This window comes from Flammeovirga sp. OC4 (assembly GCF_000812565.1).
Classification (GTDB): Bacteria; Bacteroidota; Bacteroidia; order Cytophagales; family Flammeovirgaceae; genus Flammeovirga.
The window spans coordinates 1-169,248 of the sequence record NZ_JTAM01000011.1 but is presented as its reverse complement, the minus strand read 5'-3'; the positions used below and the strand labels follow the sequence as shown (position 1 = coordinate 169,248).

The 169,248-nt window shown below is 35.7% G+C and carries 120 protein-coding genes, 1 tRNA gene and 1 riboswitch; of the genes, 62 read left to right on the top strand and 59 right to left on the bottom strand.

Going from position 1 to position 169,248, the window contains the following annotated elements:
• Window positions 1-29: 29 nt before the first annotated feature.
• From rlmN to trmB, 9 genes are all read right to left on the bottom strand, one after another.
• Window positions 30-1,076, bottom strand: coding sequence for a 23S rRNA (adenine(2503)-C(2))-methyltransferase RlmN (rlmN, locus tag PL77_RS10680; protein ID WP_044204655.1), 1,047 nt, complete (start codon window positions 1,074-1,076; stop codon window positions 30-32).
• A gap of 126 nt (window positions 1,077-1,202) precedes the next feature.
• Complete coding sequence (locus PL77_RS10675) at window positions 1,203-2,780, bottom strand: hypothetical protein (protein ID WP_044204652.1); 1,578 nt, start codon at window positions 2,778-2,780, stop codon at window positions 1,203-1,205.
• 108 nt (window positions 2,781-2,888) lie between these two features.
• Window positions 2,889-4,085, bottom strand: coding sequence for a lipopolysaccharide assembly protein LapB (locus PL77_RS10670; RefSeq protein WP_044204650.1), 1,197 nt, complete (start codon window positions 4,083-4,085; stop codon window positions 2,889-2,891).
• A gap of 84 nt (window positions 4,086-4,169) precedes the next feature.
• Entirely contained in the window at window positions 4,170-6,713 is a 2,544-nt protein-coding gene (gene gyrA / locus PL77_RS10665; protein ID WP_044204648.1) for a DNA gyrase subunit A, read from the bottom strand.
• Between the two features lie 116 nt (window positions 6,714-6,829).
• Window positions 6,830-7,996, bottom strand: coding sequence for a hypothetical protein (locus PL77_RS10660; protein WP_044204646.1), 1,167 nt, complete (start codon window positions 7,994-7,996; stop codon window positions 6,830-6,832).
• A gap of 44 nt (window positions 7,997-8,040) precedes the next feature.
• Window positions 8,041-8,385: a hypothetical protein gene (locus tag PL77_RS10655; protein ID WP_044204644.1), complete on the bottom strand. Its 345-nt coding sequence runs from the start codon at window positions 8,383-8,385 to the stop codon at window positions 8,041-8,043.
• 240 nt (window positions 8,386-8,625) lie between these two features.
• Window positions 8,626-11,157 carry an ATP-dependent Clp protease ATP-binding subunit gene (locus PL77_RS10650; protein ID WP_044204642.1) on the bottom strand — a complete coding sequence of 844 codons (2,532 nt, stop codon included), beginning with the start codon at window positions 11,155-11,157 and terminating at the stop codon, window positions 8,626-8,628.
• Between the two features lie 169 nt (window positions 11,158-11,326).
• Window positions 11,327-11,953: a WbqC family protein gene (locus PL77_RS10645; protein WP_044204640.1), complete on the bottom strand. Its 627-nt coding sequence runs from the start codon at window positions 11,951-11,953 to the stop codon at window positions 11,327-11,329.
• A 22-nt stretch (window positions 11,954-11,975) separates the two neighbouring features.
• Entirely contained in the window at window positions 11,976-12,629 is a 654-nt protein-coding gene (trmB, locus tag PL77_RS10640) for a tRNA (guanosine(46)-N7)-methyltransferase TrmB (RefSeq protein ID WP_044204639.1), read from the bottom strand.
• A gap of 203 nt (window positions 12,630-12,832) precedes the next feature.
• On the opposite strand from trmB, the gene PL77_RS10635 reads away from it, so the two are divergent.
• Window positions 12,833-13,501: a ParA family protein gene (locus PL77_RS10635; protein ID WP_044204637.1), complete on the top strand. Its 669-nt coding sequence runs from the start codon at window positions 12,833-12,835 to the stop codon at window positions 13,499-13,501.
• Window positions 13,502-13,711: 210 nt separating this feature from the next.
• Here the strand turns inward: PL77_RS10635 and PL77_RS10630 are convergent, their stop codons facing one another.
• The 3 genes from PL77_RS10630 to PL77_RS10620 form a co-directional block, all read right to left on the bottom strand.
• The gene (locus tag PL77_RS10630) at window positions 13,712-14,593 is read right to left on the bottom strand and encodes a hypothetical protein (protein WP_044204635.1); all 882 of its coding nucleotides are present in this window, start codon (window positions 14,591-14,593) and stop codon (window positions 13,712-13,714) included.
• 343 nt (window positions 14,594-14,936) lie between these two features.
• Entirely contained in the window at window positions 14,937-15,419 is a 483-nt protein-coding gene (locus tag PL77_RS10625; RefSeq protein WP_044204634.1) for a CYTH domain-containing protein, read from the bottom strand.
• Window positions 15,420-15,528: 109 nt separating this feature from the next.
• Window positions 15,529-16,701, bottom strand: a complete 1,173-nt coding sequence (locus PL77_RS10620; RefSeq protein ID WP_082026481.1) for a cystathionine gamma-synthase — start codon at window positions 16,699-16,701, stop codon at window positions 15,529-15,531.
• 160 nt (window positions 16,702-16,861) lie between these two features.
• On the opposite strand from PL77_RS10620, the gene PL77_RS10615 reads away from it, so the two are divergent.
• From PL77_RS10615 to PL77_RS10560, 12 genes are all read left to right on the top strand, one after another.
• Complete coding sequence (locus PL77_RS10615; RefSeq protein WP_082026480.1) at window positions 16,862-17,719, top strand: alpha/beta fold hydrolase; 858 nt, start codon at window positions 16,862-16,864, stop codon at window positions 17,717-17,719.
• Between the two features lie 73 nt (window positions 17,720-17,792).
• On the top strand, window positions 17,793-19,607 hold the full coding sequence (locus tag PL77_RS10610; RefSeq protein WP_044204629.1) for a hypothetical protein: 1,815 nt from the start codon (window positions 17,793-17,795) through the stop codon (window positions 19,605-19,607).
• 3 nt (window positions 19,608-19,610) lie between these two features.
• Window positions 19,611-20,333, top strand: a complete 723-nt coding sequence (locus PL77_RS10605; protein WP_044204627.1) for a TIGR00730 family Rossman fold protein — start codon at window positions 19,611-19,613, stop codon at window positions 20,331-20,333.
• 274 nt (window positions 20,334-20,607) lie between these two features.
• Window positions 20,608-21,528 (top strand): lytic transglycosylase domain-containing protein, encoded by a 921-nt coding sequence (locus PL77_RS10600; RefSeq protein WP_044204625.1) that lies wholly within the window; start codon window positions 20,608-20,610, stop codon window positions 21,526-21,528.
• A gap of 29 nt (window positions 21,529-21,557) precedes the next feature.
• The gene (gene der, locus PL77_RS10595; protein WP_044204623.1) at window positions 21,558-22,874 is read left to right on the top strand and encodes a ribosome biogenesis GTPase Der; all 1,317 of its coding nucleotides are present in this window, start codon (window positions 21,558-21,560) and stop codon (window positions 22,872-22,874) included.
• Window positions 22,875-23,035: 161 nt separating this feature from the next.
• Window positions 23,036-24,022 (top strand): M28 family peptidase, encoded by a 987-nt coding sequence (locus tag PL77_RS10590; RefSeq protein ID WP_044204621.1) that lies wholly within the window; start codon window positions 23,036-23,038, stop codon window positions 24,020-24,022.
• Between the two features lie 204 nt (window positions 24,023-24,226).
• Window positions 24,227-24,904 carry a DUF2490 domain-containing protein gene (locus PL77_RS10585; RefSeq protein WP_044204619.1) on the top strand — a complete coding sequence of 226 codons (678 nt, stop codon included), beginning with the start codon at window positions 24,227-24,229 and terminating at the stop codon, window positions 24,902-24,904.
• A 148-nt stretch (window positions 24,905-25,052) separates the two neighbouring features.
• The gene (locus PL77_RS10580) at window positions 25,053-25,616 is read left to right on the top strand and encodes a Crp/Fnr family transcriptional regulator (protein WP_044204618.1); all 564 of its coding nucleotides are present in this window, start codon (window positions 25,053-25,055) and stop codon (window positions 25,614-25,616) included.
• 70 nt (window positions 25,617-25,686) lie between these two features.
• Window positions 25,687-26,295: a short chain dehydrogenase gene (locus tag PL77_RS10575; RefSeq protein WP_044204616.1), complete on the top strand. Its 609-nt coding sequence runs from the start codon at window positions 25,687-25,689 to the stop codon at window positions 26,293-26,295.
• A gap of 525 nt (window positions 26,296-26,820) precedes the next feature.
• Window positions 26,821-28,224, top strand: coding sequence for an RtcB family protein (locus PL77_RS10570; RefSeq protein WP_044204614.1), 1,404 nt, complete (start codon window positions 26,821-26,823; stop codon window positions 28,222-28,224).
• 5 nt (window positions 28,225-28,229) lie between these two features.
• Entirely contained in the window at window positions 28,230-28,880 is a 651-nt protein-coding gene (gene prfH / locus PL77_RS10565) for a peptide chain release factor H (protein WP_044204690.1), read from the top strand.
• A gap of 279 nt (window positions 28,881-29,159) precedes the next feature.
• Window positions 29,160-30,134: a hypothetical protein gene (locus PL77_RS10560; RefSeq protein WP_156152316.1), complete on the top strand. Its 975-nt coding sequence runs from the start codon at window positions 29,160-29,162 to the stop codon at window positions 30,132-30,134.
• Between the two features lie 325 nt (window positions 30,135-30,459).
• Here PL77_RS10560 and PL77_RS10555 read toward each other — a convergent pair whose 3' ends face one another.
• Window positions 30,460-31,482 carry a YafY family protein gene (locus PL77_RS10555; protein WP_044204608.1) on the bottom strand — a complete coding sequence of 341 codons (1,023 nt, stop codon included), beginning with the start codon at window positions 31,480-31,482 and terminating at the stop codon, window positions 30,460-30,462.
• Window positions 31,483-31,570: 88 nt separating this feature from the next.
• Between PL77_RS10555 and PL77_RS10550 the strand changes: the two genes are divergently transcribed.
• The 4 genes from PL77_RS10550 to PL77_RS30415 all read left to right on the top strand — a co-directional run bounded on the left by PL77_RS10550 (window position 31,571) and on the right by PL77_RS30415 (window position 40,845).
• Window positions 31,571-32,941 (top strand): RtcB family protein, encoded by a 1,371-nt coding sequence (locus PL77_RS10550; protein WP_044204606.1) that lies wholly within the window; start codon window positions 31,571-31,573, stop codon window positions 32,939-32,941.
• A gap of 167 nt (window positions 32,942-33,108) precedes the next feature.
• Complete coding sequence (locus PL77_RS10545; protein WP_044204603.1) at window positions 33,109-33,654, top strand: hypothetical protein; 546 nt, start codon at window positions 33,109-33,111, stop codon at window positions 33,652-33,654.
• Between the two features lie 240 nt (window positions 33,655-33,894).
• Entirely contained in the window at window positions 33,895-34,305 is a 411-nt protein-coding gene (locus PL77_RS10540; RefSeq protein ID WP_044204601.1) for a hypothetical protein, read from the top strand.
• Window positions 34,306-34,851: 546 nt separating this feature from the next.
• The gene (locus PL77_RS30415; RefSeq protein ID WP_052444305.1) at window positions 34,852-40,845 is read left to right on the top strand and encodes a starch-binding protein; all 5,994 of its coding nucleotides are present in this window, start codon (window positions 34,852-34,854) and stop codon (window positions 40,843-40,845) included.
• Between the two features lie 105 nt (window positions 40,846-40,950).
• Here the strand turns inward: PL77_RS30415 and PL77_RS10530 are convergent, their stop codons facing one another.
• Window positions 40,951-41,691 (bottom strand): hypothetical protein, encoded by a 741-nt coding sequence (locus PL77_RS10530; protein ID WP_044204599.1) that lies wholly within the window; start codon window positions 41,689-41,691, stop codon window positions 40,951-40,953.
• Window positions 41,692-41,923: 232 nt separating this feature from the next.
• Between PL77_RS10530 and PL77_RS10525 the strand changes: the two genes are divergently transcribed.
• Both PL77_RS10525 and PL77_RS10520 read left to right on the top strand, forming a co-directional pair.
• A complete protein-coding gene (locus PL77_RS10525) occupies window positions 41,924-42,325 on the top strand; it encodes a hypothetical protein (RefSeq protein ID WP_044204597.1) in 402 nt (133 codons plus the stop codon).
• 260 nt (window positions 42,326-42,585) lie between these two features.
• On the top strand, window positions 42,586-43,485 hold the full coding sequence (locus PL77_RS10520; protein WP_044204595.1) for a hypothetical protein: 900 nt from the start codon (window positions 42,586-42,588) through the stop codon (window positions 43,483-43,485).
• Between the two features lie 238 nt (window positions 43,486-43,723).
• On the opposite strand, the gene PL77_RS10515 is transcribed toward PL77_RS10520, so the two are convergent.
• From PL77_RS10515 to PL77_RS10490, 6 genes are all read right to left on the bottom strand, one after another.
• Entirely contained in the window at window positions 43,724-44,107 is a 384-nt protein-coding gene (locus tag PL77_RS10515) for a DUF2809 domain-containing protein (RefSeq protein WP_044204593.1), read from the bottom strand.
• Window positions 44,108-44,202: 95 nt separating this feature from the next.
• Window positions 44,203-45,960 (bottom strand): aspartate--tRNA ligase, encoded by a 1,758-nt coding sequence (gene aspS, locus PL77_RS10510; protein WP_044204591.1) that lies wholly within the window; start codon window positions 45,958-45,960, stop codon window positions 44,203-44,205.
• A 219-nt stretch (window positions 45,961-46,179) separates the two neighbouring features.
• Window positions 46,180-46,683 (bottom strand): hypothetical protein, encoded by a 504-nt coding sequence (locus PL77_RS10505; RefSeq protein WP_044204588.1) that lies wholly within the window; start codon window positions 46,681-46,683, stop codon window positions 46,180-46,182.
• Between the two features lie 230 nt (window positions 46,684-46,913).
• Window positions 46,914-47,810, bottom strand: a complete 897-nt coding sequence (locus PL77_RS10500) for a glutamate--tRNA ligase family protein (RefSeq protein WP_044204586.1) — start codon at window positions 47,808-47,810, stop codon at window positions 46,914-46,916.
• A gap of 494 nt (window positions 47,811-48,304) precedes the next feature.
• Window positions 48,305-49,396 (bottom strand): ROK family protein, encoded by a 1,092-nt coding sequence (locus PL77_RS10495; RefSeq protein WP_044204584.1) that lies wholly within the window; start codon window positions 49,394-49,396, stop codon window positions 48,305-48,307.
• Between the two features lie 904 nt (window positions 49,397-50,300).
• Window positions 50,301-52,343, bottom strand: a complete 2,043-nt coding sequence (locus tag PL77_RS10490; RefSeq protein WP_082026479.1) for a PP2C family protein-serine/threonine phosphatase — start codon at window positions 52,341-52,343, stop codon at window positions 50,301-50,303.
• Between the two features lie 227 nt (window positions 52,344-52,570).
• Between PL77_RS10490 and PL77_RS10485 the strand changes: the two genes are divergently transcribed.
• Window positions 52,571-54,064 carry a BamA/TamA family outer membrane protein gene (locus tag PL77_RS10485; RefSeq protein WP_044204580.1) on the top strand — a complete coding sequence of 498 codons (1,494 nt, stop codon included), beginning with the start codon at window positions 52,571-52,573 and terminating at the stop codon, window positions 54,062-54,064.
• On the opposite strand, the gene PL77_RS10480 is transcribed toward PL77_RS10485, so the two are convergent.
• The 3 genes from PL77_RS10480 to PL77_RS10470 all read right to left on the bottom strand — a co-directional run bounded on the left by PL77_RS10480 (window position 54,061) and on the right by PL77_RS10470 (window position 56,621).
• Window positions 54,061-54,351, bottom strand: a complete 291-nt coding sequence (locus PL77_RS10480) for a helix-turn-helix transcriptional regulator (protein WP_044204578.1) — start codon at window positions 54,349-54,351, stop codon at window positions 54,061-54,063. The two genes, PL77_RS10485 and PL77_RS10480, sit on opposite strands and share 4 nt — an antisense overlap.
• A gap of 82 nt (window positions 54,352-54,433) precedes the next feature.
• On the bottom strand, window positions 54,434-55,726 hold the full coding sequence (locus PL77_RS10475; protein WP_044204577.1) for a DUF2851 family protein: 1,293 nt from the start codon (window positions 55,724-55,726) through the stop codon (window positions 54,434-54,436).
• Window positions 55,727-56,213: 487 nt separating this feature from the next.
• Window positions 56,214-56,621, bottom strand: coding sequence for a M48 family metallopeptidase (locus PL77_RS10470; protein ID WP_044204575.1), 408 nt, complete (start codon window positions 56,619-56,621; stop codon window positions 56,214-56,216).
• A 274-nt stretch (window positions 56,622-56,895) separates the two neighbouring features.
• Here PL77_RS10470 and PL77_RS10465 point away from each other — a divergent pair, with 274 nt between their 5' ends.
• The 3 genes from PL77_RS10465 to PL77_RS10455 all read left to right on the top strand — a co-directional run bounded on the left by PL77_RS10465 (window position 56,896) and on the right by PL77_RS10455 (window position 60,410).
• On the top strand, window positions 56,896-58,974 hold the full coding sequence (locus PL77_RS10465; protein WP_044204573.1) for a S9 family peptidase: 2,079 nt from the start codon (window positions 56,896-56,898) through the stop codon (window positions 58,972-58,974).
• Window positions 58,975-59,128: 154 nt separating this feature from the next.
• The gene (locus tag PL77_RS10460; protein WP_044204685.1) at window positions 59,129-59,680 is read left to right on the top strand and encodes a transposase; all 552 of its coding nucleotides are present in this window, start codon (window positions 59,129-59,131) and stop codon (window positions 59,678-59,680) included.
• A gap of 250 nt (window positions 59,681-59,930) precedes the next feature.
• Window positions 59,931-60,410 carry a Dps family protein gene (locus tag PL77_RS10455; RefSeq protein WP_044204571.1) on the top strand — a complete coding sequence of 160 codons (480 nt, stop codon included), beginning with the start codon at window positions 59,931-59,933 and terminating at the stop codon, window positions 60,408-60,410.
• A gap of 129 nt (window positions 60,411-60,539) precedes the next feature.
• On the opposite strand, the gene obgE is transcribed toward PL77_RS10455, so the two are convergent.
• The 4 genes from obgE to PL77_RS10435 all read right to left on the bottom strand — a co-directional run bounded on the left by obgE (window position 60,540) and on the right by PL77_RS10435 (window position 65,377).
• Window positions 60,540-61,649 carry a GTPase ObgE gene (gene obgE, locus PL77_RS10450; RefSeq protein WP_044204570.1) on the bottom strand — a complete coding sequence of 370 codons (1,110 nt, stop codon included), beginning with the start codon at window positions 61,647-61,649 and terminating at the stop codon, window positions 60,540-60,542.
• A 430-nt stretch (window positions 61,650-62,079) separates the two neighbouring features.
• On the bottom strand, window positions 62,080-62,652 hold the full coding sequence (locus tag PL77_RS10445) for an adenylate kinase (RefSeq protein ID WP_044204568.1): 573 nt from the start codon (window positions 62,650-62,652) through the stop codon (window positions 62,080-62,082).
• Between the two features lie 180 nt (window positions 62,653-62,832).
• Window positions 62,833-63,357 carry an RNA polymerase sigma factor gene (locus tag PL77_RS10440; RefSeq protein WP_052444304.1) on the bottom strand — a complete coding sequence of 175 codons (525 nt, stop codon included), beginning with the start codon at window positions 63,355-63,357 and terminating at the stop codon, window positions 62,833-62,835.
• A gap of 241 nt (window positions 63,358-63,598) precedes the next feature.
• Window positions 63,599-65,377, bottom strand: coding sequence for an ABC transporter ATP-binding protein (locus PL77_RS10435; protein WP_044204567.1), 1,779 nt, complete (start codon window positions 65,375-65,377; stop codon window positions 63,599-63,601).
• Window positions 65,378-65,697: 320 nt separating this feature from the next.
• Between PL77_RS10435 and PL77_RS10430 the strand changes: the two genes are divergently transcribed.
• The 7 genes from PL77_RS10430 to PL77_RS10400 all read left to right on the top strand — a co-directional run bounded on the left by PL77_RS10430 (window position 65,698) and on the right by PL77_RS10400 (window position 73,997).
• A complete protein-coding gene (locus PL77_RS10430; RefSeq protein WP_044204679.1) occupies window positions 65,698-66,219 on the top strand; it encodes a MarR family winged helix-turn-helix transcriptional regulator in 522 nt (173 codons plus the stop codon).
• A gap of 66 nt (window positions 66,220-66,285) precedes the next feature.
• A complete protein-coding gene (locus tag PL77_RS10425) occupies window positions 66,286-68,694 on the top strand; it encodes a 3-hydroxyacyl-CoA dehydrogenase/enoyl-CoA hydratase family protein (RefSeq protein WP_044204564.1) in 2,409 nt (802 codons plus the stop codon).
• A 45-nt stretch (window positions 68,695-68,739) separates the two neighbouring features.
• A complete protein-coding gene (locus PL77_RS10420; protein WP_044204562.1) occupies window positions 68,740-69,918 on the top strand; it encodes an acetyl-CoA C-acyltransferase in 1,179 nt (392 codons plus the stop codon).
• Between the two features lie 236 nt (window positions 69,919-70,154).
• Window positions 70,155-71,111, top strand: a complete 957-nt coding sequence (locus PL77_RS10415) for a hypothetical protein (RefSeq protein WP_156152315.1) — start codon at window positions 70,155-70,157, stop codon at window positions 71,109-71,111.
• The gene (locus tag PL77_RS10410) at window positions 71,092-71,904 is read left to right on the top strand and encodes a DUF6048 family protein (protein WP_044204559.1); all 813 of its coding nucleotides are present in this window, start codon (window positions 71,092-71,094) and stop codon (window positions 71,902-71,904) included. Before PL77_RS10415 ends, PL77_RS10410 begins: the two co-directional genes overlap by 20 nt.
• A gap of 262 nt (window positions 71,905-72,166) precedes the next feature.
• Window positions 72,167-72,889 carry an outer membrane beta-barrel protein gene (locus PL77_RS30410; RefSeq protein WP_052444303.1) on the top strand — a complete coding sequence of 241 codons (723 nt, stop codon included), beginning with the start codon at window positions 72,167-72,169 and terminating at the stop codon, window positions 72,887-72,889.
• Between the two features lie 7 nt (window positions 72,890-72,896).
• Complete coding sequence (locus PL77_RS10400) at window positions 72,897-73,997, top strand: PCMD domain-containing protein (RefSeq protein WP_044204557.1); 1,101 nt, start codon at window positions 72,897-72,899, stop codon at window positions 73,995-73,997.
• Between the two features lie 83 nt (window positions 73,998-74,080).
• Here PL77_RS10400 and PL77_RS10395 read toward each other — a convergent pair whose 3' ends face one another.
• Together PL77_RS10395 and PL77_RS10390 are read right to left on the bottom strand one after the other, a co-directional pair.
• A complete protein-coding gene (locus PL77_RS10395; protein WP_044204555.1) occupies window positions 74,081-76,537 on the bottom strand; it encodes a DUF6089 family protein in 2,457 nt (818 codons plus the stop codon).
• 64 nt (window positions 76,538-76,601) lie between these two features.
• Window positions 76,602-77,246, bottom strand: coding sequence for an NAD(P)H-binding protein (locus tag PL77_RS10390; protein WP_044204675.1), 645 nt, complete (start codon window positions 77,244-77,246; stop codon window positions 76,602-76,604).
• A gap of 297 nt (window positions 77,247-77,543) precedes the next feature.
• Here PL77_RS10390 and PL77_RS10385 point away from each other — a divergent pair, with 297 nt between their 5' ends.
• The 3 genes from PL77_RS10385 to PL77_RS10375 are packed head-to-tail and all read left to right on the top strand — an operon-like array spanning window position 77,544 to window position 81,655.
• A complete protein-coding gene (locus PL77_RS10385) occupies window positions 77,544-79,385 on the top strand; it encodes an ABC transporter ATP-binding protein (protein WP_044204553.1) in 1,842 nt (613 codons plus the stop codon).
• Entirely contained in the window at window positions 79,375-80,913 is a 1,539-nt protein-coding gene (locus tag PL77_RS10380; protein ID WP_044204551.1) for a glycosyltransferase, read from the top strand. Before PL77_RS10385 ends, PL77_RS10380 begins: the two co-directional genes overlap by 11 nt.
• On the top strand, window positions 80,906-81,655 hold the full coding sequence (locus PL77_RS10375; protein WP_052444302.1) for a glycosyltransferase family 2 protein: 750 nt from the start codon (window positions 80,906-80,908) through the stop codon (window positions 81,653-81,655). The genes PL77_RS10380 and PL77_RS10375 overlap by 8 nt, the downstream gene beginning before the upstream one ends.
• Before the next feature lie 105 nt (window positions 81,656-81,760).
• Here the strand turns inward: PL77_RS10375 and PL77_RS10370 are convergent, their stop codons facing one another.
• The 9 genes from PL77_RS10370 to thiS all read right to left on the bottom strand — a co-directional run bounded on the left by PL77_RS10370 (window position 81,761) and on the right by thiS (window position 90,426).
• On the bottom strand, window positions 81,761-82,495 hold the full coding sequence (locus tag PL77_RS10370; RefSeq protein WP_044204549.1) for a polyprenol monophosphomannose synthase: 735 nt from the start codon (window positions 82,493-82,495) through the stop codon (window positions 81,761-81,763).
• Window positions 82,496-82,605: 110 nt separating this feature from the next.
• The gene (gene moeB / locus PL77_RS10365) at window positions 82,606-83,682 is read right to left on the bottom strand and encodes a HesA/MoeB/ThiF family protein (protein ID WP_044204547.1); all 1,077 of its coding nucleotides are present in this window, start codon (window positions 83,680-83,682) and stop codon (window positions 82,606-82,608) included.
• Between the two features lie 302 nt (window positions 83,683-83,984).
• The gene (thiH, locus tag PL77_RS10360; protein ID WP_044204546.1) at window positions 83,985-85,091 is read right to left on the bottom strand and encodes a 2-iminoacetate synthase ThiH; all 1,107 of its coding nucleotides are present in this window, start codon (window positions 85,089-85,091) and stop codon (window positions 83,985-83,987) included.
• A gap of 98 nt (window positions 85,092-85,189) precedes the next feature.
• Entirely contained in the window at window positions 85,190-85,963 is a 774-nt protein-coding gene (locus PL77_RS10355) for a thiazole synthase (protein ID WP_044204544.1), read from the bottom strand.
• 60 nt (window positions 85,964-86,023) lie between these two features.
• Complete coding sequence (locus tag PL77_RS10350) at window positions 86,024-86,668, bottom strand: thiamine phosphate synthase (RefSeq protein WP_044204542.1); 645 nt, start codon at window positions 86,666-86,668, stop codon at window positions 86,024-86,026.
• The gene (locus tag PL77_RS10345) at window positions 86,665-87,426 is read right to left on the bottom strand and encodes a hydroxymethylpyrimidine/phosphomethylpyrimidine kinase (protein ID WP_044204540.1); all 762 of its coding nucleotides are present in this window, start codon (window positions 87,424-87,426) and stop codon (window positions 86,665-86,667) included. The genes PL77_RS10350 and PL77_RS10345 overlap by 4 nt, the downstream gene beginning before the upstream one ends.
• On the bottom strand, window positions 87,399-88,121 hold the full coding sequence (locus PL77_RS10340; RefSeq protein ID WP_044204539.1) for a thiamine phosphate synthase: 723 nt from the start codon (window positions 88,119-88,121) through the stop codon (window positions 87,399-87,401). Before PL77_RS10340 ends, PL77_RS10345 begins: the two co-directional genes overlap by 28 nt.
• A 72-nt stretch (window positions 88,122-88,193) precedes the next feature.
• The gene (thiC, locus tag PL77_RS10335; protein ID WP_044204538.1) at window positions 88,194-90,038 is read right to left on the bottom strand and encodes a phosphomethylpyrimidine synthase ThiC; all 1,845 of its coding nucleotides are present in this window, start codon (window positions 90,036-90,038) and stop codon (window positions 88,194-88,196) included.
• Between the two features lie 181 nt (window positions 90,039-90,219).
• Complete coding sequence (gene thiS / locus PL77_RS10330; protein WP_044204537.1) at window positions 90,220-90,426, bottom strand: sulfur carrier protein ThiS; 207 nt, start codon at window positions 90,424-90,426, stop codon at window positions 90,220-90,222.
• A 104-nt stretch (window positions 90,427-90,530) separates the two neighbouring features.
• Window positions 90,531-90,625, bottom strand: a riboswitch (TPP riboswitch).
• A 234-nt stretch (window positions 90,626-90,859) separates the two neighbouring features.
• On the opposite strand from thiS, the gene PL77_RS10325 reads away from it, so the two are divergent.
• Window positions 90,860-91,912 (top strand): LuxR C-terminal-related transcriptional regulator, encoded by a 1,053-nt coding sequence (locus tag PL77_RS10325; RefSeq protein WP_044204536.1) that lies wholly within the window; start codon window positions 90,860-90,862, stop codon window positions 91,910-91,912.
• On the opposite strand, the gene PL77_RS10320 is transcribed toward PL77_RS10325, so the two are convergent.
• On the bottom strand, window positions 91,896-92,969 hold the full coding sequence (locus PL77_RS10320; protein ID WP_044204533.1) for a TIGR03032 family protein: 1,074 nt from the start codon (window positions 92,967-92,969) through the stop codon (window positions 91,896-91,898). The two genes, PL77_RS10325 and PL77_RS10320, sit on opposite strands and share 17 nt — an antisense overlap.
• A gap of 111 nt (window positions 92,970-93,080) precedes the next feature.
• Window positions 93,081-100,103, bottom strand: a complete 7,023-nt coding sequence (locus tag PL77_RS10315) for an FG-GAP-like repeat-containing protein (RefSeq protein WP_044204531.1) — start codon at window positions 100,101-100,103, stop codon at window positions 93,081-93,083.
• A 315-nt stretch (window positions 100,104-100,418) separates the two neighbouring features.
• On the opposite strand from PL77_RS10315, the gene PL77_RS10310 reads away from it, so the two are divergent.
• Both PL77_RS10310 and PL77_RS10305 read left to right on the top strand, forming a co-directional pair.
• Window positions 100,419-101,033, top strand: coding sequence for a tRNA-(ms[2]io[6]A)-hydroxylase (locus tag PL77_RS10310; protein WP_253273978.1), 615 nt, complete (start codon window positions 100,419-100,421; stop codon window positions 101,031-101,033).
• 75 nt (window positions 101,034-101,108) lie between these two features.
• Window positions 101,109-102,419, top strand: a complete 1,311-nt coding sequence (locus tag PL77_RS10305) for an anthranilate synthase component I family protein (protein WP_253273977.1) — start codon at window positions 101,109-101,111, stop codon at window positions 102,417-102,419.
• A gap of 127 nt (window positions 102,420-102,546) precedes the next feature.
• Here PL77_RS10305 and PL77_RS10300 read toward each other — a convergent pair whose 3' ends face one another.
• On the bottom strand, window positions 102,547-105,114 hold the full coding sequence (locus PL77_RS10300) for a DUF5916 domain-containing protein (protein WP_156152314.1): 2,568 nt from the start codon (window positions 105,112-105,114) through the stop codon (window positions 102,547-102,549).
• Between the two features lie 438 nt (window positions 105,115-105,552).
• Between PL77_RS10300 and miaB the strand changes: the two genes are divergently transcribed.
• The 3 genes from miaB (at window position 105,553) to PL77_RS30405 (ending at window position 109,096) form a co-directional block, all read left to right on the top strand.
• Window positions 105,553-107,028, top strand: a complete 1,476-nt coding sequence (miaB, locus tag PL77_RS10295; protein WP_044204528.1) for a tRNA (N6-isopentenyl adenosine(37)-C2)-methylthiotransferase MiaB — start codon at window positions 105,553-105,555, stop codon at window positions 107,026-107,028.
• A 174-nt stretch (window positions 107,029-107,202) separates the two neighbouring features.
• Window positions 107,203-108,483 (top strand): ATP/GTP-binding protein, encoded by a 1,281-nt coding sequence (locus tag PL77_RS10290; protein ID WP_044204526.1) that lies wholly within the window; start codon window positions 107,203-107,205, stop codon window positions 108,481-108,483.
• Complete coding sequence (locus tag PL77_RS30405; protein ID WP_052444300.1) at window positions 108,470-109,096, top strand: RloB family protein; 627 nt, start codon at window positions 108,470-108,472, stop codon at window positions 109,094-109,096. Before PL77_RS10290 ends, PL77_RS30405 begins: the two co-directional genes overlap by 14 nt.
• Window positions 109,097-109,098: 2 nt before the next feature.
• On the opposite strand, the gene PL77_RS10280 is transcribed toward PL77_RS30405, so the two are convergent.
• Window positions 109,099-109,602 carry a DUF4112 domain-containing protein gene (locus PL77_RS10280; protein WP_052444299.1) on the bottom strand — a complete coding sequence of 168 codons (504 nt, stop codon included), beginning with the start codon at window positions 109,600-109,602 and terminating at the stop codon, window positions 109,099-109,101.
• A 106-nt stretch (window positions 109,603-109,708) separates the two neighbouring features.
• Here PL77_RS10280 and PL77_RS10275 point away from each other — a divergent pair, with 106 nt between their 5' ends.
• On the top strand, window positions 109,709-110,356 hold the full coding sequence (locus PL77_RS10275) for a hypothetical protein (RefSeq protein WP_156152313.1): 648 nt from the start codon (window positions 109,709-109,711) through the stop codon (window positions 110,354-110,356).
• Window positions 110,357-110,409: 53 nt separating this feature from the next.
• Window positions 110,410-110,823, top strand: coding sequence for a GNAT family N-acetyltransferase (locus tag PL77_RS10270; RefSeq protein WP_044204522.1), 414 nt, complete (start codon window positions 110,410-110,412; stop codon window positions 110,821-110,823).
• Between the two features lie 126 nt (window positions 110,824-110,949).
• Here PL77_RS10270 and PL77_RS10265 read toward each other — a convergent pair whose 3' ends face one another.
• The 5 genes from PL77_RS10265 to PL77_RS10245 form a co-directional block, all read right to left on the bottom strand.
• Window positions 110,950-112,182 carry an alanine dehydrogenase gene (locus tag PL77_RS10265; protein WP_044204519.1) on the bottom strand — a complete coding sequence of 411 codons (1,233 nt, stop codon included), beginning with the start codon at window positions 112,180-112,182 and terminating at the stop codon, window positions 110,950-110,952.
• 21 nt (window positions 112,183-112,203) lie between these two features.
• The gene (gene tsaE / locus PL77_RS10260; protein ID WP_216595900.1) at window positions 112,204-112,641 is read right to left on the bottom strand and encodes a tRNA (adenosine(37)-N6)-threonylcarbamoyltransferase complex ATPase subunit type 1 TsaE; all 438 of its coding nucleotides are present in this window, start codon (window positions 112,639-112,641) and stop codon (window positions 112,204-112,206) included.
• 174 nt (window positions 112,642-112,815) lie between these two features.
• A complete protein-coding gene (locus PL77_RS10255) occupies window positions 112,816-113,502 on the bottom strand; it encodes an outer membrane beta-barrel protein (protein ID WP_044204517.1) in 687 nt (228 codons plus the stop codon).
• Between the two features lie 160 nt (window positions 113,503-113,662).
• Window positions 113,663-115,180, bottom strand: a complete 1,518-nt coding sequence (locus tag PL77_RS10250) for an alpha-L-fucosidase (RefSeq protein WP_044204658.1) — start codon at window positions 115,178-115,180, stop codon at window positions 113,663-113,665.
• Window positions 115,181-115,193: 13 nt separating this feature from the next.
• Window positions 115,194-118,049, bottom strand: coding sequence for a glycoside hydrolase family 2 TIM barrel-domain containing protein (locus PL77_RS10245; protein ID WP_044204515.1), 2,856 nt, complete (start codon window positions 118,047-118,049; stop codon window positions 115,194-115,196).
• Between the two features lie 145 nt (window positions 118,050-118,194).
• On the opposite strand from PL77_RS10245, the gene PL77_RS10240 reads away from it, so the two are divergent.
• The 5 genes from PL77_RS10240 to PL77_RS10220 all read left to right on the top strand — a co-directional run bounded on the left by PL77_RS10240 (window position 118,195) and on the right by PL77_RS10220 (window position 127,486).
• Window positions 118,195-119,367 carry a helix-turn-helix domain-containing protein gene (locus PL77_RS10240; RefSeq protein WP_044204513.1) on the top strand — a complete coding sequence of 391 codons (1,173 nt, stop codon included), beginning with the start codon at window positions 118,195-118,197 and terminating at the stop codon, window positions 119,365-119,367.
• A gap of 296 nt (window positions 119,368-119,663) precedes the next feature.
• Window positions 119,664-123,965 carry a DNA-directed RNA polymerase subunit beta' gene (rpoC, locus tag PL77_RS10235; protein ID WP_044204508.1) on the top strand — a complete coding sequence of 1,434 codons (4,302 nt, stop codon included), beginning with the start codon at window positions 119,664-119,666 and terminating at the stop codon, window positions 123,963-123,965.
• Window positions 123,966-124,555: 590 nt separating this feature from the next.
• Window positions 124,556-125,710: an NAD(P) transhydrogenase subunit alpha gene (locus PL77_RS10230; RefSeq protein ID WP_044204505.1), complete on the top strand. Its 1,155-nt coding sequence runs from the start codon at window positions 124,556-124,558 to the stop codon at window positions 125,708-125,710.
• A 32-nt stretch (window positions 125,711-125,742) separates the two neighbouring features.
• Window positions 125,743-126,063, top strand: a complete 321-nt coding sequence (locus PL77_RS10225) for an NAD(P) transhydrogenase subunit alpha (protein ID WP_044204502.1) — start codon at window positions 125,743-125,745, stop codon at window positions 126,061-126,063.
• Between the two features lie 34 nt (window positions 126,064-126,097).
• The gene (locus PL77_RS10220; RefSeq protein WP_044204500.1) at window positions 126,098-127,486 is read left to right on the top strand and encodes an NAD(P)(+) transhydrogenase (Re/Si-specific) subunit beta; all 1,389 of its coding nucleotides are present in this window, start codon (window positions 126,098-126,100) and stop codon (window positions 127,484-127,486) included.
• A 329-nt stretch (window positions 127,487-127,815) separates the two neighbouring features.
• Here PL77_RS10220 and PL77_RS10215 read toward each other — a convergent pair whose 3' ends face one another.
• Window positions 127,816-129,588: a DUF4153 domain-containing protein gene (locus tag PL77_RS10215; protein ID WP_044204497.1), complete on the bottom strand. Its 1,773-nt coding sequence runs from the start codon at window positions 129,586-129,588 to the stop codon at window positions 127,816-127,818.
• 103 nt (window positions 129,589-129,691) lie between these two features.
• Window positions 129,692-129,767: transfer RNA gene (locus PL77_RS10210), tRNA-Met, on the bottom strand.
• An 87-nt stretch (window positions 129,768-129,854) separates the two neighbouring features.
• Here PL77_RS10210 and PL77_RS10205 point away from each other — a divergent pair.
• From PL77_RS10205 to PL77_RS10175, 7 genes are all read left to right on the top strand, one after another.
• Window positions 129,855-130,256, top strand: coding sequence for a hypothetical protein (locus PL77_RS10205; RefSeq protein ID WP_156152312.1), 402 nt, complete (start codon window positions 129,855-129,857; stop codon window positions 130,254-130,256).
• Window positions 130,257-130,304: 48 nt separating this feature from the next.
• Window positions 130,305-132,566 (top strand): tetratricopeptide repeat protein, encoded by a 2,262-nt coding sequence (locus PL77_RS10200; protein ID WP_044204493.1) that lies wholly within the window; start codon window positions 130,305-130,307, stop codon window positions 132,564-132,566.
• Between the two features lie 96 nt (window positions 132,567-132,662).
• Window positions 132,663-133,166, top strand: a complete 504-nt coding sequence (gene purE / locus PL77_RS10195) for a 5-(carboxyamino)imidazole ribonucleotide mutase (protein WP_044204490.1) — start codon at window positions 132,663-132,665, stop codon at window positions 133,164-133,166.
• A gap of 138 nt (window positions 133,167-133,304) precedes the next feature.
• Window positions 133,305-134,219, top strand: a complete 915-nt coding sequence (locus PL77_RS10190; protein ID WP_044204487.1) for an AraC family transcriptional regulator — start codon at window positions 133,305-133,307, stop codon at window positions 134,217-134,219.
• Window positions 134,220-134,468: 249 nt separating this feature from the next.
• Window positions 134,469-135,284, top strand: a complete 816-nt coding sequence (locus PL77_RS10185; RefSeq protein ID WP_044204485.1) for an SDR family oxidoreductase — start codon at window positions 134,469-134,471, stop codon at window positions 135,282-135,284.
• Window positions 135,285-135,579: 295 nt separating this feature from the next.
• Window positions 135,580-137,499, top strand: coding sequence for a molecular chaperone DnaK (gene dnaK / locus PL77_RS10180; protein ID WP_044204482.1), 1,920 nt, complete (start codon window positions 135,580-135,582; stop codon window positions 137,497-137,499).
• 354 nt (window positions 137,500-137,853) lie between these two features.
• Complete coding sequence (locus PL77_RS10175) at window positions 137,854-139,020, top strand: nitrate/nitrite transporter (RefSeq protein WP_044204479.1); 1,167 nt, start codon at window positions 137,854-137,856, stop codon at window positions 139,018-139,020.
• Window positions 139,021-139,100: 80 nt separating this feature from the next.
• On the opposite strand, the gene PL77_RS10170 is transcribed toward PL77_RS10175, so the two are convergent.
• The 4 genes from PL77_RS10170 to PL77_RS10155 form a co-directional block, all read right to left on the bottom strand.
• Window positions 139,101-139,913: a DUF4249 domain-containing protein gene (locus tag PL77_RS10170; RefSeq protein WP_044204477.1), complete on the bottom strand. Its 813-nt coding sequence runs from the start codon at window positions 139,911-139,913 to the stop codon at window positions 139,101-139,103.
• Window positions 139,914-139,928: 15 nt separating this feature from the next.
• The gene (locus tag PL77_RS10165) at window positions 139,929-142,253 is read right to left on the bottom strand and encodes a TonB-dependent receptor (protein ID WP_044204474.1); all 2,325 of its coding nucleotides are present in this window, start codon (window positions 142,251-142,253) and stop codon (window positions 139,929-139,931) included.
• A gap of 118 nt (window positions 142,254-142,371) precedes the next feature.
• Window positions 142,372-143,133: a LytTR family DNA-binding domain-containing protein gene (locus PL77_RS10160; RefSeq protein ID WP_044204471.1), complete on the bottom strand. Its 762-nt coding sequence runs from the start codon at window positions 143,131-143,133 to the stop codon at window positions 142,372-142,374.
• Window positions 143,130-144,146 carry a sensor histidine kinase gene (locus PL77_RS10155; protein WP_172665831.1) on the bottom strand — a complete coding sequence of 339 codons (1,017 nt, stop codon included), beginning with the start codon at window positions 144,144-144,146 and terminating at the stop codon, window positions 143,130-143,132. The genes PL77_RS10160 and PL77_RS10155 overlap by 4 nt, the downstream gene beginning before the upstream one ends.
• Window positions 144,147-145,669: 1,523 nt before the next feature.
• Between PL77_RS10155 and tpiA the strand changes: the two genes are divergently transcribed.
• Window positions 145,670-146,431: a triose-phosphate isomerase gene (gene tpiA, locus PL77_RS10150; RefSeq protein WP_044204466.1), complete on the top strand. Its 762-nt coding sequence runs from the start codon at window positions 145,670-145,672 to the stop codon at window positions 146,429-146,431.
• A 193-nt stretch (window positions 146,432-146,624) separates the two neighbouring features.
• On the top strand, window positions 146,625-147,452 hold the full coding sequence (locus PL77_RS10145; RefSeq protein WP_044204465.1) for a hypothetical protein: 828 nt from the start codon (window positions 146,625-146,627) through the stop codon (window positions 147,450-147,452).
• Here the strand turns inward: PL77_RS10145 and PL77_RS10140 are convergent.
• The 3 genes from PL77_RS10140 to PL77_RS10130 are packed head-to-tail and all read right to left on the bottom strand — an operon-like array spanning window position 147,449 to window position 150,140.
• The gene (locus PL77_RS10140) at window positions 147,449-148,234 is read right to left on the bottom strand and encodes an alpha/beta hydrolase (RefSeq protein ID WP_044204461.1); all 786 of its coding nucleotides are present in this window, start codon (window positions 148,232-148,234) and stop codon (window positions 147,449-147,451) included. The genes PL77_RS10145 and PL77_RS10140 overlap by 4 nt on opposite strands.
• A gap of 15 nt (window positions 148,235-148,249) precedes the next feature.
• Window positions 148,250-149,017, bottom strand: a complete 768-nt coding sequence (locus PL77_RS10135; RefSeq protein WP_044204458.1) for a LytTR family DNA-binding domain-containing protein — start codon at window positions 149,015-149,017, stop codon at window positions 148,250-148,252.
• Window positions 148,989-150,140 carry a sensor histidine kinase gene (locus PL77_RS10130; RefSeq protein ID WP_052444298.1) on the bottom strand — a complete coding sequence of 384 codons (1,152 nt, stop codon included), beginning with the start codon at window positions 150,138-150,140 and terminating at the stop codon, window positions 148,989-148,991. The genes PL77_RS10135 and PL77_RS10130 overlap by 29 nt, the downstream gene beginning before the upstream one ends.
• A 304-nt stretch (window positions 150,141-150,444) precedes the next feature.
• Between PL77_RS10130 and PL77_RS10125 the strand changes: the two genes are divergently transcribed.
• The 3 genes from PL77_RS10125 (at window position 150,445) to PL77_RS10110 (ending at window position 156,101) form a co-directional block, all read left to right on the top strand.
• Window positions 150,445-153,456, top strand: a complete 3,012-nt coding sequence (locus PL77_RS10125; RefSeq protein WP_044204455.1) for a TonB-dependent receptor domain-containing protein — start codon at window positions 150,445-150,447, stop codon at window positions 153,454-153,456.
• Between the two features lie 19 nt (window positions 153,457-153,475).
• On the top strand, window positions 153,476-155,077 hold the full coding sequence (locus tag PL77_RS10120) for a RagB/SusD family nutrient uptake outer membrane protein (RefSeq protein WP_044204452.1): 1,602 nt from the start codon (window positions 153,476-153,478) through the stop codon (window positions 155,075-155,077).
• 469 nt (window positions 155,078-155,546) lie between these two features.
• Window positions 155,547-156,101, top strand: coding sequence for a DUF4136 domain-containing protein (locus tag PL77_RS10110; protein ID WP_172665830.1), 555 nt, complete (start codon window positions 155,547-155,549; stop codon window positions 156,099-156,101).
• Window positions 156,102-156,194: 93 nt separating this feature from the next.
• Here the strand turns inward: PL77_RS10110 and PL77_RS10105 are convergent, their stop codons facing one another.
• Window positions 156,195-157,427 (bottom strand): threonine/serine exporter ThrE family protein, encoded by a 1,233-nt coding sequence (locus PL77_RS10105; protein WP_044204442.1) that lies wholly within the window; start codon window positions 157,425-157,427, stop codon window positions 156,195-156,197.
• A 189-nt stretch (window positions 157,428-157,616) separates the two neighbouring features.
• On the opposite strand from PL77_RS10105, the gene PL77_RS10100 reads away from it, so the two are divergent.
• Together PL77_RS10100 and PL77_RS32540 are read left to right on the top strand one after the other, a co-directional pair.
• Window positions 157,617-157,970, top strand: coding sequence for a hypothetical protein (locus tag PL77_RS10100; RefSeq protein WP_044204439.1), 354 nt, complete (start codon window positions 157,617-157,619; stop codon window positions 157,968-157,970).
• Between the two features lie 27 nt (window positions 157,971-157,997).
• Window positions 157,998-159,980 (top strand): carboxypeptidase-like regulatory domain-containing protein, encoded by a 1,983-nt coding sequence (locus tag PL77_RS32540; protein ID WP_044204436.1) that lies wholly within the window; start codon window positions 157,998-158,000, stop codon window positions 159,978-159,980.
• 31 nt (window positions 159,981-160,011) lie between these two features.
• Here the strand turns inward: PL77_RS32540 and PL77_RS10090 are convergent, their stop codons facing one another.
• Complete coding sequence (locus PL77_RS10090; protein ID WP_044204433.1) at window positions 160,012-160,371, bottom strand: helix-turn-helix domain-containing protein; 360 nt, start codon at window positions 160,369-160,371, stop codon at window positions 160,012-160,014.
• 200 nt (window positions 160,372-160,571) lie between these two features.
• Between PL77_RS10090 and PL77_RS10085 the strand changes: the two genes are divergently transcribed.
• Entirely contained in the window at window positions 160,572-161,171 is a 600-nt protein-coding gene (locus tag PL77_RS10085) for a nitroreductase family protein (RefSeq protein ID WP_044204431.1), read from the top strand.
• Between the two features lie 261 nt (window positions 161,172-161,432).
• On the opposite strand, the gene PL77_RS10080 is transcribed toward PL77_RS10085, so the two are convergent.
• A complete protein-coding gene (locus PL77_RS10080; protein ID WP_044204428.1) occupies window positions 161,433-162,773 on the bottom strand; it encodes a DUF1566 domain-containing protein in 1,341 nt (446 codons plus the stop codon).
• Window positions 162,774-163,077: 304 nt separating this feature from the next.
• Here PL77_RS10080 and PL77_RS10075 point away from each other — a divergent pair, with 304 nt between their 5' ends.
• Complete coding sequence (locus PL77_RS10075; protein ID WP_044204426.1) at window positions 163,078-168,900, top strand: alpha-2-macroglobulin family protein; 5,823 nt, start codon at window positions 163,078-163,080, stop codon at window positions 168,898-168,900.
• Window positions 168,901-169,248 lie beyond the last annotated feature (348 nt).

Genomic DNA, 169,248 nt, shown 5'->3' with positions numbered 1-169,248 from the left:
TGATGAGTTATGAGACAGCCTCTTTTTTATTATTTTTCTTTATTTGCAAGTTGTCCACAAGCAGCATCAATATCTTTTCCTCTACTTCTTCTCACGTGAACATTAACCCCTTTCTTCGATAAATAATCAGCAAAACGTTGAATTTTATCCACTTTAGCATTGAGAAAATCTGCTTCAGAGATAGGGTTGTATTCAATGATATTTACCTTTGAAGGTAAGTGTTTTGTGAATTGGTAAAGCTCTTCTGCATCCTGTAATGAATCATTAAAGTTGTTGAAAACTATATATTCATATGTAACAGGGTTTTTTGTTTTACTGAAGTAATATTTGAGAGCCTCTCTAAGTACCTCCAATGTATTTTGTTCATTGATAGGCATAATTTTATTTCTCTTCTCATCATTAGCGGCATGTAGAGATAGAGCAAGGTTAAACTTCACCTCATCATCACCAAGCTTACGAATCATTTTAGCGATCCCTGCTGTTGATACAGTGATCCTTTTTGCTGACATTCCAAGACCATTAGGAGATGTGATCTTATCAACAGATTCAAGGACGTTTTTATAGTTTAATAGCGGTTCTCCCATACCCATATAAACAATGTTTGTCAATCCAGTACTAAAAGCATCTTGGGCTTGCTTATCAATCGCTACAACTTGATCATAAATTTCAGCTGCATCGAGATTTCTTTTACGATCCATATAACCTGTAGCACAGAATGAACAAGTAAGCGAACATCCAACTTGAGAGGAAATACAGGCTGTCATCCTTGGTTCAGCGGGTATTAATACTCCTTCAACAAGGTGCTTGTCATGAAGTTGAAAAGCAGACTTAATGGTACCGTCACTACTTTGTTGAGCTTTGAATACAGATATAGGTAGTATCTCAAAGTGCTCATTTAATAATTCTCTCGTTTTTTTAGACACATTTGTCATTTCATCAAATGAAGTAACAGAGCTTTTCCAAAGCCAATCCTGAATTTGCTTTGCTCTAAATCCCTTTTCTCCATTCTCAACTAGAAAATCTTTTATCTTATCAGATGATAGTTTACGTATGTCTTTTTTCTTCGATTTTATCATGGATGTAAAATATACTTTATCTCAAAATCACAACTTTTTGATTTAGAGAGTAAAAAGCCCGAACCTCAGTGCGAAGTTCGGGCTTTTCTATGTAAAATTAAAAAACTGTTAAGCTTTAGAAAGGAATTATTCCATTGCTTCTAATTTTTTGTTTACAGCTTCTAATTTATCGTTCTCTTTAGTCATGTAGTAAATTCTTGAAAGAAGAACTAAGTATTTGCTTTCGTCTGGAGCAAGTTCAGAAACTTTCTCAGCAGAAGGAGCAGCCAACTTAGCATATTTCATCATATTACCTTTTAACTCTTCAGCTTTAGCAGGATCTTCATAGTTCATTCCTTTCATAGGAAGGTCTTGTAAATCTTTGTTGAAAGCAGCTGCACGGTTGTAGTATAATGCACCTAAGTTGAATAAACCGTTTTTGCTTTCAGGGTTGATTTCAAGAACTGCTTTGTATTGATCAGCAGCTAAGTTGAAGTACTCATCAGCTTTAGCGTCATCATCATTTGAACGAGCTTTTTCAGAAGCTTGGTCATAAAGAACAGCTAAGTTGAAGTTCATACCTTCATCTGATGGATCTTTAGCGATAGCTTCTTTTACAGATGCGATAGCTTCATCTAATTTGTCTAACTTCACATAGTAAGAAACCATTTGAGAAGTTAAGCTAGGATTACCAGGATTGTTTTTCACACCTTTAGTAGTGATTGCTAAACACTCCTCGTATACCTCCATTGTTTTTGCTTCTAACTCTTTTGTTTCTTTGTTAGCAGCATCTAAAGTTGCTTGAGCTTTGTTTAATTCTGCAGTTGCTTCATCTACTTCAGCTTTAGCTTGAGCAGCTTTTTGACGAGCAGAACCATACTTACGTCCAGCACCTTTAGTGTAGTATTCATAACGCTCACCTGATTGTTCAGCAGTTTTAGTCGCTTTTTCAATTACAGTTTCAGCGTCTCTGATTTCATATTTTAATTCGTCAATTCTCATTTCAGCTGGTTCAGCATCAGCTTGAGCATAACGTAATAAAGCGAAATATTGTTGAGGATCGTGGTAATCCATTTCGAATAACTTGTTGATGAACATCATCGTAGTCTTACGGATTTCAGCAACATCCTCGTCAGCAGCTTCGTCTTCTGCCAATGCAGAAGCATAGAAACCATATTTACCTGTAGTAGTATCACCTTTTACAAGTAAAGCTAATTTGAAGCTATTCATTGCTTTGTTGTAATCTTGCTCATTGAATGCTTCAGCACCAATGTTGAAGAAGTGTCCCCAAAGATCATCTACTTTAGAGGGTTTGATTTGACCTGTAGCAATATCTACACCTTGGTTATCCCAAACCGCTTTGTAAGAAGCAGATTCTTTACCTGATTCTTCTTTTCTAGCTTTGATTTCATCAAATGCTGCCATTGCTTTTTCGATATCAGTAGGAATTTCTTCCGCAGGAGTATCAGCAGATCTAGCAATGAAACTGTATACGTCACCTTGAACTTCAAGTGTTTTTTCTTTTACGACAACTGGTTTGCCTTTAGACTCAAGCTTGAATTTCTCATAGCCCACTGCATTTTCAATCTCAGTTTTTGCTTGATCAACCTCACCTTTTGCTAAATAAGACGCCGCCTTAGTAGCAGAACCTTTTTCTTGTGCCATCGCTGCAGTAGAAAAAGCAGCAGATAATGCAAGAACAGTTATGATTTTCGTAAATTTCATAGAAATATTATATGTTATATAGCTTAGAATACAATTATTTATTCCTCAAAGTGCAAACATAGTATTTTCCAAGCATATTTTTGATGATGTGTGACATAAATTTTGCACTTACATATTATCTAACGTGTCATCGATACGTTTTAGTTCTTTTGTTTTATTTAATAAACCATAAGCGTTGCGTAATGTTAAGATTACTTCCTCATTTTCATGGTCTAAGTCGAAGGCTACATTGAGGTTTAAAACACTTTGATCAAGGTGAAATTTAACTGTTTTACGAATATCTCCTCTGTGAACGTGTTTGAAATCCTCTGTTTTTTTTAGTTTACCCCAGTTATAGAGAATTTTTTGATTTTCAATTGCTTCCCTAAATTGAATTTGCCCTAAATTAAAATAAGCATCGAAACTGTAGGGATTACTATGAATCGCTTTGGTATAATTTAGAACAGCTCGATTAAAATCATCTAACTCTTCGTATACCATTCCAATAGCGACGAGCGTATGTGTATCAAAAGGATTAGTTTTAATGTAATTGTTTAGGATGTCAAGGGCTTGTGTGTACCATTTTTTTCGAATACAGATACCTACTCCTCGGTAAATTAATGAATGTTGTGAGGGGTGTTTTTTTATTCCTTTTTGTACCTCACTTAAGGCCAGTTCAGGTTGATTTAATTGTTCAAAGAAAAAAGCTCTGCTTTCGTAAACATCTGTACTATCATATCCTAATTCCAAAAGTCGATCAGAATAGGTTAGTGCTTTTTCATAGTGATGTGATGCTTCACTACAAATCATAGCATATCGGCAACTTACCTTATCATTACTATTCATAATGTAAGTTTGATCAAAATAGAATTCAGCTTCTATATAATCTTCATTTATGAAGGCATTGACACCCTTTGTAAGTAAATTATCATAGAAACGATCTAATTCAGCCTTAGTATATAAATTGAAAATTTCATTCCGGTCGGTCCTGTTTAAAATTTTATTATACCAGGCTGTTGCTGAATGAACATAATCGTTACAATCTTCTTTATTGCTTGGGTTCGAACAATAGTCATCAAGAGAAAGAATAGAATAAGTTTTTCCTAGAAGAGTCATTACTTCCAGTTCACCTTCACGAGTGAGATTGTATGTTAGAAGTTCGTTTAAGGGGTCTAAAGCTTTGTGAGGTTCATTATTGTTGATCGCAAGGCGTGCTATACTCAAGTTTTTTTCTTGAATTCTTTTTATCTGAGCATGACTAGCGTGGAAATTAAAAAGGAATAAAATAAATGCCCAAAAACAATAATGATAGAAATTTAAGATCATATATCGAATATACTATAATTTCAACAAAAAAAAGGTACTCGTTATTCACAAGTACCTTTCTTAAGAAATCAATGAAAGTAAGTCTTATTCTTCCGATGTTGTATCTTCAGAGTTTTCATTACTTGCTTCATTTGTAGGGTTTTCTGTTGTTTCCTCTTCAGAAACAATTTCTTCCTCTTCAATTGTTGGAACAATTTCTACAGATGAGATTTCATCATTATCATTTAATCGAATTGCTTTCACTCCTTGAGTAGATCTACCCATAGTTCTGAAGTTATTGACAGCAGTTCTGATTGTGATACCTTCTTTGGTGATTACGATAAGATCGTCAGTTTCCTCTACAGAGAATAATGCTGAAAGCTTACCTGTTTTATCAGTAATTTGCATTGCTTTCACACCTTTACCACCTCTATTGGTACGTAAAGGATATTCTTCTAATAAAGTACGCTTACCGTATCCGTTTTCAGAGATAACCATTAGTGATTTTGCTTCTAACTCTTCTTGAGCGATAGCAGCCAAACCTACTACAGCATCTTCTTCACCATTAAGAACAATACCTTTCACACCAGTAGCACCTCTACCCATCGAACGAACTTTATCTTCGTTGAAACGAGTGGCCATACCCATACGAGTGGCAATGATGATATCGTTTTGACCATTTGTCAACATCACATTGAATAGTTTGTCACCTTCGTTGATGTTGATAGCATTGATACCATTTGTTCTTGGTCTTGAATAAGCTTCAAGTACAGTTTTCTTCACAATACCTTTTTCAGTAACCATTAATAAGTAATGGTTATTGATATAGTCTTGATCATTCAAGTTCTTCGTACAAATTACTGCTTGTACTTTTTCACCTTCTTGAATGTTCAATAGGTTTTGTAATGGTCTACCTTTCGCTGTTTTACTTCCTTCAGGTAAACGGAATACTTTCTGCCAGTATACTCTACCTAAGTTAGTGAATAGCAATAAGTAGTTGTGGTTAGAAGCCACGAACATATGTTCAGTGAAGTCATCAGATTTCGTTGACGCACCTCTTGAACCTACACCACCACGACCTTGTGATTTGTATTCTTTTAATGGAGTACGCTTAATGTAACCTTCATGAGAAATAGTAATTACCATTTCTTCGTCGGCGATTAAGTCTTCGATGTCTAGATCGTCTGCATTGTAAACAATGTTCGATCTTCTTTCGTCTCCATATTTTTCTTTTAACTCTACTAAGTCCGTCTTGATGATATCCATCTGACGTTCTCTACGAGCTAAAATATCTCTTAAGTCTTCAACTAGAGCTGAAACTTCAGCGTGTTCTTCAACAATTTTGTCTCTTTCAAGACCTGTCAAACGCTGCAATCTCATTTCTAAGATTGCTTTTGCTTGAAGTTCGCTGAATTCAAAGCGTGAAATTAATTCTGCTCTTGCAACCTCAGCATCTTTTGAACCTCTAATTAAAGCAATTACTTCATCAAGGTTATCTAAAGCTTTTAAGTATCCTTCTAAGATATGAAGTCTTCTCTCTGCTTCAGCTAATTCGAATTGAGTTCTACGGATGATAACATCATGTCTGTGCTCTACATAGTACTTGATTAAGTCTTGTAGATTAAGAAGTTTTGGTCTTCCTTTAACAAGAGCAATGTTATTAACACTGAAAGAACTTTGAAGAGCAGTTTGTTTGAATAAGTGATTTAACACTACATCTGGCACAGCATCTTTTTTCAATTCGTATACGATACGGATACCTCTTTTGTCCGACTCGTCACGGATAGCAGAGATACCTTCGATCTTCTTGTCATTGACCAACTCAGCAGTTTTTTCAATCATATTTGCTTTGTTGACCATATATGGGATTTCAGTAACCACGATTTGCTCACGTCCCGAAGAAAGTGTTTCAAATTCAGTTACTGCTCTCATTACTACTCTACCACGGCCAGTTTCCAATGCTTTCTTCACACCGTCATAACCGTAAATGATACCACCTGTTGGGAAGTCAGGACCTTTAACGATATCCGTTAATTCATCCATCGTTACATCAGGGTTTTCGACATAGGCAATGATAGCATCACACACTTCATGAAGGTTGTGAGGAGCCATATTTGTTGCCATACCTACCGCAATACCTGATGCTCCGTTTAATAGGAGGTTAGGAATTCTTGCAGGTAAAACCGATGGTTCTTTTAATGAATCATCAAAGTTTGGTTCGAAATCGACAGTATCTTTTTTGATATCGGCAAGCATTTCTCCAGAGATCTCTTTCATACGAGCCTCCGTATAACGCATTGCTGCAGGAGAATCGCCGTCAATTGATCCGAAGTTACCCTGTCCATCGACTAACATGTAACGCAATGACCAAGGTTGGGCCATACGTACCATTGTTTCATATACAGAAGAATCTCCATGAGGGTGGTACTTACCAAGTACTTCACCTACGATTCTTGCTGATTTCTTATATGCACGGTTATAACTAAGTCCAAGCTCAGCCATACCATACAATACACGCCTGTGAACAGGCTTAAGACCGTCTCTTACATCTGGAAGAGCACGAGAAACGATCACCGACATTGAGTAGTCAATGTAGGCACTTTTCATTTCGTCCTCTATGTTGATAGAGATGATATTTTCGTCTGCCATGTATATTTATTAGAATATGTTTTCACATCTGAAAAAATGAAGAAAAAATCTCCATTTTAAGGAAATGCAAGATACAAAAAATGAGGGTTTTTTAAAGGAAAAAAGTGATCTAATTTCTATCGTTTGAACTGAATTGCTCCACATTTTCCTAAGTCTGATTTAATCTTTAATTCGCGCTTCTTTTTTCCTGCTTTTATACCCACTGCCATGGTGTTAGGAGGGACTTTTCCAAGGTTGTGAGCATATAAAATTAAACGGTTTTCTTTTCCAGGTTCGTAGGTGACTTTAAACTTCTTTTTCTTGGCAGTTAATTCGTAATATTCAATGATATGTTCTCCATTCCAAAAAATTGAAACAATGTCACCATCTATGGTTTTGTCATCCCAGATTTGAAGAGTAATACTGTAAGTTGTGATATAAATAGAAGATTGATTTTCCACAGGTCGATCTTCATAGACTAAAGTTTCAGGAACTTTAGGTTGTTCTTCTGTAACTTTTTCAGGTTCTTCATCAACCTCTACTTCTTGCTGTTCAACGACGATTTCAGGTTCTTGTTTTTTCTCTTCCTCTGGAGGAGTATCACTTGGGATATGAACTAAAGAGAGGTCATCAACATAAATATAGCACTGTGGATCTATATCGTAATTGATGTATTTTAAATCAGTTTGTAAGTCGTCCTTAAAGTTTCCAATGGTTAAATACTTAATAGCTTCTTCGGCTACAAATGAAAAAGTGACTTTGGTCCATCCTGTAGCATAAAAAATATCTTCTAATTGATATTGTGGAGATACACTTAATAAGGGTTCGTAAATATTTTGTTTTAGTTTTTCATTGGTAAAGGCAAAGCCCAACCCGTTTGTTGCTATTCCTCCATACGCTACCTTGTTTCCACTACTTATATATGCAGTGAATTGATATTTTTCACCTTTTCTTAATACTTTACTTAGCTTAATAGATGCATATTCTCTGTAGTTTACTACTCTCTGCATATAAGTAATAACGCCTAAAACAGATTGCCCAGTTCTAGGAGAGAAGTTATCTTTTATACCATTTAAAGGTTGATTTTCATTGATGAACATATGGTCAGGTGTACCATATAGCGTTTTAGGTTTATTTTGATTGGTATTGTACCATTCTTTGAGGTTATCCAAATGGGCATGGCCCCTTGTAGCTTCATGGTAGTCTTCAAAACTAGGGTTAGGAATCAAGTTTTGACCGTATGAAGAAATGGATAAAAGTGAAATACAGGTAAACAATAAATGTTTAATGAAGTTCTTTGTCATGACTTTATTTTAAAAAGTTCATGACAAAGGTAATGACTTTTCAACTAAGCTCGAACAACGTTATAATTTCCAAGTTGTTGAACACACATTTTTCTAGAAATTTCACCACTTTTCATTTTAATTGAAAGGATGTAATTACCTGTGCTTACAAAGGATAGGTCTAAAGTAGAAGGAACAAGTTGGTTTAGGACTTCTTTGCCAGACATCAATTCACTTATAGCTATGCCAGTAATTTTGTCTTTTAATTCATCAAAAGTAGACAGATTATGTTGTGGTACAGGTGATTCTATTGTGATAATAGATTTGTCTTTTTCGCTTAATTCTATATTGGTACCAAATAAGGCACTAGTGATGAGTAAAGAAGATAAGCGCTCAGTAGTTAATTTCATGGTAATAAAGAGTAATTTAGTGATGGATTATAAAACGTAACAAAGTAATGCTTAATAATCCTTAATACGGGTATTTTGATTTAATGATTCACAAATTTAATAAAAAGGACCTACTCCTAGATTGTTTTCATCGAATAGTACTATGTTTTGATAGATGGAATCAATTTTATAATATGGATGATATACAAAAAGGGCCGTTCCATATTATGAAACGGCCCTTTAATTATACTTTAAAAAAGATTAATCTTCTTCAGATTCTGTCTTTGTTACATTCTTTTTGATTGTAACTGTAAGTGCTTCACCCTTACCTGAATAGTCAGCAAGGATAGTGTCACCTTCAGCGATGTCACCACCTAGAATTTCTTCAGCCATTGGATCTTCTAAATACTTTTGAATCGCTCTGTTAAGAGGTCTCGCTCCGTATTGAGGATCATAACCTTTTTCAGATAAGAAATCTTTCGCTTTCTCCGTCACTTCAATTTGATACCCCATCGCAATTACTCTTTCGAATAATTTCGATAATGAAATATCAATGATTTGGTGAATGTGGTCTCTTTCTAAAGAGTTGAAAATAATCACATCATCCAAACGGTTTAAGAATTCAGGAGCAAAAGCTTTTTTCAATGCTTTTTGGATTGTTCCTTGCATCTCAGCATCTTGATTATCCAATTTCGTTTGTGTATTGAAACCAATACCAGTTCCGAAATCTTTCAAATCTCTAACACCGATGTTTGAAGTCATGATGATTACTGTGTTTCTGAAATCAACACGTCTACCTAAGCCATCTGTTAAGATACCGTCATCTAATACTTGAAGTAAGATATTGAACACATCTGGGTGTGCTTTCTCAATCTCATCCAATAAGATTACGCTGTAAGGTTTACGTCTGATTTTTTCAGTCAACTGACCTCCTTCTTCATATCCAACGTAGCCCGGAGGTGCTCCAACCAATCGAGATACAGAGAATTTCTCCATATACTCCGACATGTCGATACGTACTAATGAATCATCTTTGTCGAATAAATGAGAAGCTAACACTTTCGTTAACTCTGTTTTACCTACACCAGTTGGTCCTAAGAAGATAAATGAACCGATTGGTTTTTTAGGATCTTTCAAGCCTACACGCGTTCTACGGATAGCCTTCGCTAATTTTTCAATAGCTTGATCCTGACCAATCACTTTACCCTTAAGGTCTTCTGACATGTTCATCAGTTTCTTACCTTCGCTTTCTGCAACACGGTTAACAGGAATACCTGTCATCATTGCTACAACTGCTGCTACATCATCTTCAGTAACAGGGTAGATGGTTTCATTTGTTTCTTTTTCCCATGCTTCTTTAGCAGTATCAAGGCTTTCGATCAATTTCTTTTCAGAATCACGCAGCTTTGCAGCTTCTTCGTATTTCTGTCTTTTGACCACCTTGTTTTTCTCCTCCTTAATATCTTCAATCTCTTGCTCAAGTTTCAAGATATTGTCAGGAACATGGATATTGTTGATGTGAACTCGTGCTCCCACTTCATCTAAAACGTCAATCGCTTTATCTGGAAGGAAACGGTCACTAATATATCTATCAGAGAATTTCACACAAGCTTGCAACGCCTCTTCAGAATAATCTACGTGGTGATGCTGCTCGTATTTTCCTTTGATATTATTCAAGATTTCAATCGTTTCTTCTGGAGAAGTAGGGTCTACCATCACCATTTGGAAACGACGTGCTAATGCACCATCTTTTTCAATATATTGTCTATACTCGTCTAAAGTAGTGGCACCAATACATTGTATATCGCCACGCGCTAATGCTGGCTTAAACATATTGGAAGCATCAAGCGATCCTGAAGCGCCACCTGCTCCAACAATCGTGTGAATTTCATCTATAAATAGAATGACTTCAGGTGCTTTTTCCAGCTCGTTCATTACAGCCTTCATACGCTCTTCAAACTGACCACGGTATTTAGTACCGGCCACTAAAGAAGCAAGGTCTAATGTAACGACACGTTTGCCGAACAACACTCTTGATACTTTTTTCTGAACTATACGTAAAGCTAGTCCTTCAGCAATTGCTGTCTTACCAACCCCTGGCTCTCCTATTAGGATAGGGTTGTTTTTCTTTCTTCTCGAAAGCACTTGAGCTACTCTTTCGATCTCTTTGTCTCTACCGACTATTGGGTCTAGTTTTCCCTCTTCGGCATAGCTAGTAAGGTCACGACCAAAATTATCCAAGACAGGAGTTTTAGATTTCTCTGTACTCTTTGATGATTCTGGACGAGAGCTCCATGATCCTCCTCCTTTTGATTGAGGTTCATCGTCATCAGTGCTTGATGAAGCTGTTGGGTTTTCTCCTTGGAATTCGATCATTTCTTTGACTACATCATAGTTTACATCATAACGCTGCAAAATTTGGGTAGCTAAATTATCTTCATCTCTAAGTATTGATAACAGCAGATGTTCAGTACCAATTAGGCTAGATTTAAAGATTTTAGCTTCTAAATATGTTATTTTAAGCGTTTTTTCGGATTGTCTCGTTAGTGGGATGTTTGCGAGGTTTTTTACGTTGAAATTGGCAGTGCTTTTAGTTGACTGCTCAATAGCGTCTTTCAAATCGTTAAGATTGACGCTTAATTTTTTCAGTAAAGTAATCGCATATCCCTCACCTTCACGAATCATACCCAGCAAGAGATGCTCTGTGCCAATATAATCATGGCCAAGGCGCAAAGCTTCTTCTCTACTTAGAGAGATTACTTCTTTGACTCTATTCGAAAATTTTGCCTCCATGGTTAGGGAATTTTTTAGATTATAATTTCTACTTCTATAAAATAAGATACAGAATTAATATTCATTAACGAAATAAAAAGGAGTGAAAATTTTAAATCAGGATAATGGATATATCTAATAATGGTTTCTGTCTCTTAAAATAAAGCATATAAAATTTATTAAACAACTCTTAATGATGGATTAATTGACTATTCTGTGATTTTAATATATTGATGGCATTAGGTCCTTCACAAAAAAGTAAATCAAGAATACTCAGGTTTCGATCAAAAGTGTCACCAAACACTTGAATATACGAAATCTCATTAACAAAAGTTGATGAATCAGTAGCTGTAATCTTGTTCCTTAGGTCAACTACCTCATCTTCAGTCTCTTTTTTGTAGTTTTCAGTGATTTCAACCTTTGTATTTAATCCTAACAGTTTAATAACACACTTTAAAAGTGAAATGTTTAATTCAAAAAGGGATTCCTCTCCACTAAGTAATGTAGACTTGATGGCTTCCTCATAATACTCATAAAAAGGAGATCGACCATAAGCAGAAAGAATACTTCTCCAATGTTTTATAGCCCAGTTGTCATTTTGGTTGACCTTGATTTTACGCATAGGCTTACCTTTGTTAGCGCCAACAACCGGAACACTCAATCGATCCACTTTTTGAGCTGTTTTGATAAAACATCTGTTTCTAAAACTTTGTTTCTGAAATGTCTCAAATTTCTCAATATAAACCGTATCGCAGTGAGCTAGAATAGTGAAATATTCAAGGTTAGGGAAATAATGTAAATCGATAAGTACTTTCATTGGAGAAGTAAATTAGGTGTTTTTAGAATCTGAATTTTAAGTAGTGTACTTTGTGGCCAAGTTCTGTAAACTGCTTTTCGTAGCGTGTTACAATCCCATGATGATCGTCCATTAAGTCCGATTCATACAGGTCAAAAGTGACTGCCTCTAATTGTACTTTTTCTTGAACCAATGTTTCTACTGAGTACTCAAAAAGCTCTTTACTATCCGTTTTAAAGCGAATTAAACCACCTTCTTTAATTAACTCTTTATAGATGTTTAAGAAGCGAGGATGCGTCATTCTTCTTTTTGCATCTCTGTCTTTTGGACGAGGGTCAGGGTGAACGATCCAGATTTCATCTACTTCGCCAGCTTCAAAATAGTTGGCTAAGTTTTGAATGTGAATTCTTAAGAAAGCAGCATTTGTCAGCCCTTTTTCATCCACTACGTTACCACCTTTCCAGATTCTGTCTCCTTTGATATCTACACCAATGAAGTTTCTGTCAGGATATACTTGTGCAAGACCTGTAGTGTATTCTCCTCTACCACAAGCCAATTCTAGAACGATTGGATTGTCGTTTTTGAAAACCTCTTTTCTCCAGTTTCCTTTGATGTTATCGTACAAAGGTTTTCCTTCTTCAATAATATATGCACGCTCTTTGTTTTGAGCGAATTTTTTTAACTTATGGCGACCCATCTTTCAAAAATTTTATAATTCAGAATGCAAACATACAAAATCCCTTTTTTGCTTGGGTAGTTCCGATTATTCCTCTTATGTTTATATTGGGAAATATTCGGTTTTTTATCGTATTTTCATTGGATTATTAAAGATTTTGGTGGGTTTATGTTCATTATTAGGAAGTAAGGTCACCGAATAAGGAAGCAATTTTTAAATTTTGTATGGCTAAAGTAATTTCTTTCGCAACTCAAAAAGGAGGCGTTGGTAAAAGTACCTTGCTGATGTTAACAGCCTCAGCTGTACATAATAGAACAAACAAAAAGGTTTTGGTGATTGATTGTGATCCCCAAAAATCAGTAAAAGATATTTATTCCACAGAAGGCGCAGATAAGGAATCTTCTTATGATGTGATTGCCTTCAATTGGAAACAACCTAGAGCCGAAGAGAACTTTGACAAGACGTTGGCGTTGGCTGAGAAAAAGTATGATGCGATTTTCTTGGATGTACCTGGGCGTATTGAAGGAAAGGAAATCTACTTTAGTGTCTTGGTTTCAGATGTTGTAGTAGTGCCTGTAGTGGCTAGTGTTTTAGACATGAGAGCGACGATACGTTTTCTGAAAACTTTGCCGATGATCAAGGAAATGAAAGAGAAACAAGGCTACAAGTTTGAAGTTTTTGGTATTGTCAATAAAAAAGATCAGACCGTTGAGCATCAAAAATTGAAAGAGTTAGCAGGTATTGGCGGAATGGAGTTTTTCTACTCACCGATCTCCAACTTGGTAAGATATAAAAGAGGAATTTCAACGGTATACGATATTACAGATCCTGCAATCAAGGACGATGAATTCAATCAGTATTTTGATGAGTTTTGCACGAAGTGCTTGTTCTAGCAGACTTAATCTAGGGATAAAAAAAATAGACTTCCAGTGTATGGAAGTCTATTTTTTTATGACCAATTTTTGAAAGGTCTTTATCAACATCGCATTATAATACTTCTTTTCTTAACCAATCCGGCTTTGAAGCAATAGAGAATTTTTAATGGAATGACTCATTGGTTATTTATATTAAATACTCTCAAAAAACTATTCAACTAAAGCTGATCAGAAATGCTTAAAATACGAAATTTCATTTTCGAGCTTGAAAATTATAATATCCACCTTTTCTTCAACAGGAACTCCTTTATGTTTTACAATATCAAAGGAAAGAGAAGCTAAATGATTTGCTATTTTTTGTGTAGTAAGATCTTGTGCTTCTTTCTGAAGTTTTTCAAGACCGCCTCCCTCAGGTATTTGAAATGTTCTTGATACCTCTGAAATTTTTCCATTTGTCCCAATAATAATATTATAACCACCCAAACAATCCTCTATTTCTCGTTTCTTTAATTTTTTAATCTCTTCAAGTATTACATCATCAGGGGCAGGTTTATCACTATACCTACGGGAAATTCCATTTGGTACTTCCTCATAATTATTAATCATTGTTTTTTCAATGATATTTCCCTTTTCAGCTATTACACTTAGTTCTCTCTCAAAAGTTTTAGGTACAGCAGCGTTTCTTCTTAATACGTCTCCTTTAGCAATAATAAATGAACCGCTATACCAATCTATTAGTACTCTGTTATTGACAATTTTATCCTTGAATATTTCTGTTATTTTTGACTGAGACTTTTCTTTATCGATTGTCTTGTTTTTGCGGATTTCACCGGGAGTAATAATATCTGTAAGGAAAAGACTATCATTTTCTATCAAGTAAATTGCTTGATATCCTCTCCAGCAATTAAATGTGGCATTTTCTCTAAAACTCAGTCCAAATAACTTTCCATTATCCTTTGTTACTTTTTTCAAGTAATTCTCAAGAAAAAAGTTGAAAGTAATTGATGTATCACCTTGGTAGACGATATAATCTCCAAATTGATGACTCCCATAAGAAACATTAAGTTGAAACAATAAAAGCGTAAGGATGCTTATGAGTTTAATTTTCATAATGATTAACTTTTAGGTGAATGAAAATAAAGTAAGATGACATATTGATTACTGTCTATTGTGATTCTATGATTTCTTGTTTTGGAATAAGCATATTCATATAGTCAGATTGGTCATTTCAAAGTTGAATAGTTTACTATAATCTAAAGTATTTGATTCCAAAATAAGTGTTGATTGAAGGTCAAATCTTACTATTAAGACACATACTTTTAACGAATGGTTTAAAATAGTATTTCAAATTTTAATGATAAAAAAATCCAAAATTGAAAGCTATACTTTGTACAAAATTTCAATTTTGGATTTTATTAGAGGTTGATCACCTTTCTACTTGTTGTCTATTTTTTTATGACCAATTTTTAAAAGGCTCCTTCATCAACATCGCATTATAATACCTCGCTTCTCCAGTCACTTCTTCACCCAACCAACTTGGCTTTTCATAAGCTTCATCGGTGGAAGATAATTCAACTTCAGCGATAGTTAAACCTTTGTTGTCTCCGTCAAAAACATCGACTTCGTACATATGATTTCCCACAGGGACCTCATATCTGATTTTATCAATGGTACCTCCATCGCATAAGTGAAGCAATTGCTCTACTTCTGCAATGGAGATTTCTTTTTCCCATTCATAGCGTGACAGACCTTCATCTTGAGATTTACCTTTGATGGTGATAAACCCTTTTTCTCCTTTAATTCTCACGCGCACTGCTTTATTTTCCTCCGCACAAATGTAGCCTTGTACTATGCGGAACGATTTTGAGGCCAGTGAGGGGTCAAAGGATTTTACCAAGAATTTACGTTCAATTTCAAGATGTTGTTGATTTGCCATTTTTATATTTTATTTTTTTGAATAGGTAACAACCTTGTAATATGGGTATACACATTGTATAACATGGATATACACATTATGTAACACGGGTAGACACGTAGGTCTACCCCTACAGGCCTGCGGCTGCGAATGCGTTTTCTAGGTCTTCTTTCAGGTCTTCTAGGTCTTCGATACCAACTGAAATTCTGATGAAACCGTCATCGATACCTAATTCTTTTCTTGTTTCAGCAGGAATTGAGGCGTGCGTCATGATGGCAGGGTGCTCAATCAAACTTTCTACTCCACCTAAACTTTCGGCTAATGTAAATAGCTTACAGTTCGATAAGAATACTTTTGTTTGTTCAAGATCTGCTTTCAAAGTCACTGAAATCATACCACCACCTTTCTTCATTTGCTTTTTGGCTAAAGCGAAATCAGGGTGCGATGGCAAATGAGGGTAATAAACTTTTTCTACAGAAGGATGCGTTTCTAACCATTCTGCAATTTTCTCTGCATTAGAACAGTGTCTATCCATTCTTACACCTAATGTCTTCAATCCTCTATTGACCAAGAAAGAATCGAAAGGTCCTTGTACTGAACCGACTGCATTTTGTAAGAAAGTCAGTTTTTCTTCTAACTCTTTGTTCTCACCCACTACAACTACACCACCCACTACATCAGAGTGACCGTTGATGTATTTTGTAGCAGAGTGAGCTACAATATCAAAACCTAGTGAAAGTGGTTGCTGAAGGTATGGAGTAGCAAAAGTGTTGTCGCAAACAGTGATGATATCATGCTTTTTAGCCACTTCAGCCACTTTTTCCAAGTCAACTAAACGAAGCATTGGGTTGGTAGGTGTTTCCGCCCAGATCATTTTAGTGTTCGGTTGGATCGCATTTTCTAATGCCTCCATGTCATTCAAGTCAATGAAAGAGAACTCTAATTTTGAAGAGAACTTTCTTACTTTATCAAAAAGACGGAATGTACCACCATATAAGTCATTCATGGCGATGACATGTGAACCACCTTCCAACATATCTAAAATAGTAGCGGAAGCGGCCAATCCACTTGCAAAAGCATATCCTTTTACACCACCTTCCAAAGCGGCAACTGCGTCTTCGTAAGCGTAACGAGTAGGGTTGTGACTACGAGTATATTCAAATCCTTTGTGATCTCCCGGTGCAGTTTGAGCATAAGTAGAGGTAGCATAAATTGGAGGGATAACGGCTCCTGTCGTTGGATCAGGCTCTTGTCCAGCGTGAATTGCTATAGTTGAGAAGCCATATTTTTTCTTCTTATCCATATTTATAGTATTTTTAATTTAGGGTCGTATGAATGTAAAAACTTTTCAAATCATCTGATAACTTTTCACCATCAAAAACTACTATTTTGATGAAAGTGTTTCAGCGATTCTCTTCAATTTTTTTCGAATTAAACACTTATCAAAATAAAAACCTACAAAAATGATAGAGTATAAGAGCGTCCTATTAATTTTACTCTTGATCTTTGGTGGATGTGCCTCCGATATGAATGCAAATAATGAATGGAATAAATTAGAAAAATCTTATGCTAAGGATGGTGTGGAGATGAAAGTCAGACATACAAAACTTGAGCATAAAACCATTAATTATTTATCGGTAAAAGGAGAAAATAATCCTTCTACTACCATAGTTTTTATTCATGGAGCACCCGGGAGAGCAGACAATTTTGGAAGCTATCTTAAGAACAAAACACTTTTGGAGAAAGCAAACGTCCTATCGGTTGAAAGACTGGGGTATGGAAGCGAAAAAGGAAATGAAGAAAATGCTATTGGTCTTCATGGGAAAGCAGTAAGGAGCGTATTGAATGATTGGGAAAAAGTAATGGGTAAGCCACAACATTATATACTTGTTGGGCATTCCTACGGTGGACCTATTGCTGCTTATACAAGTGTACAGGATAGTAGTGCTATTGCTCAAGTGATTTTATTAGCTCCAGCAATGTCTTCTGAGTTAGAGCTGATGAAATGGTATTCAAGGTGGGCACAAAGTAAAATGATCTACGCTATATTACCTTCTGGACTTAAAGTAGCAACTGATGAGAAAGCTAATCATGCTGAAAGTTTAAAGAAAATAGAAGGTGATTGGAACAAAGTAAAAGTACCAACAACCATTGTGCACGGTACTGAAGATGGGTTAGTTCCCTTCGAAAACCTTCAATATGTTGTTGATAATTGGTCAATTGATGTGGATACTTTGGTTTTGGAGAAGAAAGGTCACCTATTTCCTTTTAAGGATGAAGAGATAGTAGTAAATTTATTATTACGAAAAATAGGTTCTTAGATAGTTCACTATCTAATTAGCTTTTAATACCTTTTGGAGCACATATTTTCATCAGAACTAAACCTAAAGAAAAGTGGAAGATCAAGACAATACAGTGGAAGAATTACATGAGGAACCCTCACACATTGAAGAAAAGAAACCCAAAAAGAGTAATAAGGGAATAATATTTCTGAGTATACTTATTTTATTGTTTGGGATTTTTGGATGGTGGACGCAATCATTACCTAAAACCCAATTATGGAAAACGTTGCCTGCTGGTGCTGGTGTGATTATAGGTACTTCAGATGTTTTGCATTTGTGGCAGGAATTGCATGCTTCGGAGTGGAATAGTGCTATTGAAGAGAGTTTGACCGCTAATCGAAAAAAGATTTGGAACAATGGAATATTGAACAACAGTTTTCTTCCTTTTTTCTTATCGGATTATCCAAGTATTGGTGCCATTTATAAAACGGAGAAAGAAGGAAGAGCTCAACTTTTGGCTATAGATTTAGGTTGGCAATCCAAATTGACTGATCATCTTCGTTTTATCATTGGTAAGAAATTTACATTGGAACAAAAGCAATTAGGAGAAGATGGTGAAGCGACCGTTTTGAAGAGAGGAACATCCAAACTAGGAATCTACTTTGTTTATAACAATCTACTTATTTTCTCAACGCATGAGACACTTGCCAAAAGGGCTTATGAAGCCTTGGAACAGGGAGGTGAAATGACAGAATTGGAAGTAGGAGCTTTTGAAGAAGGAAAATTAGCTGAAGTATGGATGAACCCTGATGCAATCTATACTTTATCAGAATCAAATTTTGTAGAACCTCAATTATCATTAAAAGGGATTGGACGACTATTGGGCGATCAACATTGGATGTGGACAGATGAAGGCTTGTCTTTAAGAGCTCAAATTGATACCAAAGAAAAAGGCTTTAAGTTAGAACCTGTATGGTGGATGTGGTCAGGAACGTCTTCCTCTAAAGAATTGTTGAATGTTATACCGACTCATATTTCTGTTGCATCTCATTGGGGAATGTCTACTAAAGTAAAAGAGAGAAGGGATGCATTGATGCGTGCCAATATTGCCCCTTGGCGAGCAATTGAAAATAGATTATCCATTTCTATTGAAGAAGATTTTGATAGCTGGGTAGGAGATGAAGCCGCTTGGATTAAATTAATGCCAAGTGAGTTGACAGGAAGAGACGGAGAAGTAATGCTTTTGAAAACGAATAATCCTGCTTTAGCTTCTGAAAAATTGAGAGCATTAAACGAAAAAGTAGAAGGGTTTACTTTAGAGCGATTTTCGGAATTAAAATATAGAGGCTTTGCTATAGGGTATATTGGGGTAGAAGAATTACTACCAAGAGTGTATGGAGATGCTTTTGATAGAATAAAAAGACCTTACTATACAGTGCTTGGGAACGCAGTTGCTTTTTCTAATCATCCAAAGTCATTGAAAAGAATGATTGATGCAAAGTTGGATCAAAGAACAATCAGTTTGGAAGATACAAAAATTCCAAAATCAGCCATGTATATATGGGGAAATGGAGGAGCTTTATATCAAGATTTACCACTTTGGATTGATAAAGATGGTCTTTCAAAAATGAAAAGTTACCAACCGTTGTTCGGTAGTGTACAAAGTTTTGGAATGGTATTTCTCCCAAGAGCAAAGTATCATGGGGCGTCTTATTTGAACTTGAATTATGGAGATGCTGCTAAGGAAAAAGTAACCTTGACCAAACGATTAAGAGAATTTCAAGCTGTTGATAATAAAAAGTATGAAGCCTATTTGGATGGAGTGAAAATGGATCATCAAAAAGCATTTAAAATTGCTTCTCCACTCAAGAGTGACGAAGACAATATGATAAAATTTCAATTAAATACAGAAACCGAAAAAAATTAGCTTATGTCAGAAGAAAATAAGAAGGAAGAGGAGAGAATAAGAGAGGCCTTTATTAAGAAGGATTGGTCTGAAATAAAAAGTGCCAACTCATGGGTGATCTTTAAGGTAATGGCCGAATTTGTAGATGGATTTGACAAGTTGGCGAAAATTGGTCCTTGTGTTTCTATTTTCGGATCAGCAAGAACTGCCCCTGATCACAAATACTATAAAATGGCAGAAGAAGTAGCCGGACTTTTAGTGAAACATGGTTATGGTGTGATTACTGGCGGTGGACCTGGTATTATGGAAGCCGGTAATAAAGGTGCTTCAGAAGCCAATGGTAAGTCGGTAGGTTTAAATATCGTATTGCCATTTGAGCAAGATGGCAACCCTTACATTGATAGAGATAAGATGCTGAACTTTGATTACTTTTTTGTAAGAAAAGTGATGTTTGTAAAATACTCTCAAGGCTTTATTGTAATGCCAGGTGGATTGGGAACTTTGGATGAGCTATTTGAAGCCTATACTTTAATTCAAACAAAGAAGATCGGACGTTTCCCGATCGTGTTGGTAGGAGTAGATTACTGGCAGGGCTTGATGGATTGGATTAAGTCTACATTGCTTGAGAAGGAAAAGAATGTAAGCCCAGAGGATTTAGACTTGATTCACCTAGTGGATACACCACAAGAAGCAGTGAAAATAATCGAAGACTTCTATGGGAAATATCTATTGTCTCCTAATTTCTAGAATTATAGTTCAACAAAATAATAATGAGGTTGTTATACAATAAATTAAGTATGGCAACCTTATTTTTTTTACCTTTGCACCTCTTTTGGGAAAAGATCAGTGAATATTGTAATACCCAAACAGGATATTTATTTCAAATAAAGGCCTGCAAAGTTTGATAAAAAGAAGGATTCTCTAAAGAATATTTGTTAACTAATGCATTTATATTCAGAACTTAAAGAGAATAATTCGACCTTTGTGAGTTAGTATCCATTATCGTGTTTCTTAAATCAATATGAAATCATTTTTATGGTTCCTTTTAGGAGCAATTTCCGTAGCACTGTTAACGTATGCTCCAAAATTTGTAAGTCCGAAATCAGAGGTAGTTACAGAAAAAGTGATTGTGAAGGAGTTGGAAGCCAACAGTTATGAGCTACCAATGCCTGAATCCTTTTCTTTTTGTGGTGAAAAAGTACCTCTTGATGATCCAGACGTTTATGAAAGGTTCGATAGAGAGTTGTATGTGAATTCTTATTGGCATTCGCATACGATTTTGGTATTGAAAAGAGCGGAGAGATGGATTCCTAGAATTGAAGAAATCTTGAAAGAGGAAGGTATTCCGGATGACTTTAAATATCTTTGTATTATAGAAAGTGATCTGATGCTGAACGCTCGCTCTTCAGCAGGAGCAGCAGGTTTCTGGCAGTTTATGCCTTCAACTGCAAGGGAATACGGATTAACGGTCAACAAAGAAGTAGACGAACGCTACAATGTTGAGAAAGCAACAAGAGCAGCGTGTGTTTACCTCAAAAAAGCCAAAGAAAAGCTAGGGACTTGGACATTAGCAGCGGCGGCGTATAACAGAGGACCGAGTGGTATCGCAAAAGCCCTCAAAGATCAGAAAGTAAGCAGTTACTATGATCTGTTATTAAATGAAGAGACTTCAAGGTACATGTTCCGTATCCTAGCCTTGAAAGAAATCATGTTGGAACCAGATAAATATAGTTTTGAGCTTTCGACACATCAGTTATATACTGAGGAAGCCATTAAAACTATGAAAATAGATACATCTATTCCTAATCTCGCTTCTTTCGCAAAAGAACAAGGAATAAATTATAAGATCTTAAAACGCTATAATCCATGGTTGAGGTCAAATAAGTTGACCATTAAACGTGGAAAAACATATATCATTACGCTACCGAAAGTGTTAGGGTAATTCGAAGTTTTGAAAAAGGTAAATTCTCAATGAAGAAGAATACAAATATTGTCGCAATTGTAGGTAGACCAAATGTTGGTAAGTCTACATTATTTAACCGTCTTGTTGAACGTCGTGACGCTATCATGGATAATGAAAGTGGTGTGACGCGTGATAGACATTACGGAAAGGCCGAATGGACGGGAAAAAATTTCACTGTAATTGATACAGGTGGATATGTAGTAGGTTCAGAAGATACATTTGAAGGAGCTATCCGTGAGCAAGTTCAAATCGCTATCGACGAAGCTTCTGTATTACTTTTTGTAGTAGATGTGGAAACAGGTTTAACAGACTTAGACCGTGATTTTGCTGATTTATTACGTAAAAGTGATAAGCCAATTTACTTGGTAGCCAATAAAGCAGATACTTCAGAGAAAGTAATGCACGCTTTTGAATTCTATGAATTAGGTATGGGTGAGCCTATGGCTATCGCATCAGCTTCAGGTTTTGGAACGGGTGATCTTTTAGATAACGTAGTTTCACATTTCCCTGAAGAAACTGAGGAAGAGGAAGAAGAAGAAATTCCAAGAATATCAGTAATTGGTAGACCTAACGTTGGAAAATCATCATTAGTAAACTTATTACTTCAAAAAGAAAGAAGTATTGTAACTGATGTTGCTGGTACTACAAGAGATGCTGTAGATGCAGTATATAAAGCGTATAATAAAGAATTCATCTTAACAGATACTGCAGGTCTTAGAAGAAAGACGAAAGTAAATGAAAATATTGAATTCTACTCTGTAATGCGTACCATCAAAGCGATTGAAAGATCAGATGTCTGTATCGCTATCTTGGACGCTACAAGAGGTATTGAATCTCAAGACTTAAGTATTATCAACCTTGCTTTGAAAAACAAGAAGGGTGTGGTAATCATGGTCAACAAGTGGGATTTGATCGAAAAAGAAACAAATACAGCCAAGGAATTTGCAGAAGAGATCCGTCAGCGTTTAGGTGGCGCGGCTTACTTGCCAATTATCTTTACTTCGGTACATGAAAAACAACGTATTTCCAAAGTGATCGACAAGGCGATCGAGGTATACGAAAACCGTAAGATGAAGGTCATGACTTCTGTATTGAACGAGGTATTAGGAAAAGAGATCGAACGTAGACCACCTCCATCACATAGAGGGCATCACATTCAGATCAAATACATTACGCAGTTGCCAATTCACACACCGGTATTTGCATTCTTCTCTAACTATCCAAAACATGTGAAAGGTCCTTATAAATCTTTCATAGAGAATAAAATTAGAGAGCATTTCGGTTTTGAAGGTGTACCAATGGGTATTGTATTCAAAGAGAAATAAGCAATAGCTTAAATAGAAAAACTGCTTTGGTTGAGAGATCAAAGCAGTTTTTTTATGTCATATTTTTAACTGATGCATTCAAAATAGGTGACTTTGACTATTTATATTACCTTTGGGAACCAAGAAAAAATATAAATTTTTTAGTGTAATTTTCTATACTCATGTTTAAGCAAAAAATTATTATTGCCGTGTTGAGTTGTTTATCATTATTTTCATGTGGAAATAACGAAAGCACTTCTTCAACGACGTCAACAGTAAAAGATAAACCTATTCCAACTTTCAATGCAGACTCTGCTTATCAATATGTTCAAGCACAAGTAGATTTTGGGCCAAGAGTACCTAATACAATGGCTCATGATATGTGTGGGTCATTTTTAGCAAGTGAATTGATACGTCATGGTGCGACTGTAATTGAACAACCTGTTTATGTCCCAGCTTATGATGGTACGACGTTGAACGGTACAAATATTATCGGTAGCTTTTTCCCTGAACAAAAAACAAGAGTTTTATTAGCCGCTCACTGGGACACACGTCAAGTGGCGGATCAGGATACTGTTGATCAACATGAGCCAATCTTAGGAGCGAATGATGGAGGTAGCGGTGTTGGTGTTTTATTAGAACTTGCACGTCAGTTAGGTTCTTCGAATTTGAAGCCTGAAGTAGGTATTGATATCATTTTCTTTGATGTAGAAGATTACGGTAGACCAGCATTTGCAGAAGATCAGTCGGGAGATTCTGGATATTGCTTAGGTTCAAAATACTGGGCAGAAAACCCTCACGTAGAAGGTTACCAAGCTTATTACGGCATTCTTTTAGATATGGTGGGTGGTAAAAATCCTACTTTCTTAAAAGAAGGTGAATCAAGACAGTATGCTCCAAGAATTGTCAGAAAAGTATGGAAGACAGCTGAGCGTAAAGGTTTCGGTGGGTTGTTTGTCAATCAAGACGGTCCTCAATTAATGGATGATCACGTATATGTAAATCGTATCGCAAGAATCCCAATGATTGACATTATCGATCTTGACCCTACGGGACAAAGAACATTCTTCAAGCACTGGCATACGCATCAAGATAATATGGATGCAATCAGCAAAGAATCATTAAATGCTGTTGGGGTAACTTTACTCCAAGTATTATATAACGAATAAGGGATTTATATTCTCAATTCAAATGAAGCTACTTTAATCGGTTAGATTGGAGTAGCTTTTTTGTTGGTTTTGAGCCATGTATTGTAAATGTTTATTGATAAATGCTATAATTATTATCTTTTACATTGTGTTATATGAATATAATGTGAATTTTAGGTTAAATTTGCTTTAAGTTTAAACTAAACCTATTTATAATTTACAGAAATGAAGAAAAAGCTAATTTTTATCTTAACTCTATTTATCAGTCAATTCTCCTTCGCACAAGACAATCCATCTCTAGGGTCGTGGTATGTCTACAATGGCTTTTATCAATTAAGCCCTAAATGGGAATTATTCTTTGAAAGCCAGGTGAGAACGTATGAATTTGCATCAGACGCACAAAGCTTTTTTGTACGTCCATTTTTGAGTTATTCCGTAGATAAAAATTTACAAATTGGATTAAGTCAGGAATATCATTCCAATTGGTCAGAGCCATTTGATGGCCAATCAAAAATCAATAGTAGTGAGTATAGAACTACCTTGCAGGTGATCAGTAAACAAGCATTTGGCAGGGTTCACCTTCAGCATCGCTACAGATATGAATTGAGGTCTATTGAAGGTGACTTTAAAACAAGAGCCCGATATAGATTACAGATGGGTATTCCATTAACCAGTAAGGTCATGGAGAAAGGCGTTATCTTTACCACTTTTGGTAATGAGATTCTAGTGGATGTAACACCAAGTGCACAATTGAATCAAAACCGTGCTTACGCTATGTTAGGATATCAATTGACACCTACATTAAACCTTCAGTCGGGGTATATGTATCTGTCAAAAAATGGTCATCCTAATGAACATAGATTTCAACTGTTTATTACTCAGAAACTGAAGTTCTATAATTAGAAATTGAAGAATGATAAATTGAAAATAGTAAGATTTAAGGCTAATTCAACTTCCATTGAGTTAGCCTTATTTTTATACCTTTTATTTGAAGTTTATGCTTTAAAAGTGCTTCTTAGTCAATTATTAATCCACACAAATAGTTGCTGTTATGAGAGAGTACCTTGAAGCTTTTGATTTATTTACCGAAGAAGAAATAGATGAATATTTAGCACTTACTACAACTAGAAAGTTGAAGAGACATGAATTTTTCATTCAGCAAGATGAGGTGTGTGACAATTTATCTTTTGTGAAATCAGGGGTATTTCGATCCTTTTATTATTCAAATAATGAGGAACAAATTACTTATTGCTTCACTTTTCAAGACAGTTTATTGATGGCTTACTCTTCCTTTATTTCAGGTAATCCATCCAAGGAAAACATGCAAGCAGTGAGTGAAGCAGAGATTATTTCTATTCCTAAAAGTGAGTTGGACCGACTTGCTGAAACAAACCTAAAATGGCTCAAATTTTTGAAAATTATAGCCGAAAAAGAATATGTTGATCTAGAAAATTGGATTTTCGATCATCAGAAAGATAAAGCCCAACAAAGGTATTTAGATCTTATAGCCAAACACCCCAATTATATACAAGAAGTTCCTCTTCAGCATATCGCTTCCTATTTAGGAATTACACAGAGGCATTTGAGTAGAATCAGAGCGTCCATTTCTTTTTAGACAAATGTCCTAGAACGCCCTCCTCGAAGAACGATAAGTTTGCATATCGTTTAATTTAAATAGAACAATTATGAAAACAGTAATTCTTATTGGAGCAAATGGAAAAATGGGACAGGCGGCGTTGACAGGGCTTGGAAAACATAAGGTGATAACAGCAGGCCGTTCATCGGATAACTTAGATTATCAAGTTGATATTACAAGCGAGGATTCATTGAGAAAGCTTTTTGAAGAAGTAGGACATTTTGATGCAGTGGTCAACACAGTAGGTTTTTGTGAATACGCCAATTTCACTGAAATGACCGAAAAACAGTGGATGACCACTATTACAAGTAAAATGATGGGACAAATTAATGTCGTTAGAATCGGTCAAGAATACATTGCGGATAATGGTTCTTTTACACTGATTACTGGTATTTTGAATATAAAACCTATCCCATTTGCCATAGCAGATGCGACGACAAGTGGTGCTATTGATACTTTTGTAAAATGTGTTGCTCATGAAATGCCAAGAGGTATTCGAGTGAACTCTATTAACCCTACTGTTTTGGAAGAAGCATGGGATGTTTATGGAGAGATGATGCCAGGTTTTCAACCTGTACCAGGCAGTTTAGTTGGTAAAGCATTTGAGCGTTCTGTTGATGGATTTATTACAGGGCAAGTACTTTACGTAGACGCTTAGCATTTGCATCAGTAAGTGGTATAAAGTAATCCTTCTTGAATCTTTTTTGAAATTTATTTTTAGAAAAAATTGAAGGGTTGTAAAATAGCTAAAATAGGAGCTAGAAGGGTCATTTAGGTGGTTTTTTCAGTTTTTATTTTAGCTGTTTTTTTTCTGTAAGAAACAGATTTTCAAATGCTCCCTTGAGTGGGAAATTTGCATTGCTGACTTTTTTTCAATTACCTTTGTGATCGTAAACACACAATTCACTCTAAAACTAAAAAAAGGAGGGTATCATGATGTTGGTCTTTAATTTACATATCGAATCGTAGACTGAAATTCAAAATTTCTTGATGTTTTGAATTCCGCCATCTTTATCAAAAAGCATGGCCTAATCTCTATATCAGTCTATCACCATTTTAATTTAATTTTTTCTGTCAGGTTTTTAAGTACATACTTAATCCTGAATCACTGTATACAATTGTTTTTTACATAAAAAGTAATACAATATTAATTACAGTGGGTTGATTTGTATATCAAAAAATTATGGGCCAACAGAAACTGAAGGGTAAACACCTTCGTGCCATTCAATATGCTTCGAATAAAGCCATTAGTCTTGCTGTTCAAATAATGGCGAAGCATTATAAACATACCTCAATGCAAGATCAATTAACGTTGCTTGAGGACATCAAAAACAATTATTCGAAATACTTGGAAGATGAAGTACTATCACCAATTGCCAAAGTATTTCAACCAGAAATTAATGTTCAAAGAAAGCAAGTAGAACTCTTACCAGAAGCCAAAGATTTTAACGTTTTCGGACGCCAACATATCAGTAGCAATGCCTATCAACAAATGCGATGGGCGATGAAACTACCGGTAGTGCATAGTGGTGCCATGATGCCGGATGCTCACCAAGGATATGGCCTTCCAATCGGAGGTGTTTTAGCGACCAATAATGTGGTCATTCCATACGGTGTGGGAGTAGATATTGGTTGCCGAATGAGCTTGACGATCTATCCGCTTCCAACAAATTTCTTAAAGCGATATGAGTACCAAATCAAAAAAGCCTTAAAGGAATATACCAATTTTGGTACAGGCGGAGAATTGGGTATTACTCAGGAGCATGAAATTTTGGACCGAGAAGAATTTTTAGCAACACCATTATTGCGACAGTTACACGGAAAAGCAAGGAGACAATTAGGTACTTCAGGTTCGGGAAATCACTTCGTGGAATTCGGTACTGTAATGCTTCCTACTGACAATCCTTTTGATTTAGAAGGAGGTGAATATGTCGGACTACTTGCCCACTCAGGTTCGAGAGGGTTAGGAGCTACGGTTGCCAATCATTACACTTCCATTGCAAAAGAAAAATGCCTTCTTCCTTCACCCACTCAAAACTTGGCGTGGTTGGATTTGAATACCCAAGAAGGACAGGAATACTGGCTTTCAATGAATCTGGCAGGAGATTACGCCAAAGCTTGCCATGATCAAATACATTATCACTTGGCAAAAGCTTTAGGAATTAAAGCTGTAGCGAAAGTAGAGAACCATCATAATTTTGCTTGGAAAGAAAAGCAAGCGGATGGAACGGAATGTATTGTGCATCGAAAAGGAGCAACCCCAGCAGGAAAAGGGGTATTGGGCATCATTCCAGGTTCCATGACCGCCAATGGCTACATCGTCCAAGGAAAAGGGGAAAATGCTTCTCTTCAATCGGCTTCTCATGGTGCAGGCCGTCAGTTTTCTCGATCAAAGACTAAAGAAAAAATAACGGGAAGTCAACTCAAAAAAATCCTTCAGAAAGAACAAGTAACATTGATTGGAGGAGGTTTGGATGAGGCACCAATTGCTTACAAAAACATTGAAGAAGTGATGAAAAGCCAAACCAGTTTAGTAGATGTAGTGGGGACATTTTCTCCCAAAATTGTTCGAATGGATAAAGCGTAATGAAGATGGGAAAGAGTAATTCAGAATTATTTATTCAGATCACCTCAGGAAGAGGTCCGGCTGAATGTTGTTGGGTAGTCGCTAAGCTTTTGAAAGAAGTATTGGATGATTTAAAATCAAAAAATATCAATCATCAAGTACTTTCTAGGTCAGAAGGTCCTTTGCATCATACGATCAGTTCAGTGCTTATTAAAGTGACTGGAAATGATTTGGAAGAGAAGCTAAAGGAATGGAAAGGAAGCATTCAGTGGATAGGCAAAAGTCCCTTTAGGAAGTTCCACAAACGCAAGAATTGGTTTGTTGCCATTGATTTTTTCCAAGAGAAAGTGGTCGAAAAATTGAATACCAAAGACCTGCAATTCCAAACATTCAGAGGGGCAGGTCCTGGTGGTCAGCATCGAAATAAAGTGGAAACAGCCGTTCGTGTCATTCATCTTCCAAGTGGTATTAGTGTGGAAGTCTCGGATGGAAAATCTCAGCATCAGAACAAGCAAAAAGCATTGGAGAAGATGAAAGAGAAGTTTGAACTTTTACGCCTTGAACAAACCAAAGAAAAACTGGAACAGCAATGGGTGAATCATCTAGCCTTGGAAAGAGGTAATGCGGTGAAGGTTTATAAAGGAACAGAGTTTAGAGAGGTAAGAGGGATGAGGTAAGAGATGGTTCTTTAATGTCTGTTCGAAGTCAGGAGACTTCGCCAATATTTAGTTTCAAGTGACGCTCACGCTTAACACTTGAAACATGGAGCTAGAGAACCACAAAATAAAGCAATCTAACACGATTAAAATTTAAGAATTATGTTTTTCAAATTAATGATCAAAAAATAATGATGGATAAAGTAAACCCAACACCGTTGAGTCTATCACCTCATTAAACAGGAAGCAGAGTACTGATTTGGTGAGGATTGGACTCCCATGTCTTGACGGGCATAAAACATGAAGTCCAAATTGCAATCACAAATCGTTATGCAAACCGATATATTAGAACTTGTTCTAGCATCTACAGATGTGGAACAAAACTATTTTCCATATAAAAAAGAAGAATACGTACGTCATTTTTTAGAAATGGCCATCGCACAAAACCTTAATTCAAAATCTACGCTGAAGAATAGTGCTTTTGAATTTTTATTGAACAAACCTGCTTTTAATCGTTTAACGGCTAAAAGTGGGAATGCACATTTTTCGAAGGAGAGTTTAGCTTCAGTAGAGGAAGAAAGTTTGAAATATTTTAAAGTCACTTTAGACCGTTGGGGGGAATATGAGAAGCATCGAAATGATGATTGGTATCAAACCTCATTACCGGGTGAAAACTTGGTTCTTCAGCTGAATTTTGATTTTGAACACGACTTACTTTACAGGAAGAACTTTAAGGTGAAAAAGTGGCATCCATTTGTAAGTTACTGTCATCCGATATCGAAAAAGAACAATACTATGGCTTGGTCGAGGATCGATTTTAATTTAGATACAGGAGAAGCTTTTATAGAAGAAATTCAGAATGATTGGTTAAGAGATGCTTTAAGTATTCATCGAAAAATAAAATCAACACCAGAGAAAAAACAGAAGAACCATTGGATCACAGATTATGTTTCTTTGGAAGGTTTAGATCGATACATCACATCATTAAAAGAGTACAATCAATATTGGTCTGAAGCCATGCTGATGTGTTCTATTCATTTTCTATTGAAAGAAATTGGAGTGGATAAAATCTATTATCACACTTTTGAAAGTGGTAATTATTTTAAGAAGTTAGAGGATTGTCGACCTCCAAAATCATTGTATACCAAGCTTCCTCAGAAGTTTGGTTTCAAGAAGACACAACAGTTTCCTCTGTTTTGGAGAGAAGAGCAATTTCTAAAGAAGAGAATTCGGAATTTCGAAGGTGAAGTTTTTTGTTTTGATTTTAGAAGTTAAATAAGACCCCCATAAATTTTAGTGATTTGAAGTTTATGGGGTTTCTTCATTTTAATCCCTCTGGCGCAAGTGTTAAGCCGACAGGCGTCACTTGTGTCTAACAATCGGAAAAGTCTCCAGACTTCCGAATCAACATAAGGAAGGAACAGATAAGATAGGAAGACCAAATTTTATAAATCCTTTCCCTTGTAAATCAAATGGTTTGTAGGGTAGGGAGTCAACAGACTCCTTCAAAATATAGACACAAGTGACGCCTCCGGCTTAACACTTGCGCCAGTGAGTAACCCATCACTTGCACCCGTTGTGGGATTTAGTGAATTGAGGTTTATGAGGTTTCTTCATCTTGATAAAGCTCCAATCCTTTCAAAAGTATTTTTTTCATTTTATTCCTTAATTTAAAAGGGGCTAACACCTCAAGTGATGCTCCAAACTCTAAAAGAAGACGTTCCAATTCGTAATTAACATGGACTGTTATTTCGACAGTAATACTACCATCCTTTTCTTTGCTAAGGACTTTTTGAGAATGATGTAAAGGCTTGGTGACGACATAAGGAGCATTTTTTCGATCAATTTTTAATTGAATGGTTTCAACATATTCGGCAGGGTGAACAGTGACGCCGATTGTATTTTTATAATATTCATCCCCATCAAATCCGTCATTATTATAGACTTTTTCAAAATCATAATTGATATTGATAATTCGGTCTAATGCTAATGTTAGGATTTCACGTTTTCTTTTTCTACCAATCACAAACCATCTATTGTTGTATTCCTTCAAAATATAAGGAGTGAGGTTAATGGATGAAGGCACTCTTGAAGTAAAAGATTGATACTCTATCACTAGACAAACCTTTTTAAGAATCGCTTGATATAAAGTATCCAAATGTTCAAGCCCTTTTAAACCTTCATTTTTATCTAAATGAATAATAGCATTTTGATCACTTTTTTCGCTGTAGACCTTGTCTTCCAGTCTTTGTATAATGCCATTTAATTCAGAAAAAAGAGAGAAATCTTTGAACTGTTTGAGCATTTCTACTGATTCAGAAAGTACGCTCATATCATTTTCAGTCAAAGGAATATTGGTGATGGAATACTCCTCATCTTCATATTTATAATACTTTCGATCATAAACTATAATAGGAGCATTATAACCGAGTTTATCACTTCTCATCATTTGAATATCCAATTGAATACTCCTTTTACTCACATTAATATCCCTTCCCTCGTATTCAAAAAGAGCTTCCGAGCATTCTTCAATCAAGTCATTCAAAGTCCATTTTCTGTACTTATTCTGAAGACATTTGTCGATGGTTTTATATCGGATTAGAGCGTTTTTATTTTGTGCCATAAAATAAAATTAGAAATTATTTACAACTACGCAAAATGATTGCGTAGTAGCCTTTCACCTTTGAACTATCAAAAAAATAAAACACAAAATGATTAATGGAAATACCTTAATAGCGATGGGTTATACCCCAGGGAAGTGGTTCAAAGAAGCCCTTGAGTACATCAATTCGAATGACTTGTCAGACGAAGAAATGAAGGACTATTTGAAGCAATTCAAAACCACTCCCAAAATGGAATTACACCAAGAGTCCATTCCGTATGCCATGAACATTAAAGCTGAAAATAAATTGGAAGAAAACAATGTTCAGTCGGTGAAAAATACAATGAATTTGGTGATGAAAACACCTACTGTAGTCAATGGAGCAGTAATGCCGGATGCTTGTCCGTCGGGTAGTAAAGGAACGATCCCAGTGGGCGGAATTGTAGTCACAAAAAATGCAATTCACCCTGGCATGCACAGTGCAGATATCTGCTGTTCTTTGATGTTGACAGATTTAGGAAAAGTAAATCCTAAAGAGGTGTTGGATGTAGCACAAAACGTTACCCATTTTGGTCCTGGAGGAAGAGATCGAGATACGCAGTTTAGGTTTCCGACTGATTTACTAGAAGCTTTCAAAAGTAATTTCTTCACTAACAGAGAAGAAATCATCAAAACAGCGAGAGCACATTTAGGAACGCAAGGCGATGGGAATCACTTCTTGTTTGTGGGTACTTCAAAAGCCACCGGCAATACCATGTTAGTAACGCACCACGGGTCAAGAGGTGTAGGAGCAAAACTTTTCAAAAGAGCGATGCAAACCGCCGAGCGTTTCAGAAGAACACTTTCCCCAACTACTTTAAAGCAAAATGCTTGGATTCCTTTTGATACAGAAGAAGGGCAAGCCTATTGGGATGCATTAAAAGTGATTAGAAAATGGACAAAACAGAATCACATCTGCATCCATGATGCAGTAGCAGAGCAATTAAAAGTGAACGTACAAGACCGCTTTTGGAACGAGCATAATTTCGTTTTCAAAGAAGGTGACCAATTTTACCACGCCAAAGGAGCAACGCCAATTCATACGCCTTTTTCCAAAGAGCAGGATGAAAGAAGATTGATTCCAATGAATATGGCAGAACCAATTTTGATTGTCAAAGGAAAAGCAACCGACACCAATATTGGTTTTGCTCCTCATGGTGCGGGTAGAAATGTCAGCAGATCGGCACATCGAAGAACTAAAGAAGCGATGACCAACGAAGAAGTTTTTGCACAAGAAACAGAAGGGCTAGATGTTCGTTTCTTCTTTGATAAAATTGATGTGACGGAGCTTCCTTCCGCCTATAAGAATGCTTCTCAGGTAAGAAGTCAAATGAACGAATTTGGTTTAGGCGAAGTTATTGATGAAGTGCTTCCTTATGGTTCAATCATGGCTGGTGATTGGGAAAGGGATAGGCCTTGGAGGAGGAAGAAGAAAAAATAAATCTTTGGTACAAGTGTTAAGCCGATAGGCGTCACTTGTGCCTAATAATGGAAAAGTCTCCATACTTCCGAATCAACAGAACAAAAAATATTCGAGATAGAATTGTCTATTAGTATTAACTTGTCTTCAGCATGGCAAACGTATTAATTTGAAATGAAAGCTAAACAATGAAAAAAACATTTTTATTAGAAATAAGTGAGAGAATAATGTGTAACCTCCCGAACATGGAGCAAATGTATTTTTACACAGAAGACGACGAAGAATCAGAATTAATCTTAGAGGGATGGAGTTTAACTAAAAAGAAGGAAGAGACAGGAGACCTTTTGAAAGACTTTATTTATGCATTTGACGCAAGCAATTTTGGAATAGGGAATTTTATCTTCTATGAGGAAATTGAAATAACAAATAACCATTTTATTTTTGGTGAACTTGATCATATGAAACTTTGTCTCCTGAAAAAAGATAATAGTATTGTATTACTAAAGGCTGATGAATATTTGCTCACAAATTATAAATCAGAAGAAATAGAGTTTATATGTGCTGAAAACTTTGAAAAATTTCTAATATTCCTTGTAGACTACTTTCAATATATTACCCAATTATTTACGAATCAAAATTTTACACTTGAAGATAAAAAGGTAATAAAAGAACATTCAAGTATGATTTTAGGTCTTAATTCAAAAGAATTTGTTGAGTACATGTACAATTTTTAATACACCCCTTGGCGCAAGTGTTAAGCCGATAGGCATCACTTGTGTCTAACAACCGGAAAAGTTTCCCGACTTCCGAATCAATATAACGAATGAACAAAAAAGATAGAAAGATCAAATTTTCTAAAACCTTTCTCTTGTAAACCTAATGGTTTGTGGAGTAGGGGGGCAACAGACTCCTTCAAAGGATAGAAAAAGTGAAATATTCACTGGTGATTTACGAAACTTCTTTCACAAAGAATAATGGAGAAAATATTAAAAATTATTTTGTATTCAATTCCCTTTTTATACGTGGGGGTATTGGGACCTTATGGAGGAGCCGAAGAAACGCGTCAATTAATTCAATTAAAATTCAACGAAACTCAACAATTAAGGATAGATGAAATACTAAACCTTAGTAGAGGATGGTTTGAATTTAAAAGTGATTCAGATTCAATTCTTATTTATTTAAATCGTGATAGTAGAGATTTAATTCAAGAAGGTGATTCTATTATTCATTTTGCAGGTTTAGATAGTTTATATCATAAAACAAAAGGAGGAGAAGTTATACCAAATGAAATTATCTATTATGACCCTACATCATGGCTACATGAATTATTAGGAGATACTTTAGATATTGAGGCTATGTATGGTAAAAAACCATGGAAACAATAAATATACATTCCTCCCCCTGGCGCAAGTGTTAAGCCGACAGGCGTCACTTGTGTCTAACAATCGGAAAAGTCTCCAGACTTCCGAATCAACATAAGGAAGGAATTTTTCTAAATATTTTCCAAATGGTTTATAGGGTAGGGAGTCTACAGACTCTTTCAAAATATAGACACAAGTGACGTCTACGGTTTAACACATGCGCCAGTGAAGGGATGCATACTGAGAGATACACTCCCCAAAACGTCTCAATTAAAAAAATGCCTCCTTACAAAGTTACTCTATCCCATAAAATTAGATATACGAATAGACAAAAAAAATAAAAGTTATAACTCCTTTTTAATCTGCATTACTAAATAATAAAACCCATAAACATCCTTTGAGCCTCATTTTTATCAAGTACCAATCTGTATAATGGCACGTGCTTTTGAGCGTTGAACCTCCCCGAAAACTCATCGGTGCGATTTAGAATAACACCTTTTCTAATTTAGCATAAAATGAGTGTAATGATTGGCCGGCATCATTACAGAACTGTGTACAAATTTTTTTGAAATGAAAATGAAACTATTGCTCTCTCAATGGCTCTTGCTTATTGGCTGCCTTCTGTGGTCAAACTTGAGTCTATTCGCCCAACAAGCTGACGGTAGAGAAGTCTACCTTCAAGGCTTTCATTGGGAATCCGCTGATGCTACTACCAAGAATTGGTGGATCAATCTAAACGACAAAGTCAATGCTATTCAATCAGCAGAAATCGATGGGGTATGGTTACCGCCATCTTCCGATGCTGCAGATAGGGCAGGCTACCTACCACGTAAATGGTACGACTTAAATTCTAACTATGGTACTCAACAAGAATTAATTGATCTTATTGCACACCTCAACAGTAAAGGCATTGTTTCCATTGCTGATATTGTGATCAACCACAGAGTGGGGTGTGTGGGTTGGGCAGACTTCTGCGAACCTGAATTAGGCTGTAATGCCATTACGGCTGATGACGAGGTAAACCAACAATTTCCCGGTCAAGGCTGTGGTGATTTTGATACAGGAACACCTTACAGTGCCGCAAGAGACATCAACCACAATGATTTCGAGACGAGACAGGCCATTAAGGATTGGATGAACTGGCTGAAATCGGATATTGGTTACTCTGGTTGGAGGTACGATTTTGTTCATGGCTTTGGAGCTGGATTCTTCGCAGAATACAACAATGCTACAAATCCGTATATCTCTATTGGTGAAAACTGGACTGGAGATACACAAACCATCATCAATTGGATGGATGGTACACAAGGCACCTCTACAGCTTTTGATTTTCCATTGAAGTTCGCTTTGCATGAAGCCGTAAATGGAAATTATGGAGCGTTGAACAATGGAGGGAAAATGCCGGGCGTTGCAGGTGTTTGGCCACAAAATTCAGTGACTTTCCTAGAGAATCATGATACAGAACCTGTTCGTCAAGGCGATCACCCTGGGTCAGCGTTTCCGAATGATCCAAGTTCAAACTCTCAGATTTTACAAGGGTATGCTTATATCCTGACGCATGCAGGATCACCAATGGTCTTCTATTCTCATTTATTCGATTATGGAATTTATGATGAGATCACTAAAATGATAGCGTTGCGTAAAGCAAATGGTATTTACAACAACAGTACGGTGAGCATCCAACAATCAGACGGTAATGGCTATGCGGCGATTATTGATGATAAAGTAGCCGTTCGTATTGGTAATACCTCTTGGTCGCCAGGCGGAAACGGTTGGGTATTACAAGCTGATGGTTTGAATTATTCTATTTGGGATAAAGGAGAAGGTGTAAACGAAAATCCATTGGTGAGCATTGATCCTTCTATTTTACAATCAGATACTCCCGTTCAAGTTACGCTTTCAGTTGTTGATGATCAAGATATTGATTTACCGATTTATTATACTATTGATGGTTCAACACCTACTACTTCATCTACACTTTATACTGGTGAATTCACACTTTCTACGACGACAACAGTGAAAGCAATTGCAGTAGATAGCGGTGGAAAAATAGGTTATGCGGAGCACAAATATTATATAGGAGAGTCACTTCCTGAGATGGTGGTTTATGTCAGAAAACCTGCAGGCTGGGGGACATTATATGCTCATCACTGGAATGCAGTTCCAGCAGGAGTAAGTGCAGATTCAGAATGGCCTGGCGTTGTCATGGAAAAAGTAGCCGATACACAAGATTGGTACAAAGTTACGTTACCAGGAGTTGAGGAAGCGAGCTTTGTAATCCATGATTACAATACCAACCAAGATGAAGATATTACGATAACCGGAACTGCATGGTACGATCAAGGTGTAGTTTCATCAACTTGTACGGTAGATTGTCCTGATATTGTTATTCCTATTGAAGTAAATGCAAGTATTTCTCCTCAATCGACCAATTTCGAAAATCAGATTTCCGTTACGCTTTCAGGAACAACAGATGCGACAATTTACTATACTTTAGATGGGAGTACTCCAACGACTTCTTCCGATATATATCAAAGTGAATTGACAATTACAGCCACAACAACTGTCAAAGCGATCGCAGTATTAAATGGCACTTCATCAACTGAAGTTTCGGCCACTTATACTAAAGAGGAAGACGATGTAATCATTACAGTTCCGGCTAAAAAATCAAACTTTACATGGGACAACGCTACGGTTTACTTTACAATGACGGACCGTTTTTACGACGGAGATCCATCCAATAATAATCCTTACAACAGAGGGAAAAATGGAAATGGTCAAGACTATACCGATGACTCTTCAGCGGGTGAATTCCATGGAGGAGATTTGAAAGGTATGACGGCCAAACTTCGTGAAGGTTATTTTGAGTCGATCGGTGTCAATGCCATTTGGATTACATCACCTGTAGAGCAAATGCACGGCTGGGTTGGCGGTAGTTCCGATGGTTCATTCCGTCACTACGGTTACCACGGTTACTATGCGATGGACTGGACTGAAATCGATCAGAACATGGGTACGGAAGCAGATTTTCAGGAGTTTGTAGACGAAGCCCACAGTAGAGGAATCCGTATCGTGGTGGATGTAGTAATGAACCACACGGGGTATGTGACCATGCAAGATATGGAACAATACAATTACGGTTCTGTTGATCCAGCTTGGAGATCTTGGCAACCTTCTGGAAGTGAATCATGGCATTCTTACCACGAGAAGTTCGTAGATTACAATAGTGGTGGAACATGGATCTCGAATTATTGGGGGCCAGATTGGATGCGTCACCCAGATATTGACGGTTATGATGGGTGTTCTTCCGGTGGAGGAATTGATAACTGTGTAGGTTTCTTACCAGATTTGAAAACAGAAGATGTAGGTGAAGTAGGTATCCCTCCAATCTTAGTGACGAAGTGGACGCAAGAAGGAAAATTCGATCAGAAAAAAGCGGAATTAGATGCCTTCTTCAATGCGACAGGACTTCCAAGAGTAGTTTCCAACTATATGATTTTCTGGTTGACAGATTGGGTAAGAAAATATGGTATTGATGGATTTAGAATTGACACTGCAAAACACGTAGAGTTAGAACGTTGGTCAAGACTGAAGCAATATGCGATTCAGGCATTAAAAGATTGGAAAGCGGAGCACCCAGAAAAAGCAATGGATGATCTGGAGTTTTGGATGACGGCTGAAGTTTGGGGTCACGGTAAAAACAAATCGGAATACCATACAGACGGTCAGTTTAATTCTGTGATCAACTTCAATCTGAAAAATGATGCAAGAGTTTCATCACGTGATGCGTCTTCATTGGAATCATTGTATTCTGAATATGCAACCATCAACGACGATCCAACTTGGAACTCATTAAGCTACCTATCATCTCATGATGTAGTGCCATTGTTTGACAGAAGTAGCTTACAATCTGCTGCACCAGGTTTCTTATTATTGCCAGGTGGTATTCAAATTTTCTACGGTGATGAATCAGGTCGTCCGGAAGGAAATTGGAGTGATGCAGAGCAAAATACACGTTCAGACATGAACTGGGGCAACTTCAATACAAGCCAACATGAAGTGTGGAAGAAGTTAGGAACATTCCGTAGAGATCACCCGGCTGTAGGAGCAGGTTCACATCAAAAAATCGGAGATACACCTTATACTTTTGTTCGTGATTACAATAATCAAGAATTGGAAATTGCTGACCGTGTGATTGTAGCAGTAGGTGCCCAAGGTAATGTGACATTCAATGTATCAGAATATTATGAGGAAGGGGATACCATTGTAGATCATTACACGGGTGCTATGCAGGTAGTAGCAGGAGGTCAGGTTTCATTTAATGCAGACAGCGAAGGCATTATTTTATTATACAGTAAAAACTATACATTCGTGTCTAGACCAGTGCTCACCATCTCACCTGATACAAGATATGACGAAAACAGCATTACAGTTTCTATCTCAGCAGTAGATGCAGACGATCCAAACCCAAGTATTTACTATACATTGGATGAGACTGCAGATCCAGCGGATTATATGAATTGGACGGCTTATGCAGGACCTTTCACATTGACTGCATCAGCAACTGTAAAAGCCGTTGGCGTCAATGCCGAAGGACGTACAGGTTCGGCCAGTAAATCATATTCTATTGGTCAAATTGATCCAATCACAGTGTATTTCTACAAACCATCAGATTGGGGTTCTGCCTATATGCATCACTATGATGCGGAGCCAGTTGGTGTGACGGATGATACTGTTTGGCCGGGTGTTCAAATGACTGATATCGGCAATGGTTGGTATGAAGCTTCCGTTACCGCTTTGAGTACAGGCATTGTGTTTAATGACAATGGAGGAGCACAATCGGATGACCTTTCAAGAGAAAGAACGGGTTGGTACAAAGACGGTCAATGGACGGACACTTGTCCAGGAAATTGCCCAGGTCCACAAGTACCCGATGTGATGATTTCTCCAAACGGTGGAAACTTCCCAACCGGAAATGTGAATGTTCAACTGACAGCGACATATGATGGTGTGATTTATTATACATTGGACGGGACAACTCCTGACGAAAATTCAACACCCTACTCAAGTAGTATTTCTATTCAAGGAACAGAAGGACAATCGGTCACTTTAAAAACAATTGCTTACAATGAAGTGGGAGCATCAACTGTTGAAACAGCGACTTACACTTTCAACCCTGTTCAGTCATTTACGATTTACGCAAAAGGATATTCTCATGTGTATTATTGGGAGGTTTCTCAAAATGGAACTGTGGTTGAAGAAAATCCTGTTTCATGGCCAGGTGTAGCAATGGTTTCTGCTCCTGAAATTGGAAGCGGATGGATGAAATATGAAGTAACGGGAGGTACTTGTGCCAATGTGATTTTCTCTAATGGAGGAGCAGGTCAAACCGATGATAGGAGTACTTGTGGCAACGAAGGTAAAGGGTTCGAAAACGGTCAATGGATAGTGCTAGATACAGGAGTTGATGAAACCGATCCAACATTAGGAATGACACCTTCTACAACTTTCAGTGGATCAGGTACCGTAAGTATTACAGCTTCGGATAATTCAGGAATTACCCCTACCATTTATTATACTGTAGACGGTTCCACACCTACCACTTCATCACCATCAGGAGTAGGTAGTGTATCCATTGCTTTAAACACAGTAGGGACACACGTAGTTTCTGCTTTTGCAGTAGACGCATCAGGAAATACATCAACTACTCAATCAACAACTTACGAAGTAACGGAAGCAACAGGTGGTTTTACAGTGTACTTTCAAGGAGTAGATAATCCATTCATTCACTATTGGAATGCCTCTCCAATAGGCAGTATTGCAAGCACAACATGGCCTGGAGTAACATTGACAGAAGGAACAGATGGATGGTGGTTTTTTGAGTTTCCATCAAGTGTGTCTTCCATCAATCTTTTATTCCATAATAATACAGGGTATCAATCTCCCGATTTATCAAGAAGTTCAACAGGTTGGTACAGAGATGGACAATGGTACGACCAAAAGCCGGTCGATCCAACAGGTTTGACCATCCATTTCAAAAGTTCATGGGGAAATAGCACAATGATTCACTATTGGAATGCTTCAAACGGAGCATCATCAGCTTGGCCCGGAGAAAATATGATAGATGAAGGAAGCGGTTGGTATAAGTACACCATCGAGAGTGCTACATCTACCAATCTACTATTCCATAACGGTAGCGGAACACAAACTGCTGATTTATCCAGAACGAATGAGGGATGGTATAAAGACGGAGTCTGGCATGATAGAAATCCAGAGTTGAGCGTATCACGTTTGAGTAATTCTTTAGTGGAAGAATTGAAAGTAAACGTGTATCCAACTGAGGTAACACAGCAACTGACAATTGCACTAAATTCTCAAGAAGCATTGAGTGCTATGGTCACGATTTTTGACCTAAATGGTAGAATAGTTTCGTCAGAAAATCTTCAGTTTAATGCTGTAAATAAACAACTTACATTGGACACTCAAGGACTTACTTCTGGTTTACACCTTATCAGAATTGAGGTTAAAGGTCAGATCATCACGAAGAAGTTTATTAAAAAATAAGGATTAATAATTCCTATTGAAGCACATAGTAGAAATGCTATGTGCTTTTTTATTCTGCTTGAAGGTATAGACTCTACCTCTAGTGCAAGTGGTACTTATATTTTATTATTCCACTTCCGGCAAAATCTCCTGTAATTGATGCTCTTCAATAACTTCTCCCAGCATTGCTTTGGTCTCACCGTCCAATACAAAGACCCTCAAGAATCGTTTCTTTTCTTCATCTTCATAAAGGAGTTGAAGAACATTGTTATGAGCGAGTTTTTTACCTTCAAAAAGCTTTCCTTTATTTTGTTCACTTTCAATTAAACTTTCTTTTTGATGGCCTTTCACTTGGTATTCACCTTCCACATAATAATCCTCTATACCCAGAAATTGCTGAAGGTTGTCTTCGAGTTCTCTACCGTCCATTGCAGGTAATCCTTTTCCATTGAAACAATCAAACTCTTGATTGTCTTTCGTAAGGAGCATCAGATCTACTTTTGCCTGATCTGAATTTCTAGTTTTATTAGCATTATACTTTAAATAAAACTGAGCAATTTGTTGAGTAGGTATTCTAAATTCCTCTTTACCATTTTGAATATGCAATTCCTCATTTGTACAACGTATTTTTGATTTACTTTTTGATAAATAAAAAATAGCAGAAGAACCAAAATACAGTAAGGACGGAATTCCAAAAAAAGTAAAACCTTTGATCCACGTTTCAAAAATAGGATAAGGGATAGCCGTAAAACTGATAACGGTTCCAATCCCCCAAAGAGGCAATGTTTTTTTGAGAATAGAAGTAAGATGTTTTCTACCCCAATTGATTTTTGCGGATAGTTCTAGTCTGCTTACACTAAGTTTCATTGAAGTCGTTTATTTTTGGATACACTATTTGCTCTATTTAAAGGTGCATTTTTTAGCTGATATATAATAGCTTGTTGCTACCTCTCTGGCGCAAGTGTTAGGTAATAGACATCACTTATGTCTAATAATCGGTTCCGAGTCAACAGAGAAAAATAACCACATGGCACAAGTGACGTCTTCGGCTTAATACTTGTGCCAATAGAATGATGGTATTTTTTTTAAAACAAAAGAAATGTTTAAATCAGAAACTATCATATTTAGCAAAGTAATCTCAAATCATAAAGTAATAGAAGTTCTTAAAAGCTTTTTTGAATTAGAAGACAATCAAATAAAGCATATGGATGAAATTGACTCACCTATAACGAATGTACTATTGATTTATGATACTGAGAATTATAAATCAGGAGATTTTTTAATGCATATAGAGTTATATTTTACAGGGATCGATTCTTTTGCTTTACAAGCTTTAATCGAATTTTTAGTATCTCATTTAAATATCGAAATTTTATATGATGATGGTTCTATTAGTTTTAATTCCTGGTTATTAATGGATAAAAAAAAGAAAAGATATAAAGTAATGTTAGATGATGATTTAGATGATCTTTACATATTAAAAAAAGAAATTTTAAACTAAATCACTCCTGGCGCAAGTGTTAAGCCGATAGGCGTCACTTGTGTCTAACAATTGGGGAAGTCTCCAGACTTCCGAGTCAACATACCGAAGGAACAGATATGATAGGAAGTTCAAATTTTGTAAACCTTTTCCCTTGCAAACTTAATGGTTTGTGGGTTAGGGAGTCTACAGACTCCTTCAAAATATAGACATAGTTTATGAACTTGTGTCGGAAGGATAATTACATAACAATAAAGTACATAGTAAAGTTATAGCTGAAAATGGAAATTGATAAATATTACAGTCCAGATGATAAAGACACTTTTTATTATTTTGATGGGAATAATACAAAGCTTTCAATAGATTACTTTAATCGGATGAATATTGAAAATGTTATATTAAGTTCTAATTATGGGTATGATGAAAATTCATTTGATATAAAAATTTTATTGCAATTGAAGTATTTAAAGAAGCTTCGTATTGCTATTAATGATAGCTCTAACATCAAAGATCTTGATAAAATTATATCTTTAGAGGATTTGAAGATTCATGTATTTTGTAAGAAGCAGGTAATAAACATCGCTTCTTTAACAAATTTAAAGCAATTGGAGTTGTCTAATAATTATGCAACCAACTTAATTGGTTTAGACAGATTAGTTAATCTAGAAAAATTAACTTTATATGGTGCAACATCGAATATTTTAAATGAAAAAACCTTTGCGTCTTTAACTAAACTCAAAAGAATAGAATTGGTCAGACCAAAATTTGAGAATACTAAATTTTTATCGAAATTAAAAAACTTAGAATGTGTCTATTTTCATCAAGTTGCATCAAAATCACCTGTTGATATTAGTGACTTTTGCAGTTCAAAAAATGCCTTAATTCATTTGAAGCTTCAACTTTGTAGAAATGTAGTTGGTTTTGAGCACCTCAAAGAATTGAAGAAACTTATCAGGTTACAAATTATAGACAGTTCAGTAGTACCATCAGCTTCTTTTGTAAAAGAATTACCTAATTTAACCACATTGACAGTGATAAGAAAGTCCTATTTTGAAGACGGTAATTTAAATGCTTTAAGGGATATAGAATATGTAATCGTTAATAATAAGAAACATTATAACATTAAGGCAAAAGATTTAAAGGCAGATCATTTTCCTCCACTTATTCCTTGTTGTCAGTAAAACAGATCAATTAAACTACTAGTTACCTTCTCTGGCTCTAACAATCGGAAAAGTTTCCAGACTTCCGAATCCACATAACGAAGGAACAGATATGATAGGAAGATCAAATTTTGTAAAACTTTTCTCTTGTAAACCGAATGGTTTGTGGGGTAGGGAGTCAACAGACTCCTTCAAAATATAGACACAAGTGACGCCTCCGGCTTAACACTTGCGCCAGTGGATTTAACACTTATGCCAGTTAAACCTTCCTCAAAACAAAATGCTCCACCCCATAAGCCACAATTCCACCAAAAGTATAACTCACAATATCGCTCCAAAGGAATCCATGCCCCAAGGTCAAACTGCCAATAGTCGTTTTTCGGATGGCGATCAGCCAATCATAATCCAAGATTTGTTGTAGTTCGATCAGGTAACAAATCAATACACTGATGATCAAAATCGTTTTCGATGGGCTTTTATAGAGTAGGAAGGCGATGATAAAATAAAACATCACTGCATAGAAAAAATCGCCTAAGTAGGGATAGATAAATTCAGGAGTAATGCGTGTTCTTGATAAAAGACCTAAGCCGATTACAATGACGATGTAGATAAAATAAAGCAGGCGGTTGCGTTGGTAAGTCATAATGAAAGGAGTTTAGCTTAAAGATTAAAGATAAAAAAAGCCAACCTACAATAATGCAGATTGGCTGATTCTTTTAAACGGTATCGTCTAAAAATCTATTCTTTGATATCCAATTGGATACTTAAGTCTTTCAATTGTTGAGTATCAGCAACTGATGGCGACTCGATCATTACATCTCTACCTGAAGTGTTTTTCGGGAATGCGATGAAGTCACGGATAGAATCCACACCACCAAATAATGAACAAAGACGGTCGAAACCTAAAGCAATACCACCGTGAGGAGGTGCACCGTATTCGAAAGCGTTCATTAAGAAACCGAACTGCTCTTGTGCTTCTTCTGGAGTGAATCCTAAAGCATCGAACATGTCCGCTTGATCTGATTTGTCGTGGATACGGATAGAACCACCACCAACTTCAACACCGTTGATCACCATGTCATACGCATTTGCACGAGCATTGTAACGGTCTGTTTTCAAGATCTCAGCATCTTCAGGAAGTACTGATGTGAATGGGTGGTGCATTGCGTGGTAATGACCAGTTTCTTCGTCTTTTTCGAACATTGGGAAGTTCACAACCCAAAGTGGAGAGAATTCTTGACGGTTTCTTAAACCTAAACGCTCACCCATTTCAAGACGAAGTTCACACATTTGCTTACGCGTAGTGTCCAACTCACCAGATAACACTAATAACAAGTCACCTGCTTCAGCACCCGCTTTTTCAGCCCATGCTTTCAAGTCGTCTTGTGAGTAGAATTTATCTACAGAAGATTTGAATGAACCATCCTCGTTGCACTTCACATAAACTAAACCTTTTGCTCCGATTTGAGGACGTTGTACCCACTTCGTTAACTCATCGACTTGCTTACGAGTGTATGAAGCACAACCTTTCGCACAAATACCTAAAACGATCTCAGCAGAATCAAATACTTTGAAGCCTTTGTTTTGAGCAACATCGTTTAAGTCTACAAATTTCATATCGAAACGAGTATCAGGCTTATCCGAACCGTAGTCACGCATAGCGTCAGCATACTCCATTCTTGGGAATTCAGGAAGTTCAATACCTTTCACCATTTTGAAAAGGTGACGCATCATTCCTTCGAAGTTGTTGATGATGTCCTCACGATCAACGAATGCCATTTCACAGTCAATTTGAGTAAACTCAGGCTGACGGTCAGCACGTAAATCTTCATCACGGAAACATTTTACAATTTGGAAGTAGCGGTCCATACCACCGACCATCAATAATTGCTTAAATGTTTGAGGTGATTGAGGCAAAGCATAAAATTCACCTGGATTCATTCTTGACGGTACCAAGAAATCACGAGCACCTTCAGGAGTAGATTTGATCAAAACAGGAGTTTCAACTTCAATGAAATCTTGACCTGATAAATATCTTCTTACTTCTTGAGCAATCTTATGACGTAACACTAATTTCTCACGAACAGGGTTACGACGGATGTCCAAGTAACGGTACTTCATACGAAGCTCGTCACCACCATCAGTTTCATCTTCAATTTTGAAAGGAGGAGTTTGTGCCTCATTCAAAATTTCCAAATCGCTTAAACGCAACTCAATATTACCAGTAGGGATATTAGGGTTTTTAGCCGCTCTTTCGATTACTTCACCAGTAGCTTGTAATACAAACTCACGACCTACTTTACGAGCAGTCTCCAATAGTTCAGCAGCAGCATTACCATCGTCCTCGATCAATAACTGAGTGATACCGTAACGGTCACGGATATCGATCCAGATTAAACCACCTTTATCACGGACAGCTTGCGCCCATCCGCTTAATGTCACCTTTTGCCCAATATGGCCTTCACGGAGTTCTCCGCAGTTATGCGTTCTAAGCATTTTATGTCTTTATTTATATTGTATTCTCTTGAATAAAGGGACTTATCAAATCATGAGACATGAGAAGCCACTAAACCGACTGCAAAAATAAGGAGTAGTTCGTAGAGGAAAAAACGATTTAAGAAATCCTTTTGACGGATTTGAAATTTTTTCTGTATTTTTTGAGAAATTGATAGTATAAATCCCTGATTTAGATACTTTTTCTAAAAAGAAATTGAATTATTCATATGTATGAAGGAGGTAATCTAGGGTAATATCAATTTTGTCTGAAGGAACATAGCGTGTAATTATGCCAAGATCTTCCGCTTTTTGTGCAGAATATTGTTCTAGGCTTTGATTTTGAAGGTCAAATCCATTAGCAAATGTAGCTTCTTCAGTAGCATAAGAAAGGTCACTAGCTTTGATAAACTCAGACCCTATCATATTGGTAGTTCCTTCCACAATAGAAACCGTCATTGGTCTCATATTTTGGACTTTTTCTTTTAGAGAAATAAAATAATCGCTTTCGATAACTAAATTATTTTCATCTCTTTTGGATTGCTTTAAGAAGAAGTTTTCTTGAATCGTCCTAAAGATTACCATATTCACAGAAGTATCATCATTGATTACATTAATTTCATTGATGATTTGCATGGTATTATCATTTGATAGTTCGTTCAAGCATTGGTTTGGTAAGTAGATGGTAACTACATTTCCTTTTCGAGAACTGAAAATGTTTTTCATGTTAATGAATTGTTATGGTAGTAAATCTTGAAGTGATCAGGCACTTACATTACCGCAAATACATTACGGTTCATTGGTCCTAATATTAGTGATTGCTAAATAGGGGTATTGTAACTTACTGATATTTCAAAATTACTTTTATCTTAATAAAGATGTGATGACCACCGTTATTAAAAATCAATAACTATTATTCTCTACTTGAGTAGTCTGTTCAATGTTGTGTGAATAATTTATTCTTCTTCGAAATCCTCTTCTGATCCTAAAAAGTTGATTTCTAAGAGTTGATCTAAGGATTCAATATGTGTTTCTTCTCCTAAATAAAACTCTGCAAATTGACTGTAAATCTCTTGAGGAGTCATACCTTCTTCTCTTAAGTTTTTGATGGAATCAGCACCTTGAGACTTTGATAATTTATTACCGTTCTCATCGACAAGCAAAGGGTGATGTAGGAATTCAATTTCTTCAAATGAATCAACTTCTAATTTGTTGGCCAAGAAAGTTTGAGCAATAGTCGACTCGACCAAATCTTCACCTCTGACAATAAAATCGATATTATCATCGATATCATCAATCAAAGAGGCCAATTGATAAGCATAAATTCCGTCTTTTCTTCGGAGTACAAAATCCTTCATCACCTCATTTAGATTGACGGCGATGTCTCCAATAAAAAGGTCTTCCAAAAGGATAGGAACATCAGAAGTTTTTACTCGGATAGCGGTTTCAGGCGTATCGAAGGGTAAGTTTAAATCTCTGCAAGTACCAGTGTAAATTCCCGAAGGAGAAGTTTCAAGTATTTGTTTTCTAGAGCATTGACATGCGAATAAATCACCGTTTTCTTTCAGCTTTTCAAAAGCAGAAGTATAACGGTGATTTCTGATTTTTTGTGACCAGTTTTTGTGGAAATCTTCTACACTGAAAGGACCATTGTCATAGTCTAATCCAAGCCATTCTATCGACCTGAAAATATCTTCAATGTACTCGTCTCTAGTTCTTGTACTATCGATATCATCAATACGTAATAATATTTCTCCATCTTCTTGTCGGGCTAGAATCCAAGTAAGGATAAAAGAGAATGCGTTTCCGATGTGAAGGAAACCGCTGGGTGTTGGAGCAAATCTTGTACGCATTGATGTATCTTTAAATTAATTTTTCAGCAAAGGTACAAACTAGAAATGTAATCTGTTTAAGGGAGTGAATAAATAATTAAGGGTAAAATTAATTCGATTTAGCTAACAGTCTGTAAGAACCCATAAATAAGACTGAAAGCACGAAAACACATGCAAGTAATTCCATAATTTAATTGAGTTTGAAATAAAAATTAGTTATTGTTTTATGAAGACAATCTATTTAATGTAAAGGACAAGATTTTGTTTTGAATTTTTTGTGGTTATTAAGGTCTTGAGCAATTGTCAAGCTCCGATTATTGTCTTCTTTAGCAATTTACTAAAGTTCAAAAAAATACACTATTGTCATCAATCTAAAAGTTTCTCTTTGTTGAGATAGTACAATTAGTTATGACAATAGTGTAATTATATATCTAATTATTAGACGTTTAGGTCGTCAAGTTAAAATGAAATCATAAAATAAGTGAAAACAAATTTTAATCTATGACCTAGTGTTTTTATTGTTCAAGTTGACTTACAGCGTAAGCATAAGCACCTAATGAAATCGCTTCACTCGTTCCAATTTTAGAAACACCTACACCAATCTTAGGAGAAGCATCATACATCACTACGTGATCAGTAAAAGGTACTTTGATTTCGTGCTGATTGTTTTTCACGAAACTTGCTTTTTCGTCCTCGTTGGTTAAATCAAAAACTTCAGCAACTAATCTGTCTTCACCATGATTGTATTTAGAACGCATCTCTTTCAATACAGATGGCATAAATAATTCAGCAGCACCAGAAAGACCACCGCCAATGACAACCAATGCATCAATCGTAGTTCCTAAAGTACACAATACATCACCAAGGTTTTCACCTAAAGTGTCAAATGCTTTTTGAGCACTTGCTTTATCACCCTCTTGCTCACCTTTAGCAATTTCAAAAATATCTTTAGGTGTCAATTCAGCATTATCAACACCTGAATACTCTTTATAGAATTTTTGAACGGCACGGATACAAGAAGCTTCCTCTGCATTGATATGGTCCAATACTTTTGAAGGCATCAACCAAATTTCACCACCCATACTGTTGTCACCGATATGAAGGTTACCATTACTTACAATACCTCCACCAAGGCCAGTACCTAAAGTGATTCCAATAATATTTTTATATCTCTTTTCGCTTCCATTTGCGGCTAATAGAGCATTCATTTCGGGTAATAACCCACCAATTGCTTCACCATAAGCATAAAGGTCTCCATCATTGTTGATAAATGCAGGAATACCAAAGTGGTGTTGTAACATTGGTCCAAGGGCAACTCCTCCTCTATAGCCAGGGAGGTTATTTAAATCACCAATAATACCGTTAGGGTAATCCGCAGGACCAGGGAATGCAAAACTGATTGCTTCAGGTTTACGATCACCTAATTCTTTAATAACGTGATTAAAACCCTCTAAAATATTTTGTAAACTTTGTTCTAAATTATCGCCGTTTGAAGGTAGTCTGTAGGGATCTACAATCATTTTTCCACCTTGCATAGCAGAAAATACAAAATTAGTTCCACCGGCATCTAATGTTAAGACGATCTGTTTTTTGTCCTGAATTGACATAGCTATTGGTTTAAATAAAAATTGCGAGATTATATACTATCAATTTCTTCGATTTCATTTCATCAATCAACAAGTTAATCTTTTCATTTTGAACTGTATTTGTTAGTTAAAACAGTTTATGGTAATAATGTTGAATAGTAAAGTAAATTAATAAATAGGAAAACGAAGCGTAGTTATAAGTAATCGGTATCGGTTGCAAAAATAGCTAAAGGAGTGTAAATAATACTATGACACCTCTCATTATGATGATGATTTTTATTATTCTTCTACTAAATTGACCTCTAATTATACCTGTTATTTTACTTAGAAATTTATTATGGGCTTTAATTTAGTTAGCCGTAACTGAAGTATAAACCGCAATGAAAAAGGGGAGAGACGAAAAGGAAAGTTGTAAATAATGGGGAGTATTGACAGAAGTGCTTTTAAAAATAACTTTAAGTTTCCAAACTGCATTGTGTACTAAATTGTAGACTAAACTTTCTTTAACTTTCAATCCGTATTTCTACTAGGTTTTATAGGGCCTACTTTCAAGCTTCCTTCTTCTTCATTTTTCCATTGATGAAAAACGAAGCAAAAAATCTAGGCTTAGAAGTCAAAAGCTAAATTTCATTCCTCTCGCCTATTGAAAGGCTAACTCGATCAAAACTTCATCGTTTTGAGATGCTCAAACAGCAAAATCATTTTGACCGGCTCATTCCACGAAATTCTTAACGCTTTTCCCTTCAAGACTGGGGTTAGAATTACCAAACGAATTGGGTAGAAAGTCAACTGGCGCGAATGTTAAGCGAAAGCGTCATTCGTGTCCTATAAATCATCAGAAATCTCCTGATTTCTAAAAGCCGTGAACTTAGTTTACAATGTGTTGAGCGAGCGAATTTTAATAGAAATAAGGTTCCAAGCCTTTTTATAGACGGATGATCAATAAAGTGAAATCATCATCCATTGCTTCTTTACCCATGAAATTATAGACGTCTAAAAGTATCTTATTAGCAATAATTTTTAGCGGTTCATCTTTACTTTTTTCAAGGATAGCTTTCATATAATCATAGCCATATTCATCAACTCCATTTTTACTTCTCGCTTCAGTAATACCATCAGTATAGAGAATCATAATATCTCCAGGTTGGTAATGGATTTCGTGATTATGGATGAATTTTTTGTAAGAGTTGTTTCTTACAATACCTAGCCCCAGTCCTCTATTGTCTAGGAAAGTAGCTTCGTTTGTAGCATTACTATAATATAATGTAGGGCAGTGGCCTGCTCTAGCATAATCTACTTTTTGTAATTCAGTATTGATATGAAGGTAAGTGGCAGTAATAAAAGTATCCCTTTGAATACAGCCTGTTAAAGCAGCGTTGGCTTTAGTAAAGAACTCATCAGGTTTAATACCTTCTTCACGAGCTAATGAATGATAAATACCTTTCATCTGAGCCATGTTGAAGGCCGCTTTAGGTCCTTTACCTGATACATCGGCAATGATAAAGCTTACTTCATGGTCATTTAATCGGTGCATGTCATAATAGTCACCTCCTACCACAATGGCAGGTTCCCAAGTAACATAAACTTCTATATTTTCATTGATTTCTTGCTTCTTCGGCATTAATGCTTCTTGCGTTTGTTTGGCAATTTGCATACTGTTTTTATAAACCTCATTCTTGACTGCATTGGATAGTAGGTCGAGGTTGAAAAGTGCAATGCCCGCTTGAGCAACATAGGTATTGACCGTAGACTGCATCACTGAGTCAATAGCATTATGTAGTCTCTTTACTAAAACTAGAGAACTTTTTACTTCTGTATCAACAATGATAGGGAGAGCAATAATAGAACGGTAATTTCTATTGACATTCTCCTTGCGGAAGTAAGGCTGAAAGTTGAGCTTGATGGGTTGTGAACCATTGTACTCGGCATCTTTTAGGTCTTGGTTGACCACAAGAATATCTTCTTTATCGATACCATAAATCACTTTCACATTAAAGTCATTATCTACAATCCATCCAGCATCAGCCTGAATGCTTTTCAGTGAACTATGCAATAATACTTTATAAACATCAGTGTCTTGTTTCCCATCTCTTACCGCTAAACTTAGGTTTCTGAAGCTGCTAATCTCTTGTTCTTTTTTCTCAAAAACAGAAGAAGTAGGTAAACTGAACAGCATGAATAAAGCCGCTGATACAGCATAAACAAAAACAAAGAGGAAAAGGGTAACAGGGAATAAGTTTTTGATTAAATCATCGCTAATTAAAGATTGTTCGTAAAAGTAAAATCTAAAACTTGCAACGAAATAACTAAAAGCCAACATGATAAATGCCAGCTTGAAAATACCTTGAACTTTTTGTTGGAAATTAAGATGAGGAACCCATCTTACATTAATCGAAATCATTAGAATCCAAATGATCAAAAATGCAATCGGGATTTTAAAATAGATATCATCAATAGTTCCAATTCTGATAAAGTGAGCAAGCATTGTTAATCCTAAAAAGATTTCAAATGCAAGCCATGTATAATGCGTGAATTGTGTTTGTTCGAATAATATGAGTTTTTTCCAGGTGACAAAAGTACTGATCAGTAATGTCATCAGAAGCGAAAACTCAATATGGAAAAAGATGGCGTAGAGAAAAGGTAGGTTATATTGTAATTCATCCCTAAGCCAGGTGAGCAATAAATTGACTCCCATAGAAAGGAGTGTAGACAATAATGCAACGACAAAGATTTGCCACAAGAGCCCTTGAAAATCCCGTTCTTTAGGCTGAAAATAAAGCCAAATCAGAAAGTAAGAAGAAATAATCCATATATTGAGTATTAATCCTTTTACAAATGAAGGGAAAGGAGCATGTGCGATATTATAATCGGTGAGGTATTGTTCACGGACACCAATCATCAACAAGAGTATCCAACTCACAATACTAGCAATAGTACTGATACGCTTGATGCTCTTGTAATTGAACATATCGTTTATTTTTGTTGCCTTGTTAATAATAACTGTCTTTTAAATTTTAAAATACTTGGTATAATATGTGCCTACCTCTAAAAAGCATATTATATTAGTGAACTTAATTTTTCTAGAATCACTCTGAAGTTAATACAAATATAATTGACTAATTGTGCTTTTTCTATCTTTAGAGTGACAATATTAAACATACATATAAATGCTTGATTTTTTTATAGCAAGCCATAGTGAATAAATTAGAAACAAATATATATAGAACTCCCATTATTGCACTGTCCATTAAGGTGATTTTTTTGACCTTTTTGCTATCATTAACTCAACCTGTATGTGCACAAAATGACTTGCTACTCACGGGTTTAGACCAATTTGATGTAGACACGGTTGGATATGTACATATTAATAAAATAAATTTTGTAGGGCTAAATAAAACCAAACCTCAGATTATCAATAGGGAGCTTGATATCAAAGAAGGTGGACTTATTCCTAAAAAAAATATTAAACAGTATATCACTTCTGAAAGGAATAAAGTGTTTAACACTCAACTTTTTGAAACTGTAGATGTCATGGTTATCGAAGTGGAAAGCGATTCTATCAATATTGAATTCATTATGGTAGAGCGATGGTACACTTGGCCGGTGCCTCTTATTGAGTTAGCAGATCGAAGTTTTAATGAGTGGTGGAATAATAGAGGGGCAGACTTAGGAAGGATTCAATACGGGTTGGATTTCAAACAACGTAATATGCGTGGGCGAAATGAAACGTTGGATATTTTGATTGAGTTGGGCTTTTCAAGACAGTTCAGTATTGGCTACTCTTTCCCATATATTGATAAAAAACAAAAGACAAGTTTGTCTTTCGCGGGTTCTTTTAAGGAAGAAACTACGGTAGCATATAAAACAGAAGACAACATCTTTGTGGAAGTAGAAAAAGATACTGAAGTTTTAAGAAGGTCTTGGAATGGTATTATCAACTTTGGAAAGCGATATGGTTTTTATGATCATCATAATTTTTCATTGAGCTATGATCAAGACCAAGTTGCGGATACCGTTGCAATGCTTAATCCAGACTTTTTCCTTGAGGGAAGAACAAAGTTGAGGTACTTTACATTGGGATACACTTACACTAGAGATAAAAGAGATATTACAAGTTACCCATTGAATGGCTATTACTTGAAACTCGGTATAGAGAAGTTGGGATTAGGAGTCTTTGATGACCTTAATGCAGTCATCATGGAATGGTCGGCTTATAAATTTATGCCTCTCGATAAAGTAAAAAGGTTCTATTACTCTATTGGTTTTGCGGGTAAATTAGGATTCCCTGAGAAACTACCTTACAATGAAATGAGGGCTATTGGTTACAAAAACTTATTTATAAGGGGATACGATAATTATGTGATTGATGGGCAAAACACTGCAATTATTAAAAATGATTTAAAGTTTAGAGCCTTATCTACTGCACTTAATTTTCAGAACATCATAAAATCAAAGCATGCCAAAAGAATTCCAATTGATATTCTTTTTAAGGCATATATTGATGCAGGGTATGTTTATTATCCAGGAGTAGATCCATCAAACGAAAGTTTAACCAATACACCTTTAATTGGATATGGTCTTGGAATGGATTTCGTTACTTTTTATAGTTCAGTCTTAAAGCTTGAATACTCATTCAACAGACATGGACGCGGAGGAGGATTCTACCTATATTATTTAGTAGACCTTTAGCCCATATTACAGTCGCAATCTTCCAAGCATGAAATGATGTTAACGACTGACTTTTCTTTCAAAGAATAATAAATATTTTTCCCTTCTCTTTGTGAAGACAAAATACCTTTCAACTTCATATTTGATAAATGATGAGAGGTTAAAGATTGCTCACAATTTAATTTAGCACAGATCTCACTTACTGATAAACGATTCGTACAATCTAATAATTCTAAGATTCTAAGCCTTACAGGGTGTGCAATAGTTTTTAATATAAAAGCAGCTTTTTCTATCTTATCGTGTTCCATAATATATTCGATTAAGTAAATACTTGGATGATGGAAAAAACAAATATACGCACTTATGATTACATGTTCATGTATTGAAGTGTTAATGCTTATTTTTACTGTTCAAAACCTGAACGCCTAAGCTGCATTCTAAGCACCTGTTTTTTTGACAATACTGAGTATACAATTCAATCAATCCTTGAGAATCTAAAGAGGAGTTATTTTTAATGGAATATCCTTTCCATAGTTTCGTGAACTTATTGTTTTCGGGAGGAATAGCTTCTAGGAGTTGAATAGCTTTTTCCTTATATCGACTTTCATTTCTATCTGTTCCGTAGGCAAATTGTAATGGAACGACTACATTGACCAATAAAGATTGTAGTGCAGACTTGCCAATAAATGCACTAATTGGTTTTTGAGAAGTTTTACCAAAGTGATAGTGAGAATGCCAATACTCAGAGGTAGGATGTTGCATGAAACGGATAAAGCTTTCTAAGGAAGAAATATGTAGAAATGCAGAACACAAATGCGGAATGTTGATGATAATACTAGAAAGTTGAGCAATACGGATAGTTGGGAAATTAGCAGGACGTAATCTTAAAAATTTCCATTCATGTAAAGACATTTCCTTTTCCTTAATGGCATACTTGTGGCTCAGAAATTTATATTCCCGATGAAGTTTTTTCATATATGGTGAATTAGCCTCATCAGATAAAAAGCCAGCACTGCCAAAAAGAAATGCTTCAACTTGAAGGGGTTGATACGCATGAAGTTTTAATAAACGGATAGGAACAATCGAAGACAAGCGTTGAAAAGCATCATTATTTACCTTAAAGCCAAAATATTCTGCTAAGGTTCTGTAGGTACATTCTTCCCAATCTCTATTTGAATGCTGGAGTTGTTGAAGTATTTTTCCTGCTTTTCTTTCGATTCTCTCTAAAAAAACACGATCCAACATCGCAAGTTTGTGAAGGCGAGAAACATTTTCCAATTGTGAACCACATGCAATTACATCATCATTGAGACGAAAAGAAGTATATCCGTCTTGTATTTTTGGATCAATACAATTTTTAATGCTTAACGTGGGTATCAGGGAGTGATCTTTCCGGAAAACATTAAAATCATTTTCCCACACAACGTGAAGGATTACATTATCATAAGCACGATTTTGAGAATGTTGATGTTTTTTCCAATCAGAAGCTTTCACATGAATCTCAATATTGCCATGCCATTCTATACCATTGATGCGCAAGTGGGCATTTAAAAAATCAGGGCCGGCATCATGGTTTTGTAAACCAGTAGAGATGATTTCAAGGTTTTCATTTTGATCAGTACATAGCTGAATAGACTTGAAATATTGAAATTTCCAGATGAAGTAAAGAAAATCTTCTTTCATGAGAGAATCGTTAGCTTGAATCGTTATAATTTGAGTTTACTTTTTTCTAAGAACTAAGCTAAAAAATGCATCATCGTTAATGCTTATTTATTTTGTCTTAGTACTTCTTACATTGTAAACTAAATTATCATCAACTTTTAATTGACCTATCTACAAGGATTTATAGGGTCTACTTTCAAACTTCCTTCTTCTTCATTTTGTCTTGAAACAAAAACAAAGCAAAAAATTCAAGGCCAAGGAAAGCAGTACCAAACGAATTGGGTAGAAAGTCCACTGGCGCGAATGTTAAGCGATAGCGTCATTCGTGTCCTACAGATCAACAGAAATCTCCTGATTTCTAAATACCATAAATATTCGAAAATTTAGTTTACACTGTACTTGTCAATCAATATAAAAAAGAAAAAGCCAAGAGGCAAACAAACCTCTTGGCTTCATGAGTGTTATGAATATATGATAGTCATCGGAATACGGATATTCCAAATCTTTTTTATTTCATTCTAGCGTAAACTAACACTTTACGTTGTATACGTTCCATATCTTCTTTACCTAAACTTGTAACTCCTTCCTCAAGAGCTTTAAAATAAGTTTCAGTTGCTTTTTCAACATTGCGAGTTCTAACATAATAATCTCCTAAAACTTCTAATGTTAAAGCATTTTTATCTATTGTAATTGCTTTATCAATCCATTGTTTGGCCATTTCTAAATCACCATTCCAGTTGATTGTAAATAAAGCTGCATCTTTTAAAGTAACCCAATCGTTTTTATCTGCTTTTTGAACCTTCTTTATAAGCATTGCACTTTTTTCATCGTTGGGTGCTTCTAAATCTGATGTATTGGCAAATACTGAAACAAAACTTGAGATTAATATTGTAAGCGTTAAGAAAATAGTTTTCATGATATTTATGAATTATGTTTTTGAAATTAATTTGACACACTAACAATTATTCTATATCTGTGCCATAAAAACATAAGTAGTTGAAAGTCAGTAAAATATATTGATATTCATCACTTTTTTATTTAAAATCACGTTCGAAAACGAACAGTAAATACACTGTTTGAACAGCTAAGGTGTTCATTTTCAATAAACTTAGGTTTTACAGCATAAAAGGTTACACGAATGACCTACTTATTTTAAGATCTGATTATTTTTGTAGGATAAAGACATAAATATGAATAAAAATATCCAACCCCCTATAGCTCGTAAGGAGCCTAAGACATTAGAAACCCATGGCGACCAAAGAGTTGACCCTTATTATTGGATGCGAGATAGAGAAAATCAAGAAGTAATTGATTATCTCAATGCCGAAAATAAATACATTGATGATGTAATGTCTGAACACAAGCAATTCGAGAAAGATTTGTTTGAAGAGCTAAAAGGACGTATTCAAGAGAAAGACGAATCTGTTCCTTATAAAGCAAGAGATTACTATTATTATGTACGCTATGTGGAAGGAGGGGAGTACCCTATTTACTGCCGTAAAAAAGGTTCATTAGAAGCGGAAGAAGAGATTTTGATTGATGCGAATATTGAAGCAAAAGATAAATCTTATTATAAAGTGGGAGGAATGACCGTAGGCGAGGATCAGAATAAAATTGCCTATGCGGAGGATATTGTCGGAAGAAGAATATATACTGTTCGTTTCAGAGACCTTTCTACAGGTGAAAACCTTGAAGATGTATTAGAAGAAACCTCAGGCGATGCAGTTTGGGCGGCTGATGGAAAAACTGTTTTTTACACGACTCAAGACAAAGAAACATTGCGTCCAGATAAAGTATGGAGACACACTTTAGGTACTCCTCAGTCGGAAGACGTAATGGTTTATGAGGAAAAAGATGATACATTCTGGATTGGGGTTAGAAGAACAAAATCAAGAGAATATTTAGCGATTGAATCTGGTTCTACATTGACTACAGAGACTAGAATTCTGAAAGCCAATGATCCGTTTGGAGAATTCAAACCTTTTATTTCAAGAGAAAGAAAGCACGAATATAGCGTCTCTCATTTCAATGGTCATTTTTATATCGTAACCAACTGGGATGCGAAAAACTTCCGATTGATGAAAGTGGCAGAAGATGCTGATACTACTGATAAAAACAATTGGGAAGAAGTAATTGCACACAGAACAGATACACTTCTTGAAGGCTTGGATATCTTCAAAAACTTCTATGTAATTGAAGAGAGAAGAGATGGTTTGGTACATATCCGTATCATTAAATGGGAAGATGGATCAGAGCACTATTTAGATTTTGGAGAAGAGACTTACAGTGCTTGGTCTGGTGCCAATCCTGATTTCAACACTGATATCTTACGTTTTGGCTACAATTCTTTGACAACACCTTATTCAGAATATGATTACAATATGGTGGATAGATCAAGAGTTTTACTAAAACAACAAAAGGTTTTAGGCAAATTTGATCCACAAGATTACGAAGCAAAACGTTTGTATGCTACCGCAAAAGATGGTGTAAAAGTGCCTATTTCTGTAGTGTATAAAAAAGGTTTTGAGTTGAACGGCCAAAACCCACTGTACATGACGGGTTACGGCTCTTATGGTATTTCTTATGATGTAGCCTTTTCACCCTCAAGAATTAGTTTGATGGAAAGAGGTTTCGCTTTCGCGATTGCTCATATCAGAGGTGGAGAAGATTTAGGTAGAGCTTGGTATGAAGACGGTAAAATGTTGAAGAAGAAAAATACATTCACCGATTTCATCGCCTGTTCAGAATTCTTAATTGAAGAAAAATATACATCTGCAGAAAAGTTTGTGATCAATGGTGGTTCTGCTGGTGGATTATTGATGGGCGCTGTGGTAAATGCTCGTCCTGATCTTTATAAATTCGTCATCTCAGACGTACCATTTGTGGATGTAGTGACAACGATGTTGGATGAATCTATTCCATTGACTACCGGTGAGTATGATGAGTGGGGTAATCCAAACGAGAAGAAGTATTATGACTACATGTTGTCTTATTCTCCTTATGATCAGGTAGAGAAAAAAGACTATCCACACATGTTGGTGACTTCTGGCTTGCATGATTCTCAAGTACAATATTGGGAGCCTACAAAATGGGTAGCTAAACTTCGTCAAGAAAGTACAAGTGATAATTACATTATGCTTAAGACAAACATGGAGGCAGGTCACAGTGGTGCTTCAGGTCGTTTCCAGCGTTTTAAAGAAGTAGCATTTGAATATGCAACAATCTTTGCTATTGTAGCTCCAGAGCAAATGGTGGCGATTGATCGATAAGAAATAAAACTAATTTACTAGCGCAAGTCTTAAGCCGCAGGCGAGACTTGTGCTGGTATTTTTAATAAGTCTGTAGACTTATAATCCCACAAGAAAAGCTCTCATGCTCAAAGTGGCAACATTAAAAACTAACTATTACAATAACGATTCAAAAATGAGTAGAAAATACAAAATTCTAGATCAGACTAAATGCTATTTTGTTACACTTTCTGTAGTTCATTGGATTGATGTTTTTACAAGAAAAGAATACAAAGACATCATTATTGATAGCTTGAAATATTGTCAAAAAAATAAAGGGTTGGCATTACATGCTTACGTTGTCATGACTAATCATATTCATCTTATAATATCGAATAATGAAGATAATAAGCTAGAATATATCCTTAGAGATATGAAGAAGTTTACGTCTCTTAAAATCATTAATGCAATTAAAAATAATCCAGTTGAGAGTAGGAAAAAATGGTTGATTTGGATGTTTGAAAAAACAGGTCAAAGAAATAAAAATAATACCAGATATCAATTCTGGCAACAGCATAATTGTCCAAAAATGCTTACGAGCTCTGATTCACTTTCTCAAAAGTTAAATTATATTCATGATAATCCTCTCAAAGAGGGAATAGTCAATGAACCTGATGAATATCTGTATTCAAGTGCTGGAAATTATTCAGGTAAAACCTTGAAAGTGTTGGATGTTGAGCTGATTTAGGTAAAGCTCTACATTATTTCTTTGGAATAGATTATTATCTAAAAGTCTTCAGACTTTTTACAGATGTCAGCACAAGTGTCGCTTTCGCTTAACACTTGCGCTAGATGTTGAGGAACTTGTGCTTTTTTTATTTCTATGTTTATAGTTTTTTATTATATCTATATAAAAACATATTATTTTTATTTATAATTAAAATCCACCACCTTTGTAGTGTAATCAATCAGAAACAAACAAAAAGATAGATATAAACATGAATACTTTAGCATTAAATATAATCGGAATTGATGTAGAAAAAGCATCACAATTAGGACAAGGATTAAACACTTTATTAGCCAACTTCCAACTGTACTATCAGAATTTGAGAGGCTTACACTGGAATATTCAAGGTAAAAACTTCTTTGAACTTCACGCAAAATTTGAAGAGTTATATACAGGTGCAAATGATCGCGTTGACGAGATTGCAGAAAGAATTTTGACATTAGGAGTACAGCCGTTGCATACTTTTTCTGATTATTTAGAAGCATCGGAAATTGAGCAAGGAAAGAACATTACAACTGATGTGGCTTCAGTAGAATTAGTAGTTAATAACCTGTCTACATTATTAAAAATTGAAAGAGAAGTAATTGAGCAGGCATCTGATGCAGGTGATGAAGGTACAGTAGCTTTACTTTCAGAATTGATCAGCGAGCAAGAGAAAACAATTTGGATGTTAGCAGCTTGGTTGAAATAATAAGATATCAGTAGTAAAATAGTTAGAATAGATTGAAGTATTAAGAGGTTACCTTTTTTGATGAGGTAACCTCTTTTTATACAAAAAAGCAAAAAAGGCAATCTCTTTCGAAATTGCCTCTCATTATTTTTATTCTTCCTCATCCGCTTCATTTTCCAAATCAATTCGATCTTGATAAGGATTGTAATCTGCGTCTGGTAGAGGTTCGTAATCTTCTTCTACAAACTCTTGAACTTCTTCTTCTACGCCGTCATTGATGGCTTCCCAAAGCATGTCTTTTAGTTCAGGAATACCTTTTTGGGCGAGTGAAGAAATAAATACATAAGGTACGCCTTCTGGAAGTGTCTCAGAGATCATTTCCTCTAGCTCTTCATCCAGCATATCGCTTTTAGTGATGGCTAAAAGACGGTTTTTATCCAATAACTCAGGGTTGTATTTTGTCAATTCGTTGACTAATACTTGGTAATCATGCGCTACATCTTCACTGTCTGCAGGAACCATGAATAGTAATACAGAGTTACGCTCGATATGTCGTAAGAAACGAATACCCAAGCCTTTTCCTTCTGCCGCACCTTCGATGATACCAGGAATATCCGCCATGACAAATGAACGATTATCACGGTAAGAAATCACACCAAGGTTAGGAACCATTGTTGTAAATGGGTAGTCAGCGATTTCAGGTTTTGCTGCTGAAAGGACAGAAAGTAAAGTAGATTTACCCGCATTAGGGAATCCAACAAGACCTACATCTGCCAATACTTTTAACTCAAGAATCACCCAAGCTTCTTGGCAGTCTTCACCCGGCTGAGCGTAACGAGGCGTTTGATTGGTAGCAGTTTTAAAGTTTCTGTTACCTAATCCACCACGGCCACCTTTCATCAAGATGATTTCCTGACCGTCTTCTGTCAGCTCACAAAGTTTTTCTCCTGTTTCAGCGTCTTTTGCGATTGTTCCCAAAGGCACATTAAGGATAATATCTTCACCTTCGGCCCCACTTTTACCTGTACCTTGACCACTTTCTCCATTGTTTCCATGAACGTGTTTACGGTATTTCAGGTGTAATAAAGTCCAAAGTTGTTTATCAGCTTTTAAGATGATATGTCCACCTCGTCCACCATCACCACCGTCAGGACCACCTTTCGGTACGTGTTTTTCTCTACGAAAAGATACTGCTCCAGATCCGCCAGAACCTGAACGTGTGAATATTTTTACGTAATCTATAAAATTTGATGAAGCCATTTTTTCTATGCTAAATGTCGAATAATAAGGCTTTTAAGAGAGGAGGGTGCATAGGACAAAAATGCATTGATGCAATACTCACTTTCAAGCCGAACTGCAAAGGTAGGGAAAGATCAGAAACTCTATGACTATTATTAACAACTGATTGGAAGTAGAGCATAATAAAAACCTCTCTTTTGGTGAAAATCCACCTTTTTAGAACATTATTTCGTTAATTTTATCGACTATAGAACCACTATTCTCTCAAAAATTAACTTCTTCATAACCTAAAACGGAGAATTTTCACTTTCAAAATTTAGGTTTCTATTAAGCTCAGCAAATTTTAAAACCAATGAATTAAATAATAAAATAAGAGTAGAATATTTTCTAAGCCAATAAAAAAGAGGTATTACCTTCGTAATACCCCTTCTCTGCAATATAAATATATTGATTATAAGCTATCGATCGCTGCACATAAGTTAGTGAAGATCTCTTCAATAGAACCTACACCGCCGATTGCTTTGTATTTTCCTTGAGCTTCGTAGAAGTTCGCAACAGGAGCCGTTTTAGTGTTGTACTCCTTTACACGATTACGGATCAAGTCTTCGTTTTGGTCATCAGTACGACCTGAAGTTTCACCACGCTTCAAGATTCTCTTTGTTAATTCTTCCTCATCAACATCAAGAGCAACCATACCTGAGATAGCAATATCATTTTCAGACATTAAACCATCTAACGCTTCAGCTTGAGCTACTGTACGAGGGAAACCATCAAAGATAAAACCATTACCTTCTTTGTTTGCTTTAATTTTAGAATCAATCATTCCAATCACAACCTCGTCTGGTACTAATTGACCTTGATCCATCAATTCTTTCGCTTTGATTCCAAGAGGAGTCCCTGCTTTGATTTCACCACGAAGAAGATCTCCAGTTGACAAGTGAACAAGATTATACTTTTCTTTAATCATATCACTTTGTGTTCCCTTTCCTGCACCTGGAGGGCCAAATAATACAAGATTGATCATATTATTATTGTTTGTTTATTTGTTATTAAATATTACTCTGAGTAAGAGGACTCTACTCAGAAATGGCAAACATACAAAAATCAATTAAAGTTTTCTAATGAAATTAACTCTCATTTATGATTTCTAAACTTTATACAACCGGTTTATATTGAACTATTAAGCATAAATTGGACTGTAATTTTAGATATTTACATCCAATTCCTTTCTAAGAATACTTAAGGCTTTCGACATTCTTTTTTCAATGGCCTTGACACTCACACCTAACCTTTCGCTGATTTCGGTATAGGTCAGTCCATCAATTCTATTCATTAAAAAAACAGTTCTACTTTTGTCAGGAATCTCGGAGATGGTTTTATTTAATGTAGATTGAAACTCATCAAGTTCCATTTTGTATTCAGGATTTGTTTCCACTTCCCCATCTTTTTTGTTTTGTTTTTGCTCAAATTGTAGTACAACTTTTCCATGTTTGATATGGTTGAGCATTAAGTTATTTGCAATGGTATAGAGGTAAGTTTTTACAGTATCAAGAATTACTTTTTCTCTTGACTCCCAAAATTTCACAAAAGTTTCTTGAGCAATGTCTTCAGAAAGATCGATATCGCCAATTTTATAGAAGATGAAACCCCTTATACTATCATAGTATTTATCAAAGAGCTCTTTGAATTCTTTCTCAGAGATTTTATGTATTTGGTTTTGAGTATTCAAATTTTAAAAAGATAGCGTTGTCGGCTTACAGGATATGTCAGATAATTTACAAATTGAAAATCAACTTTACACGATGTAAGCTAAAATTAATTTAAAATTAGGTCTTTACTTATAGCCATCATTAGACTATAAAAATTTGAATCATTATAACGGGTAAATCAGAATACCATTTTTCAGGTACTCAATGTTTAATTTGTCTTATGAATCGAAACAAATCTAATTAATAATTTGCAAATATTCTTTAATTATTGCTCTCTGATTGTTGTTGGTAAAGTGATTGATAGTGTCCTTCAATTTTAAGTAGCTCATCATGAGTTCCTTGCTCAATGATATTGCCTTCGTGAAGTACAATAATTTTATCTGCCAATTTTACAGATGAAACCCTATGAGAGATAATTACTGAAGTTCTATCCTTCATCACCTCTTGTAAATTGTTTAAAATTTCGTTTTCTGTATTGGTGTCAACCGCAGATAAGCTATCATCTAAAATCAAAATACTAGGCGTACCCAAAATAGCTCTGGCTATGGTAGCTCTTTGTTTTTGTCCTCCGGATAACGTGATTCCTCTTTCTCCAACAATAGTGTCAAGGCCGTTGTCCATATTTTGAATGTTGTCCCAAAGTCCTGCATTTTTAGTTGCTCTAATGATGTCTTCCTCAGTAGCATCTGCTTTGGCAAAAGCGATATTATTTCTCAATGTATTAGAGAATAAAAATACATCTTGAGGAGCCATATTGATTTGGGAACGGATGTCATGAAGATTCAATGTTTTGAGATCATGATCATCTATTAAAATTTTTCCTTCTGTAGGGTCATATAATCTAGAGATTAAGTTGGCTACAGTACTTTTACCTGAACCTGTTGTCCCCAAAATTGCTAATGTCTTACCTGTTTCTATTTCAAAAGAAACCTTATTTAATGCTTTTATTCCTGAATCAGGATAAACTAAAGAGACATCTTTGAAAGTGATTTTACCTTTAATCTCAAAAGGTTTGTTGGTCGGTGAAGTGATTTCAGGTTCTATGCTTAAAAACTCATTGATTCTTTTCTGAGAAGCGGCAGCTCTTTGTACAATACTAGTTACCCACCCTAATGATGTCACTGGCCAAGTTAAAAGTGTTACATACATGATAAACTCGGCAATAACACCTGGTGTAATGGCTCCTTTTTCAACTTCTAAACCACCTACATACACAGTTAAGATTGTGCTTAACCCAATTAAAAAGAGCATTAATGGATAAAACATTGAGTTTACTTTGGCCAATTCCAATTGACGATCTTGGTATTCTTCAGCGGTAGCCGTGAAGTTGTGGAGTGATTCTTTTTCTCTCACAAAAGCTTTTAATACTCTAATACCTGAAAATGCTTCTTGTACAAAAGTTGACATGGCAGACAATTGCTGTTGAATCAATTCAGACTTTTTATTGATGATATTATTGACAAAATAAATACTGATAGAAAGCAATGGAAGAGGAAATAAAGCCCAAATTGTCAATTCCACATTGATACTTGCCATGATAGAAATAGTCAATATGAATGAAATGACCATATTGATACTATACATAATGGCAGGTCCCAAGTACATTCTTACTTTACTGACATCTTCAGAAATTCTGGCCATCAAGTCACCCGTATTATTTTTTCTGTAAAAACTTAATGGGAGTTTCTGGTAATGTTCAAAAATGTCATTCTTCAAGTCAAACTCAATCAAACGAGACATCACAATGATAGTCTGACGTACAAAGAATAAGAATATTCCTCTCATAAACGCCATACCTACGATGACACCACCATAAAGCAATACGATTTGGAAAAATTCATTGATGTAACTGTCATAAATGCTACTTCCTTTTAGTAAAGTTTGTGTTTTTAAGGTGTCTACAACTAAGTCTAATGCATAGCGTACCACTTGTGCCGGTGCAATAGCAAATATGTTGGAAATGATCATAAAAATGATACCCAACGATAATCTAAAGCCATAGCGTATAATATATTTATTAAGATAAGCGAGTTCTTTCATTCTGCTTTCTATTGAAATTATTCCGATGTTTTTGATAAAAGTTGTTGTCACAACTAATATAGCACACAAATGTAACTAATTGTTTTAAACAAGCTCTGAAACCTTTATTTAATTGTATGTTTTGTAATAGATCTTTTGTGATAATTAATAGATTTCTAAATAAATTTTAATAAAACTTTTTAAAAAATGTTATGCTTGCATACTAAATATTTATATATTTGGAATTGAAGGAGAGGATAAGCGTATTTTAGACGTAAAATATTCCTATGCATCTCACCAATAACACAAACACACACACATCACAAAATTATTATGAAAGCATGGGCGAATTACGTAGAACTGAAAAAAAGAAAAAGTCGGTCGATTTAAGCATTAAAGCAACTTGGTTAGCAATTTCAAAAATGTACAATTTATTAGGTGCAGATTATGAAATTTCCCACTCCATCGGTTTTGTGCTTTTAAATATTGACCCTGTTGAAGGAACTCCTGCTACAAAAATTGCTCCCTTGATGGGTATGGAGGCAAGAAGCCTTACTCGAATGTTGAAAAGCTTTGAAGAAAAAGGACTTATTGAGAGGGTTGCAGATAAAACGGATAAGCGAAAAGTAATTATTCGCTTAACGGATTATGGTCAGATGAAACGAGAAATGTCGAAACAGACCGTAAAAGTTTTTCAAAGAAGAGTAGAAGAAAAAATTACTCCAGAAGAACTAGGAACCTTCTTTAATGTGATGGATAGCATTAACGAAGTAATTAAAGACCCTAAAGGGCAAATGTTTGATGAGATCAGAGATCAACTCAAAGGCTTTGGAATAACTGAGGAAAACGTGAATAAAAAGTAGTTTTACTTTCAAAGCGTTTACACCCAATTAAAATAAATACAATAAACAACACCAATCGGTAAACCGATGAAAAACAGAACTATCAATAAAGTGGCGGTTCTGGGTTCCGGCGTTATGGGATCTAGAATTGCATGTCACTTTGCCAATATTGGCGTAGAGGTATTATTGTTAGACATAGTGCCTCGTGAATTATCAGAGAAAGAAGCAGCACAAGGATTAACCCTTGAAACAAAATCAGTTCGTAATCGAATTGTTGATGATGCTCTAAAAACTGCTCTAAAATCTAAGCCTGCACCTATTTTCAAAAAAGGAATTGAGCGCTTGGTTTCTACAGGAAACTTTACCGACGATATGCCTAAAATCGCTTCATGTGATTGGGTGATTGAGGTGGTGGTAGAGAACTTAGAAATCAAAAAGAAAGTTTTTGAACAAGTTGAACAACACCGTAAACCGGGTACATTAATAACATCAAATACATCAGGTATTCCGATCAAGTTTATGTGCGATGGTAGAAGTGAGGACTTCGTGAAAAACTTCTGTGGTACGCACTTTTTCAACCCTCCACGTTATTTACGTTTACTGGAAATCATTCCTGGACCAAGCACTGATCAAGATGTTGTAGATTTCTTGATGCATTATGGTGATGTACATCTAGGCAAAGAAACAGTATTGTGTAAAGACACACCTGCATTTATCGCCAATCGTATTGGTGTATATGCAATCATGTCTGGTATGCATACTATTCAGGAAATGGGGTTGTCAGTAGGTGAAGTTGACAAATTAACTGGACCTATCATTGGTAGAGCGAAGTCGGCAACATTCCGTACAAGTGATGTGGTTGGTTTGGATACAATGGTGAAAGTATCAAACAACTTGCATGCAGGTTTACCTGAAGATGAATCAAAAGAACGTTTTGTTTTACCAAAAATCGTAAGCGAGTTAAATGACCGTCAGTGGTTTGGTGATAAGACAAAACAAGGTTATTATAAAAAGACAAAGGACGAGAATGGCAAAAAAGTTATTCTTGAATTGAATCTTGAAACATTTGAATACCAGCCAAAAACGAGAGCGAAATTCAAAGCACTAGAGGCGGTAAAAGACATTGACAACCTAAGAGAACGTCTTCCAATCTTACTAGGTTTTGAAGATAAAGCTGGGGATTTCTATCGTAAGACTTTCTATGATGTATTCCGTTACTGCTCAAACCGTATTCCAGAAATTGCAGATGAATTATTTAGAATTGATGAAGCAGTTGCAGCTGGTTTCGCTTGGGAATTAGGTCCGTTTGAGACTTGGGATATTCTTGGTGTCAAAGAGACTGTAGAGAAAATGGAAGCTGCAGGTGAAAAGCCAGCGGCTTGGGTTTATGAAATGTTGGAAGCAGGTCACACTTCATTCTATAAAAATGAAGACCGTCAGCGTTTCTATTATGATATTCCATCTAAATCATACAAAGTCGTTCCTGGTACAGAGTCATTAGTGATGTTAGAAACATTGCGTGGAGAAAATGTAGTATGGAGCAATGCAGGAGCAACATTATTTGATATTGGAGATGGCGTTTTGAACCTTGAGTTCCATACCAAAATGAATGCCTTAGGTGCTGAAAACCTTGAAGGTGTAAATACAGCGATTTCAATTGCGGAAGAAAAAGGCTGGAAAGGCCTTGTAATCGGTAATGAATCGGCCAACTTCTCAGCAGGTGCCAACTTAGCCATGCTGTTTATGTTTGCATGTGATCAGGAATATGATGAAATCAATTTGATGATTGCTCAGTTCCAGAAAACAATGATGAGAGCGCGTTACTCTTCAGTACCTGTAGTGGCGGCAACCTCTGGTCTAGCATTAGGTGGTGGTTGTGAGTTGTCAATGCACTGTGATGCCATTCAAGCACATGCTGAAACCTATATGGGATTAGTAGAAGTGGGCGTTGGTTTGATTCCTGCTGGTGGAGGAACAAAAGAAATGGCACTTCGAGTATCAGATTCATTAAAAGAAGGTGATCCGGAGTACAACCGTCTGCAAGATGCGTTTATGAGCATTGCAACAGCAAAAGTGGCAACATCAGCAGAGGAAATGAGAAATATGGGCTTCATGAATGCTCAATCTAGAGTAACACTAAACCGTAAGCGTGTGATTGCAGATGCCAAAACACGTGTGTTGGAATTGTCCGCTTTAGGTTATGCACAAGCCAATCCTAGAAGAGATATCAAAGTACAAGGCCGTGGCGGTATGGCATTGTTTGAAGCAGGTGTAGCAGGAATGCAATACGCACATTGGGCTTCAGACCACGATGCTAAGATTGCTCGTAAATTAAATTATGTGATCAATGGTGGAGACCTTTCAGCTCCAACTTTAGTTTCTGAGCAATATTTATTGGACTTAGAGCGTGAAGCGTTCTTGAGTTTATCAGGCGAGAAGAAAACATTGGAGCGTATCCAAAGTATTCTATTCAAAGGGAAACCTTTAAGAAACTAATTTTACTAATCACCATTAAACAACTGATCATTAATAATTAAAACAATGGAAGCTTACATAGTAGCAGGATATAGAACAGCGATTGGCAAGGCGAAAAAAGGTGGATTTCGATTCACACGCCCTGACGATTTAGCAGCAGATGTAATCCAACATCTCGTTCAGAGCGTACCGGCTTTGGACCCCACTCGAATTGATGACCTCATTGTAGGTTGTGCAATTCCAGAAGCAGAACAAGGTATGCAAATGGCAAGAATGATTTCATTGCTTGCTTTTGCTCCAGATAACTTAAAAGTACCAGGTGTAACAGTGAACAGATACTGTGGTTCTGGTGTGGAAACGATCTCAATGGCAACGGCTAAAATCCGTGCTGGAATGGCAGACTGTATTATTGCAGGTGGTACAGAATCTATGTCTATGGTGCCAATGATGGGATACAAGACTGGTTTGAACTACAAAATTGCAACGGAAACGCCTCAGTATTATTTGAATATGGGTCTTACGGCAGAAGAAGTAGCGAAGGATTACGGCATTGATCGTGATGAAGCAGATGAGTTTGCTGTAAAATCACATGAGAAAGCGCTAGCAGCAATTGCTGATGGAAAATTCAAAGATGAGATTGTTCCAATTACAGTGAAAGAAACGTACTTGGAAGGTGACCGTAAAAAGACAAGAGAATTTGTAGTGGATACGGATGAAGGTCCACGTAAATCTGACGCTTCAGGTTTAGGTCGTTTAAAACCTGCCTTCAAACAAGGAGGACAAGTAACAGCGGGTAACTCTTCTCAAACTTCAGACGGCGCCGCATTCGTGATGGTAATGTCTGAACGTATGGTAAAGGAATTGAAATTGGAGCCAATCGCAAGAATGGTGTCTTATGCGTCGGCAGGGGTAGATCCAAGAATCATGGGTATTGGTCCTGTAGAGGCAATTCCAAGAGCAGTAGCTCAAGCAGGATTAAAATTGTCAGACATTGAGCAAGTTGAATTGAATGAGGCTTTTGCAGCGCAGTCATTAGCGGTATTGAAGAATATTGATATTGATCCGGGTATTGTGAATGTAAACGGTGGAGCGATTGCATTAGGTCATCCACTTGGTTGTACAGGTGCAAAACTTTCAGTGCAACTTTTCAATGAAATGAGAAGACGTAATCAGAAATACGGTATGGTCACGGCTTGTGTCGGTGGTGGACAAGGTGTGGCAGGTATTTATGAATTATTGAAATAAATCAGTAACTCTCACGTTATAAAAGAAATGCTTGTCCTCTTTTTGGGAGGTCCAAGCATGTTCTAAATTGATTAGGCGGCTCTTCGGAGTCGCTTTTTTTGTGAACTAAAGTGTCAACGATAAAGAGATAACTGTCAAATCTTAAGTTTTAATTGATTTGTACTACGAAAACACAATCCTAACTGGAAAATCCTTTTAAATTGCGTTTTGCTCCTTAAATTTGTTGTATGAACTTGATGAAATTAATCAAAAGAGGGTTATGGTCTTTAATACCTCTATCAATTTTTTTAGCCACCCCATCTTGTAGAGATTGCGATGCTTATTCCAATCCATCATCTTATGCAGTTGGAGCTTTTTATGATAAAAATGATTACTCAACAGTCCTTGATCAAGATTTTGAGTTTGTAAATGGAATAGGTGGTTCTGAAATCACAAAAATGGGAAATGGTAAATATTTATTGCCATTGAAAGTGACAGCGAGAGAAACTGGATTTTCGTTTGTAATGCCAGGTATGGCAGATACAACTTATATAAGTTATGAAACATCTGTTGAGGTGAATGGACCTGATTGTGGTGCTTATGAGCAAATCACAAACTTGAAAGTCTCTCCCACTGAAGGAGGTGTAGGTCAAGACACTTACGTTGGAGAGTTCGGAGCATTGTTTGATTCGGTGACCATTGCCTGGCCAACAGTTATTGCTGATACGATTACAGAGAATATCCGATTTGTGATAGATGTTTGTAATTCAGAAGATAAATCAGCAAGTAAAAACCTAATAGTGACTTATTTTGACCTTGTAACAGGTAACCCAAGAGAAGAAGTTTTTTCATCGATTTTTGTAAAAGGAAAAGAATTTGAAGATCCTATCTACGATGGTTCGGATCGTTTTAGTACAATCTACCTTCCTTTAGAAGGAAGTGATAGTACAACCTTTGTTTTTAGAAGACAAAGTGGCGAAGGTGTGAATACAGATCAAGAACTGAAAGTAGTTTTTAATACTGCTACTACAATCAGTGATGACGAAACAGGTTGTATCTTTTTTGACGGTGTAGGTGATGTACTTTTAGACAGTGCAGGCACTACAGGTAAGGAATTTAATTATCCAGCTGGCCCTCACTTTAAGAAGATGCAAATAGATAGAACAACAGTAAATACTAACCCAAACATTCCTAATGTTAAGTTATTTATCTAAAATATTAACCATTACGCTATGCCTTCTAGGAGGTACTTTAACGCTTTATGCTCAAAATGAAGCAGGAGAGGTTGCGTCGGATTCTTCTGAATATGCCCAAGATACTACAGGCATCATAAAGGAGCCTTGGCCGTTGAATAAGAATGGAGAACCCAAAGGCTCTCAATTTTTAGTGTTGTCTGGAATGCGATTGGGTACTGATATGCGACCACTTGTACAGTCCATGGCAGAATCTAATATGAGTGCTTATACTTTATATGCTGATTTGATGATCAGAAATGACTTCTTTATCACTGGAGAATATGGAAGAATGGATCGAACAGTTGAAAATCCAGATGCTGATTTTTTTAGGTATAGAAGTAACGGGTCATTTTACCGATTTGGTGTTGAGTACAACGTAATGAAGAGGTCATCGATTGATAACGCATTATCATTTGGTTTTAAATATGCGAATTCCACTTTTGATCAATCTGCAGATTATTATAGCTCAGGCAATGGGTATTGGGATGAAGGTGCTACGCTAAAACATTTAACAGAGAAAAATGTGAATGTGGATTGGTATGAAATCACTGTAAGTATAAAAGTAGTATTGATCAAAAACCTAACTGCTGATTTCGGTTTCGCCTATGTTATCAAAAAAGACTTTCCTGCAACGGCAATTACAAAAGCCCATATACCAGGGTGGTATCATAATAAAGACGACCGCTCAAGGATAAATTTTCAGTATAGATTGCTTTACAGAATACCTTTCTGGCCTATTTATACTGAACCAAGAATAAAGAAGAAACAATAACTCGGCTTTGTTTACAAATACTTCAATTTTGATTATATTAAAGTAGCAAACCGTTTATAAAAACTACAGTGCTATGCTTGCACTTTATAAAGCTCTCTGTCGGTGAAGACTTATCTTTTGTAAGGTGTATATTTATTTCACCAACATAAGTCCATTATTTGATCTGAAATTAATCTCCTTATTATCCAAAAAGATAAAACTCTTCACTTCTTAAAATTTAGATTTTAGACATGCTCTAATAACTCTTATCTATTTCTAATTTATGAAACACATATTAACTGCACTCATATTATTGATGAGTATTCAATCTATTTATGCACAAAGTGATATAAAAGAAGATCCAGATCCAAGAGATATGGATTTTAACCACAACGAATCTAAAGGACAATGGTATACTTCTTTGACTGTACAATTGTCATCAAGTAGTGCTGAAAATGAAGATCAATTTATAAGACAGCTGCATAAACAAGATAATGGTGAATTTGAAGTAGGTGTTCAAGGTGGATACTTTATTAAAGACTTCTTTATGGTAGGGATGGAGTTTTCTTATTCAAGCCAAAATAAAAATGAGATTTACACTTCTAACAGTGTGAGAACACAATTGAAGTCTATTTCACACGGTTACTTTTTTGCCCCTTTCATCAGAAACTATATTCCCCTCTCAAGTTCAAGACGTTTTAGTATTTTCAATCAAACCTCACTACAAGTAGGAGCGTCAAGAACCATGAGACAAACAGAATCAGATGGTGAGCTTGATAAAACTATGACTGATAAAGTATTGCTAGGAATTGGTATTCAGCCAGGTCTTGCGGCTTTTATTGCGGACGGGTTCGCTTTTGAAGCTTCTGTGGGGCTTTTAGGTTTAGAGATGGAACATAAAAAAGCAGTAACAAATTATACAGAGGAGTCTCAAAGAACTGATTTTGATCTCAATTTTAGAGTGAACTTATTACAAATTAAACTGGCTGTAGCCTACTATTTCTAAACATTGAATGATGAAAATATTACGATTATTAATAATTAGTGCCTTAGCATTTTCTCTTTCCTCATGCATTGATTGGGATTATTTTGGATTATCACCAAAGGCTGAAATTACGGCATTTGAAGTAGAGGGACAATCAGGAACGTCTCAAATAGACTCAGCGAATAGAGTAATATTAGTACCCGTTAATGAAGTTATCAACCTTGATAGCCTTAAAACGACAAATATTAATATTTCTTCTTTAGCGACTGTTGACCCTATGGTTGGGGAAATAGCAAACTTTTCAGACACCGTGATTTATGTAGTGACTGCAGAAGACGGTACTAAGGTAAATTGGAAAGTGAAAGCTTTCCGTCAAACAGCTGAAGTTCAAATAGAGAATAGTAATTTTGATTCTTGGTATGAAACGGAAATAACTTGGCTCTTCAATAAATATACTTACAGTACACCAACACCTCAATCAGACGAGTTAACGTCAAGAATTTGGGATACTGCCAATAGAGGTGCTGTTGCTTCATTTGTTGATGGTGGTAATACTACTCCTCAAGATAGAGATGGAGGAAAATATGCTCAGTTGGAAAGTATTAGTGTACCTATCTACAATATAGCGGCAGGTTCCTTATTTGCAGGTTACTTTACAGATGATCTTCCTCCTGACGCTGCTAACCCGAGAAGTAATACAAAATTCGGAATCACATTTGGTGGAAGACCTTCTTCTGTCAATGTTGATTATAGATATAATCCAGGAACCGATTATTATGAAAATCGCAATCCTTCAACTGGAAATGATCAATGTGATATCTACATTATTCTCCAAAAAAGGGTAGATGGACAGCGGTATAGATTGGGAACAGCTTGGCATAGAAGCGGTGATACTGTTTCTGATTGGACAACGCTTACTTTAGAGATGCATTACGGTGAGCTTCCGGCAGGGTCACCAGCGTTTATGGGACTAAATCAAAATCCAGGTGAAGAGGAAGTCGATTTTGCTGACCCTAATGATGTTCCAACTCATATCTTAATAGTTTTCTCATCAAGTGCTTTAGGTGATACTTTTACAGGTGCCGTAGGTAGTAAACTAGATATTGATAATTTGGTATTAAATTATTAGTGAAAAAATATAAAACAAGAGGGAAGAAGTGGTTTGTTAAGTGACCATTTCTTCCCTCTTTTTTATGCTCTAAAGATCTATGATTATTCCTTTGGTTCTAGCCTAATGTTATACTTCATAGAAGTAACGGTTCTATATTTTGATAGATCTGGAATCTGATAGTTCTTTTCCAAGAACCCTTTTTCTTCCACAAAGAAATAATACTTTTTATCCTTATCAATTTCCATTGTGTAATTCCCCTCATTATCTGATTTCACATAAATATTTTCATCCTCATTAGGAGAGATAAAAACAAGTTCAATGTTTTTTAGAAGTTCACCAGTGGTCTTATTGGTAACTTGACCGTACAATTTCACTTTCTGAGCGAGAGGTTCAATGACTAATGTTTTTTCTATAATATCCTTTCCAAACACCCCAACTGTTGAGATTTTGGTAGGTTTCATTCTTTTGTAGCCAAAAGCAGAAGGGAAAATTTCATAATTGGATTCATTAGAAATATCAAAATCATAATTTCCATTATCATCAGTTCTCTTTGTTATCAAGGCATTGGTTTCTAGATTTTTTAAACTGACAAGAATACGAGGTAAAGCGACTTTTGTATCTTTTGAAACCACTTTTCCTTTTAGTTTCATGGCTTCAATGGTAAACAAGTTTTCATGCTCGTCTGTCAACATTCTTGAGAGGTTAATACCATTGACATTTAATTGGTAAATATCATTACCACCTTTACCTCCTAAGCGATTGGAAGTAAAATAACCTGTCCTTTTTACGGAGTTCAAGATCAATCCATAATCGTCATGTGTAGAGTTGATAGGTGCACCTAAATTGGCAACAGCGAATATAATTCCTTTTTTGGTGTATGCTTCATAAAGGTCAAGACCGCCCATTCCATCATGCCCATCAGAGGCAAAATACAAAGTGCCATCTGGATGAATGTAAGGAGAAACCTCATCACCTGGAGTGTTGACTACTTCCCCTAGGTTGATAGGATAGGTCCATTGGCCGTTGTATTTATAACTTACATAAATATCAGTGCCTCCGTAGCCACCTTCCATATCCGAGACAAAATATAACGTATTGCCATCTCTTGAGAAAGAAGGTTCAGAGATAGAATAATGCTCGTTGTTAAAAGGTAGTTCTCTGATATTAGACCAAATATTTTCGCCTAATACATCAATTAAAAAGAGTTTATGTTGAGCGACTTCTAAGTGCGGAACATCAGCTTCATACAGCGTAGCAATCATATGGTGATCATCGATTTGAAAAGCAGAATGATGATGATGATGATGGAAGGCACTACTATCAATTGCAATTGGCCTTGTTTGTTCGTTTCGGTAAAGGTCATGCAATGGAGCAAAGTAAAAATTATAGTAGGATTTTCTATAATGTTTATTGAAATGCTTCCTGTCGTTTCTGTCAGTAGTATAGATCAAACCATCTTGGTAAAAATAAGGAGACCTTTCAGATCCAGCTGTATTGATGGCTAAATTCTGAATCGTATATCTGTCCTTATACTTCATAAATTCAGAAGGCTCATGAGTACTACGTTCTAATTTTTCTGCATGCAATGTCGGTTTATAAAACTCATTATTTTTATGTAACCAGGATAACGATTTAGGAGGTCTATTTTTTGATAGAATATAGCGAACACGTACTGAAAAATTTGAAAATCCATCATTGCTATTATTGCTACTTCGTTTCTGCCCAGGTCCGAATTTTTCATCAGGTACTTGTCGTTGTTCACCAGTCAAAACGGCAACACTTTCCTGAGAACGGTCGGCCATTGCAGCACCAAGTTTATTGTCTCCAAAATGAGCATCGCCAACATAATGTAAACTTACATCATCTAGATAATCCGTAAAAGTATATTTGCTGACCCACTCAATTCCTACATCGATACGGTCAGTAACTTTAACATTAACACCAATCCCTAATGGAATTGCTAATCCTGCTTGATTGTATTTTGGTTTATAAATTTCACCACCTTGCCCTTCTGTTCCTAAAGGAGCCAAATCGACCCATGTACTGCCAAAGTAGTTGGTCGTTTTGCCTTTGGGGTTATGCAAGAATGCTGTCAATCCGGTCAGCACATATGGAGTGATTCTTTTTCTTTCCGTATAATGCCCAAAGTGAGGAAAAATGTCAATTTGTGCGAGAGCAGAAAGTTGAAAAATATCGTTTCTAAAATGTAGATTTCTATTGTATTCAAAAGTGCCAATATCGGCAGTTTGAGCATCATCACCATTGATTCTGGACCATGAGATTTCACCTCTCAAAATGAAACGGTGGGAAAATCTCTTCTCATAGGCACCGCTTATATAGATCCCCGAAAGGCTAGGGTCAATGGCAGTGGGAGAAGCACTTTTTGTAAGATCACCAAAGTAATTGCTGACACCTGTTTGAAAAGATAAAGCCCAATGTTTATCAGTAGAAGGTGCAAGCCCTTTGTGGTGTTGAGCCAGGCAGTGTATGTTGAGTTGAAAAAAACACAATACGTAGAAAAAAATGCCTAACCCAATAGCTTTAATCTTGGGGTACATATTTGTCAGATAGTAATAGATATTATAAAATGAAGCGTAGATTATAGCGAAGTTGAAATGAGAGTTATTGCATTTGATCTGAGGTGAATCTATTGACTCCACTCAGTGTTGTATCCATAGCCTTTTGCATCATAAAATTAGCCACCTTACGACCTTCTATACCTTTATATTTTTTAGGGATAAAAGGAGAGAATACTTGATTCATTATTTTGCCAAAGTCTTCACCAACTCTAGTTTCTGATCTTTCTCCTAATAACAACGAAGGTTGAAGGATATTTAGTGTAGGAAAATTCATGTTTGCCAATTCATTTTCCATTTTTCCTTTCACCTGATTGTAGTAAAATAAAGAGTCTGCGTTAGCTCCCATCGAAGAAATAATTTGAAAACTTTTTACACCATTTTGCAACGCTAATTTCCCAAAATTAATACAATACGTGAAATCTACCTTATAAAAAGCATCCTTACTACCTGCTTTTTTCATAGTAGTTCCTAAACAGCAAAAAGCGGCATCAATTGGAGTATTAAGTTCAACAGTATCAAGTTTGTCAAAGTCAATTATGATTTCTTTGAGTTTTTTGTGATTGACCTTAAGTGGCTTTCTCGATATTGAAATTACTTGTGTGAAACTATCATTTTGAATTAAGTTTTGTAAGGTATGGCTTCCGATAAGTCCTGTACTACCAATAATGAGTGCTACTCTTTCTTTCATCTTTATTGTATTAATTGCATTTGAAACTAAAGCAAAAGGAATTTGACTACAATTAAGCATTATTATTTGTGGGTGTAATCACAATACAAAAACCTTGATAACAATGTTGTCACAAGTTTTTGAAGGTAGTCATCGCACAACAATAATGAGAATTAGCTCAAAATAATTTTGATTTAGTACTTAAATATAAGAAACAGGCATTTCACCTCCTATTCTCCCAAAAATTAACTTACTAATAGAAATACAATCATTACATTTGTGTGAAATTATTATTGAAAAAGATTGTAATAAAAATACATGAAAACGTACAAGCGATTGCTGACATATGCAGGGAGCCTTTCCGGTTTTTTAATTCCCTATTTTTTTGTGACTGTTTTAGTAAGTGTTTTTAGTTTAGCAAATTTTGGTTTAGCAATTCCTTTACTTGATATGTTGTTTACAAGTGAAGAATCCTTCAAAGTAAGCGGTGTATTATTAGAGCTAAAAAACTTTGATGGCTCAATAGAATTCTTGAAAGATTATTTTTATCAAGAATTTGGCTTGTTGATGAATAAAAACGGAAAGCTATATGCTTTGATGATGATCTGTTTAGTGACTGTAGGTGCATCGTTACTAACGAACATCATGCGATATGTAGAAAAAATGATCGCTGAAAACTTTAGAGTAAATACAATTTCTCATCTAAGAACATCAGTGTTTAAAAAAGTATTGACACTGGATATTGGCTACTTAACAGATAAGAAAAAATCAGATATTATAGCAAGGTCTACAACGGATATGACAGAAACCGAAAACTCTTTGGCTTCTGTGATTACGTTTATCAAAGATCCTGTAGCCCTAATCATATTCTTCGTTTCATTGATAATGTTGTCTTACCAGATGACTTTATTCGTATTCCTGATTTTACCAATTTCAGGCGGAATGATTGCATTGATTTCTAAATCTTTAAGAAAGAAAACACATTCATTACAAGAGAAAAATGGTGAGTTATTAGGTGTTTTAGATGAATCTATTGTAGGGATGCGTGTTGTCAAAGGATTCAATGCAGAACCTTATGTCAACAAAGCTTTTAAGAAACACAATGATGATTATGTCAATACTTTCTTCAAAGTGGTAAGACGTATTGAATTAGCGTCACCAACATCAGAAGTTTTAGGGGTATTCTTTATTGGCGTATTGTTGTATTATGGTGGTGTGTTAGTTTTAGGAGAAGATCCTACGCTTTCTGCCAGTCAATTTTTAGCCTATTTAGGTATTTTCACTCAAGTGCTGAACCCAGTAAAAAGTTTGACGGGTAATATTAGCCGTATTCAAAGAGGTGTAGCGGCTACAGAGAGAATTTTTGAATTGATTGATACAAAACCTGAGATTGTAAATAAAGAAAATGCTAAAGAGTTGAAGTCATTTGAGAAAAACATTGAGTTAGAAGATGTACGTTTTTCTTATGGAGACAAAGAAGTAATTCATGGTATCAACTTTAGTATTGAAAAAGGACAAACAGTAGCCCTCGTAGGTGGCTCAGGTGGAGGGAAATCGACTATTGCCGACTTCATTCCACGTTTTTATGATGTTCAAAAAGGAGCTGTAAAGATTGATGGCTTAAATATCAAAGATTATACATTATCCTCACTCCGTTCACATATGGGAGTAGTGACGCAAGAGTCTATACTTTTCAATGATACGGTGTATAGCAATATTGCTTTTGGTATGGATGCTATCACTGAGGAAGATGTTATCAAAGCGGCAAAAATTGCGAATGCACATGACTTTATCATGGCATTGGAAGATGGTTATCAAACGGTCATTGGTGATAGAGGATCTCGTCTTTCAGGTGGTCAGAGACAACGATTGAGTATTGCAAGAGCTGTAGTTAGTAATCCAGATATTTTGATTTTGGATGAAGCAACTTCTGCTTTAGATACAGAATCTGAAAAGTTGGTACAAGATGCCATTCAGCACCTGATGAAAGGACGTACTTCTTTAGTGATTGCTCATAGATTGAGTACCATTATGGAAGCGGATAAAATTGTGGTGATCAATAAAGGTAAGATTGTAGAAGAAGGAACGCACAAGGAGTTGATTGCTAAAGAAGGAGGAGAATATAGAAAGCTTCAAGAACTGCAAGGGTATGACAGATAAGAAAATTAAAAATATTACTGTTGCTATCATTGTAAAAAATGCAGAGCCGACGATAGAAAAGTGTCTGAAAAGTCTTGATGCATTTGAAGAAATTATTTTGCTTGACAATGGCTCTACGGATCAAACTTTAGAGATAGCAGCACAATTTGACAATGTAAAAATTCATCATTCTGAATTTATTGGTTTTGGCCCTTTGAAAAACTTAGCAGCATCACATGCTAAAAACGATTGGGTTTTATCCATAGACAGTGATGAATATCCTACAGAACAGCTCATCGATGAACTTTCGAACCTGAAATTGCAAGACAATCAAGTAGGAAAAGTTCATAGACTAAATGCTTATAAAGGTAAAATTGTCAATGGCTGTAACTGGAATAATGACAAAATCATAAGACTATTTAATAGAACTGCGACCCGTTATCACGATGTACAGGTACATGAGTCTATTAATCTAGAAAACGTAAAAGTAGTCAACCTGAAAGGTAAACTTTTGCATGATGCATTTGATAATGCTTCTGAATTATTGCAAAAACTTCAATACTATTCAGATCTCTATGCAGACCAACATTATAGAAGAAAGAATAGTGGTCCATGGATGATTGTATTCAAAACCTTTGTTTCTTTCTTGGATAATTACTTCTTGAAGAGAGGTTTTCTATATGGTTGGAGAGGTATTTTGATTTCAATGTCCAATACAATGGGCGTTTTCTATAAATATTTTAAGCTGTTTGAAAGAAATAAAAGTGTGTCTAACTCTTTAGTCATCACTACTTATAATAAGACACAAGAGTTAGATTTAGTACTTCAAAGTGTGGCCTCACAAACTGTCCTTCCTGATGAAGTGATCATTGCTGATGACGGTTCTACTTCTGAGACCAAAGAACTGATCGATTCTTTCAGAGATAGACTCAATATACATCATGTATGGCATGAAGACAGTGGTTTTAGATTAGCTGAAATTAGAAATAAAGCCATTGCAAAAGCATCAAAAGATTTTATCATCATGGTGGATGGTGATATGATTCTTGGCAAAGACTTTATTAAAAGTTATATCCTTAAGGTCAAGAAAGGTCGCTATTACCAAGGGAGTAGAGTAATGATCAGTGAAGAGGCGAGTGAAACGTTGAAAAAAGAAAATAAATCTTCCATGTCCTTCTTTAGCAAAGGCATCAAAAACCACCTTAATGCTATTAATAGCCCTCTTTTATCCTCACTATTCTCTAAAAGAAAGAAAACAGATATTGGTACTAAAGGGTGTAATATGGGCTTTTGGAAAGAAGATATCGACCGTATCAATGGCTTTAATGAAGACTTTAAAGGTTGGGGTAGAGAAGACAGTGAGTTTGTAGTAAGAATGTTGAATTCAGGAATTAAGAGGATTAATTTCAGATTTGGAGCTGTTGCTTATCATATCTATCATGAAGAAAGATCAAGAGGAAATTTAGGTGTTAATGATGAGTTGTTGCAAAGTGCCATTGACAATAAGTTAGCATTTTGTGAGAACGGAATACAGAAATATTATGAGTAATAAAGAAAAAGTATCCGTCAGCGTTGTTTTAACAAGTTGCGAACGCCTGGATTTATTAAGTGAGACTTTAGATAGTTTCCTTGAAATGAATACTTATCCCATCGATGAATTCATCATTATTGAGGACTCTAATAAAGAAAAGGAACTTCAAAAATTACTAGAAGATAAACCCTCTTACTTTAGATATATCTGTAATGGTAAGCGACTAGGTCAGCTCAATAGCATTGATAAGGCTTACGCTACGGTAAAAAGTGATTATGTTTTCCATATGGAAGACGATTGGATCTTTTTGGAAAAAGGATTTATAGAGAAGTCTGTCAAAGTTTTAGTGGATCATCCTCAATATTTGTCACTTTGGTTAAGAAATAAGGAAGAGGTTGAGCGCCTTATCGATGAAAATAAAAAAGTGACGATTGAAAATAAGAGTTACTATCACATCGAAGCAGAGCCGTTATCTTTCTCTCCAAGTCTGATAAAATTGGAAAACTATAAAAAAGTGGCTCCTTACTCTTCTTATGAAAGACCTATCGAACAGACAATTTCTGCTGCTTACTCAAAATTAGGATTCACTTCTTTATTGACTGATTATCAGATTGTTGATCATATAGGGTGGCATAGACGTACTATGAATCCAGAAGAGAAACAACGATTGGCTATTCAATATAAATTTGACAAACACGTGAGAAAATACAAAGCTCAAATCTATAAGTTTTTGGGTATTGGCAAGTTTAAGAATAAATAATATCGAGTCTTTCTAGACAAATAAAAACTCCCACCGAAATACATTTATTTTAGTGGGAGTTTTCTATATGTAATAACCTTTCAAAAGGTATACAATGATTCTAATTTATGCTTGAAACTTTCTGAAGTAGCTTCTGATTTTTAGTGTGATTACACCAAAAAATGCTTCTTTGAAAATGCTTGTACTCATTTTTGAAGTACCTCTTGTTCTATCTGTAAATACAATGGGTACCTCTTTAATCTTGTAACCGTACATCCACGTTTTAAACTTCATTTCAATTTGGAAAGCATATCCTACAAAGTGAATTGTGTCCTTTGTAAGGATAGTATTTAACACTTTATTAGTATAACATTTGAAGCCGGCCGTAGTATCGTTGATGGGAAGGCCAGTGACAAACTGAACGTATTTACTGGCAAAATATGACATCAATACTCTACCCATTGGCCAATTGACTACATTGACACCTGATTTGTATCTAGAACCAATAGACATATCAAAACCATCTTCTTTGCATGCTTTATACAGCTTTTCAAGATCATTTGGATTATGAGAAAAATCGGCATCCATTTCATAGATAAATTGATAATCTCTCTCTAATGCCCATTTGAAACCATGTATATACGCCGTTCCCAATCCATTTTTTTCCGTTCTTTCTTCTAGAAAAAGACGATTAGGAAATTCTTTGATTAGCTCTTTGACTTTTTGACCTGTACCATCGGGTGATCCATCGTCCACAATCAGCATGTCAAATGAAGTTTCGAGATTCATTACAGCACGTATGATCAATTCTACGTTTTCAATCTCGTTATAAGTCGGTGTTATTACTAGATTTTCTTTCACTTCGCAAAGATAAAAATTTTTAATAGCTAAGGAAGGTTAATCTTCGTTAAACAGAAAATATTATTTTGACTGATGTTATTGTTAATATTAGGTGCACAAAAAAGTGCTTTTTAGAGCAATTCCATCCCACCTTTTAAACTAAAAAGTTGGGCAGTATTATTCAGTGTAGTTTGATACACCTCAATCGCTTTTCTGCTTCTTTTACCCGATTGACAATAGAAAATGATATGATCCACCTCCGGAATTTCATCTATCCTTTCTTCCAATTCAGCTAAAGGAATATTGATTCCGCCAATATCATCAATATCTCTTTCGTATTCTTCGCGGACATCAATTAATACCGAGTTATCAAGATTGTCGGTGAGTATCTCTTCGACTTGTTCATAACTAATCTCAATTTCATCATCTGGAATCGCACAAAAATCAAAATTATAATCACCTAATGTTGATATGTTGGCAACTTTTGGATTTTTCTTAAACTTCAACGTCTGAAATTGCATATCTAAGCCACTTACCAACAAAAGTTGTCCACTTAATACATTTCCTGCTCCTGTGATCAACTTTATTACTTCTGTGGCTTGCATTGTTCCCATAATACCCACCATCGAACCGACTACTCCAATTTCATTACAGTTTGGAGCTTCTTCTTGAGATGGAGGATTAGGGAAAATACAGCGGTAAGTAGGACCGCCTTTGTAATTGAATACCGAAAGTTGTCCATCAAAACTCTGAATAGAGGCAGAAACCAAGGGTTTGTCTTCTATCACACAAGCATCATTGATAAGGTATCTCGATGAAAAATTATCTGTTCCATCTACTACCACATCTGCTTTTTTGATGATAGCTAAAGCATTTTCTTTTGAAAACTGCTCTAAAATCACCTCCACATTGCAGTCAGGGTTCATTGCAATGAGGCGGTCTTTGATCACTTCTGCTTTGGGTTTGCCAATATCAGAAGTGGAGAAAAGTACTTGACGTTGAAGATTAGAAACGGAAACGACATCATGATCAACAATAATCAAATGTCCTATTCCTGCTGCCGCAAGATATTGTAATACCGGACATCCTAATCCACCTGCACCAATCACCAAGACAGAAGCATTTTTCAACTTTTCCTGTCCTTCAGCTCCAATCTCCTTTAATCTGATATGTCTGTCGTATCGTTTGTATTCTTCTTTCGTCAACATAATTATGTTCTTAAATCTTTATTTTTGGGGATTTTCCTATAGTATTAAACGTAGCAGGCTATCCCTTATATATCAAACCTCTTTGATATTCACATTTTTAGCTAACATGTGTATTATTTGACCTAGAAGTCAGAGACTTCTTATGATCTTTCAAGCACAAATGACGCTGTCGCTTAACATTTGCGCTAGGTAGAGAAGCAGAACCACTGGCGCGGATGTTAAGTGATAACGTCATCCGTGCCTAATGATCATCAGAAATCTCCTGATTTCTGTGAAAATTGTGTACGTTAGTCAGAACGTTTCTACTGAAGTGCTAAATCCCAATCCTTCCAAACAACTTCATAACCTTGGCTTTTCACCATCTCTGCAAACTCCTCAGCAGATCTCTCGTCTGAGATTTCAAATTGCTCCAATGATTCAGGCTCCACTACATATCCACCAGGGTTTGTCTTCGATCCTGCTGAAGCAGAAGTAATACCTAATTTGATGATATTGTCTCTGAAGATAGGGTGTTCTCTTGTAGATAAAGAAAGTTCTACTTCTTCATCGAACAAACGGTAAGCACAAATCAACTGTACCAATTCTCTATCATTCATTTCCACTTTAGGTTCCAAACCTCCTGAGAAAGGTCTTAATCTAGGGAATGAAATTGAGTATTTGGTTTGCCAATAGGTACGCTCAAGGTAGTCTAAATGCAAAGCGGTAAAGAATGAGTCTGTTCTCCAGTCTTCTAAACCAATCAATACACCTACACCAATTTTGTGAATACCTGCTTTACCCAAACGGTCAGGCGTATCTACTCTGTAATCAAAGTTCGATTTCTTTCCTTTCGGGTGATGCTTTTTGTAATCATCCTTATGGTAAGTCTCTTGGTATACCAAAACCGTATTCAAACCAGCCTCAATCAACTCTTCATATTCATCTTGGTCCATTGGCTGTACCTCCATTGAAATATGAGAAAAATAAGGTTTCATCAGTTTGATGGCATTCTTAATGTACTTGACACCCACCGTTCTGTTAGCTTCGCCAGTTACCAAAAGAATGTGCTCAAAACCCATTGCTCGGATAGCTTCCGCTTCGCGAATGATTTCTTCGTCCGAAAGCGTTCTTCTTCTTACTTTATTGTCTAAAGAAAAACCACAATACGTACAGATGTTTTGACATTCATTCGAAAGGTACATTGGCGTGTACATCTGAATCGTGTTGCCAAATCTCTTCTTTGTCAACTGATGACTTAATTGTGCCATCTGCTCTAAATAAGGAGCAGCCGCAGGCGAAATTAAGGCTTTGAAATCTTCTAAATTTCTTTTCTCTTTTCCCAAAGCACGCTCCACATCATGAGCGGTTTTGGCGTAGATACTTGCCTTTACTTCATCCCAATTATGTTGATAAAATAAATCTTGATACATAAGTCATGGAAGAGGGAACAGGGAAGAGAAACAGGGAAAAGGAAAGAGAAATCTGATCTCCACCTCTTACCTCTTACTTCTTACCTCTTACCTCAACATTAAAGTTGGTTCAAAAATCCTGTTAATGGCGAACTTGCTTCAGCAGTTACTCTTGGTTGAGCAACTTGAGCTAAGTGTGCCGCTCTACCTGCTTCTACTGCTTGACCGAATGCTTTACCCATTGCAACAGGATCTCCGGCAACAGCAATGGCAGTGTTAACTAAAACTGCATCAGCTCCTAATTCCATGGCATGTGCTGCATGAGAAGGAGCACCGATACCTGCATCAACAACAACAGGAACGTTACTTTGTTCAATGATGATTTCTAAGAAATCCAATGTTTTCAGTCCTTTGTTACTTCCAATTGGAGCACCTAAAGGCATTACTGCGTCACATCCTACTTCCTCCAATCTTTTACATAAAACTGGATCTGCGTGAATGTAAGGCAATACCACAAAACCTAATTTCTTTAATTCTTCTGCCGCTTGAAGTGTTTCAATCGGATCAGGCATTAAATACTTGGGGTCAGGGTGAATCTCTAATTTTACCCAGTTGGTTCCTAGTGCTTCTCTTGCCAATTGTGCTGCAAATACAGCTTCTTTAGCCGTTCTAGCGCCAGAAGTATTTGGTAATAAGTTGAACTGATCGTGTTGAAGGTGCTTTAATACATCATCATCAGGATTGTCAACGTCTACTCTTTTTAGAGCAACAGTGACTAATTCTGATCCTGAAGCAATCAAAGATTTCTCCATCAGATCATTTGACATAAACTTTCCTGTACCTGTGAAAAGGCGTGAATTGAAAGTTTTATCAGCTATTTTTAATTGATCCATGAGGATAATTTTTTAATTCTATAATAATTAAGCAGTTGAACAATTAAAATCTTTAACTACTTATAAAACAGGAGTTGAAGTTCTATTCAAAATATCATTCATTACAGTAACTACGCCGGCAGGGTTGATTGCATTGGCAATGACTCCTGAAACAGCGATACCGTGAACACCTGTTTTCAATATATTTTCCACATCTGTCACTTCAATACCACCAATTGCAATAATTGGTGTATCAATACCTCTTTCTTTACATTCGTCTAAAAGCGATTGATAGCCTTCCAAACCTAAGATCGGACTCAGTTTCTTTTTTGTTTGTGTAAAACGAAATGGTCCTAATCCAATATAATCTACACCATAGTCATACAAACGCTGAATGTCTTCGATGGTATTGGCTGTGCCTCCAACAACTTTTCCTTCTCCTAGAATTTCTCTTGCTTCTGCTGGAGAAATATCTTCTTTGCCCACATGTACGCCATCCGCATTTACTGCTTTAGCTACGTCTGGTCGGTCATTGATAAGAAGGATGGCATTATGAAGATTAGTAATTACTTTGGCTTTTTTAGCTAAAGCAATGTAATCTTCAGTGCTGATATCTTTGGCTCTAAGTTGAATCCATCGACAACCTGCTTCGCACGCTTCTTGAATATGCTGAAGGTGGTTTTTGTCTTTTTTTTCAGTCGAAATGTAATGCAGTTTGTGTATCATGATATTGTTATGAAATGATGTTGTCCAAATTTACTTGGGTCACTTGCTAAGTAATCTTCGATATAAATTTTACCTAAACGGCAGGCTTCTTCAATTGATTTTCCATGGGCGAGGTAACTGCTGATGGACGATGCCAAGACGCAACCTGAACCATGTTTTTCGAAAACCTCCATCGGTCTGCCTTCAATTTTTGTGATCTTACCTTTATAAATCAGGGAGTCCGTTCCTTTTTCTGTAGGATGATGCCCTCCTTTTAAAAGTACATGCGTAGACTGACTGATTTTAATGGCTTCTTCAAGCGGATCGTTGTCAGAAAGCTGTTGCATCTCTTTCCAGTTGGGAGTGATCAAGTCTACTTTCTTCAAAACTTTATCCAGTTGACGAATGGTTGTCTCATCGTGGAAATCAAAACCTGCACTTGCACTCAATACGGGATCAAGTACTACTTTACACATCGGATAAAACCCTTTGATCAGATCAATCCAATGCCTCATCAATTTGAAATTCTCAATGATGCCGATTTTTAATACATGAATAGGATAGCGTTCTATGATCGGTAAAAGCTGTGCAGTAATCACATCAGCACTTACCCAGTTCATTCCTATAAATTCATCTCCGGTCTGATACGTCAGTGCTGTACAAATTCCGAAACCATGAACATCATGTGCTTCAAAAGTTTTGACATCTGACAATACGCCAGCTCCGGCTGAGGGATCGAATCCCGCAAGTATTAAGGCATTAGGTCGAGTGTTTTCCATGACGATTGTAATTCGAAGGCTTTATTTTTGATTTCTTCTGAAGAAGCATTCCATAAATATCCCAAAATTGCTACTCCTGTAAATGAAGACCCATCTAACTCTGAAAGAGTTTTAGGAGTGATACCTCCTAATGCAATGATTTGATGATGTGGAAAACGTTCCTTTTTCATCCTTTTCAGAATCTCTTTGTTGGAATTGTACCCAATTTTTGAAGTGCTATCAAATACGGGGCTCAGAAACAAGTAATTGAAAAGTGTTGGGATTTCTGGAATCTCGTCCATCTGATGTACAGAAGAACTCAATCGTAATCCTTTCTTTTTCCAAACTTTTAACGATTCTGTATTCAACTCTTTTCGCTGAGATTCTTTAAAGTGAATTCCACCAACATTATACTTTTCAGAAAGAGTATAATGTTGGTGTAAAGTTATTCTAGAGTGAAAATGAGTAGGGATAACTTCCAGTAAGTTTTTGATTTCCTCTTCAGTCACATTAGGTTTTCGAAGGTGAATAATGTCAATGCCATTGTTCAGCCAACAAATAATCTGATCAACTTCAGCGTCGTAAAAGCTTTCTTTTGTTATGCCAATAGTAGGAGGTGTGAGGTATGAGGTATGAGGTAAGAGGCGATTGTCGTTTTCACGCACCTCAGCTTCTCTTAACTCTTCCTTCTTAATGATCTCTCTTTCTTCCTCCATACTTCTTCTTCATTTTCGGCTAGACATGTAGGTCTGTCGGGTAGACACATAGGTCTACCCCTACACCACATTCTAGTGATAGATTTCTCCTCCTAATTCTTTAAACTCTTCAGACTTCTGCTTCAAGCCTTCTTCTTTCTCTTGCTTCGCTGCAAAATCACGAACATCTTGCGTAATCTTCATCGAACAGAAGTTTGGTCCACACATCGAGCAGAAGTGAGCAACTTTTGCACCTTCAGCAGGAAGTGTTTCATCATGATATTCACGAGCAGTATCTGGATCAAGTGACAAATTGAATTGATCTTCCCAACGGAATTCAAAACGAGCTTTTGACATCGCGTTATCACGGTATTGAGCACCTGGGTGACCTTTTGCCAAGTCAGCTGCGTGTGCTGCAATTTTATAAGTGATTACACCTTCTTTTACGTCTGCTTTGTTTGGTAAACCTAAGTGCTCTTTTGGTGTTACGTAGCAAAGCATTGCTGTACCGTACCATCCGATTTGAGCGGCACCAATTGCAGAAGTAATGTGGTCATAACCTGGAGCGATATCCGTAGTCAATGGACCTAATGTATAGAAAGGAGCTTCGTAGCAGTCTTGCAACTGAGCATCCATGTTTTCTTTGATCATGTGCATTGGAACGTGACCAGGACCTTCAATGATTGTCTGTACGTCGTGCTTCCATGCAATCTTAGTCAACTCACCTAATGTTTTCAATTCTGAAAGCTGAGGCTCATCGTTTGCATCAGCAATTGAACCAGGACGAAGACCATCACCTAATGAGAAGGCTACGTCGTATGCTTTCATAATTTCACAAATCTCTTCGAAGTGAGTGTATAAGAAGTTTTCTTTGTGATGTGCTAAACACCATTTCGCCATGATTGAACCACCACGAGATACGATACCAGTCACACGTTTCGCCGTCATTGGAACGTAACGTAATAATACACCTGCGTGGATTGTGAAGTAATCGACACCTTGTTCTGCTTGTTCGATCAACGTATCACGGAAAATCTCCCAAGTTAAGTCCTCTGCTTTACCATTTACTTTTTCTAATGCTTGGTAAATTGGCACTGTACCGATTGGCACTGGAGAGTTACGGATGACCCACTCACGTGTTTCGTGGATGTTTTTACCTGTAGAAAGGTCCATGATTGTATCAGCACCCCAACGGCAAGCCCAAACTGTTTTTTCTACTTCTTCCTCGATAGAAGATGTAACAGCAGAGTTACCAATGTTAGCGTTGATTTTCACCAAGAAGTTACGACCAATAATCATTGGCTCAGACTCAGGGTGGTTGATGTTGTTAGGAATTACAGCACGACCCGCCGCTACTTCATCACGAACAAACTCAGGAGTGATTTTACCTACTGGAGTGTTTGCACCGAAGCTGTTACCTGGGTGTTGAGTACCGAATTTACCTTCTTGCTCTTCAATTCTTTGGTTCTCACGAATAGCAATGTATTCCATTTCTGGAGTGATGATACCCTTACGAGCATAGTGCATCTGAGAAACATTTTGCCCTTTTTTCGCTTTCAAAGGCTTTTTGATGTGCTCGAAACGTAAGTGATCCAATTCAGAATTCTCTAAACGTTCGATACCATACTCAGATGATAACTTAGGAAGCTCTTCTACATCACCTCTGTCAAGAATCCAATCCTTACGAAGTTTATTCAAACCTTTTCTTACATCGATCTCAATTTCAGGATCAGTGAAAGGTCCAGATGTATCATAAACTGTGATTGGTGGGTTTTTCTCTACTTTGTTCAGGAATTTGTGGTTTGTATCCGCCTGCTCGATTTCACGCATCGCTACTTTGATGTTGTGAATCTTACCGTCAACGTAGATCTTTTTCGATCCAGTGAATGGCTCACGGCTGATGACTTCCTGACTAGGGATTTTGTCTTGCTTTTTCATTTTTTCGTAAGTGTTTATTCGAGTGAAGAATTAAGAAAATCGGGGTGTTTCCTCTGCTTAATTCATAAAAACATCTGATTTACCAATCCCAAAAAATCAATTTTGTTTTGAGAAATCAGTAAAGAATAGAAGTGAAAGATCACCAATGTTCTTAATTCTTCAGTTTTATTCTTCAATCAAATTATCCTCCTTGTGCAGGAGCGACTATCGTGACATGATCATTTTCAGTGATCGCATGGTTTTCCCAAAGATCTTTCGAAATAATCTCATCATTAATTGCGACCGCAACAGTGCCACGTGCCACCGAAATATTCATGTGCTCTAATAATTGTGCTATAGAGTAAGCACTTGGAAGTGAAACAGACTTATTGTTTACAGTGATATTCATTTCTTCATTAAAATTTGAAATGTAGGAGTTACCATGAGTAACATGATCAACTCAAAATCAATACAATCAATAAACCTTAGGAGGGAATGCACGGAGTGCGTGCAAGAGTAGAAATGACTTTTCCCTTCGTCGGTACTAACCGCATCAGGTTCAAAGGGTATTTCTCAGTCCGACTTAACGAACACCCCTAAAGTGTAAAGTGAGGCAAAATTAATAAATAAAAATTAAAAGACTAGTTTAAAATTAGTTATAAATGATTTTTAAGGGGAAATGTGGATGAAAGTTACGTTTTGGTGTATTATTTAAGTAATGATAACGAGCTGATTTACTCCTGTAAAAACTTCTTAGAGATTAAAATGTTGATGGAAAAATTGTATTAATAGAGAAGATCATCCACCTTTATAAGGTTATTTCTACTTTTTACTATGGGCAAATGATTGATATCTTAGATGAAAAACATCGTATACACAAGATTCTGTATAGGCTAACTCACCTGGCCTTTGTGACTACTTTGATTTATATTCCACTATACTTTTTTGCAGGAAATTACACTTTTATACCTGTTCAAATTGCCACTGCTTCAGTGATAGGGTTAATATTTTTCTTTATCAAAAAGCAATTTTATGTTCTTTCTGGTTACCTGCTGTCGGGTGTATTGACCTTGTCTATTGGTTTAGCTTCTTACGTTACACCAGATGTGAGTTCGGAGTTGCTCTTGATCCCAGTCGGAGTGGTTTTAACGGCTATTTTTGAGAATAAGAAACACACCGTCATTATGTTTTTGGTCGTGTTTTTTACCTATCTATTTATAGAGCAATATAGGTTAAGTTGGGAAGGAATGGTGTCATATTCTGATTATTTTAAAGACATTGTTTATCATCATAATATTGCTACCATTTTTATCGTCTCTTTTCTGATCGTATTTCATTTCAATAGAAATATGAAAAGGTATGTGAAAGCTTTGAAACAGCAGAATGTAGCCTTAGAAGAACAGCAAAAACAAATCGAAGAACAGGCGCAAGAACTCTTAGCTGAACAAGAGAAAAACCATGAACTGGAATTAGAGTTTAAAAGAAAAGATATAGAAAAGCTGAATGCGAATAATCAGCTCAAAGTAAAACTACAGACCAAAGCAGTGCAGACATTGAGTGATATTTTGAAGTCAGATGATATTAAAAAAGAACTCAAGACTGTGATTCGTGAATTGAAAATAAGTAATGCCAGTCAACAGAAAATTCAATTGATGCAAGAGAATATTGATGAAGTAAACACTGTTTTTGAAGATCGTTTGGCAGGGATTTGCCCCACATTAACGAAAACGGAACGTGAAATTTGCTCCTTCATCAAACTAAATCTTTCTACAAAGGAAATTGCTGATATCCGTAATACCACACCCAATTCTATTCGTGTCACAAAACATCGAATCCGTAAAAAAATGGATATAGAAGAGGAAGTAGAATTGGAAAGTTTTATTCAGCGTTTGTAATTTTCTGCCAATAGGAGGCATTTGGAGTAGATACCGCCATTTTACTTTCAGGACTATCAGGGTGTAGGATATTAGGTCTTTTTAGGTTAGGGAAAAGTTTGACATCATAGATTTCGTCCACTGAAGATTTATAAATGATTTCACCTTGAAAGGACATTGTAGGTAAGTGAATTATTGCTATTCCAGCTCTATTTTTTTTGATATTAGGAATCAACTGTTTGAAAGTAGAAGAATTCTCTCTCAGCTTTGACATGCCTATAAATAAGTAATCTCCGATGTGATCCATGCCTCTTACAAAAGCATTGAGTGATAATAATGTATTGACTTTCCCACTTTTCAAGTCTATTTCCACAAGTTCTCCCTTAGCAGAAAGTAAGCAATACATTTTGTCATTGATCAATCTTGGAGAATGTGGCATTGCTAAACCATCAGTAATAATTTGATCGGATTCAATGTCTATTAATACGCCTCCCGTTGTGATTTCACTTCTCCAACTTTGTTTTTGATTCCCTTGATTAAAACATGTAGCATATTTTGGTTGACCGTCTTTCATGACCATCCCATTCAGATGACAACGATCTTCAGAGGATAAATTACTGATAAATGAAGGCTTCCAATAAGGTTCAAAATTGAAGTCTTCAGAAAGTTTCATAATACAAGAAAACAAGGTGTTCACACCATAAATTCCATCCTTTCCAAACTCCAAATCATGAATATCCAAGAAGTTGGTTTTATAAGTGATTGTTGGCAAAAACAGGCCGTCATATTTGTTGGGAGCCTTTAGATAGAATTGAGCTAATTCAGCATTGTTTTTAAAGACAATGACTTCATCTTTACAGGCCAAAGCAATCTTATTTTGGTCTGAAGGGTGTTTTGCAATTCCCATAGGTTTATGAAAAGTTCGGGGTAATTGCACTAAGTGTTCATTGTCTTTTGGTGAAATAAATACCAATTTTCCAGCTTGATAAGTACTGATGCCGATACTGCAATTCAGTTGTTGAAGCAATTCTGGAATATGTGGTGTAAAGGTGCAAGCAAAGGGTGTGATGTTTTTCATATGACTTAAAATTTTAGACAAAGCCTATTCAGTAAACTTAAAAAGATAAGCTTAAAGAATAGGCTATTAGGTCTAACTTACTTCAATTACTGTATTTCTAATTACCGATTATTATAATTTGACAATAGTTTTTTGAATCGGAATAGTAGCATTATCTACTGTGATATAGACAATATATATTCCCGATGTGCCTTTGATATACTTCTCAATGCTTTGCGTATTTTGATGATCACTAGAGCTCACCAAACCACCATTCATAGCGTATATTTTGACGTTTATATTATTTTTTATGGATTGAAATGAAATATTGATTTTATCAGTGAAAGGAGATGGGAAAATATTCACTTCTTCAATTTCTAATTCAATCGACGTAACATCTTCTTCCTCTTTACAGAAATCGCTTCCTTCTTCATGTAGTATCAAATCTAATTTTAAGATACTACTGTCGCACCCCACTTCATTTCGAAGTGTATCATAATAGATACCTGATGAAGAAAGGAGTCTTCCATTAAAATCATAACTTATACAAGTCTCAACCACAATTTCATCTAGCGTAGCTACCGTTTTTGTGTAATCAATAGTAACAACACTATCACACCCGACAGAACTCGTCAATGTCTGAGTATAAATACCTGTAGAGGTGAGTAATTCACCATTGAAATCATAGTTTTCACATGTATTAATTTCGATTGTATTTTGAATAGCGTGGTGAATAATCAAATCTAACTGTACGATACTATCACATCCGACATCGTTAGTTAATGTATCAAAGTAAGTTCCTGATGTAGTGATTGTTTGATCATTGAAGTCATAACTGTCACAAGTTTTTACCTCTTCAACTGAATAAGAAGGCTTGTTTATGATTAAGTCCAATTGTACGATACTATCACATCCGACATCGTTAGTTAATGTATCAAAGTAAGTTCCTGATGTAGTGATTGTTTGATCATTGAAGTCATAACTCTCACAAGTTTTTACCTCTTCAACTGAATAAGAAGTCTTGTTTATGATTAAGTCCAATTGTACGATACTATCACATCCGACAGCGTTAGTTAATGTATCAAAGTAAGTTCCTGATGTAGTGATTGTTTGATCATTGAAGTCATAGTTCTCACAAGTTTTTACTTCTTCGATTGTATAAGAAGTCTTGTTTATGATTAAGTCCAATTGCACGATACTATCACATCCGACAGTGTTGGTTAAAGTGTCAAAGTAAGTACCTGATGTTGTAATGACTTGGTTATTGAAGTCATAACTGTCACAAGTTTTTACCTCTTCAACTGAATAAGAAGTCTTGTTAATAGTTAACTCCAATTGTACGATACTATCACATCCGACATCGTTAGTTAAAGTGTCGAAGTAAGTTCCTGATGTTGTAATGACTTGGTTATTGAAGTCATAACTCTCACAAGTTTTTACCTCTTCAACTGAATAAGAAGTCTTGTTTATGATTAAGTCCAATTGTACGATACTATCACATCCGACAGCGTTAGTTAAAGTGTCGAAGTAAGTTCCTGATGTTGTAATGACTTGGTTATTGAAGTCATAACTCTCACAAGTTTTTACCTCTTCAACTGAATAAGAAGTCTTGTTTATGATTAAGTCCAATTGTACGATACTATCACATCCGACAGCGTTAGTTAAAGTGTCGAAGTAAGTTCCTGATGTTGTAATGACTTGGTTATTGAAGTCATAACTCTCACAAGTTTTTACCTCTTCAACTGAATAAGAAGTCTTGTTTATGATTAAGTCCAATTGTACGATACTATCACATCCGACATCGTTAGTTAAAGTGTCGAAGTAAGTTCCTGATGTTGTAATGACTTGGTTATTGAAGTCATAACTCTCACAAGTTTTTACCTCTTCAACTGAATAAGAAGTCTTGTTTATGATTAAGTCCAATTGTACGATACTATCACATCCGACATCGTTAGTTAAAGTGTCGAAGTAAGTTCCTGATGTTGTAATGACTTGGTTATTGAAGTCATAACTCTCACAAGTTTTTACCTCTTCAACTGAATAAGAAGTCTTGTTTATGATTAAGTCCAATTGTACGATACTATCACATCCGACATCGTTAGTTAAAGTGTCGAAGTAAGTTCCTGATGTTGTAATGACTTGGTTATTGAAGTCATAACTCTCACAAGTTTTTACCTCTTCAACTGAATAAGAAGTCTTGTTTATGATTAAGTCCAATTGTACGATACTATCACATCCGACAGCGTTAGTTAATGTATCAAAGTAAGTTCCTGATGTAGTGATTGTTTGATCATTGAAGTCATAGTTCTCACAAGTTTTTACTTCTTCGATTGTATAAGAAGTCTTGTTTATGATTAAGTCCAATTGCACGATACTATCACATCCGACAGTGTTGGTTAAAGTGTCAAAGTAAGTACCTGATGTTGTAATGACTTGGTTATTGAAGTCATAACTGTCACAAGTTTTTACCTCTTCAACTGAATAAGAAGTCTTGTTAATAGTTAACTCCAATTGTACGATACTATCACATCCGACATCGTTAGTTAAAGTATCAAAGTAAGTACCTGATGTTGTAATGACTTGGTTATTGAAGTCATAACTGTCACAAGTTTTTACCTCTTCAATTGTATATGAAGGGTTGTTTATGATTAAGTCTAATTGAATAATACTATCGCATCCCACTGCATTGATAAGTGTATCGTAATAAGTGCCAGATTCAAAATAAGTACTATCACCAAAAATGAAGCTTTTACAACTGCTTTCTTCAATTGAAGTAAAAGAAGAAATTAATCTTTCGAATTGTAAAGTAACCGTACTGTCATATCCTTCTATACTTTCTAAATAAGCATAATAAGTTCCCGTTTCGGTAATGTCTTGTTCATTAAAAAGAATTGGATCACAAGAAGAAATTTCAACAGTTTCAAATAACTGTCCATTATGAGTGAGTTGGATGTCTTGTTGATAAAAACCTTCGGCGGAAAGTTCGAAGATCAGCTCATCATTTTTTTGAAGTTCATCAATAGTGATAGACTGCCCTTCATCAACGTCAGCATCATAATAAGCTATAGAGGCTTGTTCTTGACAAGAATTTAAGCGGACATCAACAAACATAGCATTAGAGAAATCAAATATGACGTTTCCATTTTCAGGAACGGTGTATTTAAAATATTTAGTTTCATTGGAAAGGATAACAGAGAAGTCATTGTTTGTAATTTCAAGAGCTGTATCACAAGTCAAACCTTCGTTGTCAGTGTAACCAATTTCAAATTCAAAAGGGTCTGAAACATTATTTCTTTGATTGATGAAAAAGTGATACGTTTCTCCAGCCGTGACATTAGCTCTTACTAAGGATTGTAATCCATTTACATCATCTGAAGAATTAATAAAGCCACTTTCACAACCTTGTTTTAAGTTGATCCACGTATCTAATGAAGTTCTCCCAAGGGTACTGATAAATAAAGTTCCTGTTTTTTCAGAGGTGTATTTAAACCATTGATCTCCTCTGGAATTTTCTGCATTATAAATACCAATCCTATCTAGTTGTATAGCTGATGAACAAGAAGTACCAGGAATGGGAAGAATAGAGATATCATAAGAATGATCTGCTTCTTTGATATCAGCATAGATAAAGATAGAAGAACAGTTTTCACTATATAATTCAAATGAAGCAGTATCATTTGAGATTGTTGATGTTCCAATTAAGCTGTCAAAACACGTCGAAAAAAAAACTTCAAAATCATTTTTGGAAGGAGAGACGATATTCACCCATTGGTCAGGTTCCGTTTTGAATTCTAACCATTGTTTATCAGAGGTAACCTGTTTGGTTTCTGAAATTAAAATGCGCTCTGCTTCTGCACATCCCTGATCAAATGAAACTTCAAAAATATAGTCATCTGGATCAAAGCGGTCTGAAAGATGAAATGTAATACTTTCTCCTTTTTCTAAATCCATCTCAGTATAAAAGTTAGTCCAACATTTATCATCTACAATATGATCAAGAACACAATCTTTGTATACCTCAATAAATGTATCTTCATCAGAAATCTCACAAGTAGAAATTTTTAATGTGCCAGCTTCTAGTGCGGTATATTTATACCAAGGAGACGTATCTTCATCTCTCACTCTATGATAACCTTCGGTGATTTCTAAAGCTGATGCACAATTATTTCCGAAAGGGGAATCTTGATATTGCGTAGAATGAGCGTAACAATCATCAATAAATGAAACTTCAAAAATGTAATCATCATATACTTCATCATCAATCATTTGGAAGAGAATAGAATCACCTTTGCTAAGAGCAAGAGTCACTTCAGCTTGATCATCACAGGCATATTCGTTGAACCCAACAAATAAGTTACACTCTTTGTAGAGATTAATTCTTGTTTCTTCCTCTGTAATACCGCATGTAGAAATGGTCAGCCATCCATTATCCTCTGCTATAAATTTATAAAATGGACTTTTACCATTATTCTTTACAGCATAGAATCCTTCTTTTACCAATGGTGCTATACTACAGTCTTCTGTTTGCAGTTCTGTATTGATTTTGAAATACTCAATACTTACTAAACTGTCACACCCTTGTTCATTTTGTAAAGTGAAATGATATTCACCTGTTGTTTCAATTAGGGTGTCATTATTAAAAAGATAGGGTTCGCTAGATTTAATTATCAGCTCAGTTTTAACTTTCGGAAGCCCTAAAACGAATACGTTGGAAATCATATTATCTATTGTATCCGCTAACACTTGAGGGGTTGTAATAATTGAATCTTTCCAATAAATTACTTCACAACCAAGACTTCTGTATTCCCATTTATCAATTGATTTAGCTTTAAACTCCGTCACAGAAGATTCTGAAGGAGCACCTATATAAACAGAAGAATCGGCCAACTCTATATTTATTCTTGGGTGTATTCCTTTATCACTTTCATAAACCAATGCTTGGTGAGGAAGCCATTCTCCATTTGATTTTTTATAAAGTAGAATATCTGAAAATGTAGCTTTATGTCCATTCAGTAGCTTTTCTTGTATAGGATCAGATGCAATTAATAAAAAGTCGTCTTTGATTTGTGTATAATGCCCGTAATATTGATGAGTAGTATTGTATGGTAGAGCAATATTACTTTCTAATTCCCATCGGTCATTCTCATTTTTGTGGAAAACTTTCACAGAATCATATTGAGGAGCATTGTACTTGAATTGGCCAAGGATAAATTGATTTTGATCTAATTCACCTGAAATGAAAGAAGCATTGTTGATTGTTGTAGTTTGAGAAATTGTCCATTTATTTTTTTGATAATGATAGATATCTAATTTATCGGGTGTACCCACAAACAAATCGTGATCATTTATTTCAATAATTCTTGTGTTAGAACTTATAGGAATCTGTTGAGTTTCTATCCATATATTAGATTCTTCATCCCAATCATATAAGAATAGATTATCAGTATTGGCAATGGCCATTTTGGAATCAGAAAAACTAATTTCCTTTCCAAAATAACTAGATCGATCAGTAGAAGCTTTAATAAATTGAAGTTCTTCCCAATCACCATTGACATCTTTTTGATAGATATAAACAAACCCAGTATTGATGTAAGCAGGGTAATCTGCTTTATCATAGGCCTTGGGAGCACCAATGATTAAGAACCTTTCATTAATTTCTACTTCAGCACCGAACTGACTGGCAGGGTTGAGATGATCAAAAGCGTAAATTTTTTGATGAAATTCCCATTCTTGCTGTTCATTCTTTTTATACATCTCAACCGCTCCGGTTTGATACAGTTTTTGATCTCCTTCCCCATGATGACCATAAAAGGAACCGATGGCCATTGAAGTAGCATTGGTCTTCACATCCCATCCAAAGCGGTCACTAGAAGCACCATAATAGGATAAATCACTTGAAGTGTAGGTTTGATGTTGGCGAAAATGAACTGTATTATTTGTTAGCCCTTTTTCACGTTGAATCGTTTGTTTTGGGCTTGTTTTTCCAACGTGTGCAATGTCACAACCACCGATGCCAGCATAAGAAGGAGCTTTTCCATTAAATTCAAAAAAGAACATACTGGGGTGTTGTGATCCTGCGAGAATCATATCTAAATCACCATCATTATCAAGATCGCCAAAAGCCATGGCCTCTCTTCTTATATCATCTAAGCCAGTATCTTCTAAATTAAAAGGGTTAGTGATGGGAATTGTAAATTGGGGAGAGCAATTATTTCCTATATTTTCAAAAAACTGAATGTCCTCATCCCATGTTCCTACCAAGAGGTCTTGATCGCCATCATTGTCTATATCATTAAAAACGGGAGTTCCTTCAGAAATAGGTGAGTCAAATAAACCGTAATCATTGTATTGGAATTCGGGCAAACCAAAAGGAGTTTTGATAGGAGAAGCAAAATGAGGGTTTCCTTTGTCTCCAACATTTTCATAATAAAATGCTTCTCCATAATAATCTACAACTAGCAGGTCGTAATCACCATCGTTATCCAAATCAACAAAATCACTCGCATTGGTGGAATATTCGCCGATTTCTCCTGTAACTTCAAATCCAAAAGCATTTTTTTCTTTTTTAGCAAATTGAGGGGCCGTGGGCGTACCGGTGTTTTCATAGTAATAAAGGTCTCCGTATTCATAAACAGAAATAAAAAGGTCATAGTCCCCGTCGTTGTCAATATCAACAAACGATGGTTCTAATGCCGGGTGGTCAAAAGGAATTTTAAAGTCAAAAGGGGAAGCAACAGGAGCACTTTCAAAATTGGGGATGTTTTTATCTCCTGTATTTTCTACAAAATAAAGATCAGGGTTAGAACCATAGAAGAAGTCCAAATCGCCATCATTGTCAATATCTACTAAAGCAGGTTTATACATAGAAGGAGTTCCTGCATCAGTGATTTGAAAATTGGCAAATTCAGAGATGTGAATTGGCGCCTCAAAACTTTGAGCATTAACTGAGTTGATACCACAATAAAGTATAGCTGTTGAGAGGCATTTTTGGAATGTCTTATTTGTACTGAATTGAAAAACTTTGTTGAATAATCGTTTTACTTCACAAGAGAGCGAGTTATAATTTGAATGATTCTTTTGTAGAGTAATTAAAGTTTCAATCTTTCTTTTCAGTTGTCTTTTTGAGCGAGAGTTAAAAGTATTTTTAAATTTCATAGTAACATGTTTGAGATGTCTTTGCAAAGACGTCACTATGATCGTTTTTTGATGAAAATATAGCATTACAAACCATTACAATTGACAGTAATAGCATTACATATCGTTCCTGAAAAGAGTGGAAAAGTGGGTTTTTAGTATTGTAATGGCTGATTTTAATGTAATGTTTACAATTTTGCTCAAAATATGGAATATTCTTTCAGATAAGCGTTAGTTCTTGCATTATCAGATCATTTTTAAATTTTAATTCTCAATTATTGAAGGAATATCTCTAATTTCGCATCGGGATTTTTAATGGAATATTATTCATAAATAATGGAAGAAGAATTCAAAGGGCAAGGACACATGCTTCACCTCAAATTACCAACTGATCCGAAGTGGGTAAACATGGTGGAGAAAAACAATATTGAGGAAATTTTAGTTGATCATGCATACTGCGAGCAGAAAGCGGCAACGGCAAGTATGTCTATCATTGTCAATTATCCTGAATTGGATGATGTGGTGGATACTTTGATGCCTATTGTAGCAGAAGAATGGGAACATTTTGAGAGAGTCGTAAAGCAACTTAGAAAGCGAGGGCTATCTTTGGGGCGTATGCGAAAAGATGAGTATGTTAATGCGATTGTAAAGTTTGCTCGAAAAGGAGGTTCAAGAATGGATCAATTGGTCGACAAACTTTTAGTGAGTGCTTTGATTGAGGCTAGATCTTGTGAACGATTCAAATTACTTTGGAAAGGATTGGATGATGAAGATCTGAAAAGCTTCTATTATGAATTGATGATTTCAGAGGCAGGGCATTATGTCACTTTTATTGAATTGGCAAGAAAGTACAAGCCAAGAGAAGAAGTGGATGCTCGCTGGCAAGAATTCTTGAAGTTTGAAGCAGAACTCCTCAAAACTATGGATGTCAGAGGAGATAGAATGCATTAGCAATTTTCAGTTAACAGATTCTTAATTGATTAAACTGTGTAAAGATCAATTATAAATGATTAATTTTGTGTTGTGATGTTTTTGGAAGAAATAGAAGATAAAAGAATGCGTTTTCAAGTCGAAGATGTGGAGTCGTTTCGTCTGCAAGCATGGAACTGGGGTAAGGATGAAACTTACTGCACCTACTTGTATGATCACGAAATAGATTACCCTAATGGTGGTTTTAAGCACTTACTGGCTGTTGGGGCTAAAAAAGTTTGTGATATTGAAGATGGAAACTCTTTTGAAAGCGTTCAAAAATTCCATGATCAGCATAAAAGTTGGCTGTTTGGTCATTGGGGATATGACCTTAAAAATGAGGTAGAATTGTTATGTTCTGACCATCAAGATGGTATTGACATGTCAAATGCCTTTTTCTATATCCCTAAAACGCTATTTATTTTTGAGGGAAATGAGGTTCAAATTGTTTCAGACGGTGATGCTGAAGCTATTTTCTATCAAGTTTCTCAACAAGAAGTACCTCAACCGTCAAAGGATGGATGGGGTGGAAAAGTGAACCCTAAAATCTCTCATAAAATCTATATTGATACTGTAGAAAGAATACAGGAACATATCGTAGAAGGTGATGTATATGAGGTCAATATTTGTATGGAGTTCTTGGCAAGAGAAGCGGAAATTGATCCGTTTGATTTGTACTTAAGAATTTCAGCATTGTCACCTGCTCCTTTTTCAGCATTTCATAAAGTGAAAAATAAGTTTGTCGCTTGTTCTTCACCAGAACGTTATATGAAAAAAGAGGGCAATAAAGTAATTTCTCAACCTATTAAGGGAACAATCCGAAGAGGAAAGACAGAGGAAGAAGATCATCAATTGAAATTACAACTTCGTAATGATGAGAAAGAAGTGGCAGAAAATATGATGATTGTAGACTTGGTGAGAAATGACTTAGCTAGAACTTGTAAGGCGGGAACGATCAAAGTACCAGAGATTTTTGGAGTCTACGGTTTCAAGTCCGTTTTCCAAATGATTTCTACCATTGAAGGAGAAATTAAACAGGGTATTCCTTTTGCGAAAGTACTGAAAAATGCTTTTCCAATGGGAAGTATGACTGGTGCACCTAAGGTGATGGCAATGGCATTGATCGAAACGTATGAGCGAACGAAACGAGGTTTATACTCTGGTTCTATAGGTTATATCACTCCAGAAGGAGATTTTGATTTTAACGTAGTGATCAGAAGTGCCTTTTATAATTCAAGAAATAAATACTTATCCTTCCAAATTGGTAGTGCGATTACGATCGACTCCAATGCAGAATTAGAGTATGAAGAATGTTTATTGAAAGCGAAAGGAATGCTGGATGCATTAAATGCTGAGATGAAGTTTTAATAAACGATATATTGAAATTATAATAAGCCCCTTGACTGTTAAAAGCAGTGAAGGGGTTTATTTTAAAAAAAAAAGCACTTGATATTGACGGAATCAAGTGCTTCTTAAATGATGATAAAAGGAAAAATTAATTTCTACTAAATCCTTTTTTCACCTGTTGATAATCCAAGAAATACATTACTCTTACGGAAACGGTGTTCACTTGTGCCTCTTTCCACATTTCGTTGATATTTTCATTAAATCCATAATGTGAATTATGAGAAGATGAACCTAGTTGATTCCTCCATAAGGCAGTAAAGAAACTTCCTGGTAAAAACTCCCAACTGTAGGATAACTCCATGTTGAAAGTATTGTAATTCGCATCGTGTTCTTTTTCACCATCCTCATTGATATCTGAGTAATCAGATTCAGAAAGGTCTCCATCTTGCGTAAGATTGAAAAATTCACTGTAGGCTACTTGTCTCCAATAATGTCTTAGTCTGAACTTCACAAACATTTTCGGAGAGAAAGTGTATTGTGTCCAGAAATTATTTTCTAAGGTAGTTACATTACGGTCGCCATAAATCACGTTTTCTACGTCATCATTTTCATCACGCACTGTGGTAGCATACCCTTTTTCATTCTGTTTGTTGTTCCATGAAATGGAATGATTGATATCCCATTTATCAGAAGCTCTAAAAGTTTGACCGTAACGATAGTAAGTATCAAACTGATTAAACTCTTGACGCTGCCAGTAGCTTGTTCTGAGACTTACAGAGTACTTTTGTCTACCATCTGTATTGATAGTTAAACCTCCCCAATTGGAAGGATATTGTTTAAATCGATAACCATCTACCCTAGGCCCAAAATAATCATAGGATAACCCTGGTTGGATAGAAAAGTCATAATAAACACTCCATAAGTTATTGAACTGCATCCAACCATCAGTCCAAGCTCTTCTTGAAATAAAAGTGCGAGGATTATACAGCCAGTTTTCATTGGCACTCAATCGTACCCAATAGCGTCTATAAAAGCCTTTAGGCTCAAAAATATTATAAGAAACATTGGCCGAAGCATAAATCTGATTGTTTGAACTGTTGTAGCCCAAATCATTTGGATTATAAGTATCAGATTCAATGTTTGTAGCTCCCCAATATCTCCATTTTCCAGCCACTTTACCACCACTTAGGTTGATACGGTGACCAAGTGTTGTTAACTTTTGATCTTCTGTGGATGGATCATCGTCTACTGGAAGATATTCTTGCGATAGCGATCCAAAACCTCTAATTCTATAGGTATTCGTTCTATTAAATAGACTGAATTCTCCAGAAGTGACATTGGAATTTTTATACCCTGAACCCCTCATCACATTCGTATTCATAAATCCTACTTTGGAGTTGTTGGGTAAACTTTGTTCCAGTGAAATCATATTGAAGTTAGTGACAGGGTCTACTTTCACCTCTCTAAGATCATCAGTGAGTGTATCTTCAATAATGGCAAAGCTCTCGTTTGTGATAGAGTTTAATACTCCTACACCTAATCCTTTTTCCGTAATACCAGTTAGTTTAATAGAATTGATTAACGGAGCATCAGAAGGCTTATAAATATATTGTTCATGCTCTTCCAATAAATCATTACTCGGAGAATGATGGCTTTGACCAATTCTTCTAGAATAGAATTGTCCCCATTTATTGAAAATTGTAGTGTTTTGTGTAAAGAAGTCTCTGAATTCACCAAACTTTACTTCAAAGGCTGATAAATTTAGTACATCATTGTCTGCTTGCACTTGAGAGAAGTCGGGTACTAAGCTCACATCCAATGTAAAACTTTGTCCCAAACCTAATTTTAAATCAGCACCTCCAGAAAATGTATTGGCCATTTTGTCGCTCCCTTGCTTTCCTACCACCACATTACTGATATAAGGAGAAAGCGTAAGGCGAAGTGGAGGTTTTACATCATAGATTCCTCTTAGTGTACCAAACTGATTTACATAACCTGATTTATTAGCATCAACAGGATTCCAAAAAGAAGTTTCTCCTCTACGAGAAATTCCCCTTGAGAAATTTAATCCCCAGATTTGTTCTTTTGAATCGGGCATTCTTAATGCTCTGTAAGGAATTGCCATTTCTACAGCCCAACCTTCATCATTTATTTGTACAGCACTTGACCAGACCTCATTCCAATTTCCATCCCAACCTGATGTTCCTCGCTTTCGATCACTTTGAACTCCCGATGCAGTAACGACAAATTCAAACGCATCTTGTTGTGTGTTGTAAGTATCAAATGAAACAACAAAAACATCAGCTCCGTTTCCTCCTGAATCCCTTGCACCCATGTTCGTACGAATTGAATCCGGGGCAGGATCATACAATTGAGCAGCTACATAAATAGCATAATCGTCATAAGCGATTTGAACTCTTGATTTAAAAGCGGAAGGTTGATTATTGTAAGGGCTATTCTGAGTAAAATAACCTTCAGATATATATTTAGCAGGATCTGCATTATACAATACATTGTTCGCACTTGCAGTAAGGTTACTCATATGCAATGGGTCAGACCATACGGCATCATCTAAATCACCATCAATCTTTGGTGATTCACTTGCGGCCCAAGCATGTATATTCATTCGATGTAAAGTATGTTGTGCTTGTGATAAAGTCGAAATGAAGATACATAAGAAGAGGGTAGTGATAAGTTGGTAGGAAAAGGATTTCACGTTAATAGTATAAGTGCTCTAGTAGTTCAAATATTTATTTAAAATAAATTTCGCAATTATAATACCTTAATACAATGAGGTAATATAATAATGATGATTATGCCCCCCTTTTTTGAAGAATTATTCAACAATTAAGGTTTATTATGATAAAATTAACAATGAGCACGTTCGATAAATGAGTAAGGGTTGTTTATTTTTATTAATTCTAAATTACATTGAAAGTCAATCATTTGTAAACATAATTGACACTTCTCACTTCAAATAGTAATTTTGCGTTCGGCTTTATTTAAAGCTGAAGAGATTAAGAAATAAGGGGTTGATTTTTGAGCCTTTTAAGGTTTTGTAAATCAATCACTTTCATATTTAATAACAATTAGATTAAGCTCAGAATATAGGAGGACTGAAAATCCTCAACCTTCTGTCTTAAATTCCTAAAGAATGAGCGATTTGATTAAAGATATCAACCTTGTCGGTGAACAGGTTGATGAAAAATCAGTGTCGTGTGAGGTAAAAGTCACAGAAAATACGGCAAATGAAGGACAACGTAAGCTTTATATTGAGAGCTATGGTTGTCAAATGAATTTCTCGGATTCTGAGATTGTAGCTTCTGTTATGCAGAAAAACAATTTCGGAACGACTTCTAACGTAGAAGAAGCTGACCTTGTATTCTTGAATACTTGTTCTATCCGTGAAAAAGCAGAACAAACAGTTCGTCAACGTTTGAGAGTATTCAATAGAGTCAAAAAGAGTAAGCCGGGTATGATTATCGGTGTACTTGGCTGCATGGCGGAGCGTTTGAAAACACAGCTTCTTGAAGAAGAAAAAATGGTAGACATCGTGGCAGGTCCCGATTCTTACCGTGATCTTCCAAAATTAGTAGGCGATGTTGACGAAGGAGATAAAGGAGTAAATGTATTCTTGTCAAGAGATGAGACGTACGCAGATATTGCTCCTGTAAGATTGAACTCAAATGGTATCTCAGCCATGATCTCTATTATGAGAGGATGTGATAACATGTGTTCTTTCTGTGTAGTACCTTTCACTAGAGGTCGTGAGCGTTCGAGAGATCCACACTCTATTGTAAAAGAAGCACAAGAACTATTCGATCAAGGATACAAAGAAGTGACTTTATTAGGTCAGAATGTAGATTCATACAAATGGTCTGATGAGGAAAACAATAAAGCTCGCTTAGAGAAAAAAGAACTTAAAGAGGAAGGCGTTGAAATTGTCAGCTTTGCTCAGCTATTGGAAATGGTAGCCGGAGTTTCTCCTGAATTAAGAATTCGTTTCTCTACGTCACATCCAAAAGATATTACGGATGAGGTACTTTACACAATGAAGAAGCACGAAAACATCTGTAACTTCATTCACTTGCCAGTACAATCGGGTAACTCAAGAGTATTGGATATCATGAACCGTACTTATGACCGTGAGTGGTATATCAATAGAATTGATAAAATCCGTGAGGTATTTGGTAACGATTGTGGTATTTCTTCAGATATGATTGCAGGTTTCTGTACTGAAACAGAAGAAGAGCATCAAGATACATTGTCATTGATGGAGTATGTGAAGTTTGATTACAGCTACATGTTCTTCTACTCTGAAAGACCAGGTACTTTAGCAGAGAAGAAATTCGAAGATGATATTCCATTGGATGTGAAAAAGCGTAGACTTCAAGAAATTGTTACTTTACAGCGACAGCATTCGGCAGAGAGAAATGCATTGAATGTGGGTGAAGTACAGAAGGTATTGATTGATGGCTACTCAAAACGTTCTAAAGAGCATTTCCAAGGAAGAAACTCACATAATAAAGTGGTAGTATTCCCGAAAGGAAACGCAAAATTAGGAGAGTACGCTACAGTGAGAATCCACGATTGTACGGGAGGTACATTATTGGGCGAAATCATTGATTAGCCGTAGGGGCAGACCTATGTGTCTGCCCACCGCACCACAATCAGAACTACAAAAATATAACAGTAAGGTATAACACTTCAAAACTGAAGCGTTATACCTTATTTTTTTGTAAATTAACGGAAGAACAAGGCCTAATTGTTCTTTTTTAATCCATCATTATTCATTCAAAAAACAATGCTAATAGAATTCTCTGTTTCCAACTTTAGGTCTATCAAAGATGAACAGGTATTATCTCTTTTACCTTCTGGGCGAGTACGTAAAACAGGAACTGAAGACCGTTTATTTATACATCCCAATTACAAGCAGACAGAGACTTTGGCCACTGCGGTCGTCTTTGGTGCGAATGCATCAGGCAAAAGTAATTTGTTGAGAGCGTTGGAAGCATTGACGGTGATGGTCCAGGAGGGACATGATAGTGCCATTGGAGAAGGAGCTAAAGCTTATGTTCCCTTCCGTTTAGATCGTCTTTCGAGAGAATTGCCCACTGATTTTTATATTCGTTTTATTGCGAACGACGGTATTCAATATGAATATGAAATGTCAAGAGATGTGGATCAGGTGACTCATGAGGCATTGTATGCTTATCCAAATTCTAGAAGAGTAAAGTTTTTTGAGAGGAATGAGGGAGAGTTGACTAGTTTTGGTAAGAAGTTAAAAGGAGATAAGCAGACCATTGCAAGGCATGTTTTACCCTATCAACTTTTTCTTTCCAAAGGAGCTCAATTAGGGTTAGAACAATTAGTAGCACCTTGGCAATTCTTCAAAAATCATTTAAGAGCTTATATTTTATACCGATCAGTGTATGACGATGCTTTATTACAAGGTATTGCGAAGCACATCGTTAATGATGATTCTCAAAGATTCCTTAAGAACCTATGCCAATTAGTGAGCCATGCAGATACAGGAGTAAGTGGCATTGAGGTTTTTCAAGAGGACAGTGAATTGATGGGTCTTTTTGAAGGTAGAAGAAGGTATCAAATCAAAACCATTCATAAGTTACCTTATTCGGATGATCCTCCCATTTCATTTGACCTGAAGGAAGAATCGATTGGTACACGAAAATTAGTAGCATTGGGTGGATTAATATTAAGAGTGTTAGAGTCAGGGGATACCTTGGCTATTGATGAATTGGATCAGAGTATGCATCCTCATTTAACGAGAGCATTAATCAAACTATTTCATAATCCTAAGACAAATCCTCATAGGGCACAACTCATTTTTTCGACGCACGATGCATCACTTTTAAATGATCAACTCTTCCGTTTTGATCAGATTTTTATTTCGGAAAGGTCAGAGGATGGTATTACTGAAATTTCTTCTGTTTCTGATATTCCAAATCTCAAAAGAGAATTACCATTAGAGGAATGGTACCTGACGGGGAAGTTTGGAGGTACACCTTCCATTAATCAAATGGCTTTGGATTTTGACTTTAACCCTACAGATGATGAGGAATAGAAGAAAAGATAAAACTAGATCACTTCGAAAAAGAGTCCTTATACTATGTGAGGGAGCGAAAACAGAACCTAATTATTTTAATGGATTAAAGCACGACGGTCAGAAAAGAAGAGCATTGACAGCTGTTGATGTAGAGGTGTATCAACCTAAAAGCCACAGTCCGCTTGGCCTCGTGCGGGAAGCTATTATCAAGAAAAAAAGAGCGTTGGTCAAAGGTAATCCCTATGAGACAATTTGGTTGGTGTTCGACCGGGATTTTCACAAGCATATTGAAGACGTCATTAAGTTAGCCAATGAGCATGACATTGAAATTATTATTTCTAATATCTGCTTTGAACTTTGGTTTTTACTGCATTATGAAGACCTGGACGCCAATCAACATTTTGCAAAGTGTGGAATGCTTATCAAGCATATTCAACAAAACCACGTCACTCGTTACCATAAGAATGGCAAGAACTATCAAAATATTAAGGATTTAACTCCATTGGCAATTCAACGGGCTAAAAAGTTAGAAGAGTCTTATACTCATGGAGTAAATACACATTATAAATTTTATGAAAGAGAACCCTATACCAATGTGTATCAATTAGTAGAATATCTTTTGGAGATGTAATTTTATTCCCAACCCATAGATTGAAAAATGACCAAACGAATAAAGTAAAAACAGATTCCGACTACTCCAACAATAAGGAGAAACATTAAACCTGCAAAGACAATTAATCCGGAAGAACCTTTTTGTACTTGATAAATGGCTTCTGGATTTTTCTCATAATAGTTGATGAGCATCTGTGTATTATTCCTGTTGGCTTTGTAAAAAAGATCAATAAAATCACCTATACCGGGTACTAACCCAATCAAATAATCGATGATTAAATTAAATGTCATGGCCATGATGAGCCTTGGGGGAACGCCATTTCGGGCCACAGTGTACAAAGAAATACCAGAAATGATAATGGACAAAGTATCTCCAACACCTGGAATAATACCAATAAAAGGATCCAAGCCAATTCGGAATTTGGTTCCTGGAACTCTGATCGCTTCATCCATCACAGTACTGATTTTTTTTAACGTTTTAAAAGAAGGATCTTGAGTATATTGTGGAGTTGTATTTGTCTTCATGGTGGAGATCGTTTATTTTATCTTAGTAATCTACAGAAATTGGTGGATCACTTCATGAAATTGGCTAAAATTTTAATTAATTTGAGTAAAAATAGAAATACTTGATATGAAAAACATTATAACTACCCTAGCACTTTTGCTCACTATGTTAATTTATACTTCAGCATCAGCTCAAGTATATAATTATGTTGAAGATTCTACAGAAACGGCAAAACCATCGTCAGAATACAAGAAACCGACAGAATCAGACGTGGATGCTTTTAAAGACAAAAGCCATAAAGATCTTCCCTTAAAAGATAAAATTTTCTTTGGAGGTGGATTGGGATTAGGTTTTTCTAATATACATACACAAGTAGCTATTTTACCGATGGTTGGATACATGGTGACACCAAACTTTCAAGTAGGTATGGGCTTTGTTTATGAGTACTTTGAGAGAAAAGATGTTTCCTATAAAGAAAACAATTATGGTATTCGACCATTTATGAGATATATGATTCCATTAAAAGATGGGTTGAGGATTTTCCCTCAAGCAGAATATTATGGTTTTAGTAATAATAGAGAATTCAGAGATAATAATGGAGAGACAGTAAAAGATAGTATTTGGAGAGATCAGTTTTTATTGGGTGGAGGTGTTTCACAAGGCATTGGTAGAAAAGGCGGTGTGAATATTATTGCACTTTATGACTTCTCTTATGATGAAAAAACTTCTTATACTAATTCTCCATGGGTCATTAGAGTTGAAGTCGCTTTCTAAGCAACAAAATATAGAAGAGGATAAGCGACTCTTCAGTCGCTTTTTTTAACCGTATGAAAATCGAAATTAAAGAAATAACCGCCCCTCAGACATGGGCGTTAAGACATAAGGTAATGTGGCCCAATGAGCCTCTGTCCTATGTGAAAATTCCAGATGATGAAAGGGGACAACATTTGGGACTGTTTGTAAATGAGGTACTGACATCAGTGATTTCTCTATTTATGGATCCAGATAAGAATGTACAGTTCCGAAAATTTGCAACCTTAAAAGAAGAGCAAGGAAAAGGTTATGGTAGTATGTTGTTGAAACATGTGATGAAAGTAGCCAAAGAAGGTGGAGCAAATTTATTATGGTGTAATGCTAGAGCCACGGCAACCATCTTGTATGAACGAGAAGGCTTACACCAAACAGATACTTCATTCGTCAGAAAAGGAATTCTATTTGTACGAATGGAAAAACAACTTTGAATCAGGAATAAAAAATAAGGTAAGAGGGAAAGTGTATTACTTCCTCTTACCTTATTTTTTATCCAATTTTTTTAATACAAAATGGAATGCTATGAGCAGTTTTGAAACTGTTCAAGTTGAAGGTCTTTAAATTCCAGCAGCAAGAATTAAATCTAAATTCTTAAGCGGGAGATCAAATTTTTCTGCAATCATTTGATTTGTTACACACCCTTTGTAGGTGTAAACTCCTTTGGTAAACCAAGAGTGTCTTCGCATCATTGTATCTACACTACCTTCATCATTGAGTTTCATCAAAGTAGTTGTGAAGATATTACTAATTGCAGCAGTCGCCGTTCTTGATACCCTTGATGCAATGTTAGGGACACAATAGTGTATAACCCCATGTTTTTTATAAACAGGATGTCTATGATTAGTAGGTTCAGACGTTTCAAAGCATCCTCCCTGATCAATACAGACATCAATAATAATCGAATTTTCTCTCATACTAGCCACCATTTCTTCGGTTACAATCGAAGGTGTTCTAGTGCCATGTGTATGCACGGCTCCGATAACAATATCTGCTCTGCTTAATGCTTCTTGAATAGAAGTACTATCAAAAGCAGAGGTGAATAAATGAGGGAGATTAAGTTCCTTTTTCAGTCTTCTAAGCTTGTAGATGGCATTATCAAAAACTTTCACTTCTGCTCCCATACCAATAGCGTTTCTTGCAGCATATTCAGCCACTGTACCAGCACCAAGTATCACTACTTTTGATGGAGGTACACCAGTAATTCCTCCTAAAATAATACCTTTACCGCCATTGTAGCTACTCAAATATTCTGCAGCAATCAGCATTACTGTACTACCTGCAATTTCACTCATTGCTCTTACCAAAGGTAAACCGCCTACTTTATCCTCTAAAAGCTCAAAACCCAATGCAGTGATCTTTTTAGCGTTTAAAGCAGTGAGTACACTTTTTTGAATATCTCTCATATGAATTGCCGAAATGATGGCTTTATTTTTCTTCATATAAGAAACTTCTTCTACAGTAGGAGAGGCAATTTTGATGACAAGGTCAGCTTCCATAGCTTCCTTGTGTGTGTATACGATGGTAGCACCGGCATCAGCATATTCTTGATCGAGATGATTGACATGCTGGCCAGTTTTGGATTCAACTAAAACTTCAACTCCGTTGTTGACTAATATAGAAACAGCTCCAGGTCGCAAAGCACACCTTTTTTCATCTGGATTTAGTTCTTTTGGTAGACCAATTTTCAGCGGAGATCCTTTTTTATTGACAGGGCCTTCCATCACCTCTTGAGGGTGAAACTGAAAATAACTCTCGGTAGCTTTCTCGAAGCCTTCACGTTGCTTTCCCATATGTTATCTAGAGAAGAAAGTTTAATTTAATCTAATTGTAATTTCTCTTGAGTGTTCATCCACTACTTTGATATCAATATCAATGCAGTCTTCTGGCAATAGTTGCTCTACTTTTGACGGCCACTCAATCAAGCAAAGGTTTTTACTGTAAATATACTCCTCAAAACCTATATCAAATGCTTCTGTTTCATCTTTGATTCTATACATATCAAAGTGGTAGATAGTATCGGCATTATCTGTCATGTATTCATTGACTAGAGCAAATGTAGGGCTGTTTACGTGGTCTAAAACACCAAGTACATCACATATGCTTTTTATGAAAGTCGTTTTTCCAGCTCCCATTTCACCATGAAAAAGCCAGACATTGGATTCGCCTTTAGTAAAGTCAATTACTTGTTGAGCTGCCGATGCTAAATCATCTATGCTGTTCGTTTTGATTACCAACTCTTTAGAACTCATGTTTAGTAAATATAAATCATTTGACGGTTTTATAGTACAGGTTCAGTGACGAATTTATTTAAATTATTCTTTTTGTGGTTATAATCTTATGATAATTATAGAATACAGAAATAAAAAAGGCTACTTCGACCCTAATTTTGTCGAAGTAGCCTTTTAAATAAAGGTATTTTTAATCTAGAAATTCGAAACTGTAATACCAATAGTAATAGGTCTATCAGTACCCGTGAACGCATTTCCATCAGTATTCAATAATTTATCACTTTCAAAAGTGTTTGTGAGGCCATAATAACAGAAGAAGTTAATCCATCCATAACCAATTCTACCTACTAAACCACCTTTAAAGCGATTCAAATTAAAATTCCCCTTGTCTTTAGATACACGAACATTACCAAATTCATCTTCATATTTTACTTTGGTATGACCATCTACTAATAGACTTAACCTTGCTCCAACAGCTAGTCGGAAAGCATTTCTACCGGGGTGAGTTCTAAATCTAAATTCTAATGGGACATCTACATAATTACCAACAAACTTACTTTTACGCAATTTTTGATTGCTACCGATAGCATCAACAGGTTCTGTATGACTACCATTATTGTAAAGCGTCACGCCATTTTTTAGAAAGTAATTATCAGCAGTGTAACCAACTCCTGGGTTAAAAGTAAATTGCCCATTTTGATCCAATACCAATTCATACATATAAGCCAAAGAGATTGATCTAGATTGGGTTTCTAATTCAAGTCCCTTATCATCTTGCCACATCGTTGCTCCAAAGTCTAAATAGAAGTTTCCAGGTATTTTTTGACCAAAGGAACATAAACTAAAAAGTAAGAAACAGAAAAAGAGATTGATTTTTTTCATTTTGTAATTGATTAATTAAAAAGACACATTTTAATTTTCTATTCAAATATAGACCAATATGAGTAGTTAGGAAAAAATCATATTGATAAAAGAGTTATTTTAGAGAAAACTGAAATGTAGAGGTTGACAAAATCTTTTTTATAAAAATCAATTCCTATCATTATTCCAACTCCAGTTTGTACACATTGGCAATCGCATGATGTGGTGCATCAGGAATAGTAAAATAAAAATTATCTGTTTTCATTTCCCATTTGACTTCTTTGCCTGTTCCTAAATCAATCATTCTTTTGATAGGCGTAGGTGTGCAATTTCTATGTAGACCAAGTGGCCTTACTTTCATTCTTTTTCCTGTTTTGGGTTTGCCTAATACAAACAAATACACGGATTTGTTGTCTTTGGAAATCGTAAAACGGACATCATTGGCAGTATACTTTACTTTCGCAGATTGACCGTCATGAGTACTTTGTGAGGGTTTGGCATTGCCATATCCAAAAACATAATAGGGACGAGTGCCATACACGGCTTCTCCGTAAACTTTAAACCAATCACCAATGTCTTTCAAAATGCTTCTTTGTTCCTGATTGATTACTCCATTGGCTTTAGGGGAAACATTCAACAGTACAATGCCATTTTTACTCCATACATCAATCATATTTCTTAATACCAAAGCAGAGGATTTGTAGGGGTGTCCTTCCACATACATCCATTTATGTTCTCCCAATGTAATATCCGTCATCCATGGAATAGGGTAGATGTCTCGCCTTCCACCTTGTTCAAAATCTAAAACACTACATTCCATCGGTAAATCATTTTGCTTGTGGCAACTGACTACTTCTTGACCATTTTTAGCCCCTTCATTGAAAAAATGAGCCAACATCTCTTTTCTGTAAGAAGAAGGAATAAAGTTGAGCCAAGAGTCAAACCAAATCATATCGGGTTGGTATTGATCCACTACTTCATTGACTTGATCTAGCCAATATTGATTGAAGGCTTCCTCCGTGTCAAAATTCCCAAACAACATTTTCAATTTAGGATCTTTTGTGGCAGTAGGTAAATCAGGGTGGTAAGGATAGTGAGAGTTGAAGCCATTTCTACCCCAATTTTCAGGAGTGGATACATTTCTTTGACCATTACGTGCGTGGTGAAACGTAGCGAGTGTTTTAATATTTCTTTTTTTGAGTGAATGAAATATGTCACCCAAAATATCTCTTTTCGGTCCCATGACTTGAGCATTCCAAGGATTGACTTCACTATTCCACATCGCAAAACCATCATGATGTTGTGCTACAGGGCCGGCAAACTTGGCTCCTGCTTGTAAAAATAACTCCGCCCAATCTTCCGGATCGAAATGTTCAGCAGTGAATAAGGGGATAAAATCTTCGTACCCAAACTCGTTTATATTTCCAAAATGTTCTTCATGAAATTTATTGACGCTAGATCCTTTGATATACATATTACAGGGGTACCATGCACTACCATAAGCCGGAACACTGTAAGGTCCCCAGTGAAAGTAAATACCAAATTTTGCATCTTGAAACCATTCGGGAGTAGCATCATGTTTCGATAGGGATTCCCATGTTGGTTTATATTCTTGAGGTTCCTTAGAAGTCGTTTCTTTACAACTTATAGTAATTCCTAGAAGAAGAAGTAACCACGTAAATTTTGTTAGTTGATTCATTTCAATATCATTTTTAAAATTCAAAAGTCAGTTCAATTCTTAATGGATCGTCACTATTTCCATAATAGATTTCTTCATTGCCATGAGGTCCGGTACTACTCGATTCTTGAAATTTAGTACCAATGGCAGGGATATTATAGACAAAAGAGAGATCGCCTTTAGGGAAAAATGGAGTCACTCTACCTTTTGGATCTCCACTTGGATTTTCAGGTGTAAGCATTCTTAGAAATACATTAGGCGAATGACAGTATACTTTAAATCCATTCGTTGCTTTGCTTTTCAGCTCAGCCCAATAGAAATGTGAGAAGTAACCTTTAAACTCTGGATATACAAACCCCGATTCTCCCGTAATTGTATTGTTGTAGTCATTTTCCCAAACTTGAAAACGAGTACCTTTGGTTCTGTTTCTCCAAACTCTGTAAGGACCATCTCCAAGCCATTTCATCCCTGCTACATCTTCCTCTTTATAATTAAAAGAAATGCCTAACACCTCTTTTGTCCTTTTCTTTCCTTTCATTTCAACCTCAAGGTCGAGTAATCCATTCTGATGAACACGCCACTTAATGCTATCAGAACTTAATACCACAATTTTCGTCCACTCAGGCATTTTATTTTTTGGTTCGAAAACAGCAATAATATCAACGTAGTTTTCCATTGGGATGACCTTAACAGTATCTACTTTATCTTTTTTACCAAGAAGAATAGGGCCGTTTGACAAAGGAATAACCTGATTGTTTTTAATGACTTTTTTTAATTCTCCAGTTTGATTTGAGAACGTGAATTCACATGAACTTGAAGTGATGACGATTTTATCTTGTTCCTGTTTTACTTTTAAGCTCTTCTTTGAAGTGATACCCTTTTCTTCAATTAATTTTTGATGGATCTTTTCAGGTGTTTTAATCGGATAAGACCAAGTAAATATTTCTTTACCATTAGGATCATATGCCGTAAGGTGAAGTGCATCAGCTTTATTCCATGAATCCGTTTTTTCGACTTTGAAAATCCCTTTTTCACCAGGTTCTAATGAAGGAAGTTTTATCGCTTTTTCTTCGATTATCTTGTTTCTATTTCCTTTGAAACTGATCAATTTGGCTGTCATTTTACAAGATGCTAGGGAAGTATAATGGTATCGGTTTTCAACTCTGAAAATTCCATTGAAATCATTTTTGATCGTACGGTCCTCAATAAAAATAGGAGACCATATTTCTTTGATGGTAAAATAGCTCGCTTCCTTCTCTCCATAAGGACCAATAATGCCATCTGCAGCGTGATTACCGTCTGTATCTAACACACCTTTTTTATCTGTTCTGACGACGGCTTCATCCGCAAAATCCCAAAGGAATCCACCTGCATTGTTAGGCATATTCCACATCTTTTCCCAATAATCTTCTAAACCGGCTCCATGACCGCCATCATACAATCCATGTAAAAACTCGGTAGGGAAAAAGAGCTTGTCAGTAGCAGGGCCATCATTTGCTAAGCCATGGAAATGGAAATAATGAAGAGTGTTGGTCTTATTAAAAATATTCCAAGGGTGAATGACCTCACGTTGTTGAATATCCCATATTGCATAATCATCATCTAACTCTGTGTTCCAACCCGATTCATTACCATTTGCCCAAAGTAAAATGGAAGGGTGGTTGACATCCCTAATCACTGTTTCCTTTACGATCTTTTCACCTACCTCTGTATCTAATGAGGGAGAATGCCATGTACAAACTTCATTAATGACAAAAAGTCCCAAAGAATCACATACATCTAAAAAATGAACATCAGGAGGATAATGTGACATACGAACCGCATTCATATTCATGTCTTTCATCATTTCAACATGTTCAATACTTAATGCCTTACTTGTAGTTCTTCCTGAAGAGGGGTAAAAGGAATGACGGTTGACTCCTTTGAATTTTATACGCTGACCATTCACATAAATGCCATCACCTTCATAGAGTTTTACTGTTCTGAATCCAATGCGTTGTTTGATTTGATGTTGGAGTTGTCCTTTTTTATTGAATAATGACAATTCTAATTGATAGAGGTGGGGAGATTCAGGGTTCCATGTTTTAATGTTACTTGCAAGCGTTTTTATTTGCCATTTTTGATCTGATTTTGAAAGGTCAAGATTAAGTTCTTGGACAAGATTACCTTTCAAGTCTAAAAGTCTAGCCTTTAGATCACCTTCTATATTTTTTCCTAAAAACACATCAGCAGTAATTTGACCATTTGCTTTTGCATCTATAGCTATTCGATTAATGTGCTTTTGAGGTAACACTTCTAAGTATACAGGTCGATAAATACCTCCAAAAATCCAAAAGTCTGCTTTACGTTCTGCATGATTGATGGATGCATTACTAGAGGCTTTATTTACTTTGACTTCAATAAGGTTTTCATTTCCATATTTAAGCAGGCTTGTGATATCATATTTGAACTCATAAAATGCCCCTTGATGAATTGCACCGGCCAACTTTCCATTGATTTTAACCTCAGCGTCTGTCATCACTCCTTCAAAAACAATCTTGACTGTTTTATTTTTCCAAGATTTAGGAACAGAAAAGTGGTGTTGATATAATCCATATTCATTGACTCTTTTCTCAAAAGGATCGTGACCGTAATTATAATGCCCGAACCCTTGGAGTTCCCAACATGAAGGCGTTTCAATAGTTGTCCATTTTTTACTGTTTTGACCCGATGAACAGTAGAATTCCCAAGGTGATGTATGGTCCTTGTCTGTTCCTGTTAAATATCTAATTTCTGTTTGTTGAGCATTTTGAGCAGTCGTAGATCCTAAAAAAAATAGGGAGTAAATTACAAATAGACCGAAAAAGGGAACTATCTGTCGTCTGAAATTAATTTGTTGTTCTATCTTCATAATACTTTGTGATTTGATTTCAAATAACAGACTATTGGAAGAGAAACTATGTCTTCAGCAGCACCATAACGGTCACTATAACGGTTAAAGTGATCGTTAAAAGCATGATTTGCCCCTATTTTTTCATCATTTTTATCCTTTTTTTATGAGGCAACAAATACCAACCAAAGAGCAACAACAACAAATTGTAGATAACATACTTCAGAGCAATACTTTTAAAAATGCACCTACATCGATCGCATTATTAAGATACCTTGCTGAAGCAACATTCCAGAATACTCCTTTGAAAGAAGGGGTGATTGAAATAGAGTTTTTTAGAGGTGACCCCGAAGCGAAAAGTAATTCAAGGGTAAGAGTAAATGTGTATAATCTTAGAAAGAAATTAGAAGCCTATTATAATTCAGATGGAGTCAATGACGAATGGAAGTTATTAATTGAAAAAGGACAGTATGGAGTACACTTTGAAAAAAATACTCCCAATGAACCACCAAATGTCCACTTGCAAGAACAACTTGGACTGGTGTCAAAATACTTACCTTATGGTGTCATGGTATTGGTGTTATTTTTTAGTTTTTGGTGGAATCGACCTGAAGCTATTTCACCATTGTGGCAAGAATTTATGGATAGCCAACAGCCTACACACCTATATATAGGAGACGCTTTTGGATATAGGGGAAAGACTATTTCTGGAAATGAGGGTTGGACACGGGATTTTAATATTAATAATATAGAGGAGTATTTACAAGTGATCGAAAAGCACCCTGAATTGAAAGATAAAACCAGAATTACAGATCTTTATTATTCGACACGAATGGCAGAACATGCTACTTATGATTTGGGAAGGTATTTTCAGAAGTGGGATAAAGAACTCTTTATAAAATATGCAACGCACACTTCCTTTACCAATATTAAAAATGGTAACCTTATTTATGTAGGTCGATTTTATAACCAAAGTGATTTTGTGTACTTGTTCAATCAATTCAACCCACACTTTAAAATAGACGACAAGAAATTATTATATACCAACAAAGTTACTGGAGATGAGAGGCTTTTTAAGAGTAGTAGTAAAGATTTGAAAAAGGACTTTACGATAGTTTCAAAAACAAAGACACCTCAAGGTCGAACGCAATTCTTTTTCTTTTCGAATCATGATATAGGTGTAATGGCTGCAGTAGAGTTTTTCACGAATACAGATTCACTTCATGCTTTTCAAGACCGTCATCAAGTCGATGAACAAAATTTTACAGCTGTATTAATGGCGGAAGGAAAAGAAAGAATCAACTTAAGTTTGAAAGAAGAGTTGGTGGTTACTTTCTAAATGGACTCTTTGTTACTGACTAAAATCAGAAATAATAATCTGCGAATTGATTAATACTTGACAATAAAAGAGTTATTTTCATTGAACTGAAAAGTAGAACTATACCAAAAGCTATTTCTGTTGTCTTTGTTAAAGAAAATTATGAATTCATAGCCCTCTTGAAAATATCTGAAATACAGTGAGTTATAATTTTAATTTTTATTTATTTGAAAATTAGAGCTATTTTCTTTGTGTATAATGGAATTTTTGCTTATTAGTTTCTATATTTGCAGATTCAAGAAAACCGCAAATTGCAAATGTCGTTTAGAAAAAACAAAAAGATCAATAACGATTTCACTTCAGTAACAGTGAGTTTGGCCTCTCCAGAATCAATTTTGGAAAGCTCTCACGGTGAAGTGACTCAACCAGAAACCATCAACTACCGTACGTATAAGCCGGAAATGGGAGGTTTGTTCTGTGAGCGTATCTTCGGACCTGTAAAGGACTGGGAGTGCCACTGTGGTAAATACAAACGTATCCGTTACAAAGGTATTATCTGTGACCGTTGTGGTGTTGAGGTGACAGAAAAGAAGGTGCGTCGTGAAAGAATGGGACACATCCAATTAGTTGTTCCTGTTGCTCACATCTGGTACTTCCGTTCGTTACCGAACAAGATTGGTTACCTATTAGGTTTACCAACGAAGAAACTTGATCAAATCATTTACTACGAGCGCTATGTAGTAATCCAAGCAGGTGTTAAAGAAGCCGACGGCATCGCAAAGATGGACTTCCTTACAGAGGATGAATATCTTGACATCATGGATAAGCTACCAAGCGAAAACCGACAATTAGAAGACGATCATCCAGACAAGTTCATCGCAAAGATGGGTGCTGAGGCATTAGAAATGCTTTTAGCTCGTACTAAACTGGAAGATATGGCTGCAGCATTACGTGACCAAGCGAACAACGATACTTCGCAACAACGTAAAGCAGAAGCATTAAAACGTCTTCGTGTAGTGGAAGCATTCCGTGATGCGAAAACTAGAATTGAAAACCGCCCTGAATGGATGGTAATCCGTATGGTTCCAGTAATTCCACCAGAATTACGTCCATTGGTACCTCTAGATGGTGGCCGTTTTGCAACGTCAGACTTGAACGACTTGTACAGAAGAGTAATCATCCGTAACAACCGTCTGAAGCGTCTGATCGATATTAAAGCACCAGAAGTTATCTTACGTAATGAGAAGCGTATGCTTCAAGAAGCAGTTGATTCATTATTTGACAACTCACGTAAAGTTAATGCAGTGCGTTCTGATGGTAACCGTCCATTGAAATCACTTTCAGACATGTTGAAAGGTAAGCAAGGTCGTTTCCGTCAAAACTTATTAGGTAAGCGTGTGGACTACTCAGGTCGTTCTGTAATTGTAGTAGGTCCAGAGCTTAAATTACACGAGTGTGGTCTTCCTAAGAATATGGCAGCTGAATTATTCAAGCCGTTCATTATTCGTAAGCTGATCGAGCGTGGTATCGTAAAAACGGTAAAATCAGCGAAGAAAATCGTTGACCGTAAAGATCCAGTAGTTTGGGATATCCTTGAAAACGTATTGAAAGGTCATCCAGTACTACTAAACCGTGCCCCTACACTTCACAGATTGGGTATCCAAGCTTTCCAACCGAAATTAATCGAGGGTAAAGCAATCCAATTACACCCATTAGTAACAACAGCCTTCAACGCCGATTTCGATGGTGACCAGATGGCCGTTCACGTTCCTCTTGGACATGAAGCAGTATTAGAGGCATCTCTATTGATGTTAGCATCGCATAACATCCTAAACCCAGCCAATGGTAAACCTATCGCCGTACCTTCTCAGGATATGGTATTAGGTCTATATTATATGACAAAAGGACGTCGTACTACTGACACGGAAATCGTGAAAGGTGAAGGTATGACATTCTACTCGTCAGAAGAAGTGATCATTGCATTGAACGAAGGAGCAATCTCTCGTCACGCATGGATCTTCGTAAAAGGAAAAGAATTGAATGATGAGACTGGTGAGCTTGAGGAGAAATTCATCGAGACAGTAGCTGGTCGTGTATTATTCAACCAACACGTTCCTGAAGAAGTAGGTTTCGTAAACGAACTACTTTCTAAGAAAGCATTACAGGTGATTATCGCGAAAGTGGTAGACATCGTAGGTATGGCTCGTGCTGCTCAGTTCTTGGATGATATCAAACACGAAGGTTTCCAGATGGCCTATAAAGGTGGTCTTTCATTCGGTTTGGATGAAATCATTATCCCTAAAGAAAAAGCAGAATTAATTGAAGATGCGAAAGGTGAAGTAGATATCATCCGTAACAACTTCATGATGGGTCTTATCACTGATAACGAACGTTACAACCAAGTGATTGACGTTTGGACGAAGACAAACAACATGTTGACGTCTACTGTAATGACGCAAATGGAAGAGGATAACCAAGGTTTCAACTCTATCTATATGATGATGCACTCAGGAGCCCGTGGTTCAAGAGAGCAGATTCGTCAGTTAGGTGGTATGAGGGGTCTAATGGCCAAGCCTCAGAAAAACTTAGGTGGTGCTTCAGGTGCGAACATTATTGAAAACCCAATTCTTTCAAACTTTAAAGAAGGTTTGGATGTATTGGAATACTTTATCTCAACTCACGGTGCTCGTAAAGGTCTAGCCGATACAGCCTTGAAAACTGCCGATGCGGGTTACCTAACTCGTCGTTTGGTAGACGTTGCTCAAGACGTGGTTGTTACTGAAGTAGACTGTGGTACATTACGTGGTCTTACAGTAACTCCATTGAAAGAAAACGATGAGATCAAAGAAGCTTTATCAGACAGAATCGAAGGACGTACTTCATTGAACGATGTTGAGCATCCTGAAACTGGTGAAATCATTGTTCCTGCAACTGGTGCTATTACACCAGAAATTGCTCAGGAAATTGAAGAAGCAGGTATCGAGGAAGTTGAAGTAAGATCAGTATTGACTTGTGAAACTCGTAAGGGTGTTTGTGAGAAATGTTACGGTAAAAACTTGGCAACAGGTGGCGTAGCAGGAAAAGGTGAATCAGTTGGTGTAATTGCTGCACAATCAATTGGTGAGCCAGGTACTCAGTTGACACTACGTACATTCCACGTCGGTGGTGTGGCATCCCACATTGCAACTGATGCTTCATTGAAAGCGAAGAAAGCTGGTAAAGTAGAATTCATTGAAATGAAGTCAGTGAAGAGTACTGATCCTCAAGGTGATGCTAAAGATGTAGTAATGGCTCGTACAGCTGAATTAAACATCTTAGACGAAGAGGGTAAAGTATTATTCAATGCTCATATTCAGTACGGTTCATACCTAAGTGTGAAAGAAGGTGATATGGTAGAAGAAGGTGACGTGATTTGTTCATGGGATCCATTTAACGCCGTAATCCTTGCTCAGTACGACGGTGTAACTGAATTCGAATCAATCGAAAGAGATATTACTTACCGCGTAGAAACGGATGAAATGACGGGCTACGAAGAGAAAGTAATTATCGATACTAAGGATAAAACTAAAAACCCAATCATCCATATTGCGGGTGATAACGGCGAAACAGTGGCATCCAACTTACCAACAGATGCTCGTTTAACTGTTGAAGATGGTCAGAAAGTGAAGTCGGGTGATATTCTAGTGAAGATCCCTCGTTCTGCTGGTAAATCTCGAGATATTACCGGTGGTCTTCCTCGTGTAACGGAATTATTCGAAGCACGTAACCCATCATCTCCAGCTGTAGTATCTGAAATTGATGGTATTGTGACTTATGGTGCGGTAAAACGTGCAAACCGTGAGTTATTCGTTGAGTCACGTGACGGTGTGAAACGTCGTTACATGGTGAACTTATCGAAGCACATCCTAGTTCAGGAGAATGACTATGTGAGAGCGGGTATGCCACTTTCAGATGGTGCAATCACTCCTGCAGATATCTTGAAAATTAAAGGACCAACTGCTGTACAAGAGTACTTGGTAAATGAAATTCAAGATGTATACCGTCTACAAGGTGTAAAAATTAACGATAAGCACATTGAGGTAATTGTACGTCAAATGATGCAAAAAGTCGTTATCGAAGATAATGGTGATACAACATTCTTGCCTGGTCAAGTAGTTGAGAAATTTACATTCCGTGAAGAAAACGATAAAGTGCTTAGCATGAAGATCGTTACGGATGCAGGTGACTCAGCAAGATTCAAGGCGGGTGCGTTAATCTCATTCCGTGAGATGCGTGATGAAAACTCATCGTTGAAACGTAGAGATATGAAAGAAATGAAGGTTCGTGATGCACAGCCGGCAATTTCAAGACCTACGCTTCAAGGTATCACTCAAGCGTCATTGGATACGAAGTCGTTTATTTCAGCAGCCTCTTTCCAAGAGACAACTAAAGTATTAAGTGAAGCTTCTATTAGAGGTAAGCGTGATGAACTAGTTGGATTGAAAGAAAACGTTATCGTAGGCCACTTGATTCCTGCGGGTACAGGTCTTCGTGACTATGAAACAATTCGTGTGGGCTCTAAAGAAGAGTATGAAGCATTAATTGATTCTAGAGAAAGACACCTGACTACAGGATTCTAAAAATTTGCAAGCGGTTTAATAGAGCCCTTCATCGAAAGATGAGGGGCTTTTTTTGTACTCTTTTTGGAGTAGAGAAGTTTTGATTTCGTATTTAAAAAGACCCTTTTATTTATGTTTTCGCTATTTTTTACAATTGAGTAAATATTTTTTCAAATTTCTTTCTATCAGTACTTTATCTTCAGTTAAAATATAAAATTGTACTTTTCTAATGTTGTTTTGTAACTGTTTAATTCACATTTAATTTTAGGGTCATCTTCGATCTGAAAGAGATAGAAGTTAATTAACAAATGTTTTGTGTTATTTTAAACTACGTGTTATATATCTGTATAGTTTATAACTGAATACTTACTTCTTGAATTTGCACTTTATCATGGTAAATAAAAGTGAACAAAAATAAGTGTATTTTTGAAACTTTTTTAATACAACCAAAGGATGATTATTGTTATTATAAAAAAACGATATTTTTATTGTATATTTGCTAAAACGCTCGGCTTTAAGTTGAATGTTTTATTAACAAACTAACTAACAAATGATAGGGTAAGGTTATCCTATTGAATACGGAATATATTACTATTTAAAATCGCATAGGTATGCTATTTGGAATTTTAAAAGAACAAGATCAACGTGTGTCCGTTACTCCAGAATTAGCGAAGAAATTCATTTCTGAGGGGCATGAAGTTATTTACGAAAAAGGTGCTGGCGAAAGTGCTTTTATTAGCGACGAACTATACGAAGGTATCGGTGCAAAGTCAAAAAGTAGAGAAGAGGTATTAAGCTCATCTAATGTATTGATTACATTGGATCCATTAAGCAAGGAAGATGTTGCGAAATTGGCAGAGGGTACTTTCTTATTCTCGTCTTTCCAACCTTTCCAGGACGCTTCAATCTGTGAAGTGTACGCTACAAAAGGAATCTCAGCTTTTAGCTTTGACATGATTCCAAGAACTACAATTGCTCAGTCAATGGACATCTTATCGTCTATGGCTTCAATCTCAGGCTATAAAGCAGTATTGAAAGCAACTGACTATTTACCGCGTTATATGCCAATGTTATCAACGGCAGCTGGTACAGTTCCTCCATCTAAGGTATTAGTAATGGGTGCAGGCGTAGCAGGACTTCAAGCTATTGCAACAGCAAAACGTTTAGGTGCTCAAGTGGAAGCATTCGATACACGTGCCGCTGCAAAAGAAGAGGTAATGTCGTTAGGTGCTAAGTTTGTAGAAGTAGAAGGTGCTACTGATGATACAAACGCTGGTGGTTATGCTGTAGAGCAAACTGAAGAGTACAAGAAAAGACAAGCAGAGTTGATCGCTCAGAAAATTGAGAAAGCAGACGTAGTAATTACAACTGCACAATTAAGAGGTAGACCAGCTCCAACACTTGTAACAGAAGAAGCTGTGAAAACAATGAAAGCTGGTTCAGTTATCGTTGATTTAGCATCATCTACAGGTGGTAACTGTGCTTTGACAAAAGACAATGAAGTAGTGAGAAAGCACGGTGTAACAATCATCGGTAACTCTAATTTAGCTGCGGATATTAGTGAGCAAGCTTCTGTTTTATACAGCAAGAACATTCAAAACTACATGAAATTGTTCTTAACGAAAGAAGGTTTTGATTTCGACTTTAATGATGAGATCATTCTTCAAAGCTGTATCGTTTACAAAGGTGACGTTATCTATGGAAACGAAGAAAAGCAAAAGCAATTAGTTCCTCCTGCGAAAGTAGAGGAAAGCGTAGAAGCGTAAGCTAAACTAACAACAAACAATTCGATACTAATATGGAACAAATTATAAATTTCTTAGACGATAACACTTTAGCCATGTTATCGTTACTAGTACTTTCTTCATTTTTAGGAATGGAGATTATCGGAAAAGTACCAACAGTTTTACATACTCCTCTTATGTCAGGAGCGAATGCAATCTCAGGTGTCGTAGTAATCGGTGCGATTATTCTTATCAGAAGAGCTGATGCTACAGATTACTTAACATTAGTGCTTGGTTTTATCGGTATTGCCCTTGCAATGATCAACGTTGTGGGTGGTTTTGCAGTAACCAACAGAATGTTAGATATGTTCAAGAAAAAAGAACGTAAAAATTAATTACTTATTCACCTGAAATTAGATTCGTAAACAAATGGATTACTCGAATATAATCGACTTACTATATTTAGTAAGTATCATCGTATTTATTATTGGTTTAAAAGGTCTTTCGCATCCAGAATCTGCTCGTAAGGGTAACCAAGTAGCAGCTTTGGGGATGGGTATGGCCATCGTTATATCATTATTTGCTCCTGAAACAGGAGATAACAACTACTTATGGATCATTGGTGCAATGCTAGTAGGTGGTGGTATTGGTTTAACTTCTGCAAAGAAAGTGGCCATGACAAAAATGCCAGAGATGGTATCTTTATTCAACGGTTTAGGTGGTGCTTGTGCCATGTTGATCGGTATTGCTGAATTTGGAAACCTTCCTGCTGGAACTGAAATGATGAGTGGTGCTGTTTTAACAAACATCTTCGCAATGTTTGTAGGTGCTGTTTCATTAACAGGTTCATTAGTTGCTTACGGTAAATTAAACGGTTCTTTAAGAGATAACTTTACTTTACCTGCTCCGCAAATTATCAACATTGCGTCTTTATTAGGTGTTATTGCTTTATCAGTAATGATCATGACGCAACCTGAGTTGAACATGGCATTAGTATATGCTTTACTCGGTTTATCATTATTCTACGGTATCGCATTCGTAACTCCAATTGGTGGTGGTGACATGCCTGTAGTAATCTCATTACTAAACTCAGTAACGGGTATTGGTGCAACAGGTGCTGGTTTGATCTACGGTAACAACATTATGATCATCGGTGGTATCCTTGTAGGTGCTTCAGGTATCATCCTTACAGTAATGATGTGTGAGGCTATGAACAGATCATTGGTTAACGTATTAGTAGGTAACTTAGGAGCATCTGGCGGTGGTTCTGGATCAGATCGTGAAGAGATCGTGAAAGAAGTAAACGTTTCAGATTTAGCAATTCAATTGAAATATGCTGACAAAGTGACTATCGTACCGGGTTATGGTTTAGCGGTAGCACAAGCACAACACATTTGCCACGAGATCGAAAATGCTCTTGAAGACGAAGGTGTTGAAGTAAGATATGCAATTCACCCAGTAGCAGGTCGTATGCCTGGTCACATGAACGTATTATTAGCAGAATCTGATGTGTCTTATGACAAACTATTAGAATTAGAGCCTGCTAACGATAGTTTCCCTTCTACTGACGTTGTACTTGTAATTGGTGCTAATGACGTAGTAAACCCATCTGCTAAAGATGATACTTCTTCACCAATCTACGGTATGCCTATCCTTGATGTTGAAATGGCGAAAAACGTTGTTGTATTCAAGCGTGGTATGAGTACAGGTTATGCAGGTGTGCAAAACCCATTATTCTTCGGTGATAAAACGAAGATGTTATTCGGTGATGCGAAAGCTTCATTGGGTAAATTAAAAGATGAAATAGCTAACGCTTAATTCCGAGCGATTTTTATATTAGTAATAGCTCTATTGGGATTTTCTCAATAGAGCTTTTATTTTTCAATTGTCTACTTTTCACCTATTTATTCTAATTAACTACCAAGACAAAATTATTTAATACTAATTCTATTTATGGTTTGGTGATTACTTCCTTCAAAAAACTTTCAATAGAACCACTATTAATACATTTTTTTAGCGTAGTACTCACAAAAAATAAATTAGAATTTCCAAAATAGTACTTCTTCTTATCATGGGAGTACTATTTTTTATTTAGGACTAAGCCAGAAATAAATATGAATTAGTATTCAATAATCTTCTCCTAGTACTTACGGCTTATTAAAGAATAAGACGAAAGAGATGTTATCTGTCTTTGTGAGGTCTTCTGTTTTGTATCCTGATAACCTTTTGATGTAAATTCTGTAGTTCTCATTATTGAATCCCTTGTGTTCAAAATAACCCTTCTCAAATGGAGTATATGGAATATCGAACTGTTTGTTATTGATTGTTAGAATACCAATATTTTTTGTTTTGTTCGTCAACTGAAATGAAACAGTAATTTCAGAATTTGAGAATTGATATGTTTTTATTTTTTCATCAGATGCGTGATTTCTTTCTCTTAGACTAATAGAGGTAGAATATTGATAACCTTCGATATCATACAGGAGGTCATACTTTTCCACAAACTTAATTGGAGTATAACTTTCAATCTGATCCGTTTCTGTGTGTTTATAATATTCTTTTAATTTCATTTCTGCCAAGATGACCTCTTTTTTCTTCCATCTTGAATCTTCCTCTTTGACTATTTCATCAAGATTTATCTCGTTTAGAAGAGGCTGTAATGTGTTGTAACCATGATGATCGATAAGGTAGACTACGATTGAACGAATATTTTGATAATCTTCATTGACTTTGAAATCACTTTTTACCCATTGTCCTTCAGTATTAATCCAATTGTTTTTTAACCCTAAAGTGTATAATCGATCATACTGACTTTTTCTACTGATATTAAACGCAGACAATGGCCCAAAGGCGGATGTAAAGGTGAGAAGTGCCAATGCAATAGGAATCACTTTGATATTATTTTGTCCCCGAATCAGGAAGTACAGAGCGATAAAGAAGAGCCATAACCCTATTACAATCAAATAATATCTGAACTCAGTAATTCCATATTCAGAAATACGTCTATAAATCGCAGAGCAAAATAAAAGAATTACAGGAAATAGAGCATAATAGAAGCCTTTGCTGAATAATGAAATCCATTTCAATCCTTTATCATTTCGAATAGGGTAGATAATTAGAAGTGAACTAATCCCCAGGAAGGAAAAGCCAATGGAGAGATAAGAAACCCAACCCTTAGGCCAATTTTGAGCCAATATTATTTTAAAACCATAAGTGTATAGTATGATCAAATAAGTACAGACTAATGGTAATAAGATAAATTGAACTAAGTTCTTCAATAATGGAGGATATTCTATAGAATCAGATTCCGAAGAAAAGGATTCTATTTTACTGGTAAAGAAAACGGTGTTGAGAAACACAAAGTTGAAAGTGCCCAGCTTCAGGTAAGTATTTTGTTTAATGCTTACATCAAATAATGCTTCAATAGCAAGTAGGGCGATTGAGATACCAATATTGATAATAACACTGTAAAATAAACATTCAATAAAGGTGCTTATAATATTTTTAGCATTGAACCAGTAACTCAGGTTATTACTTTCTTTTACACTAATACCGAGGAAGGGTAATAAAAGCGAGAATACAGTCAATAAGGCTCCTCTTGAAAAATGAATATAGGTGAGTTCATCAGGCAAACTCATTACATAAACTGATAGAAGTAAAAGGCCAACTATTCTGATAGAGTAGGTTTTTAGGATCGATAATTTTAATTTTTGACTTAAAAAAGTGATGGCAATAAAGGTTGGAATACCAATTTGAGCTCCGTGTAGTCCTCTTACCATCCAAATATTCTTAGTATTGTCAGAGTCGATCGTGAAAAATAAAAGGAAGGTAAGTAGAATGGCTGATAAGATTGTAAATGGAAAGGTTTTTATACTTTTTAAAAAAGAGTTGAAAAGGTATTGTATTGAAGGTAATTTCATTTTTAAAGATTATATTATGTTAGCTCTTGTAAGATAGTATTTTATTTAGATATTGGGCTTGTAAATAAAAAAAGGTTACCTCATAATAGAGATAACCTTTACTTGGTAGCGGGGACCAGACTCGAACTGATGACCTTCGGGTTATGAGCCCGACGAGCTACCAACTGCTCCACCCCGCACTGTTTTTCTTAATTGCAGTGCAAAAGTAGGGAAATGTTTTTAATAAAAAAATATTATCCTCAACTTTATTACAAATAAATGAAAATATGATGAATTTTAGATTAATAGAGTGCTCCTTTTTCTCTATCTTTATAGTGATCTTAGCTTCTGCTTGTCAAAGTGTTCAAACAAGTCGTATTTCTGATGATGAGTTATTGAATCATTGGTATCATTTTTCTGAAGAAGATAATTTAGATACTCTTGTATTTGTACATCATCAGCAATTAAAAACTGTTCGGGGAGGAAGAATTAACTTCGAATTGTTTAAAGATGAAACAATGACATGGGAAGAAGCGATGAGCAATGACAAGCCTGCAATTACAAAAGGAAATTGGAAGTGTGATTCAAATACAAATACATTAACTTTTACTTTAGATAATCTTACGAAACATTTTTTGATTATCTCTTTAAAAAATAATAAGTTAAAGGTCAAACAAATTAGCAGGTGATGCGTATAGTTAAATAGGGATGATAATTACTTAGTTCTATCAACATTAATGAAATTAAAAAACAACTTACTAATCAGTTTGTCGGCTTTAGTGTTTTCAGGAGCAATTTATATAAGTTGCAATCAAGCAGACAACAAAGAAACAAAAGTGGAGACTACTTCAGAGGTCACAAATCCTCATGCAGATCTAAATCTACAATATCCTGATTCAATCTTTGTGGGAACTGAGACCTGTCGTTCTTGTCATGAGGACGAATACCATAAATGGAAAGGTTCTGATCACGATAATTCAATGAAGCTTGCTACCGATGAGACGGTTTTGGGTGACTTCAATAATGTCACTTTTAAAGGGAATAACGTTATCAGCAAGTTTTTCAAAAAAGGAGACAAGTTTTACGTCAATACTCAGGGTCCTGATGGTGAAAACCACGACTATGAAGTAAAATATACTTTTGGTATCACACCACTTCAGAACTATATGGTGGAGATGGAAAAAGGTAAAGTTCAAGTGATCAGAGAAACTTGGGATACTGAAAAAGGCGTGTGGTTTAATCAACATGATGATTTGGACGATATCCAGCATTATGAATGGTTGCATTGGTCTAATGGCGGTGGAAACTGGAATACAATGTGTGCCGATTGTCACTCTACCAACGTTAGAAAAAATTACGATTTTGAAAAAGACGAGTTCGATACAAAGTGGTCAGAAATCAACGTAGGTTGTGAATCATGCCACGGTCCAGGTAAAGAGCACGTGGAGTTTGCTAACTCAGCAGAGTTTGAAGAAAAGAAAGATTTCGTAGAAGGTTTATATATTCAGCAGTTTAGAACTTCAGATGATCAGAAGACCTTGATTGAGTCTTGTGCTCCTTGTCATTCAAGAAGATCTCAACTGACAACCAACTTTAAGTATGGTCAAGGTTTCTATGACCAATTTGCTCCTGAGATTTTGAGAGAAAATATGTACTATCATGATGGTCAGATCTTGAATGAGGTATATGTTTACGGTTCATTTATTCAAAGTAAAATGTACCATGAAGGTGTAAAATGTACGGACTGTCATGATGCCCACAAAGCTGAATTGAAGTTTAAAGACTTGAATAAAGTATGTGCTCAGTGTCACGAACCTCAAGAATATGAAGTAAAATCACATACATTGCATGATACGGGTAAAGACGTAAGATGTGTGGATTGTCATATGGTAGGTGAAGTTTACATGGGTAATGACTATCGTAGAGACCACAGTTTCAGAATACCAAGACCGGATTTAAGTTTAAAGTATGAAGGAACTCCGAATGCTTGTAACCAATGTCACACAGATAAATCGACTAAGTGGGCAGTAGCTAATTTTGAGAAAATGTGGGGAGAACCACATTATGATTGGAGAGATACACTAGCATTGGGTAGAAGTTACTCAGAGGAATATGTTTCAGAATTGAAGCAAATGGTAGAGGAGCAAAAAGCACCGTTTATTGCAAGAGCAACGGCTGTTTACTACTTGGCTAGAACTCCTGGTAACGAATCTATCGAGGCAATTCTTAATGGTTTAAAAGATCCAGAGCCATTAGTGCGTTTTACTTCAATTCAGAATTTATCTCAATTGAGTCTTGACCAAAGAATTTCTTATTTGAGCCCTTACTTAAAAGATCCTGTAAGATCAGTTAGAGTTGCAGCGGCAATTGCTTTGGGTGATGCACCTGAAAGCCGTTTCAAAGGAAAGTGGAAAGAAGCATTTGAGTTGGCTACAGCTGAAATGAAAAATTACTTCCGTCAAGCGAAGGATTTCAGAGAAGGACCTTTTGGAGAAGGACAATATCATGAAAGAAGAAAGGATTACGATAAAGCCATCGCTTCTTATCAGCAGTCATTGAAGTTTGATACTTTAATGAATGAAGCAAGGTTTAGTTTGGCGAGGGTTTATTCTATTCAAGGAAAAATCAAACTAGCAGAACAAGCGTTGGACAATGCGATTATGACAGACCCTAACTCTGCTGAAGCGTATTATTCTAAAGGCTTATTGTATGCTGAAATGAAAGATTGGCCAAAAGCGGCTGAAGCCTTAGGTAAAGCTGCCGAATTGAATCCTCAAAATTCTAGAGCATTCTATAATTGGGGATTAGTATTGCAGCAAATGGGAGAAATTCAGAAAGCTGAAAAAACGTATTTGAAAGGTTTAAGTTTCACCAAGCAAGATCCATCATTACGTTATGCTTTGGCTGCTTTATATGAGCAAACAGGGCAAAAGCAAAAAGCACAACTGTATTGGAAATGGTTGAAAGCCAATTATCCAAATGATCCTAGATTTAACTAAAAATCAATAAAATATAGAAAGGGCTTTGTAGGACAACTGCAAAGCCCTTATTTTTGCCACAATTTTAAAATCAAGTTATTTACAAACACCAGAACCATGAAAGTAGGTATCATTATGGGGAGTCAATCTGACCTGAAAGTAATGTCAGAAGCAGCTCAAGTTTTAGAAGAGTTAGGCGTTGAATACGAATTGACAATTGTCTCAGCCCATAGAACACCAGAAAGAATGTTTGAGTATGCAACTTCTGCAAAAGAAAGAGGTTTAGCAGCAATTGTAGCTGGTGCAGGTGGTGCAGCACACTTACCGGGTATGGTGGCATCAATGACTTCATTGCCAGTAATTGGTGTTCCAGTAAAATCAAGAAACTCAATTGATGGTTGGGATTCAATCCTTTCGATCTTACAAATGCCTTCAGGCGTTCCTGTAGCAACTGTAGCTTTAGATGGTGCTAAAAATGCAGGTATCTTAGCCGCTAAAATTGTAGGAGCAACAGATGAGAAGGTATCTCAAAATATTGAAAACTTTATGCAAGAGATGAAAGACAAAGTCTTAACATCTGCTTCTGAAGTTGAAACACAAGGATGGAGAAATAAGATCTAGTCTATTTTTATTTTTGTGAAAAGGGCCTGTACTTGAAGAGAGTATAGGCCCTTTTTTTATTTTGATGTGGAAGAGAATCTGCGTTTTGTGTTAAACTTTTATTTTTTCATTCCATACTTTTGAAGAAAGAATAAAGTTATGAGTCAAAATATAATCCATTCAAAATCAATCGATGAGTTGGCCGCTTGTTTCGGAATGAAGAATACTCAACATCCATTGATCACAATTTTAAGCACCGAGGAGTTGGCGTATGGTGAAGAACATATTGGGATGAAATACTCTTCAGATATGTATTGCATTGCTTTAAAAGATAAAAGTTGTGGTTTGGATTATGGTCGTAACCATTATGATTTTAATGAAGGCGTTTTGATTTTCACAGCACCAGATCAAGTTCTTTCGGTTCGAAAAGCTCAAAAGTTAGGAGAAGTGAAAGGGTGGATGATATATTTTCATCCCGATTTAATCAGAAATACAGCTTTGGGGCAGAAGATTGACGACTATAACTTTTTTAACTACGAGGTTCATGAAGCTTTACACCTTTCTGTAAAAGAGCAAGAGACGTTGACTCAAATAGCCAACTTACTCCAATCAGAAATAGGAGAAAGAATTGATAATCATACACAACAAGTATTAGTATCTAACCTTGAGTTATTATTAAACTATAGTTTAAGATTTTATGAAAGACAGTTTAATACTCGATCAGCACAGAATACAGATATTGTTTCTAAGGTGGAAGTGCTATTAAAGGACTATTATAAAAAGAATGAGCTAGTAGAGTCTGGACAGCCAACCATTCAATATTTGGCCGATCAGTGCTTTATATCAGCAAGTTACCTTAGTGATTTGTTAGCAAAAGAAACAGGCCGATCAGCAAAAGATCATATTAATGATTTTATTATTGACAAGGCCAAAAATATGCTTGTAAACTCTTCTGATTCAATAAGTGGAATTGCCTATTCATTAGGCTTTAATTATCCTCATTATTTCGGAAGGTTATTCAAGCAGAAAACAGGAAAGACACCACAACAATATCGATCAACAATACTAAATTAGAAAAATTCTCCTCTCGCTCTCGGGAGGATGTACTCTGAATTATTTATTTTGTTAGGTTATTTTCTCTATGAGGAAATAACCTTTTTTTTTTGTAAAAAACAATATCTGCGATTCGTGTTTTTCATTCCTTGATATGTGTTAAAGCAAGTAAAGAGTAACTGTCATATTTGTAATGTGATCGTTGAGCAAGTCATTGGAAACGAGCATAATTCATTTAACTCATTTATAACCCTAAGTAATTCTAGTCAGATGAAAAAGACAATATTAATCACAGGAGCAAGTAGTGGTATTGGTAAGGAAACAGCAAAATTATTTCACAGTAAAGGGTGGAATGTTGTGGCTACCATGAGAACCCCTGAGAAAGAAGAGGAACTAACGCAATTAGAAGGTGTCAAAGTAGAAAAATTAGATGTATTAGATCTTTCAACTATTGAAAACGCAGTACAAGCTACAATTAGTCATTTTGGAAAAATTGATGTTTTATTAAACAATGCAGGTTATGGTGCATATGGTCCATTAGAAGCCTTTCCAAGAGAAAATATCGTGAGACAGTTCAATACGAATGTAGTAGGTTTGTTGGATGTAACTAGAGCAGTTTTACCTCATTTTAGAGAAAATAAAGAAGGTATGATTATCAATGTATCTTCTATTGGAGGAAAGATGACATTCCCATTGGGTAGTTTATATCACGGAACAAAGTTCGCTGTAGAAGGAATTTCTGAAGCACTAAGTTTTGAATTAGGTGAAATAGGAGTAAAAGTAAAAATTGTAGAGCCAGGAGCTATTAATACAGACTTTGGTGGACGATCATTTGATTTCCAACAGGCAGAAGGTCTAGAGGAATATCAGCCAATCATTGGCTCATTAATGAATGGATGGGGTGATGCAATGAAGCAAGCGTCTTCTGCTTCAGTAGTGGCAGATGTAATTTATACAGCATCTACTGATGGTACTGACCAATTACGTTATAGAGCGGGAGAAGATGCTCACTTCTTATTAGACAACAGAAAGAAAATGTCTGATGAAGAGTTTATCGGCATGATTAAGCAACAGTTTGTAGGGTAATTTTAATTCAACCAGTTAGATCAAAGCACAATATTCAGATGGGTATTGTGCTTTTTAATTAGGTTTTGGCACGGTGAAATAGGCGTTATCAGTAGAAATACTGCTTATTTTGACAGTATTCGTCATTAAAATTCTGCCTTTTAATATTTTTTGTCAGACCTATTTCCATGATTTCTGTCAAAATGTCTGTAAAATTCAATTGGCATATACATTGTCTAGTAGAAAGTGTCTTTGTTGAAAAACAGAGCATTAAAATTGAATTAAGAAATAAAGATATAAAATTTAAATACAGATCATGGGAAAAATCATTGGTATTGATTTAGGAACAACAAACTCATGTGTTTCCGTAATGGAAGGTAACGAGCCAGTTGTTATTGAAAACGCAGAAGGTAAAAGAACGACTCCTTCTATCGTAGCATTTTTACAAGACGGTGAGCGTAAGGTAGGTGACCCAGCGAAACGTCAAGCAATTACAAACCCAAAAAATACTATCGCATCCGTGAAGCGTTTCATGGGTAAGCAATATTCAGATGCTGGTAATGAGATCTCTCAAATGGCATATGATGTTGTTCAAGGTGCTAACAATACACCAAGAATTAAAATTGGTGATAAAGAATATTCTCCTCAAGAAATTTCAGCAATTACACTTCAAAAAATGAAGAAAACTGCTGAGGATTACTTAGGAACTGAAGTAACTGAAGCGGTAATTACTGTACCAGCTTACTTCAACGACGCAGAGCGTCAAGCAACTAAAGAAGCAGGTGAAATTGCAGGTTTAAAAGTTTCTCGTATCGTAAACGAGCCAACTGCTGCAGCATTAGCTTACGGTTTAGATAAAGCAAATCAAGATAAGAAAATCGCAGTATTTGACCTTGGTGGTGGTACTTTCGATATCTCAATCTTGGAATTAGGTGACGGTGTATTTGAAGTATTATCAACGAACGGTGATACTCACTTAGGTGGTGATGACTTCGATAAAGTAATCATTGACTGGTTAGCGGAAGAATTTATGAAAGATCACCCAACAATCGATCTTCGTAAAGACCCAATGGCATTACAACGTTTGAAAGAGGCAGCTGAAAAAGCAAAAATCGAGCTTTCTGCAGGTGCTAAAACAGACATCAACTTGCCATACATCACTCCAGTAGACGGTGTACCTCAACACTTAATGAAAGAATTATCTCGTTCTGATTTCGAACGTTTAGCTGATTCTTTAGTACAAAGATCATTAGAGCCTTGTCGTAAAGCATTACAAGATGCTGACTTATCTACTTCAGATATCGATGAAGTAATCTTAGTAGGTGGTTCTACTCGTATCCCTAAAGTACAAGAAGAAGTTGAGAAATTCTTCGGTAAAAAACCTTCTAAAGGTGTTAACCCTGATGAGGTTGTTGCAATTGGTGCAGCTATCCAAGGTGGTGTATTAACAGGAGAAGTAAAAGACGTTCTTTTATTAGACGTAACTCCACTTTCTTTAGGTATCGAAACTATGGGTGGTGTAATGACTAAATTAATCGAGTCTAACACAACAATCCCTACGAAGAAGTCACAAGTATTCTCTACAGCAGCGGACAACCAACCGTCAGTAGATATTCACGTACTTCAAGGTGAAAGACCTGTAGTAGCTGGTAACAAAACATTAGGTCGTTTCCAATTGAACGATATTCCTCCAGCACCAAGAGGTGTACCTCAAATCGAAGTAACTTTTGATATTGATGCGAACGGTATCGTAAGTGTATCAGCAAAAGATAAAGCAACTGGTAAAGAGCAGTCTATCAAAATTGAGGCTTCTTCAGGTTTAACTGAGGAGGAAATCCAAAGAATGAAAGACGAAGCAGCTGCTAACGCTGACGCAGATAAGGCTACTAAAGAGCGTGCTGAGAAATTAAACGAAGCAGACTCAATGGTATTCCAATCTGAGAAGCAATTAAAAGAGTATGGCGATAAGCTTTCTGAAGGTAACAAAACTGCTATCGAGGCAGCATTGAAAGACTTGAAAGAAGCTCACGCTGCTCAAGATTTGGATAAAATCCAACCTGCTTTAGACGCATTAAATGCGGCATGGCAAGCGGCTTCTCAAGAGATGTACCAAGCTACAGGTGGTGACGCTGCAGGTGCAGCTGGTGCTGATCCTAACGCTGCTCAAGGTGGTGCACAACAAGGTGGTAACGACGCTGATGACGTTACTGACGTTGACTTCGAAGAAGTAAAATAATTGACAAAGTAGTTGAATCATTGCAGCTACGTTAGTTAGTATTTAAAATATAGAAGAGGTTTTCTTCACGAAAGTGAATGAAGACCTCTTTTTTTTGTTATTGCTGTTCTATTGGGTGTTTTGAAGAAGCGGTTTTTGGTATATAAAAGTCATATTTTATCCATACCGTCTCTAAACACCAACGTTAAACAAGCTGTAGATAAAATGATAAAAACGTAGTATAGACAGTAGTTAGATTAAAGAAAATGAAAGAGGTTGTCCTATGGATGACCTTTTTTGCTTTTAAGTCTATAAAGGTTTAGATTCAAATGTTACTTTCATTTCAACTTTTACAACTACAATAACAAACACTTCATGAAAAATAAACTTACGCTACCGCTTATTGTTACCTCTCAGTTTTGTTGTACTTCATTATGGTTTGCAGGCAATGCGGTGATGGGTGATTTAGTAGAAAGCCTATCCTTATCAGGTGCTGCATTGGGGTCTCTGACATCTATTGTACAGTTTGGTTTTATTATAGGAACACTCACGTTTGCGGTTTTGATGATTACCGATCGGTTTTCACCTTCTAAAGTATTTTTTGTGAGTGCATTATTAGGAGCTTTATTCAATATCGGGATTATATGGGAAGGAAATACCTTCCGTTCACTATTGTTTTTCAGGTTCTTAACAGGCTTTTTTCTTTCAGGTGTTTATCCTGTCGGAATGAAAATAGCGGCAGATTATTTTGAAAAAGGACTTGGAAAGTCGCTTTCCTTTTTAGTCGGAGCATTAGTATTGGGTACAGCTTTTCCTCATTTACTGAAAGTGATTACAGGCGTGCTACCATGGAAATATGTGATTATTACAACTTCTGTTTTAGCAACAATTGGAGCATTTCTTATCGTTTTATTCGTTCCAGACGGGCCATTTAGAAAGCCATCTTCTACTTTTAGTTTTTATGCGATAAAAGATATTTTTAAGAAAACAGCTTTTCGTGAGTCGGCCATGGGGTATTTTGGCCATATGTGGGAACTTTATACTTTTTGGGCTTTTGTTCCTATCCTATTGCAGTATTATCAAAAACTGCACGATGCCAGTCATTTAAATATTCCCTTACTGTCCTTTTTTATTATTGCAGTAGGAAGTTTATCATGTGTCATCGGAGGTTTTGTTTCACAAAGGATAGGAGTGAAGAAAACAGCTTACCTATCCTTGACCTTATCGGGTGTATGTTGTTTGCTTTCTCCTTTATTTCTAAGCATTGATTCCTCTGTTGTTTTTGTCACTTTCTTGGTATTATGGGGAATGTTTGTGATTGCTGATTCTCCACTCTTTTCTACTCTTGTCGCTCAAAACGCTCCCATTGAATTAAAAGGTACAGCACTGACAATAGTGAATTGTATTGGTTTTGCTATCACAATTGTGAGTATTCAGTTACTGACTTTTTTACAAAGTGTTCTTGAAGTCAGGTTCTTATTTTTACTATTGGCATTGGGACCTCTTTACGCTATTGTAAGAATGAAAAAAAGTGAGGGATAGCCTTCAGGTGATTTAAACTTAAAGTTCAAAAATCAACAGAAATCACTATGCCTCACTTATTAGAAGAGAGCTATTGATCTTTATTGGCCTATGATAATGCTTGCGGAATCATAATTATAAGCAGAAAAATAACCTAAAGCATTATTTGACCAATTGGACAATGGGTTTCCTGGTGCAGCAGCTCCTCCACTGGGACCACCTCCACTGCCACCAATGATGTCATTGAGTGAACTGAAATAATCATAAGATGCTTCATCAAAATGAATGAGTTTTACATCTACAACGTCATCCTCTTCAAATACTTTAAAACCTAATGATACCCTTGGTTGATTACCGTTATTTCTTACATCATTAAATACTCTAAGATCATCTTCAGTGTTTTGATATTCTCCATTCACATCATGTGTTAGTCGGTAGAAGTTTTCAACATCACCTGGGTCAGTATATTTGACATAGACATAATACCCTGATTCCCTTGGACCAAATCCTTCTTCGTATTCAGAATAAATAGTATCTATAAGGACTTTGTCCAACATGGTAGTAGATGCATTGTAAACCTCATCTTCTACATTTACTTCTAAGTGATATTCAGTATTAATAATAGCGTTTATTGGAAGAGTATAACTTCCATTTCCAGTATTAGGAATAGTGACAGAACGATCTAAGTAGGTTAAAGTGACTTCAGCGTTATCAATTTTTTCTGAGGGTGAATTGTCGAAATAAGGTGCTGTTTTGGAGATATTCACTTCAAAAACATTTTCTCCTTCCATTAATACGGCCTCAATTACAATTTTTGGAGTGGCATCCTTTAAGTCAACATCAATTACTTTTTCACAAGCTGTAACCAGAAAAGCAACTGTAATTACAGCAAGAATAAATTGTATAGATTTCATAACTAAGCAGTTGTTTTAAAATTTAAAATTGTAAGTCACTGAAGGTACCCATTTGAATAATGCGACCTGTAATGCTTCCGTTTTGTTCGGGTCCTCTTCACTTGGAACAAAGCTGATTGTATAAGCGTTTTCTCTTCCGTAGACATTGTAGAGAGAGAAATTCCAACTCGATTCAAACTTGTCTGTTTTCTTTCTAATCCAAGTAAGTGCTAGATCTAAACGGTGATAATCAGGCATTCTATAACCATTTCTTTCCGTGTAGTAAGGCACTACTTTTCCGTCTACTTCATACCTTCCCGACGGGAAAGTGACAGCATCTCCGGTATAGTAAACGAAGTTTCCTGAAAGGGTTAATTTTGGATTGATTTTATAAACCGCAACAAGGTTAATATCATGAATCCTATCTTGTCTTGCAGCAAACCACTGCCCATTATTAATCTCATCAAATTGTTTTTCAGATCGTGCAAGAGTATAACCTAGCCATCCGGTAAGTCTGCCTTTGTTTTTCTTGATCATAAACTCTATACCATACGCTCTGCCTTTACCATAGACTAAATCACCTTCAAGTTGTTCATTTAAAAAAACATTCGCTCCAGTTTTATAATCAATGACATTACGCATGTCTTTGTAATAAGCTTCTACGGACGTTTCAAAGGTGTTTTCTTTGAAGTTTCTAAAATAACCCAATGAGATTTGCTCAGCTTCTTGCGGTTTAACATTATTGGAACTCATAATCCAAGTATCCGTTGGAGAAGAAGACGTAGAGTTACTGAGCATATGTAAATATTGGTAGTTCTTGTTATAGCCTAATTTTATAGAGCTTTTAGTATTAATAATATAATTAGCAGAAAGGCGAGGTTCAAAACCACCAAAGTATTGCATTGGTTCCCCGTTATCATACTTTTTGGTACCCACTACTTCTCCTTTATCATTGTATTCGTATTCGGTACCTGTTCCAATTCCTTGGAATAGAGAATAGCGCAGACCGTAATTCAAACTAAAGCGGTCAGATACTTTAAATTCATCTTGAATATATAAAGCTCCTTCAATTCCATATTTCTTTTCAGAATCTTTAGAATTTACACCTGTATTGGCTCCTGCTGAAAGATTGCCAGGTTCAATGGTATGATGAATGGCATTAAAACCAAATTTGATGGTATGCTTTGTTGAAGCATAATAAGAGAAGTCTTGTTTGATATTGATGTCTTTGATGACAGATTCTAAACTGATTTGATCTTCATCTTCACCAAACCCAAACTCGTAATTATAATTACTGTAAATGAATGAAGTATTTGAAAAGAGCTTACTGTTGAAAACATGATTCCAACGCATTGTGCCCGTTGCATTTCCATAATCCATATTGACGGACCCATCCATTCCTAATTTATCTTGCCCGAAATAACCCGAAATGAAGATTCTGTCTTTTTCAGAAATTCTATAGTTCGCCTTTAAATTGAGGTCATAAAAATAGAGGTTCGAATTACTGAAGCTAGGGTCGTTGGATAGCCCTAAAAATATATCAGCGTAAGTTCTTCTACCGGAAATCATAAATGAACCTTTGTCTTTTACGATAGGTCCTTCTACTGTCAGTCTTGATGCAATAGTACCGATTCCACCTGCAACACTATACTCTTTGGCATTCCCGTCTTTCATTCTAATGTCCAATACTGAGGAAGTTCTACCGCCGTATTCGGGCATCATTCCACCTTTGTACATGGTAGCACCTTTAATGGCATCACCATTAAAAACTGAGAAAAAACCCAATAAGTGAGAAGGATTGTAGACGGGTGCTTCATCTAAAAGCACTAAATTTTGGTCAAGTCCACCACCACGTACATAAAAGCCTGAACCACCTTCACCAGAAGATTTTACACCGGGCTGAGTTTGCATTACTTTAATGATATCAACTTCACCTCCAAAAGTGGGCAATTCTCTGATGGATTTTGTATCGATCTTGGTCACACTTCCTTCATTGGAAGTAATGTTACGATCTTCTCTTTCAGCGGTTACTACAACTTCTTCAAGGCTTTGTGCAGAAGGTGATAGCTCAAGGGAAATACTGATATTCTGATTTAATTCGATTGATTTTTCGATGACATTGTATCCAATATATTGATAGATCACCGTATAGTTTCCTGCGGGCAAACTCAAAGAATAATACCCATACGTATTGGCTGTTACACCAACACCTTTTTGTTCTTTTACTGTTATCGTAGCAAATGGTAGGTCTTCACCATTTGAAGCATCTTTAATCTGGCCACTCAGGGTGTATTTTGTTTGGCCAAATGAAAAAGAAGAGATAAGAAGTAAGATGATAGTTAAGAAAGAATTAATATTCATATTAAAATTAAGTTTTTAATTTCATACAAATATTAAATTCATATCGGGCGAACGTTACAAAAAAAGTGCTTAAACGGGCAATTTTAAACTTTAAACGGGCACCTTTTTTATAATGTTATTAATCTTGTAACCATCTTAAAAAGTCACTTGCTTTGGCCTTACTGACAATGATGTCTTCTGAAATGTTGACTTGAGTTTCTACCAAAAGTTTTCTGGCAAAATATTTTGAGACATGATGAATGGCATTTCGATTGACTAAAAACTGTCGATTGATTCTATAAAACTCTTCATTCAAACAAGATTCAAGGTTGTCTAAAGACTGATCGGTAGTGTATTTTTCCCCATCGAAAGTGTGAATATAAGTCACACTAGAGTCGAGATGAATCAGAGCAATTTGATGAGTTTTGACAGGAATGATTTTTTCACCCTTAAAAATGAGAATGTTTTTTTTGACCTTCTTTTTCGTTTCTCCCGATAGCTCCTCAATTACAGAGGTAAAATCTGTTGTGTTTTGGACGTTACTTTTGATCATCCTATTGACTTTCTGCAACGTTTCAGAGATGATGATATTATCAAATGGTTTTAAGATATAATCAATTCCATTGACCTTAAAAGCCTCCAAAGCATATTCATCATATGCCGTACAAAATACAATAGGAACCTCACATTTTATTTCCTGAAAGATCTCAAAACTCAAACCGTCAGGTAGCTGTATATCTGAAAAGAAAAGATCAGGCATAGGGTTGTTTTTGAGGTATTCAATAGACTCATCAATGGTTGTAAGCTTTGCTTCTACACTGTTATCAGGACCATATTCTAAGATCAATGATTCCAGTTCATCAGCCATTAAATATTCATCTTCAATGATTACAATCTTCATTTTTTGAGGGAGTTAAAAGTGACTTCAAATTGTTTTTCTTTGAGATTGTGGAGGACCACTGGTTCATCATTTCCTAGTAGTTTGAACCTTTTCTTAAGGTTATTCAACCCTGTACCTGTAGTGGTTTCATTATTTCTTTTGGGAATCAGATTATTTCGAAATGTGATAGACCCGTTCTCATTTTGTTGAATTTGTATTATAAGAGGATTATTCCGGGTAAATGCATTATGCTTTATGGCGTTTTCAGCCAAAGATTGTAACGTAACCACTGGCAGGAATTCATTATTGACAACTTCAGTCGGAAGAAGATTTTCAAATTGAATAGAATTAGCAAATCGAACTTTTTGTAACTCAATATAATTCTGGCAGAATTCCAGTTCATTTTTTATTAAGGCTTGGTCTTTAGCTGCTTCTGTAATTGAAAACCTCAAATGTGATGATAAGCGTACAAGGTAATCTTCCGCTGCTTTTTGTTCCTTTTTGATTAACAATTTGAGCGTATTTAATGCGTTAAAAATAAAATGAGGATGAATCTTATTTTTCAATTGCTCTTGTTGCGTAACGTACTGCGCTAACTCTAATCGTGTCTTATCTAATTCTAATTGAGCGTTTTCATGCTTGCCGGTAATTAGTCGATAGAGAATTAAAATGAAAGTATTATTGGCAGTAGTCATTATTAAAGGATAATAACCAAATACTCCAAAGTCGACGGTATTGTGCTGTGCTCGTTTTTCTTTAAGGAGAATGAAAAAAATAAACACGATAGAAAATGAAAATAAATACTTCAAGTTCTTGTTGATCTTTCTATTGAGTTGGTCATCTAAAAAATGAAGCAGCCAGATGTTTAATAACCAAAGCATAAGAATGACAATTGACACTCCAATCAGAGCTTTCATGAGATTGAAATGATTTAGTGTAGTCAGACTTTTTTCTAGTGAAGGAATTGATACGATATGCATCACCATCGGGCTGATAGTGTATATGGCAATAATAGGTGAAGTAATTAATGCCATTTTTATCAATTCTCGTAATTGAAGTTTTTTTGATACAAACTTGTTCATGTGAGTAAAGTAACAAAAAGATATTTTTTGGAATAGGCTAGTAGTTAAAAAATATTCCTATTCGCCTTCAGACTATTATTTTACTATTTATAATAGAGCACTGTAGGTTTGAAATAGTTGTTTTATGAATCAAACTATTTTGTAAGTAATGTTCATTTTTTTATTTTTTTTCAAAATAAAAAAATCGAAATGAACCTTTACTTACTCGGTTGTGTTTTAATAGTACGAGTGACATCAACACAAAATATTTGAATCGGATTATAAATTAGACAACAAAGAGATGTAATTAGGTTTTACTTTTTAAGTAAAGCCTTTTTTAATGTTTAGATGCATTATTTGATGTGCTTTAAACTAAGTTTTCGACTATTTATTATTTAGAAATCGGAGATTTCTGTGAATCAATAGGACACGAATGACGCTAACTTTAACATTAGCGCCAGTGAATTTTCTACCCAATTCGTTTGGTAGTGCTTTCCTTGGCCTTGAAGGGAAAAGCGTTAATAATTTCATGTATTGAGCCGTTAAAAATGATTTTGCTGTTTGAGCGCAGCGAGTTTAAAATCATTGAGGTGAGAGGAATGGAATTTAGCTTTTGACTTCAAAGCCTTGACTTTTTTGCTTCGTTCTTGTGTTAAGACAAAAATGAAGAAGAGGGAAGCTTGAAAGTATATCCTATAAATGCTTGTAGAAATATGAATTAAAAGTTAACGAAAACCTAGTTTTCAATCTGTTTGATAACAAACTAAAAAAGTTAAATTTTGATACTTTATGATAGGATTCTATAAATCGAACATTACTGTCTTTCGTTTTTATAAATAGATAGAATGAAAAAGTAGTATAGACAGTAGTTAGATTATATGACAAAATGAGCCATCTTTTAGATGGCTTTTTTTGTGTTCTAAAGTAAAGACAAAAAAAAACACTTGAAATATTTCAAGTGTCTTTCCACAGCTGGTTAATGTTACTGGTGTATCATGCCATACAATAGGTGACTAACCTATGTTTCTTTACCCATTAATACTTATTCACTTACTGTGCCATAAAGTTGAAAGTAAGTTAACTATCTGTAAATCAGTGTGTATTGATTTATTTTATGTTTTTTGGCATATTTTAAAGTTTCAAAATGAAACAAATATTCCATAATATGGAAAAATTAAAAAAGTTATTCATTACAATTCATTCACTTTTGATTTTTTCTTCGAAATTTGGGCAGGAAATAGTGAATAAAATACCCGAATTTTAGATTATTTTAGGGTTGAACTCTAAATTTTATCATAAGTAAAAACTTCATTTCAAGAAATTGGGAGAAATAATAATTTTTTGGAGGTATTTAGCTTAAAAACAAATAATAAATTGGTGATACTATTTTATAAGCTTACTAACTGAGTATGACGAAACTCATTTTCAAAATAAGATGTAGGTACGTATATTCGCAACTGATTAAAAAATTCATCTTATAAAAGAAAATTTACATCATGAGACAAAAAATTGTTGCAGGTAACTGGAAAATGAATCTTCTTAAGGAAGACGCTGAATCTTTAGCATCAGAAGTAGTGAATATCGCAAAAGACGAGACTCCGTCAGACGTTAAAGTTATCATGTGTACTCCTTTCATTCATTTAAGCAAAGTAAAATCATTAGTTGGTGATACTGCTAATGTATTTGTTGGTGCTCAAAACTGCTACACAGAGCCAAAAGGTGCTTATACAGGAGAAATTTCTGCAGCGCAATTAGCTTCTTATGGTATTGATTACGTAATCTTGGGTCACTCTGAGCGTCGTGAGTATTTTGGTGAGTCAAATGCTACATTGGCTACTAAAACTGACGCGGTAATCGCTAACGGTATGTTGCCTATCTTCTGTATCGGTGAGGTATTAGAGGAGCGTGAAGCAGGTACTCAAAAAGAAGTTGTAGAGAAGCAATTGTCAGAAGGTTTATTCCACCTTTCTGCTGAGGACTTCGGTAAAGTAGTTTTAGCATACGAGCCAGTTTGGGCGATCGGTACTGGTAAAACAGCTTCATCTGCACAAGCACAAGAAATGCACAAAGATATCCGTGATATGGTTGCTGCTAAATACGGTCAAGAAGTTGCTGATGCTACTTCTATCTTATATGGTGGTTCTGCTAAGCCTAGCAACGCTCAAGAATTATTCGCTCAACCTGACGTTGACGGTGGTTTGATCGGTGGTGCTTCATTAGTAGCTAGAGACTTCATCGAAATCTCTAAATCATACTAATTAGAAATTAGGCGTTACGTTACGCATTAAAGATAAACGTGTTTAAAAGGGGTTGTTCTATTACATAGTTCAACCTCTTTTTTTGTGTCCAAAAACTTGCTTTCTTCCCTAACTTCAGTATATTAATAATGTGAAGACGCCATTTGATAAAATGGCTGTGAGGATGAAATGAAAACCAAGACTAAATTCAAAAATGTACAGATTCTCTTATTTAACATTGTTATTTTTAGTATCAAGCTCTCTTCTTTTTGCTCAGAAAAAAGATAAAAAGAAGAAGAATGATATGATTCATGCCGCTACCAAAGATTTGGAAAATCAAGCTCTAAATGAGAGAGACAGCATGGTATTTTATCATTCAGGATGGGAAATTGGCAACCTAACTTTGAAGGATGGAACCACTTTTAAGGATGTAGCTTTACTTTACGATCTTGAAAGAGATCAAGTGGAAGTTTTACAAGTCGAAGATATTGAGTTTTATGGTGGAGAAGGAATGAAAGATACTACCGTTTTGATTTATGAGCAACATGAAATTGATGAGTTTGACTTTATTGCTCATACTGTAGATGAATATGAGCAAAAAATTGAAACAGAACATCACTTTGTTAATGCCGAACGCTATTATAGAGATGAACATCCTGCAATAGGTATTTTTGAAACAATTGTGGAAGGAAAAGTAGGTATTATTGCTTATCCTTATTTACTGAAAACGATTCATAGAACTAACGCTCATTTTGATCCCGAAAGAAGAAGAGAATTAGAAAATAACGTACATGATATTAGAGGAGGAAGACAAGATGAAGTTTATTATAGTTATAAACTGAAAGAAAGACTTTACTTGCTTATTGAAGGAAGAAATATTTATGATTTGAATGTCAAAAGAAAAACTTTTATAAAGGTTTTTGATGGAAAGGAGGAAGAGATGAATGAATATATGAGAAAGCAAAACCTTCAATATAAAAATAAGGAAGACCTGATCAAGATTGTAAACTATTACAATGGGTTAGAAGTGATGATGAATTAGTGCAAGGCATTTTCTTGAAGCCATTCTTGTACGTATTCTCCAACTTCTTTCCAGTTGGGTTCAAACATGAATGCATGTGCCCGTTTTTCAAATATTTTAGCTTCTTTACCATAAAATTGAGCTGTTTTTTCAACATCCTCAGGAAAGATAATTTTATCATCACGAAAACCAATATGTACCATTGGAAAACTGATTTTAGAAGCGTCAATTTCAAAGTCTCTCCACATCATTTCCAAAAGAGCTCGAATAGACTCTCGTTGCATATTTTTATTAACATGCTGACGCACTTCTAATGATGGGAGAGTAGTATAAATTCCTTCAGGAGGAGTAGTTTCAATATATTTTCCGAAGGGAAATAAAGCAGAAGCAGCAAACTTGCCCCAACTAAAAGGGTCAGTGAGAAAAAATCCTGACATTGCTCTAAAGATACCAAAAGGAGGAACAGCCGCTAACAAAACTGCTGCTTGTAGTTTTACTTTTTGACCTACCAATTGTGTGACAAGGCCTCCCATTGAATGCCCTATTAGAATGGGCTTTTCATCTAAAGAAGTAATGAGCTGAATGACATCTTCAGTATATTGGTCTAAACCATAAAGGTTTAGAAAGAGTTTACTTTCATTTTGTCCATGCCCGCTGAGGTGGATTGCATAAGTGTCATATCCTAAAGTGGCAAAATAATCCAAAAAATTACCTCTCCAAGCTTCACCATTAAACAATGCTCCATGAATCAAAACAAGAGGGTGTTTGTATTTCTTTTGAGTGGCGGGTTTGAAAGTAAACATCTTGGAATCGTTTAATTAAGAATTCGGCATTATACCTTTACTATAAATGGTATCTTTTACGGTTTGTTGATAAAGACGACCAATTGGTAGCATTTTGCCATTTTTTAGTTCTACTTGATTTCCCTCTATAGCATTGACTTTTTTCAGTGAGATCGCATAAGACCTATGAATTCTTATAAATTCATCCTCAGGTAAGTTTTCCAATATTTTGGTCAGTGTATAATGCACTACCATTTCTTTTTCCTTAGTATATATTCTTAAGTAATCTTTAAGACTTTCCATGTAAATGATATCGTCTAAGAATACTTTCAACATTTTCTTTTCCACTTTCAGGAAAATAAAACGTTCGTCGTCAGTTGTAGTAGAAGAAGACGTTGGAGTAGAAACCACCGATTTTGTAGGTGCTTTGGCAGCCTCTTTGGTGTGTATAAATTGAGAAGCCTTATTGGCCGCTTTCAAAAAACGTTGAAATGAGATCGGCTTCAATAAATAATCTAAAGCAGAGATTTCAAACCCTTCTAAAGCGTATTCTCTGTGTGCAGTAGTCAGTATTACTTCTGGTTTCTGTTCTAATGATTTTACAAAATCAATACCTGTAAGCATTGGCATGTTTATATCTAAAAACAGAAGGTCAACTTTGTTATTTTGTAATATATTGAAGGCTTCAATGGCACTTTCGCATTTTGCCACAATTTCAAATTCATTGAGACGCAACAAGTAGTTTTCAATCACCTTTATAGCCAAAGGTTCATCATCAATGATTAGACATTTTATTTTGCTCATCTCTTGGAATTTTAAGTGTTACTTTAAAAATCTTCTCCCCATCGTTAATATCCAAAGAATAGCGTTCACCATATAGCAAACCTAATCTTCTTCTAGCGTTTTCAAGTCCAAATCCACCGGTTTTAGGTTTATTTTCTGTATCAGTAGTGAGATTAAACGGTAGAGGTGTTTGGTCAATGTTAGGATTTTCTACTTCAAATGTGATAAAATCTTGTGAGATCTTCAAGTGAAGTGAGATATCAATTTCATTTAATTTGTTCTTAGTACCATGTTTAAAGGTGTTTTCAATAAATGGCAATAATAACAACTGCGGAACCCTAACCCCATCATCATCTCCCTCGATCTCAAAGGTGAGATGAAGTCGATCACCAAAACGTAATTTTTCAAGATCAAGATAATTTTGCATATAATACATCTCATCTGAAAGTAATACTCTGGCTTCTTTTTGATAAAGCATATAGCTCATCAACTCCGAAAGTTTAATAACGGCATCTGGAGCATCATCACTTTTGTCAAGAGTGAGAGAGTAGATATTATTTAAAGTATTGAAAAGGAAGTGAGGTTGAATTTGTGACTTCAATAAATTTAATTCAGTCATCATGTTTTGTTTTTCCAACTCACGAGTACGTTTCTGATTAATGATCCAATTTCTTGTTAGAGCAATAGAGGTAGTGATACCTAGTACATACAATTCACCAGTAATAATAGCGACCACATGATTGACACTAAAAATCTCCGCTTGCGTTCCTGCTTCAGGCCAAACGGGCAACAAAAACTGTTGAGTAAGGAACACTTTGGCGTACATCATTACCACTAAAGCACCTGAGAGATTTAGTAAATAAAGGATATATTTCTTCGAAGGGATGAATTTTGGAAGTAAATAATACGCGTGATAGTACGTAAGGGGGATATGAATCGCAAAACCTATTATATTAGATTGGAAAGAGTAAGTGTAGTCATCGTAGTAGCTTCCCCATCTCAATCCGTTCAAAACAAAGTAAATCATCCAAAAGATGGTATGGTGTAATATAGGCTTCTGCAATTTAAGCGTCATCACTTCGGGGATATGTTCAAAGAAATTGATTGGCTCATTGACCTTTTTATTATCAGTAGATAGTGCCATTATTAACGAAAATTTGGTAATGACTACTAATTATATGTTAAATGTCAATGAGACAATTAAATTAGATTTATGTTACAAATATATAATTTAATGACATTTATCCTTAGATGAATGCTGTTCGTCCTTAAATTAATGTTATATAACATGAGTTAACCACTGTTAATCTATTTTTTTAAAAAACCTTAAGTGTCTGTTATACATTTACGATATCAAGAAAATGCAAGGGAGTGTTTCCTTTGCTTGTGGGCATAATTAAATATTACTCTCTGCTCACATCGTCTGTTCATCTAACCTTCAGTTCAATATGAAATTCAGACTACTAACATTCGTCGTTAGCCTACTACTAATGACAAATTTCCTTCAAGCACAAGAGTCACTTGTGAAAGGTATAGTAAAAGAAAATGGCACAGGAGAGCCATTACCAGGTGTAAACGTATTAATTAAAGGTACATCTGTAGGTACAACAACCGATTTTAATGGTGAGTTTGCCTTATCAGTTGAAAAAGGAGGAACATTAGTTTTCTCTTACATTGGTTTTATTTCAAAAGAAGTTCTTGTAGAAAACCAATCAACTTTAGACATTTCCTTAGACGTTGATGCAGAACAACTAGAAGAAGTTGTAGTAACAGCGTTAGGTGTTGAGAGATCAGCCGAAAGCTTAACTTATTCAACACAATCTGTTAGTTCAGAGGATTTAATTACAGCTAAAGACCCTAACGTAATGAACTCTTTATCTGGTCGTGTGGCAGGTCTTCAATTATCAAGAAGTGGATCTGGTGCAGGTGGATCAGTGAAAATTAACCTTAGAGGTAACCGTTCTGTAAGCGGAAGTAGTTCACCACTTTATGTAATCGATGGTGTACCAATGGCAGGTCAAGGTGCTGCTCAGCCAGGTGAAATTGAAAATCCAAGCCGTGATGGTGGTGATGGTATCTCTAACATCAACCCAGAGGATATTGAAAGTATCAATGTTCTTAAAGGTGCTGCAGCATCAGCCTTATATGGCTCACAAGCTGCGAATGGTGTAATCATGATTACAACAAAAAAAGGAGAAGCAGGTCAGTCTAGAGTGTCTTTCTCTTCTAACTTTATGGCAGAACAGGCTTATTTATACCCTGAAATGCAATCAAAGTATGATGCAGAAGGAAATGCAATCAATCACAAAGCACATACATCAGATGATTTTTATGAAACAGGTACTACTTGGGTAAACTCATTATCGTATAGCCAAGGTGGAGATAACACTCAGTTCTATGCTTCTTATGCAAATACAAATGCTCAAGGCGTAATGCCAACGAACACTTTCAATAAGCATAATTTTTCATTCAACACTACTACAAAAAGTATGAATGATAAATTAGAAGTGAGATTTTCTGCGAACTACATTACTCAAGAAGGCTTTAATAGACCTTCAGCTGGTGCTTACATGAACCCAATTTATAGTTCATACCTTTCATCTAGATCAATCTCTCAAGATGAATTAAAAAATAACTATCAAACTTGGAATAAGACAAGACAGATTTATGAGCAAAACTATGCAGCTCCTGTAAGATCAGAAATTGCGAATGAGAACCCTTACTGGTTATTGAATAGAGCCACTTCAGAAGATATACGTAATCGTTATATGTTGTCGGGTTCATTAAGTTATAAGTTCAATGAGAACTTCTCGATTCAAGGTCGTGCAAATATTGATGCCACTGATGATCTATGGGAAAGAAAAGCACATGCTACTACTAACCCGATCAATATTAGTGTAGATCCTGGTACTGGTTTATCTCATGGTGGATACTTTAAAGATGAGTTTTCTAATTCAATGACTTATGCTGATGCGATCTTGAACTACAATAAGAAGATTAATGATTTTAACATTACTGCATTAATCGGTGGTGCTATTAGAGATGAAAAGAGTTCACTTTACAGAGTAACATCGGATAAACGTTCGATCAAGTACACTAACATCTTTTCAGTAGCAAGTTTACCTGAGGGTATGGTGCCAACAGAGTCAGCAACTCAACGTCAAGTACAATCTGTTTTTGCTTCGGCATCAGTAGGCTACAAAGAAATGTTATATTTAGATGTAACTGGACGTAACGACTGGTCATCAACACTGCCAGTAGGAGATAATTCATTTTTCTATCCATCAGTAGGTCTTACTGCAGTATTAAATAATATGTTTGACTTACCAGAAGTAATTTCTTTAGCGAAATTAAGAGGTAACTATACAGTATTAGGTAATGATGCAGCTCCAGGTTTAACAGTATTACAACATGGTATTAACTTTAATGGTGATTTAGCCTATTCTGATATTTCGCCTGCAGAAAACTTAAAGCCAGAGTTATCTACTTCTATCGAATTTGGTGCAGAGTTAGAACTATTCAATGGTTTATTATACTTAGATGCCAACTTCTACAAGACAAATACAGTTAACCAGTTGTTTAGAGTAGATAACCGTCTTGGTACTTCTAACTTCAACAAAAGATATGTAAACGCAGGTGATGTTGAAAACAGAGGTTTTGAATTATCAATTTCAGCAATGCCAGTTTCTCAAGGGGATTTAACATGGAGTACTACCTTGAACTTGTCTAGAAATGTAAACGAAATCAAGGAGTTATATACTCGTGATAATGGTACAGAAGCTGAGTTTGATATTGTAACAAATGGTGGTAATATTAACTACATGCAAGTACTTAGAAAAGGTGGAGCAATTGGCGAGATTTGGACAGCTGATTTTGCTAGAAATGAAGATGGAACAATCATCGTAGATGATAACGGTGTACCAAGTGCAGCAGGTATTACTCCAGAAGAATCAATTAAATCTAACTCTAACCCTGATTTTATTGCAGGTTGGGCGAACACATTGAAATACAAAGGATTTACTTTAAACATGGTGATCGATGGTAAGTTTGGTGGACAAACGTTATCATTAACGGATTCATACATGGATGCTGAGGGAACATCAGTAGCTTATGCAGAAGCTGTTGAGAACGACGGTTCAGTAGAAGTTGAAGGTATCTCATTTGATCCAGTAAAATACTTAAACGCAACTTCAGGTAGAGCGGGTGTTACTTCTCAATACTTATATGACCAAACAAACATTAGATTAAGAGAATTATCGATTGGTTATACATTTAACAATGTAGGTCCTTTAAGTGATGTAACATTATCAGCAGTAGGTAGAAACTTATTCTTCTTCTACAATGCAGCACCTTTCGATCCAGATGTAGTAATGTCTACAGGTGTTGGTGTTCAGGGACTTAACTTCTTTAGCTTACCAACTACAAGAAGTGTAGGTTTGAACTTAAGAGTTAATTTCTAATTCTAAACAAAGCATTACAATGAAATCAATAGTAAAAAGATATATATTACCGACAGTACTAGCAGCTGGAATGTTTACGGCTTGTACAAGTGAATTTGAAGAAATCAATAAGGATCAAAATCAAATCAACCAAGAGTCAGGTAAGGCAGATGGTATGCTTGTAAGAGGTTTCTTTCCTCAGCTTTCTCGTTCAGTTTATTTCAACTTTGATAACTCAAACTGGAGATGGCAGGTACAGCAAAACTTAAATGGAGACGTATTCTCTGGGTATATGGCACCTCCAACTCCATTTGCAGGTAACTCTAATGCTACTCACTACAACCTTATTTGGAACGTTTGGCCATGGTCGATCGGTTTTGAAAATGTAATGAATCCAGCGAGTTCTATCGATGGTATCTCTGATGATGTAACTCCTAAGTTATATGCTCCTGCTTTAGTATTGAAAGTATTAGGTATGCATAGACTGACTGATATCTACGGTCCTATTCCATATGTAAAGTATGGTACACCAGAAGTAACATATGACGGTCAAAAAGAAGTTTATACTAAGTTTTTCCAAGAATTAGACCTAGCAATAGCAAATTTAGAAGCTGATTCGGAACCAATGTCAGTTTTCTCTGCGGTAGATGATTTGTATCAAGGTGATTTCTTGATGTGGAAAAAGTTAGCAGCTTCATTAAAATTGAGATTAGCGATGAGAATCTCAAATGTAGATCCTGCATCTGCTAAAAAATATGCAGAAGAGGCTATCGCAACTGGTGTTTTTGAAGCTGGAGACATTGCTCAAGTAGGTCAAGGTGTTTCTCCAATTATCCATCCATTAGCGACAATATCTGAGATTTGGGGCGACATTAAAATGGGTGCTGATATGGAATCTATTCTTACAGGTTTTAATGACCCAAGAGCAGGAGTATATTTCACTGAAGCAGGAGGTCCTGAAGATGGTCCTGCAATTAAAAATGGATTTGCAGGTGTAAGATCTGGTATCGACTTACCTGATGGTAGAGGTGATTATCAATATTACTCAAGAATCAACCCTGATTTTGTAAATCAAACGACGCCTATCGTATTGATGACTTCAGCAGAAGTTTACTTCTTAAGAGCTGAAGCAGCTTTAAAAGGATGGAATGTAGGAGGTACTGCACAAGAGTTTTATGAAGCTGGTATAAGACAATCTTTTGAAAGACATAAGGTGTCAGATGATGTAGATGCATACTTACAGGATGCTACAAGTGTACCAGCTGACTATGTAGATGTTTCAGATGCTACTTATGGTACAGATTATAGTATTGAAGCAATAAGTGATGTAACGATTAAATACGATGCTTCAAAAGCTTTAGAGCAAATCATTACTCAAAAGTGGATCGCAATGTTCCCAGAGGGAATGGAGGCTTGGTCTGAGTTTAGAAGAACTGGTTACCCTAAAATTTTCCCAGTAAGATTTAATAAGAGTAATGGTGATGTTCCTGCAGGTGATTACATCAAGCGTTTACGTTACCCTGACGGGGAGACTGTAAACAATGCAGAAGCTTACAACATTGGTGTAGAAGCTTTAAAGGCTGAAAACGCTAACGCTACTGGCGATACGGGCGGATCACCTGTATGGTGGGACGTTGACTAAATCAATGATAGAATTTAGGTGAATAATAATATAACGGACAATGAATTAAATACAAGCAGAGGAAGAATTCTCCTCTGCCTGTTTTACCGATTGTCTTAGTAGGTATATTAATCATTTCATGTATTTTATACTTCGGTTTTTTATACAATAGAGAGAAAGACGTTGCATTAGTAGCGTCTTTTTTTGCTTTAGATACGATCATAATTTGAACGCTAAAATTTAAAGTTGTTAAGTTAAAATTATGTATATCCACTTAAAGATTGTTACCTCTTAAAACTTACAGACTGTTAATCAGTAAACTTTAATAAAGAATTCGTGAGTATTTATAATATTTACGGAATAAGTAATAGGATAGAGGTAAATGAAGATTAGATTGAAAAAAAGAAATATAACTTCAATTACATTTATCTTGGTACTTAAAATGAGATACTCGGCTTATTTCGTTCTAAACAATCAAAATATTATCATCATGAAAAATCTCAAAAAATTATTATTATCGGCTGCAATGTTGGTCAGTGTTGCGTTTTTGGTAACATCTTGTTCTTCAACGAAAATAATGACGGACTATAATCCTGGAACAGATTTTAAAGCGTACCAGACTTTTAGTCTTTTACCTTTCCAAAAAACAAACGCTAAAATCAATCAGTTTGATAGAGAAAGAGTAAAGAATGCTGTTATTGCTAACATGCAAAATTTAGGATATACTTATGCTGAACAAGATACAACTGCAGATTTGCAAGTGGGTATGGTGTTCACTACGAAGGAAAAGAAAAGTGTTACTTCTTATAATGCCGGATACGGTGGATGGTATGGCCCTTGGGGTATGGGTGCTACACACTACTCTGAGTATGAATATACAGAAGGTACTTTCGTGATAGACATTTTTGATACTAAGCAAAGAAAATTACTTTGGGAGGCTGCAGCTGTAAGTACACTTTCAGAAAAGCAAGAAAGTCCTGTCATAAGAGAAAGAAATATTAATCGTTTTGTGAAGAGTATTTTCAATAAATACCCTGTAAAGTAACGAAGTTAAAGCTCCTATACACGAGGCTTTATTTAGAAGGTAAAACGTATTAGAAAAGCATCGGGTGGTAGATTCCACTCGATGCTTTTTGTTTTATATCACTTCATCTCTATTATCAAGATTAGGGTAATAAGTGCTGTAGGCGACTAGCATTCCGACTACAATAGCACAAAACATCAAGAGTCCTGAAGTACCAATACTTGGATTATCGATGATGGGATCATTCGAAAATTGATTTGATAAACCCATAAATAGTCTACTACCAGGAACGAGAATGACTATACCTTGTAATAGATAAACAGAAGGGGGTACATTTCTCCATTTACTTAATAAAATACTTAAGAAAGTAATCAGAAATGCACTGATGAATGTCCCGAAGATCCACCCGATATTATTTTGAAAGATCATCGGTCCCCAAAAGGCAATTACTGCCAAAAACAATCCAATGAGTAAGTCTTTTAGCTTTGTATTGAAAACCACTCCTAGACCTGCTGACAGTGCAGGTAATGCAATAAAGTGTACCCACTGAGGAATTTCATTGATATAGACATCTTCTTCCAACCCAAAAAAGAAATGCCCTAATGCCATTCCCAAATAAACCCCGATAAAGAGCTTCAAGAAGATCATGATGGAGTTGAATAAGAACCCTGAACCAGAGTTAAACTGATTAAAGGAGATTTCTTCTAAAGCAATAGAAATCGTCAAGCCAGGAACATACAATATCACGGAGGCCAGACTTAATTCTATCACATCAAGTTCAGGGATAAAATATTTGCATAGACACCCTATAAAGGAACAGATAAAAGCTGTATAAAACTCCACAGTATAGCGTGAAGTATTGAATCGGCTCACTCCTTTCGTGATTAAATAACCAATGAATCCCATCAGAAAACTAAACCAAAGTGTCACCCAGCTTGCCCCAATTAACCCTAAAAAAGAAGGAGGGATGATAGTATAAGCTAGTGCCAATGTAAATTCATTGTAAATCTTCTTTTTCTCAATAACCTTATCGATGTTTTGAGTGATGGTTTCATAGTCATGCCCTTCCTTAAACGCTTTTCTGATTTGTTTGTGAAGATCGGCTAGTTTACCAAGGTTATTACTCCCTAAAGGAATGTATTGAAGAAGCACTTGACGTTCTTTGGTCTGAGGATCTTCCACTTGATAATTAAGGGTATTTGTCGTCACTTGACAGGAAACTTCCACACCAATATGCTTGGCGACATCTTGGATATATGTCTCAACTCTTAGCGATGAGCATCCAAATTTATGGAGTGCGTTTCCTATTTTTACTATTAAATTATATTTCTCTTCGAAGTTTTTCATGGGTTTAACAAAATATTATTTTGTTTGGGAGGTGCGAAATTAATTTATTTTAGAATAGGTTGAAAGTTTTTAAGGGTCAGAATAAAGAATTTACCGAATATTAATAGATGAGAAAACAATTTTTGAAAGTGTTTTATATTTTGTTATTGTTGTAATACAAAAACGACTATACTTTAAATAAATACTCTAATGCAAAACCAACTTAAAGCAACTCTTACATTTTGCTATTTATTTCTCACTACCACTCTCTTTTCACAGGAGAAGTACAATTTCCAATATTTTGACTCACTGGACTTTCAACAGTTTTCAGTATTAAAAGAGGCTATAGGAGACGCTAGAATTGTACTTTTGGGAGAGCCAGACCACAATCATGGTAATATCTTTTTCGCTAAGACCGAAGTAATGAAAATGCTTCATCAAGAAATGGGATTTGAGATCGTAGCCTTTGAAAGCGGGTTTTATGATTTGAATAAATCACATGAAGCTATCGCAAAAGGAGAAAATATCAAGTTTGCCTATGTCAATAGCATTTTCACAATATGAACTTCTCAAGAAGAGTTTCATCCATTTATGGATTATGTCGCTGAAAACTATGAAACGCTAAAAGTTCACGGATTTGACAGTCAGTTAAGTGGTAATTATGCTGACGAAACATTGATGAAAGATTTCGTGCCCTATTTCAATTCTAAGGAAGAATATCAAGAATGGGAAAACTGTATGGAGTTTATTCAAGAGTATGATTTTCCTAAGGCATTAGATGTTGAAAAGTTCTTAAGTCATAATAATCACTTAAAAGAAGCTATTGATAAGTCAGATCATGTTGCTAAAGAGGATCTCATCCAAACACTTCATTTTATTTCAGAAACAGCTAAAGATTATTATTACAATGAATCTCAAAAGAAAACACAAGAGGAATTCAAAGCGAAAGATAGTAATGTTAGAGATCGGTTGATGGGGGAAAATTTACTTTATCTTGCTAATAAATATCCTAACAAAAAAATAATTGTTTGGGGAGCAACAGGACATCTGATGAATACGCTAAGAGGTACTCATGAAGAGTTGGATGAGTTTAATCCAATGGGAAGTTATATCAAGGAGCAGTTTGGAGAGAAAGCCTATATTTTAGCTTTTACAGGGCAGGACGAAGCTATTTATACCGAAGATAATATTGAGGATCATTTTTATGAAACAGGAAATGCATTTGGCTTTTTAAGTTTGGAGGAGGAAGCCATTTTTAAAAGTAATGTCATTGGTACTGAAGGTGGAGGAGTTGAAGAACTTGAAACAGATTGGTCGAAGGCTTTTGATGGGATGTTTTTTGTTGATCAGTTAAAAAAAGGTACTTATAAAGAATATGATTGTGGTACTTCAACACTACCTAATGAAAGCAATCAAATTGACGATAATGGAACTGCATTTTCATTTGAATTAAAAGAAGGTGTGAAAAAAAGTATTCCTACTTATTATCTAAAAGACAATATTTCTTTCAATAAACAAAAAGGAGTGGTCTATGATCAAAATACTAAAGCACCTATTCCTTTTGTGAATGTCATTACTTCTCATTCAAAAATGGGTACTTCTACTAATGAAAAAGGAAGTTTTGAAATTAGCATACCATCAGAACAGGATTCAATATTGTTTTCATCAATAGGTTATGAAACATTGAAGATTGCAACTTCTGATAGCAATCTTGAAATTTACCTTCAACCCAAAGTAGAAGAAATGTCTACTTTGAACATTTCAAGTGAGCCATTAACATCGAAAAGTATTATGAAAAAGGTGATTCAGAATATCCCTAAGAATTACAATCAGGAGGCCTTTTCTTATATAATAGAGGGAGGTATGGTATTTAAAATATTTAATGGAACCACCTATTTTGCAGAAAGGGAAATAGACCTACATTATCATGAAGGTTATCAATCAACTGCTTTATTTGGTCCACATATTTTTAAGAGTTTTAATATACTTCTCAGTGTAAAGATTTGTGAAATGGATTCTATAAAGAATTCACCTCCTCCTTTTAAGAAGATTGATCCCCAAAAATCCCCTGGGTGGCAACGATTTTATACTTCTTATGATATAATGGATGTTCGTCATAATAATTTTTTAGACAAAGGGAAGTTATCGAAATATGATCTTGAATTTTCAGATGTCAAAATAGAAAATGGGAAAGAGATTTTCGTGATTAAATTTAAAGCAAAAAATGTATCGTTCAGAAGTAGTGTATTCCTTGATATGAAAACAATTAATGGTGTACTCTATATTAATGCGGAAGATTATGCATTATTGAAAGCAGAATGTTATGTAACACATAAGAGAGAAGAAATACAGGAATATTATGATAGTAATAAATGGGTAAGGAAACATAAATTAAAGGTGCCATCAATGCCTTTTACTCAACAGATCACCACTTATAGAAAAAGTAGTGAGGGGTATTATTATATGGATGAAATTATATCGGAATCTAACCTGCCACTTAATCCTTCATTTGACCACTTAAAAGTGACAGAGATAAAAATTGGAGAGAGAAACAGAAAAGAAGAAATAAACTAAAAGGTAAGGTGAGTCAAAAGGCTCACCTTTTCTATTCCTCAATTTCTTCAACTTTCGGATCCCACTTCACCGCTTCTTCACCCCATTCAGAGATCATTACCAATAAAGGAATAAGCGTTTTCCCAAAATCAGTCATACTGTATTCTACCCTCAAAGGAGGTTTATCAGTTGGGATTACTTCTCTTATAATCAATCCATCCTCCTCTAGTTGTTTTAACTGAAGGCTAAGCGTTCTTTCACTTACCGTAGGAATTAATTTTCTGATTTCATTGTATCTCAATGTGCCATCTTTTAGGTGGATTAGAATCACTGATTTCCATTTGCCACCTATATATTTCATTGTCAAGCTGGTACAGCAAGGATATTCTTTCCCGTCAACTTTAAATTTCATCGCTTTTATATTTAATAAACGTTAAAAATAGATACTTACATTTTTGCCCGTTATTGATTTCTATTTCAACACTATTTATGTTTGTAACTATCAAAAGTAAAGTTACTAAAAATTATTTAGATACATCATCTAAAACAGGTTTATTAGCAACTGCTTTTCAATTTAAAGTTCAGAAAATCAAACAATAAAAGATAAACATTATGGAATTCTTAGAAGTAGCAAAATCGAGATACACTACAAAAAAATACGACGCATCTAAAAAAGTAAGTGCAGTTGATATTGAAAAAATCAAAGAAATCCTTCAATACAGTCCCTCTTCAATCAATTCTCAACCTTGGAAATTTACGATTGTAGGAGACCAAGAGGTAAAAGAGAAACTAGGTAAAGCTTCTTATTTCAATGAAGAAAAATTAGTAGAAGGAAGTCACGTTGTAGTATTTAGTGTAGTGGATGATTTAGCGAAGTTTGAAGGCAAAATGGAGTCTTACTTAGCAGAAGGAGCAGTTTGGTACTACAATAATTTCTTGAAACCTCAAGGTGAAGAAAAAATCAAAACATGGATGTCTGAGCAAGTCTACCTTGCAGTAGGTTACTTCTTGTCAGCAATCGCCTCTATGGATATTGATTCAACGCCAATGGAAGGAATCGAAAACGATAAATACAAAGAGATTTTAGGATTAGAAGGATATCAGCCACTTGTAGCCGTAATGATCGGTTATAGAGATGTGGAAGATGGTAACCAACCTTCTAAAACGTCAAAACAAAGATTAGAAATGCAAGAAGTGGTGGAGTTAGTCTAACCATTGAAGTTGTATAATAGATGAGTAATAGCCTTCACACTTTTGTGAAGGCTATTTTTTTGTTTGTGGTTTTTAAAATAGAAAGGTGTTTCGTGCACCATAGTTAAAACTATGGGCAAGTAATATGCAACCTGTACAAGACTAAAGTCTTGAAGGTTGATAACGAAGGCAACACTTTAGTGTTGATGGAGCCAATATCACTAGCCCACGACTTCAGTCGTGGTGCACGTATTTACTCTCCATTCTTAATTCTTCCCTCAATCAAATATTCCTCACCAATCTCACATAATTATTAATTCTGATAGCATCGCCTTGTGGTCCTCTACCATTTTTAAACTTGCTGGGATCACCAGATTTAGGATCACTTCTTTGGCTGCCAGCACCATGAATATCAACCCAGTTAGGAGCTTGATTGCTGTTCGATTGCATCATTGGAGGAGGTCCTTGTTGCCCATATCCTTGACCATGTGGAGGTCTTCCTCCATTAGGAGGAGGTCCCATTGGTCGTTGCCCATTTCCTCTTTCAGGTCTTTGAGGCATATTACCCAATGATTTACCAAATGCCACATAAACGGCGGCACCACCACCATTTCTACCACTACTTTCATGAGTGGTATTAGACCAATAAAAGGCATAGTCATTTTCCCCTCTTTCATTCTGAATGGTAGAAATATCAAAAATTGGGTCTATGGCAGGGTGATCATCATTTTTGGCAACTCTTTCATAATCGACAATAGACTCTAGCTCTTTCGCATCAGGTAATCTCCAATCAGAGTAATTTCCGGTTGTATTATTTTGAGCATAAATCAATGCTTCTTCCCAATTCATTCCTTCTTCAGAATCACCTTTCATCCACATCAATCCAGTGTTCAAATCAGAGATTGTTCCATCACCATTGTCTTTAAAATCATTGGTACCGTAATCTGTATTTCTTCGAACTAGAAAGTACCCAAATAACTTTTCCTTTCGGTGTAATTTGGTACCGTAGCCCTTAATTCTTCCATCCGCAAAATTGACCCCAAATATCAATTCTTGTTCACCATAGTACAGCGTACTTGTAGCTAATTGTTGATCGATTAAACGTTCTCCAGCGTCAGTATCACCATAAGCAAAATCAAAGTAATCGGTATTGATAAATGGGTGGTTGGCACTTTTGGCTTGAGGATTAATATCTTGACCATCGAACATGATCAAAGAATAGAGTTCCTTAATAGTAGGTAAACGCCAATCTGTATAGCCACCGGTATTATCTTTTTTGACTCGTTTCAGTAGTTCCTTATAGGTTAATTTATCATTTACATCAATTTTACCATCTCCATTGTGATCCAATGATTTCTGCCACATCAGTCCTGTTACCAAGTCAGTGACAGTCCCGTCACCATTGTCTTTGTATTGCGGTGTATTTCCAAGAAAGTTGGCATTTTGTCCATAAAACGCACTTCCTTCCTTCGGCAGTTTTATTTCCTTTTTATTATCAAAAGCCTTGCTCTGATTAGTCCCAACAATAGGATATTTTAAATTATCTTTTGATTGACGGTTAATGGTATAGGCGGAGCCTAAAATACTCAATACCAACAATAGAATTATATTTCTTTTATTCATCTTTCTGACTGTTTTTTTATGAAATAAAGGTAGAAATCACTTTATGGAATAAAGAATAGAATCTACGAACTAGTGATTATTATCTGCGAATGAGTATTTTATTAATTTAATGTGATTCTTGCCTCTCTTATATTGAACTTAGGTTGCTAGCTATTAGGAAAAGATTTTTTTCTGAGGTGCAATTTTAATAAAAATGAGGTTATAAACTGCCAATTGCCTAGTATCTACTTTTTTATGTGGTTATATTTATTGTTTAATACTGGATCAATATTATAAACTAACGCAATAAAAATAACACTGTAGAATGTTAAGCAAGCTAAGATACTTTATCTTCCTTGGGCTAATTTCGACAACGATTTTTGCTCAAGATCTATTAAAATCACGTAAATCAAGTTATTACACTTATGTATATCAGATCACAAACCAAGAGGCGGAGCAGATTTACAAAAAAGGAATTCAAATTATTGATGATTCTTTCTATCACTCTTTAGTCGATTCCGTAGCGGAAGATCTTCAATCTCAGAAAGTAAAATATCCCACGGGTCATTATTTATTAACGAAAGCAAAAAAGGGCTATCAACACGTCGAGCTTTATTCTCAGGAAGCAATAGACGTCTTTGTTTTAAATAATGACAAAGATTTGGTAGTGCAAGTGTACGATTTAGAAGGGAATAGTATTGAAAATGCAACCGTAAAAGTAAATCAAGCCAAGCTACGTTTTGACAAAGAAAGGCACTCTTATGTAGATCAAAAATCAAATAAGGATGGATTGCTTAAAGTGACCTATGGTGAGTACACTAGCTTTATTGACCTTTCGAAACGACATAACAATTCAGCATTTAAAAGAGGCTATAAGAAGGTAGTATATAGTTTTCCCTTGAAATACATTTATCTGCCAATTCAGTATATTGTTTATTTACCTATTGATGGTGTAAAGAGCATTAAAAAACAATATCCTACTGGAACGATTTATCAGACAAAGAATTTTTTCAAGAAAAAATCGAGGTATCAAAGTGATTATAAAGGCTACTTTGTATTTAGTAAACCCAAATACAAACCTTATGAAAAGGTGAAGTTTAAAACGTATATCGTTCACAAAAAAACAGGGAAACCTTATCATAAACCATTGACTGTTGTAGTATCAAGGTATTCTAAAGAGAAGATACTGGGAGAAATAGTACCTTATGATAAGGGTGGTTATACTTATGATTTTAATCTAGTAGACTCCTTAGATCTTAAATTGGATTATCACTACACTATAAAACTCTTAGATGACAAAAAGAATATTATTGTAGAAGGGAAATTCAAGTATGAAGATTATGAATTGGGGAAAAATGAACTGACTGTGAGAGTGGAAAATGAAAACCACTTCAAAGGAAAAAAAGCAAACCTATTTATAAAGGCCACGGATGAGAATGAGCTACCGTTGATGGATGCCAAAGTGGAAGTCATAGTAATGACCAAAAAGATTAATGAATATTATGCAGATAGTGTTTTTGTGGCAGACACACTTTATACTACTCATCAAGATTTAGCTTCAAAAGGAGAAACGAAGATTGCCTTGTCAGATAGCTTGTTTCCTGAAGCAAGTTTTGAGTATAAAGTCAAAGTTGTAATGAGAACATCTGACAATGAGGTAAAGCAAAAAACAAAAACACTACAATACTGGTATGAGCAACATGAAATTGTGTCCAGTTTACAAAAAGAAGAGCTTGAATTGAGTTATTTGTTCAATGGTGATACTGTAGAAAAAGAAGGAAAAGTGTATGGGGTAGATGCCTTTGGGAATAATACATTACAGAGAGAAGGAAAGCTTCCTTTAAAGCTTTCAATTTCGCCCTTTTATGAAAGTTATAGGGTAGAATTAGAGGATTATGAGCAAGCAATTAAAATCAGTGATCTATTTTCTGCCTTACAGGTATATACAGATAGAACAGCAGATTCTATTGAGGTAGAAGTGAGCAACCCTAGAAATCTTCCATTTGTTTACACTTTCTACAAGAAAAATGCATTACAACAGAAGGGGTATACGAAAGACTTACATTTTAAGATAAGTGTAAAAGACAATCAGAACTACTACTTTCCGGTCAATTACCTTTGGGGTGGTGAAGTAAAAAAGGAAAATTATATCATTGGAGCGTTGAACGATTATCGCTTAAATCTTGATGTTGATGCTCCAAAGTTGATATCACCGGGCCAAAACGCTACAATTGAAGTAAAAGTAACGGATCATAAAGGGAAGCCAGTAGAAGGGGTAGATATCACTGCTTATGGAATTACCAAAAAGTTTGATCATACTGAGAGGAATCCCCCAATTTTTAGAAAAAAGAAAAAAGCGAAAACAGTTGTCAATAATTTCCAGTCGGATCATAAAACAAGAAAAGGGAACTTACCCTTGGATTATACTACATGGAAGACTTTGGCAGGGTTGGATAGTATTCCTTATTACCAGTTTTTATTTCCTGAAAAAGGGATTTATCAAACAACCTCTTCAGTAGAAAACCAAATCACACAGTTTGTTCCTTTTGTTGTGAACCAAGGAAACATCGAGCCGGTAAAAGTAATCTATGTAGACAATGAACCAGTATATTTTGCTTGGGCGACAATTGATCAACCTTATGCGGTTAGAATTTCGAAAGGCAAACATAATATAAGATTACGAACAGAAAAGAACGAGCTTTTCTTAAAGGATATAGAATTTGAAGAAGGGGTAAAATCGATCATCAGTGTAGACCGCTCTTATCCATTACCCAATGTAAAAGTAGAAGAAAGGAAATGGAATTATACAGATGAAGAGTTGGAGTTGTGGTCAAAGTATACTTTAGCTTATCAAACTAGATTTAGTAATTACGCTCTGCTTGAGCAAAAGGATAACATCTATCTTTTAAATACCTCCTATCCCTACCGTAGAGAGTATGATTTAGTAGGGCCAATTTTGGGACAAGCAGATCTAACATTATTAGGTCGTTATAAGAGCAGGTTTGATTATAAAAATAAGTATAATTTTTTCAGGAAAAGTGTAAATCTTGAGCCTTCTGAACTTCGTGAGTATATATTCAAGCAGAGTGTTTCAGATCCGCAGGAGTTTTATGATGAAGTATTGACAAAAGAACAGATCAATACAAATTGGAATACATATGTTGAGGAAAAAAGAAGAAGGATTTCTTCTTATTCTTATCCTAGAAGAACTTATAATGGAAAAGGAAAATTAATTGTTGATAATGTAAAAGACGAACAGGCACTCCTTCCTTTAAATAAGTTGTTAGTGAAATTGGATGATCCCGAATTTATACGTGTCTATCCAGGGCATATCAATACTTTTCATTCTTTAGATAGCGGGTACTATCAGTTGATTAATTTTTATTCTGAAAACCGTTATCACATTGAAGATTCTTTAAAAGTATATACTCAAGGTGTCAACTATTATTCTTTAGTTCACTCTAAGCAATATATGAAAGATGAATTTGGACAGAAATGTTCTGAAATAATCGAAAGGTCAATTTTTCAATATCAAGAGTATAACCAGAAACTGAAAGGTTTAAAGAAAGTACAACATCATTATAGTGAGGCATTCAGTTTTAAGGGAGAAGGTAAAATAGTTGAAGGAATAGTACTTGAAGAGGGGAGTGGTACTCCTGTACGGGGAGTGAAAGTGAATATACTTGGTACCAACTATATTACACGTACAAATAATGAAGGAAAGTTTTCAATAAAAGTTCCTGAAAACAGAGATGTACTTCGTTTTCGTTCTAGAGGTTTCAAGGAGCAAGATATTGTGATCGGTGATGGGACTTTACGAGTGATATTGGAAACAGAAATGGAAACACTAGAAGAAATAGTGATCATCGGATATGGTTCACAAAGTAAAAGAACGGTAACAGGTTCGGTGGCGTCAGTAGCTGCTAGAAAAAATCCTGATGAAACAATTATGATAAGAGGAGTGAATTCTTCGGGAGGAGATGGAGAACCACTTTATGTAATCAATGGGAAAGTATTTACGGGTGATTTTTCAACCATTGATCCTAGTTTGATTCAAAATATTACAATACTTAAAGATGCCGCTAGTATTGCCGTGTATGGTTCCAAAGGATCAAATGGTGTAATTTTAATAGAAATGTCCTCTTCTGCTTTTCAAGAAATAAAATTAGCAATGTCAGGAAGCGAAGAGATGACGAATGACTTTATGACACAGGCTCAAAACAGAAACTCAATAAGGAATAATTTTCAGGATAATGCATTTTGGCAACCACAGCTAAAATCAGACAAAGAAGGGAAAGTGAAATTTGAAGTGACTTTTCCTGACGATATCACCAAATGGAATACTCACTTCCTGGCGATGAATGGTAAGAAACAATCAGGGAGTGCCACACACGGTATTAAATCCTATATGCCTTTAGCAGGGCAAGTGAATTTACCAAGGTTTTTGGTTGCCTCAGATCAAGCAAAAGCGATTGGTAAATCCTTGAATTATATGGGAGATACTTTACAATCCAATATTGTATTCACTATTGATCAACAAAAGCAATGGGAAAAAACAATAGCAATTTCAGACGCTCATATTGATACATTGTCTTTTAGTTCTACCAAGGATAGTGTAGCATTAAGTTATACAGTAACTTCTAAAAACGGTTTTTTTGATGGAGAAGAACGTAGTATACCGGTATATCCATTAGGAATAGAACTAGCTAAAGGTGGGTTTTATATTCTGGAGACTGATACAACAATTCATCTTAAAAGTAATGATAACCCTACCAAAGTTTATGCAAAGTCGAGTTACTTAGGGGCATTAGAAAGCGAGATAGAGCATGTAATTCATTACCGCTATTTATGTAATGAACAATTAGCGTCAAAGCTTAAAACACATCTATCTGCTTATGCTATTAGTAAGCATAGAGGTGAAAAGTATAAATCTATTCCTGAAATTGAAAAACTAATTAAAAAGCTGGCTAAAAATACCAACAAAGAGCAGCTTTGGGGATGGTGGGAAGGAAACACTACATCTTACTGGATTTCTACGCATGTATTGGAGGCCTTTGTAAAAGCTCAAAAATATAAATTCGAAGTGCCTTTTGATAGAATTGAACTTACTCAAAAGCTATTGGTGAATTTTCATACGGAAGAATTTAAAACTCGTAAGTTAAAAATATTACACTTGATAAGTGATTTGGACCCCGAAGGCCATTATCAGAAATATATTTCAGAATTAGAGGTGAAAGAAAATCCATCGCTAAATTATCAGCTACAACTTTTACAGTTAAAGCAAAAGCAGGGATTACCAATTGATTTAAGCGGCCTTCAGAAATATCAACAAACAACAATGTTTGGTAATATCTATTATGATAAGGAAGAGGATGCAACAATTGTAGGTTGGAGAAATAGAATTATTGATAATGATATACAAAACACACTTTTGGTATATCAGCTTTTTAAGGCTGACTCTATAAACAATCATGAAAAAGAATTAAAGAAAATCAGAAATTACCTTCTAGAGCAAAGAAAAACGGGATATTGGGTAAACACCTATACTTCTTCAAAGATTATTGAGACCGTCTTGCCTGATATATTGAAAGGTAATAAAGAACCAATTCCTCAAACCTTAACAATATCAGGAAGCATAAATAAGACTGTTTCCAATTTTCCTATGGAATTGGATTTACAAAAAGGGGAGGAAATTACAATTACCAAGTCAGGAGACTTACCTATATATCTAACGCAATACACAAAGTATTGGGAAAATGCTCCAAAAGCAAAAAATGATCATTTTGAAGTAAGTACTTATTTTGAAGGCCAAAGCAACTCTAATATAAAAGCAGGAAACAAGGTTAATTTAGTAGTAGAAGTGGATGTCAAAAAAAGTGCTGATTATATAATGGTCAATGTTCCAATTCCGGCAGGGTGTTCATATGCTTCAAAGCATAAAGGAGCATACTACGAGGTTCACCGAGAGTATTTCAAAAATGAAGTAGCTATTTTCTGCAAAACACTCAAGAAAGGAAAATATACTTTTATAGTAGAACTACTCCCTAGATATAATGGAAACTATCATCTTAATCCTGCAAAAGCAGAATTAATGTATTTTCCTACCTTTTATGGGAACAACGAGTTGAAGGAAGTAGGAATTCAATAACTATCATAGATTAACCCAAGCTTGGTTTAAAAGATTAAAAACTCAATTTTGAGATGTATAGGAGAAAGTCTTGTATCGTTCAAAATTGAGTTTTCTTGTCATTTGAAATGTATATTCTAAGATTTGAATTTAAAATTTGAACTTTATTTATAATATAGTTCGTTGTTAATTAGATACTTGTTTAAGTATTGAAATTTATTTAATGTAATTTTCCATAGAATATATTGCATTTAAAAAACATCCTATTATCTTTGCACTCCCTTCAGCAAACGGCTGAGGAAAAAACAAACGTAGGGGTTGTCCTATGTGACAACCCGACTAGGGTAATTGATATAATGAAAAGGTATT

Coding starts and splice junctions, on each gene's coding strand:
- PL77_RS10585 (WP_044204619.1), top strand. CDS start 24,227: ATGAAGAAAAAGCTAATTTTTATCTTAACTCTATTTATCAGTCAATTC.
- PL77_RS10530 (WP_044204599.1), bottom strand. CDS start 41,691: ATGAAACTTAGTGTAAGCAGACTAGAACTATCCGCAAAAATCAATTGG.
- PL77_RS10525 (WP_044204597.1), top strand. CDS start 41,924: ATGTTTAAATCAGAAACTATCATATTTAGCAAAGTAATCTCAAATCAT.
- PL77_RS10465 (WP_044204573.1), top strand. CDS start 56,896: ATGAATAAAAATATCCAACCCCCTATAGCTCGTAAGGAGCCTAAGACA.
- thiH (WP_044204546.1), bottom strand. CDS start 85,091: ATGTATCAAGATTTATTTTATCAACATAATTGGGATGAAGTAAAGGCA.
- PL77_RS10320 (WP_044204533.1), bottom strand. CDS start 92,969: ATGAAAAACATCACACCCTTTGCTTGCACCTTTACACCACATATTCCA.
- der (WP_044204623.1), top strand. CDS start 21,558: ATGAAGAAGAATACAAATATTGTCGCAATTGTAGGTAGACCAAATGTT.
- PL77_RS10305 (WP_253273977.1), top strand. CDS start 101,109: ATGTTTTTGGAAGAAATAGAAGATAAAAGAATGCGTTTTCAAGTCGAA.
- PL77_RS10225 (WP_044204502.1), top strand. CDS start 125,743: ATGGAACAAATTATAAATTTCTTAGACGATAACACTTTAGCCATGTTA.
- PL77_RS10400 (WP_044204557.1), top strand. CDS start 72,897: ATGATGAAAATATTACGATTATTAATAATTAGTGCCTTAGCATTTTCT.
- PL77_RS30410 (WP_052444303.1), top strand. CDS start 72,167: ATGAAACACATATTAACTGCACTCATATTATTGATGAGTATTCAATCT.
- PL77_RS10170 (WP_044204477.1), bottom strand. CDS start 139,913: ATGAAATCTATACAATTTATTCTTGCTGTAATTACAGTTGCTTTTCTG.
- PL77_RS10105 (WP_044204442.1), bottom strand. CDS start 157,427: ATGAAAAACTTCGAAGAGAAATATAATTTAATAGTAAAAATAGGAAAC.
- PL77_RS10455 (WP_044204571.1), top strand. CDS start 59,931: ATGAATACTTTAGCATTAAATATAATCGGAATTGATGTAGAAAAAGCA.
- PL77_RS10310 (WP_253273978.1), top strand. CDS start 100,419: ATGGAAGAAGAATTCAAAGGGCAAGGACACATGCTTCACCTCAAATTA.
- PL77_RS10570 (WP_044204614.1), top strand. CDS start 26,821: ATGGGCCAACAGAAACTGAAGGGTAAACACCTTCGTGCCATTCAATAT.
- PL77_RS10615 (WP_082026480.1), top strand. CDS start 16,862: ATGATAGAGTATAAGAGCGTCCTATTAATTTTACTCTTGATCTTTGGT.
- PL77_RS10420 (WP_044204562.1), top strand. CDS start 68,740: ATGGAAGCTTACATAGTAGCAGGATATAGAACAGCGATTGGCAAGGCG.
- PL77_RS10325 (WP_044204536.1), top strand. CDS start 90,860: ATGATTGATATCTTAGATGAAAAACATCGTATACACAAGATTCTGTAT.
- PL77_RS10395 (WP_044204555.1), bottom strand. CDS start 76,537: ATGTACCCCAAGATTAAAGCTATTGGGTTAGGCATTTTTTTCTACGTA.
- PL77_RS10430 (WP_044204679.1), top strand. CDS start 65,698: ATGGGCGAATTACGTAGAACTGAAAAAAAGAAAAAGTCGGTCGATTTA.
- PL77_RS10670 (WP_044204650.1), bottom strand. CDS start 4,085: ATGATCTTAAATTTCTATCATTATTGTTTTTGGGCATTTATTTTATTC.
- PL77_RS10160 (WP_044204471.1), bottom strand. CDS start 143,133: ATGAAGATTGTAATCATTGAAGATGAATATTTAATGGCTGATGAACTG.
- obgE (WP_044204570.1), bottom strand. CDS start 61,649: ATGGCTTCATCAAATTTTATAGATTACGTAAAAATATTCACACGTTCA.
- PL77_RS10280 (WP_052444299.1), bottom strand. CDS start 109,602: ATGAAGACAAATACAACTCCACAATATACTCAAGATCCTTCTTTTAAA.
- PL77_RS10100 (WP_044204439.1), top strand. CDS start 157,617: ATGCAAAACCAACTTAAAGCAACTCTTACATTTTGCTATTTATTTCTC.
- PL77_RS10515 (WP_044204593.1), bottom strand. CDS start 44,107: ATGACTTACCAACGCAACCGCCTGCTTTATTTTATCTACATCGTCATT.
- PL77_RS10090 (WP_044204433.1), bottom strand. CDS start 160,371: ATGAAATTTAAAGTTGACGGGAAAGAATATCCTTGCTGTACCAGCTTG.
- aspS (WP_044204591.1), bottom strand. CDS start 45,960: ATGCTTAGAACGCATAACTGCGGAGAACTCCGTGAAGGCCATATTGGG.
- trmB (WP_044204639.1), bottom strand. CDS start 12,629: ATGGGTCGCCATAAGTTAAAAAAATTCGCTCAAAACAAAGAGCGTGCA.
- PL77_RS10155 (WP_172665831.1), bottom strand. CDS start 144,146: ATGGCATTAATTACTTCACCTATTATTGCCATATACACTATCAGCCCG.
- PL77_RS32540 (WP_044204436.1), top strand. CDS start 157,998: ATGGATTATGTCGCTGAAAACTATGAAACGCTAAAAGTTCACGGATTT.
- PL77_RS10630 (WP_044204635.1), bottom strand. CDS start 14,593: ATGAAAATTAAACTCATAAGCATCCTTACGCTTTTATTGTTTCAACTT.
- PL77_RS10380 (WP_044204551.1), top strand. CDS start 79,375: ATGACAGATAAGAAAATTAAAAATATTACTGTTGCTATCATTGTAAAA.
- PL77_RS10560 (WP_156152316.1), top strand. CDS start 29,160: ATGAAGTCCAAATTGCAATCACAAATCGTTATGCAAACCGATATATTA.
- PL77_RS10635 (WP_044204637.1), top strand. CDS start 12,833: ATGGCTAAAGTAATTTCTTTCGCAACTCAAAAAGGAGGCGTTGGTAAA.
- PL77_RS10340 (WP_044204539.1), bottom strand. CDS start 88,121: ATGGAGGAAGAAAGAGAGATCATTAAGAAGGAAGAGTTAAGAGAAGCT.
- PL77_RS10390 (WP_044204675.1), bottom strand. CDS start 77,246: ATGAAAGAAAGAGTAGCACTCATTATTGGTAGTACAGGACTTATCGGA.
- PL77_RS10190 (WP_044204487.1), top strand. CDS start 133,305: ATGAGTCAAAATATAATCCATTCAAAATCAATCGATGAGTTGGCCGCT.
- PL77_RS10250 (WP_044204658.1), bottom strand. CDS start 115,180: ATGAATCAACTAACAAAATTTACGTGGTTACTTCTTCTTCTAGGAATT.
- miaB (WP_044204528.1), top strand. CDS start 105,553: ATGAGCGATTTGATTAAAGATATCAACCTTGTCGGTGAACAGGTTGAT.
- PL77_RS10205 (WP_156152312.1), top strand. CDS start 129,855: ATGATGAATTTTAGATTAATAGAGTGCTCCTTTTTCTCTATCTTTATA.
- PL77_RS10645 (WP_044204640.1), bottom strand. CDS start 11,953: ATGAAAGTACTTATCGATTTACATTATTTCCCTAACCTTGAATATTTC.
- rpoC (WP_044204508.1), top strand. CDS start 119,664: ATGTCGTTTAGAAAAAACAAAAAGATCAATAACGATTTCACTTCAGTA.
- PL77_RS10080 (WP_044204428.1), bottom strand. CDS start 162,773: ATGAATAAAAGAAATATAATTCTATTGTTGGTATTGAGTATTTTAGGC.
- PL77_RS10555 (WP_044204608.1), bottom strand. CDS start 31,482: ATGGCACAAAATAAAAACGCTCTAATCCGATATAAAACCATCGACAAA.
- PL77_RS10545 (WP_044204603.1), top strand. CDS start 33,109: ATGAAAAAAACATTTTTATTAGAAATAAGTGAGAGAATAATGTGTAAC.
- PL77_RS10265 (WP_044204519.1), bottom strand. CDS start 112,182: ATGGGAAAGCAACGTGAAGGCTTCGAGAAAGCTACCGAGAGTTATTTT.
- PL77_RS10240 (WP_044204513.1), top strand. CDS start 118,195: ATGAGGCAACAAATACCAACCAAAGAGCAACAACAACAAATTGTAGAT.
- PL77_RS10215 (WP_044204497.1), bottom strand. CDS start 129,588: ATGAAATTACCTTCAATACAATACCTTTTCAACTCTTTTTTAAAAAGT.
- prfH (WP_044204690.1), top strand. CDS start 28,230: ATGGGAAAGAGTAATTCAGAATTATTTATTCAGATCACCTCAGGAAGA.
- PL77_RS10245 (WP_044204515.1), bottom strand. CDS start 118,049: ATGAAGATAGAACAACAAATTAATTTCAGACGACAGATAGTTCCCTTT.
- tpiA (WP_044204466.1), top strand. CDS start 145,670: ATGAGACAAAAAATTGTTGCAGGTAACTGGAAAATGAATCTTCTTAAG.
- PL77_RS10495 (WP_044204584.1), bottom strand. CDS start 49,396: ATGTCAATTCAGGACAAAAAACAGATCGTCTTAACATTAGATGCCGGT.
- PL77_RS10230 (WP_044204505.1), top strand. CDS start 124,556: ATGCTATTTGGAATTTTAAAAGAACAAGATCAACGTGTGTCCGTTACT.
- PL77_RS10125 (WP_044204455.1), top strand. CDS start 150,445: ATGAAATTCAGACTACTAACATTCGTCGTTAGCCTACTACTAATGACA.
- PL77_RS10130 (WP_052444298.1), bottom strand. CDS start 150,140: ATGGCACTATCTACTGATAATAAAAAGGTCAATGAGCCAATCAATTTC.
- PL77_RS10145 (WP_044204465.1), top strand. CDS start 146,625: ATGTACAGATTCTCTTATTTAACATTGTTATTTTTAGTATCAAGCTCT.
- PL77_RS10435 (WP_044204567.1), bottom strand. CDS start 65,377: ATGAAAGAACTCGCTTATCTTAATAAATATATTATACGCTATGGCTTT.
- PL77_RS10200 (WP_044204493.1), top strand. CDS start 130,305: ATGAAATTAAAAAACAACTTACTAATCAGTTTGTCGGCTTTAGTGTTT.
- PL77_RS10135 (WP_044204458.1), bottom strand. CDS start 149,017: ATGAGCAAAATAAAATGTCTAATCATTGATGATGAACCTTTGGCTATA.
- PL77_RS10590 (WP_044204621.1), top strand. CDS start 23,036: ATGTTTAAGCAAAAAATTATTATTGCCGTGTTGAGTTGTTTATCATTA.
- PL77_RS10540 (WP_044204601.1), top strand. CDS start 33,895: ATGGAGAAAATATTAAAAATTATTTTGTATTCAATTCCCTTTTTATAC.
- PL77_RS10575 (WP_044204616.1), top strand. CDS start 25,687: ATGAAAACAGTAATTCTTATTGGAGCAAATGGAAAAATGGGACAGGCG.
- PL77_RS10490 (WP_082026479.1), bottom strand. CDS start 52,343: ATGTTCAATTACAAGAGCATCAAGCGTATCAGTACTATTGCTAGTATT.
- PL77_RS10480 (WP_044204578.1), bottom strand. CDS start 54,351: ATGGAACACGATAAGATAGAAAAAGCTGCTTTTATATTAAAAACTATT.
- PL77_RS10600 (WP_044204625.1), top strand. CDS start 20,608: ATGAAATCATTTTTATGGTTCCTTTTAGGAGCAATTTCCGTAGCACTG.
- PL77_RS10625 (WP_044204634.1), bottom strand. CDS start 15,419: ATGGCAAATCAACAACATCTTGAAATTGAACGTAAATTCTTGGTAAAA.
- tsaE (WP_216595900.1), bottom strand. CDS start 112,641: ATGAGTTCTAAAGAGTTGGTAATCAAAACGAACAGCATAGATGATTTA.
- rlmN (WP_044204655.1), bottom strand. CDS start 1,076: ATGATAAAATCGAAGAAAAAAGACATACGTAAACTATCATCTGATAAG.
- PL77_RS10275 (WP_156152313.1), top strand. CDS start 109,709: ATGAAAAACATTATAACTACCCTAGCACTTTTGCTCACTATGTTAATT.
- gyrA (WP_044204648.1), bottom strand. CDS start 6,713: ATGGCAGACGAAAATATCATCTCTATCAACATAGAGGACGAAATGAAA.
- thiC (WP_044204538.1), bottom strand. CDS start 90,038: ATGAAAAAGCAAGACAAAATCCCTAGTCAGGAAGTCATCAGCCGTGAG.
- PL77_RS10075 (WP_044204426.1), top strand. CDS start 163,078: ATGTTAAGCAAGCTAAGATACTTTATCTTCCTTGGGCTAATTTCGACA.
- PL77_RS10355 (WP_044204544.1), bottom strand. CDS start 85,963: ATGGATCAATTAAAAATAGCTGATAAAACTTTCAATTCACGCCTTTTC.
- PL77_RS10470 (WP_044204575.1), bottom strand. CDS start 56,621: ATGAAAACTATTTTCTTAACGCTTACAATATTAATCTCAAGTTTTGTT.
- PL77_RS10110 (WP_172665830.1), top strand. CDS start 155,547: ATGAAAAATCTCAAAAAATTATTATTATCGGCTGCAATGTTGGTCAGT.
- PL77_RS10475 (WP_044204577.1), bottom strand. CDS start 55,726: ATGAAAGAAGATTTTCTTTACTTCATCTGGAAATTTCAATATTTCAAG.
- PL77_RS10460 (WP_044204685.1), top strand. CDS start 59,129: ATGAGTAGAAAATACAAAATTCTAGATCAGACTAAATGCTATTTTGTT.
- PL77_RS10255 (WP_044204517.1), bottom strand. CDS start 113,502: ATGAAAAAAATCAATCTCTTTTTCTGTTTCTTACTTTTTAGTTTATGT.
- PL77_RS10345 (WP_044204540.1), bottom strand. CDS start 87,426: ATGGAAAACACTCGACCTAATGCCTTAATACTTGCGGGATTCGATCCC.
- PL77_RS10270 (WP_044204522.1), top strand. CDS start 110,410: ATGAAAATCGAAATTAAAGAAATAACCGCCCCTCAGACATGGGCGTTA.
- PL77_RS10620 (WP_082026481.1), bottom strand. CDS start 16,701: ATGGATAAGAAGAAAAAATATGGCTTCTCAACTATAGCAATTCACGCT.
- PL77_RS10085 (WP_044204431.1), top strand. CDS start 160,572: ATGGAATTCTTAGAAGTAGCAAAATCGAGATACACTACAAAAAAATAC.
- PL77_RS10550 (WP_044204606.1), top strand. CDS start 31,571: ATGATTAATGGAAATACCTTAATAGCGATGGGTTATACCCCAGGGAAG.
- PL77_RS10185 (WP_044204485.1), top strand. CDS start 134,469: ATGAAAAAGACAATATTAATCACAGGAGCAAGTAGTGGTATTGGTAAG.
- moeB (WP_044204547.1), bottom strand. CDS start 83,682: ATGTTGACGAAAGAAGAATACAAACGATACGACAGACATATCAGATTA.
- PL77_RS10445 (WP_044204568.1), bottom strand. CDS start 62,652: ATGATCAATCTTGTATTATTTGGCCCTCCAGGTGCAGGAAAGGGAACA.
- PL77_RS10660 (WP_044204646.1), bottom strand. CDS start 7,996: ATGACAAAGAACTTCATTAAACATTTATTGTTTACCTGTATTTCACTT.
- PL77_RS10425 (WP_044204564.1), top strand. CDS start 66,286: ATGAAAAACAGAACTATCAATAAAGTGGCGGTTCTGGGTTCCGGCGTT.
- PL77_RS10675 (WP_044204652.1), bottom strand. CDS start 2,780: ATGAAATTTACGAAAATCATAACTGTTCTTGCATTATCTGCTGCTTTT.
- PL77_RS30415 (WP_052444305.1), top strand. CDS start 34,852: ATGAAAATGAAACTATTGCTCTCTCAATGGCTCTTGCTTATTGGCTGC.
- PL77_RS30405 (WP_052444300.1), top strand. CDS start 108,470: ATGATGAGGAATAGAAGAAAAGATAAAACTAGATCACTTCGAAAAAGA.
- purE (WP_044204490.1), top strand. CDS start 132,663: ATGAAAGTAGGTATCATTATGGGGAGTCAATCTGACCTGAAAGTAATG.
- dnaK (WP_044204482.1), top strand. CDS start 135,580: ATGGGAAAAATCATTGGTATTGATTTAGGAACAACAAACTCATGTGTT.
- PL77_RS10520 (WP_044204595.1), top strand. CDS start 42,586: ATGGAAATTGATAAATATTACAGTCCAGATGATAAAGACACTTTTTAT.
- PL77_RS10175 (WP_044204479.1), top strand. CDS start 137,854: ATGAAAAATAAACTTACGCTACCGCTTATTGTTACCTCTCAGTTTTGT.
- PL77_RS10315 (WP_044204531.1), bottom strand. CDS start 100,103: ATGAAATTTAAAAATACTTTTAACTCTCGCTCAAAAAGACAACTGAAA.
- PL77_RS10120 (WP_044204452.1), top strand. CDS start 153,476: ATGAAATCAATAGTAAAAAGATATATATTACCGACAGTACTAGCAGCT.
- PL77_RS10580 (WP_044204618.1), top strand. CDS start 25,053: ATGAGAGAGTACCTTGAAGCTTTTGATTTATTTACCGAAGAAGAAATA.
- PL77_RS10140 (WP_044204461.1), bottom strand. CDS start 148,234: ATGTTTACTTTCAAACCCGCCACTCAAAAGAAATACAAACACCCTCTT.
- thiS (WP_044204537.1), bottom strand. CDS start 90,426: ATGAATATCACTGTAAACAATAAGTCTGTTTCACTTCCAAGTGCTTAC.
- PL77_RS10415 (WP_156152315.1), top strand. CDS start 70,155: ATGAAATTAATCAAAAGAGGGTTATGGTCTTTAATACCTCTATCAATT.
- PL77_RS10655 (WP_044204644.1), bottom strand. CDS start 8,385: ATGAAATTAACTACTGAGCGCTTATCTTCTTTACTCATCACTAGTGCC.
- PL77_RS10350 (WP_044204542.1), bottom strand. CDS start 86,668: ATGATACACAAACTGCATTACATTTCGACTGAAAAAAAAGACAAAAAC.
- PL77_RS10605 (WP_044204627.1), top strand. CDS start 19,611: ATGTCAGAAGAAAATAAGAAGGAAGAGGAGAGAATAAGAGAGGCCTTT.
- PL77_RS10500 (WP_044204586.1), bottom strand. CDS start 47,810: ATGCGTACAAGATTTGCTCCAACACCCAGCGGTTTCCTTCACATCGGA.
- PL77_RS10375 (WP_052444302.1), top strand. CDS start 80,906: ATGAGTAATAAAGAAAAAGTATCCGTCAGCGTTGTTTTAACAAGTTGC.
- PL77_RS10220 (WP_044204500.1), top strand. CDS start 126,098: ATGGATTACTCGAATATAATCGACTTACTATATTTAGTAAGTATCATC.
- PL77_RS10410 (WP_044204559.1), top strand. CDS start 71,092: ATGTTAAGTTATTTATCTAAAATATTAACCATTACGCTATGCCTTCTA.
- PL77_RS10165 (WP_044204474.1), bottom strand. CDS start 142,253: ATGAATATTAATTCTTTCTTAACTATCATCTTACTTCTTATCTCTTCT.
- PL77_RS10505 (WP_044204588.1), bottom strand. CDS start 46,683: ATGAAAAACATTTTCAGTTCTCGAAAAGGAAATGTAGTTACCATCTAC.
- PL77_RS10650 (WP_044204642.1), bottom strand. CDS start 11,157: ATGGAGGCAAAATTTTCGAATAGAGTCAAAGAAGTAATCTCTCTAAGT.
- PL77_RS10290 (WP_044204526.1), top strand. CDS start 107,203: ATGCTAATAGAATTCTCTGTTTCCAACTTTAGGTCTATCAAAGATGAA.
- PL77_RS10385 (WP_044204553.1), top strand. CDS start 77,544: ATGAAAACGTACAAGCGATTGCTGACATATGCAGGGAGCCTTTCCGGT.